The organism is Ktedonobacter sp. SOSP1-85 (genome assembly GCF_016587415.1).
In the GTDB taxonomy this organism is placed as follows: domain Bacteria; phylum Chloroflexota; class Ktedonobacteria; order Ktedonobacterales; family Ktedonobacteraceae; genus Ktedonobacter.
This window is the reverse complement of record NZ_BNJI01000001.1, coordinates 3733401-3964086: the sequence shown is the minus strand read 5'-3', so window position 1 is coordinate 3964086 and position 230686 is coordinate 3733401. Positions and strand designations below refer to the sequence as shown.

Here is a 230686-nt window from a genome sequence, read left to right as displayed (position 1 = left end):
TTCTCTTGCTCTTTCTGACGGGCCTGATCAGTAGTACCGCCCTGAATCTTGTCATTGGAAACGCCACAAACCTGGACTTTGTGGATGCGACCTGGGCCTGGCACTTCCTGCTCTATCTCCTGGCTCAGATCCTCAATCTTTTCTGGTATGGTATACTCGCCCTGACCCTGGCAACTATAGGGCGCAACTCGGCAGCTGGAGTCTCAGGAGCCCTTGTCTGGTGGGTGCTGGAGAACATTCTAAAAGGAACACTTCTGTTAAGCGCCCCCCTTTTCCAGAATATTATTGGCGACATTCTCCGCCAGCTTCCCGATCTCTTTATCAGCAATAACCTGGAGGCCTTGATACAAAATCAGGCGGCATACGTGTTTAGCTTGCAGACCGCCCAATTGAGCAATCTCCATGCCCTCCTCGTTATCGCCACCTACCTGGTACTTTTCCTGGGCATCTCCTGGTGGTTTAATCGACAACGTGAGATTACAAACTAGAGCGATGGTAGCATGTTAGACACACAAGTTGTAAAAGAATACGCCTACGAGCTGGGCTTTGACACCGTCCGCATCACCACGGCAGAAGCCTTTACCGAGGCCAAAGGGATTATTAGAGAGCGCATCAGCCGGGGCTTGATGGATGGATTGCCCTGGTATACCAGCGAGCGCGCAGATGTCTCGTGCCACCCGAATGCACTTCTTCCCGAGGCCCAATCGATTATCTCCCTGGGTATGACCTACCTGACAGAGCAGCCAGGAAACGAAGAGGGAGAGGGACCACGTGGGCGTATCGCGCGCTACGCCTGGGGCGATGACTATCACGACATCATTAAGCCAAAGCTACAGCGGTTTGCCGAGTGGCTGAGGGAGTATACGCGCAGCGAGTTGGGAAGCGAGGCCGAAGCTCGGCTCTTCGTCGACACGGGTCGCATGGTAGATCGCGCTGTGGCCCAACGCGCGGGACTGGGCTGGTATGGAAAAAACACCAATATTCTGACGCATGGCTGGGGATCATGGCTCTTTCTGGCCGAGATCGTAACGAATGTTCCTCTCGAGCCCGATGAACCACTCAAAGCCAATTGTGGACACTGTGAAATATGCCTGCATGCCTGCCCGACAGGCGCGCTCACCAACCCCTATGAGCTTGATAATCGGCTCTGTATCTCTTTCTTGACCATCGAGTTGCGCGGTAGCATTCCTCTTGAACTCCGCCCATTGATAGGAAATTATATCTTCGGCTGCGACATCTGTCAGGAGGTCTGTCCCGTCAACAAGGTCGCGGAGCGTCGCCTGGGTCTACGCGATCAGCAAGGGCAACCTCAATTTGTGGCCCTGGAGGCCGTCAATCGCCGCAGCACAGAGCGCCAGGCAACCTTCCAGCCTCACCAGGAATTTCTGAAACGACCAGCCGTGGGCAGTGAACCGGAGCTTATACCACTTCTAGCCCTAAGTGAAGAGGAGTTCCGTGAGCGCTTCCGGCGTAGTCCCATCAAACGTACCAAGCGTCGGGGGTTGCTGCGCAATGTCTGTGTCGCCCTGGGCAATAGTGGCAACCAAGGAGCTGTGCCCGCCCTTATCGGCGCATTGCACGACCAGGAGGCGCTGGTCCGTGGGCACGCGGCATGGGCCCTGGGCAGACTCCAGGGACAGGAGGCATACCAGGCGCTACAGGCAGCCTTAATGAGTGAAGAGGATACCGAAGTTCAGCAAGAGATTCACTGCGCGCTTGCCATGTTTGGTGAAGAGAAATGAATAACTAACCAAAAACAAAAAGACCGTGGTCACGCGTTTTATCGCATAACGACGGCTATTTGTCTGTACACATCACACTAAAGAATTCATAGTTACCTCAATTTTGCTGAGCCACGCTGGCCTGCTCCTGCTCCCCGTGCTGCTCGTCCTCTCACTCGTGCTCAGATCCGATCCTAGACCGCTCTCACTCACACCACAAGGACTCACCACATTTTGCGAAGAAACAGAATGGGAAACAAGCCGTACGATCATTAGTACTGCTCCGCTCCACCTGTTACCAGGCGTCCACGCGCAGCCTATCCACCAGGTCTTCTTCCTGGGATCTTGACTCTTCCAAGAGAGTGGGAAAAGTTATCTTCGGGTCGGCTTCGCGCTTAGATGCTTTCAGCGCTTATCCCTTCTTGACGTAGCTACCCAGCTCTGGAGGAGGCCCCCAACTGGCGCACTAGCGGTCAAGCCATCTCGGTCCTCTCGTACTGAAGATGACTCCCCTCACTTTTCCGACGCCCACGACGGATAGAGACCGAACTGTCTCGCGACGTTCTGAACCCAGCTCGCGTGCCGCTTTCATGGGCGAACAGCCCAACCCTTGGGACCTACTCCAGCCCCAGGATGCGACGAGCCGACATCGAGGTGCCAAACCTTGCCGTCGATGTGAACTCTTGGGCAAGATAAGCCTGTTATCCCCGGGGTAGCTTTTATCCGTTGAGCCACACTCCTTCCACACGGGAATGTGGGATCACTAAGCCCGACTTTCGTCCCTGCTCGGCTTGTCTGCCTTACAGTCAAGCTCCCTTGTGCCTTTACACTCTACAGAGGGTGATGTCCATCCACCCTGAGGGAACCTTTGGGCGCCTCCGTTACTCTTTGGGAGGCGACCGCCCCAGTCAAACTACCCATCTGGCCCTGTTCACGTCCCGGATCACGGTGACGTGTGAGACACAAACCATGGTGAGAGTGGTATTTCACTGCTGCCTCCCTCACCCCCACAAGGATGAGTTCTTAAGCTCCCACCTATGCTACGCACACCATACTTCGTTTCCAGGCCAAACTGTAGTAAAGCTCCACGGGGTCTTTTTGTCCTGTCGTGGGTAACCCGTATCTTCACGGGTACTTCAATTTCGCCGAGTCCTCTGTCGAGACAGCGCTCAAGTCGTTACTCCTTTCGTGCGGGTCGGAACTTACCCGACAAGGAATTTCGCTACCTTAGGACCGTTATAGTTACGGCCGCCGTTCACCGGGGCTTAGATTCGTGGCTACGCACACCACTCCTCGTAACCTTCCGGCACTGGGCAGGAGTCAGCCCCTATACTTCCGCTTTCGCGTTCGCAGAGACCTGTGTTTTTGGTAAACAGTCGCTTGAGCCGATTTCTTGCAACCTTCTCACCATGTGTGCAAGCACACACAGCTACGCAGGCACCCCTTCTTCCAAAGGTACGGGGTTAATTTGCCGAGTTCCTTAACAGAGGGTCGCTCGATCACCTGGGGAGATTTCCCCCTGCCTACCAGTGTCGGTTTGCGGTACGGGCGGAACAATTTCTGGCGAGAGGCTTTTCTTGACGGCCTGGGGACCAATGACTTCCGCACCCTCGCGGGCGCTCGGCCTCAGTGTTACGCATCTGTGTCCGGGATTTTCCTCGGTCACGCGCTTCAGCAGAGGCACCGATCCTGTCCATTCGATCGGCTCACCTTCCCTACCGCGTCCCCCCATTGCTCATAACGAAATGTTCCGGTGCAGGATTCTCTGACCTGCTTTCCATCGCCTACGGCATGACGCCCTCGGCTTAGGGCCCGACTCACCCTGGGACGATTGACGTTGCCCAGGAACCCTCAGGCATTCGGTGTGTCTGGTTCTCGCAGACATTGCGCTACTCATTCCGGCATTCTCACTTCTCTTACCTCCACCAGTCCTTGCGGTCTGGCTTCTCAGGCGTCGAGAACGCTCCCCTACCAATACAGTTTGACCTGTATTCCACGGCTTCGGTACGATGCTTAAGCCTCGATACGTTGTCGGTGCCATTGCACTCGACCAGTGAGCTATTACGCACTCTTTAAATGATGGCTGCTTCTAAGCCAACATCCTGGCTGTTTGGGCGCATTGACCCCCTTTGACACTGAGCATCGATTTGGAGACCTTAGCCGATGGTCTGGGCTGTTTCCCTTTTGACGACGAAGCTTAGCCCCCGCCGTCTCACTCGCGATAAACACGTAGTGGCATTCGGAGTTTGAGTAGGGTTGGTAACCCGCACAGGGCCCCTAGCCTATCCAGTGCTCTACCTCCACCACGCTCTTGGTCGCGGCTGTACCTCAATACATTTCGGGGAGAACCAGCTATCTCCGTGTTCGATTAGCATTTCACCCCTACCCACAAGTCATCCCCCAGTTTTGCAACACTGGTGGGTTCGAGCCTCGACGGACTGTTACATCCGCTTCACTCTGCTCATGGGTAGCTCACACGGTTTCGGGTCGCATCGCCGCTACATACACGCCTGTTTGAGACTCGGTTGCCCTCTGGCTCCCCAGCTTTAGCGCTGGTTAACCTGCAACGTGCGATGCACTCGCCGGATCATTCTACAAAAGGCACGCCATCAGCCCTTGGTTCCTCATGGAACAGTGGCCTCTGACTGCTTGTGAGTACGTGGTTTCAGGGACTCTTTCATCCCCCTCTCGGGGTACTTTTCACCTTTCCCTCACGGTACTTGTTCGCTATCGGTCGCTGAAGTTCTTTAGCCTTGGAGGGTGGTCCCCCCAGCTTCCCACAAGATTGCACGTGTCTCGTGGTACTCAGGATCCTCCCCACACCCTTCTCCTCGTCCTCTACGGGACTCTCACCCCCTCTGGTGGCACGTTCCAATGCCTTCGAGTAAGGAAAAGTGTGCTGATGGAAGTCCTACAACCCCGCCTATTCCAAGGAATAGATGGTTTGGGCTCTTCCCGGTTCGCTCGCCACTACTACGGGAATCTCGGTTGATTTCTCTTACGCAGGCTACTGAGATGTTTCAGTTCACCCACGATCCTCCATACTGCCTATGTGTTCAGCAGTAGGTCTCCAGACATGACTCTGGAGGGGTTGCCCCATTCGGAATCTCAGGGCTCATCGCTTGGATGCAGCTCCCCCTGAATGTTTCGCCGGTCTCCGCGTCCTTCATCGGTCTTCAGCGCCAAGGCATCCACCTCGTACTCTGTTTCGCTTGTTCTGCCTTGTCTGCTTCTTCTTGTTGGTTAGTTACCCTTGTTGTATGGGATTCTCGGTCTTCACTCTTCACTGTCACGAGCTTGCTATGACTCACGTCACGGTTGGGCATTTGCATGCCAACGTGCTCGCTCAGCAAAATTGAAGTAACTATGTATTCTTTAGTTGTTAAGTGTACAATCTTGTTTTCACCTCGCTTCGCGCGGTGCCTGCATAATATGCCACATCCATGGAAACTTGTCAACACTTTTTCGCGGCAATTTTTTGCAAGCTGGAAAAATTGCCCCTTCCGAGGGATCTAGAGGCAGATCTCCATCCTCTGCCCTAACTTATGCTCAGGTCCTTCAGCAAACTATCCAGCATCAACAGGCGCTACAAGGGGAAGGACAATAAAGATAGAAATAAATGCATTTATCGTTGTCTTTTTACATAAACCCATAAAACGGTGAACTTGACGTGCCATGTACGTAATGATAAAATATCCGGAGTGTGGTATCGAGTAGGAATACTGTCAAATCACCAAGCGAAAAGCAACGGTGCTTTGCGGTTCGACAAAGCAGTCTACAGACTTTCACGAAACAGTCTCCGACTATTTAGGGAGGTTTCAATGCCGGCCACAATCAGTTATGCGAACATTTTGCATGCTGTCGGTCAGGTTCTGGATCAGATCGGCGCGAAGAGCATCGCAATCCATGAAGAAGAGGATGGCCTTGTTGTAGAAGGATTTAATAGCGACGGCCAGCTTCTAGTACAAATGCATTATGATATCGCGAGTTTGTATGAACTACTAAAAGCGCAAGCAGGACAGCCAGCTGCGGCAAACACCCCAGCTGATGATGGTGTGCTCCATCGCTTCCTGGCGCAGTATGATCGAGAATTGGTAGGGTCCGTTCTATAACGCTACTCATTAGGTATGGCATTTGCATCAAGGAACCGGGGTGTTCTCGGTTCCTCTCTCATTTTAAGCAGGGAAACGGGTGGAAAGTGTATTATCCTCTTTCAGAGGCAGGTTTATCCTGGCACAACCAGCGTTTTCCGTAACTACGCATACAATCAATAACGGAAACAAGATCCTGCCCTTTCTCAGTTAGAGAGTATTCCACACGAGGGGGAACTTCGGCATAGGTTTGTCGTATGACGATCCCCTCCTCTTCTAACGAGCGCAGCCGTTCAGAAAGCGTTTTGGGGCTAATGCCATAAAGGGATCGCTCCAGTTGATGAAAACGCTTCAGGCCAGAGGCCAGATCGCGTATGATCAGCAAGGTCCATTTACCGCTAATAATCGCAGCGGTACGGGCCACTGGGCAAACGGCATCATCAAGGTGGGTTTTTGTTAGCTCCATGACTTTATACTCTTTGTAAACAGTCCTTTCTTAACTTAAGAAATATACCATAGGATGGTACGCTAAGTAAAGCGTAGGCCTCTCGACTTTACTAATAAAGTATGATATGCTCATAGTATTAGGGTTACTGTAAGGTTATCCGAGCACCTGAACAATCATAAATCTTGGCCTGCGCGGTTTCTCCCAACGAGAGGAGAAGGTTGTGCCCGAAGATATTGCTTTATTCATTGACTTTGAGAACATACGTTACAGTATGCTAAATATTCAACGACGAGAACCCGATCCACAAGAGTTGATCGCGGTGGCTCGTCGCTATGGAACAGTAATGGTTGCTCGCGCTTATGCGGATTGGTCACGTCAACCCGAGCCCTTCAAAGGTAGCTTGACGGCTGCAATGATTGATCGTGTTGATTGCCCAGCCAAACAACGTGACCGCATACGCATGGGGACAATCCACTATGCCTCCAATACTCCAACCGGCCCCCTTGGTGCGCAGAGCTATGTTGCAGAACAGAATACAGGCTCTTTCCCGCGCCCATGGCCTAGTGGAATGTCAGCCAGTTCAGGTTCGCTTCCAGCCATTCAGCCACAACAAGGGCTAAACCAGGGATGGCCAGACGAGACAGACGATGCGCTTTCTCCAGCCAGAGATGAGATGGAGGAGGAGAACTTCGACGAAGAACGCATCCCCGATGATGATTATTCAACGGATTATCAGAATCGCGAGGCGTTCCGCTCCTCATCCTATCAACAACGCCCATATGATCAGACACCTCAACCAGCCGGGACGTCTCTGGCCCCAAGCAACACAGGTCCCTTAGGATATTCCACTATTCATACCGGAAACACTGGTCATATGCCCGCCGTGAACTCCGGAAACAGCACGATTGTGCAAAGTACTGTGGTACAGAGCACCGTCGATCTGAACATGCTGATGGATATTATTGAGACCGTCTTTGATCGACCTACCATTTCAACCTTTGTTTTAATGACAGGCGATAAAGATTTCACGCGTATCAGTGCTCGCCTAAAGCTACGTTTGAACAAAAATGTTATTGTTGTCGGTATTCCAGGAACCGTCAGCCGAGATCTAATAAGCAGCGCAAACCAGTTTGTTCCCCTGGTGCCAGGGGGACTCACATCCAATGGCGTGTCAGGTAATACTGGCTCATTACCCATTCCCAGTGCTCCATATTCAAGCGGTAATACAGGGTCGATGCCCGCCGTAAACTATCCTGGAAACGCCCAGTATCCTCAGGCATCCTATGGTGCCCCCACTATGGATGTGCTTGATCCTTTGTTCATCCAGTTCCTCGATTATATCGACCGCAACTGGTCATGGCGTACAATTATTGGCGTCTCTAACTTCATTGGTGATCCAGTCAACCCAAAGAATCGTTTCCGTGGCCGCTTAACACGCGAGTCAGCACGCGAACTGCTCAATACATGTATTCAGCAAAATATTCTTTTGGTACAGACCGATCCCACTGGAGCCGAGGACCTGCGCCTGAATCGCTCACATCCAGGTGTGGACGAAGTTTTAAAACAGTTCGTTCGTTAACTACTGGCAGAACAAACATTTTTGTACATCTCTAAGCGACCCTGGAGGTTTGACTTCCCTGGCTCTGGCAGAAAAGAGTACCTCAGAGCTACAGAAGCCAACTCAGGGTCGCTCGTTCTTGTTTATCACTCACAAACATACACAATTCCTATCCGAATAGCATCTCCATCTAGAAATTAATTGGAGATTATTTCTTTTCAATACACAACTTTGATCTTATTCCGAAACCCAACCCCCATTCGGGGGCGTGCGCCACTTACGTGTCTAGCGCTTCCCCCATTCGGGGGCAAGCGGTGGCACGGCAGGCGCGCTCAGGGTTTTCGGATCAGAAGTTTGGAGGTTTTATGGACGAGTCACGTGTTGCATTTCTCCGTCGCCTGGTCGCTAGCCCCAGCCCTTCTGGCTTTGAGCGCCCGGCTCAGCAAGTCGTACGCGAGGAGATACAGCAGTATACCGATGAAGTACATACAGATGTACATGGCAATGTGATCGCGGCCCTCAATGCCTCGGCTGAGCCACGCGTCATGCTAGAAGCCCACTGCGACGAACTCGGCTTCCTCATCCGCCACATCGATGAGCAAGGCTATCTCTATTTCGCCCCCATTGGCGGGTTTGACGCCTCTACTCTACCAGGGAACCGCGTCAACATCCACACGCCCAAGGGTATCGTCTCTGGTGTTGTTGGTCGCAAACCCGTTCACAGCCTCTCGGCTGAGGAGCGCGAGAAGGCTCCTAAGCTTTGGGACCTCTGGATCGATATCGGTGCTTCCAGTAAGGAAGAGGCGCTTGAACGCGTGAAAGTTGGCTCTGTTGGCACACGTGCCGCGGAACTGGAGACGCTGCATAAGGACATCATCATCTCGCGGGCGCTCGACGATAAATCCGGCGTCTTCGCAGTGGTAGAGGCGATGCGCCGTATCCATGCCAAACGCGAGCAGTTGAAGGCAGGCGTATTCTTTGTCTCGGCTGTACAGGAAGAGATTGGCCTGCGCGGCGCGCGTACCAGCGCCTATAGCGTCAACCCACAGATCGCCATCGCGGTCGATGTGGCCCCAACCTCAGATATCCCCGGCGCTCAAAAAAATCGTATGGGCGATCTGAAGATGAATGCTGGCCCCATCCTGACTATCGGCGCACATATTAATCTTCCCGTCTATGAGCGCCTTGTCAAAGCCGCAGAAGAGGCAGGCATCAGCTACCAGGTTGAGGCCTCGGCCGCCGGTACCGGCACAGACACCGATGCGATCCAGGTCGCACGCGGTCCCATCGCGACAGGTCTGCTCAGCATCCCTTGCCGTTACCTGCACACCGGCTCAGAGATGGTTTCACTCAAAGATGTTGACGACGTCGCAGAGCTTATCGCGCGCTTCGTCCTGGCCCTTGATGCAGATACCAATCTGATCCCTTAATTTCCCTATAACCAGTCACACAAAAAGAACGACTCCTCATTTGAAAGAGAGGAGTCGTTCTTTTTGTCTTTCACTACGATCTTATTCCGAAACCCAACGTTACTTGCGTGACTAGCGCTTCGCCCCCATTCGGGGATAAACGCTCAGGGTTTTCGGATAGGAAGTACATGCATAGGCCATTGACGCTTACTATTGCATAGGTGGCATGGGCTCGGGATAGTTAGCAAGCGGCTGCTCATACTGCTCAGCAGTAGGGCGCTGGTACTGGTCTGCGGCTGCATCTTGAGCGGAATCTGCGCTGGCTGCCTGTGGTTGCTGCGCTTGATACCCCTGGCGATATGGTTGATAATAAGAGGTCGCCTGGTCCGGATCCTGATAGGGCTGATAATATGGATTCTGGTAATCCTGTGGATTTGGCGGCACTTGATTCTGCATAGGTGGACGGTAAGAGTTACGACCTGCATTCGCGTTTTGAGTGACGAACGTAGCGATGAGGGCCACGGCTCCCATGACCAGCAACGTTAAGAAGAAAACATTAAAAGAGTGCATCGATACTAAAAAGATAAAAGGAATGACAAAAGGAAAGAAGAAGCGCCTACGCATACGGGGAGGCCGCCTGTAATTGTTGTTATACCACATACTCTATTCTCCAGTGGAACAAGCAGCAAAGGCGACAGCCACTACCTGATCGTCTAGCTACTCTTCTTCTATACGTTTCTCCTAAGATCTTATTCCGAAACCCAACGTCACTTGCGTGCCTAGCGCTTCCCCCATTCGGGGGCAAGCGGTGGCACGGCAAGCACGCTCAGGGTTTTCGGATCAGAAGTATACTACTCTCTTCTACGAAGAACGCACTTCCAGGGTTATGCTCAAGCAGAGGGGATATTACGAACTGCTATATTTTCCCTATCCAGGTAAAGCATAGCAAGAGAAGGGCACCCTGTCAAGGCAAATTTTGCCTACTTTCCTTGACAAAACCAGGGAGGTCACTTAGAGTAAACATGTGTGCATATATAGAAGAGTTTATTTTATCGCATCAGCGATCAAGGCACATCGCTAGAAATAGAGCAATAATTCAATGAAAATCAAAGCACATGGGAAATACCTGGTACAGCTGACCAAGCTGGGAATCTTTAACTGCTATTTTGTTCTCGAAGAGGATGGCCTCACGCTCATCGACACCATGAATGCTGGCTCGGGGCTGCAGATCATTGGCGCGGCACGCCAGTTGGGTAGGAATATTACGCGTATCCTACTCACGCACGCCCATGGAGATCACGTCGGTTCGCTTGATGAGCTTCATGCGGCGCTTCCCCAGGCAAAGGTTATGCTGCTTGAGCGTGAGGCACGTTTGCTGGCTGGCAACAAAGAACTGGAGCCGCGTGAAGCCCAGGTCCCTCTCAAGGGAGGCTATCCAATCGTTACGACAAAACCCACGCAGCTTCTGCACGAGGGCGAGCATGTTGGCTCGCTGCGTGTGCTCGCGACCCCAGGCCATACACCAGGGCACGCCTCGTTTCTCGACGAACGCGATCAGACATTAATCGTAGGCGATGCCTTTCAAACCCTGGGTGGAATAGCGGTCGCGGGAACCATGCGCCTGCTCTTCCCCCTACCCGCGCTGGCAACCTGGCATAAGCTCTCGGCGCTGGAGAGCGCACGCAAGCTGCGCTTCCAGGAACCCTCGCGCCTGGCAACTGGTCACGGACCAGTCCTGGAGAAACCACTGCGCGCGATGGATGGCGCGATTGTGAGCCTGGCGCAAGAAGTCGAGAAAGAGGCGCTTCGCACCTCAGTGAGTAAGGCCTAGCCTGCAAAACCTAAACTTTTCGCAAGTTCATACGTAAAGACTGGTAGCCAGGATTCTACAGGACTCTACAAGATTCTAAAGTATGCAACACCCTATGCTCGACGCGAAAGGAAAAGCGCAGAATGTCACAACAGATGTATCCACAAGATGATGAATATCGCGGCTACCAGTCTAAAGCCTATACAGAGCGACCAGAAGGTCAACCACAGAGTAGCCAGACCTATCAGCCACCCAGCTATGATATGGGAGCCCAGAAGATAGGGCAGGTCAACTTTGCCAGCCGAGAAGTCTCTCCAGGGCAGCGTCTGGCCCTGGGCATTGTCTCGGTCGTCATGTTTGTGCCTATCAGTGCCATTTTTCTGAGCATTGGAGATAGCAGTAACCCCATCTCCATCATAGCCAGGCTGATCGGTTTTGGTATCGTCTCGCTCGCAATTATCATTATCAACGTCGCCTTTAACTGGCATCGATCCTGAGCATCAGGCAGAAAAGTTATAGCAAGCAAAAAGAAAGAAGGTGAAGAGCGTTTTGTCGCTCTTCACCTTCTTTTTGTATGTGTCCTAGATTTGCCATACCTTGGCATTGCTAAAGTTGGCCTCAGTAATTAAGGCATCGTTATCAACCGCAACTCCCACCTGGCCATGAGAGTAGGTGCTATCTGTAGCCTGCCCAATCTGCTGACCATCGGCGAAGAACTTAAATGAGTTCCCCTGTGCCGTTACACCCAGGCGAATGGGCTTACTCATGCTAAAATTATCCACGTTGCCGGTAATAATCTTTTTCGTATGGGATGACGTGCTATAGCTATAGAAGCCAAATGAGCCGTCATAGAATACCAGGAAGAGGTAGTAGTTCTGCTGATCTTCGTCCCCACGGAATACGAGTCCGCCTGCATTACCAATGAAGTTCTGCATCGTTGCTTCAAAAGAAAAGTCAGTATAGTTTGTACTCTTAGCGGAACAGGTCACAAACGTACTAGACTTTGTTTCTGAGGCATGGTACATATTATTGCTGAACGAGCAATATTTATCAGACATCCAACCATGCGCAGGATTGTTACCGCTCAACGAATCATTGAGTAACAGCTTGCTACTAAAAGGGAAGTGCGACGCCATATAGGTCGCAGTCGCCTGGACATTCGCTGTGGCTTTGGCAGATTGCGCCGTGACCTGGGCATTCGCTGTCGCCGTGGCGTGCGCATTACTCTGAGATGTATTGTACGCCGATGCGCTAAAGATACCAATACCAGCCAGCACAACAACGATCGCCAGTATGATCAGGGCGATTTTCCCGCCCGATGATTTCTTTTGTGGTGGTGGTACAAAGCCTTGTTGTGGATAGCCTTGATTCACAGGAGGGTAACCAGGATAGCTCGGTCCTGGCTGCACCGGAGGCGCCTGGTATCCCTGGGCTGACGGCGAGACATAGGTAGGATCATTATAGCCCGCACCACTTATCCCGGGCTGCGAAGGATACGCGGGCGAACTGTTCGGATTTGGGACAGGGGGATAGGATGGCGTCGAAGGCGCGTATGGATTGTAAGGCTGTTGCGATTGATAGGGATCAGATGGTCCCGGAGGTGGCGGCGGCGGCGCACCATAATTTGTGGGACCATACGGTGTATTGGGAGGTGGCGTTCCACCCGGGTTGTTACCTGGTGCGTTGGGATCGTAAGCCATAAACTGGATTCTCCTTTTGAAAGTTGAACGACAAGCGATGAAAATAGCTTGATAAAAATAGAAATATGAAAAAGAGGTCACAATACAATCTTGCGAATAGATCTATTCAATCAATTACCTATTATAAAACAAAAGTCCAGTCACCATGGGATTCCTCTTCCAATAGTAAGGTATAAACGCACGCTATGCTATAAACTAGCTCACAAAAAACCCTCTTCATATGTGGTAAACGCTGGAACACTTCATTTCTAGAGATTCAGACGACCTCCTCGATCTATATAAAGAGAATATCTGCATAAATACCAAAGCAGGCGAGGCTACTTACTAGAGACGTAGGAGCGGCAGGTTATGCTCTTTACATAGAAGGTAGAGCCTATTATAATCGTAAACGTACTTACACATGGGCACACGTAAAGATAGCAATAACCAATTCACCAGATAACGCCGCCAGATCGCATGCAGTGGGAAGTGGATGGGTGTAGATAACGCGAGTAGAGGAGGGAGAGGACTCCCGCAAAACATGCAGAAGGGAAAAGACATATTTTATTATGGCTGAAGGCAACTCTCGTGTAGGCCAGCGTATAGGCGATTACCGGCTCACACGGTTAATGGGCGAAGGAGGCTTCGCCCAGGTCTACCGTGGAGAACATATACAGACCCAGGAACTCGTCGCAATTAAACTGCTTCACACACTACCTGGGCAACTTGATGAAGCTCAAATTCGCAAATTCTATAAAGAAAGCCGTATTGTTACCAGCCTGCGCCATCCACATATCGTCAAGGTCCAACGTTTCGGCGTAGATGAAAGAACACCCTATCTCATTATGGAGTTTCTGCCCTATGGTACGTTACGCAGACGCCATCCAGAAGGCAGTATCCTTAAACCAACCCTGATTTACTCCTATCTGGAAAAGATTGCCGACGCCCTCGACTATGCCCATAGCCAGGGTATTGTCCATCGCGACGTCAAACCAGAGAATATCTTACTCAATCGCCGAGGTGAGCTGATCCTCAGTGATTTTGGCATTGCCTTTATCAGCCACCATAACGCCGAGATCAGCCAGTTGAGTATGCCCGGATTGGCAGGTACCTATTTCTATATGGCACCTGAACAATGGATGGAGAAACCAACCTACGCCAGTGACCAGTACTCACTCGCGCTCACCGTCTATGAATGGCTATGCGGCGAGCGCCCCTACCGTGGAAACCCTGGCTCGCTCCTCCTCCAGCACCTCAATGTCATTCCCCCCTCTCCAAGGACACGCAATCCTATGATTAGCACGGCCGTGGAAGAGGTCATTATGAAGGGACTCGCGAAAGATCCCAGCCAACGCTACGCGACGGTGCAGGAGTTCGCGCGCGCCTTTGGAGAGGCCGCCGGTCTGAATATAACGACGCCCGCAAGCGTCCATCATACCTCTCTTATCAATCGCCAACACCAGGAAGAGGTCGCGTCCCATGAGACCCAGAGACTGAGTCTGCCACAGTCCAAACAGCCTCTCTCTGACCTGGCACGCTCAACCAAAGACTTTGAGCACATCAAAAAGCGTGTGGCACAGAACACAAAAGCCCAGCTAGCCAATCTCACTCGGCGCAATGTGCTGCTCGGCCTGGCGGGTGTCGCCTTTGTCGCGAGCGCGGGCAGTATTTTCTTCTTTAGCCAGCATACCACGCCTCCCCCAGCCCAATCGAAGACGCCTACCAATACTCCCGGATACGTTTTGCGCACATTCGCGCTGGACGCGACCGCGCTGGCCCTAAGCTGGTCCCCCAAAGGGACCTATCTTGCCTCCGGCTGCGCCAATGGCACAGTCAATGTCTGGGAGGCACAGACGGGCAAGCGCATCACAAGCTACCACCAACATACACGGCGAGTAAACGCGGTCGCCTGGTCACCTGATGAACGCTTCCTGGCCTCCGCCAGCGACGACAGTACCATTCATGTCTGGAATCCCTTGAATGGTAAACTTACACAGAAGTATGCCGGGCATAGTGAAGCCGTCAGCGCGCTCTCGTGGTCGCCCGATGGGCAGACACTGGCCTCGGGCAGTGCAGATACCACCATCCAGCTCTGGGAACCAATCAGTGGCAACCTCCTCGAACGTTACGAGGGACATACTCATGGTATCTCCGCCCTGGCATGGTCGCCTCAAGGCGCACAAATTGCCTCTTCCGCTCTGTATGAGAACAGCGTTGTCATCTGGGAAGTGGCAAGCAAGCAGACAGTCATCAACCACCAGCATAGCGACTCAGTGCTTGCCCTGAGCTGGTCCCCTCATGGAAATTACCTGGCGTCCGGCGGCAAAGATAGCCAGGTACATGTCTGGAGCATTGCCAGCGGTGAAAAAGCCAGAGTCTATACTGGGCATAGAGGCAATGTCTATGCCATAGCCTGGTCATCGACGGAGACCGCCATCGCCTCGGGAGGCGATGATCGCACGATCCAGATCTGGCCGCCCTTCGAGGGCGATAGGCTCTATACCAATATTTTGCAGACAACCACATATGGCCTGGCCTGGTCGCCCACAAGCGGAACCACAATCGCGTCCGGTGGCGATGATAAACATGTGAAGATCTGGCGCGCCATAGAGTGAATGCAACGAATTACGAGGGCAAGCCGTTTAGCATAGAGAGAATATAGTAGAGCGCGAACAAGGCAGCGGAGGAATCATGTATAGAGAGGTCCGAGAGAATCGGCGTAGACATACTAACTCACATAGACAGCCCTTCACCGGATTCGCGCTCAGCCTGTTTCTCCTCCTGCTCCTTGCCAGTTGTGGAAGCGCCCAGGCAGCTACAACCACGACGGAGACACAACACATAGTTAAACGCAATGCGCCAGCAACCACAAAAACGATCGCCCTGGGCGCACAGCCTTGCCCCACAACCGCTGCCTCAACAGATTACTGGAGCGCCGTCGTTGGCATTCAACGTGAAAAGAACAGTATAGCGAAGGTCTCGTGCGGACACCTGGAGGGGAACGATACGCTGCAAACCCTGGTCGAGGTCGACTATAACGGCGCAAGTGGGGGCGTAAAAGATATTTATGTGTATGACCAGATCACAGGTCCGGCCCCCACGAAGATTCTGGAACTCAAAGACCTCTACCAGGGCGACGCCCGCATCAGTGGCTATAATACCGTTATCACCCGCGAGGTAGACTGGAACTCCAGCGTCAATAAGGGCCAGTCTTCGGATTCGGTCCAGCGGGACCTGTATCGCGAGTTCAAATGGGCGCCAGGCGCGAATGGCATGTTGCCCGTCGCGTTTCGTGGCTTCTATCCTGACCTGACACGCTACCAGGCAGAAACTGATCAACAGCAGGTGAGTAAAAGCCATGAGCAGTGGAAGCTGGATCCGCGCCAGGTTGCGCAACACATGGCCAGCAACCTGTTAAACTGGTCAGGAGCAAGTCAGGCCAGCATCCTGAAGCAGCAAGGAGTTGATGCCACGATCAGCTTGAAGAACGCGGGACAGGATGGCGGTACGATTACTGTCACCTTGAGCCGCCTGGAGGGCCGATCTGATGGCATCTGGCTCGTAACCCAGGTCGACAGCGATGCCCTACTCATAACCCAACCCACGCCCCTGGACCACCTCGCGCGCAACTTTACGCTCACAGGCAAGGGTCCAACCGGCGTCAGCGGCCAGGTAAAGGTCTTCGATCACCTGTACAACGAAATTGGGAGTGCCAGCACCACGAGCGCTGGAAATGGTGCCACAACCTTTCACACCCCCGTTAGCTATACCCCTACCTTCGATAAAGGGAGCGAAGATGGCATCCTCGCCCTCTTTGTGCAAAAAGGTAATGCTATCCAAGGGGCAGTCATGTTTAAAGCCTTGCTTGGCTAGCCTGCGTTCACACTACACCTACTCGACAAACCAGGTTCTCGTAATCAGACCGCCTGCGACCTCATACATGACAATGGAGCGGACAGAGGGGCCATCCACCAGGCCTTCAACCTCCTCCTCATCAATGATGAGATTCTCCGAGGTAATACGCCTGGTTATATGTGCATGCAAATGTGGGCACTCGGTAAAGAGCTTGGCATAGGAGAGGCGCAACGCCTCCAGGCCCTCGTCAAGTATCTGCCCACCAGGATGCAAAGCCACCGTTACAGTAGGACTGTAACACGCCAGGAAAGCCTCCAGATTATGGGCATTATACGCCTGTAACTGGCGATCAACGACATCCTGCGCCGTCATCGTCTCTAAATCTAAATCTACAATCATACCTTGTTGCTTCATAATAAAACCTCAATTGAATAAAATAATACCATCCTCCTATGCTATTACATTTTGCCGATGCACGCAACTTTTACCACCAATTATGTCCATTGACAGCGTTAAATCGAGATAGTTTCTCTCTTTTCTAAAAAAAGTATGCTCAAATCTGCCAGTGGCTGGCAATTCCTGTTTTTTATAGAAAAAGCCTCCCCTTCCGCCGTTACTTTATAGTAACCATAAATATGTATACAAACTATATATTTCTATGCTATACTTCAATATATCTCATCTTTATGAGTGTAAATATTTTTTCTCTTTTGATTCTATATTATTATTATTATTTTCTTCACTCACAGCACCTTGCATCTCCCAGATGGGCGCAGAGAATATGTAATACCTTCTCTCCTTAAATGAGAGAAAGCTTCCTAATATCTCTCCCTGATTCCGCTAATGCACCAGTTATGAGTGAAGCAAAACATCCAGCCATTCTCATCGGCTGGATTGAGGGAAAAATAGTATGCGCTACTGCTATGCCTGCGGCTCTGCCCTCTCCTCAGAGCACGCTCAGTACTGCGACAATTGTGGCAAATCCCAGACACCGCCCGCTTCTATCAACAGTACTACGACTCCCATAGACACAGATTCGGCTCCTGCCTTTTCCTTTCAGGAGTTCACGCCAGCCAAAGAAGCCGCAACAGCCCTTTCAAGGGAGCATTATCAGGGCAAAGAAGTCTCACACTATGCCATGCCAGCGGTTCATATGCCTGAAGTTCCAAATGCACAATCCGCATCTGAGCAATTTGCATCGGGTATTCACAACAGTGCCGTAGAGGCAAACGCCATAACAGCCAATGAGCCAACCGTGGCGGTGCCCTCTTCAGCCGAATACGCGCCGCTAGCACCCGTTTACCAACCACAGAGTGGGGTCTTCCCACCACAGACACCTGTAGAGGTACCTTCTTCATCTGACCACGCGCCGCTAGCACCCGTTTATCAACCACAAAGCGGTGTTTTTCCACCACAGGCACCCATGCCACAGCCGGGAGCACCTTACGATCCTGCCGCGATGCCTTCTGCCTCGTCGCCACAGAATATATACCCTCCCATACCAGGGCAGGCACATTATTACGGTCCCCAGGGTGCGCCCTCAGCCTTCCCCCCACAGGGAAGCACGCCGTACGGCCCTTACTATCCACCAGTTCCCGCGCCAGCTCCGCGCAAACGCTCCTGGTTCAGTAGTACGCCCGCCAAGATTTTAATTGCCGCCATTCTCCTGGTTCTCCTGATCGGTGGCAGCGCAACGAGTTACTATATCTATTTGATTACGCGCCCCAAGCCGGTCATTAGCATCGACAGTGTCTATAATGTCAATGCCTTGCCAACCGGATCAACCAATGTTGGTCTCACCTTCAAAGGCTCCGATTTCACCAAAAGCTCCCCAATCACTATCCTGATGGATGGATACCCTCTTCCAGGGCAACCACAAATCATCAGTGACAAGGATGGCAAAGCTGAGGCCGTACTCACAGTCAAAGAAGAATGGGTCACCGGCAAGCACACACTGACCGCCAAAGATGGTGACGGCTATACGACTGCCAAAGGGGTCGCGATTAACATCGTCAAACAGGGCGAGGCAGGTACGCCAGGACCCGGTGGAGCACCAGCCGACAATGAATCATTCACTATCAGCGGGAAAACAAATAAGGATACTGATCTCAACATTACAGTTACGGGCCAACCCGATCCTCAGGGGGGATTAGCTTGCTTTGAGGGTGCAGATGGTCATGTCTTCACTGATACAGGCAAACTCAACGATGGTACACCGTACACGACCAAGTACGCGACCACCTGTAGTGGTACCTACAAAAGTGGCAAACTCGAGGTCACTGAAACCATGAAGCAGGAAGAGACGACCTTCGTCACGCAGGGTGTCACCTTTACCTGCAAGACAAAGACACCTTATGAGAGCCTTAAAGTAGAAGGCACCTATGGGCCCAATCAGCGTTTCAGTGGCACCTATACTTTTCCAGCAACGACCGCGACCTGCACACCATATGATATTAGTCTCACAACGCAAGCAGAGAGCGGTACATGGGACGGTGGCCCCAGTTTTTAGTTGGGCAAGCAGTTGGGTAGACTATGAGGGAAGGGGTGTAGGTGGGAAACGGCTTTGCCGTTTCCCACCTACACCCCTTCCCCGAGGCGAGAACTGGAATGCCCTGTTTGCAGAGAAAAGCAAGGTGCGCAAAGCCGATAAATATGCTATACTCCTAGCATATTTGCACATTATCCTTTAGCAATACGAGCGTCCAGGACCCCAACACCTTCTACTGGACCAGCGCGCACTTATTCACCACCTACTGAAAACACACACAAAGCACATCCCAGGTATATTGGAGGATGCATTCATGCTACATTGCCAAGCTTGTGGAGCGGAAATCCCCTCAGATGGCGCACGTTTCTGTGGCAACTGCGGGCAACCTATTTCCCCTCCCCAGCCAGTAGAGGCTCCGGCTCCGGCTCATAAAACTCCGTCTTTCAACGAAAACCGCTCCCTCGCTGATGCTAAGACGGTCCGGGGCACTCCCCCACAGGCCGAGAGCACTTCCGCAGCATCTCAGCCGGGCGATAATGCCAATGATTTCTCGTTTCAGGAGTTTCAGTCCGCCAAGGAACAAGAGGCCCAAAGCCAGCCACCAGCCAGACAAGAGGAGGCTAAAACGGCCTATGGTGGCGGTGAGCATTTTGGGGCGCCCGTGGAAGCAGAAAGACCTCAAGCGGCAGCTCCATCTACGCCACCTGCGGGCTATGCGGCTCCCCCTCAAATGCCTCCACGTGCACCAATGGCCCCAGGTGGTTCCTACGCGCCACCCGCTTCTATGCCAGGCGCGGCATACCCTCCTGCCGCACCCGCGCCTGTGCAACCGGGCATGCCCGCGCCACAGGCTACACCCTATCAGCCGGGTGGGTATCCTCCTCCCGCCACTCCATATCAGTCCGGTGCCTTTCAACAGCAGCAGAGCGTGCCTTCACAACCGGGATACCCACCACTCCCACCTGCCGGAACACCTCCAGCCTTCCCAGGTGCCTATCCCGCGGGCGCCTATCCTCCTCCGCAGCAGAAGAAATCCTGGCTGAGCACAACCGCAGGCAAGGTAACTATCGGGCTCCTGATCGTCGTGCTCTTGCTGGGAGGCATAGGAGTTTATGCGGTCTATCAACTCACCCGTCCCAAGCCAATCATTAACGTGACGAGCAGCTATAAAGTCGGGAGTGTCCCCGCAGGCTCAACAAGTACCAGCTTACATGTGACGGGGCAACAATTCTCCAATAGCTCAGACATTACCTTTCTCCTGGATGGCAATCCTATCGCAGGCCAGTCGCCGGTACTGAGTGATAAAGATGGCAAGATCTCTAGCGATCTCAAAATTGATACGGGCTGGAGCATCGGTCAACACACCCTGACCGCCAAAGACGCCGGCGGATATACCACCAAAGATGGTATTCCTATTCATGTCGTCTCTGAAGGGCAGGCTCATACTCCAGGCCCCAAAGGTTCTCCCTCAGATGATCAGAGTTTCAAGCTGGAGGTCCTGCTCATGGGCCAGGATAGCGAGAGCGGCAAACCCTTTACAAGCAAGGCCACCCTTATCGTGACAGGCCGCCCCGATCCTGCAGGCGGCAGCATCTGCACCCAGTATGCCGATGGGCAGCCTCATACCGCAACTGACACCTCTGCTAGTGGGGCAAATACCCGCGAGACCATTGCTTCCCAATGCGATGGTAGCTATAAAAGCGGTAAGGTCGACTATACAGAGAAGCTCTTGCAAGATAGCCTCGAAATTACGGAACAGGGGCGAACCTTTAAATGCGCGCTTGATAATGCCAACACGGCCCTGCACCTGACTGGGAACTTCGATAGCCCCAGTTCGGCAAAGGGAACCTTTGACAATGGCTCTCAGTCATATACCTGTGATATTCCCGGCACCAATAAGCTGCTAACGCATGCTACAGGTTCCTGGACTGGCCTTAAAGTCGCATAGCAAGACGACGCTACTAAAATACGCGTCTACATATGATCTATATGTAGACGCGTACTTTAGTAGCGTCGTCCCCAGTCTCCTTCATGACAACCATATCAATACAGTTCACTCTATCAACGCAAACGCTTGCTATGATGAGGGTAAGGTCGCACTGTATAGATAGGCATAATAAGAAGGAGCAGGCTATGAGACCAGGGTCGGGTGAACAGAGACCACCACAGGTAACGCAGCAGGAAGACCATTATTCCTCCTCCTCTTTACCCCAGGCGCCGCTTGCTCACAAGCCTTCCAGGCGCGGGCGCTGGCTCTGTTATACCAGTATTTTTCTCTGCGGTTGGAGTTTCACGGCCCTGCTAGAGCACCTGCTCTGGTTTTCGCTCACCATTCCTTTCTCCTGGGTTCAGCTTGCGGTCCCCCTCTTGCTCACCTCCACGGCCCACCTGACCCTCTTTCCAGAACTGGCGCCTCCAGTCGGCAGCCTCCCCTGGAGAGAACAGACACGCTGGTTGAGCATCCTCCTGCTCCTGGCTTTAATCATTCTCCCCTCCTGCCTGGCCTTCCTACCATATGAGAGTCTAGGCATAACCTGGGCATGGCCCTGGCCCCTGACCATCCTGTTACTGCTCGGCACAGGCTTCATTCTATGGAAGACTCTGCGCACCGCGACCTGATCATGCTCTTGGGTGATAATGTGTAAGATCCATACTGGCATGGATTGCGAGCGTAGTGATCTCTCCGGCGCCGTTTTCCCGGCAATGACGTATGGTACAATAGAGAAGAAAGAATACATGTGTAAGGAGTTTGTAGCAGAGCACCACAGGGCATATGACCCTCCATACTCAGGAAGGCCTGGCAACATGCGATCTACGGCGAAGCGCAAACAGCGTAGTTGTCAAACACATTCTTCTAGGCAGACGAACTGGTGGACATGGTGGATCTGTTTCTGGGGAGCCTACTGGATCTTCCGCCAGTGGCTTATCGCGCTCGCTGTCGTGGGCATTCTCTTCCTTCTCTACACAGCCTGGAAAAATGATTGGCTTCATCTACGCAAACCGACTACGGTTATCTATGTCAGCAAACCCATGTCAGCCTCACCGCAGGTACATGAACAAGCATTGCGCTACGAACGAGGCTATCAGGGACTGGACACCCCTCCGGTGGATTCAGCAACGCTCTATTCACAGAACAGGCCCTCGCCCTGGGAATACGAGCAGCCATCAACGCAGTATCCAGAGCAAGAGCCACCGGCGGCTATGCAATAGCCTGGCGAGCTAGCTATACGCTTTAATTGTCGCTTGCCAGGGTCGTGTTATCTAACTCAGCCAGAGCCAGCGATACTTCACGATAGCATGGCTCCCAAATATCTAGAAGCGCTTGAAACTTGGCTTTTACTTCAGGATCGCAGGTCTCCCTGAGCCAGCGCCTCGTCTTCTCAATCTGGCATGCCTGCTCCATTAGCCAGATATGGGTGCGCTCCTTGACCGATGCCAGCGAACCAAAACGCGTCGGTAAGTAGGCAATGACAATATCATTCCCAGAATCCTGAGATACCGTAATTTGCAATAAAGCGGTATGGCGCAGACGCTCTCCCTTGCTCACCAACACCTCATGTAACAGGAAACGCCCATATCTTTGTACAACCATACCGACCTCTTGAGTAAGGTGCATAAGGCTTCCGCTTTCGTAGGAACCCGCCGGGCATAATCACCCTTCGGATACGCAGTATTTCAACGTTTACTGCATCCTGGGTATACCAGTAGCCAGGCGCTTCGCCCGCTACCAGGCACGCTTCCCCCACAAACAATGTACAAAAACACACTCCCATTTCTGAGAGCTTTCGCTATAGGGTGAAATTTCTTGCCTATCAATCTATAAGACGCTTATCACAGCGAAACGTTGCACGCGGGCCATTTCATGCCCTACATGTCCCATACCAATAATCCTAGTTCGCTGGCAATCACTGGCTTTCATACAAGCTGGTATCGCTAGTATCTCTACAAAGGTACAAAAAGAGACGCTTCCTATGACAGCTCTAAACATGAACAATCGCAAAATGTCTACTCAGTCATTACTATATTATTATTGACTGAATAGCGCAAATAGAAGGTGCAGAAAGCTAGAACACTAGTACTTCTGCTAGCCTACGAAGGAGCCTGAAGACAGCGCCTTACTGATAGCGCAGCGCCTCCGCTGGCGCAATTCGGCCAGCCTGCCAGGCCGGGAGCAAGGCCCCCAGGAAGGAGGCCAACAGCGCGATTCCGGCAATGGCGGCCAGGTAGTACCAGGGAATGGTAAAGGTCAACCCGGTCTGATACTGCTCAAAGAAGTTAGCGGCAAAGATATTACGCGATAAGATAATCCCTAAACCAATACCCAGAACGCTGCCAAAGGCACCCACTAAGAATGACTCCAGCAGAAAGGCCCAGCGCACCATGCTCCTGCTACACCCAAGCGCGCGCAACATACCAATCTGTTGACGACGCTCAATAACGGCACGCGTTCCCGTAATGGCCAGCGCGGCTACCCCCAGTAAGAGCGTCACTCCTACAACACCAATCAAGACATTACTCAACAATATTCGTGGCCCACGTAGCTGCCAGATTACATCTTCGAGTACGGTTGTTTCCAGCCCATAATCGAGGTAGGCTGAACCCAGCGCCAGTGCCAGAGCCCGCTTATCCTGTCCGGGCGCGACCTTAAAATAATAGGTCTGCAACTGAGGTTGGGCACTGGTAAATGAGGCACCCGTCAAGGCCCGAACGCTGGCAGCGGAACGGGGAACATAGAGACCAAAATGAGAGGCGTCGCTGTTATCCACGACTCCAATAACTGTTACCTTCATCGCCTCTTTGGTGCTTGGGCCGACCAGCCAGAGTGGAACAGCGGAAAAGCTCCTGTCTCCTTGCACAACACCACTGAGTGAGAAAGCGGTCTGTGGATCAATATTGGGTGGTGTGGCAGGAACAGTGTACTCGCTGGGAGCTGGCACCGATGGATCATAGACTGGAAAAGGTGAGCGATATGGCAAGGCGCTGCTATCAATCAAGGCATAGTCAGGGTGCTGTTGTAGCGCGGTCCAGATGGCTGCGTCGTTCTCAAATCCCTTCGCACGCGCGGAGAGATGCAAACCATAGCCCTGCAAGAAGCCGCCATCAACAAGCTGTGCTGGATAGATGCTCCAGCGGGGAGCATTCGCGCTCAACTGCATCACGCCAACCTCCGTCGCGCTCCGCATTCCGATAGCAGAGAATTGAGAGGTGGCAAAACCATGCGCGGCAAGCGATGTCGAGAGATCCGGTAACGACTTAAAATAGGCGGTCGCTTGAATATCATACCCGCCCGTCTGCTGATCGATATCGGCGTAACTGTTCTGCACGGAGTTTGTAATCACGGCCATCACGGTCATGGCGAACACAACCAGGCTAAACATGACCACGCTCAGGCCCATACGGAAGCGGCGGTGTAGCGGGTAGGCCGCAGCCAGGCGCATCGTAGCGTAGAGACGTGGAACAATCGTCCACATGCGCAACAACGGCGAGATAAGCAAACCCGCATTGGCGATCAGGGCCCAGGTCGCCCCCAGCACCATCATAATACCCGCGACAAAGAAGATCTCAATGCCTCCCTGAAAGCGATGAAAGCCCAGGATCGCCAGGATATCAAAAGGCAACGCCCAATATCCCAGGAGCAACAAGCCCGCCAGCGCGGCAAAGAGACCGCCAGCAATTCGGCGCGACGCCGCGTAGTTCTCGCGCCTCCACGCTCGCCAGTTAAAGATATCTAACAACCATGTCACCAGCCTGCGCATCCCCAGTCCAACACCCACCACAAGCAGCGATATGCCGCAAGAGAAGGACAACACCTGCTGCTGCTGTAGCCCTAAGCGAAATAGCCACCAACCAATCACCAGCGGCACCAGGCCAATCTCCACCAGGAGTATCGCCAGCCCACTGACGGCCTCGGGCAGAACTTCCATCGCCATGCGCCGCGCCTGCCGCCTCCGTGACGTGGGTTTGCTGCCAACGGGTGCCCCTCCAGAGCGCACCAGCAGACGCAACATCTGCCAGGCGCGCTGCAATGACTCACGCAACGACACCTGTTTTCCGGCCTCAGGCAAATCTCGCAAGGCCTCGATAACATTCATGCGGCTCACCAGCCAGGAGGAAAAAACAACCGAGCAGAAGGTAAATATGACTCCCAGGCAATAGGCAATAATAAAGCTACGCGGCTGGACACTAAATTTGAGCGGGAAGTTAAAGCGCGCCATCAATGGACGCAAGAACCAGATCAGCGCCGCGCCACCACCAACGCCAAAGAGCAGGCCAACAAAGGAAGCCAGCAGATCATAGACCGCGCCCTCGAAGAGAAACATCAAGATCAGGTGACGTCTCTGCACGCCAATGGCGCGCGCCATGCCCATCTCCTTGCGCCGTTCTGCCGCGAGCAACACAAAGATAAGCAGGATCAGCAGCAGGCCAATCGCCAGGGCAAAAAGGGTAAAGAGGGCAAAGATCCGCGAAAAGATATCCTCTGCTTTCTGCGTATTCTCCACCCCCTGCTGTTTGACCTGAATCACATGCACTGAACGCGGGGCCATCTGCTCCAGCTTAACCGAAACCACGTCGGAGAGCGAGGTGCCATCAGGCTCCGTCCCACTACGGTTGCGCACAAAAATTTGATTGATCACGGGTTCGTCAAGGTCCTGGAAGCCGCGCATGGTCTGTACATTCGCCAGGAGAAAGGGGTTATCCCCTACCAGGCCATCGTTGCTGACAATCCCCGCGACACGCACCTGGAAGCGCTTACCAGGCCAGTCCTGGGAATAGAGATAGAGCGTGTCGCCACTACTGGCATTGAGGAACTGGGCCGTAGTGATATTGAGGTAGACTTCGTTCTTCCCCAGCTCGCGGATTGTGCGATGCTGTCTGGTCGCCTGGTCGGTCATGCCGCCAAAGCCTAGTTCGCTATCGGGAACGATTCCCAAAGCCGTGACCTTGGAGCGAACCTGGCGCGAGGTTTCATCGGCGATAAGAATATTCTGCATGCGTAATGCCGCGCCCAGGGCCGTAATATCGGGCTCCTGCTGCGCTCTCGTCTGTAAGCGCTGGTAGATACGCTCCGAGTATACGCCCAGAGTACCCGAGCCGCCTTCGACGAGTTCATCTACGTTGCCCCAATTAAAGACCGCCACCGTCTGCACAGTTGAGGTTAAGACATCACCAGTCGTTAACACGCTGGAGAGGAGGGTAGTTGAAAGCATCAACGCGCCAATGATCAGGAACATCTGTGAACGCCGTCGTGGAATATTGCGCACGCCAATCTTAAAGAAGAGCATGTTGGTCAGCGCCAGAAGCAGCACAACGACAACGATCACCCCTGTGATGATCATCAGAGCCAGCGCAAAGCGATCCATTGGAATACCAAACAGAGCTGTCATATGATCCTGTGTTGTTTCATGCCCTGGTAGAACAGCTGAGCTAGACGCGCGTACCCCGCAGCACTTGGATGAAAACCATCATCGCTAATAAACTCTGGATGCGAGGCTAGTTGCTGCCAGGCCTGGAAAAGGTCAATCAGCACTACATGGTGACGATCTACAACAGACTGTATAACAGCATTATAGCTAGCAACTGAATGCGCGAGTTGTGTGGTATCCGTTGAACTGAAACGAGGAAGAAGGGTTAAATCGGGGACGTTTGCGATGATAATTCGCACATGCGGGAGCTTAGTCTGTAAATCTTGCAGCAGGCGCTCAAGGTCCTGGGCATAGCTAGAGGGAGGTACATTATCGACCAGGTCATTGACCGCCAACCAGACAGTAATCAAGTTGGGATGGGCATCGATGGCGACTGGTAGCTCAACGCCAAGTGCATCATGAGCGTGCATACCTGGAATGCCAAGGTTGATCAGCCGGACAGTATTCTGTCCCAGGCTCTGTTCTTGCATCTTGCCATCTCCATTATGAGCAAGCATGCGTGAGAGAACGGCTGGCCAGCTCTCGGTGCGGGGATTTTTGCTGCCAGTGCCATAGGTATCGGAGGCCCCAATCGCGACATAGGTCATACGCGCCTGCGGCGCTGCCTGGATTGCCAGCTTGCCATTATGTTCCTGCCCTGTTAAGGGAGAAGAGCAACCGGCCAGGAATAGCATCGCCAGGCAGAGGATACACAAAGCCCTGACCCATACTGGAGGCAGTATACGTCGAGAGCCAGGGTTCCCAATCCTCTGCTGGCGCATCCTATACATGTGGGTAAAGGCGTTACCGAATAAGGGCAGCACTGAGAATGGAAATTAGCGCGAACAACACCACGAAAATAATCGTGAGATTGAAGATCAGGCGCTCTACTCCACGGCGCGTCTTAAAGACTGAGCCAGCGCTGCTGCCACCAAAGGCGCTGCCCAGACCAGCACCACGTGCCTGCAAAAGGATGAAGACGATCACGGCAAAGCAGAGGATGATCTGAACAATGCGAATCGCAGGAAGCCACTGCTGTAACAAGAGTATTCCTCTCTTTCGTATGGGCTGGCTCAAAACAGGCGCTTTTTACCAACACAGGTACGATTGAAGATTAAAGCAACCGAGAAGGCAGAAACATCCCCGGTGGAGGTGATTATACCATACTTCCAACCTTCAGTCGAGATGTATGCAAAGTCTATGGGCACGGCTGACGGGCAGATGGCCCGTCAGCCGTGCCCATAGACTTTGCATATAGAACTATACAATTACATGTTATTCATAAATAGCGCCAGGGGTACTATAAAAGGCTTTGTTAGCATGCAATGTGCAGTATACTGGTCTCAGTAACAGAGGGGGAAGTCGGAGAGCTATGCTCGCTCTTCCGATAAGTGGAAGGAGGACTATGGGTTATGGCGATACCTATCGCGGAAGCACATCTACACAGATCTGAACACTATCAGACAAGCAGCGTCCGGCAACCTCAGCGTCTGAGCTGTAGCGTCGGCATTATGGCCTACAATGAAGAGGCGAATATCGCTCGTACACTCCAGGCTGTGCTCGCACAACAGAGCATCACGCTCGATATCCACGAAATCATCATCGTCGCGAGCGGCTGCACAGATCGTACGATTCCCATCGTGCGCGACGTTGCCGCGCATGAGTCACGAGTGAAGCTCTATATCCAGGAACAGCGCGAGGGGAAGGCTTCAGCGATCAACTTATTCCTCGCGCACGTCGAAAGCGAGGTCGTCGTCTTACTGGGAGGCGATACCATTCCTGCTCCCGGAGCACTGGAGCATCTCTGCGCACCGTTGCTAGATACACATATCGGCATGGTTGGGGGCAGACCGATACCTGTCAATAATCCACGCACATTTATGGGGCATGTCGTCCATTTGCTCTGGCACCTGCACGATCGCCTGGCGGAGCAGGCACCCAAGTTAGGAGAGGTCGTAGCCTTTCGGAATGTAGTCGCAGGCATCCCCATCAGAAGCGCCGTTGATGAGATCTCGCTCCAGGCCCTGATCTCGCAGCTTGGCTATCAACTCTACTACGAGCCATACTGTGTAGTCTACAACAAAGGTCCACTCACGATTAAAGACTTTCTCCGCCAGCGACGCCGGATCTATGCCGGCCATTTGCAGGTCAAAGAGCAGCAACACTACGAAGCCTCAACTATGCGCGCGCTCCCTATCATACGCCAGTTGCTTGCCACACACAGGTATGCGCTTAGTACGCCACGCAAGGCTCTCTGGACATTAGGGGCGGTCGTGCTTGAGAGCTATGCGCGCCTACAAGGCTACCTGGATTATCTCTACCACCGGGAACACCATATCTGGCAGACCATACACTCCACCAAAGACCTGGACATGGACCTGCCTCCCCCCATATGGTAGGGACGCGCTAAAGCTGGTCCCATTGGCGTCAAGATAAGAGTTGCCTGCTTGGTCCCACGCCCATGCAGGGACGGAAGGGAGTGCTTCTCAAGGGCGCACCTACCATCCGTCCCTGCTGGTCGTGGGGCATGGCAGGGAGAGGGAGCCACCCAGCCGGAGGGGCCTGGTAGGTGCGCCCTTGAGAAGCACTACCAAGGCCCCTCCGGCATGGGTGGCGGACCTCGCGTAACCCATCCTGCAGAAGCGTAGACTCCTTCACTTGACGCCAATGGGACGCGCTAAAGCTGGTCCCTACCGGCATGGGAAGCCACCTCGCGTGGTTGCTGAATCGCTTCGCTCGGAGTCCAAGCCAGCTTGGACCCTACAATTTGGTAATTGCTCCATTAAAGAGCGTAGAGCTGTTGTCGATGATGAAAACTAATACATCACGCACGTCGCTCAGGCCTGTTGGCAAAACAGGCTATGCCCTTGTAGGTGACCTATCCATATGGTACAATACAATCCGGGCGAGGACATTTGGTCCCCGCCCGATCTTATGTAGAAAAGCGAAAAAGCAAAAGCTTATGGAAATAACCTGGCTCGGTCACGCTTGCTTCCAACTTCGTGGCAAGCAAGTTGCACTCGTAACAGACCCGTTCACTCCTCAGCAAGGCTCCTCGCTGGGTAAGATCAGTGCCCCCATCGTCACCATCAGTCATGATCATCCCGGACATAACAATAGCGCCGCTGTCGGTGGTAATCCTCGTGTTGTGCGCAGTCCTGGTGAATATGAGGTGAGCGATGTGCTAATTACGGGCATTGCCTCCTATCATGATAATAAACGGGGACAGGAGCGCGGGCGCAACACCATCTACGTGATCCACATGGATGACCTGGTAATCTGCCACCTGGGCGACCTGGGACATACCCTGCAAGAAGAGCAACTCGAGGAAGTCGCCGATGCTGATATCTTATTGATTCCCATTGGTGGACAAAGCACTATTCATGCAACGCAGGCCGCGGAAGTCATCAGTCAAGTAGAACCCCGCATCGTCATTCCGATGCACTACAATGCTGCCTTAGAAGAAAGCGCCGGCGCCCTCAATAAATTCTGCCGCGAGATGGGCGTTGAGCCACCGGCACCACAAGCAAAGTTTGTTGTTACACCAGGCACCCTTCCCGTAGAAACTCAGATCGTGCTGCTCACGCCACGATCATAATTTTAACAGAATCTTAGCTTCTCACAATCTTAGTTTGTCTATTATCTTGCGTCAGCAAGTTGCAGGCTGCAACGTAATCGTTTCATTTGCATAAACGGAAAGGCTCCGGCTTGAGGAGGTTTTTTGCATGTCAAAATTTATCTTTGTTACAGGTGGGGTGGCTTCATCGGTAGGTAAGGGCATCAGCGTTGCCTCTCTGGGCCGTCTTCTTAAGAATCGCGGAGTCTCTGTCTCGCTCATGAAGCTGGACCCCTATATCAACGTTGATCCTGGTACGATGTCACCATATCAACATGGCGAGGTCTTCGTCACCGATGATGGTGCCGAGACAGACCTGGACCTGGGACACTACGAGCGCTTTACCGACGAGCCCGTATACCAGGCCAATAACATCACGACCGGGCAGGTCTATGCCTCTGTTATCGCCAAAGAGCGACGCGGAGAATATCTCGGCGGCACGATTCAGGTTATCCCCCATATCACAAATGAGATCAAAGCCAGGATGCACGCGGTTGCGCGCCATTCTGATGCTGATGTTGTCATTGTTGAGGTCGGCGGTACAGTCGGCGATATCGAGGGCGAGCCCTTCCTGGAGGCCATTCGCCAGATGCGTAAGGATGTCGGTCGTCGCGATGTGCTCTATCTGCACGTGACGCTGCTCCCTTACCTGGGTGCCTCGAAAGAGCTGAAAACCAAGCCCACACAGCATAGCGTCAAAGAGCTGCTGCGCGTCGGCATTCAGCCCGATGTCATCCTCTGCCGCTCCGACCACGAGGTCAGCGACGAGCTACGCGAGAAGATCGCGCTCTTCTGTAACATTGAGGCGCGCGCGGTCATTCCTCTGCTTACCGCGGATACCATCTATGAAGTTCCCCTGGTCCTCGAAGAGGCTGGTCTGGGTGAGTACCTGGTGCAGGAACTGGGTCTGCCCCAACAAGCCCAAGCTCCCAAATGGGACGAGTGGAAGCAGCTCGTGGCAAAGATCAAGAGTCCACGCCCAGAGGTCACCATCGGCCTCGTCGGCAAATATGTCGAGCTGCATGACGCCTATATGTCGGTAGCGGAATCGCTGCACCATGCTGGCTGGTTCCATGATGTCGACGTGCGCATCAAGTGGATTAACTCCGAAGCGCTTGAGAAGATGAATGAGGCCGAGGTCCTGGAGGGACTCTCTGGTATCGTCGTTCCTGGTGGCTTCGGCCATCGCGGCATCGAAGGCAAGATCAAGGCCGCCAGCTTCGCGCGACGCAACAATATCCCCTACCTGGGTCTATGCCTGGGTATGCAGGTCGCAGTCGTCGAGTTCGCACGCAATGTGCTTGGACTTAAAGAGGCTAATAGCTCCGAGTTCGATCCCCAGACGCCCAACCCTGTCATCGACCTGATGCTTACCCAGCGCCAGGTGGCGGATAAGGGTGGTACGATGCGCCTGGGCAACTGGGTCTGCTGTCTCACCAGGGATACGAAGGCCTACGCCGCCTATAATGAACCTATCGTCTTCGAGCGCCATCGCCATCGCTATGAGTTCAATAGCGAGTATCGCAAACGCATGGAGGCACACGGACTCGTCGTCAGTGGTCGCTCAGCCGATAATAGCCTGGTTGAAATTATTGAGGTTAAGGATCATCCCTGGTTTGTCGCCTCCCAATTCCATCCAGAGTTTAAGAGCCGACCCACACGGCCACATCCTCTCTTCCGCGATTTCGTAGGCGCCAGTGTTACAATAGCGCAGCAACAACAATCGCAAGAGGGCACACAGGAAGAAAAAGATACGCTGGCAACCAACCGCTAACGGTTGGGCTTGCCCGGCGTGCCAGATGCCCCCCTTGCACCAAAAGGGAGACAAAATACACAGACTATGTTGTACTTAAGCCAGTTACTTGGCACACCGGTCGAGAACGCGCAAGATACGCGGATAGGCCGTATTGTTGATGTGTTACTGCCAGCAAAGCTGGTGGGCAGCGACGAGCTTGCCTATCCTAGCACACTGCTTATCGATAGCGAAGAGGAACAGCGCTGGCGCGTTCCTCTTCGTGACGTTAGCTGGTTCGAGGGGGCACTGCGCCTGAACACTCCTCTCCAACAGTTAACGCGTGCTTCGCGTGAGCTCGTTGAAGAGCCAGATGAGATATCTCTTGCCCAGGAAGTGCTCGATAAGCAGGTTATCGACATTAAACGCAAGAAGGCAGTTCGTGTCAATGACGTCTGCTTAGATAATAGCTGGCGCATCCTCGGAATCGACAATAGCGCCTTCGGGCTTGTTCGCCGCTTAGCCCCTTCCTGGCTCCTTGGCTCGAAAGGCCGTGACTACCCCTCCGTTCCCCTTCCCTGGCAACAGATCGAGCTCATCAGACAACCACGTCCAGGCGCCCAGGACGAGAAGGAAGGCCTGGAAGAAGAAGAGGCGCCGCACGTTCAGCGCATCCTCTCAGGTCACCTGGCCGAAATGCACCCGGCGGATATCGCCGAAATAGTCCACCAGCTTACACCCGGCCAGGGAGCACGCATCATCGAGGGACTCGACGATGAAACGGCTGCGGCCACCATGGAGGAGATAGATACCGAACGGCAAAGCCATATCCTGGAAAATATTGAGCCAGAGCGAGCCGCCGATATCCTGCAAACCATGGGACCAGACGAGGCCGCTGACCTCATCGCACGTCTGCCCGAGGAGCAGGCGCAGGAACTCCTCCACCGTATGACACCCGAAGAATCAGAAGAGGTACAGGAACTGCTTGAGTATGCCGATGATAGCGCAGGCGGCCTGATGACCACTGATTTTCTCGCGCTCACCCAGACACGTACGGTACAAGAGGCCCTGGAGGCGGTGCGTACCAATGCACGCGAGCATGACTTACGCACGGCCTACGTCTACTGCGTCGAGAACGAAGAAGACGAGGAGAGTCCCCTGGTAGGTGTTGTTTCGCTCTGGGAGCTACTCATTGCCGGACCAACCCAGCAGTTACACCAGCTCATGGAGGTCGACCTGATCTCCGTCGTCCCGGAGACCAGCGCACACGAGGTAGCCGAGAAGATCGCCAAGTATAACCTGCTTGCCGTCCCGGTTGTCAATGCCCAACGCGCCTTACAAGGCATCGTTACCGTCGATGACGCCCTGGATGTCCTGCTCCCACCCGAGCGCAGGCGCAAGCCCAAACGCATGTATTAGATTGTATCACCGAAAAAGGGACCGCAGCGAAACGTTGCGGTCCCTTTTTCGGCGATGCACCCCTGCTTCATGGGCTTGACAAAGTCCGAGCATATAGTTTATTATCCTTACACGATCAAATTTTTTTGATCGATAAAAAGAAGTGGCATGATAAAAAATGCTTGATATTTATGAGATCACAAGCCTGGAACAGTTGCGTGCCATCAGCGACCTGCTACGCGTGCGCATTCTGGACAATTTAAAAGAGAAGCCTCTGACCGTCACGCAACTGGCTGAGTTGCTGGGCATGGCCCCAGCCAAGGTTCATTACCATGTGCGAGAGTTGGAGAAGGTGCAGTTGCTCAAACTGGTTGAGACCCGCGAAAAAGGCGGCATCCTGGAAAAGTACTACCAGGCCGTCGCACGCAATATCAGTGTCCCCAAGGGGCTTTTCTCTTCTGTGCAACAGGATGAGGCGGTCGAGGGTCTCGGTCAGCTCTTGAATCAGGCTCGTGATGGCTACCTTGCTGCCTTTCAGCACTCCATGCAAAGCGCACAAGAGCCAGGGGCAGAGCTAGCCTTTGTCCTGGCTCATCTCTATATGACGACCGATGAGATGCGCCAGCTTTTGAAGCGTATCGACGAGCTCTATGAAACATACGAAAAACCGCGTGGGATTGAAGGCGAGCAGGAATTCATGCATGTGCTCTTTGGCTATCCTGAACACCAGAAGGAACTAGCAATGCCAGCAGCACGCATAGCCGATGTACAACCACAGCAACCTGAACAGGAGGTCTCGGTTGGGGTTCGCCACATTAGCAAACGTGAGCTAGAGCAGGCGCTGCAACAGAATAAACACCTGCATCTAAGTATCGTAGGGCTTTGTGTCATCGCCAGCGATGTCCCGCTTGAACTCGTTCAGGCAACCATCGAAAAATTCAGTCTCGTTGGACGCCTACAGGCCGCGCCAGACGTGCATACATACCTGATGAATATTCGCGAGTCATAAGGCTTTGTAGGGTCCATGCTGGCATGGACTCTTCTCGCTGGAGTTCATTGCCGACTAGTGAGCGTGTGAGTCCAAGCAAGCTTGGACCCTACAGCATGCCGGATGCAACCATAAATGGCTTCTTCCCCTAGCAGGGAATGCGCAGGAGAAATTCATATGCAAATCGAGAGTTCAGGCCCGGTTGCAACGGGCACACTGGCTGAAAGCGCCAGGACTGGTGCGCCAATTCCCAGGCGAGGGCTTGTCCACAATCGCAATTTTGTCTTACTGGCATGTGCTCAGGGCATCTCTAATGTTGGAGACTTCTTTTTTACGACAACCCTCCTGGTCTGGATCTACGAGCTCACCCACCAGGCAGGTGCTGTAGGTAGCATCTGGGTAGCGGAATATGCTCCCATCTTTCTCCTGGGGCCATTTGCAGGCGTCTTTGTAGATCGCTGGAACCGGCGCACGACAATGCTTACAGCAGATATCGCACGCGCCGCGCTGACCCTGATTCCGCTCCTGGTTGCGGGCGCCCTGCGGCTCCCTACCATCTATGTGAGCGTCTTTGTACTGGGAGCCTTCTCACGCTTCTTTATGCCCGCCAAGGCAGCCCTACTCCAGGCCATTGTACCAGAAGAGCAACGGGGGCAGGCCGCCTCCGTAAGCCAGACCTTGATGGCGATCTCTTTCATTCTGGGGCCAGCCATCGCCACCCCGCTCTATTCCCTATTCGGTCCAACAATAGCTCTAACAATCAACGCCCTTTCCTTTGGTGTCTCAGCCCTCTGTGTCAGCTTGATGCGTGTACCACGCGAACAGCTCCACCCCTACGCTTATCAGGCCCAGGAGGCCAATTCGCAGCAGGGGTTACAACTGGTCTTACGCGAATTTCAGGAGGGTCTCACCTTCGTGCGTAAGACCCGCACATTGCTCATCCTGATCCTTGTATCACTGCTGGCAATGCTCGGGGCGGGCGCACTCAACTCGTTGGATATCGTCTTTGTCGCGCAACGTCTACATTCACCAACCTCGCTCTACGGCACCTTAATGGCCGCTGGCGGTGTGGGCGTCCTGGTGGGAGCCGTCGTTTGCGGTCTCTTAGGTAAGAGGATTACGCCGAAGGCGATGGTATCCTGGGGCGTTATGCTCCTTGGTATTGGGCTGATTGTCTATTCGTTCCAGACCATTTTTCTGGTCGCTGTGATCTTGAATTTCCTGATCTGTATCCCCCAGGCTGGACTCAACATTGGCTTTGGGCCTTTGATTATGGGCGTCACACCAGGAAAAATGATGGGCCGTGTTCAGTCAGTTCTTGATACTTCCATGTTTGGCTTTAGCCTGCTCTCTGCGACCCTGGCAAGCTTTCTGGGGCAATTAGTACGCGTCGACATACTCTTCGGCCTGTGCGGTGGCCTGATCGTCCTGGCAGGCATACTGAGCCTCTTTCTGCTACCTGCTCATGAAGGCCAGCCAGCGACGGCTATGGTCGCCGAAAACGCAGGTGACTTACATCCATAAATTGGCATATACTAACCATACAAAGGATTTTTTAAAAGGAGAAAACTTATGAGTGATATCCGTTTACAGCGCATGGCAAAGGTGCTCGTCCACCATTCGACAACCATCAAAGAGGGAGATCGCCTGGCGATCCAATCTTCGCCGCTCGCAGCCCCCCTGGTACGCGAGATTGCGCGAGAGGCTGTTCGCGCCGGCGCCTTCGTTGAGACTTTTGTCAGCCTGCCAGGCATCAGAGAAATTCTACTAAAAGAGGGTTCTGACAAACAGCTCGACTATATCGCGCCCAGTATGCGCCATATCATCGAAGAATACGAGACCTGGATCAATATCCTGAGTGATGAGAATACCAGGGGCATGAGCGGAGTTGATCCGGCACGCCTGGCCTACGCCCAGAAGGCCAGCCGTGAGCTGCTTGGGACCTATGCGCGGCGCTCAGCCGAAGGCTTACTGCGCTGGAACATCTGCATGTTCCCGACCAGCGCCTATGCCCAGGATGCCGATATGTCGCTGAGCGACTTTGAAGAGTTTGTCTACAAGGCCTGCAAGCTCAACGATGAAGATCCAGTCGCAAGCTGGCAAGAGCTCTCGCGCCAGCAGGAGCGCTACGTCGAGTGGCTCAAAGGCAAGCGCACCATTCATATCCAGGGGCAGGATACCGACCTCACGCTCTCCATCGAGGGTCGCAGCTTCATCAACGACGATGGCAAGAAGAACTTCCCCGGTGGCGAGTTCTTCACCAGCCCGGTCGAAACCTCGGCCAATGGCTATATCCGCTATAGCTTCCCGGCGGCGTTCAATGGTCGCTCGGTCGAGGATGTCCGCCTGCGCTTCGAGAACGGCGTCGTAGTTGAGGCTACTGCCGCTCAGGGGCAGGATTACCTGGACCAGATGCTCGGCCTGGACGAGGGGGCGCGCCGCCTGGGCGAGTTCGCCTTCGGCAACAACCGCGACGTGGATCGCTGCATCAAGAATATCCTCTTCGACGAGAAGATGGGTGGTACCGTTCACCTGGCGCTGGGCAACGGCTTCCCCGAAGCCGGAGGCCATAACACCTCAGCCCTGCACTGGGATATGGTCTGTGACCTGCGCAGTGGCAGCGAGATTCGTGTTGACGGCGAACTCTTCTCCAAAGACGGCCAGTTCGTCTTCTAAAAATAGAGCAGGGGTGTGTTGTGCCGGGCTGGCTTCGCCAGCCCGGCACAACACACCCCTGCTCAGTAAGCGCCGCAGGCGCTATTCGTACATCGTGGTAATCGAGAGGATTGTGTAGGCGGTAACACCTCCAGGGGTCGTCACAGTGACCTCGTCACCCTCTTTATGTCCCATCAAGGCCTTGCCAACAGGAGATTGATCTGAGATAAGGCCAGACTTTGGATCCGCTTCGTAGGTCTCTACGATCTTGAACACACGCTTGGCGCCGCTCTCACTCTCAAGCTCAACCTTCATGCCGATGCGTACCGTTCCATCGTGTCGGTCAAGTGACTCAGGCGTAATCACCTCGGCGACTGCAAGCAGGTGCTCAAGCTCGATGATCTCGCCCTCAACCTTGGCTTGCTCATTCTTGGCATCTTCATACGCGCTGCTCTCACTAATATCACCGGCCTCTTTAGCCTCATGAACGTAGTCGGCAGCCTCCCTGCGTTTTACGTTGCGCAAGTAGTCCAGACGTTCTTTATTCTTGGCATAGCCCTGCGGGGTCAGACGAACTACCTTACGCTCTGAATTCGTTTCACTCTGTCCACCAATACTCATTGTAAAATTCCTCCTGGTATCGCGAATTCAACCAACTAGCCGGTTTATTCCAGATACCCGCCTCAAAGATCTGCTGTGAAAAATGTTATTCATATCTCTTTTGCATCATGACCCTCGCACAACCATCACGCGCCATCCATGACCTCTCTACATTATTATCGAGAGGTGGTACCCTTTTCTCCACCCCCGGCTACCATTTTGTCTTCGCTGGTAAAAGAGGATGAACGTGGAGACAGCCAGGCAGCGTTGCGCTTTTTAGCATTGCAATGTCCTGTTGCCACTGCCATTTTTCCTTTATTTTTTCGAGGCGATGCTTCACTGTGTTTCATAATCGGCAGAAACACAGGTGTCCAAACACATGAGGGAGATTATACGTTGTCATTTTCACTACGTCAAGTAATTTCTGGACAAATTTTCACTATTCTGGCGCGATCTTGTATATTTCATCTTGTGTATACATAGGCCATGTCTAAACGCTTGTACTCATTCCTCATCTAGAGCGTCATGCCTCCCTTATTCTCCGCCTGCTGGGAGCAGCAGGCCCCACGTTTGTAAAACATACAAGGCCAAATTTAGCCCGTAATAAAACGGAATAATTTAGTACCACAGACAGGGCAATGTCCCACCAGGGCGCTCCGCCCATTTTTCGTGACTGAACGCTCGGGCGCCTGCATCTCACGCCTGGTCCGACACTTCACACAGTAAGCCACAGCCGTCTCAGCGCTTGCCTGTGGCTCTGATGGCGATGCAGGCTCAGAGGAGACCCCAACCTCTTCTTTGCTCCCGGTAACCGCTGCTAGTGGCTCTTGCTCACTTTCTGTCACACGCTCTGGCTCCTGTAGGCCTGATATCCCCTCATCCTGGCGCTCAGGCGCGGACACAGGCTGAACGCTCTCCTCCGAAGTCGTTTGAGCAATTATATCAGAGGTGTCAGCAGGCAGTGAATCATTCGGAGTTGAGGCCGCAATGGTCTCGGTTTGCCCGGAGACTGCCGGGTCGAGCGTGGCGAGTTCTACATCTTCATCCGTTACCACCTCTGGCGTCTGGATGGAACGCGCCAGCGGCGGGACAGGCTCCTCGCTTAAAGTCAGGGGAGAGTCAACAGCAGGATTAGATTGCACAGCGACCTTCTCCAAAGCTGCTTCGCTGCTTGCGGCAGGCACAAACGCGGACGGCGTGGCGAGTGAGATGGGAGGCAGGGTAATCGTTTCATTCTCTTCGCTCGCTGGCGCTGACTTGAACACATTCTTTCGCAAAATATAGACCAGAATAAAAGCAGCACTACTTGCGAGCACCAGGAGCAGCAGGCGCATACTTCTGCGTAACACAACACCTATCTGACTCATAGCAAAACCTCCTTAGGACAACGCGGTACATTGTAGTGGCAACGTTACCTGCCACCCCACGATACGTTTAGCACACTACGGAATATACTTTGATCTTATTCCGAAACCCAACGCCACTGGCGTGTCTAGCGCTTCGCGCTCAGGGTTTTCGGAGAAGTAGTTTATGTTCGTTCTTATGCGGAAACCAACGTCACTCTCGTGACTAGCGCTTCCCCCATTCGGGGGGCACAGCGGCCGTGCGCTCAGGTTTCCTAATAGGCAGTATCTACTCTTTCGCAGGAAACGGTTATGCGTATTATAGAAGAAATCGACGAGATGATCGAAACCGCTCGCGGCTGGCTCACACGAGGAAGTGTTGGCTTCATCCCCATCACAAATGAACTGAGCATGCACGCCGGGCATCAAGCGCTCCTGGTGACCGCGCGTGAGCACTGCGAAATCACTGTCGTGTGTCTTTTACGAACTCCACTCTCCTTTGATGCCAGCAGTGACACGACCATGAGCATCCACAGTCTGGAAGAGAGCCTGCGCTTGCTCACAGCAAGTGATGTCGACGTGGTGTTCACGCCCCGCTGGGAAGATCTCTTTCCAGCAGCATATGCGACCTATATTCGCCTTGGTGGCTCTATCCAGGAGGCACTTGTGCCAGCGCATTGTACAGACAATGCCCTCAATGAGTTCGCCACGGCCCTGGGTCAACTCCTGCTTATTGTACGTCCCGATATTGCCTTTCTAGGACAAAAAGATGCCATCCAGGCCGCGATTATACATAAAATTATACATGATCTGCACATTGATGTAAGTTTACGTCTCACTCCAACGGTACGTGAACAAAATGGGCTAGCCATGAGCAGTCACATGCTCCTCCTCAATCCCCAGGAGCGTGAGGCAGCTACGCTGCTCCACAACTGCCTCCTCCTCTGTAAAAACAGCATTGAGCGGGGAGTGGACGATGCCCCTACCCTCACACAGCTCGTGCACACATACATTGCTGGTAATGAGCATATCACGCTCCTCCACCTGCTTATAGGTGATCCAGAGACCTTACAGGCACGCGACAAAGTTATTCCTGGTACACTCCTGGCGCTCAAGGCACGTGTCGGAAAAAATCTTGTAAACGACAATATTCAGTGGATGCTCGATGGGAGCTGGCGTCTGTAGTCGCTCTTCATGGGTGATCTGGTAATTTCGGCGCATTCCAACTATAATGAGTCGGGGGTTCGGGCGGAGGAGGTAATCCACCAGACAACACTGCGAAAGCACGCGTATTACATATCATAATACCTGCTATCTATTTTGAGGAGGCTCTCATGCCTGGTATTATTATTTCAGTGATCCTGAGCGCACTTATTGCCTACTTATGGGGTTCAATTCCTACCGGTTACTGGATGGGAAAAATCTTACGTGGGAAAGATTTTGACATTCGCGATCATGGCAGCAAGAAAATCGGCGCAACCAACGTTCAACGCACGCTTGGCAACGGGCCAGCGGCCATCGTTTTCCTGATAGACCTGTCTAAAGGAGTTGGCCCCACCCTGCTCGCTCTCCTGGTCCCAGCCCTCAACGCTGGTGGCTGGGGACCAGCTATCGCGGGCATCCTGGCCCTGCTCGGCCATTGTTATCCCGTATTCATTGGTTTTAAGGGGGGTCGCGGTGTGCTGACCGGTGGCGGCGCGCTTCTGGTCATCTCTCCCACCATCTTTCTCATATGCTTGATTGTCACAGTGGGGACGATCATTCTCTCACGCTATGTCTCACTTGGTTCAGTTCTAGGTTCAGCCTGCACCATTATTTGTGGCATCATCTTTTTCCTGATCAGTCAGGGCAACCCTCACATCTTCGCTCACGTGACGATCCAGCAATTGCTCTTCCTGATTATTTCCCCCGCCCTGGTCCTCATCTTCCATGCCGACAATATCAAACGCCTGCTCTCTGGCACTGAGCGCAAGCTGGGCCAGAAAGTCGATACGACGCCAAACACAAACTAGGGGACTGCGCTGCTAAAGCACGCGTCTACATATCATAGTGGTTAAGAAGTGGTGGCGTGGTGCGCGGGCAAATGCCCGCGCACCACGCCACCACTTCTTAACCTAAAGGTGAGCTTGCGAACTGAGAAGAACTGCCAGGGGAATAAGGCTAGATGGTGCTGTTCTGCTTCTCTTCTTTAATCTCCTCGCGGAAGATGGGTATCGCGCCAACAGTATATTCAATCCCAGAGAAGATGGTCCAGATGGTGGCAACAATCAGGAAGATATCTCCAATAAAGAGCAGGAGTTCATTGAAGACCAGGGTCTGACTGTTGAAGGCCACCTGCCAGGGAAAGAGCGACAACAGATGTGCCCCCAGTCCCTTCGCGAGCAGGACGACTCCGATAGCGATCAGGGTAATAAAGGTCTTTTGCTTGCCCCATTTGCCCGCGGGAATCACCTTGCCCCGCGCGGCCGCAACCGAACGTAAACCAGATACCATAAACTCGCGCGTCACGATGATAAATACGATCCAGGAAGAGACCAGGTGCACCTCTATCATCGCAATAAGAATGGACACGACAAAGACTTTATCGGCAGTCAAATCCAGAAAGACGCCCAGCGGCGAGACCAGATTATAGCGCCGGGCCAGGTAACCATCCAAATAATCAGTCACCGCCGAAAGCGCAAACAGCACGGTCGCGACCAGGTACGCCCACGGTTGATTGACCAGAACCAATATAAACACAATAACCGTTGAGATCAGGCGACTGATACTCAGGATATTCGGGACATTACGCATTAAGCACCTCAATAACTAGCTTCTTCAATTTATGCTCGTTTCCCTGGAACCGCTCTGCTATAGGAAACATTAAGCTTCGAAACATTAAGCTTTTATAATGGGAAGATTAAAAAATGTGAGATTCTCCCCTCATTATAAGCTACTTTGTCCATGCTGCGCATCTTTGCCAGAGTTTCTGGCCGGATTTTCCAGTTCTTACCTCGGCTCGCTACGCGAGCCGAGGAGTAAGGGGATGTGGGTGAAAAACGGCTTTGCCGTTTTTCACCCACATCCCCTTACCCGTGAGCGCCGCAGGCGTGAAGGCCCTTCCCAGCCAGCCACTACATACCTTATCCGTGAGCGCCGCAGGCGTGAAGGCCCTTCCCAGATAGGATGTGGTGGACGTCCTGAAAACGTTGGTTAGTCTGCGATGGCAACCAGGATATCGCGTCGCTTAATCACACGATCGACGGCATGCACCAGTTGCGTATAGGGCGGTTCGTCCAGGACATGCAGGTCCGTCGCACGGCTTATAAGCTCAACCATTTCAGTGCGTTCAATACGCGTTGCGTTCCAGGCCAGGGCAAGTGTTCCACCCGGAAGCAGCATCTGCTCCCAGGTGGGGAGCGCCCTCTGCAAGAGATCGGAGAGTTCACCAAAGTGCTGGATGCCATATGGCAGATCGCCTACAATGGCATGCATACGGGGTCCGCCTGGAATCTCACGCATGTGCGCGAGTGCGTCTCCCGCGTCCCCATGCGCGAGCACAAATGCCCGCGTACTATCTGCATTGGCTCTGGTAACCTTCTGCCCCTTGCGACCAATCTCGAACTGGTAGCGCCGTCCCGCCTTACGCCCCCGCTCATCCGTCTCCTTAAAGGGAATCCCCTCACCGGTCAGGTACTGGCGTACATAGCCCGCAGTGGTCTCGACATCCTGCCGCTGTAGCTCGATGCCAAAGGCGTCATAGCCCGCGGCCAGGGCGAGAAAGAGGGTGGTGGCACCACCCGCCAGGGGATCAAGTATGCGCAGACGCTCAGTGCTCTGCATCGCATACGCGCCAGAGAAGACGGCTACATTGAGCAAAACCTGGGTAAAGAGTTCGTTAGTTTTGCCTCTGTAACGCCGCGCCTCCGCGATTTCGTGAGGAACAAAAGGCGTGTAGGGTGAGGCAAGTGGGCGCAGCAATGGCCCCTCCACATCCCCAATACGCTCAAAATATTCATAGATCTCGCTTGTAGCCCCCAGGCGCCCTAGTATATCCAGGTGCCAGGGTGTCAGCGTCGTCCCGGCGTTCAGCTCGACCAGAACATACCCCTGTCCGGCCAGCTCTATGCGCTGCGCCGCGACCATCTCAGTCCGTAGGGGGCTGACCAGCAATTCTGGCAGGGCCAGGGTGTCCGCCAGGTGCATGTATTGTGTGCTCCGTTGTGGAGTAATCTTTAAAGCAAGTTTCATATGCGCCAGTATAGCAGCTATCAAATAGGTAATCCAACATACTCTACCCAACAGGCCCCACAAGCCTATCTCCTTTGTCACACCAAGCCAATTCTATCCATATATATCCAGCTAAAACCAGAATAATATATCCAGCAAGGTGTCAAATTTATCCCGATATAGAAAACCTATCAACCCTCCTGGCAGGCTATTCCAAGAGTCTTTACCACCCCATAAAAAGGTACAAAAATAACCGACATCGGGCATTGCCAGATATCGGTTATGGAAAGCATTTTATCCTGGTTAGCTGGCGGTCACGCTAAATGGGCGCGCCCACGCGAGTCCGCCATGCGTGCAGCCAGCATCCTGGCACCAAAAAACTTCTACAGTTCCTTGAAAAGTGATGTCATAGGTAGAAAAACTATCCGAGAAATATCCATAACCATCAGCATATTGATTAATATACTTGGACATGGCTTTATCTTTCATTTCGCCATTGACATACCAGCGGGTTTGGACATAGCCAGTGCTTCCTTGTGCCCATTTGTAGGACAGATAGATCGTCTGGCTGCTCTGGAACTTCGATTGCAGCGTGACTGGTCGGTACTGACTATCAACTTCATTTGCCAGTTGCGCGGTAGGAATCACTTGCTGCGCAGCCTCGGAGAAGGTAGCCCTCGAAGGTGATTCGCTTTCGGTATAGGGTGGATATGGCGTAGGTGTGAGTTGCACCGCGTATGCTGTTGCTGTGGCATCGTCTGCTGTCGCCGTGGCGTCCTGATTCATAGTTGCAGTTTTGTTATTCTGGACAGCAATATAGATTCCACTAATGCCACATGTGAGAACGAGCAGCACGACGAGTACGATAATTGCCGCGATGGCGCATCCTGATTGTTTCCGCGGCTGCGCCATGATTGGCTGTCCGTATGGAACCTGCGGAGGCGGAGCGTACGGCGGCTGTCCGTATGGAACCTGCGGAGGCGGAGCGTACGGCGGCTGTCCATATGAGTTTGACGGTGATGGTGATGTGTAGGCGTTCTGAGGAGAAGAGCCCGCGTTATAAGGTGTTGGATTGGCACAATAAGGACAGGTTGGCACGCCTGGGGACAATGTAGCCCCACAACGATTACATTGCACTACAAGGAACCTCCCAAAGCAATTAATACTTTCCCTGGTCCTTCAGGCCAGGAGCCAAATTTGTGTAACACCTATTATATCAACATTTGTCGCTGAAGGAAACGAGTAAAAGTGCCAGACCCAGGGCTTGTGAATGATATGTAAGGGGGTGTGGGCGGAACGGCAAAGCTGTTTTCCACCCACACCCCCTTACCCCTGAGCGCCGCAGGCGCGAGGCATCACGCAAAAACATGCACATTTAGCGTGCCAAATATGCTTAAATATACATAGGCGCCACTGCTTAGCGCCGGTGCGCGGCAAAGAAAGCGGGGGCAGCAAGGCAGGGATGCTCCAGGATTGAAGCAGACCCATTACAATAAATATTGTATATAGCGGACAGAGCAATCTACACATTCACACATTTCGAAGGCTTGGAGGGCCGTCATGCATATCGTTACCATCGAGGAGATGAGAGAACTGGAAGCTCAGGCAGAACGCCAGCACGGTCTGACATCCCCTATCCTTATGCAGCATGCAGGCAATAGCGCCGCAGACATCTTCATGGCGCAACTCCTTCCGCACCATTCAATCAACGACCTCGAAGTTCTCTTCCTGATCGGACCCGGCAATAATGGTGGTGATGGTATGGTCATGGCTGAACACCTGATCAAAGCAGGCGCGTTGGTCAGCCATTACGCCTGGAAGCAACACAAATTAACCGTGCGAGGGCAGGATATCGATGAACATCATACCAGCGAAGAGCTAGAATCTGTGCTCCAGAGCGCGGATTATGTGGTTGATGCGTTGCTGGGCACAGGTACCTCTCGTCCCTTGAGCGATGATATGCGCGCCTTGCTTGAGCGCGTAAAACGTGAAGGTGAGCAACGCCCAGAACTGCGAATTGTCGCCATCGACCTGCCCACTGGGGTCAATGCCGATACCGGCGAGGTCGATCCTGGAACGCTCAAGGCCGATATGACTATCACGCTCGCCTGTCCTAAACAGGGCTTCTTCTTCTTTCCGGCCCGCGAGTATATCGGTGAGCTGCATGTGGGCTCTATTGGGCTCCCTACTGACTTAGAGAGCCATCTCCAGACGGAGATGCTTAATCAGGGTTTCTGCCGCTCCTACCTTCCTCACAGGCCCCTTAATAGCAATAAGGGCACCTTTGGCAAGGTCATGCTCTTCTGTGGCTCGGCAGCCTATCCAGGCTCCGCCTACCTGGCTGGTAGTGCCTCCGGGCGTGTGGGCGCTGGTTTGATTACGCTGGCCGTGACTGAGAAAACCCTTCCCATCTATGCCAGTTCTCTCCATGAAGCCACCTTTGCCATCCTGCCCGAGGGTCCCACCAGCGAACTCAATCGCGGCAAGACGCACGAGCGCGCCCAGGCTCTAAGCGACCACCTGCCGGGTTATCGCGCCCTGCTTATGGGTCCAGGCCTGGGACAATCGCCTGAGACCCGCGAGACAATTCTGCAAGTCCTGGAATACTTGCGCTCAGAACCGACGGAGAAGCGTCCCCACCTCGTGATCGACGCTGATGGACTCAACAACCTTTCAGCCCTGGAGCACTGGTGGACCTTCCTCCCTGAGGGCACAATCATCACGCCCCATCCAGGTGAAATGAGCCGCCTCTGCAAAGGGCAAAAGGTCTCAGGTGGCTCGATTGATCGCCTGGCGCTGGCGAGGGAGAAGGCTCAGGAGTGGCAGGTAACGCTTGTGCTGAAAGGGGCCTGCACGATCATCGCCCATCCCGATGGCAGGGTACGCCTGAACTGGAAGGCGAACGCCGCCCTGGCGACTGCTGGCACCGGTGATGTCCTGGCGGGAATCGTCACAGGCTTCCTGGCCCAAGGGCTCGACCCCTTTGATGCTGCCAGCCTGGCGGTCTACATCCACAGCTGCGCGGGCGAGCGTGTCAGCGCGGAACTGGGTAATGCGGGTTTATTAGCCTCTGACCTGCTCCCCCATCTGCCCCGGGTCATGCGCGACATAAAGCATAACGCATATCGTCCAGGAAGTGATATCACAGAGCGCTACGAGGGGAAATAATCGCTCCACGAGTAAGGAGAGAGCCCTGCCAGCTGGTGGCTGGCAGGGCTCTCTCCTTACTCGTGGAGCATGGACTTTGCAGTTCCTGGTAGTTACTTGGCGGCCTCGTCCACGACACTCACCGTCAATTTAGGCTCCAGCTGAGGAGCAATTTTGACGGGGACCTGGAAAGTGCCCAGGGCACGAATAGGCTCGGCAAGCTCGATAGTGCGGCGATCTACGGTCAGCTTCTCAGCATCGCGCAACGCGGCGGCAATATCCTGGCTTGTAATCGAGCCATAGAGGCGACCCTGCGTACCAACTCGCGCCTTAAAGGTGAGCGAGACCTGGCCCAGGCGCTCGGCAAGCTGGCGATTCGTCTCTTCCAACTTTTCCTGCTTGCGCTTCTCAGCGGCGATACGCTGTGTACGGTTTGAGAGCAGGCTGGGAGTCGCCGCAGCCGCTACCTGCTGGGGCAAGAGATAGTTGCGAGCATATCCGTTCGCGACCTCTTTCAGGTCGCCGGCCTTTCCCAGACCCTGTACATCTTTTAAAAGAATTACTTTCATTGCTGTTCAAGCTCCTTACAGAGGTGGGGCAAAGACCCGACTACCTCCTCACGCATTTATACCGCAGTAGTATACACCCTGTGCTAGACGAACGCAAGCATTACGAGTAGAGCCTTCGCGCCTACGGCGCTCAGGGGAAGGGGTATGTGTGCGTAAAAACGGCAAAGCCGTTTTTACGCACACATACCCCTTATTCTACAAGCTCGCGCAGAGAACTAAGGCAAGCACCATAGGAGAGCGAGAAGCCCTGGTCTCTCTGGCTGTGCGGTTGCGACATCTTCGCATCTCCCCTATAATGTCATTATTAACTTTAGTAGTATCTACATGCTAGATAGCGCACTCATCAAGCGCGAAAAAAGGGCATTATCACACACTCACCCCTTGTAGGACAAGGCATCGGTCATTGCTACTGTTCCTCATTGAACAGAGTGATGGCTAGAACTACGAACAAGGAAAGGAGCGGGTGGCTCCTTCCGTCGCCAGCAGGCAGACGGATTTTTGCCACCCAGGGCTTATGAATATTGAGGGCACGTACACACTGCAAGCATCACCAGAAGAGGTGTGGCAGTGCTTAACAGACAAAGCCGTCCTGCGACACGCCCTTCCCGGATTGACTCAGATTGAGGAGCGAGGGAAGGAGACCTATGCTGTCTCGCTCAGCATTCAGCAGGCGCCACTCGCGGGAACGTATACAGGACAGCTCACGATTACCGACCGGCACGCTCCCTACTACTGTCACTTTACCCTGGAGGGGACCGAAACGACCAACGCCATCAGTGGTGAAGGGACGCTTCATCTGAATGAGCGCCATGGGAACACCGTTTTGGCCTACAAAGGCAATATTACCTTCGGGCAACTCGTTCCCCCGCTCGTCACACGTGGAGCGGCCAAGTTGCTTACACAACAGTTTTTTATCGCACTCGCCGAGCAACTTCGCCAGCACCAGGAGCAGCAGCCAGCCTCAACTCACCCACAGACGGACGATCTCATCATTCTTTCTTCTCATGCATCTTCTTCCAATGGAGAGGTTGCTTATCCCGTCTCGCTAAAAGTTGTGCGCCTGCTACGCCTGGGCGAGGGCGACCCGGAGCAAGAGGTGCTCTGGGCGACACGCCTTCGACAGGCCAGTATTCTCTCCGGGCTCCTATTTCTTGTCTGGCTTGGCACGCGTCTTCCACGCCGCGCCTAAGTAGGGTAATAGAAAAAGGGGTGTGGTGGTGGACTGGCTCGGCCAGTCCACCACCACACCCCTTTTTCATGTAAACTAGGCGTCCATCATGGAGCGCAGGCGCGACTTCCAGTCGTTCTCGTCGCCAGCATTCGCGCTCGCCTGCTCGCTTTCACTCGACTCAATAACCCAACTGCGCGCACCATCCGCTGTGCGCGTCGGCATGTTTCGCTGCTGATGCGGATCGCGCTCATCCAGATTGCGAATGGCGTTGGCTGCGGCTTTGCGTACGTCTTGCACTGGATCTTGCAGCAGAAGGCGTAGTGGCTCTAGCGCGCTCTTGATCCCCAGGCGTCCCAGTGTACGCGCGCTTCCAGCTCGCTCATCAGAGGTCGAGGCCTGCAACAGCGGCAGAATATCAGGCGCCATGCGTGTCAGCATGAGATCAGCGACCAGGCGCAACAGGCGGTTGCGCCGAATAGGGTGGGTCACATTTGCCAGGGCATAGCGACAATCGGCATAGATCTGAGCCTTGTTGCGAATGATTCCCTCGGCCCTGGCCTCCATTACCGCCATCTCGGGCGAGGTATGCGCGGTCCCACGCAGGAAAGGCTCGATCCAGGATGCCATCTGCTCCGTCTGGCCAGGATATTCATGCAACTGGAGAACGGTATGAAAGTGCTGGTCCAGCCAGGAATACAGGGCCAATGTCACCTCGGCATCACGCGCCGCGTAGGCCACCATAGCTGGTGGCAAGGGACGCCGCGTCCAATCTGTTCGCTGCAAGCTCTTATCCAGCCGCATATGAAAGGCCCGCCAGAGCATCGCTGCCAGCGAAGACTCATGCTGCCCAAAGACCGAGCGACTGGTTGCTTCCAGGTCATAGTAGTGCGCCACGAACACGCCTCGCTCGGCCATGACCCGCAGATCAGCCCCCGCTCCATGCAGCAAAACTATGACATTAGGATCGCTCACCACTGTATTCAACAGTGAGAGATCTTTCAGGCGGAGAGTATCTACGACAAAGCATTGCTTCTCAATAGCCAGTTGCAATAGCGCCAGGCGCGGAACAGTACTGCTATTACTCTCCGCAGAGAGAGAGCGTACCTGTGTAAACTCCGCGTCTATCGCCACTACAGGTGATTGCTTAAGTAGTTCTACCGCGTGCAAAAGCTGTTCAGAATTTTCAATCCAGAGCCGTTCTCCCTTGGGAGGCAACTGTCCCACTGGGGGTGTAGGACCAAGATAGCCAGGCTTGTCATGCTCCAGTTTGTCTGATTCTACCAATGGTACGTTATCTTTCAATGACGTAATATTCCACCTTCTATGTCAGCGTATAAGTGGCATATATTTGACACTATAGCATACCTGGAGGGTTTCGTACAGATAGACACGCACGTTCGCGCACAGCCTGGAGTCCACAGGGCTATCAGGCCCGCTTCTGTTGTTCTCCCTCCCATTGTCCTGTAAGCTCAAGGAACCTTTCGACCGAAACTAACAGGTCCTTCGAGTCCAGGGGCGTATACAGGGGTGTATAGATATTCAATGAGTCTTGTGGATCTTGAGAATCTTGTAATTGGTGATCGACAAAACTCGGCTCCTCTTGAGAGGGCGTACCCACCACAAAGAGCAAGGGGATATTTGACGTCGCCCGGTGGGTAGCCAGCGCCCGTGTGAGCAGGATGCCGTTGGTCCGCCGCAAGGTCCCACTGGTAATGACGAGTTCAGGCCGCTCATAGAGGCTAAGCCAGAAGGCGTCTTCACCCGTCCGCGCCTCCAGGACGTTATATCCATTTCCGCGCAAAATATGCTTACACACTACACGCAATGAACGAATATCTTCCGCAATCAATACTTTTTTCTTCACCCAACGTTTCCCTTCCAAAATAAACGAAAAATATTTGTATATGAGCATAAGTATACAACAAAAACATGCAAACATTTATTACTTTATCTAATTCTATACAAATATGAAATAGCTGTAATTGCTTTCTGTAAGAGTTAACGTTCTTATTCCAGAGCCTGATCAACGTCTCTCTTCTTGAAGCCTTGCTTTATGTGCTTTTTTCGCATCACCTCTCGCGCCTGCGGTGCTCGCCAAGGTTAGGGTGTGGTTGGTGCGTAGTGGCAGCCGCAGGCCGCCACTACGCACCAACCACACCCTAATCCAGAAATAAGTGTGGTCTGTTCACCATACAAACTAATAAGTTGTGCATGAGAAATTATGAAAGGATTGCCATTTATGTTAGAGGAAATTCTGGCTAATAACGAGCGCTTTCTACAGGCCCAGCGGCCTGCGTTGATTGGGCATACACCGCGTAAGCGCACAGCCGTCGTCACCTGCATGGATTGTCGCCTGGTGACAATGTTTGAGCAGGCCCTTGGGCTTCAGCGGGGAGATGTCCTGGAGCTACGTACGGCGGGAGCCACTATCTCACAGCCAGAGCGGACCGGAGGTGCTAATGATCTTATTCGCTCCCTCGCGGGCGGTGTCTATCTCCTTGGGGTACGCGAAGTGCTCGTCGTCGGCCATACGGAATGCGGCCTCGCGCACGTGAATCCCGCCGCGCTCACTGCCTCTATGCAAGCCCTGGGAGTCGACCCGCAACAGTTGATCCAGCGCGAAAATTTGGGCGATCTTAATGGGCTTCTACGCTGGCTTGGTGCCTTTCATGATGTTCATATGAATGTCCACGAGGTCGTTGAGGTCATTCGTCAGAGTCCCTACCTGCCCCGCATCCCGATCCATGGCCTGGTCATCGACATCCAGAGCGGCCAGCTCGCTGTAGTAGACCGCGATACACGCGCATAATTGTAAGGAGGAGTGGGATGGATGTGCGAACGATTCGCCCGCACACCCATCCCACTCCTCCTTTTCTCTGTGGAGGGCATATCGCTGGTAGTTGGATGTCTAAATACGCTACAATATGGGAAGTGAGCTATTTAATACTTAAGAATACCTATTGCAATTGGCAAGGGACATATGAGACAACGTATTCGACCAGGCAGGGCGTTAGTGGGCGTCTGTCTGCTGGCTCTGCTCCTCTTCTGTAGCGCCTGTAATGGTGGCAGCAACCAAAGCGCGCAGCCAACCCCAACGCGGCCCGCGAATGGGAAACAGTTGCTAAACGGCAAGGCCCTCACCTATGTGGCCCTTGGGGCCTCGGATGCCGTAGGGGTCGGCAGCACTGAACCAGAGACGCAGGGATATGCGCCACGCATCGCACAGCACCTGCCACGTGGTTCGCATTTCATCAACCTTGGCGTCAGCGGCAGCACCCTGCATAAAGCGCTCGCGAACGAGCTGCCCCTGGCCCTCTCGACTTCGCCAGAGCTGATTACCATCTGGCTGGTCGCTAATGATTTTGTAGATGGTGTGACTTATGAGAGCTATATGAACGATCTACAAACGCTTTTGGATCAGCTCCAGACAGGTACGCATGCTCGCATCGTACTGGCCAATTTACCAGACCTGACGCTCCTCCCCAGCTTTGGAGGACGTACACCCGCGCAGAAGGCTAGCATCCTGCAGGAGATTAAGCGCTGGAACGCTGGCATCACGCATGAGGCGGCGCGCTACCATGATCCCGTCGTGGATCTCTTCGCCGAACAGAGCGAGCTAACGGCTCATCCTGAATTTGTGAGCGGCGATGGCTTTCATCCAAGCTCAGCAGGCTATGCTGTCCTGGCCAACAAGTTCTGGACCGCCATTCAAAAATAACCAAGCGGATGGTGTTAATGGAAGTGTGGCTGGGCAAAGCCCAGCCACACTTCCATTAACACCATCCGCTTGGAAGACCTACACCTGCGGCTTCGTCTCTTTCCCCTGCTGAGGTAGATTCTGTACATAAGAATCACCCTCAACAATAAAGAGCAAACGCTCACAAACGTTGGCGCAGTGATCGCCAACGCGCTCAAGTTTATGGGCCATCCAGAGGAGATACGTGGCGCGTTGGAGAATCAAGGAATCGTTGAGGAGGGCTGGGACTGCGTGCGCGCCTCCCATCATGGCCATCAAGTCATGACGGACCATGTGGTAACGCACATCTACGACATCATCTTCTTCCCAGATGTAGCGTGCGGCCTTCACATCGCGATCCTTGAAGGCTTTAATGGTGCCCTGTAAGACACGCCGCGCCTCTTTCCCCAGGTCGAGAATGCCTTTCATGATCGAGGCTTCCGTGATCGTATTTCCGCTGCCCGCATCCTTGATTCCAGTCGTCTCCATCTTGACATGGGGCATCGTATCCCCACGCAGAGGTGTCATACGCAGGATATTCTGCGCAATACCAGCCGCGCCATCACCAGTGCGCTCAAGATCGCCCGCAATCGAAAGCACCGAGGCCAGGTAGCGCAGGTCACGCCCACCCAGTGGCTGCTGTAGGGTCAACAGGCGAATGGCACGCTCCTCAACCGCGGCTCTCAGACTATCGATCAATGCATCATTTTCGATGACCATACCAGCTTTCGCCAGGTCACCAGCCGCTAAGGCCTCCAAAGCTCTCTCCAAGGCCTCATCCACCATCGTCCCCAGGCGGATAATTTGCGCATCCAGCTCTTGCAATTCTTTATCTAGAATCGAACGTGACATCTTTGCCGCTCACTCCTTAATCAAAGTTGTCTGGCTTCCGCCAAGAAGGGCTTACATAGCTTGCCATCTTAGCACGCTTGGCTTGTTCCTCAGGTGCCTTATTCGCCTCACCATATATAGTGTAGCATATTTAGCATAGGAAATATAGAGTATTACAGCGGTTATTCGCTCTAATCTAAAGGGATGAGTAGTAGAGTGCAGTAAAGGTTGGTTATGTTGCAGTGTGCGTCGCGGGTGAAGACCGTGACACACACTGCAACATAACCAACTCTTAAGCTGTTTCCTTGCTGTTGACAGGGCTTCCTAGAATACGATACAGTTAAAAGGAGTTTCATCCAGGCAGAAAAACGCAAAGGAAAGAAACCATGTCAACGAAACGACTGCTCGGCGTTTTTGCCCATCCCGACGACGAAGGATTCATTAGTGGTGCCCTGCTTCACTATCGCGCCTCTGGCATTGAGACCGGCCTGGTCTTTGCTACCCGTGGTGAGGTGGGCGAAATCTCTGACCCCCTGCTCAAAACACGAGACGATCTAGATGAGATTCGCGAAGAAGAGATGCGCATGGCCGCCAGCCTTCTTGGCGTGAATAACCTGTGGTTTTTGGGCTACCGCGACTCTGGAGTGCGAGGCGCACCAGATAATCAGCATGCACGCGCCTTTATCCATGCTCGCCCGGCAGAAGTGGTTGGCAAACTGGTACAAATTATCCGCCAATTTCGCCCCCAGGTCATTGTCACCTTCGACGAAACGGGAGCAGATGGGCACCCCGATCACCTGGCTATCTACCGCTACACTACCAGCGCGTTTCATGCCGCCGCTGATAGTGCTCTCTATCCAGACCTGGGACCCGCGCACTCAGCCGCCAAACTCTACTATACAGGTATGACGCGCCAGCAAATTCTCACAATGACAGAGTGGTTACAAGAGCAAGAACCAGGCGGTCCCTTTAAGAATGCTGATCCACAAACACTGGGGCTTACCGATGAACAAATCAATATCGTCCTGGATGTTGAGCGCTGGCAAGATGACAAAGTCCTGGCTGCCTCCCAGCATCGCACCCAGGTCAATCCCAGCAACCCCGTCGCGCAAATGCTTCCCGAGTTTCAGCGCAAACTGCGCGCCACGGAATATTATCAACTGGCCACATCACGCGTGGGTGATGACACCATGGGCGAGAACGACCTCTTCACGCATGTAGAGGGGTGATCATGTTAAAATAGCCAGTAACATAAGTCATCCCAAATTTTGAGGAAAAGGAAGAGATCCGGGGCCTTCTCCACGTGCGGAGAAGGCCCCGGATCTCTTCCTTTGTGCAGGAGACAGGTACCGGCCTGCCATTTCCCCCCGTGCCACGGCCAGGGGAGCACAGCTTGTGCACGCCTTGCCCCATGATCTCGTGTGGCGGCTTGTCCCTGTGTATACGAAGCCAACGCGTCCCCTGCTGCGTTTTCCCGCTTACGCTTGCACGCAGGTGCTTGTGGCTTTAGACGGATGCTTTTTCTTCCGTGACGATGACGCGCCCGGCCACAGGGGGCTCCCGAGGGAGCAACGCCTGGGGTGGATAGGCCTGCCAAAGCGCTCGTACGGCCTTTCGCAGCCGCACGAAGGGATGCTTCACCAGGCGCAAGTGCCGACCCGTGCGCGGACAAAAGGTCTCGATGCACCAGGTTCGCAGCGGCTCAAGCCAGGGATGCAACAACGAGAGCAGAAAGTCGTAGGCCAGCGTCGCGATCAGCAAGAGCTTTTCGCGCGTCTCCCATGCCTGCACGCGTGGACTCTCAAAGCCGAGCTCACTTTTTTGATCCTTGATTTCCTCCTCCACCTGCCAGCGACGGGCGTAGGCCCAGTAGGTGGGCCAAGCCTGCGTGGGAGTGCTGGCAAGTTCTGCCGTCAAGAGATACCAGGGCTCACGATCTTGGGAGCGACAGACCACCAACCAGAGGGGATGCTCAGGGTGGTCAGGATGGCGAACGGGAAAGGCCACAATCCCTCCTGGCACGAGGCACTGCTTGCGCGCATCCCAGATGGCCATCTTCTCCCAACTCGGTTTGCCGCGGGCGATCTCCCAGGTTTTGCGCAGACACCCCTGCTCATCAAGGAGCTTGTAACTGCTCTTCCAGCGCATGATGAAGCGCAGCTCCAAGCCCAGGAGCACCCCAAGCCAGAAGCTGCCTGCAAAGCCAGAGTCAAAGATATGAATCACGCGGCGACCAAAGCGCTCCTTGAGCTCAACGAGCAGCTTGCCTTGTTCATCGCGTTGGAAGGAGGCATGCACTCCCCGGCTCGTCCACCAGCGCATGGCGGCCACCTGGGGAGGATCCTGACGGGTGGAGAGACCCACCAGCAGGACGCCTTCCCAGTGAAGCCCGGGGACAAAAACGGGACCACTGGGAGGCGTGTAGAAGCCCTTCTTGATCCGCTTCAAGCGCGCTGCTTTCGTCGAGCGCACTGCGCAGTACTCCTCATTGTGGATGCTTTCGGCTTTTTCCTGCTGACTGCTATCCCAGACCAGGAGCGCGATGAGCTGCTGGGCTTCCCACTGCTCAAGGCGCTCGTGCGCTCGTTGCAAGAGATACTCACGGATGAGGGAGCTCGACCACTTGGGAGAACGCAGCAGATGGCTGATGCGCTTGACAGCAGCGGGTGTCTGCTGAGCTGAGCCCAGGTGTTCACCCAGTTCGGTCAAGAGCAAGGCATTGACCCGGTCACGAAAAGTGATGATGGTTTGCACCAACCGCGCAAAGGTGCGCACCAGGCGCTTGTCTAGCTGGGCATCCAGCTGCAGGAGCAGGGGCATGAGGTGCTTAGCTAACAGGCGTAAGAGCGCCTCTGACATCAGTTCGGGGTCAAAGGCCCACACTTGCGGACCCTCTTGCCATATGAGAGAATGCGTTGACATGTCGAGCCCTCCAGTTGAGTTCTTGAGGTGGTAAAGGGTGTTTTCCTCAAGTTTCTCTCTGGAGGGCTTTTTGGCAAGCTCATCCTCAAAAAATTCGGGATGACTTATGTTACTGACGGGATGACTTATGATTACAGCCGCTGAATTTTCTGGATCAATTCCGTGGTTGAGTGACCAGGAAGGTAGGAGATCAAGCTTACCTCGCCACCATAGCCAAAGACGATCCGGGCTTCGGGCAGTTTCTCAGGGTCCACGCCATGCACACTCCCCGCGTAGTCTCCGCCCTTGACATAGATCGCCGGTTCCAGGGTCGCGATCAACTCGCTGGCCGTAGGCTCGCCAAAGATCGTGACATAATCGATGCAGGCCAGGGCGGCGAGCAGTTCAGCACGCTCTAACTCGGGCACCAGGGGGCGCGTTGGCCCCTTCAGATGCCGCACGCTTTCGTCGCTATTCAGACCCAGGATCAAGAAATCACCCAGGCTGCGTGCCTCTTGCAGGTAGCGAATATGCCCCAGGTGTAGCAGGTCAAAACAGCCATTGGTAAAGACGGCCCGCTCGCCCGCTTCCTGGCGGCGCGCAACCTCTAGCGCCAGTTGCGCACGCGATAGTACCTTGCTCCGCGTCTCGATCATCTCTTTGCTCATGCCAAAATTCCCCTCAACTCTTCAGGCGTATTGCTGGCGCAGCCCAGGCGGCGCACAACCAGCGCCGCGGCGGCATTCGCCAGGTAGGCAGCCTCCGCCTTGGATGCCCCCGTGGCCAGTCCCAGGGTAAAGGTTGCCGCAACCGTATCGCCTGCGCCATTGGTGTCGACAATCTCGCTTGCATGTGGCAGCGGATAGATGGGAATATGCAACGGTTCTTTACCGAACTCGAAGAGGCTCATGCCCTCGCTTCCACGTGTGATCAGGACGCTCTGAGCGTTACATTCTTCAAGAAGACGGGCACCGGCCTGGTTCAAATCCTCCAGCGTCTCAATCATCATCCCCAGAGTACTCTCCGCCTCTGGCTGGTTCGGTGTCAGCGCTGTTACTCCCTGGAAGCGACTCAATGAGCCATGAGAGTCAACGACAATCACCTTGTTCAACTCACGCGCCAGGGGCACACAGGTCTCAATGATCTCTGGACTGATCATACCCAGGTCATAGTCGGAGAGCACGACGGCATCCATGCTCGGTAGCGCTTCGCGAATATAGTCACATAACTGGCTCTTGCTGGGTTCACAGATATCAGACTTGTTCACCCGGTCCACGCGCACAATATGCTGGCGTACCACCTGGGAGCTACCGGCCATGACACGCGTCTTCGTCGAGGTTGGACGTGTGTTATCGGTCACAACCCCCTCCTGGTGCATACCCAACTCCTCAATCGCCTGGCGCAGACGCTTACCCACGATATCATCACCCACAACTCCCGCCAGGAAGACCTCTGCGCCAAGCGCGTTGGCGTTGACAGCGACATTAGCCGCCCCACCCAGGATAGTCCGCTCCTCATACAGATCAAGGATCAAGACAGGGGCTTCGCGCGCGATACGAGTCGGACGCCCAATAAGATACTCATCAGCAACCATATCGCCTATAATAAGCACCCGTTTCCCCTGAAAAGCCGCGATAACGGCTTTGAGGCGCGCAGAATCGGTGATTTGTATCGTCATGCCTTTTTTCGTCCTTTGAGTAAGACCAGTATCATGAAGCGAGGAATAGCCAGCATACGCCAGATACGCCAGGGTTCGCGGTAGAGCCGATAGAGCCATTCCAGGCCCATCCGCTGCATCGTTTTAGGCGCTCGTAGCTTGCGTCCCGCCAGGAAATCATACGCCCCGCCTACGCCCATGGCGACCGCCACCGGGAGGCGTGAGAGGTTGTGATAGATCCAGAGTTCCTGGGCAGGAGCGCCATAAGCCACACAGACAACGTCAGCCTGCGCCTGGCGAATACGCTCCAGGATAGGCTCCTCTTCGGTGGGATCTGGCGAACCAGCGTAGGTACCAGCAATCTGTAGACCGGGCGCCAGGGCACACAAGCGCTCAGCGGCGCTCTCCGCAACCCCTGGCGCGGCCCCCAGCAGATAGAGACGGTAGCCTCTGGTGGCACATAGCTTTGCGAGTTCTGGTAAGGTGTCAGTGCCAGTCACACGCTCAGGCGCGGGCCTACCCAGGTAGCGCGTCGCCCAGACGATGCCCATACCATCTGGTACCACCAGTTCAGCCTCATTGATACATGCACGAAAGGCAGTGTTACGCTGCGCCTCAATCACGAATTCCGTATTGACGGTAATAACCTGCTGGCAGCGAACCTCTTCGCTATGTTCACGGCGCAGGGAGATAAGCTGATCAATATAATCGAGGGCCTGGCGTTGTGTGAGGCGATCCACACGAATACCGAGCACAGAGACTGAAATGTCTGAATCTCTCTGCTCGGTTTGTAGCATTGGTGATGACATAATTTATTTACCAATGAAAAACTTCAGTTTCAGCGTGAGTAATCAAAATATCGGGACGTGTCTCTTCAATATAGCGGCGGGCATGATCCAGTACCTCACGTGCATGCTGGGCATCATTGCTTACATAGCTGATCCCAATTTTGGTGATCTGCCAGCGGTCAAGCTCTTCCACCTCGGCAATAGCCACGGAGAACTGGTTACGTACCCGCGTCACGACAGATTTGACGATCTGACGCTTCTCTTTTAACGAGTGGCATCCTGGTAGATGCACCGTGATTTGACATGCTCCTATAACCATATGGGCGTAGTATAGCATAGTTCCCCATGCATATAACAGCAAACAGCCATCTATAGCTACTTCCCGCTACTTGCGTACGCGGCTACTTCCCGCTACTTGCGTACGCGGCTACTACACCCATTCAGCCCTCCTCTTATCGGGTAAGGATGTGTGGGGTAAGGATGTGCGGAGCCAGCCCGGTCCCACACACCCTTACTCCGCGAGCCACGCAGTGGCGAGAAGTCCTGAGAGCTACTGCATAAAAAGAATAGAGGCTCGACGCATCTCACTATCTTTGCTACAATTCCAGAGAATTTACTGCTGCCATGTCGAAGGAGAGATTTTTATGTCGAACATTTCCAGCCAGGAGGAGCGACCTCAACTGCCAATGCAGGGCATTCCTCAGCCTGGTCGCACCGAAGTCTTACAGCTACCACGCGTGCATATTTCCCGGCACCCGGTCATGGCGCACAAAATGACCTTGCTCCGCAATAAGGAGACGCCCGCCTCGCAGTTCTACCGCCTGGTCAAGGAGATTGGGAGCCTGCTTGCCTACGAGGCAACAGCGGGACTGGCCTTGCGGGAGAAGACCATTGAGACGCCCCTGGAGCAGATGCAAGGCTATAAACTCGCTGGTGGCATTGGTATCACGCCTATTCTGCGTGCAGGACTAGGCCTGGCCGAAGGCTTCCGCGAGGTCTTACATGATGTGCAGATCTGGCACCTGGGTCTACGACGCGATGAGCGCACACTCCAGGCACTGGAATACTACAATCAGCTGCCGCATAAAGTCGACCTGCAAATCTGCTACGCCGTCGATCCCATGCTGGCGACAGGCGGCTCCGCCATTGACGCAGTCAATATCCTCAAGGCCAAGGGTATTCAGCGCATCTCGTTCGTTTGTATTATCGCGGCCCCTTACGGCTTACTCAAGCTGAGTGAGGCCCATCCAGACATCGACATTTATATCGCCGCGCTCGACGAGCGCCTTAATGACCAGGGCTATATCGTACCTGGATTGGGCGACGCAGGTGATCGCCAGTTCGGCACCTTTTAGGTTCATTTGGCATAATAGACACTGTATGCCTTGATGTATCAATCAGCCTGCCAGTGCGAGCCGGATATCTTTTTTTATATTCACGTCCAGAAGCAGGAGGAAGTCGCTTCGTGTCCACAGCACCAGATAACGAGCAACCCCAGACAGAGCCACAGGTAGAAGAATCTTCTGCCTCCCTTGAGGGCGAGAAGAAGGACGCTTCAGAAAGCGAAAAGGCTCCCTCTGACGCGCCACGCCCTTTTTTCCCTGAAGATTTTGAGCCCAGCGGAGGCCCTCTGGGTTGTTGTCTCGGTTCAGTTATTGGCCTGATGGCATTTCTCATGCTGACCGTCGGCCTCTCACTCCTGATCACTAATCAACCTATACAGCATTATTCCTGGCTCGTTCCCCTCTCCGTGCTGGGAGCCATTGTCTGTGGCTTTATAGGCTGGCGGATAGGCAAACGCGTCTACCGCGAATACGATCCTCCCGTGATTAAGCAGCGCCCTCAGCGACGCGCCCGCCCTCGCAGCAAACGTGCGTAAATGGGTATAATGAGTAGGTGGTGTGGGGAGCCATGACAGACGAAGCCTGTCATGGCTCCCCACACCACCTACTCATTATTTATTTGTAATAAGCATGAGAGCGAGGAGAGTATGCGTGTAGTTATTTTCTGTGATATGGAAGGGGTCTCTTGCATCGAAACGTGGGAGCAGGTCTCCAGCGGCACAGCTATTTATGAAGAATGTCGCAAGCTCTACACCGATGAAATGAACGCGGCGGTCCGTGGAGCGCGTGCGGCTGGGGCGCGTGACGTAGTCGTGGTCGACTGCCACGGTGCGGGCGGCGCGCATAATTTTAAGAGCTTTGTTCCTGAACGCCTGGAGTCGGGCGCAGAATACGTCTTCGGGTACCCCTGGGCCAGGTATATTGAGGCTTTTGAGCAGGGGTGTGACGCTATCCTCTTTGTCGGCGCTCACGCCATGGCGGGCGTCCCCGATGGCGTACTCTGCCACACCGTCTCGTCCGAGTCCTGGCATAACGCCTCGATCAATGGAACCCTGGTGGGAGAGAGCGGCATCCTGGCCGCGATTGCAGGCTGCTGGGATGTGCCCGTCGCCTTCACCTCTGGTGATGCCGCGACCTGCCGCGAGGTTCAGCAATTGCTGGGGACAGAGGTGGTCACAGCACAGGTAAAGAAGGGCCTGGGACGCTTCTCGTCCGTCAATATGGCTCCCAAAGATGCCTGCTCACTCATCGAGATGCGCGTGGCCCAGGCCCTCAGCTTAAAGAACTGGCCCAAACCCCTGAAATTTGAGGGGCCGGTTACCTTTAAAGTTGAGCTTGCCTCGCCCGATAACGCACGCGATTTCATCAACCGGCCCGGCGTTAAGATCGAGGATGCGCGCACCGTGACCTCGACCGCCGACACCTTCTGGCACGCCTGGGACCAGTTCTGGTATCGCCATTAAAGTAAAAAGATGTGATGGACACCAGTGTCCATCACATCTTTTTACTTTAATGAGTTATACCTTCACGTCCTTGCTCTTGAGGCAGACCCCAACCACAATCGTCAGGATGATTACAAAGGCGCCCAGAGCGGCCCAGGACATCAGGATACGCTGTAGCGCATCTGTATGGCTAAAGGTAGAGAAGATGGTTCCATGGAAGGTAAAGTCATCGCCAAACAGTTTATCGCCATTGATCTTATCGCTGTGCAGGCCCGCCGAGGAACCAAGCGCCGTCATGGCCCAGCGCGTGGGGAACAGGAAGGCGAGCGCCTGCATGGCCTTGTCCTTAAAGGGGATAATCGCGCCCGAGAAGATGACCTGCGGGATCAGAATAATGGGAACAAAACTTACAGCGCGGTCATTGTTCGGCGAGAGCGCTGAGATAGCCAGACCAATCATCAGACCCGCCAGAGAGGTCAGCACCAACGTGATATATACCTCTAAGATGGGCGGCAGAAAGACACTTGTCACCAGGGGCTCGCCCAGTTCGACAATAAACAGCAGCACCGCGCTCTGGAAGAGGCACAGAATTCCCAGCACCACGATTTTTGAGAACATATAGGGAATGATACCCAGATTGACCGCGCGCTCGCGCCGGTAGATATGGGCCTCCTTGACGATCTCACGGGAGCCATTGATGCAACCGAAGAGAACGGTAGCAAAGGCCATGACGAAGAGCAAGGTCTCCCCATTAAAGCCCAGGCCGGGCACGATAAAATCTTGCAGGGCCGTATCGACATTATTGCTTTTCTGCTTCACAAATTGCTGGCCCGCCTGATTATCCTGCAAGAAGCTCTTCACCGTGCCACAATCCACGCTCTCCTTGGTTTTCGCCTCGGGCAGGGCCAGTGGTCCTTGATTCGTCAGAATCTGCGTACGACACTGAACGGTATTCTTCTGCTCAAACAGGCCAGTCCCAATTTCAAAGCGCATAATACCGACCAGTAACAGGGCAATGATCGGAGCCTGGAGCAAGAGCAGCGCCAGGTTGCCGGGATCGTTCTTGAGCAGTTCGATGTAACGCATCGACATGATTATGAACTGCTTTAAGGGATTCCCCCCCTGGCACGCTTGATCTGGTTCTGTGACTGCGGAATGCTGGCACGCTTGGCCTGGCCCTCGTTCAAGGGGGCCACCACATATTTATAGTACAAGGGCGAAGCCTTAAAGCGCTCTTCGGCCTCAGCTGGAATAGTCGGATGATCCTTCGATGGCTCCAGCGAGCTATAGATTTCCGCGAAGTCGGTCTTATTGAAGAAGGTCTTGGCCTCATTGGGCGGACCAAAGTAGGCCAGGCGTCCCCCTTGACAGAGGAAGCAGACATAATCACAGGCGTTAATATTATTTGTCGCGTGCGTCACCAGGATAATCGTACGCCCACGGTCGGCCAGGCGCCGTAAGAGGAACATCATCTTACGATCCAGGCCTGGATCAAGGCCCGAGGTTGGCTCATCCAGAAAGAAGATGCTTGGATTCGCCAGGAGTTCCAGGGCGATAGAGACACGTTTACGCTGCCCGCCCGAAAGCTTGTTGACCAGGAGCTTCCGCCGCTCAGTCATCTCCACATCTTCCAGCACCTCGTTGATACGCTGGTTAATCTGATCTTTCGTAAAGTCACTTGGTAGGCGCATCTTAGCTGCGTAGTAGAGCGCGCGCTCAACTGTTAGCTCACGGTGGACGATATCGTCCTGTGGAACATAGCCAAGTTGCGTACTAAAGGCCGACAAGTTGTGATAGTAGTCCTGTCCATTGTAGAGCACGGTCCCCTGCTGTGCCGGGCGCAAGCCATTCAAGGCATCCATAAGCGTTGATTTGCCCGCGCCTGAACCTCCTACCAGAGCCACAAACTTGCGTGGCGGGATGACGAGCGAGATATCGTTGATGAGCACCACATTATTATTGCCGCGCTTGTTTAGATTGAGCGCATCGATACGAATACTACTGCTCTCATCGTACTGCGTCAGTTGCGTGCCCGTATAGGTCAGGCGATAGGGGCCAATACGGATCTCGTCGCCCGTCTTAAGCGCCTGCTGCGAGACGCGCTGCCCATTCACATAGGTATGATTTGTGCTATTGTGATCAATAATGCGGTGCGTATTATTTGGTCCCTGCTCCAGGTGTGCATGATGCGCAGAGATCAGAGGATGATTCAGCACTACCATATTATCTGGCGCGCGCCCCATGGTAATGACTGGAGTATTCAGCGGGATAGGATGAATATCTGGCGGCATCTCCTGGGAGACACCGCTGCCATCGTCATAGGTTAGCGTGACCAGGGTACCATGTTCGTCGCCAATACGAAAAATGTCGCCATGCACAAGCGGCTTACGAAACTGCTCATCGCCCTGGATAATTCGACCTTGATAGAGCAGGCCATTGAGCGTTCGGCCACGCGAAGGATGAGGATGCACCAGCACCCAATCGCTACCTTCACGGATAACTTGCGCATGATAGGCTGAAACAACTGGCTCATTGATGACGATATCGCTTGACGGGTTTCGCCCAATATTGATGACGGGCTTCAACAAGGCCTGTTTCTGCGTCCCGTACTGCACATTACTGCTAATCTCAAGCGTAGGCATCCCCTCGATCGCGGTACGATCAGCGGCAGAAGGTTGAGCAGGAACCGGCGAAGGCGGCGGTGTAGCACCAACCGGGCCAAATTGGACCCCATTTGCCGGGGGTGTGGGAGGAGGAGCTCCCATAGAAGCGGGTATTGCGAGTGGAGTTCCACCGGCTATATGTGCTGAGCCTGGAGGCACTGGCGTAGGAGGAACCTGGACTGCCGCGGATTGGGCCGAAAGGACAAGTGGAGGGGCATTCGAGACCAGATGAGGCGGGGGAGCTTGTAACGCCAGCACGACAAAAGAACTATCTTCACCAAGAGTGACAACACTATTAAGCGCCAAAGTCCCCTGCTGAACCTTTCCTTGATTCAACAGAACATTGCTCGTTCTGGAAAGATTTTCGACAAACCAGTTGCCATTATTCCAGAACAAGCGTGCATGACGACGTGATACCTTGGGATCTGGCACGACGATGTCGTTGCCTCCATCACGCCCAAAATCTAGAGAGGTCTTCGTTAGATGAAAGACCTGGCCATTTAAAGGCCCGGCTATAAACCGAATAGAGCCGAAGCTTGGAGGACTACTCGCAGCGTTCATCAAAAAGCTCCCCTAACAAATAACATAGAACAGTTCTACACTTCAGGTCCACACGCCATCTACGCTGAAGGGATGCGTAACCCGCAGGCTGGAAAAACACGCTTGCTCCGCCACAAATTGATAAAGGCGCTGGCCCAAACGAGTTCGTACATTGGCTATTACAAACTCTATCGTCGAAACTGGGCTTTCTCTGTAAACGCCGAATCGCATCATTACTTGTTGAGCAGTTTTTCCTACTTAACCTGATGTACAAGTTGTTTCTGCCGCCTACGGCGGCAAGGGGGGGAGGAGGCACTTGGGGACACCCCAAGCCCCGCCAGGGGCAGCGCCCCTGGACCTCGTCCTCCCTCTTGCCCCACTGCATTCTTACTGCCGCGGCAAGGGGGGAGGAGGCACTTGGGGACACCCCAAGCCCCGCCAGGGGCAGCGCCCCTGGACCTCGTCCTCCCTCTTACCCCACTGCATCTCTATGGGGTAAGTCTATGATGGTGGGCCGGCAGAGCCAGCCCACCATCATAGACTTACCCTGCGAGCCACGTAGTGGCTAGAAATTGCTTGCTACATCTGGAGATCATATGAAATACGGAAGACAGACATCCGCGAACGTAAGGCATCAGAGAGGTTTAATAAGTGGTTCAAAGAGCTCTGCATCTCGCGTGTATGCTGCGTGATATCACCTGTCATACGCAAGATCTCTTGTACAGAGCCCGTCACCATTTGCGCACCCTGCATCTGCTGCTCAGACGTATCACAGATACTCTTTACCAGACTCGAAAACTCCTCAGTCACGGCGCCAATTGCTTCCAGAGCCACCCCGGTCTGCATCACTAGCTCGGTCTGCATCACAACACGTTGCGTATTCTGCTCCACACTCTGCGACATTGCCGTGGTTTCATGTTGAATGCCGCGAATAGAGAAACCAACCTTACGAGCAGACAGGCTACCGTAGCTTGCCAGCGTGCGCATCTCCTGGGCGATCAGGCCAAATCCCTGTCCACGTTCACCCACACGTGTGGCCTCAATTGCGGCATTGAGTGCCACATGATGCATCCGCACCGAGAGATCGGAGATGTCCGATACCACTTCGTTCACCTGCTGACAGCTCTCGCTCAAGGCCTTCATAGTGCGCGCTGACTCCAGGGTCGCTTCACGCACCATACCCATCCCGTCCACGGCACGATCAACGGCTCCCTGCGCCTCCTTAGTCACCTCGACTGACTCCATGAGTGTTTGCGAAAGCGTTGCTGCCTTCTGTGAGACCGACTGCATCTGCTCGGCAATCTGCTCAATAACGGTGGATATTTGATTGACCTGCCGCTCTTGCTGCGCGATATTACGTGCCAGCGACTCCGAGCTATGGCGCACACTACGTGTATGCTCATCCACCGCCTGCGTCACCATCTGTACCCGACTCAGCAGAGAACCAATCTCGCCCACCACGGTGTTAATTGACTCCGCAATCGGCTGGAGTTTCTCATGCTGGGAGTGCAGGCGCACGCGTAAATCACCGCTTCGCAGTTGCTCCATCTCCTCACGCAGGTGTGCCACTCCCTCTTCCAGGGCGCGATGCTCCTCCTCGCGCTCCTGAAAGAGGCGCGCGTTATCAATGGCAATTGTTGCTTGCTGAGCGAAAAGTTCCGCCAGTTCAACATTCTCCCGCGATGGTATCAAGCCGTCTTCCGGGTCTCCAAGAGAGAGAATACCAAGCAACCGTTCTTCGCGTAAACTGTACAGAGGGATGAGCAGTGTATCTTCAGGATGCCATTGCCCTTCTTCATAGCTATCCAGCACGCCAGCCGGGACACTGACGATGTCCGCGAACTTCTCCTGGAGTTGGGTATGCGAAACAAAATAGCTCTGGCTGATCTGGTATTCGGGGCGCATCAAGGCCAGCATCCCCTCAAGCGGCTCTGGGTTCTCCCTCAAGCGTTGGATATCTTCCGTTGAGACACCAATGCAGGCCACCACACGTGTCACCTGCTCCTGCTCATAGACCAGGTTAATGGCCAGCGCGCGAAATCCGGTACAATTTGCGATCGCGGCCACAATTTGCTGGAGCACTTCGTCCAGGCGCAGATCGGCACGCAAGAGATTCCCCAGGCGTAGCAGTTCCTTGATATGCAGGCCCCGCCGTTGCGAGACGTCATCAAGGGCATAGGAAAATAATCCCTTGGTCTCGCCATTGGGTCCGGACTGGGTGGAGAGTACTTCCGCAATAGCCTGCTCTTCAGCCACCTGAGCACGCTCATGCTGCTCAGCACTGGGTGCAGCACGCAAGCGGACACGCAGAGGTATCGGTCGACTCTTCAACTTAGGATGTAGTTCAGCCATAGCGCTTCCCTGGCACTTTCAGCAAAAGAATAGCAAAAACATCTAGCAATTAATACTCATACTCTAAAGGCATACATTTGAGAGTACTCACCTCTACCATATCACATTTCGTATTTTTCTGTACAGTTCATAGCCTTTGTAACTATCTGTCTGCTATTTTCTTGTTATGTCTCATACCTTATACACCTTGTTGGCTGACTCCTCGCGCCTGCGGCGCTCGCGGGGTCAATAGATGTAGTGGCGGTCTGGCTCTGCCAGACCGCCACTACATCTATTGACCCTATACGAAGATGCTAAGTGTCATAAAGCCTCTGCCAGACCGCCACTACATCTATTGGCTCTATACAAAGATGCTAAGTGCCATAAAGCACTTGTAGGGTCCATGCTGGCATGGACTCCGAGCGCAGCGACCTGTCTACGCACAGATGTTGGACTGCAGGTCGAAGAGTCCATGCCAGCATGGACCCTACAATTCAGGCGGGAGGTTGAATGTAAGGGGAATAATAGCCTGCGAGCGAGCGGGGGAGACGTCCCATCAGCCTCGTCCCCTCGTCTTCATGTTCTTCATAGGCAATCAGGCCGCGACGATGAAACAGTTCTACCAGGTCGCCCCGGCTAAAGGGGAGTAAGACCGTTAGTTGCTCCATCGTATCCGCGAGTACGGAAGCCACTTCAGCACACAGTTCTTCCAGGCCCTTGCCCTCAGCCGCTGAGATAGGCACAGCGTGGCTGTAGAGGCTGGGATCAAGGACATCGGGGTCGGTGAGCAGGTCAATTTTGTTGAGCGCGGTCACGCGGGGTTTCGCGGCTGCTCCCAGCTCTTCGAGGATATCGTGTACCGTCTCGCTCTGCTCAAAGGCATTCTCATGGCTGATGTCGACGACTTCAAGCAACAGGTCAGCCTCAATCACCTCTTCAAGCGTGGCGCGAAAGGCGGCGATCAACTGGGTTGGCAGCTTTTGGATAAAGCCAACCGTGTCGGAGAGCAGGGCCTCTTGATTGTTGGGCAGCAAGAGCCGACGCGTCACCGGGTCCAGCGTGGCAAAGAGCTTATCTTCAGCCAGTACGCCAGCCTCCGTCAGGGCATTAAACAGTGTCGACTTGCCCGCGTTTGTATAGCCTACGACCGCAACCATGGGAAGCCCCTGGGCCACACGCTGCTTGCGCTGGAGAGCGCGCTGACTCCGGGCCTCTTCAATCTCCTTGCGTAACGCGGAAATACGGCTGCGAATCCGGCGTCGATCCAGCTCCAACCGAGTTTCACCTGGACCGCGCACACCAATCGCGCCACCTACACCACCACCACCAAGGGAACCACCAGCCTGCCGGGTATAGGTCCCACTGCCCGCCAGGCGTGGCAGGCGATATTCGGCCTGGGCCAGTTCTACCTGAAGGCGACCTTCGTGGGAATAAGCACGTTGCGCAAATACATCGAGGATAAGAGCGGTGCGATCTATGACGCGCGCGTTCAGCATCTTATCGAGTGAACGCTGTTGAGTGGGGGTAAGTTCATCATCAAAAATGATAACATCGAGCTGGAGCTGTTGATCGAGTGCCACAAGTTCCTGGGCCTTGCCTTTGCCCAGATAGGTCTGTGCATCGGGCTGGGGCAGGTGTTGAATCATGCGTCCTAGCACCGCAGCGCCCGCAGTTGTTGCCAGGGCCTCTAATTCCTGAAGCGAGTCCTCAGCTCCCCACATCCCCTCTTGCTCATCAGCTTCAACTGCCACCAGGTAGGCCCGTTCTGGACCCCGACGTATTCCGGTATCGATCAAACGGTGTGTCGTAACGTCCTCCAATCTTCTACATGCATGCTACATGCTTTGGCCTCTCTGCTCATTGTACGCTAGCTTCAGGGGAAACGTAAAGGGTAAATCCCTTGCTTCTGGACGCCGACGCTGCTAAAGCACGCGTCTACATATCAAGGCGCGATTGCCTCGTCCCATGATATGTAGACGCGTGCTTTAGCAGCGTCAGCCCCGACCGCTCTAACGCTGTGGAGGCTGCGGTAGTGGCGGCAACGCGTGAACAAAGAATGCATTCACACGGGCAAAAAGGCTATTATTGACCGCGTCATTGTAAAATTCATGCCAAGCCCGCAACTGCGCGGCATCAACGTGCATGCCCAGAGGTGCCCCACTTTGTGCGCTCGCCAGGAAATTTCCCAGCACAATGAGCAGCAACAGCCAGAGGAGCCAGGACTCCACAAAACCTACCAGGCCACCCAGCAACGCATCCCCCAGGCCAACGCCTGGAATACGTTGCGTCGTGCCACGAATAAGCGTTGCCGCGATATGAAAGATTAGCACAACGCCGAGAAACAGCGCCAGAAAGGCAATCAGGGGGGTAGCCGCGAACCCGTCAGAGGCCATGATAGAGATGAACTCCGGCCCATAGGCGTACGCGACAAACCAGCCTATGGGTATGCTAATAATGTTGATCAGGCTAAATATCGCACCATTGCGAATACCATTGAACACCATCAGGAGAACGGTCAGCACAAACAGAATATCAATCACACTTAGATGGAATAGATCAGGCATATTCTTCCTCCGCCTGGCAAGCACCCAACTATAAGGCAGGCATAACAGCAAAAATGAGTTTCTTCGAAAATGAGTTTCTTCGAAAATGAGTTTCTTATTATCGAAAACGCGACAGCCAGAACAAGCGTCACAAATAGGTTTTCCAGCACCAGGAGGTAGTCTATGAATACGAGTTCTCGCCACTGTGTAGCCCTGCAAACACCTTCATGAAGGACGTTGCTGCTCATTGGGAGTAGAATCTGCGTATGTGTGAGGCTCCTGGGGAATCGGTGGAAACATATCCTCTATTGAGCGGAGTGGCTCTTGTTGTCTTTCCTTGCTCTCCGTAGGCTTCTGCGCGGCATGAGCATCCTGTTGCGACCTGCGTCCAGGCTGACGTTTGCCAAAGCGCGAGGCCCAGAAGCAGAAGAAGAACATACAGGCCGCCAACACCACTATCAAAAGATTGAAGCCCAGCAACTGCGCAATCGCACCCGCGAAAAGCAAGACGGGGATGGAACCAGCATTGTACAGCATAAACTGAAAAGCCAGGACACGCGCACGTCCATTTTCAGGCGCCCGTTCCTGCATAATCGTGTTTGTAGGGATATTCACGCACGCCATAGCCACGCCCAGTAATGTCACCAGTAGGATGACCGACCAGAGCAGCCAGGAGGATGATGCACCATGCACCGGGTCCAGGCGCAACGAGAGCCACTGCATGGCTGGCAAGAGTAAGAAGCCTACTGCGAGCGAGATAAACCCGATCAGCGTCAAACGTATACGCCCAATCCGCTCCGTCAACGGGGTCATCAAGACCGAAGCTCCAACAAGGCCAACGCCCGCCGGTGCCAGGATCAAGGCCATATCTTCGGGTGGATGGTGCAGCACTTGCTGGACAAAGGTACCCGCCAGCTCACCAATTAGAAGCTGTAGGATACCTACAACCGAAAGCTGCACCACCGAGAAGAAGAGCAGGTTATCGACCTGCACAATGCGCCAGCCCTGACCCAGGTCTGCCCAGAGGCGTGCCAGCGTCTCCTTCACCGTCCGATCTCCACGCTGCGCCCTCTCTTGCTTGAGGTGCGACTCGGCAAAGCAACGCGATGGGATAAGCAGAATTAAGCCAGCGCAGACCGCGTAGAGCACGCCGACCAGCAGGAAAAGCATATCGATGGATTGCACATTAAAGGCCAGCTTGCCTATATGGACTGTAAAGGGTGAGAAGAGCGAGGTCACCAGGCGCCCAAGAATAAGAAAACCCAGAGCCTGCGAAATAGTGATGGAGATATTAAAGAGCGAGAGGGCAGGCATCAGATCGCGTTCTCCGACCAGCAAGGGAATGGACGACCCCTCAGCGGGAATAAAGAACTGTCCAATCAGCGAGGTACAGTAGGTCAGCAGGAAGAGGGGCCAGAGGTTGCCCCGGTTGAAGACAATGCAGATGAACATCAGCAGTACCGTCACCATGCGTAAGATGTTACTCACCCAGAGCACCTGGCGCTTATTCAAGCGATCCACAATCGCGCCCGCGATGGCGCTAAAGGGGATGGCAGGTAGGGTAAACGAAATAATAGCCAGGCCAGCCATAAAGACCGATTGCGTCACATTGTTGACGAGCACGATCACGCCATAGTTTGTGGCATTGAGAATCGTCAAGGAGATAAGTTGTGCCAACCAGAGCAATAAGAAGTTGCGGTTGCGCAACACACGTCGCACGCGACCAGAACTATTCTTATTGGATACTTGAGCGTTTTGCGCTTGATCTGTACTCTGCACCATGGTCTACCAGACTTTCTACCAGTATCTCCCCAATACGTCCAGCTAACCTTACTACGTTTACGCTTGTACCTCTGTTACCACGCCTCATAGCAAAAGGGTTCTCTTGATAATACGTCCCAAAACAGAAAAAGTCAGACGCTACCCCGTAGCAACTGCGTTCTCCCCGCTACTAAGTAAGAGATTCTCCCAGTCGCAAAAGGATAGCGCATCTTCTCTCGACAGACTTTCCGCTTTTCCAGCCGGGGGCGGTATAAGAGAAATAAAGCATGTATATTTTCCAGGGTAAAGAGAGGAGATAAATTTGATGGCAGGCAAATATCATGATTTGCATAGCACTTGGATCTACCAGGAGATCAAAGCCCAGGTCCAGGCAGATCTACAGGCCCAACAATGCCAGGATTTGCATCATATCCTGCTCAAAATCATCGAAGCGCGCTTCCCTCGTCTCACTACCCAGGCTCAGGCCTTGGGGCAACTTCAACCCGAGCATCTCCAACAGATCATCATCCACATAGGCAGCGCCCAGCGTGAGCGCGAGGCCAAAGTCGTCCTGGAGGAGGCAAAACAGCACAAAACCTCAAACGACTACACGAAATAATATATAGTATTCTTAGAGAAGGATAAACCATGCCGCCAAAAGTTAGAGAGCTTAAGGCCAGGCTCAAAAAGGCAGGCTTTAACTCTAGAGCAGGAAATGGAGTGATCGAGCCGATACATACCTGGTAGATATTCCTGTTACATCTTAAAAAAAGACTATGTTATAATCTCCTATAACCCAACGACTGCATAGAAAGGTAGGCACCTAATGGCGACAGTCGAAGAACGGTTACAAGCCCTTGAGCAAGAACATACCCAGCTCAAGAAAACAATTGAATTGCAAACCATCACAATAGGAGCGTTGGTCAACAAAGCTGCCCTAGAAAAACTAAACGAGAAATACGACAAGCTATTTGAAACCCTTATAGCTCACGACCGCTTAACCAACGAGCAGCTCGTCGAACTGAGAACGCAACAAATAGAAACAGATGGTAAAATTGTTGGAATACAAACTGAAATGCGTCAGCGTTTCAGCGAACAGGATAGCAAAATCACACAACTGCAAACCACACAAGCAGAACACACAATATTGCTCCAACAAATTCTAGCACGCCTACCAGAAAAATAAGCAACCATACAGCAAGAATTCCAATATCCATTTTGGCGTCTCAGAGGTTAGACTCTTCTAAATTCGACTCGGCACGATTGGACAAAAATAAAACACCGTTCCGCTTAACAAGCCAACGGGACCACATTAAAAGAGCGTATAGTTTCTCGCGTCGTGAACTTCAACGCTCCCCATCTCCACCCTAAGAAGGCTCGAAGTAGAATAGATAAACCAGCTTCTAGCCTTCTTATGCGTATCAATGGCTTGCCAAAAACATCCAAATTATGACAGCAGTTTTGCCAGCAGATGCGATAAATTCGTTTGCTCATAGATATACAAGAATGGGCAAAAATGAGGATCATTGAACTCAGAATTGCAGTCAATTAACATTGGACGAGAGCAGGTCGAGGCAGTATAATATACGGACTATTGCACCAATCTAAAACTAGCAAGGTGTAAAACCTCACTTAGAGCCTTATCAACAAAACATGACAATAAAAAAACTCTGCTTTGACAGCAGAGTTGACAGCAGCCAGCAAATTGACAGCAGTTTTATAAACCACCTTCAAAGAAGTCTCCCATCTTATCCATTGCCTCTTTATGAGTTGGCGGCAATACATGAGCATATATATCAGCCGTGATTTCAATACTACTATGCCCAAGTAGCTCTTGAATCACTTTTAATTGCACGCCCATACTAAGCAACAAAGTAGCAGCACTGTGCCTCAGATCATGAAACCGCATATCAGGCAAACCAACCTGTTTAAGCAGTTTACGAAACCGCCTAAACAGAGCAGATGGCATCAAAAAATCTCCCTTATCATTAGGGAAAACGAGGTCATGATCCACCCATACTTTCCCAACATCCAAACTCTTCTCTATCAAATTCATATGATGAGCACTTAGAGCACTAAGCACAAATGCAGGTAACATAATAATCCGCTTACTTGCCTCAGTTTTAGGCTCACCCTCCACAAAACCTACATTGTTCACATACACCACCGCACGAGAAACTTTAAGCATACCCTTATCAAAATCAATGTCAGACCAACGAAGACCGATTAGTTCTCCTTTTCTCATGCCGGTAGTAAGAGCTAGAGTCACCAAAGCTTCTAACTCATGATCTCGAATCTTCTGTAAGAACAAAGCAGCTTGCTCAGGTGTTAGGACCATGTGTCTAGGTTTAGGACGTGATGGCAACTGTACATCAGTACAAACATTTACAGAAACCAGCTTCACCCTCCTGGCATGTTCCAGAGCTGTATGTAAAGCACCATGAATACATCTCACACGAATAGCCGAAACCCCTTCCTTCATTTTTTGAGCATAGAAGGTCTGAATCTTCTGAGCTGTCAGCTTTTGCAGCTTGACATGTCCAAGGCCAGGGATAAGGTAGTTGTACACTAAAGAATGCGTGTTCTTGTAGGTTGACGGACGAACAGCCAGTCTATATACATCCTCAAACCAGTACTTCAAGAACTGGTCCAATGTCTGTTGGGGGCCAGTTGCAAGTATGCCCGCAGCCAGCTCGTTAATAACAATTCGACGTTTCTCTAAAGCTTCCTTCTCAGTCTTAAAGTAGTATTGTTTACGACTCTGGTCCTCAAGTGTAACCTCACAAACCCACCTACCATCTTTACGACGATATACTGTACCCTCACCAGGACGCCGTCCTTGCTTTTTTCTAACCACAAAATCACCTCCTTATGCAGTCATATCTTCATGAGACTTGAGCCACTCATGAAGATCATCTACACGAATACGACGCACACCACGCAGCCGCATAGAAGATAAACCCTCCTGATAGATGTACTTGTAAACTGTAGTCCGGCAAACACCGAGCATAACAGCAACATCCACCACACTCAGCAATACAGGTTGTGCAGTAGAAACTCTTTTACGACGAGCCATCAAACACCTCCAACCAGACTTAAAAGCCGTTCCACATATCCAGGAGACATAGCCACCAGAGAAACACGCTCACCAGAAGCCGAGAACACTTCAATGAAGAAATCCCCCTCATCAGAAATGCTCAGCACTCGCCCATACTGCACACCTTGACCCTGGCCAACATCGAAGAAGACCGATTGACCAAGCCATTTTTGACGAAGCAGGTGCACTATTTCACGCCATCGCACCGCCTCTTTTCGCCTTTGTGAAGCTTTACCCATACAACCACCCTTCAAACAATGCGTTTAAACACTGACTTTCACCACTAACAAGCCAAGCGCAGTTGAGAACGTTGATATTCCCACAACCCAAGCACACGCCTTGACACATACCTCCCAGTTCCATCACGCTCACGTATCGCCTCTTCGAGCGCCTTTCGTCGGCGTTGACGATACACCTGCACATCTCGCGTGAACTCCGCAACCTCTTGCAGCTTCCATTCAGACACCTGTACCTCTGGCTCCTCCTGGCTCTCGCTGACCTCTGTCTCCTCAGTCTCAGTAGGAGCCTTGCTCAGTTCAGGAAAAAGCGTCTCATTGTCCTCAGTCGTTACCTCCTCTATCACCTCTATCGCGTCACCGTTCTCCTCAGAGCGAGAGAACAACCGCGCCCGTATCGCTTTCGTTGGTTCAGGGAAAAAGCCACGTGAATAGCGGATACGACGCGCTTTACTTTCCACCAGCGCCTCTACCTGCTCACGATCCTCGACGAGTTGCCCATTCTCGCCTACCCGCATGATTAAACCCTCGCGTACAATTGTCTTCTGTCCTTTGCGTTCTCGCGTGATATCCTTGGTCAGGTACTTTGTAACATAGCCAATTGCTCGCGTATTATTCACCGCCGTTACCCACACCCAACTTGCACGTCCCTTTGTCGCTGACTGCCAGCAAGCCACAAGATACTCCTGTGGGATAAAATCAGCACCCTTGACCAGCAAATGCCAGTGGAAACCATTCTCTTCAAAGTTCTTATGTTCCTCAGAAACGCCCAGGTACTCAATATGAAAGGCAGGCCGAGCACCGATATGGTCATGTCCAATCCCTTTTGACCCACGCCGCAACGCCTGCACCCACGTCGTCAAAGCACGCGATGCCTCTTCCATCGTATTGCCTGCCTTCGTCAAGACAATATGCAAGGTCGGCTCAGCTTCCGCAATCACTTGACGCCACATATCTACCTTGCGAGGCCCACAATACAAGCAGGTCCACTTATCGCACCTCGCACGTCTGACTTCGCCTGTATCTCTGTTCACAAAGCGATGCCGCAGCGCCCAGGCATCAGGGCAGCAATACAGCGTATCGGTTCCATCTTCCAAATGCCACTCCACACGTTCCTCTACCGTTGGCATATACCCAGGTCGTTTCATACTCGTTGACTCCTCTCAGCTTCCACCTAACAACCATTCAGCGTTTCATGCTTGTGTGAGTTATCCTTATTAGGGTCAAGTGAAGACCCTAGTGCGCGGGCTGTCGGCCTCGCGGCTTCGCCGCAGCCCGCCGCACGCTCCGCTGCATCCCGCGCACAGGAGACACCCCCCCTCTCTTCCCTTTCGGGCGTGTCCGATTGTGCCGGATGTGACCCTCCCCACCCGCACCACCACCCCTCTTGCTTGTCAAGGCACCCTAAAGGGAACCCGCCTTGACAACCGCGTCACATCCGTGGGTTTTCTTTTGCGCCCGAAAGGAAAAAGAGGGGGAGTACCGCAGCGTCCGAACGTTTAAACGGTGAGTTTCACCGCTTGACAGGTTGGGGAGAATTTCGTAACACGCACCGCTATTGCACGACACGCCCGCAAGAAGACGCGTAAGTCTATGCTTATACTTCTCTTCTCTCTACACGCCAAATATGATTAAAAATACGCTCAAATCGGCTTTCCACAACACCAATAGCCTCATACACGCACTGAGACGGTCATACAGACGCCTTAACAACCGCTTCGACCACCACAAAGCCACTCCTCAAAAAAACGTCTCTTGACCGTCTCATCAACACGCTATAAACACCCGCCACAAGCCGCCCCACACCATTTTCATCACATCACAACCTCTTCCATCTATCAGCTTTTCTTATTGCTCGTTTACGCTGTCAACTCTTCCTGTGCTATCGCCATCATAGGAGCAAGTGACCGCTGTAACTTTTCCTTTGCCACACGTTCACATTTCCACACTTGCGCATCTCCTATTCCCAGTTGCGCCGCCACTTGTGAAATTGATAACCCATTCCCAGCATGCTCAGCAAACCCATAACGCAACGTCACCACTTCCCGCTGCCGTCTTGATAAATCGTTTTCAATCACACGGCTCAACGCTTCATCAAGCTCACGATGCCGACGCTTCTCGGTTTCTACATACTGCTCAAACAAACCAACAAACTGTATGCGATCCCCACCTATCGTCTCACCATCCCCATCATCCTCAAGCAGCTTCTCTATGCTATCCACCGACCGACACCTGGTATACGCCGCCAATTCACACGCCCGCTCCTCGCTCACACCCATCCTCATTGCTATCTCACTCGTTGTTGGTACCCGACCTAATTCGAGGGATAACGCACGGCCCGTATCACGAAACTTATTGACCAGTACCAGCATCGACTTCGGAATACGAATCATCCCATCAGAGGCACGTACCGCGCCACGCATACTACATCGAATACATTCGCACGCATAGAGCCGAAACTCTCTTGGACTCACAGAAGGTGCATGAAAAAACTTACTTTGGTCTAACACATGCATCAATCCAAGGGTTCCCTCTTGAACCAGATCAAGCAACTCCAGGCTCTTCAAAGGACGAATAAGCTTATAAGCGATATCCAGCATATCAGGCTGATAGGCTTCGATCAAGGCATCACGTGCATGCTTTGCTAAAGAGAGATACCATTGATTCGGTTCTGGCTTCAATTGCTCCAGTCGGCCCCGATGAACACGTAACACTAATTTGGCCTCTTCTTCAGCAGAGAGAGATTCCGTCCAATGCACATCACGTATATACTGATCTTTCGCCATCAAAGACACGTCACAATCATCAGAAGTCGTCGCTATCATCGAATTGAACTCCCTTTCTTCGTTGACAGCTCAACCCTCTGCCATGCATAATGAAACAGAGAGTCTAAGCAAGTCTCAGGACATCTCAAAAGCTGGTTTAGGATGTTGCAGATCCTGGCCAGCATTTTCATAGCATCTACAGCTGCATCAGGTGATAACGCACGCCTAGAGAAAAAACATCAGTCCATAGGCAAATGGGTTCGCCATTGTCTTTATAGGCATAAACAATCTGAACCTGCCCATCATCAGTGACCTGGAGAACCCCACCATAAAGCGTATTGGAGCCTGGAATCGTCGAACCAGGAAAGAAACGCGCCAAAGTCGCGTTCTCAAACACAACCCAATGACCAAGCCATACAGCACGCGCTTGTGCTATAGCCTCCTGCTTTGAAGCGGTATTCGCCTCTTGACGTTGCCTCATACCTTCCATGAAGTTCATTCATCACCTCAAAACACCGCGTTTAAACAACGACTTTCGCCAGCCCCTATAAGTTACCTCTTCAGCATTGGCCCTCTCACATCAACAGCGCAATCCGCTTAGACAGCACGACCCACACACCCACCTCCGAGCAACGCAACTGCCACTACACCGCCGCCTCTATGGAGAGCGGGACACGTCAACCTGCCTCTCCGAGATGCAACCATAGGGTATTCAGTTGTTAATGTGCTTATGCCGGACCAAACAAAAGTCCGAATTGTCCAAATGTCTACCAAGATTATATCCAACCAGACCACAAAAGTCAATGTCTAATTGTCCAAATTATCCATTGATTTCATCTGTTATAATATCTGTGAAGTACAATTGTCCAATCAGGACAAGAGGGAGCCATAAATGGGTAGGTCAACCAAAATACCGGCAGGTTTTTACAACGCATCACAAGCCATTAAAAGATTAGGCGTGCCTAGATCGACATTCTATGATTGGGTAGAAAAAGGCACAATAAAAAAATTCGTAGAACCTGGGAAAAGTGATGCTTTTTATCTCAAAGCCGCAGTAGATGACTTAGCAAAAGCAAGAGAGCTCTTCACAATTCAATATGCAGCAGACACGACAACCTTTGAGAAAGCAAAAGAAGCCGATGTACAAGGCATCTATGATCTAGCAGTTAGCTTATGGGGAACCAGAGGCACATATCCTTATGAAATGCGGCTGGCTAGATATAAGAGAAACCCAGATATCTTCTATGTCCTAAAATACATGGATGTTGTGGTGGGATATGTCACCTTTATGCCTGTAACTACAAAAGCCGTAGAGGAACTCAAAACAACAGGTAAAAGAGCATCAGCTATCATCACACTAGATGATATTCTTCCATTTACCCCAGGAGAAACATTAGAATATGTCTTCTTGGAGATCGCCGTAAGAGACGGTGTGCCTAAGCCTAAACAATATGGTATGCGCCTCGTCCTAGGAATGAGCGATGTTATAGAAGACTTTGCCAAGAGAGGTATCAAATTCAAAAAGCTTTTCGGCACTAGCAGAACAGCAGATGGTATAGAAATGAGTCAAAAACTCGGCTTTAAGGAAAGTTTGTTACCCTCCACTGAAGGAACTTTATTCTTCGAGTTAGACACAGAAACAAGCCATCATCCGCTTTTAGAGGGATATCAGAAGATAACCAGAGGTGAAGGTAGCTCAAATAGAAAGTAGCATATGGTATTATAGATTAGGAAGGAACCATGCCACGTAAAATCAGGCAACTGAAAGCTGATCTTAAGAAAGCCGGCTTCCTTATGCGACCTGGAAAAGGGAGCCATACCAAGTGGATACATTCACAATTCCCTACTATCTTTGTCAACCTATCAGGCGGCGACGGAGACGACGCCAAGCACTACCAAATTGAAGACGTAGAAGACGCCTTGAGAGAGGTGAGAGAACGCAATGAACACTAATCACTATTCCATCACTATCCAATGGGACCCAAGAGACAACATTTTTGTTGCCAGCGTTCCTGAACTTCCACACGTCAGAACACATGGAGATACCTACCAAGAAGCAATGGAAAATATACTCGAAGTCCTCGAAATGTGGATAGAAGATGCACAACGGCATGGTGAAACGCTCCCACCACCAAGAATTTACGCAGCATAAATAATTCAGCTTAAAATAAAGCCTGGAGCCCGTTCCAGGCTTTATTTTTTTGCTCTTTCACCTCACAAATCTAAATTCAACTAATCGCAGTTAAATGAAAACCGTCTTATTGACTAAATTTTTGCCTTAGCACAGTAAGTACTGCAAAATTAGCTTCTACACTTTTTTTCCACGAGGGTAAAAAAGTCTCGAAGATCTGTACCATCAATTTCAGATAGATCCCACCGGCAACGAAGCCAGGAAACAAGAACCACTGCTTGACCCTCACATTCTAGCAGCTATTTATGCCCCAGAAGAATCACAGGTCAAAGCCCCCCAAGTCATCCAGGCTTACTATCAGGCGGCTCAAAGACTTGGAGCTATCTTCTATCCCCATGAAGAAGTTATAGGCTTTCAGCATCACGACAACCAAGTTACAGAGGTAGTCACAGCCCGCCAGTCAATCTCGTGCAAATATCTCATCATCACAGCAGGGTCATGGGCAGCTCAGTGTGGAGAGTGGCTCAATCTTGATATCCCAGTTACACCCCTCAAAGGAGAAATCATTTCCTACTGCCAACCCACCCACCAGCTCCGGCATATCATCTTCGGGGAAGGAGCCTATCTTGCTCCCAAGGGAGAAAGCACCATCGTTGGAGCCACAAAAGCAGATACTGGCTTCGATACCCAGGTCACAGAGAAAGGCATCGCCTGGCTAGAAAACGCCACAAGCAAACTCATTCCAAGCTTAGCACAAAGCACATTCACATCAGCATGGGCAGGACTACGCCCCAAAACACCAGATACACGCCCTATCCTCGGCCCAGCTCCTCAATGGAAAAACGTCATTCTTGCCACAGGCCATAATAGTGTGGGAGTCATTCTCAGCGCCATTACAGGACAAACTATTACAGAAACTATTTCCATCAGTCAAATACCACAAATCATTCAATCATTTACTTTAGAACGATTTTCACGTTATAATCTAGAAACGGCGAAATAAACTCACCTTGATCAGTGCTAGGAAATAACAACATGGCAAACGAAGAAGATACAAATTTCAATGTTCAGAAAATAAAATCTGATGCAATAATGTACCTTATTGAAGGACAAGAGATCGAAGCAGCGAGTTTCTTATTTGCTAGTGAGATTGACATTCTAACTAATGACTACGCTTCTACATTGATATTCTCACTAAAAGGAAATCGGGCCATATACGATCTTATAATGAGCGAAGGTAACATATTTCATCAAATTTTAGACGCTTTTAAGGCCGTAGAAAATACAGGATTTGATGACATATACGTCAGCGCAAAAATAGCTTACCCAGATTTGGGCATAGACTGGGAAGCAAAGCTATTAGAAGCAATCCAAGAACGAAAATCTCCTAATCAATGCAAACCCATAAATAACACTCCTACACACGAATGGAAGGGAACAGGTTTACATTTCAGATCTCCCGTTGAAATCCAGATAGCCGAAGAATTAGACAAGCTAGGAATACTTTTCTTCCCTAATTGTATGGCTAGACTTGGTGGTCCACATCAAAGGATAAATAGAGAGCCTGACTTTCTGGTCTGCTATAAAGGCAAATGGGGTATTATAGACATCGACGGCGCAACCTACCACACTAGCGCAGCAAAAGATCATAACCGGGATCGCTTATTTAAAATCCATGGTATAAGAGTTTGTGAACGCTACGAAGCTAAGCGATGCATGGAAGAACCAGACAAGGTTGTTAAAGAGTTTCTGAATATTTTAGTGCAAAATGGTTGAAAATGTGTAAAAATTAAAGCTAAGAAGGGTTTTACCAATGCCGCAAAATGAGCCATCTGCCGACTATGATTTAAAATTGCACAAACTCCCAAGCAGAAGTTACATAGAAAACTCAAATACAGATATTTCAAATTTTACCTCAAAAAATCTTACAGAAGATCTTCTTAGAGATTACATCTACAGCAAGCTCCTCAAAGATTTTAATATAGATGTTAGAACAATTAAAAGTGCAGACCAAGACGTTTTAAAAGACTACCTTAAAAAACTCGATGACATCATTCTCCATCGAAAGATACCAGAGTTCTATAGTTTCATACATCTTCGAAATGGAGAAGTAGTTATTCGAGATCCAAATAATCCACAAGATCAATTTAGATTGCAGCCTATCAGTCATGCTTACAAAGTTGCATCTTCGTCCATTCTCTTCGAATTAAAAATACGTTTAATCGAAATGATAGGCTTATTAGAAGGCACTAAAAAATTTGACAGTATTAGAGAACTAATACAGAATTTGCCAGATAAAAACGTGAAATTGAAATTAGAAAATGAGCTAAATGAACTACAATTACAAGCCCAGCACTTACGTGAACAAGTACAAGAAACCGAGAAGCAACAAGAAATCGAAAAAGCCAAAGAAGAGTGGCAGTTAACACTTAGGCAACGAAAAGCTGAAGTACGAGAACTGGAATGGAAGCTATGGCGATCTCTCATAGAAAGAGAGTCTGTGTCCACGATCATAGGAGCACTACTCCTACTAATTATTGTGGTAGCTTTAATAGCAGCCATGTTCTATCATGCAACATCGCCTGAGATTCTCAACAACGCTTTTCTAGTCATACTAGGCTATTTCTTTGGTCAAACTGTAGGAAAAATTGATGGTAAAGGGAAATCTGATGGAGACAAAGGTTAAAATTTACAAAACCAACTACCAAAAACCGCCTTTTTTATCCCCTGCAATAGCAACAATACAAACCTTATAAATCCACTCTACAGGCCAATCTGGCTATAAGAGGGACTTAAAATCCCCTGGCTTAAGAAATAAACAGCAAGCCATAAAGAGCACTCTTTATCTATTTACGTCAAATAAGAGTGCTCTTTATGGTTTGTCCTTAACAGTAGTCCAACTTTGCTCAAGGGCAGGGGTATACCTCCATGCGGCCAGGAATTGGAATTTACATACAATATCCAGCGTATGCTAGAGATTATCTGTGATTAAAGAACTTCTCGAAGAGAAAAAACGTTTGTTCTGCCTTTGATTCAGCGCTATCCACATAACGTTGACGCATAAGCTGGTTTTGCCGGTTTCGTTCCTCTAGGGACATTGCCTTGCGTCTTTTCTTAACAAAGAAGAGTATCAGCAGGCCAAGGGCTGGCACAAGCAAAGCTCCAATAAGCGCTGCATTCCCATTGTCAATCGGGATCAAGCTGCCAACGATGGCACCAACAAGGAGTCCTAGCAAAATAATTGCGGCTTCAATATATTTCATATACTCTCCAGCTCCTATTTGTGATTGCTCACGTTTCGCTGATCTTTTTTTATAGCAATTAGCAATATATTTAAATACTAATTGCTATATAGCTTTTTATAACATGCAAACAATTGGCTTGTCAAGAAGTGAGAGATAACATCAGTAGATTATGTTGCAAAGAAAGCAAAAGGGAAATAGAAGCATATTAGAAATCAGAGATTAGATTGTAACAGCAAGTCATACAGTGTAAATTCTGACATCCATTTTGACATCCTAGAGATTGAGATCATATACATTTGATTCACCACGAATGGACAAAAATAAAACGTCCTTCCACTTAACAAGCCTATGGAACCGCATCAGAAGAGCGACGAAATTTTCGTGTCGTGGACTTCAACTCTCCCCGAGCAAAAAGATATAATAGAGCATCACATATTTCTAAAAAAGGAATGATGAGCGGGACATCATCATCCTGTACTTCATGAGAGGTCAGAAGAGCAATGACAAAAATGGCAGCACTGGCAGGAGTCGCTCATAATATCGCACATCATTCTGCAAGTGGTTTGAGCTTTCTCTCTCCACATTTGGCTCAAGCTCTTCGAGCAGTTGGGGAAGAAACAACAGCCATTGAATTGCTTGTCCAGGATCCGTATCCCCCGAAGGCTGCGGAGATGCAGCCGCTCCGATTGTCTCTTGCTTCGCTCAAAGGAACAGCCCAAAGGATGCTTCAAAAACACGGATTCCATCAAAATGATGTTCTCTCGATTGTTTTACACGTCACTCCCGACTGGAATAGCGACGGTTCTGTGCTACATACGAGGGCTGTTATCACTGCCCAAAATGGTCGCGTGTATGACTCTGGCTGGTTGTGACCAGAATGAATGGCAACCAATGAATCCAAATGGAAGTAAGAAAATGCCAAGACAACAACCGCCAAAGGGATACTTGACCTCTACACAAGTCAAAGAAAGACTCAATGTCAGTGGAGCAATGATAGCTAACTACGTTCAACAAGGTAAAATAAAGCGTATAGTTTCACCAGGAAGGAAACATGGGTTCTATCTTGAACGTGATGTTGATAAAATTGTAAACGAGCTTCAGACGTTCTTCAACAACATTTCAGAAGAGACTACCAATGCAGATCTTGAAAATCACAAGAACAGAGTTGACTAACGAAAACCTCCCAAATTTGACAGCAGCTTTGACAGCAGATACGATAAATTCGTACGCTCAGCGATATACAAGAATGGACAAAAATAACTGCCTTTGAGCTCAGAATTAAAGCCAATTATCATTGGACGAGAGCAGGTTGAAGCTGTATAATATACGGACTATGATTCCAACACCGACATCAGATATGAATACAACACAACAGACACAACCTAAAACCGATCTGCTGACGCTGACGCTGCCGCAGTTGCAGGAGTGGCTGGCCGTACGGGGCGAGGCTGCCTTTCGCGCCAAGCAGATCTATAGCTGGATCTACCAGCAGCTTGTCGATAACTTCGCGGCCATGTCGAATCTGCCGCTGAAGCTCCGTCAGCGCCTGGAAGAGGAGGCCTGTATCGGCCCACTCGTCGTGCGCAGCGAGATGAGTTCGAAAGACGACCGCACACGTAAGATCCTCCTGGAACTCGCCGATGGCAAATTGATCGAGTCGGTGTTGATGCTCTATCCTCCCCTGGGCGAGAGTAGCGCACGCGCCACCGTCTGCGTCTCTAGCCAGGCGGGATGCGCCTTTGGCTGCACCTTCTGCGCCACTGGCCAGATGGGCTTTGATCGCCACTTACAATCAGGCGAGATTATCGCCCAGGTACTCCACTTCGCGCGCGAGCTACGCGCCACTCCCTGGAGCGCGGCTGGTCTTCCCGGTAGTACGCCTATCGATCACATCACCAATATCGTCTTGATGGGCATGGGCGAGCCACTACACAACTACGACAATGTGCTCCAGGCCCTGCGCATCCTCAATAGTGCCGCAGGCTTCAACCTGGGGGCGCGGCATATGACCGTCTCGACCGTTGGCCTGGTGCCAGCCATCCGCAAATTGAGCCATGAGCAGCTCCAGGTCAACCTGGCCATCTCCCTCCACGCGCCCACCAATGAGGCGCGCAGCCAGACCATGCCTGTTAACCGCAAGTATCCGCTGGAAGAACTGCTTGCCGCCTGCCAGGACTATATCACGGCGACACGAAGGCAGGTCACCTTTGAATATGTCTTGCTGGCAGGCGTCAATGATACTCCGGAGCGCGCTCAGCAGTTAGCCGAACTGCTGGCCCCGCTCAAGCAGTTCGCGCACGTCAACTGCATTCCTGTCAACGCGACCTCGGCTGGCTATCGTCCCCCAGGTCCAGACGCCATTCGCGCCTTCCGCAATATTCTCTTTGAACGTGGCATCAGCAATAGCGTGCGTGCGGAGCGCGGCGATGACATCGCCGCCGCCTGTGGACAGCTACGCACCCGCTTCGAGAACCGACGCAAAGCTATTCCGGTTGTCTAAATCTAAAAAAGGGAAAGTGGGGAGTGCAGAGGGGCTGACGCCCCTCTGCACTCCCCACTTTCCCTTACGCAAAAAGGTACCCGCAAAGACCACCTCCCTGCTAGGAGAGAAGTAACCTTTGTGGGTACCTTCTTGTTTTTCTGTCTGCCTGCTTAGCGCACCTTCGGCATTTTGCTCATGGTGCGCATGCAGCGTGTGCAGATATTGACGTTCTGCACGGTACCATTCACCTCAAGGCGACGGCGCTGTACGTTGAGCACGAAGCGACGGCGCGTACGATGCTGAGAGTGTGGCACATTGTTACCATACATGGGCTTGCGCTCACAGACATCACAACGACCTGCTGCCATGTTACTCTTCCTTCCTACCAGACTGCGACGGAAACATACTTTGTGATAGATACCTGCTTGTAGTATAAGAGGTTCCGACAGCCATAAAGTCCATGCCTGCCGACACACGTTCCGCTGCTGCTTGATTTATGATCGAGGTCTCTGGTATACTGCTTCAGTGGCTATTCCCTTGTGCTACTTGCCGGGGAAGTTCGGGATAACACCCGTTTGCCATAGTCGCAAAACCAGAATGATGATAAGCTGAAACAACGACATTGTCAAGAGTGACAACGCGTGCTTCGCCTGGGAATCCCTGGCACGTTATGCGAGTATAACCCATATAGGCTAATTTGGCAAGAGAGAAGACAATTGCGTATGCCAAAAGCACATGCTCTAAAACCACAATCCAGTTCCCACCCCCGAGGTAAAATTGAAGTCCTTCCTAACGCCATTCATACCATTGTAGTACAGGCTACAACCGGGTGTTATGGTGTGCTAGGACTGGCTTCCCCACGCCTCCATTATGGAGAGCCTATCCTGCTTTCAACACAACATGTGAATCAGGGAGTGCGGGTCAATGTGGTCAATGATCAGCTCATTGTAGATATCTATGTAGTGCTAGAGTACGGATTGCGCATCTCCGAAATAGCACACAATATCATGAGCAGCGTCAAATTCTCACTTGAGAAGATGTTGGGTCTGCCCGTTGCTCAAGTTAACGTGAATGTCCAGGGCCTCCTTCATGGACCTGGCACACAAGAAAAACAGTAAAAAAAGGTAGCACAGACGCTATGCAGGAACACTCACCGCGCTCAATCCGACAGCGGGCCAGACGTATCAGTGTTTTTGACGGTCAGGATCTCAAGAAAGCGATCCTGGCAGGCGCGGCGTGGTTGGAAGAAAATCGCGAAACCATCAATGCCCTGAATGTCTTTCCCGTTCCCGACGGGGATACTGGTTCCAACATGTCAGCCACTATGCGCTCGGCCATCCGCAATATCGCAGAAACGACAGAGACCTCCGCGGCGGCCGTGGCCGCACGCCTCGCCCACGATGCCCTGCTGGGCGCGCGTGGCAACTCAGGAGTTATCCTTTCGCAGACGTTGCGTGGGCTGGCCCAGGGTCTAGAGGGGAAACCAACCTTCGCCGCCACTGATCTGGCTGAAGCCTTTCAACAAGCCCAGCGTCTGGCTTACCGCGCTGTTATCAAACCCGTTGAGGGCACTATCTTAACGGTTGTACGCGAGACCGCTGAGGCAACCAAACAGAGCGCGGAACGCGGTGACGACCTGGTCGGTTTAATGCAGGAAGCGGTTTCGGCCGCCCGCCTGGCTGTTGCCAATACCCCCAATCAGTTGCCCACCCTGAAACAGGCAGGCGTCGTTGACGCGGGCGGGCAGGGCTTCTGCACAATTCTGGAGGGTATTCTGCGCTACATTCGTGGTGAGGCCGCTAGCCCGGCTACAACCGTCACTCAATTGCAACCACTGCTCCAGCAAAAAGAGCGCGCCGCCAAAAAAGGGCGTGTCACGGTTGAGGAAGAGTTCGGCTACGAGGTCGTCTTCCTGCTCAGCGGCAAGAATCTGGACGTCGAAGGCATTCGCCAGGCCATTATTGATATGGGAGGCGTCTCAACAGTGGTGGCGGGCGACGAGACCCTCCTCAAGGTTCATACTCATACACTCACGCCCGGCAAAATCCTTGATTATGGCGTCAGCCTCGGTAGCCTGAACGATATCAATATCGAGAACTTGCAGGAACAGAGCCTGACCTACGCCGCTGAGAGCGCGGCCGAGCACGCCGAAGATGAAGAGCCAGAACCGGATGCACAAAAAGAGGTGCCTATCGCCCTGGTAGCCGTCGCCTCGGGTGAGGGATTTGAAGAGGTCTTCAGAGGCATGGGCGTCCAATCAATCGTCTCGGGCGGCCAGACTATGAACCCCAGCATTGAAGAACTACTCGCCGCCGTAGAAAACGCTCCCTCGCAGCAGGTGATCATCCTCCCCAATAACAGCAACGTGATCTTAAGCGCGCAGCAGGTCGATGGCCTGACACAGAAAAAAGTCTTTGTCATTCCCTGCAAAACAATGCCCCAGGGCATCGCGGCGTTGATGGCCTATAACTACGAGGATGACTTCGAGGACGTCTGCCAGGCAATGAAAGAAGCCTCTCAATCCATCCAGACCGCCGAGATCACTACCGCGGTACGCACCGTCAATATTCATAACATCAGCGTGCGCGAAGGCGATTTCATCGGTGTCATCAATGGGAACCTGGCCGTTGCCGGTCAGCAGATGCAGCCCGTGCTCGAAGATACGCTCCAACGCATGCATATCGATAACTATGAAATAGTTACAATGTATTATGGAGCAGAAGTCACCGCCGAAGAGGCACACGCAACCTGCAAACGGCTCAAGCAGCTCCACTCACATCTTGAGATTGAGGTTGTCAGCGGAGGCCAGCCCTACTACGCCTACATTCTCTCGGCAGAATAAGGGAACCCCAGGCACCTGCCTGCGATGCGCCTGGCATGCCAGGACTGCTACAGGCAGGTGCTTGTGCAAGATACCTACCTGTTCAAGCTACATCCACTACACTACAAAGGCAGCAGCAGGCGTTCTAGTGCTATCACCACTCATCAGAGTTGATGCTCATGAGAGAACGCCGCTTCTTCCTGCCAGGAGGCCAGTATGACCGTTCGTATCGTTACTGACAGCACCTCAGACCTGCCTATCGAGCAGGCAAAGGCACTCGGCATTGAGATCGTGCCACTTACTGTCGCCTTTGGCGATGACGCCTACCTCGACAATATCGAGATGGATAACGCGGCATTCTACCAGAAACTGCAAGGAAGCAAAGAGCTACCTCGCACATCTCAGCCTGCGCCCGCACGCTTTCAAGAGACCTTTACACGTTTGATTCAAGAAGGCGCAACCGGCATCCTCTCGGTCCATCTCACCTCTCAGTTAAGCGGCACCTATCAATCGGCCTGTACCGCGCGCGACGCCCTGCCAGAAGATCTGCGAAAAATCCCCATTGAGATCGTTGATTCTACGAGTGTTAGTGTGGGTATGGGCTATCCCGTAATTAAGGCCGCGGAAGAGGCACAGGCAGGCCTGGGGCTTGAAGAGATAAAAGCGCACCTCGTCGATCGCCTGGAGCGGACACGCATCTTCGCAGTTCTCGATACCTTAGAGTATGTCAGGCGCGGTGGGCGTATTGGTGGCGCAACAGCGATGCTGGGCAATGTGCTCAACATTAAACCCATCATCTCCCTGAAGGAGGGGGTCGTCATTCCTGTTGAGCGCGCCCGCACCCGCGGCAAGGCGTATGCCCGCGTCGCGCAGATTCTTCAGGAGCTAGGCCCAATCGAATATCTGGCCATTGCTGAGTCCAGTGAAGAGGTTGGGCAACAGCTATCGGAGGCCCTTAAGCCCGTCTATTCTGGCGATATTGCCATCTGGAAGCTAGGCGCAGCGCTAGGCACACATACCGGTCCTGGTACGGCCGCGATCTCGGTAGTAACAGCCAAATAATTTTGAGGTGACAGCATGTCGCAGCATTATGTGGTTCCCAACATTTACCAGGACATGAGCAATCAGTCTCAGGGCTACTTCGCCTTTCGTTTTACCTGCCAGAGCTGTTACTGGCAGATAGACACCCAGCCTATCCGCTCTTCTGTGAGCACGGCCAGCAATGTTATGGATATTGGTATTGGTTTGCTCAATGGTTTCTGGGGGCGTGCCGCTGAAGCTGGCCAGAAAATCTATGGTAGCCAGTGGCATACGGAACAGGCTGGCGCTCTCCAACGCTCATGGGGTGAGATCCAACATAATTTTCATACCTGCCCACGCTGTCACCAGACCGTTTGTATGCGTTGCTTTAATGTTCAGCTTAACCTCTGCACGCACTGTGCCCCCGATTTGAAAGCGGATGGCTCCCAGTTTCAACATGAACTCAATGTCGAGGCTCAGCGTAAGCAGATTGAAGAGCAGTATCACGCGCCCCACTTCAATGTCGCGGCTATTCCCTCAGCCGCGACGCCCGACCTCCTTGCTTCCCCTCAGCAGCAAGCCCTCCCTCCTGGAAGTCCGCCCTACCAACCTCCAGCTGCCCTGGCTTTCCAGAGGGCACAGACTGTAGCCTGCCCCAATTGTCGCCGCCCGGGCGCCGCAGGCAAATTTTGCCAGGACTGCGGTACACGGATTCCCGCCCAGGAAGTAACCTGCCCACAGTGTGCGCAATCCCTGGCACCAGGAACCCGTTTCTGTCCTGAATGCGGCACAAAGCTCCAAAACGCCGTCTAAAAAGACATAAGGGATATAGTGTGTATGGTGGCGGAGCCAGGCCCAGCCACCATACACACTATATCCCCGAGTGCCGCAGGCGCGAAAACAGGTGCAGCAAGCGAGCATTTAAGACGACAGGCAAGCGCAAAAGATTGACGAATGAAGGGTATTCACGTACAATAGTATTACAGCATGTTTCATGCATTGTGCTTCACCGCGTATCGTATACTAATGTTGTATGTCGTAGCGCGTCGGCTAACCTCAAGCCTGGGGATCAAACCGGGAGTCGGAACTATGCGTGCCTCTTATACAGCACGCAGGGAAGTGTTTCCATCAACGCCTGCCTGAAGCTTGTCCCGGTTGTCTGTAGGGTGCTCTGGTATACTTGTTATACATGGACAACTAGCAAGGCACGCACACAAGGAGTATGGGCGCTTCCTCCCCATGTAAGATTTCCATGGGCTCCTGCGCCAGGAGGAACAACCAGCAATGCGAGGGCGAGCGACGAGCGACGAGCTATATATGCTCATTTGCTCATGTGCTCATTGAGATATACCACGCCCTCACCGTTTGCTAACGGACGCCAAGGTTGTTCCACGACATTCGTTGGAAGCTGCCATCCAAAAATGGCGTAGACTACGAAGGAGGAACGACTGTGGGTATGTTACGGGTGATGTCACGGCGTGGTGACGACCGTCTCACCTGGGACGAGCAGAAAGTTCTCGCGGGTGATACTGAAGCCGTGGCTGCAATTCAAGAAGCCGAGCGCATTTTTGCCCAAGAGCGTGCACGAGGCGCGACCGCTTTCCGCCTCGATCCCGGCAAACCAGCCGAACGCATCGAAGCCTTTGATGCCACCGCGGAACAAATCGTTCTAGTGCCAAGAGTGGTTGGTGGATAAACTTGGTACCCCATATCCTGACGGCCCTATATTGGCTCGCAATTGCCCTGGCCATCTCTCCCATACTCTGGCTGATTTTTCAGCCCTATGTGAAGGGATGGTCACGAGCGGAGCGTAGAGCTAGTCACTTGCTGCGCGATCTCCTCACCCACGAGCAATTTCGGCAGCTCTTCTGGTATGGGTACCTGGAAATCCCAAGCCCTACGGCTCCGCATCGCGTGTATCGTGTACCACGCCATAGTGGCTATGTGCAGGTGTTCGAACATGGTCGCGCGATCATGCGTCTCTGCCTACAACCCGTGGAATCGCTGCCCGATAGCGATTTAGTGGTACTGCACAAGCTTATGATCGAGGCAAACGAAGAGACGTATCTCCAAAAAGCGAATAAATACCTTTGTATTGAGTAATGCTCGCTATTCAGGTAGTCGATAAAAGAAGAGTAAGAGCGCACAGTGACGCGCTCTTACTCTTCTTCATCCTCATCGATATCCTGAATCTCCATCTGCACAATCTTATGGTGTCCGTTCTGCTTGACACAGGCATGGGGACCACCATCCAGGGGCATATGGCAGAAGGGGCAGACCGGGCGACCCGCGGCCACCACCAGGCCAATCTCATTTGAGAGTTCTAAGGCCTCCTGGGGTGAGAAACGCAGCACAACCGCTTCGTCCTCTAGAATGAGCGCCTGCGGCTCCCCGCGCTCCTCAATAATCTCCATTGGGGCCAGGCTCAGCAGAAACATTTCATTATGCTCATCAAAGTTGAGCTTCATCTGCCCTACCTGAAAATCGTATGTTGGCGTAAGCGGAAAATCTCCTGGCATTCCCGTGGGAGATGGCAAGCCCCCTGGACGCGCCTCAAGGCGCAAGACCTCGCCGTCCGCAATCGCACCGAGAATACGTTCCAGAGTCTCGGCAAGGGTGCGCAAATGTTCCTTCTCCATCCACACAACCGCTGATCCACGCCCACTCCTGGCATAGAGTCGGAAACGTCGCTGCCCCGGCATACCCACTGCATCCGCACCGAGTGTCTCGATGCGGCCAAGATCATTGCTCATACAAGCCCTCTTCCTTCTAAATGAACTAATTAATGGTGTATTCGCCACATCTGTAGGGTCCATGCTGGCATGGACTTTGCCCGCAGGCCGACACTCTAGCGCTGGGATGGTCGCTTCGCTCGGAGTCCATGCCAGCATGGACCCTACAGGCGCTGTGCTTGCTTTCAGCTATTTAGTGAATTCACCAGCTAATACCCACGTGCGGGATCATATCTATTCTGTAGTGGCTGGCCCGCTCGATAGCGCCGCAAGTTTTCCGCGAAGAGCGTTGCGAGACGCTGGTCATAATGCACGCTCTCGCCCGAGATGTGAGGGGTCAGAATGACATTCGCTAACGTATACAAGGGACTCTCGGCAGGCAAAGGCTCTTCTTCGGTTACATCCAGGCCCGCGCCTCCAATCCATCCCTCGCGCAACGCCCTGACAAGCGCCCGCTCATCCACCACGCGCCCACGCGCTACATTGACCAGGTAGGCATGCTGGCGCATCGCTTGAAACTCGGCCTCACCCAGCAGGTGCTCAGTCTCGGCCGTCAATGGAACAGCAACCACGGCATAATCGCACTCGCTTAGCATAGCATGCAACTGCGTCATAGGATAAAGCTGATCTACATGCTCCTGATGCGCTCCCGCCTGTACCGTGCGCCTGGTTGCCAGGACCCGCATGCCAAAAGCCTGGCCCAGGAAGGCCACGCGCTGACCAATACTCCCCAGACCAATAATCCCTAGCGTCTGTCCCGCCAGTTCGCGTCCCCCCAGTTTATACCAGTTCGCGCTTCGTGGCCATATGCGCTGATCCTGTAAACGCACCATCGTGGGCCAGGAGCGATTATACATAAGCATACTCGCGAACACGTACTCGCCAATGGTGGTGGCATGGATACCCACCGCCGTTGTGACCTGTACCCCACTATCGGCCGCCAGGATACCACTTATGCGCAGACCATCCACACCGGCTCCCGACGCCTGCAACCAGCGTAAGCGCGGCGCCAGTTCGCGCCAATTCGTGGGTACTTTGTAGGCACAAAGCACATCGGCCTCGCCCAGGCTCGCTTCAAACTCATCACTATCACTAAGGCATAAGATCTCCTTACCCGCAGCCTCGCTTAACACAGCCTGTGAGGCGGGGGAAAAAGGAAATGTACTGACTACTTGCAGACCTTGCGCCATACTCAACTGCTTAACTCCTTTGTAAAGGCCTATTGTGGACACCCCTGCTCCACCTTTTCAGTCTATCCGAAATCAGCACGGGTATGCAAGACTCCCCACTTACTATATATCAGTGAGGCATAAAACGCACGCTCTAGCTAGCTTTCAGGCATTTTAAGCATGACGTTTTTCCCATGTTGTTCCTTTATTTAGAGCAATGCGTTTAGATATTCAGGTGTCGCTATACACGACACTCTATCGCGCATTATCTCTATATCTAGGCGGAGAAAGAACGTTTGAGCATTCTTATTACCATTCTCGAAGGTGTCTATCTACTTATTGCGTTTATTATGGCCATACAAGCCATTTTCAATATTCGGTTGCGTCTCTTCATCTGGGAAACGCCAGAACATGCCTGGCTCAATAGCGCCCCGACCGTCTACCTCGATCCCTGCCTGACCTTTACTATTCTGCTGCCGGCGCGCCACGAGGAAGAAGTCCTACGCGAAACAATGCAGAAAATCTATGATCTCAACTATCCCAAAGATTTATTACAAATTATCGCCATCTGTCGCGAGGACGATCCCAACACCATTACCGAAGCCCAGGCCAAGATCGATGAATTAGGTGACCCCAATGTACAACTCCTGGTCTTTAATGACAAACCCATCAATAAACCGCATGGACTCAACCTCGCGCTCCAGGTCGCACGCGGCGATGTCGTGACGATTTTTGATGCCGAGGATGAGCCTCACCCGGATATCCTCAACATTATCAATACCACGATGCTTACTGATGACGTCGACGTGGTCCAGAGTGGGGTTCAATTAATGAACCACAACACGAAGTGGTTCTGCTTCCTTAATGTTCTCGAATACTTCTTCTGGTTTAAATCCTCCCTGCATTTCTTCGCCAACGTAGGCATGACGCCCCTTGGTGGCAATACCGTCTTCGTCCGACGCGAACTGATGGAGACTCTGGGTGGCTGGGACGAGACCTGCCTGACCGAAGATGCCGACCTGGGCATTCGCCTGGCGCTCTCCCACGCACGCATGCGCGTCATTTACGACGATGAGTTTGTGACACGCGAGGAGACCCCCCACACTATTGAGCAGTTTATCAAGCAACGGACTCGCTGGAACCAGGGCTTTATCCAGATTCTCTTCAAAGGCGAGTGGCTAAAACTGGAGCGTCCCTACCAACGCCTGCTCGCTTTCTATGTCCTGGTGCTCCCAGAGGTACAAGCATTCTTTACCCTGCTCATCCCAGTTTCGCTGCTCACCTTTTTCTTTATTAAATTACCTCTCTGGATATCTTTATTGACGTTCTTGCCGCTCTACATCTTTATCATGGGCATCTTTATCGACCAGGCAGGGCTGTATGAGTTTCTTAAAGCGCATGGGCGTTCATGGAGTATACGCGAGGCTGCTATCATGCTTTTCGCCTCGGTTCCCTACCAGTTTCTTCTAGGCCTGGGCGCCCTGCGCGCGGTCTCCCGCTTTCTTCAGGGCGCGACTAATTGGGAGAAAACGGCCCATATTGGTCAGCATAGGTCGAAAGAGATAGCCAGAATCCAGCCCGAGACTTGAATATCCTCTGTAGGGTCCATGCTGGCATGGACTCCGAGCGAAGCGACATTCTGCATACAAGGTAGTCCATGCCAGCATGGGCCCTACAAATTCTGTGCATTTGCCGATTAGATAGGTGGTTGATTTGTGGTAAGAGATGAAACACAACAGCAAGCGAACAGACATATAAATACCCCGGCGCAGTCCCTGCCAACAACTCCATGGCCAGGTATAGGTGCAGAGCGGCAAGCTCCTGAGAAGCCACAGGTCCATTCCTTGCCTCAGGGGCGACTCATCTTACATAAGCAGGAAAACTTTTATGTCAGTACAGTCAATCGCAGACATCAACGTGTCCACCCCTTGCGCAAGCCAAGCGGGGTAACCAGCGCGCTCCCCAAGGTTCTACCGCAACAACAGACACGCATCGCCGCCAGCGAGACACGCCGCATGCCGCGCCTGGACACGCTCAACACAACGCTAAGATCACGCTTTCCAATCCCTCTCTGGCTGGAGACGCTCGGACTCCTGCTGGTTCTTGTTGGAGTTGGTCTCGCCCACGCCTATAATATGTTCAACTATCCACGCTACGAACTGGACGAGGGCACCTATATGGCCAGCGCCTGGTCCATTCTCCAGGGACAGCTCATGCCCTATGCTTATGGCTACGCGCATCCACCCGCGGGCTGGATCCAGCTTGCCACCTGGATTCCACTCTTCAATGGCTTCTTTGCCTTTGGCAATGCGCTCAATACGGGGCGCGTTATTGTCTTACTCTATAAATTGGGAAGCGCACTCCTGGTTTACCTGATAACACGCCGCCTCTCGGCACGTCGCAGCCTGGGTCTGCTTGCTATGGGTATCTTCGCGCTGACACCTCTTGGTATCACCTATCAGCGTGAGATCTACCTCGATAACATCGCCATCTTCTGGTTCTTGCTCTCGCTCTTCCTGCTCGTCACCGGTAATAGCCGCCTGCGAGCGATCATCTTCTCTGCTCTCACGCTGGGGATAGCCATTCTCTCTAAAGAGGTACTCATCCTCCTTATGCCAGCAATGCTATATGCAGTCTGGCTGTATACGACACCTTTCCAGCGCAAGTTCGCGCTGGTGGCATTTGGCTATACCACGCTAGCACTCTGCTCAGCCTGGATGCTCATGGCCCTGATGCGTGGCGAGTTCTTCCCCTATGCATGGCATCTCCCCTGGGATAACCACGCGCACCTGAGCCTGTTACAGACCATCCTTGAGCAGACAAAACGGACCCAGGGCGAAGGCAGCCTGGGCACCAGCTTCAGCCAGTGGATGGGGCTGGATAGTCTCCTGGTCGTCATGAGTATTGTAGCGCCCGTGTTTAACCTGGTGTTTGGCTTCCGCCAGCGCAATCAGTTACTCCTCTCCCTGCTGGCACTCAGCTTCTGGCTGCTCTTCATTCGTGGAGGGGTCGTCTTTCCCTACTACATTATCCCGCTCATTCCTCTCGTAGCCATGAACTGCGCCTTCGCCTGCGCTACGCTGGCGCGCTGGATAAGCCAGGCCACGCACTTACCCCTTTTGCAGGGTATCCTGGTCCTGCTTGCCATCGCGGCCATAGTCCCCTATGATATCCTGCATGCCCAGCCCATCTATACCCACGACTATGCACAGGAGCAGCGCCAGGCCATGGATTGGATGCGTGAGCACCTGCCTCGCAATACAGTTGTCGTCATTCCACCCCAGTACTTTGTGGATATGAGCGTGAGCGGGGGCGAGGCCGTGGGAGCGCATTCCCCCTTTCCGAAAGCGCAACTCTTCTTTAACGTTGCCACTGATCCATCCATCTATCATGACCAGCTCAAGGACAACTGGCAGAATATTGACTACATTCTTGTCGATCCCGATGTCATTCTCCATCTCAATATGATCCAGGAAGTTAGAGGTGGCAGCTCCATCCTCCAGCAGGCCCTCAAGCACTCCGTTGAGCGTGCACACTTCTATGACATCAGCATCTACCAGGTTCAACATAAGCTTTGATGGATGAGAAGGCATGGCGACCTGCGGCCGCCATGCCTTCTCATCCATCAAAGCAGACCTAAATAGAGAATTTTGCATATAAAACCTCAAATATCTATAAGTACTACCCATCTAGATAACTGCATATTCAAGCGGTATGATTAAAACGCAGTAGGTATCATATTCTGATAGGTGGTGTGGCGGGCGCGAGAAATGGGATTTGTTGGAAGGGAAGAGTGAGATATGGATGCGAACGAGAATGCTGGCAGCCAGCATGTCAGCATTGTACGCACCTTTGAGGGGATTGAAGAGGCAACGCACCGCGCCATCGCAGGCATAGGCGGCATGGAAACGGTGATGCGGGGCGCGAAAGTAGCGGTACTCAAACCAAACTTTGTCGCGGGAAGGCGTGCCGAGACGGGAGCTACCACCAGTTTCGCCGTACTCAAGGCCGTGGCTGAGGAGGTGCGCGCCTGCGGGGCCGAGCCTGTGCTCTGCGAAATGCCAGGGACAGAGTTTGATCGCGAGGCGACCTATACCCTGCTGGGGGTAGAGGAGTTCTGCGCACGCCACAAGATTCGCATCGTCCGCCTGGAGCTCGAAGGCGGCACGAGCGAGTGGCGCGAGGTACATCCCACAGGGGCGAAACGCCTGCGCTCCTTCGAGCTCCCACGCCTGCTGGATGATGCTCGTCTGATCAACCTGCCCGTTTTAAAAACCCACGTTGTCTCCGGCATGACGCTGAGCATGAAGAACCTTATGGGGCTACTTCCCAGGCCGGCCCGTCGCGCGATGCACACCCTGGGGATAGATCAATGTATTGTGGATATGAACCTGGGTCTGCAGGCAGATCTCAACATCGTCGATGGGAGTGTGGGACAGGATGGCGAGGGTCCCCTGTATGGCGAGAAGGCAGATCTCCAGGTCCTGGTCGCTGGTCGCAGTAGTCTCGCAGTCGATCTGGCCTGCTGTAGCCTGGTAAATGTGCCGCCACGCGCAATTCCGCACCTGCGCCTGGCCCTAAAACACTTTGGTCAGCCCGAGATACACTTTACCCACGACCTGCCCCAACCACTCAAGACCTTTCGCCTCCCCCGGCAAAATAGCCTCTACCGCCTTCTCTTCTGGCTGATGTACCCCCTCGACTTCCCCTATACCTGGCTCGCCCAGCGCGGCAAACATCTCTGTACCACCCTCTATAGTACAGGTCTGGTAGGTACACGCCCCGTCATTGAGCGCGAGCAATGCACTCGGTGCGGCGAGTGTGTACGCGCCTGTCCCCTCCCCGAGGTCATCAATCTCCAGACACTCAAGGTCAATTACGCTACCTGCCAGCGCTGCCTGCTCTGCTACGAAGCCTGCCCTGAGCAAGCGATCAGCGTCAAGGGTTATTCAGGAGCGCGCTCATGAAGGCCCTGGTCACTGGCGCGACTGGCTTTCTGGGCGCGGCCCTGGTCAGGCGGCTCCTGGCGGAGGGAGAGAACGTGCGTGTCCTGGCACGCGATGCTTATAAAGCGCATCGCCTCTTCGGCACACGCGTAGAGATTCTCCAGGGTGATCTGCTGGAAGCCCCCAAGGTAGCGGCCGCGCTCAAGGATATCGAGGTCATCTATCACCTCGCGGGGCGCCTCTACCACCCCAGCATTCCAGCGGAGCGCTATCACGAGACGCATGTCGAGGGCACGCGAGTGCTCCTGCAGTGCTGCCGCGACCTCCCAGGACTGAGTCGCCTGGTTCATTGTAGTACCACCGGCGTCTATGGCGTCACTGGCCTGAACGCGGCTGATGAAGCCAGCCCATATGCGCCAACCAATCCCTATGAGCAAAGCAAGCTGGCAGGAGAAGAACTGGCGCTACGCGCTCATGCCGAAGCGCGGCTTCCCGTCACGGTGGTGAGGCCCGCCCTGGTCTATGGACCGGGAGACCTTCACCTCCTCGGCTTCTTCCGCCAGGTCGCTCGTGGTCTGCCCGCCACTATCGCTGGTGGCCGTGCCTATATTCACCCTATCTACATTGACGATATGAGCCGATCATTTCTTCTAGCAGCGCGCCTCCCGCATGCCATTGGACGCTGCTATAATATCGCGGGAGATCTTCCGGTCAGCTTTACGGATCTAGCAGGTACAATTGCCAACGTCCTTAAATGCCTCCCCTGTCCGCTGAGTCTCCCCACCTGGATGGCTTATGGTGCGGCGATGCTCTTTCGCTGGCTGCCAGGCGTGAGCGAGGCCAGCGCTCCCCTGACCGCCAGCCGGATCGACTTTCTCACGCATAGCCGCATGTATAGCTGCGAACGTGCTCGGCGTGAGCTGCAATTTACGCCTCAGGTTGGACTCAATGACGGCATCCGCTATACCGTTGCCTGGTACCGCGAACATGGTTATCTTTAATGGAAGAGTAGAATGGGATGGGATGCGGGCGAAGCCCGCATCCCATCCCATTCTACTCTTCCATTAAATAAATGTCTGGGGGAGAAAAAAGAACTAACATTGCACAAATTTTGTCGCCTGTGCTATAATCCCATAGGTACAATAAGAAGAGAAGATAGATGGGATTTTTAAGATGAAGCGACAGCCGCCGAACCCAGTCTGGGCGAACTTGGCGTTAGTTGGACAGCTTGGCTTCACTATCGCAGTTCCCATTATTCTACTTGCCGTTGTAGGAACTTTTCTCGATGGTTGGTTACATACCAGACCATTATTTATACTGCTCGGGCTGCTGCTTGGCCTGATCTCTGGCATCTACGGTGCATACCGTTTGTTAAAAAACTCACAGGTTTTATAGGTTTTTGCCTATCCCTGATTACCAACCGGGGAGAAGGGTAGCCTTACTGCTGGGAGTAAAACGGAACCGCTATTTAATGATAAGGAGATCCAGCTGGCAGGGTCCGCCGCAACTGGAGGATGCCGCGTGAATCTCTGGAGACTTCCTCACATACAACTCGCACCGGAAGTTGTCTTCACGATTGCAGGTTTCCAGGTTACTAACACCTTGTTCTGTACCTGGATTTCCATTATCGTACTTGTCGCTCTTTTCTTTTTCGCGACACGCAGAGGTGATATGATTCCCCGTGGCCTGCAAAATGCCATGGAGGTTATCGTTGAATTTCTGCTGAATCTGGCCGAAAATATAACTGGTAAGAAAAACGCGCGTAAGTTCTTTCCCCTGGCAGCTACGTTCTTCTGCTTTATCCTGGTTTCCAATCTGCTTGACATCATCCCTGGTGTCGACTCGATTGGTTCTATTAATCCGGAAGAGCTGCCCAAGGGAGCCCATCCAGGCATTCTCCTGTGGGGTGACGCTTCAAACGCGCTCATTCCCTGGATTCGCCCTGCCACGACCGATCTCAATCTCACGATTGCGATGGCTCTGATCGCAGTAATCACCGCGCAGTGCTTTGGCTTCGCGACGCTTGGCTTTAAAGAACATACCATGAAGTATGTCAATCTGCGGAGCCTACTCAAGTTCTCAGGGACTGGCTTCATTGAATTCTTCGTGGGTTTGCTTGAGGTTGTCAGTGAGATTAGCCGCATTCTTTCGCTGGCCTTCCGTCTCTTTGGTAACATCTTCGCAGGCAGCATCGTGCTGGCAGTCTTCGCCTACCTGCTACCTGCTTTGGCAAACGTCGTCTTCATCCCATTTGAGCTGTTTGTTGCCGCAGTCCAGGCCTTTGTTTTCGCCCTGTTGACGCTCATCTATCTGCAGCTCGCCGTTACCGGTCATGATCACGGCGAGGGGCATGGTGAAGAGGTTGACCTCGGTCAGACCTCAGCAGCAGGCAGCCACGCCTAGACGGTAGGTAACATGTCTTGACACGTGTAGGGCGACGCTGCTAAAGCACGCGTCTACATATAACCCACAACACGTCATATGTAGACGCGTGCTTTAGCAGCGTCGGTAAAGTCCTGCATCGTCCCATCAACGTATCGTACCTTTTCAACGTGCTTGCTACTCGCGGAATCTTTCTGCGATTGCATAAATTAATTATACATTAAAATATACTGGACACACCGTCCAGGGAGGATTATTCAAGATGAAAGAACTCGCTATCGCCCTCGCCATCGGTCTCGGAGCCATCGGTCCTGGTATTGGTATTGGTATTGCCGCCGGTCAGGCCTTCAATGCCATCGGCCGCAATCCTGAAGCCGCTCCTGTTATCCAGACCAACCTGATCCTGGGCCTGGCGTTCGCCGAAGCTATCGCTATCTACGCACTGCTGGTCTCTCTGCTCATCAAATTTGTCTAGCCCTGAATTATTTATTCTGAGGCTTCCCTATATGCGCGCGACACAGAGACACAGCCAGTCGTAGACGGTGAGACAGACACGATGAGCTGCGTCTCCGTGTCGCGTATAGGGGACAAGTGATGGCATAGCGCCATCAAGGAGGCAAAAAATGCAAGCACTTATTCTCGCTCAAGCGAGTGAGAGCAGTGGCGGACTTGGTATTAACGGTGCCTTCTTTATCTCGCAGTTGATTAGCTTTGGTATCGTCTTCCTGATCCTGTGGCGCTGGGGCTTCCCAGCCCTGCTAAAGATCATGGATAAGCGCCAGGCGATCATCCGTGAAGGTATCGAAAACGCTGAGAAGGCTAAAAAAGAACTCGCCGAGGCCAATAACCGCGCTGAGCAACTCCTTCTGGAAGCACGCCGCCAGTCAGCTGAGACCATCGAGCGTGCCAGCAAGAACGCACAGCAAGAAGCCAACCGCATCATCGAAGAGGCCCAGGCCCGCGCTGAGCAGGTGGCCCAGCAGCAGATTGCTCGCATCCAGCAAGAGGCCAACCGCGCTCGCAATGAGCTGAGCCGCCAGGTAATCAACCTCTCTATCGAAGCCGCCGGCAAAGTCATCAACAAATCCGTTGATAGCAAAGACAATCGCCGCCTGGTGGAAGATTTTATCGTTGCCACTGACCAGACGAGGAACAACTAATGTTAAAAGGAGCGGTAGCACGCCGCTACGCCGGAGCCATCTTCGAGCTCGCGCGCAAGCAGAATACGCTTGATCGCACGCTTGAGGACGTGAAGGAGATCGCACGCCTCTTTTCGATTCGCAAACTGGCGTACCTCCTACGCGAACCAAAGATTCCGGCTAAGCGCAAAGAGACCGCGCTGCGCCAGGCTCTCGAGCCTCGGGTGTTGCCGACATCGCTCAACCTCGCTCTGTTGATCGTTCAGCGTGAACTGGTCGACGCGATGCCAAACATTGCCGCCGAACTGGAACAACTGGTTCTGGACTATCGCAATCAGGCAATCGCCGAGGTGACAACGGCACAGCCCCTCGATGAAGGGCAGCGCACGGTCTTGCAACAAGCATTAGAAAAGCGAACCGGGAAGAGTGTTATCATGCAGACCCGGGTCGATCCGAGCATTCTGGGTGGTGTCGTGGCTCGTGTGGGAGATCAGGTCATTGATGGAAGCGTGCGTTTCCGTTTGCATGCCTTGCAGCAACGCTTGCTCAATGAAGCGGCTTCCAGCAGTCGAGATTTTTTCTCTGAGGAAGAGCCTGCACTACGCTAAGGCGCGCGAGGTCTCTTCCTCACCACTGTGATACTACCCTTTCGCTATCCGCCCATTGCGGATACGTCTCGTAGAGAAGACCCCCTGTCACGCTTTCGTCCCGCTCTCGTCCTGCCATCCCTTACGGGATGCGGCCTGAAACGGGCTTGAAAGAGGCTTGAAAGACTAAATGCACCGGCAACGCAGACAACAAGAAACCGTAAGCAGACAGACCACTAGGATACGAAACTAGGAGGAATACGATGGCATCTTGGGCTGACGAAATCAGTGCCATCATAGAGAAAAACATCGCAGGCTTCGGCACCGAAACAACGGCGACCGCGAGCGTCGGCACCGTTATCGCGGTGCAGGACGGCATCGCCCGTGTGTATGGCCTGCAAGATGTAAAATATCTTGAGCTGGTAGAATTTCCCCGCACAGGTCTCTTTGGCCTGGCGTTTAACCTTGAAGAAGAAACCGTAAGCTGCCCAATCCTGGGCGACTACACCAAGGTCCGCGAGGACGACGAGGTGCGCACGACCGGTCGTATCATTGAGGTACCCGTCGGCGACGCCCTGCTGGGTCGCGTGGTCAATTCCCTGGGCCAGGCTATCGACGACCGTGGTCCTATCACGACCGATAAGACCCGCCCTGTCGAGCGTGTCGCCCCTGGCGTTATCACCCGCCACTCGGTGAACACTCCCGTACAGACTGGTATCAAGGCCATTGACAGCATGATTCCTATCGGCCGTGGCCAGCGCGAGCTGATCATTGGCGACCGCCAGACTGGTAAGACCGCTATCGCCATCGATACGATCATCAACCAGAAGGGCAAGGATCTATTCTGTATCTATGTCGCAATTGGTCAGAAGAACTCCTCAATCGCCCGCACACGCGCCATCCTGGAGCAGCACGGCGCGATGGAGTACACCGTTATCGTGGCCGCTGGCGCATCCGATCCCGCCCCCTTGAAGTACCTGGCCCCCTACGCGGGTTGTGCCATCGGTGAAGAGTTCATGGAGAGCGGACGCGATGCACTGATCATCTATGATGACCTGACCAAGCACGCTGAAGCCTATCGTAACATGTCCCTGATCATTCGCCGCCCTCCAGGCCGCGAAGCCTTCCCTGGCGATGTCTTCTATCTCCACTCTCGCCTGCTGGAGCGCGCCGCCCGCCTGAACGACGATTACGGTGGTGGTTCGCTGACCGCGCTACCCATCATCGAGACCAAGGCGAACGACATCTCGGCCTACATCCCAACCAACGTCATTTCGATTACCGATGGCCAGATCTTCCTGGAGACAGACCTCTTCAACGCTGGTCAGCGCCCGGCCCTTAACGTCGGCCTCTCGGTCTCCCGCGTGGGTAGTAGCGCGCAGACGAAGGGTATGAGCCAGGTAGCCGGTACACTTCGCCTTGACCTGGCGCAGTTCCGCAGCCTCGCCGCCTTCGCTCAGTTCGCCTCCGACCTGGATAAGGCCACCAAGGCACGTATTGATCGCGGCCGCCGCCTGACAGAAATTCTCAAGCAGCCACAGTACAGCCCGGTTCCCGTAGAGAAACAGGTCATCATCATTTACGCCGCCACCAATGGCTATCTCGATGATATCGAGCTGGACAAGGTCGCTGACTTCGAAAATGGTCTCTACCGCTACCTGGATACCACCTATCCAGCACTCGGCCAGGAGATCGTCGAGAAATCGGTCAAACAGAAAAATAAGATGTCTCCCGAATTACAGAAGAAGCTGGGTGCCGCTATCGAAGAGTACAAGCAGACCGCCCTGGCGCGCTAGGAGGTAGGCTGATGGCATCGATTCGAGAAATTGGCCAGCGTATTCGGTCGATTAAAAACATTGCTCAGATTACCAAGGCCATGCAGATGGTGGCGAGCAGCAAGATGCGTCGCGCGCAGGACCGGGTCACACAGGCCCGCCCCTATGCCGACCAGCTGCGCGAGCTTGTCTCGCGCCTCGCGGCCGTCGGCACCGAGGAACTGGGTGATGATGTAGCTCTGCTGAAGCAACGACCCGTACGCAAGATTGGCTACATTGTCATTTCACCTGATCGCGGCCTGAGCGGCGCGCTTCCCAGCAACGTCAACCGCAAGCTTGCGGCCAGCGTGCTTGAGGAGCAGCAACGCCTCGCTGAAAACGGCCAGCATCCCGCCGTAGACTATGTCGCGGTTGGTCGCAAAGGTCGTGACTTTGTTGTGCGGACGAAACAGAACATGGTTGCCGAGTTCGTCAACCTGGGTGACCGTCCCAGCATGGGTGATGCCAGGGCTATCGCTCAAGTCGCGGTTGAGAGCTTTCTCAATGGCGATGTGGATGTGGTCTACATGGTCTATCCGAAATTCATCAACACGGTGACGCAGCAGCCAACAACGGTCCAGTTGTTGCCTGTGCAGCCACCGACGTCTGAGGAAGGCACGAAGGCCGAGAAGCAAGACTACATCTATGAGCCGAACCCACAGGAGATCTTCAAGGCTCTCCTGCCACGTTATGTGGATACCCTGGTCTACCAGGCTCTGCTGGAAATGGTCGCCAGCCAGTATTCCGCACAGATGATCGCAATGAAAAACGCGACCGATAGTGCGAACGATCTTATTCAAGATCTCTCTCTAACCTATAATAAAGCGCGTCAGGCCGCTATTACCACGCAGATTCTTGAGGTCGTGGCCGGTTCTGAAGCCGTCTAGAGATAGACCTAGACAGAAGCAAGCATACTGGTAGAGGCATGTGGAGGATACCGCAATGCCTCTATCTCTGGAGAAATATATGACTACAACACCTACTCGCACAAAGGGTAAAGTTGTACAGGTACTGGGAGTTGTCGTCGACATCGAGTTTCCCGCCGACCAGCTGCCAGAAATCTACAACGAGGTGCGCATCCGCATCGCCGGTGCCGAGAAAGACCTCTCGCTTGAGGTTGAGCAGCACCTTGGCAATAACTGGGTTCGCTGCGTAGCCATGGGTCCAACTGATGGCTTACAGCGCGGTCTCGATGCCGTCGACATGGGCGAGCCTATCGCGGTTCCTGTCGGCCCTAAAACCCTGGGACGTATCTTCAACGTACTTGGCCAGCCTGTGGATAACAAGGAAGAAGTCGAGGATGCCCCTCGCTATCCTATCCACCGCCACGCCCCTACCCTTGAAGACCAGGTCTCAAACATTGAGATCTTCGAAACCGGCCTCAAAGTCATTGACCTGATCTGCCCCTTCATGAAGGGTGGTAAGATTGGTACCTTCGGTGGCGCTGGCGTCGGCAAGACCGTCACTATCCAGGAGTTGATCAACAACATCGCCAAGGGTCACGGCGGGTATAGTGTCTTCGCTGGCGTGGGTGAGCGCACCCGCGAGGGCAACGACCTCTACCACGAAATGATCGAGGCTGGTGTTATCGACCGCCTGGCCATGGTCTTTGGCCAGATGAACGAGCCTCCCGGCTCCCGCCTCCGCGTCGCGCTGACCGGCCTGACCATGGCTGAGTACTTCCGCGATGACGAGGGTAAGGATGTTCTGCTCTTCATCGACAACATCTTCCGTTTCACCCAGGCCGGTGCCGAGGTATCCGCTCTGCTCGGTCGTATGCCTTCCGCCGTGGGTTATCAGCCCACCCTGGCTGAGGAGATGGGTGAGCTACAGGAGCGCATTACGTCGACAAAGAAGGGTTCGATCACCTCGATGCAGGCCGTCTATGTGCCTGCTGACGACTACACCGATCCCGCACCTGCCACGACCTTTGCTCACCTGGACTCAACCATCGTGCTTGAGCGCTCGATTGCTGAGAAAGCGATCTTCCCTGCCGTCGATCCGCTGTCTTCGACCAGCCGCATCCTCGATCCCCAGGTTGTGGGTGCTGAGCATTATGACGTTGCTCGCGGCGTCCAGAAGGTCCTCCAGCGCTACAAAGAGCTTCAGGATATCATCGCCATCCTGGGTGTCGATGAGCTCTCTGAAGATGACAAGCTGACCGTTACGCGCGCGCGTAAGCTTGAGCAGTATCTCTCACAGCCCATGACCGTCGCGCAGGCCTTCACTGGCCGCGAGGGTCGCTATGTGAAGCTGAAGGATACCGTGCGCAGCTTCAAGGAGATCCTTGAGGGCAAACATGACCACATTCCTGAGAACTACTTCTACATGAAGGGTGCTATCGATGAGGTCGTGGCCGAGTACGAGGCTGATCAGAAGAAGGGGTAAGATATGGCAACAACGACAATACGCAATACCCTGCATGTCGAGGTTGTCACCGCCGAGCGCGAGCTGTATAACGGGGAAGCTACCCTGGTAAGCGCTCCTGGCGTCGAGGGCCGTCTGGGCATTCTTCCGCATCATGCGGCCCTCCTGACCTTTCTCAAGCCCGGCGAACTGCGTATCGAACTGGGCGATGCCGAAGAGCCTTTCTTCGTCTCCGGTGGCTTCCTGGAGGTCTCGCATGATCGCGTGACCATCCTGGCAGATGCCGCAGAAGAGGGCGAAACGATTGACGAAGCTCGCGCACAGGAGGCCCGCCGCCTAGCGGAGGAGCGCCTCGTCGAGTCGCGCAGCCAGAACGATCGTGCTGAGGCTCAGGCAGCCCTGGAGCGTGCACTTAGCCGCATCAGGGTCGCGGAATATGCGCGCCGTCGCAGCCGCCGCCGCATTGACACGGCAGGCATGCAACAGTAAGAAACAAAACAAAAATACTGTCCGGGTTCAGAACGAACCCGGACAGTATTTTTGTTTCTGCAAGAGCCATATATGGCCTAGAAGCTCCCGCCGCCACCGCTGTCGCCACCACCTCCACCAAAATCGCCGCCGCCTCCTCCAAAGTCTCCACCACCTCCTCCGCCCCAGTCTCCACCACCTCCGCCAAAATCTCCTCCACCCTGATTACCACCAAAGTCTCCGCCGCCGAAATCTCCACCACCTTGATTGCCGCCAAAGTCGCCACCCTGACCGTAATCATCTTCGCGCCTCTCGCGCTCGCCCTGTTCACGGCCCAGTTCATAGCCTACCAGGCCACCAGCCGCGGCACCCAGGCCACCAGCCGCCCAGGGATTCATCCCGCCACCCTGGTTATAGTTGGGTGGATAGGGCTGTCCATATTGATTATAGGGTGGATAGCCTCCCGAAGGTGGTACATTGCGCCGACCAAAGAGGCCTCCAAAGCCACTGCCACCGCCGAAACCACCACCGCCGCCAAAGCCACCGCCTCCTCGGCGCCTGCGCGAGAAGACAAAGGCACCCAAACCCAGCAATACCAGCAAGCCCAGGCAGCAACAGAGCGTTGAGCCGCCAAAAGAGCTTCCACTTTGTGCGCCCAGGCCCATAAAGCCACCATTAGCATTGTGGAGCGATTGCAGAGCCGCAACCGTTGCGCCAGTGTAATCTCCACCGTGGAAATTACTACTAAAAGCGCTAGCAGCGTCATTATACTGGTTAGTTGTAAAGGGCTTTCCCGCAAACCAGACCCAATGATGGGTGGTATCTATCGCCATGACGACGTGATTGGAGCCACTCACCTTATTGGCTGTCGTCTGTTGAAAAGACGACTTGGAGCCGTTGAAGCCCGAAGTCGTATAGATGCTCACATTGGAAGACAGGGAATTCGCCGCGCTCTGGACACGACTTCGATTCAACACACCGGCGTTGTCATAGATATTGACAGAGTTCGCCAGTACGCTCAAGGTGGACATAAGCACAAGGCACAGCGCGGCAAACAGCGCCATTGAACTCAGTCCCAAACGCCTCCTCATAGAAGGCCACTTCCGGTCTCTACGCATATGTACAAGTCCTTCCACTTCGCGCTATCGCATCTCATAGAGAATTGCTACCATATCACAGATTACTAACGCATCACCGCTCGCTCTATCAAATCAACGTATGAGTAACATATTTCTGGATGCCCAACTCTATTTACTATACGCCTCTTTGCCTGTTTTCGACTCTCTGCAAGCAGGCTCAGCCTCTTTAGAGCAACCTCCGTATCAAATACGTGCTACCACGAAAAATGTTGGAAGGGATATGTAGAAGGGTAGAGAACGGCGCTGGGGGACGAAACGTCATGCGCTGCTAAAGCACGCCGTCCCATGATATGTAGGCGCGTGCTTTAGCAGCGCATGACGTTTCGGTAGCTACACTAGATGTTACCATAGACCATGGTAACATCTCTTTATCTATAGCAGGAAGAGGTTACTTCCTGGTCTGTTCATCTTTTTTGGGGACCTCCCAGAAGTTGCCCCCAACGTCCTCGCCACGAGGATCAACCCCGGTTTCGCTGGCAGAGGGCACACCCAGGCGCTCAGCCACGTTTTTGTCTTTCAGATCTATATGCGCCTCAGGATGGGTGTTATCTATCTGCTGTGTGCTCTCGCTCTTCTTCGTTCTGCGAGCGCCCACAAGCTGCACAGCCAGCACAATGGCAAACACCAGTATGATCAGTCCCAGCCACAATGGCAAAAAGTTTGACATAAACCACACCCTCTACTCTCTATATCAAGGGAAAGATACTCATCTCTACTCGGGACACGAAACAGAGGTAGCATTAGATACAACCAACTTCGCCCATGCGCAAGTGAGCACCGCAGGCGCGAGGGATCACAGCATACTCCACTCTTCCTCAGCATGCTACAATGGAGGGGCAAATGAGCACTACAATAACTTCGATGGAGTTCTGTTGAGATGAGTATTACACCAGCTGGACGCAAAAGCCCTTTTGTCCTTATCATTATGGACGGCTGGGGCATTAATCCGCGCACCGAGGGAAATGCCATTGCGCTGGCACGCACCCCCAACCTCGATAAACTTGGACGGCTGTGGCCCCACACAGCGGTCAAGACCTCCGGTGAGGCTGTGGGTCTTCCCGATGGGCAGATGGGCAACTCCGAGGTTGGACACCAGAACATCGGCGCAGGCAAGCGTGTCCTGCAAGACTATACGCGTGTCAGTGAGTCGATTCGCGATGGCAGTTTCTTTCAGAATCCCGCCTTCTTAAAGGCCATCGAGCATGTGAAGAAAAACAACTCCCAGCTACACATCTGTGGTCTGCTCGGCAATGGCGGTGTGCACGCACATGAGAGCCACCTGGAGGCCCTTCTCACCCTGGCTCATATGCATGATCTGGAGCATGTGTATATCCACTCATTTACCGATGGGCGCGACGCCTCGCCCACTGGCGGGGTCGAGTTTATGAAACGCTTACAGGCCCGCGCACAGGAGATAGGCGGCGAACACGCCGCCAGGGTCGCGACAGTCTCCGGGCGTTACTATGCCATGGATCGCGATAACCGCTGGGATCGCACTGGCAAGACCTACCTGGCGATGACCAGGGGCGAGGGCTTGCAGGCCAGCTCAGCCCTGGAAGCCATCCAACAGTCATACGATCAGAAAGTGACCGATGAGTTTATCCTCCCAACTGTCATTATGGAGCATGGCAAGCCTGTAGCTACCGTTCAGGCGGGGGATGCCGTCATCCACTATAACTTCCGCCCGGATCGCGCGCGCCAGCTTACCAAGGCCTTTGTCATGCCTGAGCTGCCTCCACAGGCCGAGGGAAAATTCGCACGCGGCCCCAGACTCGCCGACCTGGCCTTTGTCATGATGACCGAGTACGAAGCAGGCCTGGATGCCGGGGTAGCCTATCGTGCAGACGAGGTTGAGATGCCCCTGGCACGCGTCATTGCTGAACGTGGCCTGCGCCAGTTCCATACCGCCGAGACAGAGAAGTATGCCCATGTCACTTACTTTATCAATGGGCGCCGCGAAACTCCGTTCAGCGGTGAAGATCGCGACCTCGTACCCTCGCCTAAAGTTCCCACCTATGACCTGCAACCTGAGATGAGCGCGGCTGGCATTACCAGGACCGCCATCGAGCATATTCGCAGTGGCGACTATGATTTCGTGGTCATGAACTACGCCAACGCGGATATGGTGGGGCATACCGGCGTGATCGATGCCGCCGTGAAGGCGGTTGAGGCCGTGGATACGGGGGTTGGGCAGGTTGTTGAGGCCACGCTCGCCACTGGCGGTAGCGTCTTGATTACCGCCGATCACGGCAACGCGGAACAGTTGATCGAGTACGATACCGGCAAACCTTTTACCGCTCACACCACTAACCCGGTCCCCTTCTACTTGATATCGCCTCAACTGGCTCAGGCGAAACTACGCACCGACGGTATTCTGGCCGATGTCGCTCCCACCCTCCTACAACTGATGAATATTCCCCAACCCAAAGAGATGTCGGGACACTCCCTGCTCCAATTCTAGCAATAAAGAGGTGTAGAGTGGGTGGGCAGGTGGGCGCAAACGCTCGACTGACGCTGCTGAAGCACGCGTCTACATATGAGCTGTATATGTAGACGCGTGCTTCAGCAGCATCAGTTTCCCCGCGCCTCCCAATATAGCTCAATATTACTACTTACGCTGTAAACGCTTGACAAGTTATCCACAAAACGCTAGTAAATTTGTGGATAACTGCCTTCATTTGTGGATAACCTCGTCATCCGATACGTTCCAGGTGTACTATAGGAACAATGATATATGCTCCACTCTCCAATTGCACACGCGCGGCACGGGCGCGAATGCCGGAGGGAAACTGCTGCTCATGAGAAAAGAGATGGTCCAGGATACCACTTACACCCGCGTACTCTCCCCCCATGACACGCACCGAGATGCCTATCTTTAAGGCATGTCTGGGCACAACTGGCTGCCAATCAGGCCCAGTCTCCTCCGCTGGCAACGAGATCACCAGTTCGGGCAACAGGTGATGCGCCAGGGAGGTCAGACCTGATAGGAGCGCGAAGGAGCCTTCATAGCTTTGCAATATGCCCTTCAAGCTCTCTGGCATAGGGAACTCGCCTATGCCCTCGGTAAAAAGCAGGGTTAATGGTGGTAAATAAGAGGAGGCCAGTTCAATATCCCGGCTGACGAAGAGTTGCAGCAGGTCGGTATGCAGAAAGCCTTCCAAGTCAGGCAGCGCAATACTGCTGGCAACCAGGCCTATGGCTTTCGCTTGTAGGGCCTGGTGCAGTAACGCGAGATTTGCCGGGCCGAGCACAATGAGCAGCGAACCAGGGAGCTCCTCGCTAATTGCCTTGCCATCCCACATGACCAGTTTCCCTACGACCTGGTAGCCCGCGCCCATGCAGCCCTGAACAACTGCCGCGCGACTCTCTATAAGCACACCATTACGTGGCGTCACAGCCAGAACACGCCCATGGAGACCAGCGAGCACCAGTTCATGTGAGCCAGGTGAAGATGAAATAAGCCGTGGCGCGAGCGATGCTCGCGCCGACGGCTCATAAAGCGCTTTCGTTGCTTCGATTTGCAGAACAGGTTGGTCAGGCAGGACCTCCTGACCGGGCTGAATCAGGGGTATCGCTTTGATTGTGTGAGCACCAGGCCAGCGCTCGCGCTGCACCTGTATGCGTGGAACCACTAACCAACCAAGAGGATTGGCCATGGCTTGACCTCCCGGATGCCTCTGCTTATCGCCAGGGTGCTACTGCACGCCCGCATCCATTTTGAAAGGCATTTAGACGTTCAACGCCTGCATCCATTGTGTGAGGCGGGCATGCCGCTCCACATCATTTGCAGGAAGCGCCAGGGGACGCCCACGTGCGTCGATAATCAGACCCACCAGGCCACCATCGATCTCTTCGGCAGCACGCGCACGCTCGCCAGGGCCAAGACCCACATCAACTCCCGGCGCGGGGAAGAGGGTCAACAGGGCTTGCTCGTTTACCTTCAGCGGAATGACCTCGATAGAGCCAGCCATTACATCGACATTAATCTGGCGTCCATTACTATATTCTACACCAACACGCACGGCTAATTGCCCTGGTTTCAAATCGCCATAGGGGATCACACAGGTTCCCAGGCGGTGCGAAACGGCATCATTTTCATTCACTTGTACCGCAACGATGGGCGCGATACTGGCAACAGCCCCCAGTTGCGAGATCAGCATGGTGCGATCCAGTACGAGTGACGTAATACCACGTGGCTGGAGCGCATCAAGCAGCATCATCGCCACCTGGCTATATTTGGGTGTATGGGCCAGAATACCGCCTGTGGCAAGAATGAGATCAGGGTTGAGTTCATCGCCGCTGGCCTTCTGAGCCTCCTCCATGGTGATCATCATTGCTTCACGCGCAAAAGCCTGGCTAAAGGCTAACTCGCGCGAACTCGTGGGGAGAGAGGCGGGATGCGCCATCTGATTTAGCGCGTACTGGCGCAGTTCCTCTTCCGTCACCACGAAAGGTAGCCAGCGACCGACACGTTGCCAACCAACACGCTGCAACAACGCGCTCAGGCCCGGCCCGACACCAATACCAGCATTTACAGTGGGTACAAATTCGCCCTGCTCACCAGCCAGCATCACTGTCGTTGTCAGCCCACCCACATCAACCGCGGTCACATTCATGGCATAGTGTTGTGCCAGGAAACGCACCAGACTGCTTAGTGAGGTAGCGGTCGCGACAGGCGTGGCCCCACCCGACCACTCCTGTAAGCGCGCATACCCTGGCAAGCTCTGGATTACATTGCGCTCATGCAGGCCGCCAACAGCCAGACTCACCTGGCCCAACTGCTCGGAAGCGGTTAGCGCATCCAGGCGTGTCACAGTGGAGACCCCCTTGAGCATACGTCGCACGGCCTCTACATATTGTGGCGCCCCGGCATACAGGATTGGCACTTCGCCAGCCTTGCTCCCGAGCTCCTTGCGCTGGCGATCCGCGTTGACTAGCAACTGGCATGCCTCTTGCAGAGGACTGGGGCCTGCAGGACTATCAGTCATGCCTACAATTAAGGCTCCCTGTGGCTGCAGCTCGCGCATACGCGCCAGCTGGCGCTCCCACTCTTTGGTGACGCGCTCCTGTGTCCAGGAGGAGGTCTCGGTAGGGGCTTTCTCCTCCGCCCCCGCGGCCCCCACTGAAAGAGGGGTCCGCGAGGTTGCCGCCTGAAACGAGGGGGCCGGGATAACGTGCATCTCCGCATATAGGCCTGAAATCGCCTGAGAAGCGAGACTCTCTAATTTGGCATCGACGGCACCTAAAACGACCAGGCGCAGTGGACCACCCGCGCTGATAGTAGCAATAAAGGCATCCACCCCATCGCCATTTGACTGCTCTGGCGTCAGAACCAAGCCATCTTTCACCAGCTTACGGCCTGTCACGAACTCAATGGTGTTGAGCGCTTGCATCACGCCCCGGGTTATATCTTCATGCGGAGGTACGATAGTAGTTGGCGCTTCTCCACGCGCCATCAAGCGATACTGGCCCTCAACAAGCCCAAAAAGTGAGACCTTCGTAAAGACGGTCCCACAGTCAGCGACGAGCAATGAATTGGCCATCGCGGGAGGTTGATTTTGTTGTGCTGGCCCCTGTCCGCCCTCTGGATAGGGTTGTGTGTACATCTCTGGATAACCACTCCTCTAATAATTAGCGGAAGAATAGCTCGCGGATCGCATTGAACAACCCACGTTTCGCGGGTTTCTGCGACTCCAATCGGGATTGCTCCGCCATTGGACCAATACCACTCTGTGAAGGCATCGCGCCGGGCATATTATTAGTACTATTTGGCATCTGCCCCATACCCCCCATAGGCATCGGACTGTTTCCACCCATGCTGTAGGGATTAGGATTCGCAGCAGGCGCGTTGCCATAGGCGTAGGGATTATTATAAATGCCAGACATGCTCTGACCTTGCTGAGGCTGTGGCGGCTGCCCCATCATACCAGGCATTGCGCCTTGCATACCACCCGGTAATGAACCGCTCCCTGCATATCCACCTGGCTGAGGCATTGGCGAGGAAGTAGGTCCCTGCGGCATACCCATAGAGGCCGGACCCTGTACGCCTGGCGCTCCACCCATAAAAGGCGAGCCGTTGCTCATTGGAGCCGATCCTGGCTGTAATTGTTGTGGCTGCTGTGGCTGCATTGGTGGCTGCCCGGGGAATTGTGGCGCCGCCGAGGCCACACCTAGCATTGAAGCGAAGACATTGGCTGCGACTTCACTGCCCTCGGTGGAACTCACCTCACTACGTGGGCGACTGGGTACACGCATGCTCGCCTGATTGGCGCTTTGCGGACCTGTGGACGCGCCCCCCTGAGCATAGCCTTCACTTTCGCGCATCCAACTGGGCAGGGCATTTACATCAACAAAAGACGATGCAGAGATAGCACCCCCAGCGTTCGCTGCCGGGTTCGACTGCGATGGGGCACCTTGCTCATTCTCGCGCATCCAACCTGGAAGCGCATTCGCGTCAATCAGCGATGAAGCGGCAAAGCCCGGCTGAAGCGGCTGTGCGCTAGCAGGGCTCTGAGCGCCGCCCGCCTCATTCTCCTTCATCCAGGAGGGGAGAGCCTGTGGATCAATAAGCGAATTGGCCGAGAAAGCACCGGAATTCACCTCTGCCGCCGCATTCTGCGTGGAATTGAAGGGAGAAGGTGCCTGTGTGAATGGCTCTGGCACGGCTGGCATTGGAGGCATCGACGCTGGCTGTGGTGTCTGCGCGATATTTGGCATGGCCGGCGCAGGCTGCTGAGTAGGCGTCATGGGCGAGGAAGACTGAGCCTGCGGATGGATCTGACGCATCCACTCGGGCAGCGCCTCGGAGTCTACCAGGCTAGAGGCATTAAAGCCCTGAGGCAGAGGAGCGCTTTCATTCTTCTTCCCCTCGTGCATCCAGGACGGTAGCGAATTCTCATCAATCAAGGAATTAGCGTCGAAGCCCTGTTTGGGCATGCCCCCCTCGCCAGTGGTCGCGGCCGAAAAGCTCGAGGGACGTAGCGGCACCTCTCCGGTCTCGCCCCGCTCTGAACGCATCCATGTCGGTAACGATCCCTCTTCAACCAGGTCCCCAGCCGTAAAGCTCGCTGGACTCTTGGGAGGCGCAGCCGACATCTCTCCTGCGCGGAGCGACTCTAGCCACGCGGGAAGTTCCTGCTGCCCCTGCCCACTCCGGCCAGGGGCCATATTTCCCGTCTGCCAGTTTTCAAGTGGCTGCCCATTTTCGACACTGCTAGCAAGCGGCGCACCACACATCTGGCACTGCCCCGCACTAGCAGGGGAGACATTCCCACAACGGTTACATCTAATCACAATAACTCCTCACTTTCGCCAGTCTCGCTTGTTATACAACGTAGCCATATACTTTCCTGCTAGGGTACTCGCCCAACCACAAGAACAAGACGCTTCTAGCAGTACTATGCTGTGCGCAAGCGAAGCCCTGGCGCATCGACGAGACGCGCTTACAGCGTTCCAAAATTGCTTTTATCCTTCAGAGCTTCTCCATACACGCGCGTGTCTCCAAGCGGGTAAACGCACACGCTTCTTCATCTTTAAGCAGTGAAATAGCAGCCAACCATTTCCAGGTACCAGGTCACAGACGTATTGTCGGTCAGATACGTGTGATAACTTGCATAATAAGGCATGCTGATATGATACAATACACGCGTTGTCGATTCCAAAAGTACTACCTACCAGGAGACCATCCATGTCAGAACAGCCACCGGGTATATCCAGGCCCGCGCCGGCTCTGCTCCATCTGACCCTCCCGCTCCCACCCAGCATCAACGAGCAATATGCGACGGTCAATGGACATCGCGTCAGCACGGCTGTTGCACGCCAATTTAAGCGCCAGGTGCGCGACGCCATACGCACGCTCGAACGCCAGGGTACACTCCATGATGCACTACGACAGCGATTTCAACAAGGCTATCTGGCACTCTTTCTGGACTTCTTCTTCTCCACCCCGCTCAAACGGGACCTGGATGGAGGACTCAAGATCACTCAAGATGCGCTTTGCCAGGAGCTTAACATCAATGATAACCGGATTGTCGACATCCATCTTACAAAGCACATTGATCCACTCCATCCACATCTCTACGTTGAGCTTGAGGTCATTGACGACTGGCAGTTTGATAAAGAGTACATTCTTCTCAGCTAAACAGATTCCCCTTGCCAGTCAACAAAGCCTGTCTCTATGATAAAACTGATAAGGATTATAATCTGTAACAGAATGCGCAAACAATTCTTTAAGAGGTACTTTTGATGTTTCTCCAAGCATGTAGACGCACCTATAACAGAGTTACTGGTCAGCCTCGCTGGCGTGAGTACGTCACAAAAGATGCGATTCGAGCTCCCAGGCACCAGGCCCCTCTGTCCAGTATGTTAACACATCGGCTCCCTCGTGTCGCTCTCGGCCTGCTCTTAAGCGCGGGTATTAGTACCCTCGCCTATCGCAGGCGCTCCCTTGATCGCAGTGGAGTCGCTGGCGCGGTCATCACCGGCACCTCCACTTTTGGGCTAGGAGGAAACTCCTGGGGACTCTCGCTAATCTTCTTTTTTGTCTCGTCCAGCCTCTTTTCACACTTTCGCGCACAAGAGAAGGCCGCCACCGCCGCTGACAAGTTTAGCAAGGGCGCACAACGCGACTTCACCCAGGTCATGGCCAACGGTGGAGTCGCTTCGCTCCTGGCAAGCGCACACGCGTTTAGCAGCAATACCCAGGCAAGCCAGGCCTTGCACGCTGGCTATATAGGTGCGCTCGCCACGGCCAACGCCGATACCTGGGCCACGGAGCTAGGCGTTCTCAGCCCTCACGCTCCACGCCTGATTACGAATGGCCGTGTCACAACGCCAGGTACCTCAGGTGGGATTACGCCCCTGGGAACCACGGCCTCAGCGGCGGGAGCACTCTCTCTGGGACTTTTTAACTGGCTCATGCAGCCGAGAGATCGCTTTGCGCGCCGCCTACCTCTTATCGCCCTGCTCAGCGGCCTGACTGGTAGCCTCTTTGATAGCCTGTTGGGCGCAACCGTCCAGGCCATGTACTATTGCCCACAATGCGCCAAAGAAACCGAGCGCCGGGTCCATAATTGTGGGACACCGACCCTCTTTCTGCGCGGATCTCGTCATATCAATAACGATACAGTCAACTTCCTGGCTACATTGTGTGGGTCTATTGTAGCAATCTTTTTAGCAAGAGGCACGTCCCGCGCACATTGAAGAGATGGAGATAACGTGAAAAAAGTAGGGAAGATGCTTCCAGGCTTGCTGGCTCGCGATTGGAAACCCGGGCGGGCCGCCTTCGCAGGCCTTATAGCAACCCTCATTTATAGTATTGCCATGGAGAGCGATAAATTTCTTATCGGGAACCGTTTCAGCGATGTACGCTTTCTAGAAGGGATGCTCGCTGGCGAGAAGCGAAGCAAACGCATCACCGCTCTGGCCTGGCTGCTACACCTCCTGAATGGTGTGGCTCTGGCAGAACTCTATGCCGCGGTCGTCAAACGCTTCTTGCCAGGGCCAGCCTGGCTACGGGGCACAATTTTTGGCGAGGCCTTTGTCTTCGCCATCTGGTGGATTACACCCCTGGCCGATAAGTACCATCCCTTAATTCGCAATGGCGAGATGCCCCACCTCTTCCGCTGGCGCTCATTCTGGCAAAATATGCTTCGCCACGCCTCCTATGGCCTGGCTCTAGGGTTTCTCTATCCCAACAGTGATAAAAGAGGTAAATAAGAGTGTGATGGTAGGCTGGCTCTGCCAGCCTACCATCACACTCTTCACTCTGTATAAAGCACCGCAGGTGCTGATCTAGACGATGTGCCGCACCCACTCACCTACAAAGGGCAAGCGATAATCGGGCTTGACCCACGCCATGATCATTAGCCAGATCCAGAGTAGCGCCCAGGCCCACCACAACATATCAATAAACAGGCCCAGGCCAAAATTCGTGATCAAGCGCAGCAGAGGAATCAGGTTCAACATGGCTCGTAACATTCCGACCCCGTAAATCACCAGGGAGAGTGCCCCAAAAGTAATGAGTGATTGTAGGGCGTGCCAACGAACCCGGCGGTTCTTCTCAAGAAAGAAAAAGAATAGGCCTGAAACCCAGAAGAGGGCGTACGCCAGTACACGCTCAACACGCTCATTCAAGCCTAAAGAGGTTGCTCGATGCATCATTACCCTGCTCCTCATTTTCCTAGCTGTATAGCCTTATGCATATATGCTTCATCAAGTCTTTTGCTTGTCTTATATACGCATTGCTCAATAGATGTGTTGCAAGTGCCTGTACTAAATCGGTAATAGAGACGAGACTTTTGGGGTTAGTATACGTCTATTATCAATAGGAGGCGCTGCACCCAGGCAATCACCAAAACATATATTTTTGTGGCGCAAAAATACATTGTTTTGAACATAATTATACTTTGTGTAGTAACTGCTTACATGGGGAGTTTCCAGGGCATTCCCCCAAGACCTTATTCCGAAACCCAACGTCACTTTCGTGCCTAGCGCTTCGCGCTCAGGGTTTTCGGAGAAGCTATTCAAAATGTCCTCTCCGTAGGGAAGGGTGAATTTCAGTCAAAGAAAGGAGCGCGGCCTTCCTTCCTCAACAGGTGACACGGAGTATGGTGCCGCTTTCTGTAATAGCTCTATGCAAAAAGAGAGTGTTTTGCTTCGCATCCCAGCCAATCGACCATTAAAACATATTGTGTGCTATGCCCTGGCAGTAATTACCTGCCTGATTGGGCTTTCAGATATGCTCTCAGCGTTTCTGCCCAGGTTTGATTGGGTCTTACAGTTTGGTCAGTGGCCAGCGATGCTGCCCCATACGCAACTACGCGCGCAGGTACTCACCGTTGTAGTGGGCTTTTTCCTCATTATGCTCTCGTATGGCCTGGCTCGGGGGAAACGTCACGCCTGGCTGATCAGCATTTTGCTGCTCCTCCTCTCTGCATTCTTTCTACATGTGCTTCGCGGTGGCTCGATCCTGGCTACCGTTAGTGCAATAGTTCTGGCCATCTTGATAGCCTGTTCAGTTCGCTTCTTCCAGGCACGCAGCGATCCACCTTCGGTTCTACGTGGTTACGCCGCCCTGGTCCTAAGCCTGGGCATCGTCTTCTTCTACGCCATCGGTGGCTTTCTGGCCCTCTTTGACGATCTAGAACCAATCTCGCGGCGTATCGGCTTTACAGGCCTGATTTTCCGCATTTTTACCCGCGCACACCTGCATGTTCCGATGTCATCGCCAGCCTTTCTCTTCGCGCCCATTCTGCGCACGCTTTGCATCTGTGCCGTGCTCTATGGTATGATCCAGATCTTCCGCCCCGTGGCCGCCGCCTTCCTGCCTGAACATACTGAGCGCCGCAAGGCCCGGGAGCTAGCCCATCTCTATGGCAAAAACTCCATCGCCTACTTCGCACTCACCGAAGAGAAGCTCTACTTCTTCTCCTCCTCAGGGCGAGCAGTCATTAGCTATGTCCTGGAGGGCAGTACAGCAGTGGTAGCAGGCGACCCCATTGGACCAGAGATGGAGCTCCCCATTATCATGCGTGAGTTTGTAGAGTTCTGCAATAAGCAGGACTGGACCGTAGTCTTCTGGCAGATCCGTGATGAGTTAAAACAACTCTATCAGACCCTGGGCCTGCACCTGATTAAAATTGGTGAAGATGCAGTCATCGACCCCCAGACCTTTACCTTGAAAGGTGGGGCAATGGCCAATGTACGCTCAAGCGCCAAACGCGCCGAGAAAGACAACGTTCATATCGACTTCTACAAAGGTCATGTGACCAACCTGGAACAGCTTGCGCAGATGGAGGGCATCTCACAGCGCTGGCTCGATGAAAAAGGTGGCACAGAGATGGGCTTTAGCATGGGACACTTCGATCCCGCAGGTGATGAAGAGCTGATCTATGCCGTTGCCGTGGATGACCATAACAAGGTTCACGCCTTCGTCTCTTTCGTGCCCATCTATGGTCGCAATGGTTGGGGGCTTGACCTGATGCGCCGCGCCGAACAGCCCGCCCCTGGCACCATGGAACTATTGCTTGCACGCTCAATTGAATTCATCAAAAATACGGGTGCGACCATGATGAGCCTGGGCCTGGCGCCGCTCAGCGACGTTAACGCGGATGATGATACCTTCCTGGGGAGCAGCATCGATTTTCTGAGTAATCGCTTTGGCGATCCCACCAAGAACCAGTCGCTCTTCAACTTCAAAAAGAAGTTTCATCCCGCCTGGGAGAGCCGTTTCCTGGTCTACTCAGATGCCCTGAGCCTGCCTAAGATTGGCTGGGCACTCTATCACGCCCACCAGGATGTCTCTATGCTCAGCGTTATACGCCATAGCCTCAAGCAGTGGCGTATGCAACGCCGCCTCAAGCGCCTGGAAATGCTCAAGGCGACCCAAACAAGCGCAGTGCACTTACAATAATAAGCCTCTCAGAGATACGAGGGGGTGGTAGCGGACTGCGCAGCCCGCTACCACCCCCTCGTATCTCTGAGACAACTTCTGCCTCAGTTGTCGCACTGGCGAAATTGCCGTATAATTGAAATAGTTTATCGACTCTAACCATCCTTCAGGAGGCTGCTATAATGGCTTTGCATATCAACCCACTTGATGGTATTTTCATTGGTGATTTCTTTGGTTTTCTCATCTCGCTGCCAATCGCGCTCTTTCTCGCGTTCTGGTTTAGCGCGATTAAGCATCGTGTCTTCGCGATTCTCGGGGCACTCCTGGGATCTTTCATTGGCTTCGTAGCGATCTATGCCTGGATTGGTACCCTGGTTTCTGATCCCCCTGTGCTCTCCTCGAATCCCGGTGCGGCCTTCTTCGCCTCGGCGCTCTTCTGCTCCATCCTCGGCCTGGCTGGCGGTGTTTTGGTCGACGTTCTGGTGGCAAGCAGAAGCAACCGCGATTATCGTCGTCCCGCTCACGAATAGCCTTTCGGCTTTAGGCTGCACACGTATGTTCTACCTCCTGCATGGCGATGATGAGTTCACCAGTCGCGAACTTCTCAAAAAGCTGCGTCAACAAAGCGATTTCGGCTTCAACCAGGATACCTATGACGGTACGACGGCGGATCTGAAAACGATTATGATGGCCAGTGGAACACAGCCTTTTCTCTCTGAGCAGCGCCTGGTGGTTATTGATGGACTCCCCAAGAAGAAACGCGGAGAGTCCTCAACCACCTCTGCTGCTCCGCAGGAGGAGGCAGCTAAAGGTGCCAGGGGAAAGCGTGGCAAGAAAGGCGCGAAGGGTGGCGCCCTCACACGTGCCGCCTATGAGAAGGCCCTGGCAGAACACGTTGGTCAGATGCCAGAGAGCACTGTGCTCATTCTCATCGTTGAAGAGGCCCTGGACAAGGCAAATCCCCTGGTCAAGGCCGCCGAGCAGCATGGGAAAGCCACACTGAGCACACAACCCCAGGGCGCACAGCTCGAACGCTGGATCGCTGCCCGCGCCCGCGCCCTGGATGTCAAGATCGCCCCCGAGGCTACAACTTTACTCGCCAACTTTATCGGCAATCAGTTGCGCTTACTGGCCAATGAGCTGCAAAAGCTGGCCACATACGTAGGTCCAGGCGGCACGATTACTGTGCAGGAGGTACGTACTCTCTCGGCACAGGTGCAAGAGGCACGCATCTTCGATCTCACCGATGCCCTGGCCCAGAAGAATCGCAAACAGGCCCTCAATATTCTCCATGACCTTCTGGCCGATGGGGAAGCCCCTCTCAAGCTGATAGGTCTCATCACCTCCCAGGTACGCACCCTGCTCCTGGTCAAGGAACTGGCCCAGAAGGGGATGCGCGGCGGACAGGTCGCCTCTACCCTGGGTATCGCACCCTTTGTGGCGGAGAAAGCCTTGCGCCAGGTGCATAATTTTAGTACGGCCCAGCTCGAACATACCTATCGCCAGCTCCTGGATACTGACGCGGCACTCAAGCGTAGCCGCCTGGAACCAGAGATGGCGCTCGACCTGCTGGTCGTTAACTTCGGCACTTAGAGCACATGCATACAACCACACCACTTCAAGCACATATTCTCGACACCATACGCCAGCATGGCCCCATTCCCTTCGCTGAGTATATGCGGATGGCCCTCTATGAACCAGGACAGGGCTACTATGTCAGCGGCAAGGCACGCGTGGGCTGGGAGGGCGATTTCTTCACCAGTAGTGATGTCTCCGAAATCTTTGCCCACTGTACAGGACGGCAACTGCTCCAGATGTGGGAGATGCTCAAGCAACCTGCGCACTTTCTCGTGTTAGAACAGGGTGCCAATCAGGGCCTCTTAGGAGAGGGCATCCGCGCCTGGGCGAGCCAGGAACACCCCGCCTTTCACCAGGCCTTGCATTACGTGAGCAGCGACATCGGTGCGGGCGAGGATGCCCTCTCAGCCGCTTCTGAACAGGCGCCTACTGTCCTGCTCTCCAATGAGTTGGTAGATGCCTTTCCCGTCCATCTCGTTGAGAAGCGTGACAGTGAGCTATATGAGGTCTATGTAGGCGAACAGAACGGAAGATTGAGCGAGCTGCTCCTGGCGCCCAGTAGTGAGGAAGTCGCGAGCTACCTGGATGACTATAAGATTCCCTGGCGCACCTATCCCGATGGCTGGCGCGCCGAGATTAATCTGGATGCCCGTCATTGGATGAGACGCTCGGCCCAGCTCCTGCTCGGCTCAAATCCCAAACGCAAGCGGCGCGGCTTTCTCCTCGCCATCGATTACGGTGACCTGGCGCGCCAGCTCTATATCCCTGAGCGCTTTACTGGGACGCTGGCTTGCTACTACCAGCACCAGCTCACCGAACGCCCTTTACTGCGCCCCGGAGAGCAGGATATTACCGCGCACGTCAACTTCAGCACGCTCATTGAAGAGGGAAGGCGCCAGGGACTGCGCCTCCACAAATTCACGACGCAGCGCTCCTGGCTCACAGACATGGGGATCTATGACGAACTGGAACGTATCCGTCAGCGCGATTTTGCCGCGCTTGATGACATGCAGAATCGGGCCAGCGACCAGGGCCAGGTACAACTGCTCCAATGGTACAATGTGCGCCAACGCGTCTCCGCGCTGACCAGCCCGAGCGGCCTGGGCGGCTTCAAAGTCTTAATCCTCAAACGCTAAGAGCTGTGCAAGCCAGCATTGAGCGTCGCTCGGGTGGTACCTTGCCTGAAGTCCCTAGCGCTTACGGGGATAGGTATAGTTGTCGTAGCTATGGCTATTGCCAGGGCCCGCGCCTGTTTGCGGAAAACCCACGAGCAGATTATCCCAGATGGTACCACTACTGGTACTGGTAGTCGGGGTCGCGTTGCTCGTATTCGCGCTCAGAAGGCTCACCTGGCTGCTCTGATTGGTATTGAACTGCGCGAGTTGCTGGCTATTCAACTGCAATTGCCCACAGGCCACGCTCGGTCCGGAGGCGTCTCCCCGGCGCACATCAATCCACAATCCCTGTTGTAAGTTGGCGTTGAGATCATTGTGCCCAACCGTTACCATGGCATTTCCTCCCTGGTCTGAAGCCACCGTGCCAATTGTTGCGACTGAGCTGCCTCCGCAACGCCCCTTATCCAGAGTGACCGCGTACTTGAAGTTGTTTTTCAAACCCTGCAATGCCACCTGGAAGTCGCTTCCACCTCCGCTCTGATCAGGGATAAGTTGAGCTGTTCCCGAAGCATTGGAGCCATCCACAGACTTCAACGGCGCATTGCCAGCATTCGCTATATACTCTGGATGAAAGAGAAACACGAGGAACACAATCAAAGCCACAACCAGAAATAGCTGTATCCCCCGACTCAGCATACGCGCCTCCTTAACACTACACAACAACACTACGCATAATCTACAGCTCTGCTATTCTTACATGTAGTATAGATCATTAAAGCGCGTATCGGCAAGATGAATGTTTTTAGTCCTAATACCTTATTAACTTGCTCGTCTTGTTTCTGTCCCAGTGATATTATTCAGCCCAACTTTGAGGGGCGCCTTTTTAGGAGGGATGGTAGGCACAAGCAGGCATCTACTTCTCGCCTCCACAAAGCGTGTCTCTCTTAGAAGCGTTATAACATTCTTGACATAGAGAGGAGCATATCAGGATGAGCGAGAGAGAGATCGAGATCGTGCGTGATTTTATGTCGGCGCTTGACAATAATGAGCAGGACATCTATGAGGGCTACCTATCCGATAACTTTGTTTTCTCGGGCTGGACCCCCAGGCCACTAGACCGACATGGATTTTTAGAGGTTGTACACGCGCTTGAGGAGGGTTTTCCCGGTCTCACCTATAATTTGCATAATGTGTTGGAGGAGGATGAAAATAGAGTCAGTGCGACCTGGCAGGTTACTGGCTATCAAAGTAATTCATTTATTATTCCAGTATTGGGGACGCCACCCATTCCACAAACCGCCCAGAGCATCTCCATGCCCTCAGAGAATGTCATCTACACCCTGGGTGATGAGAAGATACAGCGTATCGAGGTCGAGCAGATTTATGGTGGCGGCATCAAAGGCTTGATCGCGCAATTGGGGATCGATATTCCCATCATACAGTGAAATAGCAGGGATAAAAATGTGATGCGTCCTGGTCGCCTACTGCGACCAGGACGCATCACATTTTTATCCCTTGTCAAATTAGCTTATTTGGAGCCTTCCAGGGCGGGAGTATTGCCAAAGACGCGGGGCAGTCCAGGTGTGGGAGCAGCCCAGTGCACGCCATTCACAATCACACGCTGCACATCTTTATTATGATAAGTTGGCAACGTTTCGTGGCCAGGGCGGAAATAGAAGATCTTGCCGCGACCTCGTGTATAGCAGGCACCACTACGGAAGACCTCTCCACCAGTAAACCAGCTAATAAAGACTAGCGTCTCGGGGGCGGGAATGTCGAAGTGCTCGCCGTACATCTCCTCCTCTTCGATCTCAAAGTAGTCACCCAGGCCCTCAGTAATGGGGTGTCCTGGCGCGACCACCCAGAGACGCTCACGATCACCGCTCTCGCGCCACTTGAGGTCGCAGGTGGTGCCCATCAACTTACGGAAGATTTTGGAGAAATGCCCAGAATGCAACACGATCAGACCCATACCATCCAGTACGCGCTTGTACACGCGCTCGACGATCTCATCGCTGACATCGCCATGTGCCATGTGCCCCCACCAGGTCAGCACATCCGTTGAATCCAGCACTTCCTGGGTCAGGCCATGCTCTGGCTCATCAAGGGTAGCAGTGCGCACCTCCAGGTCTGCCTCGCTGAGGAAACCAGCGATAGTTTTATGAATACCTTCCGGATAGTGCTTCTGAACCTCTTCGCTGTGGCGTTCGTGGCGAAACTCGTTCCACACTGTTACACGTAGTTTCGTGGATGAACTTGCAGTCATCGCACCCTCTTTCTAGCTTCTCTACATGCACTTATTTTCACTACAGCCCTCGCCAACTCCTGTAGGCAAGGGCCAGTTCACCTTCATTGTAACACTTGCGCTCAGCAATCAACCAGGCATACCCATAATCAGAACAGAGCCGTAACATTATCCAGGTGAAACTTGTCTAACAGTACCCACGTACATATAGAGCCTAATATGTTGCGACATACGGCTGCCTGAGGTACAATCCACATACATACATCTATCCAAACTTCCTGTCCGTGTAAAACTAAGATATATTTGTTCCACAAAATAGGTATGCGTATAGCTGGTAGCTGCATGTACTGGCTGTTTTTTTAAGATCTTATTCCGAAACCCAACGTCACTGGCGTACCTAGCATTTCCCCCATTCGGGGGCACAGCGGCCGCGCGCTCAGGGTTTTCGGATCAGAAGTAGATAGAGAAAAGTAAGGCTTCAAGGTCATCATGCAAAAGCGCAGACTGCTTGTTATTTTACTCTCATGTATCCTGGCTCTGGTGATGCATATGGGCTGGCTGCTCTGCACGCCCCCACCAGTGGCGCAGGCGCATGCCTTCGTCATTGGTTCTGACCCGGTCGATGGCTCAACAATCGCCAAAGTCCCCAGCGTCGCACACATCACTTTTAATGCTCCAATCAGTACACTCAGTAGCGCGCATATTTACTCGCTACAGAAGGGAACGCTTGTCGATGTTACCGATGGACAGGCCAGCGTCTCTCATGCCAATCCACACCAGCTCAACATTCCCCTCCAGTCCCCCGATTCTCTGCCCGAAGGTAGCTATGAAATCAAGTGGGTCGCGGTCGCGGCGAATGATGGACAAACAACCAACGGTATTATTGGCTTTGATGTCGCGGTCTCCAGCCTGGGTATCTCGGGGCAGAAGGTGCTTGGTCCGGCAACAAGCAATAACCTCTATGGCACAGGAGGCTCTCGCCAGTTCACGACTCTGAGTATCCTGAGCGTAGGCTGGGACTGGCTCGTTCTCATCGCGCTCACTTTCTGGATAGGCCTGCTCATCACAGAGAACTGGATTCTTGCCAGGCAATCACGTATTCAATCGTTGCTTGAACGCGCCCGCAAGCGCACAACCTCTCTCCAATGGCTCTGCTTATGTGCGCTGCTGATTGGCGAGTGTGTGACCTTTATCCTGCGCGTGGCCCAGATGTCGCAGACGCTTGATAGCAGCTTCTCTTTCAGCGCTATGCTCGCCATGCTCCTGCAAACCACGTACGGTATGCTGCTCATCATCCGCCTGGCGCTGATCCTCGTCGCGATGGGCCTCCTCTATTGGACGCGGCGCTTAAACCTGAAGAACTATCCAGCCACTCCCACCCCGCGCCTGGTCACACGCACCGGAGCGTTGGGTTCAATCACAGGCTCCCTCAGTCCAGTCACAGGGCAGCTTGGTATTGTCACTAGCGCGACGCGTGCGCTGAACACAACGGGTGCCAGCATTACCAGTTCGCTGAAGCAACCTACCGGCTCAAATCCAGGCAAGAAGGCCTCAAACCCTGGGAAGCGCTCATCCAATCCAGGGACGACGCGTAGCCTGACGCACGATACGCGCGAAGTAGTACGCGATCAGGAGAGCAGGCCGGGCAGGCTCGCTCCTTCACAACATGGCTACGCGCCAATATGGCTCGCCCTGGGCGGCTTGATCCTGCTCACGCGTTCGCTCTCAAGCGAGGCCGCGCAGGTCTTGCAACCACATGCCAGCGCGGTCCTCTTCGATTGGATCAGCCTGGTCAGCCTTGGCATATGGTTGGGTGGGCTCACCTACCTGGGCTTTATCCTGTTTCCGCTCCTCTCAGCAGTTGAGCGAGATCACTACGCCGACGCCCTGGTGGTCATCCAGCGACGCTTCACGCCCTTCCAGCTGGGTAGTATCGCGGCGCTCCTGGCAAGCGGTTTCTACCTCTGCGAAGCCAGCATTCCGAACCGAGAGGCGTTCTTGCAAGATCCCTATGGGCGCACGCTACTGGTCCTGTTTGTGCTCCTCGTGCTGATGTTGATCTTTAGCTGGGTCGGCATGGCGGTATTACGGCCTAAGTTGATGCGCCAGGCGCTCTTCCTACCGGTCGTCACCTCCGACCTGCCCACGCGCCGCGCTCGCCAGTCCGTCTTGCTTAACACAGGGCGCACGCTAAAACAGGTGGTCAGCGCGCAGTCGATCATAGGCACCGGTGTGCTGCTCTGCCTGGCGCTTCTGGCCTTTTACGCACCCCCTATTGTCTATCCCGAGGTAAACTACAGCGCCAGTATGTCTCAAGCAGCTAGCGCCCCGGCTACGCAGACGCGCCAGGTAGGCGATCTCTCGCTCTCGCTACTGGTGACGCCAGCCAGGCTCAACGAGAGTAATACAGCGGTCCTGACCATCAAAGATGCAGCGGGGCAGCCCGTCACCGATGCCCAGGTAACACTCACCCTCAACATGGTGGTCATGGATATGGGAACGACACAGGCAGTCGTCAAAGGCAACGGCAGCGCAACCTATGTTGCCGTCTTTGACAAGCAGCAGACATTTAGCATGAGTGGTGTCTGGACGATTGATGTCAAGGTCGCACGGACCGGACATGATCCAGTCCAAACACAGTTCCAGATAAATATCAATTGATCAAGAATGTAGACGAAGTTAGTTTGAAGGTGGGAGGCGGTTCTTCGATGACAACACCAGAGCATCAATCTACGGGGAAAGCGCGAGCGCTCGCCGCTCGCGCCATCGCTGAAGCAACAGAACAGGCCATTCGCGGCACTATCAAGCAGGTCAAAGCGGTAAGCGCCACGAAAAAGCGCAGAGAGCGGTAAGCGATGCTTCTCCTTGCCGAGCAGTCATACAGGCATCTGCCGGATGAGATAGAGGTTGCGCGCCGCTGGTGGCACCTGCCCCTGGATACGCTTCTACCTCTAGATACGGGCGAGACTTATCAACTCCTCTTCTCCGGGCACCTGGGCGGCTCGAAAGGTCCAGATATACGCGACGCGGTCCTACGCCCCCTGGCATCTTCCTCGCCGCTAGCCCCGGCTGGCCTGCGCCAGGTCCTCCAGGCTCCGCGCCTCTGTGGCGATGTTGAGTTTCATGTGCGCGCCAGCGATTGGTATAATCATCACCACGAGAGCGATAGGCGCTACAACCGGGTTATACTACACGTCGTCCTGCGCTACGATATCACTCAGCCTATTCTGCGCCAGGATGGGCTAAGCATTCCCACCTGCACCCTGGCAGACCTGCCCGCCGAGGAGCAGGCCCTACAGCTTCTAGGAGCAGGCCTGCCCCCCTGGCCTTGCCAGGAGATCATACCAGCCCTGACAGAGAGTGAGCGCCAGCAACTCCTCTATCGAGCAGGCCTACCACGCTTTGAGCAAAAGAGGTTTCAACAGTATTGAAAAAGCGAGGAAAATAGGGTAAGATGTAGTTGTAGAACATATGTTTTAAACAACAACCTGATTCGAGCAGCGGTTCTGTGAAAGGATGTGAGGGATGATCAAGGCGCATAAGATCAGACTGCATCCGACACCGGAGCAGGTGGTGTACTTTGCCAAAGCCGCCGGGACCGCACGCTTTGTCTGGAACTGGGCATTGGCTGAGTGGAACCGCCAATATGAGGCCGGGGGAAACCCCACCGCCTTCAAGCTCAAGAAGCAGTTTAACGAGATCAGGCGCGAGCAATTCCCCTGGACTTGGGAGATCACCAAGAACGCCTCTGATCAGCCCTTTCTCGATTTGGGCAAGGCGTTTACCGCATTCTTTGAGGGCCGTGCACGCCGCCCGAAGTTCAAAAGCAAGAAGCGCAGTACGCCGAGTTTCTACCTTGCCAACGATCAGTTTGAACTGGGTGATCACCGCATGTGGATCCCCAAGCTCGGCTGGGTGAATATGGCCGAGAAGCTCCGGTTTGAGGGCCGGGTGAAGGGGGTACGCATCACCAAAACAGCCGAGTGGTGGTTTGTGTCCATCCAGGTCGAAATGCCAGAGACCCTGCCGGAGAACAAGCCAGCGGCCATAGGGATCGACGTGGGTCTCAACCGACTGGCGACCTTGAGTACGGGAGAGGGAATCGAGAACCAAGCCTTCCTCAAAACGGCTCTGGGGAAACTCCGTCGGGCCAACAAGCGGCTCCACCGCAGGAAGGCGGGATCCCGCGAATCGGGAGAAAGCACGTCGACAGGTGGCACGGCTGCATTATCGGATTACCTGTCTGCGCGATGATGTGCTCCACAAGCTGACCACTAGGCTCGCCACCTGTTATGGGATCATTGGCATTGAGGATCTCCACCTCAAAGGGTTACTGAAAAATCGCACGCTGGCTCGCTCGCTTTCGGACGCGGCGTTCGGCAAACTGCTCTCTCTGCTGACCAGCAAAATGGAGCAGCGAGGCGGGCAGGTGATCAAAGTGGACCGCTTCTTTCCATCGAGTAAAACCTGCCATTGCTGCGACTGGAAGTGGGAAACCATGCAGTTGTCGGACCGCGTGTTCCTCTGCCAGAACCCCGAATGTGCGTACTACCAATTCGCGCAGGAGAGAGATCATAACGCGGCGTTGAATATCTTGCAGGAAGCCCTCCGCTTGATCGGGCTCATTGATCAAGCCGTCTCCGGTACTGGCTCGGACGAAGACGCAAACGCGGGCTGTGGACGCGGGGTAAGACCAAAAATGTGCCGGTCACATTGAGGCACCTACGAATGAAGCAGCAACAACGAAATTTGGTGTGGGTGTGTGCTTGCATACATTTGCATACGAAAATCGGAGCAGCGAGCTATTCAGTACACAGCTACGTGCGCTCTCTACGCCCAAACATGACGACGAGACCCTCTACGATCACTACCTTTTGCCAGCCCTCGGCGAGGGCCTGGCCTATGGGCGCGACCGGGCCTTCTTCCGCGCTACATCTCTACGGCTCATGGGCCTTCCTGGCATCCTTCCCGAACCGGAGGGGCGCGCCACACGGCCAGCCCCCCTAGACGCCCAGCGCCTACGTGCGCTCCGTCACCTCATCGAGCAGGCCCAGATAACGCCACTCTGGCAGCGTTTACGAACTGTACTCACACCAGGAGAGGCGCATGATAGCCTACCCAGTATCTGGCCGCTCCGGCGTATCTTCACCCGGCTCAATCTCAGTCTTGCACGCACTGATATACTAGTTTGCAATGTGGTCCTGCCCTTCGCGGCAGCCGTCGCTCTACGCGAACAAGATATTGTACTATATGAATGCGCGCGCCAGTTCTACACCAGCTATCCAGACCTGCCATCCAACCAGGTAACACGTATGATGAGCGCGCAGCTTCAGCTACCTGGTGAGCCAGGAGGAGCCTGTCAGCAACAGGGACTACATTATATTTATCAACAAACCTGCCGCACCAAGGAGTGTACGCAGTGTATCGCGGGTCGAAAGGCATTATGAAGCAGAGAGAACAAGCGGGTTCCGACATGCCCGAGGAATTATCAGCACAGGGGCAAGCGAGCAATCAGGAAGCCCAGGGTGAGCGCCTGGCTCGCTTTCTGGCCCACGCGGGCGTGGCATCGCGTCGCCATGCCGAGGAACTGATCGCCCAGGGACGGGTGCGCGTCAATGGTACCACCATCACCGCGCAAGGCACACGTGTGCAGCCGGGCCAGGACCGCATCGTGGTTGACGGGAAAGAGATCCAGGCGAAGGCGCCGCATACCTATCTGCTGCTCCATAAACCTGCGGGCTACGTCAGCACCGTCAGCGATCCCGAGGGGCGCGCTACAGTTCTGGACCTGCTTCCACCCGAGCTGCGTAGTCTGCGCCTCTACCCGGTAGGGCGCCTGGACCGCGACACCAGTGGACTCTTACTGCTTACCAATGATGGAGCTTTCGCCCAGCACCTGACCCACCCACGCTATGAGAAAGAGAAGCACTACGAGGTCCAGGTCAAAGGCATCCCCACGGAGCGCACGCTGCAAGCTCTGCGCGACGGGGTGACCTTCACCGAGGACGATGGCAAGCACTACACCAGCTCGCCCGCACGCGTGCGCAAGCTCTCTAGCACAGAGCAAAGTAGCTGGCTGACGCTGACCATTCACGAAGGACGCAAGCGCCAGGTACGCCGTATGCTCCAGGCCGTCGATCACCCCGTTCTGCAACTCAGGCGCGTAGGACTCGGTCCTCTGACCCTCCGGGGAGTCGCACTCGGCAAATGTCGTCATCTAACCCCTGCTGAGATCCAGGCTTTACTTAGATAGCCTCTTCTGCTTATACAAAGCAGTCAGTCTTGGTTACTTTTCTCATAATGGACAACTCATAGTGCTAAATAAACTTTCTTATCCTTTATTTCCCATCATATTTTTGCTTCTGACGGCCATTTATTTCTAGCTTGGTAAGGCTTTGTTGTATGGTGTATGGCTCTAGTTTTTTAGAGCCCTCGCCTTCAGACAGAGACGCAGAACGTCTTCGGGAAATATCGAGAAGAATGCAAGTAAGAAGTGCCCAGCATAAAAGAATAGCCACTCGATAAGGGAAAAATGAGAAGAAAAACACGCATAAAACGAAAGCGATGAGAAGGGAAATCAAGCTCACAATCATGACAATTTTTCTACTCATGACAGTTTTTCTCTTTCTTCCTGACTTTACTGAAAGCCAAAGACTAAACAAACATGTGATATACAATATGCCTACTCAATAAAACGCAGAATATGTTTATAATTCAAACATTGCGCTTTTCTTTGACCATTAAAATACGTTATTCCGATGCTCATGTGCAAGGAACTAAGCTAGCTAGCCTGCGGCGTCCATCAATGACGTGTGATATAATCCCCTTGATATAAACACAAAGTGGAGGACTCATGCGAGAGCCGGGGTGTATCGCCATTGATGGACCAGCTGGCGCAGGAAAAAGTACCATAGGAGAACACTTGGCCAGGCGGCTGGGCTATCTATACTGCGATACAGGAGCGATGTATCGCGCCATTGCCTGGCTTGCCTTACAAAAGGGAATAGATCTGAACGATGGTCCCACGCTTGGCAAGTTAGCTGAGCAGAATATCATTCTTATTAGCAAGCCCGAGATCGCCGATGGGCGTCAATATACTGTCATCATTCAGGGTCATGATATTACCTGGGATATTCGCAGCACACAGGTTGGACGCGCCGTCTCGCCCGTCTCGGCACATCCACAGGTGCGCTCTATTTTGATCGCCCAGCAGCGAGCCATTGGCTTGCAAGGGCATATTGTCATGGTTGGACGCGACATTGGTTCGGTGGTCATGCCCGACGCGGATCTTAAGATCTATCTGACCGCCAGCTTGCGCGAGCGCGCCCGTCGCCGCCATACAGAGATGGTCGAGCGCATGGGTGAACATAATCCCGCGCTCCCCAGTCTGGAAGAAGTCATGAGCGACGTTGAGCGCCGCGATAACACTGATCGCAAAAACATGCAACCAGCGAAGGACGCTATTATCATCGAGACAGATAATCTCGGCATCGAGCAGGTGCTAGATAAAATTTGTCACTATGTGGAGGGAAACAAATGAACCAGGAGCAGCAAGCTCAGCCGTCCCCCCAGACGCCTCCGCCCACTGGCACAAATGGCAGTGACGGCCAGGAGGCACCCCAGAAGACCGTCGTCCAGGCCCCCCTGCCCAAGGCGAAACCTGAGAAGAATCTCTATGATCCGTATGTGACCCCAACAGTGCTCTATAACGCCATCCGCACAGTGGCGATCATTCTACTCTCGCTTGTCTCGCGTATCAAGCTACGTAGTCGCTACAACATTCCTAAAGAGGGTCCCTTTATCATTGCCAGCAACCATCTCTCCTGGACCGACGTTCCCCTGGTCCCCCTCTTCATTCCAGGAAAAGTCGTCTATATGGCGAAAGAAGAGCTTTTTCATGGCAAGGTTGGCTGGCTGGTGCGCTTCCTGGGAGCCTTCCCCGTCAAGCGAGGTGAGGCCGACCGTCGAGCGCTCCGCGCGGCTGATGAACAGCTCAAGAAGGGCAAAATCTTTGTTATCTTCGCTGAAGGCACACGTAGCCGCTCCCATACCCTCGCCAAGGGCAATAATGGTATGAGCTACATCGCGCTGCGCTCTGGCGTCCCCGTGCTTCCTGTCGCCATTCATGGCAGCGAAAACGTCCTGAAGAAGTTTGGCGCGAAGGTGACGATTACCTACGGTAAGCCAATCGTCTTTACGCCGAAGAATGGCAAGAAGGTTACCAACGAGGACATTGAAGAGACCACGAAAACGATCATGTATAGTATCGCGTCGATGCTGCCCGCGCAGTATCGCGGCGTCTATAGCGATCTACCTCCTGAGTTCGCGGAGAAAGCCCCCCGCGACTAAGCGAGCAGCATAAAACAATAAGAGAATGTGGGAAGGGCGTCGCAAAAGCGACGCCCTTCCCACATTCTCTTATTGTTTGTAGTTCTCAACAATATTGGGGTCACGCACCTGGGCTGCATCAGGATCTTGCCCCACGTTGCGGCGCGCGCGGCGCTGACGCAAGAGGTCCCAGCACTGGTCTAGCTGGACTTCTAACTGGTGAATACGCTCATGCTGATCGTCCTGTAACTCCCCATTCTCCTTCTTCTGCATCAGCTCATGCTCTTCGTTGACCAGTTCTTCTATATGTCTGAGAATACCTTGATCGTTCATACAATTCCGCCTTTCTCCTGTGACACACTCTAAAATAGCCCGCACACAAGGTGTGTTTCTCTACATTCTACCCCATTATTCGTGACTGGCGCATCGCTATAAGTAACACCATGCGTAGTGTATTTGCGTGACACCACACACTCCCTACCACCTATGGCCTTGGTAACAGATGGAGTGCGTGCTGGCGACTGCTGGTTGCCAGCACGCACTCCATCTGTTGCCAAGTATCTCTATGCTGGGCAGATAAAGAAGAATGGGCAGGTGGGGCAGCGGGAGGGTTCCGCGGGGCGCGCGGGATACTCGTCGCGTTCAATGCCCTCGATACATTGCTCCAGTTCGCCGTAGAGGCTCTGCTCCTTCTTCTCGGTCAACTTCATAGGTATGGTCTCGCCAGTGCTCATATTATGGCTGTGGAGTTCGACCGGGCGCCCAGGATGGTGCTGGCGCGATGCCAGTGTATAGAAGAATTCACGTGTGTCTGCCTTCGGCTTCTCCTTGCTCTTGCCATAGCGCGTGCGCACAAAGCGTAATGGCCCCTCCTCCTGTGGCTGCGAAGAGCTCTCAATACGATCCACGGTCACGCGTACGGAGCGACCAGCGAGGTCCACATGCAGGCTCTCGCGCATGGACCATTGGGTCTCGCTCTGCGTTACCAGCTTCTGGCGTATTCCCTCTACGACCTCAATACCATGCGCTTCATACATAGGCGCGAAGGGCATATCTTCCCCTCCCAGTTCGCGCCAGTGTCGCTTGTAAAGCGCTTCCAATTCCTCAAACGTGGGCAAGGTCCCCTGGCTATCAGCCATACTCGCCAGTTGTTTATGCAGCACTTCAACCGTTTGCTGGGTTGCCTGGCGGAAGAGGCGGTAGGCATCGGCATCACCATCGAAATGATAGACCGTACTGTAGGCATATTGACGAGGACAGCGGCGATACATCTCTACCAAAGACGAGCTGAGGTCAGTGGGGCGCATTCGATCCAGAAAGCGCTCGCCAGGCTGTATCGAGATCGGCTTGAGGGATTCCTCTACACGCTCCTCAATCTCGCCATGGGCCTCCCAGGCGAGTTGCGTCAAACGTTCCTGGGGCATCGCGGCCTCCAGGGGATCAAGGAAGAGGGAGCGCTTATACGACTTCTTGCCATAACGCTCGCTATAGCTCAGCACCAGGTGATCGCGCGCGCGTGTTGCACCAACATAAAAGAGGCAGGCTTCACCGCTATCATGAGCGGCGCGCCCAGTGTTTTCCGCTAGCAGCATTCCATCAGGCGCGTTGACAGCGCTTGAGCGATAGGTCAGGGGAAATCTATTCTGCACCAGGCCCGGCATATACACCACAGGAAACTCCAGTCCCTTGCTGGCGTGGACCGTCATGACCTGGATGATATTCGCCTCTTCTTCGTCCTCGCCCTCACCACTTTCACGCGTGGCCCCATCCTGGCGCAACACCACTAGCATACTAAGGTACTCCAAAAAGCCCTTCAGGCGCGCCTCCATAGAGAGCTCTTCCAGGGATACAACCTCCTGGGCCAGGACCCGGCGCCGCGCCTCCAACTGCTGGTCATAATGCCTCGCTAGTTGGAGCAAGCGATCATAATCCAGCAGCAGGCCTTTCGCGACCTCGTCCTCCGGGTAGCGCAGGAGATCACGCACCAGGCTGGTCTCCTGGAGGAGATACTGGCTCATACAGGTCCAGGTATCATTACACTGCTGCAAGGCACGCATACTGCTGACCTGGCGCTGCATGGCCGATCTTCCCTCTGCGCTGATGTCAAGAGAAAACTCTTCGCTGAGCAGCAGGCTGCGTGGACTGACCTGGCGCTCGCGAGCGGATAGCAAGAGGACCTCTATATCCTCCTGACTGAAGCGATAATCGGGCAGGCGCGCCACGCGCAACAGCCCCATGCCGCTCTCATTGCTCAACAACAGCAGCATCCCCAGCGCGTCCTTTATGTGCTCCTGTTCCAACGTGCCAGCGCGTTCGTGAGTGGGCAAGTCCGCCTCCAGTAGGGCACGCGTGATCTTCTGGGCCTGGCTTCGCGTCCGGCAGAGCACCATCATATCTTTATAGTTATACCCCTGGCGGCGTTTATGCTGAATATCCGCGATGATGCCCGCGACCTCGCTGGCCTCATTGCTCGCCTGGGCGAGTGTAACATATGGTCCGGTCTCTGCCACACGCACCGGCTGATTTTTGCCTGGCTCCTGGCCCTTATCCAGGTAGCTACAACGAAAAGCCTCCGCCAGAGAGACGAGATCCGGGCGCGAGCGATAGTTACGGCTGAGCGGTAGGATCACCGCACCGGGGAAGTCCTGGGCAAACTGGCTGATATTCGCGGGTGAGGCGCCCCGAAAGCCATAGATGGCCTGATTCGCGTCTCCTACAACCCAGACGCGACCGGCCTCGCCTGCCAGCACACGTAAGAGGACGCCACTGGCTCTATTCATATCCTGAAACTCATCAACCAGGACATACTGATACACCTGCTGCTGTTCCGCCAGCACCTCTGGATGCTCGCGAAGCAGGCGTACCGTCAGCAGCAAGAGGCCACCAAAATCGCAGTCGCCACGCCGCCCCAGGGCCTGCTCGTAAAGCGTATAGACCTGGGCAATCTCCAGGGCCTTCTCTGCGCGCTCAAGGACCTCAGTATCATCCTGTCCCTGCGCCAGCTCAAACATAGTTTGCGCCAGGCGCGTATACTCCTCGGGCGTTATCAGTTCATCTTTCGCCCTGGAAATGGCTTTGAGCATATCGGGAAAATAAAAGGTAGGTGCACTCAATTTGACATAGTGTTTTAAGCGCATGGAGTGCGACAACTGGCGCAGAAGGAAGTAGCCCTCGGCCTCATCCAACAGAGTAAAGCCCGGGCGCAGACCAACTAACTCGCCATAGCGGCGCAAGAGATCGGCGCAGAAGGCATGGAAGGTGCTGACTTTCGGTAACTGCCGGGTCAAGACCTGAGCTAAACGTTCCTCCATCTCCTGGGCGGCCTTGCGCGAGAAGGTCAGGGCCAGAATCTGCGCTGGAGGCACCTGGAGCGTACGCACCATATATTCGATGCGCCCAATTAACGTACTGGTCTTTCCGCTTCCAGGCCCCGCGACAATCAGGGCTGGCGTCGGTGCCTCAATGGCCGCTTGCTGGTAGGTATCATAGCGCTTTTTGGCGGGACTGGAGGGCTGTGCCGCTGGCTTTGGGGCCTGGGGTGGGAGCGGCTTACTAAGTAGGGCGTCTTGCAGAAAGCCGGCCAGGCGATTGAGCATCGCGGCCTGTGAGACGCCGAAGCTGGCCGCCAGAGAGGCTGGCGCGACCTGTTCCTCCAGGTAGAGTCTGCGTACGCGCTCGCGTGGCATCAGCAATTCGGCGGCAAAGAGATTCGCGGCCAACTCCCGCTGGCTACGGGGATCATAGGTGAGTCCGAGACCCAGCGTCTCCTGGAGATGATCCTGGTCCAGCAAGTGCAGGTTCATGTCCTGCTCCTGACAGGGATCGGCACGTGTTGGCAGTGATAAAGCGGGTGTAGGAATAGACAGCAGGGTCTGTTGATAGCGCTCGGTCTCTGGCACCTGGCTCTCTTGTAGTGCTTGCTCGACCTCCTGGACCAGTTGCTGAATACGCGTAGTCCCCTGGCAATGCAGGATGGCATGCCCCAGTTCATGAGCCAATGTAAAGCGACGCAGCGTCTCATGCATATCCCGGCACAACCAGATCAGGTTTTCCTCCTCGTCGGGGTCCATAAAACCAAAGGTGCCATCCGGGTAATCTACGGGGTGAAATGTCTCTACATTCAGCTCAAGCCAGTGTACAAGCTCGTCTAGAGGGGTCTCGTCCTCTGTCCAGGAGGGATATTCTCTCCGAAAGGAGTGAAGCGCCAGTTGCGCCGCCCTTTCGGCAAAGGTAAACCAATAGCTCTCTATCTCGCGATCCATTGCTCTCCATCTCGCCTTCAACCGCAAACATCCACGGGTAGCTTATTCGCACTCCTCATTTTACCATATTTACTATTATTAGTGTCTGGGGTGGGCAGAGAGGCACTGGGCAAATGCCAGTGCCTCTCTGCCCACCCCAGGTGCTAATCTTCTTGTGCATGACATCTCACGTTCTGATATAATGTGTCGAATATAAGAACTAGCCTTACAGCGAAACTAAAGGAGTACGCCATGCAAGCAGAAGAAATCCTTGCGCAGGCCAGGTCCGGTGCCTATCCAAGCAACTGGACAGTTTTTCCAATTCTTCGTAAAAAGCTCCAGTGGGGTATTGCGGGTTGGGCCTTTGGCACTATTATAGGGCTGGGGCTATTCGCGCTCGTGCTACCCATCGTCATTCCCGATAACTTTCAGCGTGGTCCGATCCTGATTATCTTTACTCTGCTTATGCTCGGAATGTTTCTCTTTATCGGGCTGGGCAGCCTCTGGACGCTGGTGGTCGACATCAAACGTCTTTTTACATCTGACAAACATATCTTTGTCTTCACCCCGGAAAATTTTGTCAAGCAAGAGGGTAACAAAGTCATCCAGGTCCCGATGGAAAACGTTGAGCATATCACCGCGCGTGGCGTGCGCAGTGCCAGTCGTACGATTAGCGAGGATGAGCAGGTAACGGTGCGCTCGCTGCCCACAATGGGTGAAAATATCGCTGGCTTCTTCGTGGGACGCGGCGCCACCAGGAGTGGCCGCCAGTGGCAGAACAAGCGCACGCGCACACCGGTATCGCTTGCCTTCCTCAACACAGAGAATGACAAGCAGGTCATCGTCGTACGCGATGAGGCGTATGGTAACCCGGAGGAGATTGGTGAGATACTGAAAGAGTACGCCGGGCGCAGACATACCAACGTAGCTCAGCACCAGGCCTCCTCGATTTCCCAGGGCGAATAACACGGGTAGAAAGCGGATTCTCCATGTTACTAGCAATTGATATCAGCAATACCAATATCAAATTTGGCCTGTATCTTAATGACACGATGAAGCATCACTGGGTTGTTTCAACGTCACGCCAGCGTACTACCGACGAATATGCCATGGTGTTGAACGACCTGCTGCAACATGCCGGACACCGCTTCAGTGATATTCACGATCTTATTTTCTCAAGCGTAGTCCCTCCCTTGACACCTGTCTTTCAAGAGCTGGCGCTACGCTACTGCCATAAGGAAGCCTTCGTCATCTCGCACCAGTTAGACCTGGGCATTGCCTTCCATATCGACAATCCCTGGGAGATTGGTTCGGATCGTATCATGACAACCCTCGCCGCGCATCAGTTGTATGGCGGTCCCGCCCTGGTTATTGCCTTTAGCACCGCGACCACCTTTGATGTCATCTCGCAGGAGGGCAACTTCCTGGGAGGATCTATTGCCCCTGGTTTGATGATCTCAGCAGAAGCGCTCAGTAGTGCGGCCTCGCGCCTCTTCCGCGTTGACCTGACGCCACCTCAACGCGCCCTGGGCAAGAACACCATTGAGAACATGCAATCGGGCATTATTTACGGGCATGTAGGATTGGTGCAGGGACTGATCAAGCGCCTCTGCGCGGAGATTCCTGGCGTCACCGACCAGGGCGAGGTCAGGGTAATCGCACATGGTGGGCTGGCTCAACTCATGGCGCCTCTTATTCCTGAGATTCAATACATCAATCAATATTTACCCCTGGAGGGTCTGCGCCTGGCCTATAATCGCCTGCGACGCGGTTAGTGTGTGAAGAGAACATGATGAGCGGGCTGGCTCTGCCAGCCCGCTCATCATGTTCTCTTTATACCATGAAATAACAAAAAAGCCCTGGTATGAAACCAGGGCCTTAAAAAGGGAAATGGGCCTTCCTGGACTCGAACCAGGGACCTCAGTCTTATCAGGACTGCGCTCTAACCACCTGAGCTAAAAGCCCGTAATCGCAACCATGAAACCCACCCATACAGGCGGGTGGAGAGGCGATGTCCTATTTTCCCACGGGGCTGCCCCCGTAGTATCGTCAGGGCTGAAAGGCTTAACTACCGTGTTCGGGATGGGAACGGGTGTTTCCCTTTCGCTATGACCACCACTCCACCTGCATGTACAAATGGGTTTGGTGGAGATGAGGGGACTCGAACCCCTGACCTCTGCCGTGCAAAGGCAGCGCTCTACCAGCTAAGCTACATCCCCATACATCTCGGTGCGAAATGGGCCTTCCTGGACTCGAACCAGGGACCTCAGTCTTATCAGGACTGCGCTCTAACCACCTGAGCTAAAAGCCCGTGGACAAAAGCATCAAGTTGTTCAAACAACTCAAGAGTGGTAAGGCTTGCCAAGCAAGCCAGTAGCCTGGTGAAGATAAGTAGTCGTCAGGTTCCTCCTGATAAATCAGGGGGATCGACCTGGGAATGGATTGCCACAGTGGGCAATCACAGCTCCCTAGAAAGGAGGTGATCCAGCCGCACCTTCCGGTACAGCTACCTTGTTACGACTTCACCCCAATCACCGACCCCACCCTCGACGCCTGCCTCTCCGAAGAGTTAGCCTGGCGGCTTCAGGTGTTGCCGACTTTCGTGGTGTGACGGGCGGTGTGTACAAGACCCGGGAACGTATTCACCGTAGTGTGCTGACCTACGGTTACTAGCAACTCCACCTTCATGCAGGCGAGTTTCAGCCTGCAATCTGAACTGAGACCAGGTTTTTGAGCTTGGCTCCCCCTCGCGGGTTGGCATCCCTTTGTTTCTGGCCATTGTAGCGTGTGTGTCGCCCAAGTCGTAAGGGCCGTGCTGACTTGACGTCATCCCCGCCTTCCTCCCGTGAGGGCAGTTCCGCCTAGAAGTTGTAATAGGCAGTAGGGGTTGCGCTCGTTGCGGGACTTAACCCAACATCTCACGACACGAGCTGACGACAGCCATGCAGCACCTGTGCAAACGCCCCGAAGGGACAGCGCATTACCGCTGGTGCATCTGCATGTCAAGACTTGGTAAGGTTCTTCGCGTTGCATCGAATTAAACCACACGCTCCGCTGCTTGTGCGGGTCCCCGTCAATTCCTTTGAGTTTTAATCTTGCGACCGTACTCCCCAGGCGGACCACTTATTGCGTTTGCGACGGCACGGAAGGGGTCGATACCTCCCACACCTAGTGGTCATCGTTTACGGCTAGGACTACCAGGGTATCTAATCCTGTTCGCTCCCCTAGCTTTCGCACCTGAGCGTCAGATGCTTCCCAGGACACTGCCTTCGCCATTGGTGTTCCTCCGGATCTCTACGCATTTCACCACTCCACCCGGAATTCCGTGTCCCTCTGAAGCCCTCAAGTCTCGCCGTTTCCGAAGACCTTTCCCAGTTGAGCCGGGAACTGTCACTCCAGACGTACGAAACCGCCTGCGTGCGCTTTACGCCCAGTAACTCCGGACAACGCTCGCCCCCTACGTATTACCGCGGCTGCTGGCACGTAGTTAGCCGGGGCTTGTTCCTTGGGTACCGTCCGTTCTCGTCCCCAAGAAAAGCAGTTTACACTCCGAAAAGCGTCCTCCTGCACGCGGCGTTGCTCGTTCAGGGTTGCCCCCATTGACGAAAATTCCTCACTGCTGCCCCCCGTAGGAGTCTGGGCCGTTCTCAATCCCAGTGTGGCTGACCATCCTCTCAGACCAGCTACCGATCGTGGCCTTGGTGAGCTCTTACCTCACCAACAAGCTAATCGGCCACAGGCCCATCCCAAGGCGCCCTTGCGAGCTTTGTTCCCGGAGGAACATATGCGGTATTGTCGGCGATTTCTCGCCGGTATTCCTCACCTCGGGGCAGGTACCCATGTGTTACTCACCCGTCCGCCACTCCCTCTCTTGCGAGAGGGCGTTCGACTTGCATGTGTTAGGCACGCCGCCAGCGTTTATCCTGAGCCAGGATCAAACTCGCCATTCAAATTTTTATAAAAATCTCACACTGGAGATTTTCTGTTCTTATTTGGATGACTTGCTTATCCTCATTGACAGGTTACTTGTACTTGTTTGTTTTCCTTACCACTCTTCAGTTGTTCAAAGTACGCTCGATGCTTTCGCATCCGGTGCGCTTTTCGGTGTCCCGTCCGGCGCAAGTGGAATAATATCACTGCTCCGCACTCTTGTCAAGAGTTTTTTCTCGAATTTTTATAGATTTGGAAAATTGTTGAAAAATTGCTTCTTTCTGAGCTTCACCCAGTTCAGAAAACGGCTAGCGTTTCTCCCCTGACTCGCGTTCAAGCTTAGCATTAAGCTGGATGACCTTGTTCTTCTCTTGCTCAGAACGCTCCTCACCTGTACTCACGCTTGCGGGCTCAAGATAGTAACTACTTACCAGTGCCAGACCCACACCGAAGGGAATCAACCCCGGGAGAAGCCAGGGCCCTAGATGCAGAGGCGCGCTATAAAACTGCGGCAGAAAGAAGCCGATTGGATAGAGACCCGCGGTCAAGGTTACCCCAATCATAGCGGTGATAAGTCCCGCCCGCAAGATACCTCGACTACGACGCCTATTCGACATATTATCAGGGGTCAAGCCGTGCGAGATCATGGCCATCCGCTCCTTGTGCTGCAAATAGCGGATGAGCACAATGAAGGCGAAGAAAATGGCCAGGGCTATCAACCAGCCACCTAGTACTAAAATCACGTTTGCCGACATGCCTTTCTCCTTAGTTGAGCCTATGTTAGCTGCTCGTTATGATATGATACCGTAAGAAGGCTAGATGTTTCGCTTGCTATTTTCGTCTATTTTGCTGAAACTTTCTAGGTGCCTTCGTTCTCTAATAATTTTGTTATGGGTGAAATTTTCTTGCAATCGCCACAAAGCATAGGGATACCCCTGCCAAACCTAGCCTCTTCCTATCCAGAACAGGCCGAGCAGGATGATGCTGCCCTGGTCACAGCCAGCCAGGCAGGAGATCAGGATGCCTTCGCCATCCTGGTACAACGCCACCAACGCCGGGTCTTTAATCTCGTCTATCGTATGCTGCAACAATACGAAGAGGCAAATGAGATTACGCAGGAAACCTTTCTCGCCGCCTGGCAGGGTCTCCCTTCCTTTCGTGGCGAGGCGCGTTTTTCAACATGGCTCTACCGTATCGCGTACAACTGTTGCTTAAAGCAGCTTGAGCTGCGCAAGCGGGACAAGGCGCTCCAGGTGGCCATGGAGGAGGAGCATCTGCTCGACCATGCTGGCGAGGAGAATGCTACCGGCTCCCAGCTGGAGGCTGCCGCCTGCCAGAGTCTCGTGCAAGAGCATCTCGCAACCCTACCCGCCAAGTACCGGGTCGTACTTGTGCTACGTCATCTGCAGGATATGACCTACGAAGAGATGGCTGACATTTTGCGCATGCCTATCGGCACCATCAAAACACATCTCTTTCGCGCCCGCAACCTGTTGAAAGAACGTATACAGGCCTTTGAACAAGATTGGAGAACGAGAGGTTGAATATGCACTGTGCCAAAGCTGCATTTTATATCCAGCTGTACGTTGATAAACGCCTGCCATTGGCAAAGTTGCGCCCGCTCGAAACACACCTCTCATCTTGTTCCGCGTGCCGCGAACACTTACGCTATCTCGAGCTGGTCGAGCAGTCATTCTACTCAATGCAACGGGTCATTGAACCCGCCAATCTGACGCAGAATATTATGTTCCGGGTCGCGCGTTCAGTTCAACAGGTTGAACAGGCACGCCAGGAAGAGCTTCGGCGCTCTGAATCAAACTTTTTCCCCTTGCGCATATCGCTCTCCGAGCTTCTCACCGTCCTGTTCCTGGCTACTGTCGCCACACTTGGCTTTTTCCTGGGGCAACCAACGCTACGCGCCATGCTTCCCCTTGCTAATGGGCATGATGCACTTTCCTACGCCTTCGTCAACGCCTGGAACCAGTTATTAAGCATTAACAGTAGTACATTGATGCTGATCTTTTGGATTGCCGGTACCGCTCTTGGGGTCTGGATTACACTTATGGCCGCCGGGAATGAGGTACGCACCATCTGGTTTAAGGCTGTTCAGGATCGCTTGCCCGTCTGGTAACGCCTCTGGGAGCCTGGCGCTCTGCTCCCAGAGATCTCGCCTTCTACACACCATGAAGTGACCTTGCTTATCCACATACCATCCTATCAACCAATATCGGTTTTCCCTGGCGTTCTTCCTAATAACACATAGCTAACATGTGCTGTCTACGCTTCGATGCCCGCGATGCACCCTACTTGCATGAAAGGATGTCGATATTTTCATGGAGATCGTAAAAAAGCGCCGCCCCCTGGCCATCGCACGGGGCCTTGTACAGCTCTGTCATCCCCTGCCGGTTCTCTTTCATGCCATTGCCGTGACCATTTTTCTTCTACTGGCCGCGTGGCCTCACTTTAACTGGCTGCTCATTCTCTTAGCGATCGCGGCCCATACAGCTATGCAGTGCTCAATCGCTGTCCTCAATGACTATTGTGATCGCCACCTGGATGCCGCGGGCAAGAAAAACAAGCCCCTGGTGCAGGGCCTTGTACGTCCTGGGGAGGCCCTGACCTTTGGTATAGGACTCATGCTGCTGATGCTCCTGCTCCTGCTACCAATCAACATGCCAGCGCTCCTGATCTCGCTTCTCTACCTGGCGTTTGGGCAGGCTTATAACCTGGGCTTAAAGTCTACACCTTTCAGTGGCATCGTCTTCGCGCTGGCCATCCCTCTCATTCCCATCTACGCCTTTGTAGCGATGGGTCACTTTCTACCGCTACTCTACTGGCTAGTTCCCATCGCAGCCCTGCTGGGCGTCGTCCTCAACCTCGCAAACTCGCTGCCAGACCTGGAAGAGGATGCCGCCAGTCACGCGCGTACTCTGGCGGTTTTCCTGGGACTACGCGGGACGTTCTGGACCTGCCCGCTACTACTGGCGCTGGGAGGATGTTTAATGGCCCTCCTCTGGTATACAGGCCTGGTACCCGCCCTTCCTGGTTTACTACTCTCAATCCTGCTGGTGGGAGGTCTACTCATTCTCGCACTCAGCCTGTATTCAGGACCAGGCAAACCACGTGTAACACGTAAGGGCTATTTCTACCTGGTCGTACTTACCTGCCTGCTTCTCGGCGGTGGGTGGATCGTAGCGACCCTGCTGGCTTAAAATAGAACTCAAAAAAACTTGCATGCGACTCAAGCCGAATGCCTGGCTTAAAAACTTCTATCAGGTGAGGAGATATTGTCTTATGCCGTTGCGTCTGACCCCACTGGAAGCGCTGCTCTCGCGCTTCAATATCCTGCCCACGCCGCTTTTTGATACGCCGCTTGCGCCTGGAATCGCCAAGATGCTGGTAACGGCCTGCGAGCTGGGTCTCTTTGATAGCCTGAGCCAGAGACGGCAGAGTGCCGAAGAGTTGGCCGAGAGTCTGCACTGCCACCCCCAGGGAATCAAGCTGCTCCTCAACCTCCTGGTCTCAGCGGGCTACCTGCGTGAGCGCCGAGGTCTCTATGCTAATAGCCGAATGAGCCAGCGCTGGCTCACCAGTGACTCGCCCGTCGGTATCGCCCCCTACGTGGTACACAGCCCCGATATCATCAACATCTGGGAACATATCGACGAAGTCATCCATACCAATAGCCAAGCCATGCGTATGCCCTACGAGGAAGACGCCAGTGCACCCGAGATGAAGGCCATGCTGGCGCGCCACTACGCCGGCCTAGCCTCGCTTGCCACGGCCCTTGGCAGCGAGATCATCCGCCATATACGGCTTCCCCAGGACTCGACACGACTCCTGGATGTGGGAGGCTCCCACGCCGCCTATAGCGCGCTCTTCTGTCGCAAATATCCTGACCTTCAGGCTACCATCCTTGATATCAAGCCAGGACTGGAGGCAGGTGAGCGTACCGCCAAGCACATGCACCTGGAGGAGCGCATGCACTTTGTCTGCGGGGATATCGTCAAGGATGACTTCTCGACGCTCTTTGCCGAGCCCTTTGATGTCGCGCTCTACTTCCATATCGCGCACCTGCTCCAGCCCGACCTCAACCTGGCCATTTTGCGCAAGGTAGTTCAGACCCTGCGTCCCGGTGGTATACTCGTCTTCGTCGACCAGGTCACCGACCAGACCCACGGCTCCCGCCTGGCCTCGCTCATGGTGCAATTTATGGCCCTGACCATGACCACCTGCGGCGGCACCTGCTACCCCTTCGCGACTGTCAAAGCCTGGCTGGAGGAGGCTGGCATGCACCAGGTCCGCAGCTACCGCCTGCTCACCCCGGGCGCCTCCCTGATTACAGCAGTGAAGCAGTAAATCTTGAAAAGAAAGACAAAATAGCGCGTTGCTACACTGTTGCTACATTTATAAGGTATTTCAGATTTAAGAGACAAGGAGATGTATCAAATAATACAAAGACGAGGAGCCAGCTTGTTAGCTGGCTCCTCGTCTTTACCTTAGTATTAACGATCTTTGAGGTACTCAAGTTCTTTAGCAAATTGCTTCATAGAAATCTCAATGGCTTTTTTGACTGGCATTGCAGGTTTCGGTTTCCTGCTGTTTTTTTTGCTTTTTACGTCCTTCTCCGTCATGACACCCGCCTCCTTAGTCATGATGTGGTTGAATATGTGCCCTCAACCATTGTAAAAAACGCTCTCTATCCTTACTTACCACAAGCCATTCAATTTCTTTTGCGTAGATCAACTCTTCTTCTTCATTAGCATAGACGATTTTTAGATTGTTCACAAGGAGAAAAGTTGACCCGGCTATGAGGATAGCAAACGTAAGGTGTTTTATGGAAAGACAAAGAAGGAGGTACCCTCATCATTTCATACAAAAGCGACCGCAGGTCGCCAGTCTGGAGCAAGGAATGTGGACTTTTGCGAAACCCTGTGGGGTGGTGGCTTGAGCCTTGTGTTTATTCCCTCCATCGTTTATACTCAAGAGCAACGCAAATATATCTAGCGCGCAAACATCGCTCAAACGCTATGTATATAGAGGAGTTGCGAATGTACAACCTGTATGGACCGCAGGGCAATAATCAACCACCTTCTTCACCACCTGGGCCTGCCTATGGCCCTATGCAGGGACAGCAGTACCCTCCAGGACCTATCAATCCGTATTACCCGTACCCTGGAGGACCGGCGCAACCGTATTTTCCTGCGCCACCACCAAAGAAGAAGAGAGGGAAGACTATCCTGATCGTGCTACCCATTCTGCTGGTGATCTGCTCTGTCTCAGGCTGGGCCTGCGCGAACAGCGACTTTACCCTCTTCGATGGCGGCTTGAGAGTGACTGGTTTTTTGGCCGAACCGAGAGTGCAGGCCACAGCTACATACTATGCCAGTCACTATCCTTTCGGCACGAACATCCTTTTTGAGGACAATTTGAGCACTCTCTCTGGCAAATGGAAGACAAGCCCGGACTGCACGAATCAAGGAGGCGCGCTGCATGTCAGTGCGACAAAAGCTCAAGAGTTTTATCCATGCTTGAGCACCTATACTCCATTTTTTGACAGTCATGGTAAGTATACCTATGAGGTCTCTATCAAACAAATGGATGCCTCGGCTGCCGGTCTGATCTTTGGCGGCAACCCTGAGGAGCATTATTACTATTTCTTCGTCATTTCTAGCAATGGCACCTATGCTCTATCGGCTTACGATACCTTGAATAATAGACAACCATACCAGGTGATCAAGTCTGGGAAACTGACCGCTCCGATCTCATTCCCCCTGCGCATCGGTGTTGTCATTCTCGACGCACAGAGGAGCATCGGGCTCTATGCCAATGGCGTAGAATTGACGAGTGTGGATGATGATAATGCCACGTCTTCAGGATATCTTGGTGTAGCAGTATTCAACAATCAAGGAGCAAAATCAGCCTGGGCTGATTTTGGAGACGCCAAATGCTGGGCTCACCAGAGTGACACGTGAACGAAGTCAGCATCTGCGATCGTCCGACGGGTAGCGGACTTATATTTTTGCAGTTGATTTTTGTAACGAGTTGGGTGAACAAGGATGGGAGCTTGTTAGCACCATGAAAGTTCGTCCGCCCTATACGGAAGATGTTATTTTGTATTTCAAACGCCCTCGTACTTACGTTAGATCATGAGAGCAAATTTAGCGCGTTGCTACACCGTTGCTACATTTGCCGGATATGTGCGGTTGAAGAGGTAAAGTGAGGTATAGATAAAACGAAACGAGGAGCCAGTTTACAAGCTGGCTCCTCGTCTTTACCTTAGTCGGGGTGAGAGGATTTGAACCTCCGACCACTTCAACCCCATTGAAGTGCGCTACCGGGCTGCGCTACACCCCGTTTTCTTGGAACGTCATAATTATAGCAGAAGGATTTGTAGTTCGTCAACCCCTTTTCGCGATTTTTTCCTGGTAGCGTCAAAGTTGATTCCTGGATGGTCTTTTCGCGCCTGCGGCGCTCAAAAGGGGTACTGTATCTGATGACAGGCTGCCGGCGTTGCCGGCAGCCTGTCATCAGATACAGTACCTGAGACGGGTTTGTAGGCTCTCTAGAATCTCTTGCTTAGATTAAGGCGACGACGCTGGCCTGCCTGCGGAGGAGCCAGGCTGCGAGGGCGAAGAGGACGGCAATACTCCCCAGGAGAATGCCAGCATCCAGGAGGATGGAGGCGTTCCAGCCTTGATTATTCAGGGCTTTAAAGATGCCGTCGCTCAAGTAGTATGTGGGGACAAATTTCATGACCTGGGTTGTGGGCGTATTCTGTAACAGGTTACCCATAATCCCTCCCGCGAAGATGCCGGGAACAAAAAAGAACATTGAACCAACGCCGTTAAAAACACCCACGGCATTATTGGTCTGGAAGATGCAGCCCGCGAGGAGCCCGAAAGCGAGCGCCAGGCATGAGCCCAGGAGAATAAAAACCAGCAGGAGAGGTACATTGCCAGTCAGCGTTTGCAGCGTCAAGGCGACGACGATGGAGAGCAAGAGCTGGTACCCCAGGCCCACCAGGAGCTTCGCCATAATGACATCCGCAAAGGTGGCTGGAGAGACCATGAGCATTCGTAGCGTCTTCTTCTCCTTTTCTTCCACCAGTAGGGAGGAGACAACCGAGATGCCTGTGATAAACGACATGAGCAAGCCAAGCGCGCCAAACATGGATTGTAATATATCCTCCACGGCGATCTCTGATTTAGGTGGATTGATCATGGCCATTTTCAGATCGAGTGGATGGGGATCTTTAAGCGTAGTCACATAGGCGGTAATGATGCTGGCGAGCGCGCCTCGCCCCTGGCTTCCAGCTCCCTGGTCGTTGTTCATGTAGAGCGTCACTTCCGGCTTCTGACCTTGCACAATCTGCTGCTCAAAGTTGTTGGGAATGATGAGGCCGACGGCATACGGTGAGTCTTTGTGGCTTCCATCTGGACCAAAGGCCGCTGTCACCTCCTGCGAGGAGTTGACATGCGTGACTTTGGCTTTATCGAAGTAGCTGCTGATGGCTCGCTCCACCTGCGAGTTGCCGGGGTTATAAACCAGGATCTCTGTATTATGCTGGCCAAACACCACTAAAAACAGGGCATAGAGCAACGCGATAAAGAGCGGCGTGAGCAAGGCAAAAAGCGTTGTTTTATTGAGGATTATGTCAAGCGCGTCTTTGCGCGCGATAGCCAGTGTTGAACGCAGATTCATATTTATCACCACCTTGCTTGAGTCTTAGGCCGGGCGTACGCCAGCGATCTGAATAAAAACGTCTTCCAGCGAGGCTTCATTGGAGTGGATGGCACGCACGAGTCCCTCGCGCATCCAGGTCTCCAGCCGCGCCTGATCGGTTGCGTTATTGAGAGAGAGCACCTGCTCTTGAAGCGATTGTTCATTCTGGCCTGTTTGAGACAGGGTGACCGTTAGCGTGGGTTCACCGTGCGCCAGTTTCAGGTTACGAGGTGTATCATTGGCCACGATATGCCCATTATTGATAAAAGCCACGCGATGGCAGAGCTGGTCCGCCTCTTCCATCAGGTGCGTCGTCAGGAGGATCGTCATCCCCTCCTGGCAGAGTTCGCGTACTGCCTGGCGTACCTCGCGCGCAGCGATGGGGTCCAGTCCACGGCTTGGCTCGTCCAGAAAGAGGACGCGTGGACGATGCAGCAAGGCACGCGCGATCATCACCCGCTGCTTCATACCGTTAGAGAAGGTGCGTACGGGGTCTTTGGCCCGGTCGCGTAGTTTGACCAGGTCCAGGACCTCGTCGATACGCGTTTTGGGAAGGCCATACAGCCAACAGGAGACCTCTAAATTCAGGCGTGCCGAAAGGCGTTCGTAGAGATTCTGCTCCTCAAAGACGACACCTATAACCTGCTTCAATTCGCGACGCTGGTGAACAACATCATAACCCGCCACGCGCGCCGAGCCACCGCTCGGCTCAATCTGCCCCGTTAGCATACGTATCGTCGTGGTTTTGCCCGCGCCATTAGGGCCTAACAGGCCAAAGATCTCGCCCCGGCGCGCACTCAAACTCACCTCATCCACCGCCTGCTTCTTGCCAAAGGTACGGCACAACTCACGCGCCTCTATCATGATATCTCTTGTATCCATAATCTTCTATCTCTCACTCTTCAAGGCTTGCATGTTCTCGTGTTCGCCTCGCGAACTTGATCTATCCAAACTGTAACATGGCAAAAATACTCGCGCTATAAATTCTGGTCCAGTGGAGTATATTTGCCGCTAACAGGAGCAATTCTGCCCCTGAATGAGCGACAAAAACGCTGAGTGGAGCAGAGAAACGGTTGGGTGAAGCAAACGGCTGTGCTACAATAGCTGCGGCGCTATTCCGCTCCAACCGTTAGAGACCTCATAGCAAGCACCTGGCGAGGGAAGAGACGATGCTCATACGCGTACACCGTCTGCACAAGATGTTAGATAACCATCATGCGCTCGATATCGAAGATCTTCAAATTGAAGGGGGAGATATCTATGCTGTTGCGGGTCCCGTTGGCAGTGGTAAAACGCTGCTCTTACGCACACTGGCTGGCATGCTTCCCCCAGTGGGGGTTATGTGGAATTGGAGGGAGTAGATATTTATCGCAATCCCCAGGTACGCCAGCATATCGCCGCCCTCTTTGAGGAGGATCTGCTCTATGAGCGTCTCTCGGTCTACGATAATTTGAACCTGTACCGCAACCTGCACCATCTCCCCAAAGAGAGCATTGAGCACGTGCTGGCCCAGGTTGAACTGAGCGACCAGGCGCGCAAAAGCGTCGCCAAACTCACGCCCTCAGCCCGGCGCCGCGTGGCATTCGCGCGTTTGCTTATGGGAAATCCGGGCTTTCTGCTCCTCGACCATCCAACGCTGCGTACCGACCTGGAGGCCCAGAATCTTTTCGCGCGCCTGCTGAAGCAGAAAGCCCAGGAAGGCGCGGCTATTCTGCTGACATGCGAGGACCTCTCCTGGGCAGGTAAGTTCTGCACACATATTGTGGAGTTAGGAGGCGGACGCGTTATTGACTGCCGCCGCAATGAGGCGCCCGCGCCCACTGCATCCTCAGAGGTTGCCGAGGAAGACTCAGCTGTTCCAGAACGTCTTGTCCCCTACAAGGTCCCGGCACGCAAGGAGGACCGTGTTATCCTCTTTGATCCCGGCGAGATTCTCTACGCCACCAGCCGCGATGGCAAGATTTATCTGCGCACGGCTAGCGAGGAGGCCACAACCAATCTGACGCTACAAGAGCTAGAGCAACGCCTCCTGGGGCGCGGCTTCTTCAAGGCTCATCGCGCCTACCTTGTCAACTTGCAACATATCAAGGCTGTCATCCAATTTACGCGTAATAGCTATACCCTCCTATTGAATGACGCACAAGAGACGATGATTCCTCTTAGTAAACAGAGTGAGAAGGAGTTGCAGGCACTGCTGGGCTATTAGGTTATTAGGCTATGCAAAAGTCTAGACTTTCCAGCCTGAATCTGGTACACTTTTATCTGAGTTGAAAAGTGTAAAAAAGGCGATGATGGGGAGAGTACGTGTAGCGAGTATGCACAGGGAGAAGGGGTCACCGACTGGAAGCCCTTTCGCAGAAGACCTGCACCGAAGTTCACCCCAGAGCTGGCTATTGAAACTCTGCCTTCATAACCCGGCAGGTGTAAGTAGATAGCCCCGGTGGTCCCCGTTACAGGACAAACCGAGTGGATTTATGGTGGCGCACAGTTATCTTCCAGGTGCTGTGCCTGGCGATCATAATTCAAAACGGGTGGTACCGCGGAGCTTGCTATTCTAGCGCGAACGTGCAGAATTTTGCCGACAACTTCGTCCCTGTTGACGAATGTCGGTTTTTTGTTTTTTTGGAGGAACTTTACCGCTATGATTGGACAACTTGAGGACTTACTCACACAACTGGAACAGTTACGTGGGCAGGCCATCGCAGAACTGGCGAGCATTACCACCTCTGCCCAGCTTGATGAGTGGGATACTCGCTACCTGGGTCGCAACCGCGGCGAACTTAAAAATCTCTCTGCCGTGATGCCCAAGCTCTCGAAAGAGGAGCGCCCCGTGGTTGGGCAGAAGATCAATGCCGTCAAGTCAGCCCTTGAGCAGGAATTAAAGGCCAAGCGCGAAGAGCTCAAACAGCGCGAGATGCTGCAAACGCTGGAGCAGGAGCGCATCGATGTGACACTCCCCGGGCGCGCACTGCCTGCTGGGCACATGCATCCCCTCTCGCGTACCATCCAGGACGTGAGCGCTATCTTCATGAAGATGGGCTTCCAGATCGTACAGGGTCCGGAGATCGAGACCGATTATTATAATTTCCAGGCACTTAACGTCCCTGAGGATCACCCGGCCCGCGATATGCAGGATACTTTCTGGGTCTCGCCCGGCGAGATTCTGCTGCGTACCCAGACCTCGCCGATGCAGATTCGCACGATGAAGCAGCAACAGCCGCCCGTGCGCGTCCTCGTACCCGGTAAGGTCTACCGCAACGAGAATATTGATGTCTCGCACGAGGCCATGTTCCACCAGATCGAGGGTCTGCTGATCGATGAGCACTGCACCATGGCCGATCTGAAGGGTGTCCTTGAGCGCTTCGCGCATGAGATGTTCGGCCCTGAGCGGCGCCTGCGCTTCCGTGGCAGCTACTTCCCCTTCACCGAGCCCAGCGCCGAGGTCGACATTAGCTGCGCCTCCTGCAATGGCACGGGCTGCCGCGTCTGTAAATATACTGGCTGGCTGGAGATCCTTGGTTCCGGCATGGTGCATCCAAAGGTGCTGCGTGAGGTGGGCTATGATCCCGCGAAATATCGCGGCTTTGCCTTCGGCATGGGCGTGGAGCGTATCGCTATGCTCCAGTACAACGTCAATGATATTCGCCTCTTCTCCGGCAATGACCTGCGCTTCTTGCGCCAGTTCTAGCACTTCTGATCCGAAAACCCTGAGCGCGCTTGTCCCCGAATGGGGGAAGCGCTAGTCATCCCCATTTGGGGACAGGCGCAAGTGACGCGCCCCCGAATGGGGGGTTGGGTTTCGGAATAAGATCCAGCAGCATTCGAAACCAGACAAGGAGTTCCATCTACATGCGAGTACCTTTAAGTTGGCTCAAGGACTACGTTGACATCACCATGTCTCCCGAGGAGTTGGCGCATACACTGACCATGGCCGGACTCGAGGTCGAGACGATTGATTATATTGGCAAGGAGTGGGGCGATAAAATCATTACCGCCCAGATTATCCACCTGGAGAAAGTGGAGACCTCCGACCACCTGAACTATACACGCGTAAATACCGGCACGCAGGAGCTGAACGTCATCTGTGGCGCACCCAATATCAAACTGGGCGATAAAGTTCCCCTGGCGCTGGCGGGCGCACAGGTTGGCGACCTGGAGATCCGCGAGACGAAGAAAATGGGCTATGTCTCTCAAGGCATGCTCTGTTCTCCGCGCGAATTGGGAATGGGCAACGATCACAGCGGCATCTATATCCTCGACGAGGACACTCCGCTAGGCCTGAAGCTCTCCGACCTGCTGGGCGAGGTCGTGCTAGAGTTCTCCATTAAGGCCCATCGCGGCGACCTCTCGTCGATTATCGGTATCGCCCGCGAGGTCGCGGCCCTGACCAATCAGCCATTGCGGATGCCTCAGCCACATTTCGCGGAGCAGGGCACACCCGCTTCGGACCTGGTTCGCATCACGGTGGAAGACGAAAAGCTCTGCCCTCGCTATAGCGCGCGCATCATCAGCAACGTCAAGCTGGGTCCTTCTCCCAGCTGGATGGGACGTCGCCTGCTCGCCGCTGGCATGCGCCCGATCAGTAACGTGGTCGATATTACAAACTATGTCATGCTAGAGTTGGGGCAACCGCTTCATGCCTTCGACTATGACCTGGTTCCAGAGCATCACATCATCGTGCGCCGCGCCCTGGAAGGCGAGAAGCTTAAGACCCTCGATGATGTTGAGCGCAAGCTAACATCAGAGATGTTGCTCATCACCGACCCCCAGGGTCCCACGGCCATCGCGGGCGTCATGGGCGGGGCCAAGAGCGAGGTCAATGACGCGACGCAGACGATACTGCTGGAGTCGGCCAATTTCCTGGGGTCCAGCGTGCGCCGTACCTCAACTAAACTTGGCCTGCGCACCGATGCCTCTAGCCGCTTTGAGAAGGGCATCGATCCAAGCCTGACCATCCTGGGCGCGAATCGGGCCTGCCAACTGCTCGTGGAGCTGGCGAGCGCGACCATCAATCCCGGCATCGCGGATCAGTATCCAGCCCCGGTCGAGCCGCGCACCCTGCGCTTCTCACTCGCCGATATCGAGTGGCTGACCTCGATGAAGGTCACGCATTCCGAGGTTGAGACGACCTTAAGCGCGCTGGGCTTCGGCGTGCAATTCGATGAACAGGGCGATGGCATGCGCGTGAGCGTTCCCACGCACCGCAATGACATTGAGGAGAGCGCTGACCTGGTTGAAGAGGTTATTCGCCTCATTGGCTACAACAAGATTCCCAGCACCATTCCGATTGGCCCCCTGCCCGAGCGCCTGGAGGATACCTGGTTCGCACGCGAGCAGGAGCTGCGCACGCTCTTGGTCAATGCTAATCTCAATGAGACGATCACCTATTCGCTCACCAGCCGCGCACGCATGGCCAAACTGCTCTCCAACGCCGACGAGGAGTCAGTACGCTACCTGCTCCAGGCGCCACGCGCGACGAATGGCGCAGGTGAGCAGGCGCCCGAAGCACTTTTAAAAGGCAATGGCACGCAGGCTGTGGCGACCTTCGATCCACACTCAATTCCCGCGGTCGTGCTGGCCAACTCGCTCAGCAACGATATGGAGTGTATGCGTCTGACGCTGATGAGCAGCCTGCTGGAGACGGTTCAGGAGAATAGCAAACGTAATAAAGCAGGCCTGCGCTTCTTCGAGATCGGGCGGCGCTACCTGCCTGGTGCCTCAGCCTCGCAGCAGCCAGACGAGCGCCGTGCGGTGGGTATCGCGCTCAGTGGACCCGCGGAGATTACCTGGATTCCAGAGTTGGCGCGCCCGGCAGACTTCTATGATCTCAAGGGAACCATTGAAACGTTGCTCGCGGGCTTGAAGATTGGGCGCTATCGCTTCACGCCAACGCAGCATCCAACCTTCCATCCTGGACGCTGTGCGCTGCTCGAACTGCCACGCCAGACAGCGGACGGAACAGAGGTCTTCAGCCCGGTAGGTGTCCTTGGCGAGGTGCACCCGCTGGTGCAGCAGCACTATGATCTACCGCAGCGTGCCTACCTGTGCGAGATCGACCTGGAGCAACTCTACAACGCGGTTCCAGCGCGTATTACCTACGCACCCATCTCGCGTCACCAGGAGCTGACGCGCGACCTGGCCCTCATCGTTGATGAGCAGGTACCTGCGCAGCATATGCAAGACGCCATTCAGCGCCTCGGTGGTGAACTCTTGCGCGCCGTGACGCTCTTCGACCTGTACACGGGTGACCCCATCCCAGCAGGCAAGAAGAACCTCACCTATACCCTGGTCTATCAATCTCAGGAGAGAACGCTCAAAGATACCGAGGCAAATGAGGCCCAGGAGCGCATCATTCGCGGTCTCCACGAGGAGTTTGGAGCAGACCTGCGCCAGTAAAGCAAAATTCCGGGTTACGAGTGTGATGTGCCCTGGCTGCCGAAGGCAGCCAGGGCACATCACACTCGTAACCCGGAATAATAACACATAGAAGCAGTTTTTATTTTTACTCACGCCTTTTAATTATATATCTGTGCCCAAATGCTCCTATACGCGTTAAGTGGATGTGAAAAATCTGCACCTGGAACGTTTATTTCAGTGCAGCGTACTATAGCTTGCGTACTTTGTGCCATATTTTCAAAGCCTTTTCTTAAGGAGCGAAGCACTACTGGGGGCCAGCTCTCGCCTCACTCCTCTCTTTTTTTGCTGTTTTTTGCTGTGTTGATATGTGGTAGTGGAGTATTTATAGGTAAAGAGTACATAATGAGTAAATGCAGACATTGCGGCAGGGCTTGCCCAGATCATGCCGTCTACTGTGAAGAATGCCTCTCCGCCTGGTCATCTCCAGAAGAACCTGGCGCGCATCCTGCCTCGACCCAGGCAGAGAGCGCCTTTATAACCATGCCCGATATCACGGGAGAAATAACTCTTCCCGAGATAGATCCATTTGCTCCTGATCCAGAGTATGCGACTCATTTCAGCGCAGAGGAGACGGTTCCGCCAGTTTCTCCAGCGACCGATACCTCCAGTCATATGGTCGATAACTTAAGCGATGCCGCACGCCTATTACAAGCCACTGAACATAAAGAGCCACGTTTACGCCGCTCCTCGCGCCTCTCTCCGTTCAAAGAGATCACCGTAGACGTTGAGCGCGAGAGCACACCCCATCCAAGCGTGGGCCAGGCTGCACAAAACGAGGCAACCCAGCCTGCGGGCGTCGGGACGCTCACCAATACAGCAAGCCCAGAGAAGGCTGCCGCGCGGCGGGATATACTGGAGAACAGCCTCCCACTGCCTGACTTCTGGCCCTGGCTGCCCGAGCATGAAAACGAGGAGAATGAGGACGATAAATGGGCGGACGCAGGAGATCCACTGCTGGCGCGTCAACTTGATCCAGCGGCGGCACAGCGGATTGAGCAGGAAGATGTGCGTAGAGCTATCGCTGAGGGTCATATTCCTTCGTTTCCAATACCCAAACTGGTCACACCGCTTCTTCAGAATAAACAGCGCTTGCGTCTCTTCTTCATTTGTGCGGCAGCTCTGATCTTGCTCTCACTCGCGTTTGATAGCCTGCTGGTCTCTTTCTCATTTCTGGGTTCTCGCAATAATAACCAGGGATCTGGTGGCATTCCAACCCTGACGCTTTCGACTCCGACCGCCTCGTATGGACAGAGTATCACGCTCTCCATACATCACTTCCGGCCTCATGCCATGCTCTACCTGACGCATGACATTGGAGAGCCCATCCGTATTAATATCGACCACACGCTCGTCGCCGTTGGTGATGATGGCAGTGTGGATGTCAAAGTCAATATTGATACAAGCTGGGAACCGGGCTTTCACCTGGTACAGGCCGAGGATATCAATACACGTTATATTGCCAGCACGACGCTCCATGTTACCGAAGGTCCAACACGCCCCTCTCATTTCCTGCTAGATACAAAGCAGTTGGATATGGGAGGAGCCTACCAGGGAGCTAACACACTCCAACCACTTACCCTGCATAACTCGGGGAGTGGCAATATTAGTTGGACCGTCAGTAGCGATCAATCCTGGCTCCAGGTCACGCCTACGCAAGGTGCATTTAGTAGCCAGCAGACCTTGCTGGTTGGCATCCAGCGCGCCGACCTCAAACCCGGGTCCTATACTGGCACTCTGACCTTTGCCTCAAATGTGGGGGAACCTCAGACGGCCAGAGTGACCATGGAGGTGCACGCACTTCCTCCCTACCCTGGCGCCGTCTTGCAGGTAACACCCGTGGTGCTTAACTATAATACCGTTGATGGCAATAATGGCTCCTCACCCCAGGCGCTAATGATCACCAATCCTGGAGCCCAACCACTCTACTGGACCATTTCAGGCAATCAGCCAGTCGACAATGGACAGAATGCCTACTTACATGAGCTTGATCCGCATTTCAACTGGTTAAAAACACGCCAGGACACAGGTATTGTTGCGCCACATGACACCAGCACCGTGCCACTGGATATTGATAGCCGCAAACTGCTTTCCGGAACCTATCTCAATACACTCTCGTTCAGCGCCAGCGATGGACATACGGCCATCAATAGTCCGCAAAGCGTGGCGGTTGCCCTGACCGTTAAGCCACAATGTACGGTGACTGCCAGCACACCCGCTATGAGCTTTGTGACCGTCGCAGGACTCAACCATCCAAGCGACCAGACACTGTTCTTGAAGTCCGGCACCAATTGTCCAGGCACGATTGGTTGGCACGCCAGCAGCCCGAACAATTGGATCAGCATTACGCCCAATAGTGGCACCGTCAATAATATGACAGGGGCAACCGTAGCCATCGGCGTCAATCCCCATAACTTGAATGCGGGACATTATACGGGCCTCGTCTCGGTTGTGGCGGGGAATAGTAGCCTTTCGATGTCGGTTGATCTGAGTGTACAGGCACCTCCAACACCGACGGCGCCAATATTGAGTGCCTCACCACTCAGTCTCAATTTTTCAACCACCCAGGGCAAAGGCATACCCGCGGGACAGGCTGTGACCCTGACAAATACGGGCCATAGTCCATTGAGTTGGCGCACAAATATTAATAATCTGGCCTACTCCTGGCTTGGTACCTCACCTACGGGCAATACCATCGCGCCCGGCCAGACAGGGCAGGTCATTATCAATATTGATCCCAGCAATCTCTCGCCCGGAACCTATGTGGGACAGGTGGTGATTAATGGCAGCGATAACACCAATCATGCCGCACCCGGTAGCCCACAAACTATCATGGTAACGCTGACTGTTGCTCCACCCTGTACGCTGGCACAGCCATCTCAGAGCGCACTCGCGTTTAATGCCATCCAGGGAGGAAGCACCCCAACAGCCCAAACGATTACCCTTTCCGCCAGCGGGAATTGTAGCTGGCCCCTGACCTGGAATGCCTCCACCAGCGGAAACGCTTCCTGGTTGACGCTTTCTGCAAATAAAGGCACCTTCACCGCTAGTAACGCGACCGCGATGCTCAATGTATCTCCCTCTATCGCGGGACTGGATCCTGGCGTGTATAGAGCACAGGTCAATATCGATGCCACGGAGAGCACAAATACCAGTGCCCAGGGCAGCCCGCAGTCCTTTACCGTCACACTAACGGTGCAACCTCCCTGTAGCCTACAGGTGGCATCTGATAGTCTCTCCTTCACGGGTTCACAAAATCAGGCCATCGCCAGCCAGAACGTTAGCCTGCAAACAACTGGTACCTGCGTTCGCCCCGTCAGCTGGACGGCTAGCATTGACAGCGGGAGTAGTGGTTGGCTCTCGACAGGTGGCAATGGCAGCGACACTGGCAGTGGCAGCACCCTGGCTGTTACTACCAGCCCTGGCTCGCTGCCACCGGGAACCTACAAGGGAACTATCACGCTTTCCGCCAGCGGGAGCGGCGGCGCAAACGTTGTCGGCAGCCCTGTTCAGATCCCTGTAACACTGACAATCACGGGCTATAAGCTAAGTGGAAGCGCTGTCGCCTGCGCGGATAGTCAATGCGCAACACCTGAACCCCTGCCCAATGCCACGGTCACCTTGTCAACGAGCAGCGGGGTCATTGCGACCACAACCGCCGATAGCTCAGGGAATTTCAGCTTTAGCAATATTCCCATTGGCAGCTATACCCTGGCGGTAAGCGGCGCCGACGCGCAAAACGTCCAGCACACCGGCAGCATGGCAGTCACTATCAATGGCGATACTTCGGGCGTGACCGTCCAGGCACCACCAGCGACCACGCCCTAGCCCTGTCTTCCTCCTCAGCATAGGGTAAGGGAGAGTGGGGGCGGACGGACAAAGTCCGTCCGCCCCCACTCTCCCTTACCCAGCGAGCCACATAGTGGCGAGAAGTCCAAGCCAGCCTGGACTCTACAAGTTGTAGGATAAAGCAGTTATCAGCAATCATAACATAATGTGATACAATACAACATAAAACACCATACAAAGCCCCATCTACTTTTCAAACTCACAAAAGAGTATCTCAATCCTTGAGAATTCCCCGAGCTATACGTTTATTGAATAGCAACAACATTTTATAGAAACTCATCTATCTTTTTAAAACATGATTGGAGGCGGGAGAAGTAGGAATTGCGCTCACTTCTCCTGAAATATATACAGGGATGGATACCATACGCTGCCCACAATGCAAAAAACTACAGCGCGCCGATGCCCAGGTTTGTAGCCGTTGCGGCTATGCTTTTGATCGCCCCTCGCGTCGTTCGGGGGCCAGGCAACCACATACCCAGAAGCCATCACTACCACCAGCCTCTCCGCATCGCGCTGGGCACCACGCCGGGCTACATCCAGAAGACCATCCCTACCACTCCAGCATGATGGAGGCGTTACAGCAAACTGTACGCTCGCGCACAGTTGAGGTAGACGAGAGTACATCTGAACTTGAAGTAGAGAATACACAAAGCGATCAGCAAAGTGGTCCTGGGCTAAACATACCCGTTCCCACGCGACGTGCCAGCCGTTTTGCCTCCAAGCCACAAGTCACCGTACCAATGCCTCCTAAGGTAGAAAGCAATCACCAGCCACAAGCATCCCTACATGAGGAGGCGCCAACAAGCTATGTAGTCGAGAAGCAGGGCGCGATAGATCCCATCTCAGAGCCACCTTTTCCTCTCTCAAATATGCGCTCCTCCCGTCCTCGCGCCACCAGCCTTATCCTGCTCTGCACGTGTCTCTTCTTCTTGATCATGAGTAGCGTGCTGGCTTTCTTCCTTATTGGCAACAAGCCATCAATTGCCCAGGCTTCAGTGATCGCTACTCCCAATCAGCTACGCATCAACGATACCTTTCTCCTTAAAGGGAGCGGCTTTGGCCCGCGCGATAATTTGCTTCTCACCTATGATGTCGCGCAGCCCATCCCTGGCGACAACGGGAAGCCTCTGCTTGCCAGTACGAATAAGCAGGGGGCCTTCTCACTAGAGATCCGTGTGACACAAGCGTGGAGCATTGGCAACCACGCCATTCATGTCACTGATGAGCATATGCGGCTCAGCGTCTCGACAACTGTCATGGTACAGGAAACGCCCAGCGGGCCACCTCAACTGCAACTGGCGACGCAACGCATCGACTTTGATGCCGCCCCCAGCGGGACCATCGCGACCCGCGACCTGACTTTGATCAATAATGGTGGCAATTCGCTCACCTGGCAGGTCAGTAGTGATCAGCCCTGGCTCTCGGTCACTCCCGCGAGCGGCTCCTTCGCGGGACGCGCCACTATCCAGGTCAAGGCCAACCGGGGCACGCTTCTGCCCCATACCTACACCGGGCACCTGCTCTTCCGCACAACGAACGCCAGCGAAAGCGCTCCACTTACGTTAACTGTGACGCTAGGCGTAGCCAAAGAGCCAGCCAGCGCAACACTCGTCGTCTCAACAGCATCGCTAGCCTTCTCGACAGGCGCAGGCTATAGCCCAGCGGCCCAATCCGTGGTCATTCAGAATACAGGCGACCAGGCCATCAACTGGGCGGGAACGACCCTGACCGGCGATGGTTCGCCCTGGCTAAGCATGTCGCCTGCCGAGGGCAAGCTGCCAGGACATAGCAGCGCGATCATTACCATTGCCATTCAGTCTACACAACTGGCGGTAGGCAACTATCAAGGCACTCTCAACTTTAGCAGTGCCAACAGTACTTCCCAGGTTGGCGTCTCACTCAGTGTCATTGCCACAGGCAACCTTGTGGTCTCACCACCTACACTGGCCTTCTCGACGATTGTTAATCAGCAGCCAGCCGATAAAACTATTACCCTGCAAAACACGGGAGCGCTCGCATTAAGCTGGCAGGCCAGTGCCAGTACCGCTGACCAGGGCAACTGGCTCAGCGCAACCCCGACCAGTGGGAGCCTGGATGGCAGCCAGCAAACGACGCTAACCGTTCACGTTGATGATAGTCGCCTGGTACCCGGCTCCTATCAAGGTACCCTCACCTTCAACTCAGGTGGCCAGGTAAAGCAGGTCGCGGTCTCGCTCACCGTCTCACCACCACCTGCACCCATCATTAGCGTGGTGCCATCAGCCCTTACCTTCGACACGACCAGGGGCAATAGCTTCGCCTCTCAACTAATTTCAGTGACCAATGTCGGCCAGGCGACACTCAACTGGCGCACCAGCCAGAGCAATGGCTCGGCCAGCCTCTCGCTCACACAGGGCACGCTCAATCCCGGCGAGAGCGATATCCTTATGGTCACCCCCACAGTCGCAACGACCAGTACGGGCACCTTTACGACCACCATTACCTTTAGCCACAACGATCCAGCGCTCAAAGTCCAACCCGCGCAACTCACCATCACTATGGTAGTAACAAACTCTTAAGGGAAAGTATGTGGGGAGAGGGGTACCGGGCCGGACGCTCAGTATCCCTCTCCCCACATACTTTCCCTTATCAATTCTACTTTGGTTGACGCTCCCTAATGTCTGTGCTATATTCTGACAAGAATTTACAGGTTTTGATACCTCATTTTATCTTTCCTTATCTGCCAATCAAACATCTATCACGGAGGATATAAGTCGTGCCAACGATTACATATGTACGCGAAAACGTGCAGGTGCAGGTTGCTGAAGGCGATACAGTGCGTTATCCCGCGCTTGAGCATGATGTGCCCGTATACTGCGGTATCTACAAAGTTGGTAACTGCCATGGCAACGGTCTGTGCGGTACTGATCGCGTCGCGGTTTCTCCTAGCGAGAACACCAACCCCCTGACCTTCATGGAGAAATTCTGGCTCCGCAAGGACTTGAAGAAAAACCCCAATACACGCCTCGCCTGTCAGGTCCAGGTCTTTGGTGATGTCACCGTTGAGACCCGCTGTAAATAATTACTCCCTGATAGGTAATAGGAAGCCCCTGATAGTCTATGGCTATCAGGGGCTTCCTATTACCTATCAGGGAGTCTACACATACTATTGCTTCACGGCAAAGTAGAGGCGATAGGCCAGTTGATCATTCCAGTAGAGTTCTATTTTGCCAGAGAGCGAGACGGGATATGTCAGGCTAATATACCCATGCTTATTCTGGTTAGCCTCAATAGCGGTCTCTTGCGCCTTATCCTGGATACCATTTGTAAATACCTTGACGGCTATCTTTCCTGCATCCTTCTTCGTTGAGATATTGTAGGTTACATAGAAGAGAGTTCCAGGGGCAAAGACTTTATGCTCATCCAGGGCAATATGGCTATTAGGATCGATGCGCGATGTGGTAGTGGCGGAGGTAATAATGCCCGCGCCCGGACCCGTCTCACGCGCAGCTGGATCGGGAATATTGGTTGTGACCGTCGGCTGAACAGGGGGAGGCGTCTTAATACCTAAGATGTTTGCGACGGTTCCCAGCTTACCAGAAGCTTTGGCATAGTAGCCTGCACCCGTGCAGAGCAGAAGTACCACGACAATCACACTCAAAAAGCCGCTAATGATGCGATATCTGGGGATGACCGCGCGCGGCTTGGTGTACATGGGCGGCACGTAGACGGAACCCTCTTGCTCGGGCAGGTCTGGTAGCAGTTGCTCAATATTCTGCACTGGCATGAGCATCGACGACGTTCCCTGCCCATGCTGCACTTGTAGCTGCACGGTATTTGGCGCCTGGTAAGGTACTGGCAAGAGCGATTGCTCTGGCTGCGCCCCTTGAAACTGGTTATTCGCCTCGCCGTCCTGATTCCAGGAAAGCTGAGTCCCCGAGCCACCGGCTGCTCCACCATATTGTCCGCTTCCCCACTGACCGCTGCCCAGGGGACCTGAGCCCGGCATCGGCATTGAGTTCTGCCCGCTCTGCCAATCATTCTGCGGCTGGCCTTGCTGCCAGTTCACCTGGGATGCCCCCTGCCCCTGAGCGGAGCCTTCTGGCTGAGACCACCACTGTGGTTGCGGCACAACTTGGGGACCACTAAAGGAGAGCTGGGGTACATCATCCCATGCGCCATTTGCGGCTCCGCCTGCTGCCGGGCTTCCCGTCCCCCAGGCACTTCCCCCTGGCATACTTCCAGCCTGGAAACCGCCAGCGTTCGTCTGTCCCAGCAACGGCGAAGGCGCACCACATCTGGGGCATGGAGCAGTGTTTGCTTCTCTCGCAGCATTACAGTATGCACAAATCATGATCTTCGCCTACCTTAAAAGAAAAACTCAACTCTAATATTCTCGTGTTCACTCCTCGTGTTCACTATCCACACTAACACTGCGGCACCTCTGTAATCAAGTATTAGCGCTGAAGATAGTGAAAAATGGCTATCTTATCACCGTGCCATCCTGTATAAACGTGTCTCAAGAAGAAGATTAGGGTGTATAGTGTGTAGCTGAGATGCCAGGCTTCACCTGATACCTCAGCTACACACTATACACATGACCCGGATTAGGATAAAAAAAGGAAATGGCAAGCAGACTTGAAAGGCTTCCTTTCCAGGTGTTACCATGAATATGCACCAGGAGCGAGATAATACGCCCTGATGAAACTTCTCTGCATGGTGATATATGTCTGAAACGCAGGATCAATGGTATACAAGGCAAGCAATCGAGCGATTGGCGCAACACATCCCCTTTGAGCAGGATAAGGCGTCCAAAGCGGAACAGATAGAGATGTTGCGCGGGCTCGTCTTGCGTCATGGCACGCACATCAATCCAGAATATTTTGGGTTTGAGGCCCGCAGTGAACTTATGCGCCTTGGCCTGTGGCATCGCATAGGTCAGGGCTTTACACATACGCAAGAGGATGAATAAAAGCATGAGTAGCGATAGAGTCAGTCATCCGGAGGCAACTACCAACACCAGTGGTACGGCGTTGCAGAAAAACATTGCGAAAAATATCGTGATCACAGGCTGTTCAAGCGGGTTTGGGCGTCTGAGCGCGCTTGAAATGGCGCGCCGGGGCTGGCATGTCTTCGCTACTGTACGCAAACCCGCCGACCAGGAAGATCTGCTCGCTGAAGCAACGCGCCAGGGATGTGCCAGCCAATTTACGATTTTGCGCTGCGATATTACTGACGAGCAACAGGTGTCCACCCTGGCCCAGCAGGTTCAGGAGCACCTTGGCACCCATCCTCAGCTCCACGCCTTGCTCAACAACGCTGGCACCGCCTATGGCGCGCCTCTCGAAATACTTCCCATCCAGGACCTGCGCTCCCAGATCGAGGTCAACGCCATCGCCCACCTGGCAGTCACCCAGGCCTTTCTACCACTTCTCAAGCCCGCTCATGGCACCATTATTAATATCAGCAGTATCGCTGGCCGCTTCTCCAGTCCCATAACGGGCGCCTATTCGGCGAGCAAATACGCCCTGGAGGCCCTCAGCGATGCCTTACGCTTCGAACTTCGCCCCTTCGGTGTACGCGTGGTGCTGATCGAGCCAGCCTCCAGCCCCACGGACATCTGGGAGACGAGTATGGAGCGCGCACGCTGGCTCGATAGCCATAAAGGTGGCTCCTATGGGAAGCTGATCAATCTCTTTGAGAAGCTTGCCGTCCGCTCCAGTCGCAAGGGGTTTCCTCCTCAGCTTGTCGCCGACACGGTCGCGCGCATTCTGGAGAGCGAGAAACCACGCACGCGTTACGTTATTCCTCGTAGTGCCTCAGCACTGATCCTGGCACGCCGTCTCTTACCTGATAGCGCCTGGGATTTCGTGCTTCATTGTGTGCTGAGATGGTAGAGCTGAGAGCGAGGAGGCTCTCGCTGCTGGCGTAGCAGGGTATCTTGAAATCCTTATAGTAGTGCTTCTCAGCCACCTATGTGCTATCATAGGAGCGAAGAGCCGCAGTATGTATGCGGCCCCGAGTAAAAGTCTATGGCTTAAAAGTCTATATTGCTACATCATTACTACGCCTGCAATCATCATCCATATATAGATGCAAATTAAGAAATTACTTCATCGTACCTGGTAGGGCCCGTGCTGGCATGGACTCTGAGGCCGAGCAAGCTCTGCCCCTACAATTGTACACCTCTTAATCTGCATATCATATCCGAAAGGGGTTACACACCTATGCTCAAAGATACGCTGTTGTATCTTGCACAAAATCAGCGCATGCGCGATTTCGTTGTCCAGAATCCCGCAACTCGGGGCGTCTCGCGACGCTTCGTGGCTGGAGAGACGCTTGAAGATGCCGTACAGGCCGTACGCATACTCAATCAGAAGGGCAACCCTGTAGCGCTCGACTTCCTGGGCGAGAACGTCTTCCAGGAGAGCGAGGCACGCGAGGCGACACAGAACTATACTGCCGCGCTCAATCTGATCAAGCAGACCGGCATTGATGCGAATATCTCCATCAAATTGACGGCGCTAGGCCTGGACATCTCGCAGGATCTCTGCGAGGAGAACCTGCGCTCCATCCTTGATCTCGCGCGCGAATATGGCATCTTTGTCTGTATCGACATGGAGGCATCCAACTATACCGAGCAAACAGTAGCAATGGCGCTCAAGGCTCGTGAACAGTATGAGCAGGTGGGAACCGTTATTCAGTCCTATCTCTACCGCAGCAAGGCCGACATTGAGAAGCTGATCGAGCACAACGTCCGTGTTCGTATCGTGAAGGGTGCCTATAAAGAGCCACCTAGCGTCGCCTACCAGAACAAGAAAGATGTCGATGAGAGCTATATAGAAATCATGAAGATGCTGCTCTCACGTGGGAACTTTTCCGCTATTGCCAGCCATGACGAGAATATTATCAACGGTGCACGCACTTACGTGCGCGATCACGGCATCTCTCCTGCCTCCTTCGAGTTCCAGATGCTCTATGGCATCCGCCGCGACCTGCAAGAGCGCCTGGTCAGGGAGGGCTATAACGTTCGTGTATACGTCCCCTACGGCTCACAGTGGTATCCCTACCTGATGCGCCGTATGGCCGAGCGTCCCGCGAATCTGATATTTGTAGTCAGCAATTCGATGCGCGGCTAAAAACAATGTTGCCTGGGTGATGGATGTGGTGCTGGTTGACAACCAAAGGTTATCAACCAGCACCACATCCATCACCCAGGCAAGCTACAGAAGATAGGAGCAAGGCACGTTGACACAGAAACCCCAGACGACATACGCCATCGCGGTTGGCGTCGCCGATGTGCGCCGCGATCCCAATCCCGAGTCCGAACTGGTGACGCAGGCGCTCTTAAATATGCCTGCCAGTGCTCAGCAGATCTCGGGCGACTGGACCCATGTCCAGCTATCAGACTATGAGGGCTGGGTACTTACAGAGCAACTCGCTGAGCCGGTTGAGAAGGGCTTTACCCGCGTGGGACCAGACTGCGCCACGCCACTCGACCTGGTCGCAGTAATCACGGCAACACGCACACCTCTCTATAGCCAGGCCGAGGGCGACGCCCAAAGCGACCATGCCTATCTCTCTACGCTCTTGCCCCTCCTCGACGACACACATCCCCAGCGTGTACAGGTCGCGCTTCCAGGTGGAGAATCCGCCTGGCTAGATCGTGAGGCAGTGGCAATAAGGCGTGCGGCCGATCCCTATCCCAAGGACGATGTACGCAAAGTGATTGAATATGCTATGCAGTTTCGCAATGTGCCCTATCTGTGGGGTGGCACCTCCTGGGAGGGTATCGATTGCAGCGGCTTTGTCCAGGTGAACTACCGCATGGGCGGCTACATTATTCCCCGCGACGCCGACCAGCAGCATGACTTCTTGCCGCAGAGCGTCTCACGTGAGGAGATGCAAGCCGGGGACCTGATCTTCTTTGGCACCAAGGCCATCACGCATGTGGGCATGGCCATCAGCGCCACTGACTACATCCATGCCGAGGGGCGACGCTATAACTATGTGGTCGTCAACAGCTTTGAGCGCGAGAGTCCTATTTTTAATGACCGCCTCGCTGACATTGTCTGGGGTATCAAACGAGTAGTAAGCGACCATGATTAAAGATTTTGCAGCAGAGCTGCTTGCGCTTGGTGGAGAGGTGGCCTGCATCGTCTGGCCCCTCTCCACACCTGAGCCACTCTATGCGCTCCACGCGAGCCAGCGTTTCCCTGCCGCCAGCCTGGCCAAGCTGCCTATTCTGCTGACCGTCGCACGCCAGGTCGCGCAGGGAATTTTGGCCTGGGAGACGCGCTACGAGGTTCCAGCAGCCATGCGCGTCACCAGCGATGGTGTCCTGACGGATCTCTCACCAGAGCTACGCCCTACGCTGAGTGACCTGGCCTATCTGATGATCACGATTAGCGATAACACGGCCTCCAATATTTTACTTGACCTGGCTGGCATGGAGCACATCAATACCTTTATGCAAGAGCTGGGTTTACATGTCACGCGCCTCGAACGCCGCTTTATGGACTTTACCGCGCGTCAGCAGGGACGCGACAACTGGACGAACGCGGAGGAGATGGCGAGCCTCCTGGCTTACCTCTGTAGCGAGGCCGCGCCAGAACGGGAGCGCCTGCTCAGTATCCTGCTACGCCAGAACGACTATACGATCTTGCCCTCCTCCTGGAGCGAAGAGGTCCCCTTCGCGCATAAGACTGGCGGCCTGGTGGGGGTAATGCACGACGCAGGCATTCTCTACCCTCCGCTCGCGCCTGAACTTCAGCAGGCCGCAGGCAAGGAGCCAGCACCAGGCAAAGCACCACTCATCCTCGTCGCCCTCACCGCCAACCAGGCAGACATCCCACGCACGCGCTATACCCTGGCTCGCCTGGGCAAGCTCATCTACGAAAATTATTAGAAGAGCTAGAAAGTATAGTGGCGAGCATGCTCGCCACTATACTTTCTAGCTCTTCTAATCCACATACATGATACAATGAGGGCGAACTTATCTCAGGGAGGGGAAAGATGCCCATCATTCCTTTTAATGGCAATAGGCCGCATATCGCGAAGAACGTCTTCATCGCTCCAGGGGCTGTTATCGTTGGGGATGTGACGATCCAGGAGGGGGCCAGTATCTGGTACAATACCGTCATTCGTGGGGATACCGCCCCCATCGTGATTGGGCCACGCACCAATATTCAGGATAATTGTACGCTTCATGTTGACGCTGATGCCCCTCTCATCATTGGGGCGGACTGCACCATTGGGCATAACGCGGTCGTGCATGGCGCGACGCTTGAGGATCATGTGCTGGTAGGCATGCACGCCACGGTCCTCTCGCATGCCAGTATTGGCGCGGAGACCATCATTGGCGCCAATGCCCTTGTCAGTGAACATAAAAGCATTCCTGGCGGCTCCCTGGCCCTGGGCGTCCCCGCCAGAGTCATACGCCCCCTCAAGGCCGAGGAACGCGTACAGATTCGTAGTAGTGCCACTGGCTATAGCCAGCGGGCAAGGCAGCATAAACAGGCCGTCGAGGCGGCCAAACTCTAGCTTATCGGGTAAGAAAACGCTGCGGGAGACATGGCTGGAGCAGGCGGAGCACCTCCTGCTCACGCGCACTGTGCACGGGCTCCAGCATAGCTCTAAGTCCCTCCGCCGTGAGCGCACTTAAGAGAAAGCCAACGCTATTATGTCCCGTCGCGAGCAGCAGATTTGTCCAACCAGGCACGGGTCCGATCAAGGGACGCGTATCAGGCGTCATGGGGCGCAGGCCCGACCAGGCACGTATCGCGCTCTGACCCGCCTGGTCGGGCAGAAGCCTGGAGGCCCGGGCTTTCAGCCAGGCTTGCCCCTCATCGGTCACCCCTGGCGTAAAGCCAACCTCTTCGCGTGTGGCTCCAACCAGTACACCTTCCGCGTGCGGTATGGCGTAGGCTGCATAGCCGAAGATAAGGTGGTGCAGGGGTCGTATGGCATTTTCCAGGATCAACATCTGTCCACGCACAGGGGTGACTGGGAGAGCAGCAAGGGGCGCCAGAAGAGCCTGAGACCAGGCACCTGTCGCGACAATCAAATGGTCGCAAGCAAGCTTGCGACCATCCGCGAGCCGAACCCCATACACGCGCTCCATATTACGCTCAGGCTCACGCCTGTCCATGATGATCTCACGCACTTCCTGACCATCCTCAAACCTGGCCCCACGCTGTCGCGCCGCCTGGGCAAAGGCCTGGACTGTCGCACGCGCATCGAGCTGAGCCTCACCTGGAATGAAGATACCCGCACATACATCCGGGTGCAGGCATGGCTCTTGCTGGCGCGCCTCCTCACCCGTCAACCAGTACATCTCCCACCCCAGAGGCTGCCAATTCTCCCAACGTTTACGCAGCCTGGCGATGCGCTTCTCCTGAAAGACGACACGTAGCGCTCCAGTTCGCGCATAGTGGGTCTGGATGCCGCTTTCGTCCTCGACTTCAGGCAAAAGAGATTCAAGGCGCGCCAATCCCTGAAGCAAGAGATCGGCCTGCGCACCTGCCCCATTGATCGGCCCAAAGGGAGCTAGCAGACCAGCCGCGGCACCAGAGGCGCCACTCCCCAGCCCGTCTCGCTCCAATAGCAACACCTCGTGGCCTGCCCGGCGCAACACATATGCCGCTACACAGCCCACAATCCCGCCACCAATGATAATGATCTCACTTCCACCAGGAATCATCATCCCTTACACATCCATCTTGCGCAGAAGCAAAGGGCCGTTCTGGGACATGAGCACAATATGCGCATATGGGCCGTGGCCGACACGTGTGGTCCGAAATTCGTTTGAGATACTGGTACTGGTAGTACTCAACTTATCCACAATAAAAGAGGTATCGTCGGGCAAGGCTACGCTCACAGCACCGTTATTTGAGTGGAAGGCATAGAAGCCATTAGCGTCCAATTTGCCACTAAAGGCAACGGTACCCACGCTGCTACTCAAGCTTACGTGTCCATGCAGCGCGACATCGCGCACGATAACGGTCCCGGTGCTGGAATGGATAGATGAGCCATCTTCCAGGTTTGAGTCATCGAGCGTGACCGCCCCTACAGAAGCAAACACGTTTACCTGGCTACTCATTCCGGCAATCGCCACTATGCCAGAACCGACTGAGAGCCTGAGGTTGGTCGTGGGGGGCACACTTACATTGAGGTCCAGGCCCGTCCACCCGAGATGAAGAAGCCCCTCTTGAGCAGTCTGCTTTACGTACAGCGTGTTACCCACCTGAGAGACTTGCACCTGAACATCTTCGACTCTCCCTAGAAAGCCATAGTGCCTGGTACCAGAGAGATGGATGGAGGCATCATTGCTGCGTTGGATGTGAATAGAGCCCGCATCCAGGCTTATATCGAGGGATGCAGGTTGCCCTGGCGGAGCGGCATAACTGCGCTCCGCTAGCGGTGCTGTGCGTGTAAAACTGCCAGTCGCACCAATACCAATTAACATCCCACCCAGTAGAACACAACATACCAGCACGACCACGACGAGCCAGGCTCGCCTCCCTTTTCTACCGGGTGCGAGAACTGTTGGCGCTTCAGCAGATTCAGGCTCAGACTGCACCTGCGCCTGCTCGCTCTCTTGCTGTTTATTCACCAAACGCATTTGCCTTTCATCATCTAAACTACACTTTTGTAAGTGCCAGATCATTATAGCAAAAACTGCGCTAAAAGGCTTTATGATACCAGAGGTACTCAAAGAGGAGGGGTGTGGCTGTAGATCTCTATGCGTTTGCGCAGTAATCTACAGCCACACCCCTCCTCTTTGAGAGCGAACTTACAAGCCCTATAAGATTCTAGGCTTGCTGCTCTTGCACACGTAGCAGTTTGTTCTGGTTATGTTTGGCCATTGGCAAGCGCCAGATGTAGAGGGCTATCAGGTTTGTCAGGAAGGTAACAAGCGCGAAGCTAACCGGGGGTGGCTTCTGGGTCTCGAAGATACTGCGGAGCGCCAGCGCGCCCACACACGCTACCAGCCAGGCCAGGGCGGTACGCGCTGCCATACGTTTGGGCTGCGTCGCCAGGTCGCGGCGATACGTCCCGAAGAAGGGTGAGATCACATACCATGACAGCGCCACAGGCCAGATCACACGCAAGAGGTTGGCTGGAGCCAGGGTCTCGCCATGACTATTCAGACCGACTATGCCTATCAGGAAGAAGGCGATCAGATCTCCCAGGCCCATGTTAATGATATGCCCCACTTTAGAACGCTCGGGGGGTGTGGGCGGCGTGGCTTCAACGATGTTGCGCTTTGGCTGATCTTTTGTCTTCATCTTTAGTTTCCTGCCTCTTTTTCTTCGCGCTCTTGCTGCTCGCGAACCAGTTCTTCAACAACGGCCAGCTCGGCCTGAACCCCGCGCATACGCAGGGCAATGACCGTCAGATAGATAAACAGAATCACGATGGCGGCAATATAGGCAATCGCGAGATAGGTAAATCCCGACATATCCGCTCCTCTCCCTTTATGAGACGATGGCTCGCAAGCGTTGCGCAATACTCTGCGCTCGCTGTAGGTGATAAACCTGGCGTACCAGGAAGATAAACAAGAAGGTAAACGCGATCAGGGTAACAAACATCGTCGCCAGCGCCTCAGGGGGCAGGCCCGCATCGGTATTCCCAATCTGCTGCGTTGGATGCTGACCACGCCACCAGTTGACTGAGAGATAGATGATTGGCACATCCACGGCACCTACGAGCGCCATGACCGCGCCTACACGCATGCTATCAAGTGTGCGCCCCATATAGTTACGCAACATCAGGTAGCCCACATACATAAACCAGAGGATGAGCGTCGCCGTCAACCTGGCATCCCAGACCCACCAGGTCCCCCAGATGGGGCGCCCCCAGACCGAGCCGGTAATCAGCGCGATGCTGATAAAAATGGTGCCGACCTCAGCGTTGGCGCGCGCGATCCAATCCCAGCGCTCGTCCTTGCGCACCAGGCAGACGACACTGGCAACGGCAAGCAGGATAAAGGCCAGCATCCCCAGCCAGGCACAGGCCACATGCAGGTAGAAGATGCGCTGCGGGTCCAGTTGGAGCGCGTCTTCAGGCGCATAGAAGAAGATCATCCAGGAGGAGAGAGCTAACCCGATAAGCGATAGGCCGCCTATGATATAGTCGACGCCCGCTAGCCCGCGCTTTCGGCCACGCAATTCCTCAATCTTCTTTGCACGCGCCGCATCCGCCTCACGCTTTGCAATAGCCATAGTATTATTCCTCGATTACAAACTGGAACGCGAGCATTGACACGCCCAGAAAGATCACATCAAACACAATAATCAAGCCCAGCCAGGGCGGCTCGTTTACCTGTGGCATCAGTAGATTCTCGGTTAAACGAATGGCCCCTATTACTACTGGCACAATCAAAGGAAACACCAGGATCGGTAACAGCATCTCGCGCCCTCGTCCCGAGGAGGCAATGGCGGAGAAGAGCGTCCCCACACTGGCAATGCCAATTGTACCAAGCAAAACGATCACTATTAGTACTATCGGCCCTCCACCGGCTAAGTGTAAGTTAAACAGAGCCAGGTAGATGGGGAGAGCCACAATTTCTACTACACCGATAAATAGCAAATTTCCCAGGAATTTGGCAAGGTAGATCGCCTTCCGATCAACCGGGCAGAGTAGCAGGCGATCCAGGGAACCTTGCTCACGCTCCGAACTCATCGTGCGCTCCAGTCCAAGAAGACTGGCGAAAATAAAGGAGACCCAGAGCACACCTGGGGCTACCGCCGCTTTGTTCTCGACCCGCAGGTCAAAAGTAAAGTTAAAGATGACCAGGACCAACAGGGCAAAGAGTCCCATACTGAGCCACGTCTGTTTGCTGCGCAGCTCGCTGCGAATATCTTTCCAGAGAATAGCACTAACTTGTAGCCAGAAGGCTTTGATTTCGCTCAGCATAACTAGCGCACCACTTCCCGATACACCTGCTGCAAGGCTTCTACGCTCAACTCACTGCTAGCACAATTGCGTACAATACGCCCATTGACCAGGAAGGCAAGCTGATCGCTGAGCGCTAGCGCGCGTTCAAGCTGGTGCGTGATAAACACGGTGCTGCCACCACGCGCGCTATGCTCAGCCATGAGTTCGTCGATCAAGGCATGCCCCTGCTGATCCAGGCCGGTATCAGGCTCGTCCAGCAGGAGAATATCTGGTTGATGTAGCAGGGCGCGTGCCCAGGCCAGGCGCTGCAACTGGCCGCGTGAGAAGGTTCGTACCCGCTCGCTCGCTCGCTTCGCCAGGCCCACCCGTTCCAACAACACCTGCGCCCGTGCCCTCCCCTGGGAGACACTGTACATACGCGCGAAGAACTCCAGGTTCTCCTGAGCGGTCAGGTCTTCATAGAGGTAGGGCTGGTGCGCAACCAGGCCCACTAAGTGCCGTACCTCCTGAGCATCGCTTTCAGCGTTCCAGCCACAGAGCCGTACCGTGCCCGCACCTGGCTTCGCCAGGCAGGCCAGAACACGCATAAGTGTGGTCTTGCCCGCACCATTGGCACCCAGCAGCGCCAGGCGTTCCCCCGCCTGGACGCGCAGGTTGATGCCACGCAAAATCGGCTTGAGTCCATAGCTCTTCTTCAACCCCTCGACCTCGACCGCGACTATGGCGGAGTTCATCGGCGCATCGCCTCCTGCTCTCGCATGATCGTACGCAGCAACGCCTTGGTCTTATTGCGCTTCTCCTGGTAGGTGCTCTTACTGATCTTACCAGCCTCGTACTCTTTGTCCAGTTCTAATAGCTCTCTCATTAAGGCTTTGCGTCGCTTCTCCTGGGAACTACTATGCTCCCCTTCGTCTTCATGCTGCGCCCTACTGGTAGCTTTCTTTTCAGCCGTAGTATGTTTGCTTCCTCGGCCTCTAGCCTTGTCTCGCTTCCCTTCCTCTGGTTCCAGGCCCATTTTTACGCGCACAATACGCACTATATTCCAAAGCAGAATCACCAGGCCCACCAGGACGATAATCAAAACGATTACCCAGATTGAATTTAAGCCTGAAGATGTCCCTGTGCCGGTACCAGTCACGCTCTCCGGCGCCTGGGGAAGTCCCTCGATCTTCATGACGACCTGGCGCTCTGGTGGCAGGTTGGCCGCGGTGTAGAGGTTATAAGGGCGGTCGGCATTATTGACCACGCCCTTGGGCGTTATATCCGGGCTGGAGACATGGTATTGCGTCGGCACCAGCAGGGACACACCGAGCGTGGGATAGATGGCCTTATAGTCGTAGTTAAAGCTCGTACCAGTGTAGGGGACCTCGAAGCCATAGGAGAACTCGCTATCGCCTGGAGGCACCATGGCGTCCGTCGCGAAGCCATTGCCAGCCTGAATAGCGCGATAGCCAATCAGCCCCTTCTGGAGCGAGATGGCACGCGCACCGGCTGGTAGCGGGAAGAAGAGCGCCTTGGGTCGGCCCTGGGTGGCGTCCAGTGAGCCCACAAAGGCTCGCCCATCCAGGTTCTTAAAGGCAAAGATCGCTGAGACGTTCAAGACATGTCGCTGACTATCCACCTGCTTCACCAGCAGGGTCGATTCGATAACGGCCATTTTTGAGCTATCCGTGGTCGCGTCATAGACCGTCAGATCTACCTTCTGTTCCGGCTGGTTGACCAGGGAGAGCGAGTCCGAAGAGTAGTTCGCATTCTGATAACGGATATACACTGCGTAGGTCAGAGTCTTGTCATTCGAGAGGCTAGAAAAACTATAATTTCCGCCCGCATCGGTAATGGTTGTCTGTGCATCCTTCGAGTTATTGCCCTGCGCCACCTGCAAGGTGACAGTCTGCCCCGCCAGGGGGCTATTATTCTTCGAACCATCCAGCAGTCGTCCATAGATATGACCCGTGCCGCCATGCGCTATCCCGGCTGTTCGTGTATGCGCCCGAGCAGGAGACCAGGCCAGAATTCCCAGCATGAGCAGCGCCAGCAGGCAGGCAAGGGCGGCGCTGCTAAAGCACGCGCCTACATATCGGGAGATACGGTACATTGATATGTAGGCGCGTGCTTTAGCAGCGCGTCCTACATATGATGGCACGAGAATTTTGCGTGTCTCCTTCTTGCTCAAATGCTTATAACTGCTTCGCATCGTCTTTGTCTTCCTCGTTTTGCTCTCGCATACTGCGCAACTGTTCCTCAATCATCTCATCCAGGGCCTGCTCCTGGTCATAGCGCGCCTTCAAGGCCACAAGGGCGCGCCGCATGTAACGCTCGCGCATGCTGCGATAATCTGGCTCGTCGATATTCCCAAGCTGGTAATCGAGTTCAACTTCCTGAAGAGCCACCTTGGCCGCGGTTTCCTGGCCCTCGGTGGTAACGGCGCGCGCCTGCTCTCTCAGTTCAACCTGCGCAGGGGCAACCTGATCGGCGCTACTCTTTGCCTCTGAGCGGCGCAAGAGGGGGTAGAGCACAAAAGCCAGAGCCAGTAACCCCAGGATCAATGCGATTACAATAGCCATTAGTGCTCCTCCTTCTTCTGGTGTTTTTCCTGTGCCGCTTGTGCTTCATCTGTTTGCTCTTTCTGCGAGGGGCGAAAGAGGATGTCTTCCTCGGCTAGCTCTTGTTCGAGTAAAGCCTGGTACGTCTCCAGCTCTTGTGCATCTACGATCTCTAACGAGTGGGCCTCGAGTTGCGCGAGCGCCACTCCCCGTGTTTGCGCCTGCCTGCGCCAATCGCGTAGGGTCAGAAAAACCAGGACACATCCCCCAAGCAGCAATAACACAGGCACTAGCCAGGCGAGCAGGGAGAAGCCCTGGGACTGGGGCGTCAGGAGGATATCATCCCCATAGTGCTCGCGAAAGTAATCAAACACCTCTTGCTCAGATTTGCCCTCTTGCAACTGCTGGCGAATTTTTGCGCGCATCTGACGCGCCATATCCGCAGGGGCATCCGACACCGGCTCGCCCTGGCAGACAGGACACTTGATCTGGCTGGCGACCTCCCGCACACGCTGGTCCAGCGTCTTATTGCGCTCCGCGTTAATATACAAGAACGACCAGGCGGCGAGCATAAAGGCGACCAGGCCCAGGCAGAGGTAGAGCATGCTGCGCTTTCTTACAGGTCTCCCAGGTCTCATACGCTGGCTCCCTTGTCTACAGCCACCTTGCTTGCCTCTTCAGGCGTCGTGATCGCGACACGTCTATTTTTTACACCCTGGCGACCATATACAGCTCGCTTGCGCCCATCCGGCCACCAGCAGAGCAGACCACCTAGCAGCATAATGACGCCCCCATACCAGACCAGGGGCACCAGGGGATTGATAAAGATACGAATGGTGGCCTGCGAGGGACCACTCCAATCACCCAGGAAGACATAGAGGTCGGTCACCCCCAGAGTCGTAATTGCAATCTGGCTGGCTGGCTGATTATCGAAGTTCTTATACATTGTACGCCCGGGCTGAATAGAGTCCACCAGCGTCCCATTACGCCAGACCTGCATCAGTGCCGCGACACTCTGCTGATCATCGCCATAGCTCTGCAAGTTGCCCTTGTAGACAAACAGGTAGCCACCAATTGTGGTCTCCTGCCCGCTCTTAAGCGTGACATCCTTCTGCACCTGGAAGAAGTGAGAGCCAATGACGCCCGCCGCCAGCAAGACCAGACCCAGGTGGACCACATAGCCACCATAGCGCTGGCGATAGCGCTTAAAGAGCATGTAGACGGCCTGCCAGTAGGGCTCGCCATGCGCGTGCCGCACACGAGCGCCACGCCAGAGTTCATACAAGATCGCCATGGCGGTAAAGGCGCAGATCGAGAAGCCAATGTTAGCCAGGACATCCGTGATACCCAGGAGCGGCAGTACCAGTGCGCAGGCCGCCGCCAGTATCGTAGGCACACTCAGGTTACGCCAGAGAGCATTAGGAGAGGTACGGCGCCACGCCAGCAGTGGCCCAACCCCCATCGCCAGAATGAGCACGGCGAAGAGCGGACCATTCACGGAATTATAGAAAGGCGCACCTACTGTCATCGTCTGCTTGCGAATAGTCGCCGAGATCAGGGGGAAGAGGGTGCCCCACAGAGTGGCGAAGGTGATACCCAGCAACATCAGGTTATTCAGCAGGAAGACACCTTCGCGCGAGACCACCGAGTCGAACTCTTGGTCCGGCTTGAGTTTTGGTAAGCGGAAGAAGAAGAGCGCGGTCGAAAAGATGATAATGACGGCCAGAAAGGCAAAGAAATACACACCGATGTCAGAATAGGCAAACGAGTGCACCGAGCTAATAATGCCGCTTCGTACCTCAAAGGTGCCAAAGATCGAGAGCGCGAACGAGGCAATAACCAGGAACATATTCCAGACTTTGAGCATGCCACGGCGCTCCTGCACCATTGTCGAATGCAAAAAGGCTGTCGAGGTCAACCAGGGCAGAAGCGCGGCGTTCTCCACCGGGTCCCAGCCCCAGTAGCCACCCCAGCCCAGCACATGGTAGGCCCACCAGCTCCCCAGGAGCAGACCCGCCGTCTGAATGCTCCAGGAGGCCAGCATCCAGCGACGCATGGAGCGCAGCCAATCACTATTTACCTCGCCCGAAAGCAGTGCTGCCACCGCGAAGGCGAAGGGCACCGAGAAGCTCATATACCCCATCAGCAACATTGGTGGATGCACCAGCATCCCAGGGTCCATCAGCAGCGGATTCAGGCCCGTGCCATCCTGTGGAGGATAGGGCAGACGCACAAAAGGATTAGAAACAGTGACGAGCACCAGTACAAAGAAGCCCTCAACCACCATCAAGGTCGCCAGCACATAGGGTACCAGCTTAGCGGGAGCGCGACGCGAGGTAAAGACAAAGATCGCGGAGAAGACGCCCAGCATTAGTGCCCAGTAGAGCAGTGAACCTTCCTGCCCGCCATAGAAGGCGGCTGAGGTAAAATACCAGGGCATGCTGCGGCTTGACTGTTCGGCGACATATTTTACCCCAAAGTCATGCGTCAAAAACGATGCCACCAGCATCGCCGAGGCCAGCACGAGGAAGGCGGATACCGCCAGGACAGCCCTCTTGGCGCTTATGATTGCCTGTGGCTGCTCTCGTACTGCTCCCACCACCGCTATGACAATAGCGAAAACGGCGAAGCCGAGCGCCAGCATTAGCGCAATAATACCAATATCAGAAAAGTACACTCTACTCTATTCCTACTTTCTGGCCTACTTTCTGGCTGGAGGGGTCGCGTTCTGGAACTTGGAGGGGCACTTCGCCAGCAGGGTCTGCGCCTCGAAGGGTCCCTGGCCCGTGTAGCGTCCCTCGACCACTACCTGTACACCTGGCTTAAAAATATCAGGCACCACTCCGCTGTAGTTGACGCGCAAGGTTTGCTTGCCGTCTACAATTGAGAACTGGATATGGTTTTGCACATCATCCTTGACGATTGTGCCAGCCTGGACATTGCCCGCGATACGTATGGTCTGTGAGGCACAATTCGTACAGGATTTCAGTTCCGAGACCGTCATATAATAGGCGGCGCTGGTCTGTGTATTGGCGTAGACCAGGTACACAACTGCTCCCAGAATAGCCAGTCCCACCAGTAAAAAGCTCAGTGGAAAACGCTTTTTGCGGCGCTGTTCTGGAGTAATCTTTGCTTCTTGCTGCTCTATCGTCATTGCAGGCGGCACGTTCCGTCCTCCTTTGGTGGTTGATTCACAAAATCTGTAGGGTCCATGTTTGCACGGACTCCCGCTCGCCCCGCGACATGTCCGCAAGTCTCTGACATTTCAGGAGGGTTGCGTCTAAGTCCATGCAAGCATGGACCCTACACGTTGTTTCGCGTACCAACTTGGTGAAACCACCATTTAATGAGGGGCGATGGCCGCTTCAAACAGGATGTTGAGCAGCGCCCCCAGAATAAATACCAGTATGCCCAGGGCTAGCATAACTTGAGGCGCGACCTTTGAGAGGCGCGAAGTCCTTTTTGCCAGCCGGCGAATATTGCTTTGTCCCAGGTAAATAGCCACAAACAGCATTGCAAGCACGAGCACAATCTTGGTGATCAGGGTCGCGAGATATGGCCAGCCCAGGGTGGTCTGCGTCAGGCGATCCACCGTCAGGTAGACGCCGCTCAGCACCATGACCCCCATGCAGATATTGACCATCCGCTTGAAGAGGGCCGCGACCTGGCCCGAAATCACTGGAGAGGGTCCACCGGCGCGCAATGCGGGAATGACCACGAGCAGATACATAATACTGCCACCAACCCAGGCCGCACCCGCGATTGTATGCGCGGCGCGCATGATTAGATGTAAGATCATTTCCGCGTTACCCCAGCTCTCACTAAAGAAATTAGGCGACACCTAATTTCTTCAATTCGAGCTGCAAACCCTTCTGGTCCAGGGGCCCATAGCGCCCTACGATCTTGCCACTCGCGTCGATAAAGAAGGTCTCGGGATAGCCACGAATGCCATAACTGACCCCTGTATCGCCATTCAGCGTATCCTGCACATTGGTATAGCCCAGAGTATACTTCTGCAAAAAGTTATGCGCGTCGCTAGATGGCTCATTAGAGTCCACGCCAAGCATGACCACATTTTTACTCTGCAACTGCTGCCAGGTCTTGCTCAACTGGGGTGCCTCAGCCTGACACGGCTCGCACCACGAGGCCCAGAAATTGAGAATCACAGGCTTGCCCTTAAAGTCAGAGAGCTGCACTTCTTTACCATCGCTAAGCGAGGGAAGCTTGAAGTTAGGGGCATCCTTTCCAATTAAAGGGCTGGGCATCTCGCCAGTCGAAGACGTGCTGGAGGGCGCGTTCTGTGCCCCAGAGGCAGGCGTCAATAATTGCGTGAGCAGCAGGGCCAGCAGGGCCACGCTAATCGTGGTCACCACACTAAAGGTAATAATGTGGCGGCGCTTACTACGCTGCTCGAAGACCTTCTCGTCGTCCACTTCTGCCATTGTTCTATGTTGTAGTTCTAATTCTTCAGCTGCCATGTGCTTTCACTTTTTTAGTGCTCCTATCGAAAACCTGAGTGCCGAGCACTAGCCGCGAGAGCGGCGTTGGTTTTCGTATAAGAAGGTACTTGCCTGGTATCGAAGATATAATAACAGACAGATTATGGTGCTTAAGCCTGATAGCCAACTTGCAAGCCTTAAAAGCTACCTTACAAAGACCTGAACATCTTCTACATAACAGAAAGAGAGCATCTGGCTGATGCCCTCTTTCTTATGTTCGGCAAAAAAAGCTATTTCTGTAGAGGCTACTTCACCTGCTAAGCACTAGCAATCTGTGGGCTGGCCTTCTGACCACCCAGCGTCCAGTAGAGCAAAGCAACTATTACTATAAGAAAGCCAGCCGCACTCAGGGCAACCTGGAGCAAGAGCAAGCCAATGACGACCAGGAGCAGGCCAGCGGCGGTGAGCATAGGCATCAGGCTGGGGGCAGAGTGACGAGTGTAGGCAGCCAGTAAAATTTCTTCCGCCTGAGCCTCCTGGGCCGCTTTCCGCGCCTCTTGCTCATGCAGAATACGCCCCACAGCCTGGTGGAGCAGACGAGCGTCAAAGGGCTTGGCCATATATATGGGTTGGGGAGTTTCCTGCTCAGCAAGGGGAGCCGCGAGCAGAGCAGAGGGAGTGCTTTCTGCCTGTTCCCAGGATAGCACAATCGTGGGAGTTTGCCACAGATCAGGCAGTTCCTGGACAGTACGCAGCAAGTTCCAGTTACGGTGTACTCCACCATCGACATCGACCACAATCAGATCGGGCTGGCGTTTCTCTGGCAGAGGAAGCGCCCTGGATATCTGCGTCATCTCGCTCACCTGTATGCCCTGGCTCTGTAAACCAATAGCAATCAGGCGGCGTAAGCAAAGATCGCTCTCAATGAGGAGAACGTGCGGTTGCTCTCCCGACGATGCGTACATGTATGCTCCTCCAAATTGCAAGACCTTGCGCGAAGACCCATTGCAAAATAACATTGCTTCTTATAGAGAGCATACCCAGTCCACATTACAATACCTTAACTACCTAGGGTATTCACCTTACAGTAACCTGAATACGTCAAAACAGGTATAGAGCTGTAATCCAAAAGAGAAGAAAGAGGCCAGTCCCGAGCTGATCAGGACTGGCCTCTTTCTTCTCTTTTGGATTACAATTTCATAAGTTTATAGCCAACATCGGGGACGGTCACTATATACTTCGGGCGACGTGAATCGCTCTCGACCTTGCGGCGCAGGCGGCTGATATAGACCCAGATAAAATCGATGTCACGATTATACTCTGGCCCCCACACCTTCTCCAGGAGCAATTCGTGGGTGACAACCATGCCTGCATTTTGGGCCAACACGCTCAGCAACTTATACTCGGTGCGGCTCAATTGTATAGTCTTACCCTCGACGGTTACCAGGTGTTGCGCGTGATCAATGACCAGCTCGCCTGTGCGGAACACAGCCTGCTGGGTTGGCTCTTCGCGTACAGCGGAACGTCGTCGTAGCACGGCCCGCACGCGCGCCATAAGCTCCTTCATGCCGAAGGGCTTGAGTACCAGGTCATCGCCCCCCAGGTCGAGCAGTTGGACGCGCTCGTCCTCGTCGCACTCATCGCTCAGCATAATGACGGGTACCTGGGAGAACTCGCGCAGGCGCTGGAGCAGCTCGATGCCACTCATATCCGCCAGGCGCGTCGCCAGCAGGACCATATCTGGCTCCTCCAGGTCGATCTGGCGCAGGAATTGCACGCCATGGTTAACGGTATGCACGCGATACTGCTGCTCCTCCAGGTTCGCGCGCAGGTAACGTGCCATACGCGCATCGCCCTCAGCCAGCAACACAGAAACGCGACGATCCTGGCGCAGGAGCGCTGGCCGCACGGCCCCAAGTGGACCTGTGACTGGCTCCGCAACCTCGCTTATGCGTGTACGTTGGGGCACCGCTGCGGTCTCGATACGTGGCGCCAGGGGCAGGGTAAAGTAGAAGCTGGCTCCCTGGCCCTCGCCCATTGAATCAGCCCAGATACGACCACCATGGGCTTCAACGGTTGAACGTGCCGCGGCCAGGCCCAGCCCACTACCGCCAGATTGCTCATCGCCTTGCGATCCGCGATAGAAGCGATCAAAAATGCGCTCCAGGTGCTCGGGAGCAATTCCTATGCCTTCATCGATCACGCCAATCCGCATCTCAACCTCATTGGTCTCCAGGCGAACACTCACGACCGAGTTGGGAGCGGAGTAATTCAGTGCATTATCAAGGAGATGGTTGAGCGTTTGCTCTATGCGCACAGCGTCACACATCACCGGTGGCAGATCGGGAGGAAGACTCAACACAAAGCGATGATAGGGAGCCTGCTTCTGCCAGCGCGTCACCAGTTGCGAGAGCAATTCTGGCATCTGCACCTGGGTAAGTCGTAACGGTTGCATACCAGCGTCCAGGCGCCAGACATCGAGCAGGGTGTTAAGTACATCGTAGAGACGATCCGACTGGGTATCGATCATTTGCAGCATCTCGCGCTGCATCGCCGGGTCCCAGCGCGCCGAGCTACCCAACAGGGTGGTCGCACAGCCTTTGATCACGGCCAGGGGGGTCTTAAGTTCATGCGCGGCGCGGGCCAGGGTCTCCCCCTGCGCCTCAAGCGCCGAACGCTCCAGGGTCACATCATCGAAGAGCAGACCACGGCCCAGAAGAGAGCCACGCCGATCATGGACAGGGAAGGTACGAATACGCAGCCAGCGCACAGCCGCGTCCGCCAGGGCGACGTCGGCGGCATATTCCTGCTCTGGATAACTCCAGACGCGATCCAGTTCGGTATGTGCCAGCCTGCGATCAGCCGAAATCGACAACAGATGCTCGCGCACATTGAAGTCATCGGGTGAGATCAAATCATGCTTCCTGATTTGTAGCAGGCGGAGTGCGCTCTGATTTGTATAGATGACACGCTGCTGATTAAGCAACATAAAGCCGCTGCTCATGCTTGAGCACACCTCGGAGAGGATATGATACTCCTTGGTAAAGGCGGCGGGCACAATATCAAGGTTATGGTTAAGATTTTCCATCGATATTGGGCTATGTGTCACCGTGGCTTTCTCGTCTTCTGTCCACCAACCATCGTGGGTCATAAATGCGCTTCTCCCATCGGGGGATCAGGTCAAAGCTTCCTTTTCCCGTCTGTCTCTACTAAAATCTTATTCCGAAACCCAACGTCACTGGCGTGACTAGCGCTTCCCCCATTTGGGGACAAGCGCGCTCAGGGGTTTCGAATCAGAAGTAGCCATCTCTGAACTTTAGTAATTGCTCATATTGTAGCAAAAAAATTCGATCTTGCCAGGAGAGTAGGACTTTGAATCAGGGCTTTGAAGCATGAGGCATTGTATCTGGTTGAGGCGTAGGAGCTATTTTTCGCCTCTTAACCAGATACGACCTTTCGGAAACCTGAGCGCGCTTGTCCCCGAATGGGGGTTGGTTTCCGTCGAAGAAGGCAGGGGTGAAGAAACACGCGCCTGGGTTAGCATCGATGGGGAGAGGTGCTCTATTTAATGATGCCCGCGATCAAGACCAGGAAGACCAGGTGTACAATCATAAAAATGAAGAAGCCAAAGCCTAGAATGGCAATCCAGCGCCGGTCATTGACATACATATGCAGGCGCGTGGGATAGGCCAGTGGCCAGCGCTCAGCGGCAACCAGGCCAACAGCGACACGTACACGTAGTGGTGAGTGCACCTTGGAGCGCTTTAACTCAGTCACCAGAGCGTTATAACAATGTTTACACAGGGTCCAGGAGCGACGAGGCTCAGGCGCATCCTCCGGTTCAAGCACCGTCAAGGGTTCAAACCAGATACGCTGGGTACAGATTGAACAATGCTTCACTCGCATACTCCGCGTGCGCGAACCCTCTTTCTCCAGCGGCTGTGAAGTATTGGCTCGACGCATAGCCTCTTTCATTCGCCTATCGTCCTTCCAACTACCAATCTTTCTCGCTCTACAATTGCTCGCTCGCTTAATAGCCTCTGCGGGAGGAGGCAGAAGAGGAACCCCTCCTCTTATCCCGTAGAGTAATTTCTCTCTCCACTCTTACAAGCATAACGCGGGCCTGTAAGCGACGCAATAACCTACAAAGGTTGTTCCTCTCACGACTCTCTTTTTACTCTCCACCAATTGTAGCATATTCCGCCTGCAACATCAGTGTAGTGCTTTGTCAATCTTCATCTGAAAGGTTGTATGCCGCCTGCGGCGGCAAGGGACAGAGATGCAGAGGGGCTGACGCCCCTCTGCACTCCCCACCTTTCCAATCAACGTTGACAGAGTAGTGGTGATTACTGGTGAATGTACACCTCACCAGGTGCTCTCTGCGCCTGCGGCGCTTCGCAGGAGTAAGAGGATGTGGGATGGAAATGCCTGCGGCATTTCCATCCCACATCCTCTTACTCCTGCGAGCCACGTAGTGGCGAGAAGTCCTTCCCTTCGGAGAGACAGAAACACGCCTGGTATCCGTAGCGGGATACCAGGCGTGTTTCTGTCTCTCCGAAGGGAAGGACTTCTCGATTGAGATTAGCCTTTGATCATCAGCAGGGGCAGCAGATAAACTGTGCTGAAGACGATGATCCAGACGATGTCGACGAAGTGCCAGTACATCTCGGCGGCCTCGACCGCGAAGTGCTTCTTGGCGGTAAAGTCGCCGCGAATGGCACGAATCAGACAGATCGTCAGGAAGATGATACCAATGGTGACATGCAGACCGTGGAAGCCGGTCAACGTGAAGAAGGCCGAGCCAAAGGCCTTAGTCTGCATCGTAAAGTGATCGGCAGTGTAGAGATTAAAGTATTCATACACCTGACCACCCAGAAAGACAAGTCCGAGGATAATCGCACCCGCCAGACCCGCAATCAACTGTGTCTTATTACCTTTGACGATGCCCTTGCGTGCAATAATTGCTGGGAAGCTACTTGCCAACAAGAAGGCAGTGTTAATCAAAGGGAACTTCCAGTCCAGGTGCTCGCCCGAGGGCAAGAGCCAGAGACCGTTTTTAATCTGTAAACCACGCACTTCCAGGTAGAGGTACGCGGCGATCAGGTTCGCGAAGATCAGCGCCTCAGAGGAAATGAAGAGGATCATACCCCACCAGTTCATGCTGCGTCCTACTTCAACATGCTCCTCTAGCGACCTGACCTGCTCGCCGTGAACAACGCTCATATTATGAACTCCCTAACCATGTTCTCGTTATCTACGCTCGTAGATCCATCCTATGATACAACCGATGAGCAGCACCACGCCGAGACCACAGACAATCGGCTGAAAGACGAAACCAACCAGAATGAGAGAGATCGCGACCGTGGTCACAAGCGGCCAGATGCTAGAACGAGGCATCAAATCCTCTTCCTTTGGCACGACCTTCTTGCGCTTCTTGACTGCGCCCTTCGCTGGCTGTTCAGCAGCCTGAGGAGGCGTAACCTCCTCCTGCTCCTGTTCCGCTGGTGCTGCCACAACCTGTGCAGATTGTGTCTCTGGCTGCGCGGACTTCTCGCGCTTCTTGTCCAATTGTTTGGCTTTGGTCATGGTGCTACTGTACCTCTAGTGAATAGCCGACTTCCAGTCAGCAATCTCAGGATTCTTCTTGTCATAGAATGGACGGCGGCTGCGGACCACGGGGATGGTGAGGAAGTTGTACTTCTTCGGAGGAGAGGTTGTATCCCACTCCAGGGTGAAGGCATCCCATGGATCGCTACCAGACTCTTTGCCATCCTTCAAGCTCTTGAAGAAATTGAAGACGAAGACCATGACACCAAGGCCAACCATGAAGGCGCCAATCGTCGCCATAAGGTTCAGCTCATTCCAACCCAGGTTGCCCGGGTAGGTGTAGACGCGGCGGGGCATGCCCAGCAGGCCCAACAGGTGCATGGGGAAAAACGCCAGGTTCATGCCTATCAGCAGCAGCCAGAAATGAACCTGCGCCAATTTCTCGCTCATCATCTTGCCGGTCATCTTGGGGAACCAGTAATAGATACCCGCGAAGATAGCCATGGCGCTACCGCCGAAGAGCACGTAGTGGATGTGCGAGACAACGAAGTAGGTGTCGGTGATCTGGTAGTCGAAAGGCACGACGGCCAGGGCGGCACCGTTCAAGCCACCAATCAGGAACATACCAATGAAGCCAAGCGAGAAGATCATTGGTGCCTTCAGGCTCAACTTACCTTTGTAGATCGTACCCAGCCAGTTGAAAATCTTTACCGCGGTTGGCAGAGCGATCAGGGCTGTGCTGGAGGCGAAGAACGCCTGCGCGACAGGTGGCAGACCAACGGCAAACATGTGGTGTGCCCACACGGTAAAGCTCAGGAAGCCGATAGCCACACCCGACCAGGCGATAAAGGTATAACCAAAGATCGGCTTGCGCGAGAAGACGGGCAAGATTTCAGAGGTGATACCAAAGGCCGGCAGGATCAGGATGTATACCTCGGGATGGCCAAACGACCAGAACAAGTGCTGCCAGAGTAGCGGGTCACCGCCATATGCATACTGATAGAAGTGCGTGCCCAGGTGGCGGTCCAGCAGCAGGAAGACGCTGGCGGTCGTCAGGCTAGGCAGAGCAAACAGCAGCAGGAAGGACATGACCAGGATCATCCACGAAAAGAGCGGGATGCGGTTGATGCTCATACCAGGCGCGCGCATCTTCAGGATAGTTACCACGAAGTTCAATGAACCGCTGATCGAGGATACGCCCAGCAGCGTGGTACCCAGAATCCAGAAATCGGCATTCATGCCAGGTGTACAGTTGTACGCGTGAATACCGCAAGCATCCTTGGTCAGGCTCAGGGGAGCGTACATGAACCAACCGCCATTAGGCGCGGCGTTGAACAGGTAGCTCGACTGTAGGAAAATGCCACCAAAGAGCAGAATCCAGAAGCCAAAGGCGTTCATACGCGGGAAGGCCATGTCGCGCGCACCCATCATCAGCGGCACAACATAGTTACCAAAGCCCGCCATCATCGGCATCACGAACAAGAAGATCATCGTGGTACCGTGCATGGTAAAGATCTGGTTATAGGTCTCAGGACTGATGACTTTGCCATTGGGTACTGCCAGCTGTGTACGGATCAAGAGAGCCTCTAGACCGCCCACCAGGAAGAAGAAGAAGGCAGTAACCATGTACATGATGCCGATCTTTTTATGATCGGTCGTCGTGAGCCACTCACCCAGGTAAGATTCACTGAATGATCGCTCACGAACTACTGTTGTAGCCCTATCATTGATAGTGCTAGTAGCCATGAATAATTCCCTCCAACGAGTCTAGCCCCACAAGTGAGCTAGACGGGCAAGTTATGCTACTTGAGGCTTTCCAGATAAGCCACCAGCGCTGGCAGATCCGACTTGTCGACGTTCACCGACATATCGTTGCCAGGTTTGACTTTCTGGGGATCAGAGATCCACTTCGCCAGGTTACAGTTGCTGAGATCACCGCCAGGATTACAATCCTGCTGGTTATAGTCCAGCACACCGCCAGCGATCAGGTGACGGCTACCGAAGTGCGTCAAGTTTGGACCAATCAGACAACCGTTCGCGTTCTGTGGATCATCGCAGCGCCCAACGGGATTGGGATCCTGTAGATAGGGCGTGCTCTGACTGACACCAACGATACCATGGCAGGTGGTGCACTGGTTCTTAAAGACCTCCTGGCCTTTCGCCTCCAGGCTACCAGGAGCAGGAACGGCGGCCGCCTGCTGCTGCAACTGTGCCCATGAGAGGAAGTCGTTGTTGTCATGCGTGACTTTAACATCAAAGCGCATGTTCGCGTGTTGCGTTCCGCAGTACTCGGCGCAGATACCCACATAGGTCTTATCCGCCGTATCCGCGCTAAACCACTTCTCGTTATCGTGGCCGGGGATGACGTCGGTCTTACCAGTCAGCGCTGGCACCCAGAAGCTGTGGATAACGTTGTTTGAGTACAGCTTCACATGCACATTGGTATGGGGCGGAATCACCAATGTATCCGCGGTGGTCATCTTATACTCTGGATAGTAGAATTCCCACCACCACTGGTGTCCATACGCCGTCACCTCAATTGTTTTGTTACTATTGGCTGGTGGCGTGGCGACGTCGAAAATACCCTTGATGGTAACACTCAACACCGCCAGCAAGACAACCGCTGGAATAATAGTCCAGATCAATTCGACGGTAGTATTACCGTGGATCTGTGGCGGGGTGGGCGAATCAGGGCGCTCGCGGAAGCGAATTGTAGAGTAGATCAAGACACCTTCTACACCTACAAATACAACCGCGGCAATTATGAGAATAATCCAGAAAACATTGCTCTCGCTTCTGGCAATCGGGCCCGCCGGATCAAGGATCGAGGGCGAGTTTTCACCACAAGCGGTCAACAGTATCGAGGTCAAAGCGAGACCGGCAACAAGGCTCGCCCAACGCTTTGGCCTACGAAATAAAGGCATCCTCACGTCTAAATCTCCTAACACGTAGTTTGACGATGAACGATAATGTCTCTTTTCGTCGACACTCTCTCCATTTTATTGTCCAAGTGTAGCGAGCCACCCTAACAGGTAGCTTGCAGTCCCTAAAAACCACCTTACAGGAACCTGAATAAAACCACGTGTAACAGAGGCCGCGCTCGCTTGAGAGGCTGTGTAACAATGTGTAGCACCAGGTGGCAGCATAGGTTGGGACATGTCAGAGGACACCATGGATTGATCATCCCAGTGGGACTAGCACAAAACACGTAATCCCAATGGCTTTTTCTTAATATCTGTCGTCTATATTAGAAAGAGTAGAGAGAGATAGTAAAAGCTCGTTTCGCTTCAGTCAATACCCCTCAAGGTGCTCTTCTCCGCTACATACTATAACACAATTTGTACAGTCTAACAAAAACTTTCAATCCGCTTCCTAAGCCGTTTCAAGCCCTTTTCCACGTTCTATAAGGTCCATTACTGACAGCTAAATGGATTGCCAATCCTCAAAAAACTCTGAAAATCCGCACGGTTGACCTGTCTAGCGGTTGTCCTACTTTTCTATTTGATGAAAACCAAAAATTCCCTGTGAGAGAGTACAAGAAGACACGTCGCCATGTAATGAATGACGACGTTCGCCCATTTGCTTAGGAGGTGCAAGTCAAGAAAATTACGAGCACTTCATCTTCTGAAGGTTAGAGGTGAGTTGCCTTGCATATTGCTCGCACAGTTCTTGTTTGCGCGCAACATAAATGGCCTTACTGTAAATTCCATCCAAGGTAATAATCCTCACTTCTAGCTGCTCATCTTCAAAGAGCTCAACATAGGTCGTGGCTCCGCGTTCGTGATATGTAACCGGAACCTCTTTGATATTGCTTCGCCGATAGGAATTCGCGCCTGTAATTCGCAGCGAAAGGTGTCCCATCGTCGCGGGATACACAATACTACAGGCAATTTCGTAGATGTAGGAGTCGAACTCCCTCGCACGCTCTTGCAGGATACATTCATACGAGATATGTACGAGAAAATCGCTTGGCTGGCTCTCTTCCAGAGAGGTATTTGGAATAGATTTCGACAAGAAGCAGCTCGCTTTCTACTACCAGGCACCATGAAAGGTAACCACATTATCCATGTGAGGAGATCTTGCTAGACTCTGTCACGAAACATAGTGCGCCTCTTCTCGCTTGCTCGTCTCCTTAAGTAACTCTGGACATTTCTGTAACAAAAGAGACCAAGAGCTAGCAAGCAGAAGAGTAACAAAATTATGGGTAATGACATCAGTATTTCCTCCTCACTATTTTGTCAGCAACAGTGTGCGAGAGTTACCTGCTCAAACAGGCTGCATGTTTTCGCCAATTCTCATGAATAAGCCATCTCGATACATCTGCTTATAGATGCTCCACTCATCTTCTTGCACATTGAGCAGATCCTTCAGCAAAGACACATCTGACACATGCAAGTCTTTTTCTGCCTGGTAACACAGTCGGCCTATTTTTTGCTGAATCATCGTATGCTGCATGAGTGTGGTGTGATGGGTATTAGCGAGCCACTTCAGTTGCAAACAAATTTCGAGAAACAGGGTCCTAAAGGTTTTCATACATACCCCTTTCTAGTGCTCGCAGGTGTTTTCGGAGAGATTACGCATTGGAGCAGGTAGTACAACTATTTAAGATAGAGGAAAGAGGATCACCGCTCTTCCTTCTTCAAATTTGTGCTCTTAGGAGTCGTCTTTTGCTTGTTGCGTGAGTTGCTCTGCAATAACTTTAGCCTGTGCTTCTATGGCAATGAGCATTGCTTCATCTAGTCGCGGCTCATTGTGCTCTTCACGTTGATCCTGAACCATCTCCATTACACCCGCGATATGACTCATCAGGTATTCACCACTCGCTTGAAGCGCAAGTGTATGAAGTTGTTGTTTATCCAAAGGTGTCCTCGCTTTTTCGATGTTGTGCTCCTTTTCAGGAGCCATACAAGAGGTGATTCTAAAGAGATGCTCTTAAGTGAGGAAACCACAACACATCTCTTCCGGCTTCGTTTATAGCTGAAGGAGAGAGCAGGTATCACGATGTGTATATCATCTATTTATTATACATCTTTTCATCCCAAAACACAATATCAATAATTGAAGAGGTATAAGTCAAAATTAATAGAACGAAATAGACTGTATATAGAATACAAAGCAGTGATGATCGAAAATTCGGACAAAAATAGAAGTTGATTTTCTGCATAAGCGAGGGTAAGAGAAAAGAGCGTCTCCTGAGAAGAGCGCATTGTAAGCGCTCTTATGTATACAGCAGACAGGCCATTAGTGCATCTTTTTACGTCTAGTTTGAAAAATTATTTTTCAAATTGTCTAAATTATACAGGCTTTTCATTTGTAATTTTTTTAAAAATACTGTATACTAGTAGGGTCATACATTGATGAGAACTGTTCCGCGTAGAAAACTTTTCCCGCGTGTTATCGTCTGCCTTCCACCTATTCTGGCAATTTTTCATCACCCATTCCGAGAGAATGTAAAACATCGAAGGGGCAGGAATGTTCCATTTGTTTTATCTTTGCTCGTCTTCATGAAAACAAACGCGCTTTTACAAAGAAATGAGAGTAGCTAATGGCCATACCCACCCTCGACCAGACCGAAGGTATCTGGATCACTCGGACCAATAATTCGGGATATCACTATGTGCAGGATGTCTTTGCAGGAGAAAACCCGCGAGATCAATTTCACCGGGCAAATTGTCGCCTGTTGATCACCAAAGGGCGCCTGATCCCGGAAAGAGGTGATGTCCTTAATCCATCCGAGCGCCACTGGGAGAAGGCACAACGCTACAGCCAGGTCCTGATATGATGCAGAAACAGACATGACACCACACCACTGCCTGGCTTCCTTCAGAGGAAAGAGAAGCTGATGAGACGAATGCCAACAGGAACGCTTGTTTGGAGCCTCAAGCGCTATACCAGAAATGCTAACTTGTGGGACCGCGTCTGCTTCAGGTGCAAGCAAAAGGTTCCCGTCTTTGAGTATGAGCTTCGTGATGAACAGGGGCGACCACTCTTTCACTTTCTCTGTGAGGAATGCGCGCAGAAGAAACTTGCGGAATGGCTTCAATGTACAGAGAGTCCCGACTATATAGCTCTTGGCTACCAGACAGATTTTGATATCGCGACCGTATTCTTTGAACAAAAAAATGAAGGCGAAACCCTGCTCCTGACACGTTGGAGCAAGGAACAACGGCGGCGCAGACTCCAAATAGAGACTGATGCAGACGCTTAATAATAAATAAAGGAGCCACAGGCATGACTTACACACGCCAAAACAGTGTTGAAGAGCAGCGAGAAGCCTCTCACCAGGCCAGGCGCATTACTACTCTTTGTGAAGAATTCTACATCACACTCGATGCTATTGACTGGCAATATCTGGGCATGCAGGCTCCGGTAAACGTAGACGGTATTAACATCTCGACCCTTCAAGTCCTTAGCCAACGTGCGAGCGATGACATCCTGCGCCAGATACAAATGAAGCTCTTCGAACATGCAGCTCTAGAGGCTATTCACGCTCCATCAAATCTGAAGGCGCTCATATGGTCTCCGATCGAGGTCCTACAACCCCAGGCATTTTTACAACTCTGGGTTGTAACGATGGAAACGGGTGAGCGTGTCCCGGTCATTGAATCGCTCAAAGATGGGCATCGTGTCTACGAACATTATAAATTTGATGGAAGTCATGAGCAGTTTCTCCAACTCTTTGGTCCGCTCGGCAATGGGAAGCTTCCTCTTGGGGAGAGGGTTACCATCCAGGTGCGAGAAAATCAATATACGGGAGAAATCATACACATCCTTCCTCCCGGCAAAAATCCTACCTATCGCAAAAACGCCTCAAAGCACGCTACAGCGTCAGAGCAGATATTCTTCAAGGACCTGATCGAAAGATATATGGTTGACTGTCACAACGGTTTTCCCTACATTGTGAATCAGACACAAATTGTTGCTAATGTACCTGTGAGCTGACTGTCGGAATAAACAAGCTACCATCCTTGACACCTAAGCTTATTCCACCTGGATGGAAAGTCTAAAGTCAATGCATCCAGAGTTACGCTGGGGCGGTTGATCCCAAACCAGGGGCTGAAAAGTCAGCCCCTGGTTTGGGATCAATTTCTTCTTCCACTTACACTACTTATGGGTTGGACAACCCGGTCAGTTGTTCGCTAAGTTGTTGGAGCCGACGACGGGCTGCCAGATCATAGGCCTGCGAATGTGCCCGCGCTTGCCGCCGCTGGTCAAAGTATTTGCCAGTGACGTTGTCCAGCGCAGGCGAGGTCGCCAGGTACATCACGGCTTCCCGTCCCTCCTCGACTGTACTCAGGGCATAGCCTAAGGACTCGTAGACCATTCTGGTGTTCATCAACGATGCCGGATGCAGGCAGTTGACAGTAATCTGCTCTCCTTTCAGTTCTTCAGCCAGGTCAAAGGTAAACATGGTTAGCGCGAGTTTACTCTGGCGGTAGGCGTCCGCAGGATCATAGTGACGTTCCAACATCACATCGCTGAATTCAATTGGACTCTGCCCAACCGATCCCACATTGATAATGCGAGCGGGTGGCGTCTGACGCAAGCAGGGTAAGAGTAGATGCGTCAGCAAAAAGGGCGCGAGATAGTTGATCGCGAAGCGTAGCTCATAACCATCTCGGCTCAATTCCCGTCTGGCCTCAGCGATTTTTCCTGCTCCGATGCCTGCGTTATTGATCAGCATATCAAGGCGAGGATGCTGAGCTTGCAGGGTTTGTGCAAGCTTGCGCACCTCTGAAAGATCAGCGAAATCCGCGAGATAGGCTTCCACATGACTATTTCCTGTCTCTTCCAGGATCGCCTGCCGACTCGCTTCCAATCGTTGCTGGTCGCGCCCGTGAAGCAGTACGGTCGCTCCCTGCTTTGCCAGGGCCAATGCCGTCTGTTTTCCGAGCCCGTCGCTTGATCCAGTGATCAAAATGGTTTGTTGTGCAATGGGTTTCATGGTCTGCCCTCTTTGAGAGATGCGCTCCTCAATTACCAGGATGACCTGATCCGCGCTCCTCCATCACAATCAATGATCGTACTGGTCATAAACGTGTTACTAATCAGCATAGCAATGACCTGGGCCACATCCTCTGGGCGTCCAATGCGCTTAGCCGGAGTGATAGCTGCGGATTGCGCGAAGAATGCCTCGCGCATTTCCTCCGGGAAATCACCCCAGAAAGGAGTTGCGACTCCTCCGGGTGCAACGGCGTTGACACGCAAGGGCTGCAATTCCAGTGCAAGTGTGGGAACTATAGCTTCCAGCGCCCCGTTGACGGCCGCGAATCCGGAGGAGCCAGCGAAAGCGGTATGGGCCGTGACAGCACTGACGATAGTCAGAGAGCCATCCTTGCGTAAGAAATCGAGACTGGCCTGCGCCGCGATCAATTGCGGCCAGAACTTGGTCTCAAACCCTTGACGAAGCATGTCAAAATCAAGCGTGCGGAACTCTCCCGCTCCTACGTTGCTCGCTAGAGTCAGGACAAGATGGTCAAAGGCACCAATGCGGTCGAAGAAGTTGCGCGTCTCTTCACGCGAGGTTGCATCTACGACCTCACCGGTGACAGAGCCTTTAAGAGTGGCGAGCGCCCTTGTCACTTTTTCCTGCGAGCGTCCGGCGATAATGATATTCGCCCCGGCCTCAGCCAGAAGGTGAGCCGTTGCCAGTCCAATCCCGGACGTTCCGCCGAGAATCACAATGCGCTGATCCCTCAAGTCCATTTGATTTCCTCTTTTTCATGCTGGTTTCTCTCTCCAGCATCTGCTACAATAAACGATACGCGACGTGTCATATTGACAATAGCAATTGTATACGATACGTATCGTATAAGTCAAGGGGATAATTTTAGAGAAGGAAAGAGGAATGTTTGAGCAGGGGAGGCCGTTAGAAACGAGCGGGCCTGGCCGCCGCCGCAGCGATCAGGCCCATCAGGCCATTTTGCAAGCGACAATTGAGGTGCTCTCCCAGGAGGGCTATCGTGCCATGACGATTGAAGCGATTGCCGCGAGGGCAGGCGTGGGGAAAAAGACCATTTATCGCTGGTGGTCGTCCAAAGCGTTCGTAACGCTTGAAGCACTGACTGTGTATACCGAGGAGCATACGCCTTTTTCAGATACTGGCTCCCTGGAGGGAGATTTACTGACCTACTTTGAGCTTTCTTTCGCAGGCTTGCAGGGGAAAGCGGGAACCGCATTGAGTGGGATGACGGCTGAGGCACAACTGGACCCAGAATTTGCACGTGAATTTCAGCGCATGTTCATCGTGCCACGAAAGCAAGAGCTGGTTGAGCTCTTGCAACGAGGAATGCAAAGAGGTGAGCTGGCTGCTGATACCAACCTGGATGTGCTCGCGGACTTGATTTATGGAGCCAAATGGTATCGCTTTCTCTTGTATCCTAAGCCACTGGATGATGCGTTCGCCAAAGAAATTGTCACGTTGATTCTCCGCTTGAGGCCAGAAGCGTACACATAAGGGGAGAAAGATGGGAATCGTATAAGATGGGAATTGTATAAGAGTGATAGATGAGCCGATAGAGAGAGGCAAAGAGTTTTTTCAACCAGAGGCGAACTTTATCCATCATTCTTCAACCTTTCAGGTGTTTGTAAGGTGGCATTCATTGCTTGCAAGGAGCCTATCAGGAGCAAGACCGACAATGAGATATGCAGCACTGGCTCTAAACAATTTTAAAAACCATACTTTACGACAGCAATATACAGCCATTACCGCCTCTCGTGAGCGGCGGTCTTGTTCCATATTTGATTGCGGTTCCTGAAGTGACCGCGCGCTAATGAGGAGAATATTGTGTCACAATCCAATACCACTCTCGCCGCACAGCCAGCCTGGCGCGCGACACTTTCCGCTTATATCAACCTGGTAAAGCCACATGTCACCGTCCTGCTATTGGGCGTGACAGCCGCGACCATGGCTATCGCGGTACGCGGACTCCCTCCCCTGGGCATTACGCTCGCAACCCTGCTGGGCGGCTTTATGTCAGCTGGGAGCGCAAACTGCATCAACTGCTATATTGATCGCGACATCGACCAGGTCATGGGACGGACGCAACGCCGTTCTCTGCCCGCTGGCCGCGTCCAGCCACAGCAGGCTTTGATTTTCGGCATTATCCTCGGGGTTGGCTCCTTCTTCCTGCTCTGGGGCCTCGTTAATCTGCTTAGCGCCGTTCTGGCGACCTCGGCGATTCTGTTCTATGTCTTTATCTATACGCTGGGCCTCAAGCGTACCACCGCGCAAAATATCGTGATTGGTGGGGCCGCGGGCGCAGTTCCGGTCCTGGTCGGATGGGCAGCTGTCACCAATTCAGTTTCCCTGTCAGCCATCTGGCTCTTTGCGATCATCTTCTATTGGACGCCTCCCCACTTCTGGGCGCTCTCGCTGCTGATTCAGAAAGACTATGAGAAGGCGAAAGTCCCCATGCTCCCGGTTTTGATGGGCGAGACTGAGACACGCAAGCAGATTCTGCTCTACTCGCTGCTCCTGGTCGCGGTGACCACGATTCTCTTCCTTATGGGCGCCATGGGTTACATCTTCCTGTTCAGCTCACTGATCCTGGGTGGCATCCTGGTCTATATGGCGGTCCGCCTGCTCAATGATGACGCATCGAGGAAGTGGGCGCGTACGATCTTCTGGTACTCCAACTGCTACCTCGCGCTTATCTTCGCTGTCGCAGTCATTGACCGGGTCATTCACTTCTAGAGTCGTTCTCGTGTTGAGAGTGCAGCCCAGTGGCAGGTTGCCCTCTCACAAACATTCCCTTTGTCAGCAATCAACAGCATACTTCTTAGCTGAAATCCTGAGCGCGCCTGTCCCCGAATGGGGGAAGCGCTAGTCACGCGAGTGACGTTGGATTTCGGAATAAGATCATCAAGGACAGTCGAGAGAAGCTATGAGTATCCGATGGAACTGGCGTCTAGCCTCACGCCTTTCAGTTTTAAGCCTGGCCGTACTGGTCGTTATCTTTGTCCTGGTCTATCAGCGGGTCTCAGCCGATAAGGCGAGCTCGATAGACACCCCCTCTGTCACCACTTCGGGACTTCAGGGGACAGACCTGGGCGGCGCTGCCGCTCCCGGTTTTACCTTGATTGACCAGCATGGAAAGACCGTCTCGCTCGCCGATTTTAAAGGCCAGCCAGTCGTGGTCACCTTCATGTTTACGCGCTGCCCCGATCAGTGTCCTCTGGAAGCCCAGAAGCTGCATTCGACCTTCCAACTCCTGGGAAACGATGCCAGCCATGTGACCATGCTTGCGATCAGCACAGATCCCCAGAACGACACGCCTCAGGCGGCCTCCAACTTTACCCAGGCCCATAGCCTGGATCAGAGCAACTGGCATTTTCTCACTGGCTCAAGCCAGCAGCTCTCTCCTGTCTGGAGCAACTACCACGTCTATGCGAACAGCAATGGGAACACCGCCGATCACAGCCTTGGCATCTATGTCCTCGACAAGCAGGGCCACGAGCGCGTCTTCCAGGACACCAGCTTTACCCCCGATCAGCTAGCCAGCAACCTGAAAAAACTCCTCAGCGAATAAAGTAGAGAGTGTGTAAAGCGGCGGCCCCTCAGTCGAGGGGCCGCCGCTTTACACACTCTCTATCTGCTTATTGACGTGTATCAATCAATACGGTATGATTTTACATGGCAAATCCATGGAGAAGAAAGAAGAAGGCGTAAGATACGCAGACGCGCAAGGGATAAGAAAGTTATGACGCAAGAGACATCCACCTGGCGAGGCCTGCTAGGACAAATCATTAGCGATGCGCAGGAACGTCAGCGCATCGCCGACCTGTTGCGGGTAAATCCGATTACTCTCACACGCTGGGCTAACGCCAGGTCGAAACCACGCGCAGAAAGCTTGCGCCAGCTGATTGATGTGCTTCCCACGCAGCGCCAGCGACTGATTGAGCTAATTACCAGCGAATATCCTCACCTCTTCGCCGAGGAGGAGGCATGGCAAGAAGATATTGCGCCCCTTATTCCTTCGAACTTCTATACACGTGTGCTTAACATACATACCACTAGCTCCTTATTCCTACGTTCATCGGCCATCTGTATCGCCGTCCTGCAACAAATTCTGGCCCATCTCGATCCCACACAAAATGGAATGGAGGTCTGTATCGCGCAATGTGTTCCCACGCAATCACAAGTTACCCCACCTGATGTTCAGCAGCCTCGGATACACAGCCTGCGTACTACCTTTGGACGTGGCACACCTCCCTGGAATAATCATGAGAACCAGACCGTCTTTTTCGGTGCGGAATCGCTTATCGGACAGGCGGCGCTTCGTGGCCATTATATCGCGATCCAAACGCGCGACGAGAGACAGCGCCTCTTTCCAGCCCACGCTACCGCGCTGGAGGAGAGTATTATTGGCCTGCCTATCGTCCGAGCTGATCGCGTAGCGGGTGTACTCTCAATCGCCAGTACCCAACCTCATTTTTTCGTCTCGACCTGCCTGGACCTGGCCATTCACTACGCCGAACTCCTGACCCTGGCCTTTGAATCTCATGAGTTCTACCGGATTCAGGATCTCGACCTGGGCCTACTGCCTTCTACCCAGAGACAGCAAAGCTCTATCGCGAACTTCCAGCTCCAGGTAACACAGACTATGATTCAGGCTCAGCAGCAGGGCGAGCCACTTACACGCCCGGTGGCGGAGTTGCGTACCTGGCAGGAGATAGAGAGTCGCCTACTCCACCAGGCCTGGGAAGAGGCCTGATAGCTCACACCTTACACTCTCCTTACAAAGCGAGCTCCCAGGCCGTGCAATCCCCCATCTGCTTGCGCGAAATCGGCAGATTTGGTATGCTTACTTCTAGGACAATGATGGAAAATTATGTCCTCATGGTTCTTATTACTCTTGGAGGAAAGCGAGAAAAGCCTATGGATACTTCTCTTCAAGGCACCAAGCTTATCATCGATAACGAACAAGACCTTGGGGTGTCGCAAGAGGCAGAAGTGACCGAGGCCGAAAAGCATATCCATCTGCCAAGTCCCAGCCTGTGGCCGCTTGTCCTGAGCGCCGCTATTCTGGTGACCGTCGCGGGATTGCTCGGCCTACCGGATAGCCCCTTGCTTGCAATTATTGGCGCACCGTTCATCATCGTTGGCATTATGGGCTGGGCATTAGAAGACCCCATGGCGGGACATTCCCACCATGAAGCGTCCACAACTCCCATGCAAATCACCAGCGAGGGCGCGCGTGACATTCTGACACGTGCACGTGAAATCGCAGAGCGCTCGGTAACGGTCAGCAGCACCGCCTATAGTACTCACCTGGCGAAGGTGGAGCTAGAGGGCGAGAATAGCGAGGGCGTGACCCTGGCACTCTATGGTAAGGTGGAAATGGAGTCTCAGCGCGATGAGCTCGTCAATGAGCTACGCCAAATTCCTGGTGTGCTGGAAGTGAAAAACTTCATGATCGCGGAAGACTCGATCCTGCGTACAGCCTATCAGCGCCTCGACGCCATGCGCGCCAAGGGCAAGCTTGAGGGTGCGCAAAACATCTCGATTCTGGTTGAGAACTACATCCTGCACCTTTACGGCGATGTACCTCAGAAAGAGATGAAATACGCTCTGGAGCGCGAGATGGTCGGCATTACCGGCGTCAAGGTTGTGGTCAATCACATTGGCCTGAACAAAGAGATTCCCGGTAACCTCGGAAAGACACGCAACGCTTAGTTCTATAGAAGAAATAAAAACGAGATGTCCCTGGCAGCCTGTGGCTGCCAGGGACATCTCGTTTTTATTTCTTCTATGTGACTGTCTTATGTGCGGCGCTGGCGGAGGAAGGCGGGAATATCGATTACATCCCCGGAAGGGGCATTGCGACTTCCCCGATTTAGCTCCGGGTTGAGCCCGCGCACCTTGCGCTGAATCACCCTGGGCTGCACCGGCTGATCCTCCGGCTGAGGCACAGGCAATCGTCCCTGAGTGGGATTGACTGGCTCTTCATCGTAAGGATAGTCCTCTTCGTCCTCCTCATCCTCGGGCAGCACGTCCGCTGGCTCACGTGTGGCAGGAACCACAGGTGGCAACGAGTTATACGCTGGACTCTCATTGCGCCTCACACTACGCTCGCCACCCATAGGCCCGGCCACCTGGCTGGGCAGGTTTACCGAGATGGGCGGCGTTACAGGCGGCATATCGACCTCGGCGAAGCGCGAGGATTTCTCCTCCTTGTTCGCGGCCGACATGCCCGAGTTCGTGTAGTGTGGACGCGGCTCGTTGCGCACAGGCGGCTGCGCGACGGGATAGCTGGTTGAAGCCCCACGCACCACTGTATTGCTATCGAAACCAGTAGCGATGACGGTGATCTTCATTTTGCCATCGAAGTGCTGATCCTGCACCGCGCCAAAGATAATATTCGCGTCAGGATGCGCGGCCTGGCTGATAATCTCAGCCGCCTCGTGAACCTCGAAGAGCGTCATATCCAGGCCGCCTGTGATGTTAAAGAGCACACCACGCGCACCGCTGATATCGATATCCAGTAAGGGGCTGGCAATCGCCATCTGCGCCGCCTCGACCGCGCGCGCGTCTCCCCCGGCCTCACCAATGGCCATGAGTGCCGAGCCAGCGGAAGACATGATCGTCTTGACGTCGGCGAAGTCCAGGTTGATCAACCCTGGAACGGTAATCAAGTCGCTGATACCTTGAATACCTTGACGCAGAACGTCGTCCGCAAGCTTAAATGCCTCGGAGAGCGGGGTGCGCTTATCCGCGATATGTAACAGGCGATCATTGGGCACGGTAATCAGGGTATCGACATGCTGCTTCAGGCTAGCGATGCCCTCCTCAGCCGAGAGTTGACGCTTCTTCCCTTCAAAGGAGAAGGGACGCGTCACCACGCCGACTGTGAGCGCGCCAAGTTCGCGCGCGATCTGTGCCACAACCGGACTGGCGCCCGTTCCGGTTCCACCACCCATTCCAGCCGTGATAAACACCATGTCGGAGCCTTTGAGTACCTCGTAGATCTCTTCCGCATTCTCTTCTGCGGCCTTGCATCCGACACCAGGGTTTCCACCAGCTCCGAGGCCACGCGTCAGTTTTTGACCAATGTGGATCTGCATGGGCGCATCCGTGCGTAGTAGCGCCTGGGCATCAGTATTAATAGCAATAAATTCGATGCCGGTCATGTTGGCTTGTATCATGCGATTGACCGCGTTACTGCCGCCTCCACCCACTCCAATAACGCGAATCTGAGCAAAGCCTTCGAGTTGTTCATTGTCCATAGGTAACATACGTTTCGTGGCCCCCTTTCGAGTCTCTACTAGGTAGAACGGACGAGAAACACTTTTCTCTTACACCATTCTCAAAGATCTTATTCCGAAACCCAACGTCACTGGCGTGCCTAGCGCTTCGCGCTCAGGGTTTTCGGATAAGAAGTATGTAAAAACTCAGTCTAAGGAAAAAATGCACGCACCAGGCGCCCAAGAAAACTAAAGCGCGACTTAATATCGGCTGATCCATCTCCATACCCATCGTCCTCATCAATCATGAGCGAGGTATGGCGCAACCCCCACAATAACAGGCCAACCGCCGTTGAATATGCCGGTCGGCTAATGGAATCAGCCAGTCCGTGCATCCCCAAAGGAGTCCCTATACGCGCTGGAATATCCAGTGTACGTGCCGCAACATCTAGAATACCGGGTAGTTCCGCGCACCCACCCGTAATGACAATGCCAGCCGTCAGCAAGCCATCATAACCCGATTTCTTGATCTCTTCATGCACCATGCCAAATAGCTCTTCAACACGTGCCTGAATGATCTGCGCCAGCAACTTCCGCGGGACCAGGTCGTTGCAATCGGGCATAAACTGTGACAGGTCGATCATGTCGTCTTCATCGATGCTATCAGGATCACAATGCCCATATGTAATCTTCAACTCTTCAGCAACCGCGGGCGGCAAACGCAGCCCAATCGCGATATCACTGGTAATGTGATTCCCGCCGACCCCCAGGACAACCGTCTGCCAGATAGCTCCATCCGCAAAGATAGCAATATCCGTGGTGCCGCCACCAATATCGACCAGGGCCACACCCAGGTCGGTCTCGCCTTCGGCAAGCACAGCCTCGCTTGAGGCCAGCGGCTCCAGAACCAGGTCTTCAATATCTACATGCGCGCGATGCACACATTTAATCAAATTATGGATCGAAGAGACGGCGCCCGTGATAATATGGGTCTCAACTTCCAGGCGGAAACCTGACATACCAATCGGGTTCTTAATGCCCTCCTGGCCATCCACGACATAGCCCCTGGGGATCACATGGATTACTTCGCGGTTGGCGGGGATCGCTATCGCTTGCGCGATCTCAATAGCCCGGCTGATGTCATCCTGCACAATATCACGATGATTTGGTGAGATGGCAACAAACCCCTTGCTGTTCTGTGAATCAATGTGGCTACCCGCTATACCGACATAGGCGGCGGAGATCTTCTTCCCCGATAGGCGCTCCGCACGGTCTAACGATGCCGCGATAGAGGTAACAGTCTCTTCTATGTTTACCACCACTCCGCGGCGCAAGCCCTGCGAAGGGCAGGTGCCAACGCCAACAATGTTCAGCTTCCCGTCACGATCAAGCTCGCCAACCAGGACACAGACTTTTGTTGTTCCAACGTCAATTCCGACGATCACCCGCTCTTGCACGATTTTACGCTCCTATTGGGCGGTACAACTGTGAGACGCACTACAACGATGATTTTCGCTTTGGCAGTAAACCACCACTTTCACTGCCACATGCACCACGCTCCGTTGCTTCCTCATAGCCTCGCTCTCAATCCATTTCAATTTACTGCCACACGACTGGCTGGCATTTACTTAAGAGTATACACTGGACGCAGCCCATAACGAAGGTCAATACTGGCCAGTGACAGTTGTTGCTCCCTGGCCATATCCAAAATGGCCTTCAATGTCAAAAGCCGATTCTCCAACGAGTTGGTGTCATCCGCATCTCCTAGATAAGCCTTCCAACCATCCTGGCTCTCTACTACATACGAGCCTTTACTACGTCCCTGAGTTCCCCGCCCATCAATAGTATTAGCATACATTGTACCATCGTAACGTAATTGAAAAGCATTGATACCAGTTATCTTTGGTAAACGCTCAAACACGTCTTTTGCAAAATGAATCTCATTCGCATCCACTCGCATGCCCACCTGTATTCCCTCACCACCCGTTACCTTACCAGACTTCACGTTCCCCTGAGCAATGACTGTCAGTGGCGCCGTGACAGTTGGGAGCGCATCGCTGCCGGGTGTATCACTGGCCCGAGCCATCAAGACACCGTCACTGTCGATGCTATATGTCTCCCGACCCGTCCGCCACAGCAAGAGCGGAGTACGCTCTTGCACTGTGACGGTCAACTGGTTCGGCCATTGCTTATTGACCTGCGCTGAACGTACCAGAGGCAAGTTCTCGACCTGTGCCTCAAAGGCCGGGGTATTCAACAGAAAGATATTCTGCCCCTGTACCCCTTGCCTCTGAATGGCCTGAACCAGTGCGGCATTATGCGTTCCTACGACCTGCACCTGTTCAACACGAAACGCGCTACTCGTGAATGTGAAGCTCAAAGCTATAATAAGGACAAGAAGACCCACAATAATACTGACTAATCTCCAGAGAAAACCGCGCCGGACACTACGGCGCCCGCTTCGTACGGGTACCGACCTGGATAGAGGGTCCGGGACGCGTCTTTGCATACTCTTCATGCGTCCACCTGTAGCCCAGGACCCCGTCTTGGCAAAGGTCCGGGGAGCAACCCGCTGTTGTACGCTCGACGACTGAGGCTGCTTTGCTCTCGTCCTTCTCAGCCGCTCCTGCCTCCTTGCAAAGGCATTCCATGCCGCCGAAGGATCGGCCTCCGGCATTGTGACAACGCGCTGCAACACGACCGACCTCTCTACAGGCTGTTCCGCGTTGCGTGCGCTTCTACCATCGCGTTCATTCCTACCATAACTCCCTTCCATCCGTTTGACGGCTGCTCGCTTATAGATGTGTGTAGCCATCTGCTCTGGTAGTTGTCGTTTGTGTGTCATGATGTTGAAACCTTCCACTCACCACGCAGTTCGACCTCCATTTCCAGGTCGACGCCGAACTGCTCTAGCACGCGCTTATGAGCTTCTCGTATGAGCGCCGCTACATCCTCTGCCTTCGCTCCACCAAGATTGACAATAAAGTTGGCGTGGCGCTCTGATAGTTGCGCCTTGCCTATCGTGAAGCCTTTCAAGCCAGCCGCCTCAATCAGACGACCCGAGTGGTCTCCTTCTGGGTTCTTGAAGACCGAGCCCGCGCTCTGCTGAGGGGGCTGCGTCTGCTTGCGGTGCTGCTTGTAGCTGTTGATCGTTTCACGCAGGGCAGCTGGGTCCGCACGGTGCAGACGCACACCCAGCTGCATGATGATCTCAGCAGGCTCAATAAAGCGCCGGTCGGCCACCAGGGGCTGACCCTGCTCGTCGAACTGCACCCGGCGCTGAGCGCGGAAACGACTATGACGATAGCGCAGGTCCAACTCTGCGTGCTGGTAGCGCTCGATAGTGGCTGTAACAGGCTGCTCCTCGCAGGCACGTGCGTCCAACACCTCAACCCATTCCAAAACCTCGCCAATATTGCCATGATGCGCGCCCGCGTTACTAATGACGCCCCCCCCCAGCGTTCCTGGGATACCCGGCCCAAACTCCAGTCCACCCCAGCCCAGGGTCGCCAGTTCATTGAGCAACTTCGGCCAGCTCACGCCAGCTCCCGCGGTCAATAGCGCCGTTCCGTCACCACGCTCTTCAATGCGATAGTTATTTAAAGCGATACGCGCTACAATTCCACGCACTCCAGCATCGGCATACAAAACATTGGTGCCATTTCCCTGACAGAGAAGCGGCCAGCGCCTCTGCGCGCACTCGTTTACCAGGTCGACCAGGTCTTCTTTTGTCTCCAGTGTGATCCAGATATCCGCCGGTCCACCCACGCCAAAGGTGCAGTGACGTGATAGTAGTTCGTCGCGTCGCACACTCGCAAATCGCTCTTGCAACACACTGTAAGCTGTCTCTTTATCGAACGCCATAGGTTTGGATTCCCTTTGTGATTACTTTTTATTTGTGACCTGGTTGGTTGGTCTGTTTTAACATTTCGCTGACGGTGTAGATGTCGCCTGCGCCCATGATGAGCACAATATCGCCGGGGCGCAGGTTGTGCTGGATGCGCTGCGTCGTCTCTCGTACGCTTCCTCCATAGAGGATTTGTGCCCCTTCCTGGCTAAAACGTGGACGTTTGGCGATCTCAGCGACCAGTTGCCGCGTATGCACCAGGCCAGTATCTACCTCACGCGCGGGGAATATATCGCTGATAATAGCGATATCCGCGGCGTCAAAAGCCTGGAGAAACTGCTCAAAGAAGGTCTTTGTGCGGCTATACATATGCGGCTGATAGACGGCGATCAGGCGACGGCCTGGATAGCGCTTGCGTGCAGCCTCAAGCGTCAGGGCGATGGCCGTTGGATGGTGCGCGTAGTCATCCACCAGAATAACGTCGTCGCATGTGCGCTCACCCACGACCAGCGCGCCCTGGTGGCGAATCTCAAAACGCCTTCTCGCTCCTGTAAAGCCCTCTAGCGTATGTGCAATTGACTCCAGCGGTGCACCAACTGTGTAGGCTACCGCCAGGGCCGCCAGAGCATTCTGTACATAGTGAATACCGGGCAGTTGGAGTCTGTAGAGGACATCTGGCAACTTCACTCCCGCGGGGGCATTGCGCAACCTGACACGGAAACTGGTCTCTCCCTCCAGCTTGACGTCATACGCCTCGAAGGTCAGGCGGTCACCAATATGCTCAGGGGTATCTCTGCTCAGATCTTGTATACTATAGTTCACGATTGAACCAGCCCAGCCGTTGAGATGGGCGCAGAGATCTCGGCATCCCGGGCTATCGATGTTGACGATGATAGTTGGTGGAAGCGGCCAGTTACGCTCCATATCCATGCCACGCACGAAATGCTCGAACGCGTACAGGAATTCTTCGTAGTTGTGGAAGAACTCGGGATGCTCGAACTCAATTGCGTTCACCACCGCCAGGCGGGGATGATAGTGCCAGAAATTGTGATTGAACTCATCGGCCTCGTTGACAAAATACTCACTCTGTCCCAGGCGATAATTTGCGCCAAAGCGCGGCACAACCGCACCAATCTCGCAGGTGGGGTCCATACCGGCATCGACCAGCATCAGCGAGAGCATGGAGGTCGTAGAGCTCTTACCATGCACGCCGCACACCGAGAGCAGGCACTTTCCCTCAGTGAGTGTCCCCAGCAACTCCTGCCAGGTCTTCACCGGGATGCCCCTGCGTTGCGCTTCCAGTAGTTCGGGATTCTGTGGATCGAGTGCGGGCACCGCCGGGCTGATGATCAAGGCATCCGCGTCCTGGAGATGTTCCGCGCTATGGCCAATCTGAATGGGTATCCCTACCTGCGTCAGTGCGCGTGTGTTTGCCGATTCCTGCCGATCACAACCGGTCACGATCTCACCCTGGTTATGCGCGATCTGCGCCACCGATGAGATACCATGACCGCCTATGCCCATGAAATGTAAGTGCGATTTCTTCAAATGTTTACCACCTCGCGCTTTGCTATTTTTCCACCCTTGGCGGTCGCCATCTCTACGATGGTCTCCGCGATGGCTTGCGTAGCCTCTGGGCGACCCAGAGCGCTGATATTTTTCGTCATTGTCTCTACATAGGTCGGCGTCGTTAGCGCATGCACCACGCGCTCGCTTAACTGCTCTGGCGTGAGGGCATCGTTGCCGATTACCTCCGCCGCCTGCAAGCGACCAAACATGGCCGCGTTAGCCTCCTGAGGTGAAGCCCCAATAGCCGGTGGCAGCGGCACCAGGATGCCTGGCTTCCCTAGCAAGGCCAACTCGCTCAAGGTCGATGCGCCGGAGCGGCAAACGACCATTTGCGCGGCCTGCATAGCCAGCGGCATCTCTTCCGACATATAGGCGACGAGCTTGTAACGCCGTTTTGTCTCCTCGTCAGCCTGGGCCAGGATACTCTCAGAGAGGTCGCGCGTCTCATCATAGAGTTTCTTGCCGCTAATTTGCAAGACCTGGCAATGCTGGAGCAGCGTCGGTAGGGCCTTGCAGACGACCTGATTGAGATGCCTGGCGCCCTGACTTCCGCCAGTTACCAACAGCAGGGGAAGGTTCGGCTGCATACCAAGTTGCTCGCGTGCCTGCTCTGGGGTCACGGCGCGAATGTCGAGCATCTCCTGGCGCGGTGGATTCCCCAGTTGCAACGTCTTCTCAGCAGGAAAATACTGCACAGAATCGGCGAAGGCCACCGAGATGCGCGAGGCCAGGGGCGCAATCAGCTTATTCGAGAGATTGGGCGGCACATCTTGCTGATGCATCAAGAGCGGAACGCCATTGATTTTCGCCGCCAGGCCCGTGGGCACAGCCACATAGCCACCGCTGGTAAAGGCCGCCTGAGGATGAAACTCACGCACAATAGAGATGGCCTGAACCATCCCCAGGGGGACACGCGCGATCCCTTTGACCGTCTTCCAGGAAACAAAGCGCTGGAGTTTGCCAGCCTTTACCGTAGCAAGCTTGAGGCCAGCCGCCGGAACGACCTCTGTCTCCAGGCCATCATCGCTCCCTAGAAAGAGAATTTCCGCGTCATATCTATCTCGTAAATGCGTCGCCACCGCCAGGGCAGGATAAATATGCCCCCCAGTGCCTCCGCCTGATACTAAAATTCGCATGATGCCCTTTCCTGGAGATGTCTACGTTCCCGGCACGGCCAGGCGTGCAGAACAACTCCTAGACTTTTCGTTTAAAGGTCCTTGTGATTGTTTGCCGCGAGAGCGCGGGATCTTCTGGCTGACGAATGTAGCGTGAAATGTTGAGCAAGATACCCACCGCCGCCAGCGAGATCACCAGCGAGGTACCGCCAAAGCTGATAAACGGCAATGGAACGCCGGTATATGGGATAAAGGCAGAGGTAGCGCCAATATTGACCGCCGCCTGCAAGATCAGCCAGGTTGTAATCCCCGTTGCCAGCAAGGCGCCATACATATCCTGTGTACGACGCGCCAGGCGAAAACCGCGAAAGGCCAGGCAGAGAAACAGGATAATAATCAAGGCCGCTCCCACAAAACCCAGTTCCTCACCGACAATGGCAAAGATAGAGTCAATATGCGGGAAGGGTAGATACCCCGTCTTCTGGCGGCTCTCGCCCAACCCCAGGCCCAGGAAGCCTCCCGACCCAAGCGCCAGCAGCGATTGGTAGAGTTGCAGGTTAATACTGGTCACATTCTGAAATGGGTTGAGAAAGCCCAGCAAGCGATATAAGCGATATCCCTTAAAAGCCTGGGTCATAAAGATCAGAATGCCACCCACCATCGCCAGCAAGAACTGGATAATATTCGCGCCAGCTGTAAAGAACATAACCGTTGCCAGTCCAGCAATGACGATAGCGGTTCCCATATCGTTTTCCAGCAAGACCAGGCCTAGAATTAAGCCTACCAGAATCACAAAGGGGGTCAGGCCATAGAGAAATGAACTGACCTGGTTGCCTTTACGTGCCAACCAATCTGCAATATACAGCGCCAGGGCTAGTTTTGTCAGCTCACTTGGCTGAAAAGAGAAAGAATTACCAATGCGAAACCAGCGTGAGGCTCCATAGGCATTGGTGCCAAAGAATAATACCAGCACCAGTAGTGGTAGCGCGACCGCCAGGGCAATTAAAGAGAAACGACGCCAGTAGCGATAATCGATGCGCGCCGTGACAAGCATCGCAATGATGCCAAAGAAGCCTGAGATCACCTGGCGTTGAAAGTAGGTTGAAGGATCTCCTGTAGCCGATTCATGTGCTGAGATAAACGAGCTTGCGCTATAGACCATGATCAGGCCAATACATACCAGTCCGAGTACGACCACCAGCAGCACCGAATCGACCTTACCAGGCGTGCGTGAAAGGCTCATCTCAAGCTCGCGCAGCTTTTGCTGTTCTTCCTTGCTCATGACCTGCACTGGCTCGAAGTCAGGCTCTTGCACCCGCTGTCGTCCGCGCTGGCGCTCTACCTGTAAGCGCTCGGCAATATTCTCGGCAAAGGACGGCCCATTCTTACGCCAACTCCTGGCACCACCATCGCGGGATACAGGTTCACGAGCAGGCGCCGCCTCGGCTCCTCGCTTGAGCGGAGGGAGCTTACGGCGCACAGGGATCTGAGGCGCAACTTTCCCTTCGATGGCATAGCTGACCTTTTCATTACGCTCCCGGCGCTTCTTTGGCTCTGTTGGCCCCGCGACAAGCTCTTGCCAGAAGCTCTTTTTCACAGGCGCAGATGGCTTTCTCTGTCGCCGCTCGGCGGATTGCAGCGCAGGCGAGCGTACAGTGAGCGGAGAGTGCTTCCCTTTATGCTCCTGGCCTCTGCCGCTCTTCGCCGACCGTGCCGCCGCATAACGTCCCTGCTTATATGTATCCCGTTCCATAAAGCTGCTCGTCTTTCTCTAGCGAGATCCTAGATAAATGGCTACACTTATCAGATTGTTTTCTTCAGTTCCTCCACCGCCTGTTTCCTCTTCTCCGTATTTCTACATACTCTTTGAGATCTCATTTGCTATACCTCCACACCAGTTCGCCACCAAACCCCTTGACATAGAACGTATTTTCTAGTATCCTATTTCAGGAGGAAGATTCTTCTCCCTCTTCCAAATCGGATACTTGCGCATCCGCAGAAGGGAATGCGCCTTTCTGCGCTTTCTTGCCATCCTCCTGCATCAATTGCAGGGCGCGCTCGAGATCCTGCGCACTCATATCCAGGTGTATTTGCTGTAAGTCGAGCTCTTCGTTCCCTCTAGTTTGTAACAGTTCACTCCAGGGATCGCTTGAAAGCACAGGAACCTCAAAGGGTTCTTTGCCCTGCTCTCCATCTATACCATCGCCCCTCTTTCCCAATAATTCCTGCCATGTTGCACTCAGCTCGCCACCTGGCTCCTGTTGCCCCTCATACAGTGGTTCATCCTTGTGCTCCTGCATAGTTCTCCTCTCTCGCTATCACACAATACTGCTGATCGTTTTCCAATGCTTCCTACTTTACTGGTCGGTCAGAGGGCACATGATAGTGCCACATGACTTGTTCCGCGATTTTGTTCCATAATGGGGCCGCGGCGGTTCCGCCGTAGATGGTGCTACGGGGATGATCCAACGTTACCAGGATGGCGTAACGCGGATTTGACGCTGGTAAGAAGCCCGCGATAGAGGCTTCCGTCAGGTCATCTGAGACCCCCTGAGTCGTTGCCGTACCACTCTTGGCCGCAACGCTATAGCCCGGCACCACAACCTGCTTATTATAGTCAGCCGCCGAAGTAAGCATCTGGATCATTTGCTGTGCGGCCTTCTGACTAATGACCTGGCGTAGCACCTGGGGCGACGTTTTGGTCACCTTGCCGTTATTATCGACCTGCTGTACCAGGTAGGGGCGCATCATCGTTCCCTGATTGGCAATAGAGGCATAGGCCAGCACGACCTGTAGGGGAGTCGCGGTAATACTCTGACCAAAGGCCTGGCGCGTCAGGTCGCTAGGCGTCCACCCCTGCGAGGTAGGGGTACGATACCCACCAGAGGCCTCGATTCCACCTACATTTGTGCGTTGCCCAAAGCCAAAGCGCTCAAGGTAGGGATAATACCGCTTGGCCGTCAGAAAATCGTGCGCGACTTTGGCGGCGCCTACATTAGCCGAGTAATCCAGGATTTGCGTCATACTCTCGGTACCATGAGCCTGGTACTCCCAATTGGCGACCGCAACAGCATCCGGAAACGAGATGACCCCCGGATCATCAATGGTCGTATTCGGCGTCACCACGCCCTGGTCAAGAGCCGCCGCCAGGGTGATGCCCTTCATGGTTGAACCAGGCTCATATGTGCACATGAGCACCGGGTTAAAGTACACACTCAAGGAATCCAGGCAACCCCGCTTATCATAGTATTTGCTATAGACGTTGGGATCAAAGGATGGAGCACCTACCATGGCAACGATGGCACCCGTGCGCACATCTATGACTGTCGCGGTTCCTCCCAAGGCCTCCGTCTGCTGTACCCGCTCCTCAAGCGCCTGCTGTACAAGATACTGAATAGTACTGTCAATAGAAAGGGTCACATTCGCGCCATCGATTACTGGTTGTGTAGAGCTGGCACCCACTGTGAGTGGATTACCATTGAGATCGGTCTCCGCGGTAAAGCTTCCGGCTGTCCCTGCCAGCAACTTATCATAGGAACCCTCGATACCATAGAGTCCACCTTTATCCGGTTGAACATATCCCAGGATCTGGGCAGCCAGGGTACCACTGGGATACACGCGTATCGTTCGAGGCTCCAGGAAGGTATACGGGATGCGCGATGCACGCAACTGCTGGCTCTGCTCAGGCGAGATCAACGATGCGATACGCACAGTGGCGCGGCCTGACGAGAAGAATTTTGTTAACTGCTCCGCTGTCAGGTCAGGCAGGGCTTTATGTAATTTCGTGACGATATTTTGTAGCTCCACCTGAGCCTTTTCGGCATCGGTGTAATCACTGGTAAACTGGATCGGCTCTACATAGACATCATCGCGCACAACGTTGGTGGCAAGCACAACTCCCAGGCTATCATAGATCACGCCTCGCGGCGCATCGACCACCTGATTCTGGATGTGCTCATCATTGGCCCATTTTGCCAGTTGCGGGCCACGCATAACCTGCCAGTAATAGAGCCGACCTAACAGCGCAAACATCAGGACGCAGATCAGCAGGAAGATGATCATCTGCCGGCTGCGCGCACGCTGTAGTTCTGGACTCATGATTTTTATTCCTCCTGGCAAGATTTTTCTGCTGCTCTACTTTTCTTCATACGCATTTCAGCGGAAAAAGCGGAAACGAGTTCGGGCATTGTGCTATAAGTCATTGGTATAAACCCGTTTCTCAGGGTTGGGCAGGGACCGTTTCCAGGCCACGCACGGTAATAACCTGGATGATGCCTGGATCAGCAGGTTGCAGACCACGCTTGCGCGCCTCGCTATCAATATAGGCCGGGGAACGCTCGTGAGCTAATTGCTCTAAGAGGTCCTGGTTCTGGCGCGTGAGTTGGCTTTGCGTTGTGCGAATCTCCTGCAACTGGTTGTTTGTCTCTACGGCCTGGCCTAACTGACTCAGGTAGAGCACCGACATCAAGCTGATCAATAGAACACTGGTAATACACAGCGCGACCGGTCCCATACGAAAGAGAAAGGGACGCAATTGTCTGCGAAGCCTCACCACGTCCACTTGCGACGCAGCCTCTTCCGCCTTCGCGGTTCTCACTCTCTGGTTCGACATACGCCTTCTCCCTTTCCTGCATCGAGCACAGGCACGGTCTCGCGCCATGAGGGGGCGGCTCGCCACCTCGTGAACTTACGCATCACGCTTTTGGCAGGATTTCAGCGGCCCGTACACGCGCACTTCGCGCGCGTGGGTTGGCTGCTACTTCTTGCTCGCCTGGTACAATTGGCTTATTCGTCAAGATACGCAGGCTTGCCTTGTGGCCACAGATACACATTGGTATGCGCGGGGGACAGAGGCAATCCCTCGCCTCGCGCCGTAGAAATTCTTTGACGATGCGATCTTCCAACGAATGGAAAGCGATAATGACCATTCTTCCCTGTTTGCCACCAGCCTGTAGCAAGGAGAGCATCTGGGGCAATGCCGTCTCCAGGCTCTCTAGCTCCTGGTTGACCGCGATCCGCAAAGCCTGGAACACGCGTGTCGCCGGGTGAATCGCCCCGTATTTGTAGGGTACGCCCGCAGCGGCGATCTCGGCCAACTGGCTCGTACGGGTTATGGCTCGCTTCTGGCGCTCGCGTCCTATGCGACGCGCGATCTGGCGCGAGCGTCGCTCCTCGCCATACCGCCAGAAGATGTCGGCCAGTTCTTCCTCGCCTGTGTTATTGACAAGATCCGCCGCCGTCAGCGAGAGATCCTGGCTCAGGCGCATATCCAGCGGTCCATCCGCGCTGAAGGAGAAGCCTCGCTGCGGATCATCCATCTGATCCGAGGAGAATCCCAGGTCCAGCAAGATGCCATCAACGCTGGTAAACTGTGCCTCTTGCGCCAGGCGCTCCATGTCAGAAAAGTTGCCGTGGCTTAAAATCAAACGGCCCTCGGCAACCTCCTTGCTCAGCCTTGCTTGCACCCGTGCCTGGGCCTTACTATCTGTATCGATACCAAGCACCTTGCCATCTGGCGCCGAACGCTCCAGCAGCACGCTTGTATGTCCACCACCTCCCAATGTCCCATCAATATAGTGTCCTCCCGGTTGGGGTCGCAGATACTCCATTACCTCTTCCAACATCACGGACACATGTCGTGTTTGCTCGTTCTCCATGCCACACACATCATTCTTTTGACTTTTTGCTATTTTTCTTCTTTGCGTAACTTCTTAAGACTTCTCGCCACTGCGTGGCTCGTCGAGTTAGTGTATGATGTTGAACTGGCTTCGCCAGTTCAACATCATACACTAACCCTTGCGAAGTGTCGCAGACACTGAGAATATCTCCTCAAGAAAAGGATTTTGCATTAAAAGGGAATACCACTGCCTTCGGCGTCGAGGCGCTCTTGGTAGGCCTGCCAGGTGCCACGGTCCCAGATCTCGATATGGTCGCGTACCCCAACGACAGTGACCTCGGTCTCCAGCCTGGCATAGGCGCGCAATTTCGCGGGAAGCACGATACGCCCCTGCCCATCCAGTTCTACTTCGCTCGCACTGGGATAGATACGGCGCTCAAAATCGCGCAATTCCTCGCTTGATTTCCCCGCCGTCAGTTCATTTGACTTCTCTTCCCAGCGAGCCATAGTGTAGATAGAGAGACAGGCGCCCATCCCTTTGCCAATAACGGCCCCACGGTCCAACTGCACGCGAAAACGCGCCGGAACCGCCATACGGCCTTTATTGTCAATAGTATGCTCATACTCGCCCAAAAACATGCTCGCACCGCTTGATGACTTGCCTTGACGACTATTTTGCCAGGCGCTTACCCGGAAATCCATTCCCCACTTGAACACCGCGCTATTCTATTACACGAATCACTTCCCCACTTTGACCCACTTTTCCCCACTACATTGTAGCACTTCGGGGCCTTGTCGGAAAAGAGTCTTCTCGATCAAATTTCGGCGTTAGTAGGAAGAACTTGTGGAAAAACAGATTTGACACACGCACAACACGCGGCCTACAATCAAGGATGACTATCTGTACTTTCACACACTGTAATCAGCTTTTCGCTCTTGAGGTTTAGAAAACGTATGCAACAGCAATCGCCAGAGCATTCACACCAGACCAACCAGCCCGCGCCTGTTCGCCAGGTGGCGCCCGGCATCTGGAAGTTTGTTCTCCCCATCCCTTTTCCACTGCGCACAGTGAATGTCTATGCCCTGGTTGGTCCCGATGGCTGGGTTCTGGTCGATACGGCTCTGGGAACCCCAGACGCACGCTCAGCCTTTCATGCGGCACTCACAGAGGCGGGACTGCATCTCGATCAACTCCAGGCTATTGTCCTTACACACCACCATCCCGATCATGTAGGTCTCTCGGGCGAGCTCCAAGCTCGTACTGGCGTGCCTGTTTATATGCATTCCATCGATGAAGCCGCCGTGCAAATTATCTGGACCAATACCATGGGGAAGCGCTTTGAGCGCGTCTCAAGCTTCTTTGCCCAGCATGGCCTGCCAGAGACAGACCTCTGGTATAATCAGATGGAGACACCAGATAGGCAACGTATTATTGATGTTCCCCCTCACGAAGCCTTTACGCTCGTTGAAGATGGCACCCCCCTGACCCTGGCTGGAGAGAGCTATCGCGTGATCTGGGCGCCTGGCCATTCGGATGGTCAGATCTGCCTCTGGCGTGAACGTGATGGCATTTTCCTCTCCGCCGATCATGTGCTTCCTCGCATTACACCCAATATCGGCCTCTATTCCACGCGCGATCGTCCCAATCCCCTGGGGGATTTTCTGGCCTCGCTACACAAAGTAGCGTCTCTGCCTGCCAGCCTGGTTCTACCAGGACACGGCGAACCTTTCACAAACCTTGCACAACGCATTGCAGAAATTGTTGAGCATCATGATATGCGCCTGCAAACCATTCTCTCCCTGCTTGCTACGCGCCCGCAGCACGCGGCCGCGCTTACGGCTCAATTGTTTCAGGATCGCTTAAAAAGTGATGAGGCCCGGCGTATGGCGGTGGCTGAGGTTCTCGCCCACCTGGAGTATCTGCGGTACAAAAATCAAGTCATACAACAACTGGCAAACGACGGGACTATTCGATACTCAGTGGTATAGCATACTGTAAAAAATCGTCTCTAAAATGAAGTGCAGGCAATCGGCTTTTCAAGCCAGTTTTTGGGACTTCGCATCGGCCTCATACGGCCTGTGAAGCCCTTTTACTATATATGTTTAATTCTTTACCCATAGTGGCACGCTTGTATTTCTTAATTTCTCATGTTATACTGCCTATCGGCAGTGAGGTTGTGATGCCGCTTCAGAAGCTTCACAATCTTGTGCGCATGATTGCGCCAGAGTATGAAGATTGTTTGAAACTCAATTGGCAAGCGGCACGTGTTGATAGTTGCAAGGAGGATTTAGTACCTATGGCCAAAGAAAAAACTGCTACAGTGCAAACAATCGGTCGTCAAGAGCTTTCGCGGCGGATCGCCAAGCAAGCTAAGCTTTCTCAAAAACAGGCTTCTGAAGTACTCGAGGCAACACTCGATTCAATCCGTGAGGCGCTTCAGAATGGTGACGAAGTACGCCTGGTTGGCTTCGGCTCTTTCAAGGTACGTACCAGTGCCGAGCGCAAGGGCGTCAACCCACGCGATGGTAAGGAAATTGTTGTTCCTGCCAAAGAGCGTGTACGCTTCTCCCCCGGTAAAGAACTCTCTGAGGCTGTCGAAAAGAAATAGTCAGTCGGTCTTGATGTACTCTCACTGCCAATTTCGTAGCTCCTGATCAAGGATTGAGGGCTTCCGAGTAGCTAACAGCCATACTCCCCCTCATCCAAATACTTGTCAGGAGCTACGAAACGCCTACTTTCGCAATCCCAAAAGCACTATGCAAGTCATCAGGCGTCTCGATCCTCTAAAGATCATAGTAGAGAGATTACTCTCTACTATGATCGCAGGTCGGACGCCTTTCTGCATGCTCCAGTTTTGTAGACGCAGTCATACTATTGATTGAGACATAATAGGTAACTCAACCAGAGCTATAAACGGTTCAGTGCTACCAGGTGGAAGCAGACGATGATTACTCAGGCCATTCAGAACGTAACCCTTACGCTGATGCGGGGCAATATTGTTGATATCTCGGCTGACGTGATAGTCAACGCCGCCAATTCCGCGCTGGCTGGTGGCGGGGGAGTAGATGGTGCCATTCATCGCGCAGCTGGTCCCAGTGTCATGCAGGAGTGCCACAAGTTCGAGCGCTGCCCAACGGGAAGCGCAGTCGTTACCAGTGCAGGCCAGCTCAAAGCACAATATATTTTCCATGCCGTTGGTCCCATCTATGGACACCATGCCGACGCCGCGCAACTGCTCGCCAGCGCCTATGACACCTGCCTTGACCTCGCTGAGAAGTACCGTATGCAAAGTATCGCCTTCCCCTCCCTCAGTACTGGCGCCTACGGCTACCCCCTGACCGAGGCTGCTCCCATCGCTCTGCAAACCGTTATCGAGCATCTCACCCAGGAAGCCACCACGCTGCGCCAGGTGACCTTTGTGCTCTTCGATGAGCGCACATTTCAAGCCTATGCACGCGCCCTTGAGCGCCTCCTGCCCAGTATGTAGGGCCCATGCTGGCATGGACTCTTAGACCCGCAGGCCGATACCCGTGCGCGGGGTGATATCGCTGCGCTCGCAGGCTGAGCAAGCTCTGCCCCTACAAGCTTCGCTGGCTCCTAAATTTGCAACTTCGCTAGTGTTGGTTTATGATACGAGCTATGCGCCCTTGCGACGCGATCCAAGCCACGTTGGGCCAGAAACAAGCCAGTTTCTCCATACTCACCATTCGTGAAGAGCGATCCCTTGTCGAGAGACACCAGATATTGTTGTAATGATTGTAGGGAGCATTTGATGCAATATTCTCTGAAGAGCGATAAAGAGATCGCTGCGATGCGCCAGGCAGGCCTGGTGGTCTGGCAGGCGCATCAAGTCGCCGCGCCACTGATGAAGCCTGGTATTTCTACCGCTGAAATTGATGCCGCCATCGAGCAGTGTATCCTTGAGCACCAGGCCACTGCCCTCTTTAAGGGCGTGCCGGGCAAGGTTCCCTTTCCCGCCTCTAGCTGCATCTCTATCAATGAACAGATTGTGCATGGCATTCCAGGCGCGCGCCGCCTACAAGAGGGGGATGTTGTCAGCGTCGATATTGGCGCCAAACTCAATGGCTGGTGCGGAGATGCCGCGACGACTTATGCCATAGGCGCGGTCGATCCACGTGCCCAGCATCTACTAGAGGTTACCGAGGGCGCCCTGCACCTGGCGATTGAGCAGTTGACGAAGTGCCGTACCTGGAGCCAGGTAGCGCGCAAGATGCAGGAGTATGTAGAGCACGCAGGCTTCACCGTCATCGAGGGCCTGGTCGGCCATGGCATTGGCCAGGAGATGTGGGAGCCACCTCAGGTGCCAAACTACTATACGCGCCAGTTCCAGATCAAGCACGACTTCGTGCTCCAGCCCGGCCTGGTCATCGCGATTGAGCCTATGGTCTCCTACGTTAGCAATACCTTCCGCCAGCTTCCCGATCACTGGACGCTGGTCACCAATGATGGCTCACCTAGCGCCCACTTCGAGCATACTATCGCGCTCACAAAAAAGGGGCCTCAGGTCCTCACCGCTGGCCCCAATGGCAAGGCCTGGGGCGTCTCCTAATGACCATTCACCGCGATACATATATACTTATCGTAGATACAACCCCTTTGAGGTTGCGCTTATTTCATCAGGATGGAGGTTCTCTCATGTCATACGCTAGCAGGCGCCAGGCATTTATGGACAAAATGCAGGGTGGAGTCGCTATCTTTCATAGCGCACCCGAATTTCTCCGTAGCGGCGGACACAATATCGAGATCAGCTACCGCCAGGATAGTGATTTCTACTACCTCACGGGCTTTACCGAGCCAGAAACGATCTGTGTGCTCGCGCCAGAGCATCCCGAGCACCATTTCATTCTCTTTGTCCGCCCACGCGATCCACAGATGGAGGTCTGGACGGGGAAGCGCGCAGGAGTAGAAGGCGCACAGGAAACCTATGGCGCGGATGCGGCCTACACCCTCGACCAGCTCGCCGAGAAATTGCCTGAGTATCTGAAGGGCTGCCAGACGCTCTACTACAACAGCGGCACAGAGCATGCCTTCGATGAGCAGATGATCGCGTTTATCAATCGCTTCCGTCGGGCGATGAGTGGTGGTCCACGCCAGATCGTCGATCCAGGTTCCATTCTCAATGAGATGCGCGTCATCAAAGATGCCGAGGAACTAGAAGTTATGCGCAAAGCCGCCCAGATCAGCGGCGCCGCCTATCGCGATGTCCTCAAAACCCTCAAACCCGGCATGTATGAGTATGAGATCCAGGCCGTCCTCGACCATGGCTATCTCAAGCAGGGCGCGGCCCGTCATGGGTACTCCCCTATCGTCGGCTCTGGTCCTAACGCGACCATTCTGCATTACGACCAGAATAACCGGCATATGCAGGATGGGGAGCTGCTCCTGATCGATTCGGCAGCTGAATACCAGTATTATAGTGCCGATATTACGCGCACCTATCCTATCAATGGACGCTTCACGCCTGAGCAGCGCGCCATTTATGAGATAGTACTGGAGGCCGAGGAGGCCTGTATCGCCGCCACCAAACCGGGAGCGGACCTGGCCGACATTCATAATACGGCGATAGAGATCCTGACCTCCGGGCTGGTCGCGCTTGGCATCCTCAAGGGAGATGTGCACCAGAATATCGAGGAGAAAACCTATCGCCAGTTCTACATGCATGGAACCTGCCACTGGCTGGGCCTGGATGTGCATGACCGTGGTCCCTATCGGGTGACTGAGAAAGGGCGCGGCGCCGAGCTGGCTCCCGGCATGGTCTTCACGATTGAGCCAGGCATTTACATCGCCGAAGACGCGGAGAACGTCGACCCACGCTATCGCGGCATTGGCGTACGCATTGAGGATAATGTCGTCGTCACCCAGGAGGGCTGCGAGGTCACCACGGGGAGCGCACCCAAGAGCGTTGAGGAGATCGAAGCCCTCATGAGCGGGCGCTAATCCGATATACACAAAGCGGACCGGATGGTCGAGGGCAAATCCTCGACCATCCGGTCCGCTTTGTGTATATCGGCCTATACTACGAGCGATGCATCTCTTTCTTCAGCTCGCGCATAAAGCCTACGACGCCCTGCGACCAGGTCATCTTTTGCGTGCGCTTCATATAATGCTCATGCACAGCTTCCAGTATGCGCAGGTTCCGTATCTCTTCCAGCAATTGGATGTCATAGAGTGCACGCTGCTGGGGATCGCTCAAAATACTATACGCTTCATTGAGCACCTTGATACGTGCATCGGAGATGCCCTTATTGATATCGGGATGATGCTGCCGCACCAATCTGCGATAGACTTTTTTAATCTGTTCCGGTGTGGCATCACGCGGAAGGCCCAGAATGGCGTAATAGTTTTGCAGTGGCATAGCTTACTGTGCCTCGATCCAAACTCAAACTAGAGAGCGCCCGTCAACATATGTGGATATCGTAGCATAGTTGAGTCATAATTACCAGGCATACAGCCTAATGCCCGGTACTCCCGAAGCCGCCGCGCGTCTCTCCCATCTCAGCGACTTCGTTCCAGGCGACCTGGGCCACAGGTACAAAAATGCCCTGGGCGATCCGTTCGCCACGCTCTACCGTGACTGCTTCATCCCGAAAATTATAGACTGAGATCAGCAGTTCATCGCCCTCGCCAGAGTAATCCTGGTCGATAACGCCCACACCGTTGGGCATGAGTAACCCCTTACGCTTGGCGGTGCTGCTACGCATCGTGAGCATCAGCATATACCCAGGAGGGGTCTGCACGATAACATTTCCCGGCACACGCCCCAGTTCACGCGGACCAATGGTCACCGTCTCGCGACAAACCAGGTCAAAGCCGACTGACCCCGCCGTGGCGTAGCCTGGCAGGGGCAAAGTAGTATCTACACGCTTGATAGCGACTGCCATCAATTGATTAGTGGTTATATTCATAGGCAATATTCTAGAGAATAGCTCTTTGCTCGTCAAGAGAGTATTCGCGCCTGCGGCGCTCGGGGGAAAGATGTGTCTGGTGGTGGGCTGTCAGAGCCAGCCCACCACCAGACACATCTTTCTCGAAAGTGGGTTGGCGAGCCAGGGCAAATAATACCTTTTCTATTTAGCAGCAATGCTTTACAATTAGGTATGTGGTAGAAGTGTGAGACGCATGTTGAAAGTGACGTATTGTTAGATATACACAAACGCACATTGATGTCTATGGAAGAGATTGCCCCGGGCGCCTGCGGTGTCTCGACGCTGGCAATCTCTCCGTTATATATAACATCATCGTCTATACGCTGACTCGCATGTGCCAGAGCGGCAAGCACAGCCCAGAGTTGGACACATCATGAGCTGGCTCATCCAGTTTCAAAGCAGAAGGGACACTCACTTTGCAAACGCTCCTTCCCCCGCTTCTACTCTTGCTGCACCAGTTCGGGTATCCCGCTCTGTGGTTTTTTATCTTTCTGGCAGCGGCAGGTCTTCCACTCCCTGTTGGCTTAGTCGTCACGTCGGCTGGTGCCTTCGCGGCCCTGGGACGCTTCAATGTTTTCGCTCTCATCTTCATTGTTATCAGCGCGGCTACCTGCGGTGACACTGTGGGCTACTGGCTAGGTAGGCGAGGTGGAGTCTACCTCTCAGGCTGGATCAAACGCCATCCACACAATCGCATTCTTCCACAACAGACCTTTGAGCGTTCGCATCGCTATTTCCAGCGCCACGGTGGGTGGGCAATCTTTATTACCCGCTTCCTGCTCTCTGGACTGGGTGGCTCGATCAACCTGCTTGCCGGGCTAGAGCTTTATCCCTACGCACGCTTCTTCTGGCCCGACCTGCTCGGCAATATCATCAGTGCGCTAATAGCCATCCCTCTGGGCTTTTTCTTCGGCTCTAACTGGCAACACGTGGCGGATCTACTCAGCACCTTCTCCCTGCTCGTTACCGTGCTTCTCTGCGGCGCGCTGGGCATCTATATCGCCTTTAAATTATTACGTCGCTATGATCTCCTGCCAGCGTTCTCCCTTGTCCGTCGCGAACAACCGCAAGCCTTTCTCACGCTAGAAGCTGGTGGGCCAGATGGCAGCGGATTGGCACCTTCTGTATGTGTCAAACGTATACATAAAAAAGACAAATTTTATACGAGTTTGTACATTTTTGCCAGCCTTTGGCGAAAAAATGAGTCAGAAGGACTAGAATGAAAGGGGGCCATAGGTTATAATTGGATTAGGAATAATTTCCGACCTGGCTTTGTTGCTATCTAGTAGATAGGGTACACATCATTGAATTCCTCCCACTCGGCGCACGGACTCCTTGGTCCGATGAAGGCTCGCTTTCCTGAGTGTAGGACCAGACCGATGAAATATATCTTGCTGCTTAGGATATACCATTTTTTCATGGAGGGCGCACAATGATAGACGTAAAGCGTGCCATGACGGGAAATACGCTTGGTAATACAACTCGTAAGAAACCTGATTCGGATAAGCAGCCGTACGGCACGATGGTCGAGCAGTTGCTTGCAAAGAATCTCCCATATACAACAGTGGAAGTTGGCAGAGAGGACGCACACGACGAGACAGAGTTAGATGATGATCAGCTTGATCTGGATCACGACCTCTCCGACGCCGCTTCTCTCGAATTAGAAGATGAATCGACCCTCACAGAGGATCTTCACGACACTGAAAGTGACGAAGAAGACCATCATGAGGACGTCGACGATTCGCTTCTCACGCTTCCTCCTATGGCACCAGCAGCTTCTCAGCCCGCTGTACGCCGTGGTGCAACTCCACGCCGTCGGCGCTCTGAGGATCAGGAAGAGAATGCGGCCAATGGCGCAGACGCAGGCGAGTCCGATGCTGTCATGACATATCTGCGTGAAATTGGTCGCGTCCCTATGATTACGCACGAGCGTGAGATTGAGCTGGCTCAGCGTATCGAGAGCGGCGACCGCGATGCCATGAAGCAGTTTATCCTGGCCAACCTGCGCCTCGTGGTGAGCATCGCTAAACGCTATGTTGGTCGTGGCCTCACCCTGCTAGACCTGATTCAGGAAGGCAACATTGGTCTGATTCGTGCAGTACAGCGCTATGATTGGCGCCGTGGGCACCGCTTCTCCACTCATGCAACATGGTGGATTCGCCAGGCCATCAGCCGCGCCGTTGCCGATAAAGGGCGCACGATTCGCCTCCCGGTTTATGTCAATACCGCGCTTAACCGCATTCGCCGTGAACGCCAGCGCCTGCTTCAGGAACTGGGTCGTGAGCCAAGTGAGCAAGAGCTGGCCGAGGCTACTGGGCTGGATCCGGTACGCATGATTGAGCTGCAAGCTGCTCCCGGTGCACCAGTCTCTCTTGAGCTTCCCGTAGGCGAAGATGACGACCAGGAGCTAGGTGATGTCCTTCCAGATACAGAATCAGCCTCTCCCGAGGATTTAGCCACCACCCAGACCCTGAAGGACGAGGTGCAGCGCGTGCTCGAATCCGTGCTGACCCCCCGCGAACAGCTGGTACTCCAGCTCCGCTTTGGCCTGGGCAATGGGCAGGCACATCCTCTTGAGCAGGTCGGCCGCGAGTTGGGTATTACCCGCGAGCGCGTACGCCAGATTGAGGCGGGAGCACTTGCTAAACTTCGCCAGCCACCTGTCCTGGAGCGCTTACGCGGTTAGTACCGCCGCTTGAGCAAAGTGATACAGATGCAAGAAAATCCCCACAAGAGGGGAGTGTGAGTCTTACCTGACCTCTCCTCCTGTGGGGACTTCCTATGTTTTCTACACATCCATACGCATTTTTACCGCTCTTGCCGAGAACATATGCATTTTCTGCCTCTAATTACTGAGTTCACACCAAAGGGTAAAAGATAGCCATATCTAACAATGTCTCTAATTTATTGAGTTCGCGCACAAGGCCAAAAGATAGTCATATCTAACAATATACAGATTCGGGTCTTTTGCATATAATATATACAGGTTCCTGGTGTACCCTCCATACATTCCTTCTACCAAAACCAAGCTTCATTGTTCAATCCAGAGGTAACTAACACCAGGGACCTGCTTTTTCTCTTCTCTTGCCTGATTATGCCTGGGCGTCCGTGACTCTTCTACGCCCCATATCACGCTCCACCTGGAGAATATCCTTGACCTTTTCCAGACGCTTAAAGAGACGTGGCATGATTTCCAGGTCATTAATCTCCAGGGTTGCTGTAATCACGATACGCTCACGATTGTTGGCGTTTGTGCCAATTGAGAGCAAGTTCAGACCATACTCGGAGATAATCGTCGCTATATCCCGAATAAGTCCGGCACGGTCGCGCGCAAAAATGATAATGGGAACGTGATAGCGCGGCTGGCTCATCCCCTGCCAGGTCACCGTAATAAAGCGCTCACCGCTCCGCTCATGCAAACGCATGGCGTTTGGGCAATCCGAGCGATGCACAATGACGCCCTTGCCCCGACTGATAAAACCAACGATCTCGTCCCCAGGCAGAGGGCAACAGCAGTTAGCCAGTCGCGTCAGCAGGCCATCCACGCCCGCGACTTGTAGGTTCACCGCTGGCTGACGACTGGTGGTCGGCAGCGCCAGCTCGCCTGTTTCACCGCGCTCATCCCGGCTCTCTTTCCCCTCGCGTTGCTGGAAGTAATCATGCGCCTTGACCGCGACCCCATGTGGCCGCATATCGTCAGCGCCAATCGCCGAGAGGATATCCTCAAACGTGTCCATATGGAGCTCTTGACAGAGCCAGTTCTCCACTTCGTCAGTAATGGCCTCCATGCCTCTCAGGCCAGCAATGGACTTGAGAACCCGGTCCAGGCGTTCACTGCCAATCTGAATGTTGATGTCGCGTTCGTGGATCTTGAGGTAGCGGCGAATCTTGTTGCGTGCAGCCGCCGTTCGCGCGATGTTCAGCCAGTCGCGTGTGGGATGCGCGGACCGGTTGGTCACGATATCGACGATCTCGCCACTTTTGAGTTCATAATCAAGCGGAACCATGCGTGTGACCAGGCGATCTCCGTCGTGTCCTTCAACGTGAGAAATAACCCTTGCGCCCGCGCAGCTATCGCCAATCTTGGTGTGAATGCGGTAGGCAAAGTCCAGCGGGGTCGAGCCAACCGGCAAATCCTTGACCTCGCCCCTGGGCGTGAATATAAAAATCTGTTCCTCGAACAGGTCATCCTTGACTGCCTCGACAAACTCGGAATCGGTGGCGTTGGCGGCTTTGATCTCGTGTTGCCACTCCGCCAGCTGGTGAATCCAGGTCAAGAGCTCCTTAGCAGTTGAGGAGGCATTATCGCCAATGTCTTTATAGTGCCAGTGCATGGCAACACCATACTCGGCCATCTCATGCATGGCATGGGTACGGATCTGGATCTCCACCAGTTGATCATCCAGGCAGAAGACGGTGGTATGCAGGGCGCGATAGCCGTTGGGCTTGGGATTGGCGATAAAGTCTTTAATACGCCCCTCTTTGGGCTTCCACAGGCTGTGTACATGACCCAGAGCGATATAACACTCATTGTCGGTGTCGACCAGGATACGAAAGGCGATCAGGTCATGAATCTGCGTGACATCGGCGGCTGCTTTTAACATTTCAAAGTCGCCCCCGGCCTCGCCTGTGCTACGCTCAAGTTTGCGATAGAAACTGTAGTAGCGCTTCACCCGCCCTGAGACCACCGCGTTGACGCCAATGGACGCCATTTCCTGACGCAGCATCTCGCAGACGCTCTCTACATAGGAGCGCCACTGCTTACGCTCGGACTCAACGATTCCCTTCACCCACTGAAACTTATCAGGCTCCAGAATCTGGAAGGCCAGGTCTTCTAGCTCGCCCTCCACGCGCGACATCCCCAGGCGACCTGCCAGCGGCGCGTAAATCTCGCGCGTCTCCTCGGCTGTCGCCAGCATCTCCTGCCGATCACCTTGATACTCTGGGTGGCACATATGGCGCATCACAAAGAGCCTGTATGCTAGCTTTAGCGAGACGACGCGGGGATCTTCCGCCATGGCGACAAACATTTTACGGACCGTTTCAGCCTGCTGGCGGCGCATGGCTTCGCGGACGCGCGGCTTCTTCCCATCACCTGAGGCACTGCTGCTACCTTCTTCGCGCTCGTCATGACTTTTTTTTGCGGCTGAGGTCTGGAGGTTCTGCGCGCTGAGAGCTGCGCTCACTGCCGTCACGCTCTGTTTCTTACGCTCGAGGATGTTGAAGCGCTCCATGCTGCCAACCACGCGGGCCGTTGTGCTGCCCACTCTGTCCTCAACCTCTTCCAGAGTCACAAGATCTGCATCAATAGCCTCAAAGACCAGGCCAGCGGCTACGCCAGCGGCATCCATATGCATGTTAGCAAGAATGGAGGCCACGCCCAACGCATATTCTAGCGGAGGCACCAGGCGCTCGCCAGCCACTACATCACTACAGACCTCTAGCACCAGTTGGAGCGCTTTCTCCACCATATCTACCTCATCGGCAGACATGTAGGAGCGTATCTGCTGGCGCAGATCTGCTACTGGTGAGGTCAAGTTCTCTTGAGGTGATACGTGTTTCTCTATGTGAATCATTGCCTTCTATCGTTTTACCAGACTACTACCATTCACCCCTTAGAACACTCGACATGGGCGTTATATTTCGCTACACATATCTTTTTTACAAAGGGGACATCAGAGAGCAGTCTGATGAAAACCATCCCTGGTAATATGTACTCTGCTTACTATACGTTTTGTATACCGGGTTGTTGGACGCTGCCACCTACAATATAGGCCATCCACGCCACAAACATCCTACTTCTGTCAACGCATCAACACTTCCATCTGTTCCTACCATAACACAAAACGAGCTAACCTTGGCCAACATGAGACATAACTATGACTTGTGGGCTGGTACCAGGCCCATCTTTACACAGCAGAGGGAGAAAGTGCCAGCAATAAGGAACAGCGTCGTTTGTTCGCAAGGAGCAACAAGTGCGCATCTCTTCCTGGCCCCAGGAGAGAGAATTACTTCTTCTCCGAAACCCTGAGCGTTTATCCCCGAATGGGGGCGAAGCGCTAGTCACGCGAGTGACACGTGCCCCGAATGGGGTTGGGTTTCGGAATAAGATCTTAGTGGGCGTTAAGCGCACGCTCCACACTGACGACATTCTTTACCTGGCGCAGGCGACGCAAGATGCGCTCAATCTGATCCAACACGCCTTCAGTGGCCATGACTTCTAATGTCGCTGTAATCACTGCTTTGTGGACAGAGGGGTTCGTAGTGGATGTGACCGTGGTCATATTGACGCCCGCGTCGGCGACAACAGCCGCAACGTCACGTAAGAGGCCTGAGCGATCATGCGCTACGATGGTAATAGGCGAGAGATAGGTCTCTGGTTCAATCTGCAACCAGTTGAGCTCAATGACGGCCTTCGCGCTTTCTCGATGGCGTCTAACGCGTGTACAATCACTGCGATGGACATACATTCCCTTACTGGGGTTGAGCATCCCGACAATTTCATCGCCAGGCAGAGGACAACAACATTGGGCGAGTTTGACGACCGCGCTCCCTTCGCTCTCCTTGCTCGTATGCTGGTTCGCGCCCTCGCCATGCGTTAGCTCATTTACCTGGCGCACCAGGGGGAGCAGATGCAACATGACATCTTCCACCTGGAGATCCTCACGCCCAATTGCAATATAGATATCATCGCGATTGGCGTACTTGCGCAGGTCGCCCGTTTTATCCTCGTTGCGGGCCTGGTTGAGCAATTCCTCAACGGGGGCATTCAGCCCAACGGCACCAGCAGTCTTTAAGGCCAGGTCGAGCCGCTCTTTGCCGAGTTGGAGATTGATCTCGCGCTCATAGGTCTTCAGATAGCGGCGAATCTTGTTGCGCGCCGCGGCTGTCCGCGCAAAACTGAGCCAGTCGCGTGTGGGGTGGACGGTGCGGTTGACCATGATGTCCACGATCTCGCCGCCCTTAAGCTCATAGTCCAGGGGTACCAGGCGCGTCACCAGGCGTCCGCTGTCATCTGTATTGGTAATGATGCGCGCGCCCGCACAGTGGTCGCCAATATCGGTATGGATACGATACGCCATATCCAAAGGAGTCGAACCACGAGGCAAGTCTTTGACCTCACCTTTAGGCGTAAAGACAAAGATCTGCTCCTGGAAGATGTCGCCCTTGACGGCCTCCACGAATTCGTCCGCACTCTGGGGAAGTTCGCGTTGCCATTGCCGCAACTGCTCAATCCAGGCCACCATCTCTTTGTAGGAGAGCTTCCAGCTATGAGGCGAGGGATCCTCCTTCACCATCCGGTCTTTGAGGTACCAGTAATTGGCGATGCCATACTCGGCGGTACGCTGCATATCGTGTGTGCGGATCTGAATCTCCGCCAGGCGGTTATCAAAGCAGAAAACAGTAGTATGCAGCGATTGATAGCCATTGAGCTTGGGCGTGGCGATAAAGTCTTTAATGCGTCCATCCTTGGGTCGCCAGAGGGCATGAATATGGCCGAGCGCCAGGTAACACTCGTTATCGGTATGCACCAGGATGCGGAAGGAGATCAGGTCGTGTAGCTGACTGAGATCCGCGCCAGAGGGCTGTCCAGAGACATATCCGAGCTTGCGATTGATGCTCGCCAGGTGCTTCTGCCAGGCCTGTACCTCAGCCTGAATGCCCGCGCGCTGCATTTCCTCGCGCAAGATGCGGCCAACCTCGTCGATAAAGGGCATTCGCCGCTGTACCTCTTCCTCCACCTCGTGTTTGAGCCAGGCATAGCGCTCCGGGTCCTGGTAACTTAGAACCAGGTCCTCTAGCTCAGCCTGCACCTGCATCATGCCCAACCGGCGCGCTAGAGGCGCGTAGATCTCGCTGGTCTCGCGCGTCTTACTCTGCTGTTGCACGGTCGACATCGCGGCCAGGGTCCGCATATTATGGATACGGTCGGCAAGTTTGAGCACAACGACACGAGGATCTTCCGCCATGGCTAAGAGCATCTTCCGCACCGTCTCGGTCTTCTCACGACGCTTATCTACAACCGAGAGCGTCTGCTGCACAGGCTCTGCTGGCTCCTGGTCTGGCGCGTTATCGAGCGATTGAGCAGCCTTATTCGGCTTGCCCGCCAGGGCATCAAACTTTGTCACTCCATCAACGATATTCGCCACTTGCTGGCCAAACTGCTCAGTCAGGTCATCCAGTGAGTAGTCGGTATCCTCCACAACATCGTGTAGCAGGGCCGCCATAATGCCTTCAGCATCGATACGCATACCTGCCAGCAGGAGCGCCACCTCAAGAGGGTGCTGAATATAGGGTTCGCCCGACTTCCTTACTACACCCTTGTGCGCATGTTTCGCCAGTTCATAGGCATGACGTATTCGCTCTAGATCCGCATCCGCCAGGTACTGGTGAGCTTCATCTAGCAAATCTTCGATTGTCATCTGTGACGGTGCAAGATTCGTCTGCGGCTCCCCTGTTTTCAGGATGGTCGTCTGATGCGAATCTTCGATGCTTCTCTCAAAGTTGGTAGCCATGTAATCTTACGTCATACCTTTCAATTGAGCACAATTGTCAGTCCCTCTACCGCGGACTGTTTCAGGCTAGCTTCGGCATAGATCCCGACTGTCTTTGACTCAATCCGTTGGCGTCCCCATGTCACACTATTCGGGATAGCGTCACCTTTCTCTCCCCTTGCATCCTGGGTATTGGAATGTCCTACGCAACGGCATAAAATACTAGTAAAAAGAGGGAGAGAAGGCATCTCTCGAGGTGCTTCGTGGTTTATTGTTCTATTTCACCGGCAAAGCCACATAGTCTGGCTTTGCCTCCACATAAGACACCCCTAAGCGATGCCTCCTCTTCCAGGTAGGACATTTCTGCCTATGAGTTAAACAGGTTATTACTTTATTATAAGGTGCTATATTCCCCTGTCAAGCGAGGACTCCGTTTGCACTTCATAATTAAAAACGCACACATCGATTTTGCCAGGGCACAGGAGAGGAGAGGAAAAGCCTCATTGTATTACATTGTATTACGTTTAAACACGCCTGGACGTCACCATATTCCGCCAATTATGCGACTACTTATTTCCATTGTACCAACCTGGTAGTCAGTTTCTTTCATAGAAAAAACCAGAGGCTAAGCAAAGAACACATCTTTGCTTAGCCTCTGATTACTTGTGAGCGAAAAACGAGAGTTCCGGTCAGATAAGATTTCTATGTCTGGCCTTAGTTCCAGGGCTTGAGCAACCTGGCGGGCGTCGTCGAAACAACATATACCAGGCCGACAAGCTTCTTTCCTAAGAGCGATAGTGGCTCTTCTCTTGCAAACGCTCGCTTCTTCATTGTGCGCTGCTTTTAGCTGTGGGCTGCGCCACGAACTTTGTCAAAGCAGGAGCTACAATAGACGGGGCGATCCTTGGTAGGAAGGAAGGGCACCTGGGTCTCCGCACCACACTCGGCACAAATAACAGGATGCATTTCTCGCGGGGCGCGCTCAGAACGACCGGTTGAACCCACAGAGTTGCGACGCGCCTCACGGCAGGGACGACAGCGACTCGGCTGATTCATCAGGCCTTTTTGCTGGTAAAACTCTTGCTCTCCGGCGGTGAACAGGAAATCATTTCCGCAATCACGGCACTTCAGGGTTTTGTCATCGAAGCTCAACTAGGACCTCCTTAGTGAATAGAAGAATGGTAAACCTCCAGGTCCTTCTCCTAGCGGATGTCACCAGCCATTCTTTCCCCTTACCAGCGAGGGAAGTATGTAACTCTGGACGAGCACCGTACGCGAGACCGAGATGGATACCGGAAAACAGCATACACTATCTTTTGTTGATTTTCAAGAGTTTTACGCCGATTCTGTACATATCTCTTCATATTTTTATGTATATTTTATATCTTGCCATTTTTCATACATTTTTATCTCTCTTTTTTGCTTGCTATGTGGCTTTTTATCAGCTCCTTCACTTCTCGCCACTACGTGGCTCGCGGGGTAATGAGTTGTGTGGTCCTGCCGGGGTTGCCGAAGGCAACCCCGGCAGGACCACACAACTCATTTGGATGTAAGTCGTAAGTCAGCAGTTCCATAACTTTTTTGGATGTAATCAGGCAGTACATGGGGGTTGCTCTTGACCTTTATGAGACAATAGACAGCGAACTTTTAAGCGCTGTGTGCATAGATTCAGGTTTTTCTTTGCGCATTGCATATCATGGTATTCCGCCTTTAATTATATATTAGTATTTCTCTTTGGGTTTAAAGCTGATGTCACAATTTACGTTTACTATTGATGCCGAGTGCTCTGAGAGCTGGGCGCGTGCTGGCACGATTCAGACTCCTCATGGCACGATCCAGACGCCGATCTTTATGCCTGTTGGCACACAGGCGACCGTCAAGAGCGTCTCTCCAGAAGAATTACGCGAGGTCGGCGCTCAGATTATTCTCTCCAATACCTATCACCTGATGCTGCGGCCCGGCTCTGAACTCATCGATTCTTTTGGCGGACTGCATGCATTTATGCGCTGGGATGGCCCGATTCTGACGGATAGCGGTGGCTTTCAGGTTTGGAGCCTGGGGCACCTGCGTAAGCTGAGCGAGGAGGGAGTCCTTTTCAAGTCGCACCTGGATGGCTCACCACAGTTTCTCACACCTGAGAGCGTGATGCGCATCGAGGCGGAGTTGGGGTCCGATATCATTCTCCCTCTGGATATCTGTGCGCCCTTTCCCTGCACACCCAAAGAGGCCCGAGAGGCCATGGAACGTACACATCGCTGGGAGGAGCGTGCCCTGGTCGCGAAAGAACGCTATCGCCCGGAACAGACGCTCTTTGGTATTGTTCAGGGAGCCTTTGAGCCCGAGCTACGCCAGGAGAGCGCGCGTGTAATTGGCTCAATGCCCTTCCCTGGTCTCTCGATTGGCGGCCTCTCGGTGGGCGAACCCAAAACCAAGATGTGGGAGATGCTGCGCGCAACTACGCCCGCGCTTCCACGCGAGAAGCCACGTCACCTGCTGGGCGTTGGCTCGCCCGAGGACCTGGTCGAATGCGTCGGTCTGGGCATGGATATGTTCGACTGCGTTCTGCCCACGCGCGTCGCTCGCCACGGCGGTCTCTTTACCCGTGATGGGCGCGTGAATATCAAGTCCGCCCGCTTTAAGCGAGCAACTGGCCCGATTGAAGAGGGCTGCGACTGCTACACCTGTCGCAACTATAGCGCGGCCTATGTGCATCATCT

The 230686-nt window shown here is 53.8% G+C and carries 208 protein-coding genes, 4 tRNA genes, 3 rRNA genes, 2 pseudogenes and 1 other annotated feature (2 of these 218 only partly in view); of the genes and pseudogenes, 113 read left to right on the top strand and 104 right to left on the bottom strand.

Annotation, left to right across the window (positions count from 1 at the left end; all coding sequences use genetic code 11):
* Positions 1-488: the 3' end of an ABC transporter permease gene (locus KTE_RS16675; RefSeq protein ID WP_201382736.1), read on the top strand. The gene continues 592 nt to the left of window position 1, outside the view; 488 of the gene's 1080 nt are visible here — the last part of the coding sequence; its start codon lies beyond the left edge, outside the window; its stop codon occupies positions 486-488.
* Between the two features lie 12 nt (positions 489-500).
* Entirely contained in the window at positions 501-1742 is a 1242-nt protein-coding gene (gene queG / locus KTE_RS16670) for a tRNA epoxyqueuosine(34) reductase QueG (protein WP_201382734.1), read from the top strand.
* A 231-nt stretch (positions 1743-1973) separates the two neighbouring features.
* Here the strand turns inward: queG and KTE_RS16665 are convergent.
* A 23S ribosomal RNA gene (locus tag KTE_RS16665) occupies positions 1974-4939 on the bottom strand.
* Between the two features lie 603 nt (positions 4940-5542).
* Between KTE_RS16665 and KTE_RS16660 the strand changes: the two genes are divergently transcribed.
* A complete protein-coding gene (locus KTE_RS16660; RefSeq protein WP_201382732.1) occupies positions 5543-5833 on the top strand; it encodes a hypothetical protein in 291 nt (96 codons plus the stop codon).
* Positions 5834-5924: 91 nt separating this feature from the next.
* On the opposite strand, the gene KTE_RS16655 is transcribed toward KTE_RS16660, so the two are convergent.
* Positions 5925-6278, bottom strand: a complete 354-nt coding sequence (locus tag KTE_RS16655; protein WP_201382730.1) for a helix-turn-helix domain-containing protein — start codon at positions 6276-6278, stop codon at positions 5925-5927.
* 202 nt (positions 6279-6480) lie between these two features.
* On the opposite strand from KTE_RS16655, the gene KTE_RS16650 reads away from it, so the two are divergent.
* Positions 6481-7839, top strand: coding sequence for an NYN domain-containing protein (locus KTE_RS16650; protein ID WP_201382728.1), 1359 nt, complete (start codon positions 6481-6483; stop codon positions 7837-7839).
* Positions 7840-8183: 344 nt separating this feature from the next.
* Positions 8184-9248, top strand: coding sequence for a M42 family metallopeptidase (locus KTE_RS16645; RefSeq protein WP_201382726.1), 1065 nt, complete (start codon positions 8184-8186; stop codon positions 9246-9248).
* A gap of 189 nt (positions 9249-9437) precedes the next feature.
* Here KTE_RS16645 and KTE_RS16640 read toward each other — a convergent pair whose 3' ends face one another.
* Entirely contained in the window at positions 9438-9851 is a 414-nt protein-coding gene (locus KTE_RS16640; RefSeq protein ID WP_201382724.1) for a hypothetical protein, read from the bottom strand.
* Positions 9852-10326: 475 nt separating this feature from the next.
* Here KTE_RS16640 and KTE_RS16635 point away from each other — a divergent pair, with 475 nt between their 5' ends.
* Together KTE_RS16635 and KTE_RS16630 are read left to right on the top strand one after the other, a co-directional pair.
* Positions 10327-11058 (top strand): MBL fold metallo-hydrolase, encoded by a 732-nt coding sequence (locus KTE_RS16635; RefSeq protein ID WP_201382721.1) that lies wholly within the window; start codon positions 10327-10329, stop codon positions 11056-11058.
* 122 nt (positions 11059-11180) lie between these two features.
* The gene (locus tag KTE_RS16630) at positions 11181-11534 is read left to right on the top strand and encodes a hypothetical protein (RefSeq protein WP_201382719.1); all 354 of its coding nucleotides are present in this window, start codon (positions 11181-11183) and stop codon (positions 11532-11534) included.
* A gap of 84 nt (positions 11535-11618) precedes the next feature.
* Here the strand turns inward: KTE_RS16630 and KTE_RS16625 are convergent, their stop codons facing one another.
* On the bottom strand, positions 11619-12737 hold the full coding sequence (locus KTE_RS16625) for a hypothetical protein (RefSeq protein WP_201382717.1): 1119 nt from the start codon (positions 12735-12737) through the stop codon (positions 11619-11621).
* A 548-nt stretch (positions 12738-13285) separates the two neighbouring features.
* Here KTE_RS16625 and KTE_RS16620 point away from each other — a divergent pair.
* Together KTE_RS16620 and KTE_RS16615 are read left to right on the top strand one after the other, a co-directional pair.
* The gene (locus tag KTE_RS16620; protein WP_201382715.1) at positions 13286-15331 is read left to right on the top strand and encodes a WD40 repeat domain-containing serine/threonine protein kinase; all 2046 of its coding nucleotides are present in this window, start codon (positions 13286-13288) and stop codon (positions 15329-15331) included.
* A gap of 76 nt (positions 15332-15407) precedes the next feature.
* Positions 15408-16589 (top strand): hypothetical protein, encoded by a 1182-nt coding sequence (locus KTE_RS16615; protein ID WP_201382713.1) that lies wholly within the window; start codon positions 15408-15410, stop codon positions 16587-16589.
* An 18-nt stretch (positions 16590-16607) separates the two neighbouring features.
* On the opposite strand, the gene KTE_RS16610 is transcribed toward KTE_RS16615, so the two are convergent.
* On the bottom strand, positions 16608-16970 hold the full coding sequence (locus KTE_RS16610; RefSeq protein ID WP_201382711.1) for a nuclear transport factor 2 family protein: 363 nt from the start codon (positions 16968-16970) through the stop codon (positions 16608-16610).
* Between the two features lie 511 nt (positions 16971-17481).
* On the opposite strand from KTE_RS16610, the gene KTE_RS16605 reads away from it, so the two are divergent.
* The 4 genes from KTE_RS16605 (at position 17482) to KTE_RS16590 (ending at position 22269) form a co-directional block, all read left to right on the top strand.
* Entirely contained in the window at positions 17482-19080 is a 1599-nt protein-coding gene (locus tag KTE_RS16605; RefSeq protein WP_201382709.1) for a hypothetical protein, read from the top strand.
* Positions 19081-19372: 292 nt separating this feature from the next.
* Positions 19373-21007 (top strand): zinc ribbon domain-containing protein, encoded by a 1635-nt coding sequence (locus tag KTE_RS16600; RefSeq protein ID WP_201382707.1) that lies wholly within the window; start codon positions 19373-19375, stop codon positions 21005-21007.
* A gap of 185 nt (positions 21008-21192) precedes the next feature.
* A complete protein-coding gene (locus KTE_RS16595) occupies positions 21193-21678 on the top strand; it encodes a hypothetical protein (protein WP_201382705.1) in 486 nt (161 codons plus the stop codon).
* Between the two features lie 186 nt (positions 21679-21864).
* Positions 21865-22269 (top strand): hypothetical protein, encoded by a 405-nt coding sequence (locus tag KTE_RS16590; protein WP_201382702.1) that lies wholly within the window; start codon positions 21865-21867, stop codon positions 22267-22269.
* A 22-nt stretch (positions 22270-22291) separates the two neighbouring features.
* Here KTE_RS16590 and KTE_RS16585 read toward each other — a convergent pair whose 3' ends face one another.
* From KTE_RS16585 to secG, 4 genes are all read right to left on the bottom strand, one after another.
* Positions 22292-22651, bottom strand: coding sequence for a hypothetical protein (locus tag KTE_RS16585; protein WP_201369650.1), 360 nt, complete (start codon positions 22649-22651; stop codon positions 22292-22294).
* A gap of 523 nt (positions 22652-23174) precedes the next feature.
* Positions 23175-26444, bottom strand: a complete 3270-nt coding sequence (locus tag KTE_RS16580) for an ABC transporter permease (protein ID WP_201382700.1) — start codon at positions 26442-26444, stop codon at positions 23175-23177.
* Positions 26441-27178: an SGNH/GDSL hydrolase family protein gene (locus KTE_RS16575; protein WP_201382698.1), complete on the bottom strand. Its 738-nt coding sequence runs from the start codon at positions 27176-27178 to the stop codon at positions 26441-26443. The genes KTE_RS16580 and KTE_RS16575 overlap by 4 nt, the downstream gene beginning before the upstream one ends.
* A gap of 88 nt (positions 27179-27266) precedes the next feature.
* Entirely contained in the window at positions 27267-27506 is a 240-nt protein-coding gene (gene secG / locus KTE_RS16570) for a preprotein translocase subunit SecG (RefSeq protein WP_007911954.1), read from the bottom strand.
* Positions 27507-27874: 368 nt separating this feature from the next.
* Here secG and KTE_RS16565 point away from each other — a divergent pair, with 368 nt between their 5' ends.
* From KTE_RS16565 to KTE_RS16535, 7 genes are all read left to right on the top strand, one after another.
* Positions 27875-28861 carry a glycosyltransferase family 2 protein gene (locus KTE_RS16565; protein ID WP_201382696.1) on the top strand — a complete coding sequence of 329 codons (987 nt, stop codon included), beginning with the start codon at positions 27875-27877 and terminating at the stop codon, positions 28859-28861.
* A gap of 563 nt (positions 28862-29424) precedes the next feature.
* Positions 29425-30060 carry an MBL fold metallo-hydrolase gene (locus KTE_RS16560; protein WP_201382694.1) on the top strand — a complete coding sequence of 212 codons (636 nt, stop codon included), beginning with the start codon at positions 29425-29427 and terminating at the stop codon, positions 30058-30060.
* Positions 30061-30187: 127 nt separating this feature from the next.
* Entirely contained in the window at positions 30188-31852 is a 1665-nt protein-coding gene (locus KTE_RS16555; protein WP_201382692.1) for a CTP synthase, read from the top strand.
* A 66-nt stretch (positions 31853-31918) separates the two neighbouring features.
* Positions 31919-33229, top strand: coding sequence for a magnesium transporter MgtE N-terminal domain-containing protein (locus KTE_RS16550; RefSeq protein ID WP_201382690.1), 1311 nt, complete (start codon positions 31919-31921; stop codon positions 33227-33229).
* A gap of 157 nt (positions 33230-33386) precedes the next feature.
* The gene (locus KTE_RS16545; RefSeq protein WP_201382688.1) at positions 33387-34217 is read left to right on the top strand and encodes a helix-turn-helix domain-containing protein; all 831 of its coding nucleotides are present in this window, start codon (positions 33387-33389) and stop codon (positions 34215-34217) included.
* Between the two features lie 156 nt (positions 34218-34373).
* Positions 34374-35720, top strand: coding sequence for an MFS transporter (locus KTE_RS16540; RefSeq protein ID WP_201382686.1), 1347 nt, complete (start codon positions 34374-34376; stop codon positions 35718-35720).
* Between the two features lie 48 nt (positions 35721-35768).
* Positions 35769-36872: an aminopeptidase gene (locus KTE_RS16535; RefSeq protein WP_201382684.1), complete on the top strand. Its 1104-nt coding sequence runs from the start codon at positions 35769-35771 to the stop codon at positions 36870-36872.
* 81 nt (positions 36873-36953) lie between these two features.
* Here KTE_RS16535 and greA read toward each other — a convergent pair whose 3' ends face one another.
* Together greA and KTE_RS16525 are read right to left on the bottom strand one after the other, a co-directional pair.
* Positions 36954-37472 carry a transcription elongation factor GreA gene (gene greA / locus KTE_RS16530; RefSeq protein WP_201369659.1) on the bottom strand — a complete coding sequence of 173 codons (519 nt, stop codon included), beginning with the start codon at positions 37470-37472 and terminating at the stop codon, positions 36954-36956.
* A 572-nt stretch (positions 37473-38044) separates the two neighbouring features.
* Positions 38045-38818 carry a DUF5679 domain-containing protein gene (locus KTE_RS16525; RefSeq protein WP_201387291.1) on the bottom strand — a complete coding sequence of 258 codons (774 nt, stop codon included), beginning with the start codon at positions 38816-38818 and terminating at the stop codon, positions 38045-38047.
* A gap of 288 nt (positions 38819-39106) precedes the next feature.
* Here KTE_RS16525 and KTE_RS16520 point away from each other — a divergent pair, with 288 nt between their 5' ends.
* A complete protein-coding gene (locus tag KTE_RS16520; protein ID WP_201382682.1) occupies positions 39107-39979 on the top strand; it encodes a pantoate--beta-alanine ligase in 873 nt (290 codons plus the stop codon).
* A 149-nt stretch (positions 39980-40128) separates the two neighbouring features.
* Positions 40129-40806 (top strand): glycerol-3-phosphate 1-O-acyltransferase PlsY, encoded by a 678-nt coding sequence (gene plsY, locus KTE_RS16515; protein WP_201382680.1) that lies wholly within the window; start codon positions 40129-40131, stop codon positions 40804-40806.
* A gap of 148 nt (positions 40807-40954) precedes the next feature.
* On the opposite strand, the gene pgsA is transcribed toward plsY, so the two are convergent.
* Positions 40955-41587 carry a CDP-diacylglycerol--glycerol-3-phosphate 3-phosphatidyltransferase gene (pgsA, locus tag KTE_RS16510; RefSeq protein ID WP_201382678.1) on the bottom strand — a complete coding sequence of 211 codons (633 nt, stop codon included), beginning with the start codon at positions 41585-41587 and terminating at the stop codon, positions 40955-40957.
* Between the two features lie 232 nt (positions 41588-41819).
* Between pgsA and KTE_RS16505 the strand changes: the two genes are divergently transcribed.
* A complete protein-coding gene (locus KTE_RS16505; RefSeq protein ID WP_201382676.1) occupies positions 41820-41990 on the top strand; it encodes a hypothetical protein in 171 nt (56 codons plus the stop codon).
* Here KTE_RS16505 and KTE_RS16500 read toward each other — a convergent pair.
* Together KTE_RS16500 and KTE_RS16495 are read right to left on the bottom strand one after the other, a co-directional pair.
* The gene (locus KTE_RS16500) at positions 41987-42979 is read right to left on the bottom strand and encodes a hypothetical protein (RefSeq protein ID WP_201382674.1); all 993 of its coding nucleotides are present in this window, start codon (positions 42977-42979) and stop codon (positions 41987-41989) included. The genes KTE_RS16505 and KTE_RS16500 overlap by 4 nt on opposite strands.
* A gap of 327 nt (positions 42980-43306) precedes the next feature.
* On the bottom strand, positions 43307-43915 hold the full coding sequence (locus KTE_RS16495) for a hypothetical protein (RefSeq protein ID WP_201382672.1): 609 nt from the start codon (positions 43913-43915) through the stop codon (positions 43307-43309).
* Between the two features lie 648 nt (positions 43916-44563).
* On the opposite strand from KTE_RS16495, the gene KTE_RS16490 reads away from it, so the two are divergent.
* On the top strand, positions 44564-46171 hold the full coding sequence (locus KTE_RS16490; RefSeq protein ID WP_201382670.1) for an NAD(P)H-hydrate dehydratase: 1608 nt from the start codon (positions 44564-44566) through the stop codon (positions 46169-46171).
* Between the two features lie 92 nt (positions 46172-46263).
* Here the strand turns inward: KTE_RS16490 and rplI are convergent, their stop codons facing one another.
* A complete protein-coding gene (gene rplI, locus KTE_RS16485; RefSeq protein ID WP_201369666.1) occupies positions 46264-46719 on the bottom strand; it encodes a 50S ribosomal protein L9 in 456 nt (151 codons plus the stop codon).
* A 463-nt stretch (positions 46720-47182) separates the two neighbouring features.
* Between rplI and KTE_RS16480 the strand changes: the two genes are divergently transcribed.
* Complete coding sequence (locus tag KTE_RS16480; RefSeq protein WP_201382667.1) at positions 47183-47908, top strand: CoxG family protein; 726 nt, start codon at positions 47183-47185, stop codon at positions 47906-47908.
* Positions 47909-47983: 75 nt separating this feature from the next.
* On the opposite strand, the gene KTE_RS16475 is transcribed toward KTE_RS16480, so the two are convergent.
* Both KTE_RS16475 and KTE_RS16470 read right to left on the bottom strand, forming a co-directional pair.
* Positions 47984-49174 carry a HEAT repeat domain-containing protein gene (locus tag KTE_RS16475; protein ID WP_201382665.1) on the bottom strand — a complete coding sequence of 397 codons (1191 nt, stop codon included), beginning with the start codon at positions 49172-49174 and terminating at the stop codon, positions 47984-47986.
* Between the two features lie 142 nt (positions 49175-49316).
* Positions 49317-49754 (bottom strand): response regulator, encoded by a 438-nt coding sequence (locus tag KTE_RS16470; protein WP_201382663.1) that lies wholly within the window; start codon positions 49752-49754, stop codon positions 49317-49319.
* A gap of 375 nt (positions 49755-50129) precedes the next feature.
* Between KTE_RS16470 and KTE_RS16465 the strand changes: the two genes are divergently transcribed.
* Together KTE_RS16465 and KTE_RS16460 are read left to right on the top strand one after the other, a co-directional pair.
* Positions 50130-50699, top strand: coding sequence for a carbonic anhydrase (locus KTE_RS16465; protein WP_201382661.1), 570 nt, complete (start codon positions 50130-50132; stop codon positions 50697-50699).
* A gap of 171 nt (positions 50700-50870) precedes the next feature.
* Positions 50871-51608, top strand: coding sequence for a GDSL-type esterase/lipase family protein (locus KTE_RS16460; RefSeq protein WP_201382659.1), 738 nt, complete (start codon positions 50871-50873; stop codon positions 51606-51608).
* A gap of 78 nt (positions 51609-51686) precedes the next feature.
* On the opposite strand, the gene KTE_RS16455 is transcribed toward KTE_RS16460, so the two are convergent.
* On the bottom strand, positions 51687-52478 hold the full coding sequence (locus KTE_RS16455) for a PhoU domain-containing protein (RefSeq protein ID WP_201369672.1): 792 nt from the start codon (positions 52476-52478) through the stop codon (positions 51687-51689).
* 365 nt (positions 52479-52843) lie between these two features.
* Between KTE_RS16455 and KTE_RS16450 the strand changes: the two genes are divergently transcribed.
* A complete protein-coding gene (locus KTE_RS16450) occupies positions 52844-53686 on the top strand; it encodes a PIG-L family deacetylase (protein ID WP_201382657.1) in 843 nt (280 codons plus the stop codon).
* Positions 53687-53963: 277 nt separating this feature from the next.
* On the opposite strand, the gene KTE_RS16445 is transcribed toward KTE_RS16450, so the two are convergent.
* From KTE_RS16445 to KTE_RS16425, 5 genes are all read right to left on the bottom strand, one after another.
* Positions 53964-55379 carry a hypothetical protein gene (locus tag KTE_RS16445; protein ID WP_201379395.1) on the bottom strand — a complete coding sequence of 472 codons (1416 nt, stop codon included), beginning with the start codon at positions 55377-55379 and terminating at the stop codon, positions 53964-53966.
* A 131-nt stretch (positions 55380-55510) separates the two neighbouring features.
* Positions 55511-56026 carry an adenylyltransferase/cytidyltransferase family protein gene (locus KTE_RS16440; RefSeq protein WP_201382654.1) on the bottom strand — a complete coding sequence of 172 codons (516 nt, stop codon included), beginning with the start codon at positions 56024-56026 and terminating at the stop codon, positions 55511-55513.
* On the bottom strand, positions 56023-57036 hold the full coding sequence (locus KTE_RS16435) for a bifunctional heptose 7-phosphate kinase/heptose 1-phosphate adenyltransferase (RefSeq protein WP_201382652.1): 1014 nt from the start codon (positions 57034-57036) through the stop codon (positions 56023-56025). Before KTE_RS16435 ends, KTE_RS16440 begins: the two co-directional genes overlap by 4 nt.
* Positions 57033-57824, bottom strand: coding sequence for a WecB/TagA/CpsF family glycosyltransferase (locus tag KTE_RS16430; RefSeq protein WP_201382650.1), 792 nt, complete (start codon positions 57822-57824; stop codon positions 57033-57035). Before KTE_RS16430 ends, KTE_RS16435 begins: the two co-directional genes overlap by 4 nt.
* 7 nt (positions 57825-57831) lie before the next feature.
* On the bottom strand, positions 57832-58122 hold the full coding sequence (locus KTE_RS16425; RefSeq protein WP_201387106.1) for a DUF503 domain-containing protein: 291 nt from the start codon (positions 58120-58122) through the stop codon (positions 57832-57834).
* Positions 58123-58489: 367 nt separating this feature from the next.
* Between KTE_RS16425 and upp the strand changes: the two genes are divergently transcribed.
* The 3 genes from upp to KTE_RS16410 all read left to right on the top strand — a co-directional run bounded on the left by upp (position 58490) and on the right by KTE_RS16410 (position 60609).
* Entirely contained in the window at positions 58490-59158 is a 669-nt protein-coding gene (gene upp, locus KTE_RS16420) for a uracil phosphoribosyltransferase (protein ID WP_201387104.1), read from the top strand.
* Positions 59159-59268: 110 nt separating this feature from the next.
* Complete coding sequence (locus KTE_RS16415; RefSeq protein ID WP_201382648.1) at positions 59269-59682, top strand: hypothetical protein; 414 nt, start codon at positions 59269-59271, stop codon at positions 59680-59682.
* Between the two features lie 111 nt (positions 59683-59793).
* Entirely contained in the window at positions 59794-60609 is an 816-nt protein-coding gene (locus KTE_RS16410; RefSeq protein WP_201382646.1) for a M55 family metallopeptidase, read from the top strand.
* Positions 60610-60663: 54 nt separating this feature from the next.
* Here KTE_RS16410 and KTE_RS47535 read toward each other — a convergent pair whose 3' ends face one another.
* The 6 genes from KTE_RS47535 to KTE_RS16385 all read right to left on the bottom strand — a co-directional run bounded on the left by KTE_RS47535 (position 60664) and on the right by KTE_RS16385 (position 70447).
* Positions 60664-61680, bottom strand: a complete 1017-nt coding sequence (locus KTE_RS47535) for an ABC transporter permease (RefSeq protein WP_236600442.1) — start codon at positions 61678-61680, stop codon at positions 60664-60666.
* Between the two features lie 14 nt (positions 61681-61694).
* On the bottom strand, positions 61695-63812 hold the full coding sequence (locus KTE_RS16405; protein WP_236600440.1) for an FHA domain-containing protein: 2118 nt from the start codon (positions 63810-63812) through the stop codon (positions 61695-61697).
* Positions 63813-64370: 558 nt separating this feature from the next.
* Positions 64371-66143, bottom strand: coding sequence for a methyl-accepting chemotaxis protein (locus KTE_RS16400; protein ID WP_201382644.1), 1773 nt, complete (start codon positions 66141-66143; stop codon positions 64371-64373).
* 473 nt (positions 66144-66616) lie between these two features.
* Positions 66617-67942, bottom strand: coding sequence for a GTPase HflX (gene hflX / locus KTE_RS16395; protein ID WP_236600435.1), 1326 nt, complete (start codon positions 67940-67942; stop codon positions 66617-66619).
* A 189-nt stretch (positions 67943-68131) separates the two neighbouring features.
* Entirely contained in the window at positions 68132-68686 is a 555-nt protein-coding gene (locus KTE_RS16390) for a CvpA family protein (protein ID WP_201382642.1), read from the bottom strand.
* A 204-nt stretch (positions 68687-68890) separates the two neighbouring features.
* Entirely contained in the window at positions 68891-70447 is a 1557-nt protein-coding gene (locus KTE_RS16385) for an MFS transporter (protein WP_201382640.1), read from the bottom strand.
* A 304-nt stretch (positions 70448-70751) separates the two neighbouring features.
* Between KTE_RS16385 and KTE_RS16380 the strand changes: the two genes are divergently transcribed.
* Positions 70752-71045, top strand: coding sequence for a hypothetical protein (locus KTE_RS16380; protein WP_201382638.1), 294 nt, complete (start codon positions 70752-70754; stop codon positions 71043-71045).
* A 207-nt stretch (positions 71046-71252) separates the two neighbouring features.
* Positions 71253-71612, top strand: a complete 360-nt coding sequence (locus KTE_RS16375; RefSeq protein ID WP_201382636.1) for a hypothetical protein — start codon at positions 71253-71255, stop codon at positions 71610-71612.
* A 531-nt stretch (positions 71613-72143) separates the two neighbouring features.
* Here KTE_RS16375 and KTE_RS16370 read toward each other — a convergent pair.
* From KTE_RS16370 to KTE_RS16345, 6 genes are all read right to left on the bottom strand, one after another.
* Positions 72144-73283 (bottom strand): site-specific integrase, encoded by a 1140-nt coding sequence (locus KTE_RS16370; protein ID WP_201382634.1) that lies wholly within the window; start codon positions 73281-73283, stop codon positions 72144-72146.
* Positions 73284-73295: 12 nt separating this feature from the next.
* On the bottom strand, positions 73296-73502 hold the full coding sequence (locus KTE_RS16365; protein WP_201382632.1) for a helix-turn-helix domain-containing protein: 207 nt from the start codon (positions 73500-73502) through the stop codon (positions 73296-73298).
* Positions 73502-73762: a hypothetical protein gene (locus tag KTE_RS16360; RefSeq protein ID WP_201382630.1), complete on the bottom strand. Its 261-nt coding sequence runs from the start codon at positions 73760-73762 to the stop codon at positions 73502-73504. The genes KTE_RS16365 and KTE_RS16360 overlap by 1 nt, the downstream gene beginning before the upstream one ends.
* A gap of 44 nt (positions 73763-73806) precedes the next feature.
* The gene (locus KTE_RS16355) at positions 73807-74907 is read right to left on the bottom strand and encodes a hypothetical protein (RefSeq protein WP_201382628.1); all 1101 of its coding nucleotides are present in this window, start codon (positions 74905-74907) and stop codon (positions 73807-73809) included.
* A 711-nt stretch (positions 74908-75618) separates the two neighbouring features.
* The gene (locus KTE_RS16350; RefSeq protein WP_201382626.1) at positions 75619-76584 is read right to left on the bottom strand and encodes a sigma-70 family RNA polymerase sigma factor; all 966 of its coding nucleotides are present in this window, start codon (positions 76582-76584) and stop codon (positions 75619-75621) included.
* Positions 76585-76720: 136 nt separating this feature from the next.
* Entirely contained in the window at positions 76721-77005 is a 285-nt protein-coding gene (locus KTE_RS16345; RefSeq protein WP_201382624.1) for a hypothetical protein, read from the bottom strand.
* A 411-nt stretch (positions 77006-77416) separates the two neighbouring features.
* Here KTE_RS16345 and KTE_RS16340 point away from each other — a divergent pair, with 411 nt between their 5' ends.
* The 5 genes from KTE_RS16340 to KTE_RS16320 all read left to right on the top strand — a co-directional run bounded on the left by KTE_RS16340 (position 77417) and on the right by KTE_RS16320 (position 81341).
* Complete coding sequence (locus tag KTE_RS16340) at positions 77417-78235, top strand: AlpA family transcriptional regulator (protein ID WP_201382622.1); 819 nt, start codon at positions 77417-77419, stop codon at positions 78233-78235.
* A 231-nt stretch (positions 78236-78466) separates the two neighbouring features.
* Positions 78467-78676, top strand: a complete 210-nt coding sequence (locus KTE_RS16335; protein ID WP_201382620.1) for a type II toxin-antitoxin system HicB family antitoxin — start codon at positions 78467-78469, stop codon at positions 78674-78676.
* A 196-nt stretch (positions 78677-78872) separates the two neighbouring features.
* A complete protein-coding gene (locus KTE_RS49610; protein ID WP_201387100.1) occupies positions 78873-79658 on the top strand; it encodes an FAD-dependent oxidoreductase in 786 nt (261 codons plus the stop codon).
* A 32-nt stretch (positions 79659-79690) separates the two neighbouring features.
* Positions 79691-80431: a DUF559 domain-containing protein gene (locus KTE_RS16325; protein ID WP_201382618.1), complete on the top strand. Its 741-nt coding sequence runs from the start codon at positions 79691-79693 to the stop codon at positions 80429-80431.
* Positions 80432-80468: 37 nt separating this feature from the next.
* Positions 80469-81341, top strand: coding sequence for a hypothetical protein (locus tag KTE_RS16320; RefSeq protein ID WP_201382616.1), 873 nt, complete (start codon positions 80469-80471; stop codon positions 81339-81341).
* Positions 81342-81633: 292 nt separating this feature from the next.
* On the opposite strand, the gene KTE_RS16315 is transcribed toward KTE_RS16320, so the two are convergent.
* Positions 81634-81918, bottom strand: a complete 285-nt coding sequence (locus KTE_RS16315; protein WP_201382614.1) for a hypothetical protein — start codon at positions 81916-81918, stop codon at positions 81634-81636.
* A gap of 491 nt (positions 81919-82409) precedes the next feature.
* Here KTE_RS16315 and KTE_RS16310 point away from each other — a divergent pair, with 491 nt between their 5' ends.
* The 3 genes from KTE_RS16310 (at position 82410) to rlmN (ending at position 84400) form a co-directional block, all read left to right on the top strand.
* Positions 82410-82772: a hypothetical protein gene (locus KTE_RS16310; protein WP_201382612.1), complete on the top strand. Its 363-nt coding sequence runs from the start codon at positions 82410-82412 to the stop codon at positions 82770-82772.
* Positions 82773-82815: 43 nt separating this feature from the next.
* Positions 82816-83073, top strand: a complete 258-nt coding sequence (locus KTE_RS16305) for a hypothetical protein (protein WP_201382610.1) — start codon at positions 82816-82818, stop codon at positions 83071-83073.
* Between the two features lie 184 nt (positions 83074-83257).
* Positions 83258-84400 (top strand): 23S rRNA (adenine(2503)-C(2))-methyltransferase RlmN, encoded by a 1143-nt coding sequence (gene rlmN / locus KTE_RS16300; protein WP_201382608.1) that lies wholly within the window; start codon positions 83258-83260, stop codon positions 84398-84400.
* A gap of 152 nt (positions 84401-84552) precedes the next feature.
* Here the strand turns inward: rlmN and rpmB are convergent, their stop codons facing one another.
* Positions 84553-84750: a 50S ribosomal protein L28 gene (gene rpmB / locus KTE_RS16295; RefSeq protein WP_201369686.1), complete on the bottom strand. Its 198-nt coding sequence runs from the start codon at positions 84748-84750 to the stop codon at positions 84553-84555.
* Between the two features lie 354 nt (positions 84751-85104).
* On the opposite strand from rpmB, the gene KTE_RS16290 reads away from it, so the two are divergent.
* The 6 genes from KTE_RS16290 (at position 85105) to KTE_RS16265 (ending at position 90326) form a co-directional block, all read left to right on the top strand.
* A complete protein-coding gene (locus KTE_RS16290) occupies positions 85105-85500 on the top strand; it encodes an Asp23/Gls24 family envelope stress response protein (RefSeq protein WP_201369687.1) in 396 nt (131 codons plus the stop codon).
* A 20-nt stretch (positions 85501-85520) separates the two neighbouring features.
* Positions 85521-87224, top strand: coding sequence for a DAK2 domain-containing protein (locus KTE_RS16285; protein WP_201382605.1), 1704 nt, complete (start codon positions 85521-85523; stop codon positions 87222-87224).
* A gap of 195 nt (positions 87225-87419) precedes the next feature.
* Complete coding sequence (locus KTE_RS16280) at positions 87420-88265, top strand: DegV family protein (protein ID WP_201382603.1); 846 nt, start codon at positions 87420-87422, stop codon at positions 88263-88265.
* A 15-nt stretch (positions 88266-88280) separates the two neighbouring features.
* Entirely contained in the window at positions 88281-89036 is a 756-nt protein-coding gene (locus KTE_RS16275) for a zinc ribbon domain-containing protein (RefSeq protein WP_201382601.1), read from the top strand.
* 643 nt (positions 89037-89679) lie between these two features.
* Positions 89680-89919, top strand: coding sequence for a hypothetical protein (locus KTE_RS16270; RefSeq protein ID WP_236600429.1), 240 nt, complete (start codon positions 89680-89682; stop codon positions 89917-89919).
* Positions 89920-89921: 2 nt separating this feature from the next.
* On the top strand, positions 89922-90326 hold the full coding sequence (locus tag KTE_RS16265; RefSeq protein WP_201369694.1) for a hypothetical protein: 405 nt from the start codon (positions 89922-89924) through the stop codon (positions 90324-90326).
* Between the two features lie 56 nt (positions 90327-90382).
* Here the strand turns inward: KTE_RS16265 and KTE_RS16260 are convergent, their stop codons facing one another.
* Both KTE_RS16260 and KTE_RS16255 read right to left on the bottom strand, forming a co-directional pair.
* Positions 90383-90976, bottom strand: a complete 594-nt coding sequence (locus tag KTE_RS16260) for a DUF3090 family protein (RefSeq protein WP_201369695.1) — start codon at positions 90974-90976, stop codon at positions 90383-90385.
* A gap of 188 nt (positions 90977-91164) precedes the next feature.
* The gene (locus KTE_RS16255) at positions 91165-92145 is read right to left on the bottom strand and encodes a D-2-hydroxyacid dehydrogenase (protein WP_201387098.1); all 981 of its coding nucleotides are present in this window, start codon (positions 92143-92145) and stop codon (positions 91165-91167) included.
* 275 nt (positions 92146-92420) lie between these two features.
* On the opposite strand from KTE_RS16255, the gene KTE_RS16250 reads away from it, so the two are divergent.
* From KTE_RS16250 to KTE_RS16190, 13 genes are all read left to right on the top strand, one after another.
* Entirely contained in the window at positions 92421-93713 is a 1293-nt protein-coding gene (locus tag KTE_RS16250; RefSeq protein WP_201382596.1) for a glycosyltransferase, read from the top strand.
* A gap of 126 nt (positions 93714-93839) precedes the next feature.
* Positions 93840-95702: a glycosyltransferase family 39 protein gene (locus KTE_RS16245; RefSeq protein ID WP_201382594.1), complete on the top strand. Its 1863-nt coding sequence runs from the start codon at positions 93840-93842 to the stop codon at positions 95700-95702.
* A 222-nt stretch (positions 95703-95924) separates the two neighbouring features.
* Complete coding sequence (locus KTE_RS16240) at positions 95925-97091, top strand: DUF362 domain-containing protein (protein WP_201382584.1); 1167 nt, start codon at positions 95925-95927, stop codon at positions 97089-97091.
* Positions 97088-98071, top strand: coding sequence for an NAD(P)-dependent oxidoreductase (locus KTE_RS16235; protein ID WP_201382582.1), 984 nt, complete (start codon positions 97088-97090; stop codon positions 98069-98071). Before KTE_RS16240 ends, KTE_RS16235 begins: the two co-directional genes overlap by 4 nt.
* A gap of 172 nt (positions 98072-98243) precedes the next feature.
* Positions 98244-98465, top strand: a complete 222-nt coding sequence (locus KTE_RS49605; protein ID WP_201369701.1) for an AtpZ/AtpI family protein — start codon at positions 98244-98246, stop codon at positions 98463-98465.
* A gap of 126 nt (positions 98466-98591) precedes the next feature.
* Entirely contained in the window at positions 98592-99473 is an 882-nt protein-coding gene (gene atpB, locus KTE_RS16225) for a F0F1 ATP synthase subunit A (protein WP_201382580.1), read from the top strand.
* Positions 99474-99714: 241 nt separating this feature from the next.
* Positions 99715-99927, top strand: coding sequence for an ATP synthase F0 subunit C (gene atpE / locus KTE_RS16220; protein ID WP_201369703.1), 213 nt, complete (start codon positions 99715-99717; stop codon positions 99925-99927).
* A gap of 148 nt (positions 99928-100075) precedes the next feature.
* Complete coding sequence (atpF, locus tag KTE_RS16215; protein WP_201382578.1) at positions 100076-100612, top strand: F0F1 ATP synthase subunit B; 537 nt, start codon at positions 100076-100078, stop codon at positions 100610-100612.
* Positions 100612-101199, top strand: coding sequence for an ATP synthase F1 subunit delta (atpH, locus tag KTE_RS16210; protein WP_201382577.1), 588 nt, complete (start codon positions 100612-100614; stop codon positions 101197-101199). Before atpF ends, atpH begins: the two co-directional genes overlap by 1 nt.
* Positions 101200-101441: 242 nt before the next feature.
* Positions 101442-102974: a F0F1 ATP synthase subunit alpha gene (gene atpA, locus KTE_RS16205; RefSeq protein WP_201382575.1), complete on the top strand. Its 1533-nt coding sequence runs from the start codon at positions 101442-101444 to the stop codon at positions 102972-102974.
* 11 nt (positions 102975-102985) lie between these two features.
* Positions 102986-103879 carry an ATP synthase F1 subunit gamma gene (gene atpG, locus KTE_RS16200; RefSeq protein WP_201382572.1) on the top strand — a complete coding sequence of 298 codons (894 nt, stop codon included), beginning with the start codon at positions 102986-102988 and terminating at the stop codon, positions 103877-103879.
* A 79-nt stretch (positions 103880-103958) separates the two neighbouring features.
* The gene (gene atpD / locus KTE_RS16195) at positions 103959-105380 is read left to right on the top strand and encodes a F0F1 ATP synthase subunit beta (protein WP_201382570.1); all 1422 of its coding nucleotides are present in this window, start codon (positions 103959-103961) and stop codon (positions 105378-105380) included.
* Between the two features lie 3 nt (positions 105381-105383).
* Positions 105384-105848 carry a F0F1 ATP synthase subunit epsilon gene (locus KTE_RS16190; protein WP_201382568.1) on the top strand — a complete coding sequence of 155 codons (465 nt, stop codon included), beginning with the start codon at positions 105384-105386 and terminating at the stop codon, positions 105846-105848.
* A 77-nt stretch (positions 105849-105925) separates the two neighbouring features.
* On the opposite strand, the gene KTE_RS16185 is transcribed toward KTE_RS16190, so the two are convergent.
* Positions 105926-106906 (bottom strand): hypothetical protein, encoded by a 981-nt coding sequence (locus tag KTE_RS16185; protein ID WP_201382566.1) that lies wholly within the window; start codon positions 106904-106906, stop codon positions 105926-105928.
* 448 nt (positions 106907-107354) lie between these two features.
* The gene (locus KTE_RS16180) at positions 107355-107633 is read right to left on the bottom strand and encodes a hypothetical protein (protein WP_201382564.1); all 279 of its coding nucleotides are present in this window, start codon (positions 107631-107633) and stop codon (positions 107355-107357) included.
* 210 nt (positions 107634-107843) lie between these two features.
* Here KTE_RS16180 and gpmI point away from each other — a divergent pair, with 210 nt between their 5' ends.
* A complete protein-coding gene (gene gpmI, locus KTE_RS16175) occupies positions 107844-109427 on the top strand; it encodes a 2,3-bisphosphoglycerate-independent phosphoglycerate mutase (protein ID WP_201382562.1) in 1584 nt (527 codons plus the stop codon).
* 232 nt (positions 109428-109659) lie between these two features.
* On the opposite strand, the gene KTE_RS16170 is transcribed toward gpmI, so the two are convergent.
* The 3 genes from KTE_RS16170 to KTE_RS16160 all read right to left on the bottom strand — a co-directional run bounded on the left by KTE_RS16170 (position 109660) and on the right by KTE_RS16160 (position 114259).
* Positions 109660-110622 carry a hypothetical protein gene (locus KTE_RS16170; protein ID WP_201382560.1) on the bottom strand — a complete coding sequence of 321 codons (963 nt, stop codon included), beginning with the start codon at positions 110620-110622 and terminating at the stop codon, positions 109660-109662.
* A gap of 72 nt (positions 110623-110694) precedes the next feature.
* A complete protein-coding gene (locus KTE_RS16165; RefSeq protein ID WP_201382558.1) occupies positions 110695-112572 on the bottom strand; it encodes a glutamate mutase L in 1878 nt (625 codons plus the stop codon).
* A 25-nt stretch (positions 112573-112597) separates the two neighbouring features.
* Complete coding sequence (locus KTE_RS16160) at positions 112598-114259, bottom strand: hypothetical protein (RefSeq protein ID WP_201382556.1); 1662 nt, start codon at positions 114257-114259, stop codon at positions 112598-112600.
* Between the two features lie 394 nt (positions 114260-114653).
* On the opposite strand from KTE_RS16160, the gene KTE_RS16155 reads away from it, so the two are divergent.
* From KTE_RS16155 to KTE_RS16145, 3 genes are all read left to right on the top strand, one after another.
* Positions 114654-115106, top strand: coding sequence for a RusA family crossover junction endodeoxyribonuclease (locus KTE_RS16155; protein WP_201382554.1), 453 nt, complete (start codon positions 114654-114656; stop codon positions 115104-115106).
* Between the two features lie 221 nt (positions 115107-115327).
* The gene (locus tag KTE_RS16150; RefSeq protein ID WP_201382552.1) at positions 115328-116167 is read left to right on the top strand and encodes a DUF92 domain-containing protein; all 840 of its coding nucleotides are present in this window, start codon (positions 115328-115330) and stop codon (positions 116165-116167) included.
* A 15-nt stretch (positions 116168-116182) separates the two neighbouring features.
* On the top strand, positions 116183-116683 hold the full coding sequence (locus KTE_RS16145) for a DUF6789 family protein (protein ID WP_201369718.1): 501 nt from the start codon (positions 116183-116185) through the stop codon (positions 116681-116683).
* 75 nt (positions 116684-116758) lie between these two features.
* On the opposite strand, the gene KTE_RS16140 is transcribed toward KTE_RS16145, so the two are convergent.
* Positions 116759-117127, bottom strand: coding sequence for a DUF4870 domain-containing protein (locus KTE_RS16140; protein WP_201369719.1), 369 nt, complete (start codon positions 117125-117127; stop codon positions 116759-116761).
* 490 nt (positions 117128-117617) lie between these two features.
* Between KTE_RS16140 and KTE_RS16135 the strand changes: the two genes are divergently transcribed.
* The 4 genes from KTE_RS16135 (at position 117618) to KTE_RS16120 (ending at position 122071) form a co-directional block, all read left to right on the top strand.
* Entirely contained in the window at positions 117618-119378 is a 1761-nt protein-coding gene (locus KTE_RS16135; RefSeq protein ID WP_201382550.1) for a bifunctional lysylphosphatidylglycerol flippase/synthetase MprF, read from the top strand.
* 161 nt (positions 119379-119539) lie between these two features.
* A complete protein-coding gene (locus KTE_RS16130; protein WP_201369721.1) occupies positions 119540-119887 on the top strand; it encodes a PTS sucrose transporter subunit IIBC in 348 nt (115 codons plus the stop codon).
* Between the two features lie 25 nt (positions 119888-119912).
* Positions 119913-120950 carry a DNA polymerase III subunit delta gene (gene holA, locus KTE_RS16125; RefSeq protein ID WP_201382548.1) on the top strand — a complete coding sequence of 346 codons (1038 nt, stop codon included), beginning with the start codon at positions 119913-119915 and terminating at the stop codon, positions 120948-120950.
* Between the two features lie 5 nt (positions 120951-120955).
* A complete protein-coding gene (locus tag KTE_RS16120) occupies positions 120956-122071 on the top strand; it encodes a class I SAM-dependent methyltransferase (RefSeq protein WP_201382546.1) in 1116 nt (371 codons plus the stop codon).
* Positions 122072-122125: 54 nt separating this feature from the next.
* On the opposite strand, the gene KTE_RS16115 is transcribed toward KTE_RS16120, so the two are convergent.
* Positions 122126-122746 (bottom strand): hypothetical protein, encoded by a 621-nt coding sequence (locus tag KTE_RS16115; protein WP_201382544.1) that lies wholly within the window; start codon positions 122744-122746, stop codon positions 122126-122128.
* Positions 122747-123039: 293 nt separating this feature from the next.
* On the opposite strand from KTE_RS16115, the gene KTE_RS16110 reads away from it, so the two are divergent.
* Entirely contained in the window at positions 123040-123495 is a 456-nt protein-coding gene (locus KTE_RS16110) for a nuclear transport factor 2 family protein (RefSeq protein ID WP_201382542.1), read from the top strand.
* A gap of 83 nt (positions 123496-123578) precedes the next feature.
* Here the strand turns inward: KTE_RS16110 and KTE_RS16105 are convergent, their stop codons facing one another.
* Positions 123579-124316 (bottom strand): ThuA domain-containing protein, encoded by a 738-nt coding sequence (locus KTE_RS16105; protein ID WP_201382540.1) that lies wholly within the window; start codon positions 124314-124316, stop codon positions 123579-123581.
* Between the two features lie 468 nt (positions 124317-124784).
* Here KTE_RS16105 and KTE_RS16100 point away from each other — a divergent pair, with 468 nt between their 5' ends.
* From KTE_RS16100 to KTE_RS16075, 6 genes and pseudogenes are all read left to right on the top strand, one after another.
* Positions 124785-126956 carry a copper resistance protein CopC gene (locus tag KTE_RS16100; RefSeq protein WP_201382538.1) on the top strand — a complete coding sequence of 724 codons (2172 nt, stop codon included), beginning with the start codon at positions 124785-124787 and terminating at the stop codon, positions 126954-126956.
* Positions 126957-127003: 47 nt separating this feature from the next.
* Positions 127004-127147: a hypothetical protein gene (locus tag KTE_RS16095; protein WP_201382536.1), complete on the top strand. Its 144-nt coding sequence runs from the start codon at positions 127004-127006 to the stop codon at positions 127145-127147.
* Positions 127148-127150: 3 nt separating this feature from the next.
* Positions 127151-127726, top strand: a complete 576-nt coding sequence (locus tag KTE_RS16090) for a DUF2851 family protein (protein ID WP_201382534.1) — start codon at positions 127151-127153, stop codon at positions 127724-127726.
* Positions 127727-127820: 94 nt separating this feature from the next.
* Positions 127821-129012: pseudogene (locus KTE_RS49600) on the top strand (RNA-guided endonuclease InsQ/TnpB family protein).
* A gap of 49 nt (positions 129013-129061) precedes the next feature.
* Positions 129062-129742: a hypothetical protein gene (locus KTE_RS16080; RefSeq protein ID WP_201382532.1), complete on the top strand. Its 681-nt coding sequence runs from the start codon at positions 129062-129064 to the stop codon at positions 129740-129742.
* Positions 129715-130548: a pseudouridine synthase gene (locus tag KTE_RS16075; protein WP_236600425.1), complete on the top strand. Its 834-nt coding sequence runs from the start codon at positions 129715-129717 to the stop codon at positions 130546-130548. The genes KTE_RS16080 and KTE_RS16075 overlap by 28 nt, the downstream gene beginning before the upstream one ends.
* 85 nt (positions 130549-130633) lie before the next feature.
* Here KTE_RS16075 and KTE_RS16070 read toward each other — a convergent pair whose 3' ends face one another.
* The gene (locus tag KTE_RS16070) at positions 130634-130906 is read right to left on the bottom strand and encodes a hypothetical protein (protein ID WP_201382530.1); all 273 of its coding nucleotides are present in this window, start codon (positions 130904-130906) and stop codon (positions 130634-130636) included.
* 242 nt (positions 130907-131148) lie between these two features.
* Between KTE_RS16070 and cmk the strand changes: the two genes are divergently transcribed.
* Positions 131149-131835, top strand: coding sequence for a (d)CMP kinase (gene cmk, locus KTE_RS16065; RefSeq protein ID WP_201382528.1), 687 nt, complete (start codon positions 131149-131151; stop codon positions 131833-131835).
* On the top strand, positions 131832-132644 hold the full coding sequence (locus KTE_RS16060; protein ID WP_201382525.1) for a 1-acyl-sn-glycerol-3-phosphate acyltransferase: 813 nt from the start codon (positions 131832-131834) through the stop codon (positions 132642-132644). The genes cmk and KTE_RS16060 overlap by 4 nt, the downstream gene beginning before the upstream one ends.
* A gap of 69 nt (positions 132645-132713) precedes the next feature.
* Here KTE_RS16060 and KTE_RS16055 read toward each other — a convergent pair whose 3' ends face one another.
* On the bottom strand, positions 132714-132956 hold the full coding sequence (locus KTE_RS16055) for a DUF2630 family protein (protein ID WP_201382523.1): 243 nt from the start codon (positions 132954-132956) through the stop codon (positions 132714-132716).
* A 230-nt stretch (positions 132957-133186) separates the two neighbouring features.
* Positions 133187-136885: an ATP-dependent helicase gene (locus tag KTE_RS16050; RefSeq protein WP_201382521.1), complete on the bottom strand. Its 3699-nt coding sequence runs from the start codon at positions 136883-136885 to the stop codon at positions 133187-133189.
* Between the two features lie 231 nt (positions 136886-137116).
* Between KTE_RS16050 and KTE_RS16045 the strand changes: the two genes are divergently transcribed.
* Positions 137117-137830, top strand: coding sequence for a hypothetical protein (locus KTE_RS16045; RefSeq protein ID WP_201382519.1), 714 nt, complete (start codon positions 137117-137119; stop codon positions 137828-137830).
* A gap of 23 nt (positions 137831-137853) precedes the next feature.
* Positions 137854-138639 (top strand): type III pantothenate kinase, encoded by a 786-nt coding sequence (locus tag KTE_RS16040; RefSeq protein ID WP_201382517.1) that lies wholly within the window; start codon positions 137854-137856, stop codon positions 138637-138639.
* Between the two features lie 116 nt (positions 138640-138755).
* On the opposite strand, the gene KTE_RS16035 is transcribed toward KTE_RS16040, so the two are convergent.
* From KTE_RS16035 to KTE_RS16010, 6 genes are all read right to left on the bottom strand, one after another.
* Positions 138756-138829: transfer RNA gene (locus KTE_RS16035), tRNA-Ile, on the bottom strand.
* Between the two features lie 38 nt (positions 138830-138867).
* A 5S ribosomal RNA gene (rrf, locus tag KTE_RS16030) occupies positions 138868-138984 on the bottom strand.
* 23 nt (positions 138985-139007) lie between these two features.
* Positions 139008-139083 (bottom strand) — tRNA-Ala (locus KTE_RS16025).
* 18 nt (positions 139084-139101) lie between these two features.
* Positions 139102-139175 (bottom strand) — tRNA-Ile (locus KTE_RS16020).
* 161 nt (positions 139176-139336) lie between these two features.
* Positions 139337-140814: ribosomal RNA gene (locus KTE_RS16015) — 16S ribosomal RNA — on the bottom strand.
* 288 nt (positions 140815-141102) lie between these two features.
* Positions 141103-141549: a DUF6249 domain-containing protein gene (locus tag KTE_RS16010; protein WP_201382515.1), complete on the bottom strand. Its 447-nt coding sequence runs from the start codon at positions 141547-141549 to the stop codon at positions 141103-141105.
* Between the two features lie 150 nt (positions 141550-141699).
* On the opposite strand from KTE_RS16010, the gene KTE_RS16005 reads away from it, so the two are divergent.
* From KTE_RS16005 to KTE_RS15990, 4 genes are all read left to right on the top strand, one after another.
* Positions 141700-142338 carry an RNA polymerase sigma factor gene (locus tag KTE_RS16005; protein ID WP_201382513.1) on the top strand — a complete coding sequence of 213 codons (639 nt, stop codon included), beginning with the start codon at positions 141700-141702 and terminating at the stop codon, positions 142336-142338.
* Between the two features lie 2 nt (positions 142339-142340).
* On the top strand, positions 142341-142925 hold the full coding sequence (locus KTE_RS16000) for an anti-sigma factor (protein WP_201382511.1): 585 nt from the start codon (positions 142341-142343) through the stop codon (positions 142923-142925).
* A gap of 202 nt (positions 142926-143127) precedes the next feature.
* Positions 143128-144006: a UbiA family prenyltransferase gene (locus KTE_RS15995; protein ID WP_201382509.1), complete on the top strand. Its 879-nt coding sequence runs from the start codon at positions 143128-143130 to the stop codon at positions 144004-144006.
* A gap of 82 nt (positions 144007-144088) precedes the next feature.
* Positions 144089-145153, top strand: a complete 1065-nt coding sequence (locus tag KTE_RS15990) for a class I SAM-dependent methyltransferase (protein ID WP_201382507.1) — start codon at positions 144089-144091, stop codon at positions 145151-145153.
* A 146-nt stretch (positions 145154-145299) separates the two neighbouring features.
* Here the strand turns inward: KTE_RS15990 and KTE_RS48865 are convergent, their stop codons facing one another.
* Positions 145300-145428: a hypothetical protein gene (locus KTE_RS48865; RefSeq protein WP_255552896.1), complete on the bottom strand. Its 129-nt coding sequence runs from the start codon at positions 145426-145428 to the stop codon at positions 145300-145302.
* 417 nt (positions 145429-145845) lie between these two features.
* Between KTE_RS48865 and KTE_RS15985 the strand changes: the two genes are divergently transcribed.
* Positions 145846-146769 carry a hypothetical protein gene (locus tag KTE_RS15985; RefSeq protein ID WP_201382505.1) on the top strand — a complete coding sequence of 308 codons (924 nt, stop codon included), beginning with the start codon at positions 145846-145848 and terminating at the stop codon, positions 146767-146769.
* Positions 146770-147077: 308 nt separating this feature from the next.
* On the opposite strand, the gene KTE_RS15975 is transcribed toward KTE_RS15985, so the two are convergent.
* From KTE_RS15975 to KTE_RS15965, 3 genes are all read right to left on the bottom strand, one after another.
* Positions 147078-147151: transfer RNA gene (locus tag KTE_RS15975), tRNA-Pro, on the bottom strand.
* 222 nt (positions 147152-147373) lie between these two features.
* A complete protein-coding gene (locus KTE_RS15970) occupies positions 147374-148498 on the bottom strand; it encodes an ABC transporter permease (RefSeq protein WP_201382501.1) in 1125 nt (374 codons plus the stop codon).
* Between the two features lie 24 nt (positions 148499-148522).
* Positions 148523-149401 (bottom strand): ABC transporter ATP-binding protein, encoded by an 879-nt coding sequence (locus KTE_RS15965; RefSeq protein WP_201382499.1) that lies wholly within the window; start codon positions 149399-149401, stop codon positions 148523-148525.
* A gap of 287 nt (positions 149402-149688) precedes the next feature.
* On the opposite strand from KTE_RS15965, the pseudogene KTE_RS49595 reads away from it, so the two are divergent.
* The 7 genes and pseudogenes from KTE_RS49595 to KTE_RS15930 all read left to right on the top strand — a co-directional run.
* Positions 149689-150095: pseudogene (locus KTE_RS49595) on the top strand (ATP-binding cassette domain-containing protein); the annotation flags it as partial.
* A 21-nt stretch (positions 150096-150116) separates the two neighbouring features.
* Positions 150117-150725 carry a LytTR family transcriptional regulator DNA-binding domain-containing protein gene (locus KTE_RS15955; protein WP_374226813.1) on the top strand — a complete coding sequence of 203 codons (609 nt, stop codon included), beginning with the start codon at positions 150117-150119 and terminating at the stop codon, positions 150723-150725.
* Between the two features lie 73 nt (positions 150726-150798).
* Positions 150799-151117 (top strand) — a binding site (T-box leader).
* A 43-nt stretch (positions 151118-151160) separates the two neighbouring features.
* Positions 151161-152207, top strand: coding sequence for a phenylalanine--tRNA ligase subunit alpha (pheS, locus tag KTE_RS15950; protein ID WP_201382493.1), 1047 nt, complete (start codon positions 151161-151163; stop codon positions 152205-152207).
* 161 nt (positions 152208-152368) lie between these two features.
* On the top strand, positions 152369-154915 hold the full coding sequence (gene pheT / locus KTE_RS15945) for a phenylalanine--tRNA ligase subunit beta (protein ID WP_201382491.1): 2547 nt from the start codon (positions 152369-152371) through the stop codon (positions 154913-154915).
* 363 nt (positions 154916-155278) lie between these two features.
* Complete coding sequence (locus KTE_RS15940; protein WP_201382489.1) at positions 155279-158761, top strand: carboxypeptidase regulatory-like domain-containing protein; 3483 nt, start codon at positions 155279-155281, stop codon at positions 158759-158761.
* Positions 158762-159135: 374 nt separating this feature from the next.
* Positions 159136-161340, top strand: coding sequence for a choice-of-anchor D domain-containing protein (locus KTE_RS15935; RefSeq protein WP_201382487.1), 2205 nt, complete (start codon positions 159136-159138; stop codon positions 161338-161340).
* A gap of 197 nt (positions 161341-161537) precedes the next feature.
* Positions 161538-161843, top strand: coding sequence for a 2Fe-2S iron-sulfur cluster-binding protein (locus tag KTE_RS15930; RefSeq protein WP_007912232.1), 306 nt, complete (start codon positions 161538-161540; stop codon positions 161841-161843).
* A gap of 84 nt (positions 161844-161927) precedes the next feature.
* On the opposite strand, the gene KTE_RS15925 is transcribed toward KTE_RS15930, so the two are convergent.
* A complete protein-coding gene (locus KTE_RS15925) occupies positions 161928-163040 on the bottom strand; it encodes a hypothetical protein (protein ID WP_201382485.1) in 1113 nt (370 codons plus the stop codon).
* 447 nt (positions 163041-163487) lie between these two features.
* On the opposite strand from KTE_RS15925, the gene KTE_RS15920 reads away from it, so the two are divergent.
* From KTE_RS15920 to KTE_RS15895, 6 genes are all read left to right on the top strand, one after another.
* Positions 163488-163733, top strand: a complete 246-nt coding sequence (locus KTE_RS15920) for a hypothetical protein (RefSeq protein WP_201369779.1) — start codon at positions 163488-163490, stop codon at positions 163731-163733.
* A 4-nt stretch (positions 163734-163737) separates the two neighbouring features.
* Positions 163738-164658 carry an SDR family NAD(P)-dependent oxidoreductase gene (locus KTE_RS15915; protein ID WP_201382482.1) on the top strand — a complete coding sequence of 307 codons (921 nt, stop codon included), beginning with the start codon at positions 163738-163740 and terminating at the stop codon, positions 164656-164658.
* A 330-nt stretch (positions 164659-164988) separates the two neighbouring features.
* On the top strand, positions 164989-165900 hold the full coding sequence (locus KTE_RS15910; RefSeq protein WP_201382480.1) for a proline dehydrogenase family protein: 912 nt from the start codon (positions 164989-164991) through the stop codon (positions 165898-165900).
* Between the two features lie 109 nt (positions 165901-166009).
* Entirely contained in the window at positions 166010-166870 is an 861-nt protein-coding gene (locus KTE_RS15905) for a C40 family peptidase (protein WP_201382478.1), read from the top strand.
* Positions 166863-167669, top strand: coding sequence for a serine hydrolase (locus tag KTE_RS15900; protein WP_201382476.1), 807 nt, complete (start codon positions 166863-166865; stop codon positions 167667-167669). Before KTE_RS15905 ends, KTE_RS15900 begins: the two co-directional genes overlap by 8 nt.
* A gap of 107 nt (positions 167670-167776) precedes the next feature.
* Positions 167777-168304, top strand: a complete 528-nt coding sequence (locus tag KTE_RS15895) for a gamma carbonic anhydrase family protein (RefSeq protein ID WP_236600419.1) — start codon at positions 167777-167779, stop codon at positions 168302-168304.
* 1 nt (position 168305) lies between these two features.
* Here KTE_RS15895 and thiO read toward each other — a convergent pair whose 3' ends face one another.
* The 24 genes from thiO to KTE_RS15775 all read right to left on the bottom strand — a co-directional run bounded on the left by thiO (position 168306) and on the right by KTE_RS15775 (position 190097).
* A complete protein-coding gene (thiO, locus tag KTE_RS15890) occupies positions 168306-169466 on the bottom strand; it encodes a glycine oxidase ThiO (protein WP_201382474.1) in 1161 nt (386 codons plus the stop codon).
* Between the two features lie 3 nt (positions 169467-169469).
* Positions 169470-170375, bottom strand: coding sequence for a hypothetical protein (locus tag KTE_RS15885; protein WP_201382472.1), 906 nt, complete (start codon positions 170373-170375; stop codon positions 169470-169472).
* A 199-nt stretch (positions 170376-170574) separates the two neighbouring features.
* A complete protein-coding gene (locus KTE_RS15880) occupies positions 170575-171051 on the bottom strand; it encodes a DUF3054 domain-containing protein (protein ID WP_201382470.1) in 477 nt (158 codons plus the stop codon).
* A gap of 2 nt (positions 171052-171053) precedes the next feature.
* The gene (locus tag KTE_RS15875; protein ID WP_007912279.1) at positions 171054-171224 is read right to left on the bottom strand and encodes a hypothetical protein; all 171 of its coding nucleotides are present in this window, start codon (positions 171222-171224) and stop codon (positions 171054-171056) included.
* A gap of 16 nt (positions 171225-171240) precedes the next feature.
* Positions 171241-171987, bottom strand: a complete 747-nt coding sequence (ccsA, locus tag KTE_RS15870) for a cytochrome c biogenesis protein CcsA (protein WP_201382468.1) — start codon at positions 171985-171987, stop codon at positions 171241-171243.
* Between the two features lie 4 nt (positions 171988-171991).
* Complete coding sequence (locus tag KTE_RS15865; protein WP_201382457.1) at positions 171992-172681, bottom strand: heme exporter protein CcmB; 690 nt, start codon at positions 172679-172681, stop codon at positions 171992-171994.
* 2 nt (positions 172682-172683) lie between these two features.
* A complete protein-coding gene (gene ccmA, locus KTE_RS15860) occupies positions 172684-173397 on the bottom strand; it encodes a heme ABC exporter ATP-binding protein CcmA (RefSeq protein WP_201382455.1) in 714 nt (237 codons plus the stop codon).
* Positions 173394-174857 carry a collagen binding domain-containing protein gene (locus tag KTE_RS15855; RefSeq protein WP_201382453.1) on the bottom strand — a complete coding sequence of 488 codons (1464 nt, stop codon included), beginning with the start codon at positions 174855-174857 and terminating at the stop codon, positions 173394-173396. Before KTE_RS15855 ends, ccmA begins: the two co-directional genes overlap by 4 nt.
* Positions 174841-175227 carry a hypothetical protein gene (locus KTE_RS15850; RefSeq protein WP_201382451.1) on the bottom strand — a complete coding sequence of 129 codons (387 nt, stop codon included), beginning with the start codon at positions 175225-175227 and terminating at the stop codon, positions 174841-174843. The genes KTE_RS15855 and KTE_RS15850 overlap by 17 nt, the downstream gene beginning before the upstream one ends.
* Positions 175227-175844, bottom strand: a complete 618-nt coding sequence (locus KTE_RS15845; protein WP_201382449.1) for a cytochrome c-type biogenesis protein CcmH — start codon at positions 175842-175844, stop codon at positions 175227-175229. Before KTE_RS15845 ends, KTE_RS15850 begins: the two co-directional genes overlap by 1 nt.
* Positions 175841-177883: a heme lyase CcmF/NrfE family subunit gene (locus KTE_RS15840; RefSeq protein WP_201382447.1), complete on the bottom strand. Its 2043-nt coding sequence runs from the start codon at positions 177881-177883 to the stop codon at positions 175841-175843. The genes KTE_RS15845 and KTE_RS15840 overlap by 4 nt, the downstream gene beginning before the upstream one ends.
* A gap of 24 nt (positions 177884-177907) precedes the next feature.
* Entirely contained in the window at positions 177908-178372 is a 465-nt protein-coding gene (locus KTE_RS15835; protein WP_007912294.1) for a cytochrome c maturation protein CcmE, read from the bottom strand.
* Between the two features lie 177 nt (positions 178373-178549).
* Positions 178550-179005 (bottom strand): CopD family protein, encoded by a 456-nt coding sequence (locus KTE_RS15830; protein ID WP_201382445.1) that lies wholly within the window; start codon positions 179003-179005, stop codon positions 178550-178552.
* Positions 179006-179036: 31 nt separating this feature from the next.
* A complete protein-coding gene (locus KTE_RS15825; protein WP_201382443.1) occupies positions 179037-179684 on the bottom strand; it encodes a TlpA disulfide reductase family protein in 648 nt (215 codons plus the stop codon).
* A gap of 278 nt (positions 179685-179962) precedes the next feature.
* Positions 179963-180610, bottom strand: coding sequence for a two-component system response regulator (locus KTE_RS15820; protein ID WP_201382441.1), 648 nt, complete (start codon positions 180608-180610; stop codon positions 179963-179965).
* Positions 180611-180834: 224 nt separating this feature from the next.
* The gene (locus KTE_RS15815; RefSeq protein WP_201382439.1) at positions 180835-182796 is read right to left on the bottom strand and encodes an ATP-binding protein; all 1962 of its coding nucleotides are present in this window, start codon (positions 182794-182796) and stop codon (positions 180835-180837) included.
* A gap of 410 nt (positions 182797-183206) precedes the next feature.
* Positions 183207-183620 (bottom strand): hypothetical protein, encoded by a 414-nt coding sequence (locus KTE_RS15810; protein WP_201382437.1) that lies wholly within the window; start codon positions 183618-183620, stop codon positions 183207-183209.
* Positions 183621-184226: 606 nt separating this feature from the next.
* Positions 184227-184868 (bottom strand): heme-copper oxidase subunit III, encoded by a 642-nt coding sequence (locus KTE_RS15805; RefSeq protein WP_201382435.1) that lies wholly within the window; start codon positions 184866-184868, stop codon positions 184227-184229.
* A gap of 27 nt (positions 184869-184895) precedes the next feature.
* On the bottom strand, positions 184896-185231 hold the full coding sequence (locus KTE_RS15800; RefSeq protein WP_201369801.1) for a cytochrome c oxidase subunit 4: 336 nt from the start codon (positions 185229-185231) through the stop codon (positions 184896-184898).
* Positions 185232-185246: 15 nt separating this feature from the next.
* Positions 185247-186938 carry a cytochrome c oxidase subunit I gene (ctaD, locus tag KTE_RS15795; RefSeq protein WP_201382433.1) on the bottom strand — a complete coding sequence of 564 codons (1692 nt, stop codon included), beginning with the start codon at positions 186936-186938 and terminating at the stop codon, positions 185247-185249.
* Between the two features lie 56 nt (positions 186939-186994).
* Positions 186995-188116, bottom strand: coding sequence for a cytochrome c oxidase subunit II (coxB, locus tag KTE_RS15790; RefSeq protein ID WP_201382431.1), 1122 nt, complete (start codon positions 188114-188116; stop codon positions 186995-186997).
* A gap of 682 nt (positions 188117-188798) precedes the next feature.
* On the bottom strand, positions 188799-189206 hold the full coding sequence (locus tag KTE_RS15785) for a hypothetical protein (protein ID WP_201382429.1): 408 nt from the start codon (positions 189204-189206) through the stop codon (positions 188799-188801).
* A 252-nt stretch (positions 189207-189458) separates the two neighbouring features.
* Complete coding sequence (locus KTE_RS15780) at positions 189459-189725, bottom strand: hypothetical protein (protein WP_201382427.1); 267 nt, start codon at positions 189723-189725, stop codon at positions 189459-189461.
* Positions 189726-189845: 120 nt separating this feature from the next.
* Entirely contained in the window at positions 189846-190097 is a 252-nt protein-coding gene (locus KTE_RS15775; RefSeq protein ID WP_201382425.1) for a hypothetical protein, read from the bottom strand.
* Positions 190098-190737: 640 nt separating this feature from the next.
* Here KTE_RS15775 and KTE_RS15770 point away from each other — a divergent pair.
* Genes KTE_RS15770 through KTE_RS15760 form a run of 3 tightly spaced genes read left to right on the top strand, consistent with a single transcriptional unit; the run spans position 190738 to position 192134 of the window.
* On the top strand, positions 190738-190974 hold the full coding sequence (locus tag KTE_RS15770; RefSeq protein ID WP_201382423.1) for a hypothetical protein: 237 nt from the start codon (positions 190738-190740) through the stop codon (positions 190972-190974).
* Positions 190975-191034: 60 nt separating this feature from the next.
* A complete protein-coding gene (locus tag KTE_RS15765) occupies positions 191035-191400 on the top strand; it encodes a hypothetical protein (protein ID WP_201382421.1) in 366 nt (121 codons plus the stop codon).
* 23 nt (positions 191401-191423) lie between these two features.
* Positions 191424-192134 (top strand): hypothetical protein, encoded by a 711-nt coding sequence (locus KTE_RS15760; RefSeq protein ID WP_201382419.1) that lies wholly within the window; start codon positions 191424-191426, stop codon positions 192132-192134.
* A gap of 166 nt (positions 192135-192300) precedes the next feature.
* Here KTE_RS15760 and KTE_RS15755 read toward each other — a convergent pair whose 3' ends face one another.
* Together KTE_RS15755 and KTE_RS15750 are read right to left on the bottom strand one after the other, a co-directional pair.
* The gene (locus tag KTE_RS15755) at positions 192301-193137 is read right to left on the bottom strand and encodes an SDR family NAD(P)-dependent oxidoreductase (protein WP_201382417.1); all 837 of its coding nucleotides are present in this window, start codon (positions 193135-193137) and stop codon (positions 192301-192303) included.
* Positions 193138-193169: 32 nt separating this feature from the next.
* Positions 193170-193898: an SDR family oxidoreductase gene (locus KTE_RS15750; RefSeq protein ID WP_201382415.1), complete on the bottom strand. Its 729-nt coding sequence runs from the start codon at positions 193896-193898 to the stop codon at positions 193170-193172.
* 142 nt (positions 193899-194040) lie between these two features.
* On the opposite strand from KTE_RS15750, the gene KTE_RS15745 reads away from it, so the two are divergent.
* The 5 genes from KTE_RS15745 to KTE_RS15725 all read left to right on the top strand — a co-directional run bounded on the left by KTE_RS15745 (position 194041) and on the right by KTE_RS15725 (position 198870).
* On the top strand, positions 194041-194649 hold the full coding sequence (locus tag KTE_RS15745; RefSeq protein WP_201382413.1) for a TetR/AcrR family transcriptional regulator: 609 nt from the start codon (positions 194041-194043) through the stop codon (positions 194647-194649).
* A gap of 330 nt (positions 194650-194979) precedes the next feature.
* Entirely contained in the window at positions 194980-195888 is a 909-nt protein-coding gene (locus KTE_RS15740; RefSeq protein WP_201382411.1) for a heme o synthase, read from the top strand.
* 190 nt (positions 195889-196078) lie between these two features.
* Positions 196079-196723, top strand: coding sequence for an SCO family protein (locus tag KTE_RS15735; RefSeq protein ID WP_201382409.1), 645 nt, complete (start codon positions 196079-196081; stop codon positions 196721-196723).
* Between the two features lie 171 nt (positions 196724-196894).
* Positions 196895-197908 carry a GAF domain-containing protein gene (locus KTE_RS15730; protein ID WP_201382407.1) on the top strand — a complete coding sequence of 338 codons (1014 nt, stop codon included), beginning with the start codon at positions 196895-196897 and terminating at the stop codon, positions 197906-197908.
* 164 nt (positions 197909-198072) lie between these two features.
* Positions 198073-198870: a hypothetical protein gene (locus KTE_RS15725; protein WP_201369816.1), complete on the top strand. Its 798-nt coding sequence runs from the start codon at positions 198073-198075 to the stop codon at positions 198868-198870.
* Positions 198871-198956: 86 nt separating this feature from the next.
* Here KTE_RS15725 and ftsZ read toward each other — a convergent pair whose 3' ends face one another.
* From ftsZ to mraZ, 12 genes are all read right to left on the bottom strand, one after another.
* Complete coding sequence (gene ftsZ / locus KTE_RS15720) at positions 198957-200429, bottom strand: cell division protein FtsZ (protein WP_201382405.1); 1473 nt, start codon at positions 200427-200429, stop codon at positions 198957-198959.
* Between the two features lie 161 nt (positions 200430-200590).
* Positions 200591-201835, bottom strand: coding sequence for a cell division protein FtsA (gene ftsA / locus KTE_RS15715; protein ID WP_201369818.1), 1245 nt, complete (start codon positions 201833-201835; stop codon positions 200591-200593).
* A 167-nt stretch (positions 201836-202002) separates the two neighbouring features.
* Complete coding sequence (locus KTE_RS15710; RefSeq protein ID WP_201382403.1) at positions 202003-203223, bottom strand: cell division protein FtsQ/DivIB; 1221 nt, start codon at positions 203221-203223, stop codon at positions 202003-202005.
* Positions 203220-204242, bottom strand: a complete 1023-nt coding sequence (gene murB, locus KTE_RS15705) for a UDP-N-acetylmuramate dehydrogenase (RefSeq protein WP_201382401.1) — start codon at positions 204240-204242, stop codon at positions 203220-203222. The genes KTE_RS15710 and murB overlap by 4 nt, the downstream gene beginning before the upstream one ends.
* A gap of 28 nt (positions 204243-204270) precedes the next feature.
* Positions 204271-205773 (bottom strand): UDP-N-acetylmuramate--L-alanine ligase, encoded by a 1503-nt coding sequence (gene murC / locus KTE_RS15700; protein WP_201382399.1) that lies wholly within the window; start codon positions 205771-205773, stop codon positions 204271-204273.
* Positions 205770-206930, bottom strand: a complete 1161-nt coding sequence (murG, locus tag KTE_RS15695; RefSeq protein ID WP_201382397.1) for an undecaprenyldiphospho-muramoylpentapeptide beta-N-acetylglucosaminyltransferase — start codon at positions 206928-206930, stop codon at positions 205770-205772. Before murG ends, murC begins: the two co-directional genes overlap by 4 nt.
* 58 nt (positions 206931-206988) lie before the next feature.
* Positions 206989-208662, bottom strand: a complete 1674-nt coding sequence (gene ftsW / locus KTE_RS15690) for a putative lipid II flippase FtsW (protein ID WP_201382395.1) — start codon at positions 208660-208662, stop codon at positions 206989-206991.
* Positions 208663-208855: 193 nt separating this feature from the next.
* The gene (locus KTE_RS15685; protein WP_201382393.1) at positions 208856-209209 is read right to left on the bottom strand and encodes a hypothetical protein; all 354 of its coding nucleotides are present in this window, start codon (positions 209207-209209) and stop codon (positions 208856-208858) included.
* A 52-nt stretch (positions 209210-209261) separates the two neighbouring features.
* Entirely contained in the window at positions 209262-211007 is a 1746-nt protein-coding gene (locus tag KTE_RS15680) for a penicillin-binding protein 2 (RefSeq protein ID WP_201382391.1), read from the bottom strand.
* A gap of 121 nt (positions 211008-211128) precedes the next feature.
* Positions 211129-211521, bottom strand: a complete 393-nt coding sequence (locus KTE_RS15675; RefSeq protein WP_201382389.1) for a hypothetical protein — start codon at positions 211519-211521, stop codon at positions 211129-211131.
* 82 nt (positions 211522-211603) lie between these two features.
* On the bottom strand, positions 211604-212566 hold the full coding sequence (rsmH, locus tag KTE_RS15670; RefSeq protein WP_201382387.1) for a 16S rRNA (cytosine(1402)-N(4))-methyltransferase RsmH: 963 nt from the start codon (positions 212564-212566) through the stop codon (positions 211604-211606).
* 191 nt (positions 212567-212757) lie between these two features.
* Positions 212758-213165 carry a division/cell wall cluster transcriptional repressor MraZ gene (mraZ, locus tag KTE_RS15665; protein WP_201382385.1) on the bottom strand — a complete coding sequence of 136 codons (408 nt, stop codon included), beginning with the start codon at positions 213163-213165 and terminating at the stop codon, positions 212758-212760.
* A gap of 315 nt (positions 213166-213480) precedes the next feature.
* On the opposite strand from mraZ, the gene KTE_RS15660 reads away from it, so the two are divergent.
* The 5 genes from KTE_RS15660 (at position 213481) to KTE_RS15640 (ending at position 218485) form a co-directional block, all read left to right on the top strand.
* Entirely contained in the window at positions 213481-214515 is a 1035-nt protein-coding gene (locus KTE_RS15660; RefSeq protein ID WP_201382383.1) for an MBL fold metallo-hydrolase, read from the top strand.
* Between the two features lie 110 nt (positions 214516-214625).
* The gene (locus KTE_RS49300; protein WP_307811934.1) at positions 214626-215135 is read left to right on the top strand and encodes an HU family DNA-binding protein; all 510 of its coding nucleotides are present in this window, start codon (positions 214626-214628) and stop codon (positions 215133-215135) included.
* Positions 215136-215471: 336 nt separating this feature from the next.
* Positions 215472-216014: an O-acetyl-ADP-ribose deacetylase gene (locus tag KTE_RS15650; RefSeq protein ID WP_201382381.1), complete on the top strand. Its 543-nt coding sequence runs from the start codon at positions 215472-215474 to the stop codon at positions 216012-216014.
* Positions 216015-216299: 285 nt separating this feature from the next.
* Positions 216300-217097 (top strand): type I methionyl aminopeptidase, encoded by a 798-nt coding sequence (gene map, locus KTE_RS15645; protein ID WP_201382379.1) that lies wholly within the window; start codon positions 216300-216302, stop codon positions 217095-217097.
* Between the two features lie 86 nt (positions 217098-217183).
* Positions 217184-218485 (top strand): aminopeptidase P N-terminal domain-containing protein, encoded by a 1302-nt coding sequence (locus tag KTE_RS15640; RefSeq protein WP_201382377.1) that lies wholly within the window; start codon positions 217184-217186, stop codon positions 218483-218485.
* Between the two features lie 79 nt (positions 218486-218564).
* On the opposite strand, the gene KTE_RS15635 is transcribed toward KTE_RS15640, so the two are convergent.
* Together KTE_RS15635 and dut are read right to left on the bottom strand one after the other, a co-directional pair.
* Complete coding sequence (locus tag KTE_RS15635) at positions 218565-218903, bottom strand: J domain-containing protein (RefSeq protein WP_201382375.1); 339 nt, start codon at positions 218901-218903, stop codon at positions 218565-218567.
* A gap of 97 nt (positions 218904-219000) precedes the next feature.
* Positions 219001-219453: a dUTP diphosphatase gene (gene dut / locus KTE_RS15630; protein ID WP_201382373.1), complete on the bottom strand. Its 453-nt coding sequence runs from the start codon at positions 219451-219453 to the stop codon at positions 219001-219003.
* A gap of 437 nt (positions 219454-219890) precedes the next feature.
* Here dut and KTE_RS15625 point away from each other — a divergent pair, with 437 nt between their 5' ends.
* Positions 219891-220697, top strand: coding sequence for a DedA family protein (locus KTE_RS15625; protein WP_201382371.1), 807 nt, complete (start codon positions 219891-219893; stop codon positions 220695-220697).
* 209 nt (positions 220698-220906) lie between these two features.
* A complete protein-coding gene (locus KTE_RS15620) occupies positions 220907-222160 on the top strand; it encodes an RNA polymerase sigma factor RpoD/SigA (RefSeq protein ID WP_201382369.1) in 1254 nt (417 codons plus the stop codon).
* A 406-nt stretch (positions 222161-222566) separates the two neighbouring features.
* On the opposite strand, the gene KTE_RS15615 is transcribed toward KTE_RS15620, so the two are convergent.
* The 3 genes from KTE_RS15615 to KTE_RS15605 all read right to left on the bottom strand — a co-directional run bounded on the left by KTE_RS15615 (position 222567) and on the right by KTE_RS15605 (position 229121).
* Positions 222567-225011, bottom strand: a complete 2445-nt coding sequence (locus KTE_RS15615; RefSeq protein WP_201382367.1) for a bifunctional (p)ppGpp synthetase/guanosine-3',5'-bis(diphosphate) 3'-pyrophosphohydrolase — start codon at positions 225009-225011, stop codon at positions 222567-222569.
* Between the two features lie 576 nt (positions 225012-225587).
* A complete protein-coding gene (locus tag KTE_RS15610; protein WP_201382365.1) occupies positions 225588-227990 on the bottom strand; it encodes a bifunctional (p)ppGpp synthetase/guanosine-3',5'-bis(diphosphate) 3'-pyrophosphohydrolase in 2403 nt (800 codons plus the stop codon).
* Positions 227991-228812: 822 nt separating this feature from the next.
* Positions 228813-229121, bottom strand: coding sequence for a zinc-ribbon domain containing protein (locus tag KTE_RS15605; RefSeq protein ID WP_201369838.1), 309 nt, complete (start codon positions 229119-229121; stop codon positions 228813-228815).
* A 597-nt stretch (positions 229122-229718) separates the two neighbouring features.
* Between KTE_RS15605 and tgt the strand changes: the two genes are divergently transcribed.
* A protein-coding gene (tgt, locus tag KTE_RS15600; RefSeq protein ID WP_201382363.1) for a tRNA guanosine(34) transglycosylase Tgt crosses the window boundary here: on the top strand, positions 229719-230686 show its 5' portion. Its footprint extends 214 nt past the window's final position; 968 of the gene's 1182 nt are visible here — the first part of the coding sequence; its start codon is at positions 229719-229721; the stop codon falls past the right edge of the window.

What these genes read in the sequence shown, in the direction of transcription:
- ctaD (WP_201382433.1), bottom strand. Translation starts at nt 186,938, where the DNA reads ATGGCTACTAGCACTATCAATGATAGGGCTACAACAGTAGTTCGTGAG.
- KTE_RS15765 (WP_201382421.1), top strand. Translation starts at nt 191,035, where the DNA reads ATGAGACGAATGCCAACAGGAACGCTTGTTTGGAGCCTCAAGCGCTAT.
- KTE_RS15830 (WP_201382445.1), bottom strand. Translation starts at nt 179,005, where the DNA reads ATGATCTTACATCTAATCATGCGCGCCGCGCATACAATCGCGGGTGCG.
- KTE_RS16310 (WP_201382612.1), top strand. Translation starts at nt 82,410, where the DNA reads ATGGCAGCACTGGCAGGAGTCGCTCATAATATCGCACATCATTCTGCA.
- KTE_RS15935 (WP_201382487.1), top strand. Translation starts at nt 159,136, where the DNA reads ATGGATACCATACGCTGCCCACAATGCAAAAAACTACAGCGCGCCGAT.
- KTE_RS16100 (WP_201382538.1), top strand. Translation starts at nt 124,785, where the DNA reads ATGCAAAAGCGCAGACTGCTTGTTATTTTACTCTCATGTATCCTGGCT.
- KTE_RS15780 (WP_201382427.1), bottom strand. Translation starts at nt 189,725, where the DNA reads ATGAAAACCTTTAGGACCCTGTTTCTCGAAATTTGTTTGCAACTGAAG.
- KTE_RS16115 (WP_201382544.1), bottom strand. Translation starts at nt 122,746, where the DNA reads ATGCTGAGTCGGGGGATACAGCTATTTCTGGTTGTGGCTTTGATTGTG.
- KTE_RS16040 (WP_201382517.1), top strand. Translation starts at nt 137,854, where the DNA reads ATGTTACTAGCAATTGATATCAGCAATACCAATATCAAATTTGGCCTG.
- thiO (WP_201382474.1), bottom strand. Translation starts at nt 169,466, where the DNA reads ATGATGATTCCTGGTGGAAGTGAGATCATTATCATTGGTGGCGGGATT.
- greA (WP_201369659.1), bottom strand. Translation starts at nt 37,472, where the DNA reads ATGAGTATTGGTGGACAGAGTGAAACGAATTCAGAGCGTAAGGTAGTT.
- KTE_RS15820 (WP_201382441.1), bottom strand. Translation starts at nt 180,610, where the DNA reads ATGTACGCATCGTCGGGAGAGCAACCGCACGTTCTCCTCATTGAGAGC.
- KTE_RS15735 (WP_201382409.1), top strand. Translation starts at nt 196,079, where the DNA reads ATGAGTATCCGATGGAACTGGCGTCTAGCCTCACGCCTTTCAGTTTTA.
- KTE_RS16180 (WP_201382564.1), bottom strand. Translation starts at nt 107,633, where the DNA reads ATGTCAAACTTTTTGCCATTGTGGCTGGGACTGATCATACTGGTGTTT.
- ccmA (WP_201382455.1), bottom strand. Translation starts at nt 173,397, where the DNA reads ATGAACTCCGCCATAGTCGCGGTCGAGGTCGAGGGGTTGAAGAAGAGC.
- KTE_RS15990 (WP_201382507.1), top strand. Translation starts at nt 144,089, where the DNA reads ATGCCGTTGCGTCTGACCCCACTGGAAGCGCTGCTCTCGCGCTTCAAT.
- KTE_RS16425 (WP_201387106.1), bottom strand. Translation starts at nt 58,122, where the DNA reads ATGGTTATAGGAGCATGTCAAATCACGGTGCATCTACCAGGATGCCAC.
- KTE_RS15900 (WP_201382476.1), top strand. Translation starts at nt 166,863, where the DNA reads ATGATTAAAGATTTTGCAGCAGAGCTGCTTGCGCTTGGTGGAGAGGTG.
- KTE_RS16520 (WP_201382682.1), top strand. Translation starts at nt 39,107, where the DNA reads ATGCGTATTATAGAAGAAATCGACGAGATGATCGAAACCGCTCGCGGC.
- KTE_RS16120 (WP_201382546.1), top strand. Translation starts at nt 120,956, where the DNA reads ATGCATACAACCACACCACTTCAAGCACATATTCTCGACACCATACGC.
- KTE_RS15805 (WP_201382435.1), bottom strand. Translation starts at nt 184,868, where the DNA reads ATGAGCGTTGTTCACGGCGAGCAGGTCAGGTCGCTAGAGGAGCATGTT.
- KTE_RS16270 (WP_236600429.1), top strand. Translation starts at nt 89,680, where the DNA reads ATGTTACGGGTGATGTCACGGCGTGGTGACGACCGTCTCACCTGGGAC.
- KTE_RS16110 (WP_201382542.1), top strand. Translation starts at nt 123,040, where the DNA reads ATGAGCGAGAGAGAGATCGAGATCGTGCGTGATTTTATGTCGGCGCTT.
- KTE_RS16605 (WP_201382709.1), top strand. Translation starts at nt 17,482, where the DNA reads ATGCGCTACTGCTATGCCTGCGGCTCTGCCCTCTCCTCAGAGCACGCT.
- KTE_RS16645 (WP_201382726.1), top strand. Translation starts at nt 8,184, where the DNA reads ATGGACGAGTCACGTGTTGCATTTCTCCGTCGCCTGGTCGCTAGCCCC.
- KTE_RS49300 (WP_307811934.1), top strand. Translation starts at nt 214,626, where the DNA reads ATGTTTAATTCTTTACCCATAGTGGCACGCTTGTATTTCTTAATTTCT.
- KTE_RS16595 (WP_201382705.1), top strand. Translation starts at nt 21,193, where the DNA reads ATGAGACCAGGGTCGGGTGAACAGAGACCACCACAGGTAACGCAGCAG.
- KTE_RS15680 (WP_201382391.1), bottom strand. Translation starts at nt 211,007, where the DNA reads ATGAGTCCAGAACTACAGCGTGCGCGCAGCCGGCAGATGATCATCTTC.
- KTE_RS15725 (WP_201369816.1), top strand. Translation starts at nt 198,073, where the DNA reads ATGGATACTTCTCTTCAAGGCACCAAGCTTATCATCGATAACGAACAA.
- dut (WP_201382373.1), bottom strand. Translation starts at nt 219,453, where the DNA reads ATGAATATAACCACTAATCAATTGATGGCAGTCGCTATCAAGCGTGTA.
- KTE_RS16320 (WP_201382616.1), top strand. Translation starts at nt 80,469, where the DNA reads ATGCCGCAAAATGAGCCATCTGCCGACTATGATTTAAAATTGCACAAA.
- KTE_RS16405 (WP_236600440.1), bottom strand. Translation starts at nt 63,812, where the DNA reads ATGAACGCTGCGAGTAGTCCTCCAAGCTTCGGCTCTATTCGGTTTATA.
- KTE_RS16155 (WP_201382554.1), top strand. Translation starts at nt 114,654, where the DNA reads ATGTCAGAACAGCCACCGGGTATATCCAGGCCCGCGCCGGCTCTGCTC.
- KTE_RS16045 (WP_201382519.1), top strand. Translation starts at nt 137,117, where the DNA reads ATGCAAGCAGAAGAAATCCTTGCGCAGGCCAGGTCCGGTGCCTATCCA.
- KTE_RS15660 (WP_201382383.1), top strand. Translation starts at nt 213,481, where the DNA reads ATGCAACAGCAATCGCCAGAGCATTCACACCAGACCAACCAGCCCGCG.
- KTE_RS15965 (WP_201382499.1), bottom strand. Translation starts at nt 149,401, where the DNA reads ATGGATACAAGAGATATCATGATAGAGGCGCGTGAGTTGTGCCGTACC.
- KTE_RS16150 (WP_201382552.1), top strand. Translation starts at nt 115,328, where the DNA reads ATGTTAACACATCGGCTCCCTCGTGTCGCTCTCGGCCTGCTCTTAAGC.
- KTE_RS15770 (WP_201382423.1), top strand. Translation starts at nt 190,738, where the DNA reads ATGGCCATACCCACCCTCGACCAGACCGAAGGTATCTGGATCACTCGG.
- holA (WP_201382548.1), top strand. Translation starts at nt 119,913, where the DNA reads ATGTTCTACCTCCTGCATGGCGATGATGAGTTCACCAGTCGCGAACTT.
- atpG (WP_201382572.1), top strand. Translation starts at nt 102,986, where the DNA reads ATGGCATCGATTCGAGAAATTGGCCAGCGTATTCGGTCGATTAAAAAC.
- KTE_RS15635 (WP_201382375.1), bottom strand. Translation starts at nt 218,903, where the DNA reads ATGCCACTGCAAAACTATTACGCCATTCTGGGCCTTCCGCGTGATGCC.
- pheS (WP_201382493.1), top strand. Translation starts at nt 151,161, where the DNA reads ATGATTGGACAACTTGAGGACTTACTCACACAACTGGAACAGTTACGT.
- KTE_RS15915 (WP_201382482.1), top strand. Translation starts at nt 163,738, where the DNA reads ATGAGTAGCGATAGAGTCAGTCATCCGGAGGCAACTACCAACACCAGT.
- KTE_RS15895 (WP_236600419.1), top strand. Translation starts at nt 167,777, where the DNA reads ATGCCCATCATTCCTTTTAATGGCAATAGGCCGCATATCGCGAAGAAC.
- KTE_RS16190 (WP_201382568.1), top strand. Translation starts at nt 105,384, where the DNA reads ATGGCAACAACGACAATACGCAATACCCTGCATGTCGAGGTTGTCACC.
- KTE_RS16165 (WP_201382558.1), bottom strand. Translation starts at nt 112,572, where the DNA reads ATGTACACACAACCCTATCCAGAGGGCGGACAGGGGCCAGCACAACAA.
- KTE_RS16535 (WP_201382684.1), top strand. Translation starts at nt 35,769, where the DNA reads ATGAGTGATATCCGTTTACAGCGCATGGCAAAGGTGCTCGTCCACCAT.
- atpE (WP_201369703.1), top strand. Translation starts at nt 99,715, where the DNA reads ATGAAAGAACTCGCTATCGCCCTCGCCATCGGTCTCGGAGCCATCGGT.
- plsY (WP_201382680.1), top strand. Translation starts at nt 40,129, where the DNA reads ATGCCTGGTATTATTATTTCAGTGATCCTGAGCGCACTTATTGCCTAC.
- KTE_RS15940 (WP_201382489.1), top strand. Translation starts at nt 155,279, where the DNA reads ATGAGTAAATGCAGACATTGCGGCAGGGCTTGCCCAGATCATGCCGTC.
- KTE_RS16620 (WP_201382715.1), top strand. Translation starts at nt 13,286, where the DNA reads ATGGCTGAAGGCAACTCTCGTGTAGGCCAGCGTATAGGCGATTACCGG.
- KTE_RS15640 (WP_201382377.1), top strand. Translation starts at nt 217,184, where the DNA reads ATGTCATACGCTAGCAGGCGCCAGGCATTTATGGACAAAATGCAGGGT.
- KTE_RS15650 (WP_201382381.1), top strand. Translation starts at nt 215,472, where the DNA reads ATGATTACTCAGGCCATTCAGAACGTAACCCTTACGCTGATGCGGGGC.
- KTE_RS16435 (WP_201382652.1), bottom strand. Translation starts at nt 57,036, where the DNA reads ATGACGATACAAATCACCGATTCTGCGCGCCTCAAAGCCGTTATCGCG.
- KTE_RS16095 (WP_201382536.1), top strand. Translation starts at nt 127,004, where the DNA reads ATGACAACACCAGAGCATCAATCTACGGGGAAAGCGCGAGCGCTCGCC.
- KTE_RS16325 (WP_201382618.1), top strand. Translation starts at nt 79,691, where the DNA reads ATGGCAAACGAAGAAGATACAAATTTCAATGTTCAGAAAATAAAATCT.
- KTE_RS16455 (WP_201369672.1), bottom strand. Translation starts at nt 52,478, where the DNA reads ATGTCACGTTCGATTCTAGATAAAGAATTGCAAGAGCTGGATGCGCAA.
- KTE_RS16540 (WP_201382686.1), top strand. Translation starts at nt 34,374, where the DNA reads ATGCAAATCGAGAGTTCAGGCCCGGTTGCAACGGGCACACTGGCTGAA.
- map (WP_201382379.1), top strand. Translation starts at nt 216,300, where the DNA reads ATGCAATATTCTCTGAAGAGCGATAAAGAGATCGCTGCGATGCGCCAG.
- KTE_RS16060 (WP_201382525.1), top strand. Translation starts at nt 131,832, where the DNA reads ATGAACCAGGAGCAGCAAGCTCAGCCGTCCCCCCAGACGCCTCCGCCC.
- KTE_RS15730 (WP_201382407.1), top strand. Translation starts at nt 196,895, where the DNA reads ATGACGCAAGAGACATCCACCTGGCGAGGCCTGCTAGGACAAATCATT.
- KTE_RS15845 (WP_201382449.1), bottom strand. Translation starts at nt 175,844, where the DNA reads ATGAGACCTGGGAGACCTGTAAGAAAGCGCAGCATGCTCTACCTCTGC.
- cmk (WP_201382528.1), top strand. Translation starts at nt 131,149, where the DNA reads ATGCGAGAGCCGGGGTGTATCGCCATTGATGGACCAGCTGGCGCAGGA.
- KTE_RS16355 (WP_201382628.1), bottom strand. Translation starts at nt 74,907, where the DNA reads ATGAAACGACCTGGGTATATGCCAACGGTAGAGGAACGTGTGGAGTGG.
- rlmN (WP_201382608.1), top strand. Translation starts at nt 83,258, where the DNA reads ATGAATACAACACAACAGACACAACCTAAAACCGATCTGCTGACGCTG.
- mraZ (WP_201382385.1), bottom strand. Translation starts at nt 213,165, where the DNA reads ATGTTTTTGGGCGAGTATGAGCATACTATTGACAATAAAGGCCGTATG.
- KTE_RS16505 (WP_201382676.1), top strand. Translation starts at nt 41,820, where the DNA reads ATGTGGGTGAAAAACGGCTTTGCCGTTTTTCACCCACATCCCCTTACC.
- rpmB (WP_201369686.1), bottom strand. Translation starts at nt 84,750, where the DNA reads ATGGCAGCAGGTCGTTGTGATGTCTGTGAGCGCAAGCCCATGTATGGT.
- murG (WP_201382397.1), bottom strand. Translation starts at nt 206,930, where the DNA reads ATGCGAATTTTAGTATCAGGCGGAGGCACTGGGGGGCATATTTATCCT.
- KTE_RS16655 (WP_201382730.1), bottom strand. Translation starts at nt 6,278, where the DNA reads ATGGAGCTAACAAAAACCCACCTTGATGATGCCGTTTGCCCAGTGGCC.
- upp (WP_201387104.1), top strand. Translation starts at nt 58,490, where the DNA reads ATGCAGGGCATTCCTCAGCCTGGTCGCACCGAAGTCTTACAGCTACCA.
- rplI (WP_201369666.1), bottom strand. Translation starts at nt 46,719, where the DNA reads ATGAAAGTAATTCTTTTAAAAGATGTACAGGGTCTGGGAAAGGCCGGC.
- KTE_RS15970 (WP_201382501.1), bottom strand. Translation starts at nt 148,498, where the DNA reads ATGAATCTGCGTTCAACACTGGCTATCGCGCGCAAAGACGCGCTTGAC.
- pgsA (WP_201382678.1), bottom strand. Translation starts at nt 41,587, where the DNA reads ATGCGTAATGTCCCGAATATCCTGAGTATCAGTCGCCTGATCTCAACG.
- KTE_RS16345 (WP_201382624.1), bottom strand. Translation starts at nt 77,005, where the DNA reads ATGAGGCAACGTCAAGAGGCGAATACCGCTTCAAAGCAGGAGGCTATA.
- KTE_RS15685 (WP_201382393.1), bottom strand. Translation starts at nt 209,209, where the DNA reads ATGCAGGAGCACAAGGATGAACCACTGTATGAGGGGCAACAGGAGCCA.
- KTE_RS16555 (WP_201382692.1), top strand. Translation starts at nt 30,188, where the DNA reads ATGTCAAAATTTATCTTTGTTACAGGTGGGGTGGCTTCATCGGTAGGT.
- KTE_RS16660 (WP_201382732.1), top strand. Translation starts at nt 5,543, where the DNA reads ATGCCGGCCACAATCAGTTATGCGAACATTTTGCATGCTGTCGGTCAG.
- KTE_RS16275 (WP_201382601.1), top strand. Translation starts at nt 88,281, where the DNA reads ATGTCGCAGCATTATGTGGTTCCCAACATTTACCAGGACATGAGCAAT.
- KTE_RS16105 (WP_201382540.1), bottom strand. Translation starts at nt 124,316, where the DNA reads ATGACTGCAAGTTCATCCACGAAACTACGTGTAACAGTGTGGAACGAG.
- rsmH (WP_201382387.1), bottom strand. Translation starts at nt 212,566, where the DNA reads ATGGAGAACGAGCAAACACGACATGTGTCCGTGATGTTGGAAGAGGTA.
- KTE_RS15865 (WP_201382457.1), bottom strand. Translation starts at nt 172,681, where the DNA reads ATGCTGAGCGAAATCAAAGCCTTCTGGCTACAAGTTAGTGCTATTCTC.
- coxB (WP_201382431.1), bottom strand. Translation starts at nt 188,116, where the DNA reads ATGCCTTTATTTCGTAGGCCAAAGCGTTGGGCGAGCCTTGTTGCCGGT.
- KTE_RS16050 (WP_201382521.1), bottom strand. Translation starts at nt 136,885, where the DNA reads ATGGATCGCGAGATAGAGAGCTATTGGTTTACCTTTGCCGAAAGGGCG.
- KTE_RS16130 (WP_201369721.1), top strand. Translation starts at nt 119,540, where the DNA reads ATGGCTTTGCATATCAACCCACTTGATGGTATTTTCATTGGTGATTTC.
- atpD (WP_201382570.1), top strand. Translation starts at nt 103,959, where the DNA reads ATGACTACAACACCTACTCGCACAAAGGGTAAAGTTGTACAGGTACTG.
- KTE_RS16365 (WP_201382632.1), bottom strand. Translation starts at nt 73,502, where the DNA reads ATGGCTCGTCGTAAAAGAGTTTCTACTGCACAACCTGTATTGCTGAGT.
- KTE_RS16615 (WP_201382713.1), top strand. Translation starts at nt 15,408, where the DNA reads ATGTATAGAGAGGTCCGAGAGAATCGGCGTAGACATACTAACTCACAT.
- KTE_RS16590 (WP_201382702.1), top strand. Translation starts at nt 21,865, where the DNA reads ATGCGATCTACGGCGAAGCGCAAACAGCGTAGTTGTCAAACACATTCT.
- KTE_RS16585 (WP_201369650.1), bottom strand. Translation starts at nt 22,651, where the DNA reads ATGGTTGTACAAAGATATGGGCGTTTCCTGTTACATGAGGTGTTGGTG.
- KTE_RS16625 (WP_201382717.1), bottom strand. Translation starts at nt 12,737, where the DNA reads ATGGCTTACGATCCCAACGCACCAGGTAACAACCCGGGTGGAACGCCA.
- KTE_RS16260 (WP_201369695.1), bottom strand. Translation starts at nt 90,976, where the DNA reads ATGAGCAATGATCTTGGCCGCATCGAGACACTCGGTGCGGATGCAGTG.
- KTE_RS15910 (WP_201382480.1), top strand. Translation starts at nt 164,989, where the DNA reads ATGCTCAAAGATACGCTGTTGTATCTTGCACAAAATCAGCGCATGCGC.
- atpH (WP_201382577.1), top strand. Translation starts at nt 100,612, where the DNA reads ATGTTAAAAGGAGCGGTAGCACGCCGCTACGCCGGAGCCATCTTCGAG.
- KTE_RS16000 (WP_201382511.1), top strand. Translation starts at nt 142,341, where the DNA reads ATGCACTGTGCCAAAGCTGCATTTTATATCCAGCTGTACGTTGATAAA.
- KTE_RS16560 (WP_201382694.1), top strand. Translation starts at nt 29,425, where the DNA reads ATGGAAATAACCTGGCTCGGTCACGCTTGCTTCCAACTTCGTGGCAAG.
- ftsZ (WP_201382405.1), bottom strand. Translation starts at nt 200,429, where the DNA reads ATGTTACCTATGGACAATGAACAACTCGAAGGCTTTGCTCAGATTCGC.
- KTE_RS15810 (WP_201382437.1), bottom strand. Translation starts at nt 183,620, where the DNA reads ATGAAAGAGGCTATGCGTCGAGCCAATACTTCACAGCCGCTGGAGAAA.
- KTE_RS16635 (WP_201382721.1), top strand. Translation starts at nt 10,327, where the DNA reads ATGAAAATCAAAGCACATGGGAAATACCTGGTACAGCTGACCAAGCTG.
- KTE_RS16390 (WP_201382642.1), bottom strand. Translation starts at nt 68,686, where the DNA reads ATGCCTGATCTATTCCATCTAAGTGTGATTGATATTCTGTTTGTGCTG.
- KTE_RS16385 (WP_201382640.1), bottom strand. Translation starts at nt 70,447, where the DNA reads ATGGTGCAGAGTACAGATCAAGCGCAAAACGCTCAAGTATCCAATAAG.
- KTE_RS15875 (WP_007912279.1), bottom strand. Translation starts at nt 171,224, where the DNA reads ATGTCGGGATTTACCTATCTCGCGATTGCCTATATTGCCGCCATCGTG.
- KTE_RS15825 (WP_201382443.1), bottom strand. Translation starts at nt 179,684, where the DNA reads ATGGCAGCTGAAGAATTAGAACTACAACATAGAACAATGGCAGAAGTG.
- KTE_RS16495 (WP_201382672.1), bottom strand. Translation starts at nt 43,915, where the DNA reads ATGGCGCAGCCGCGGAAACAATCAGGATGCGCCATCGCGGCAATTATC.
- atpA (WP_201382575.1), top strand. Translation starts at nt 101,442, where the DNA reads ATGGCATCTTGGGCTGACGAAATCAGTGCCATCATAGAGAAAAACATC.
- KTE_RS47535 (WP_236600442.1), bottom strand. Translation starts at nt 61,680, where the DNA reads ATGTCGATGCGTTACATCGAACTGCTCAAGAACGATCCCGGCAACCTG.
- ftsW (WP_201382395.1), bottom strand. Translation starts at nt 208,662, where the DNA reads ATGGAACGGGATACATATAAGCAGGGACGTTATGCGGCGGCACGGTCG.
- KTE_RS16445 (WP_201379395.1), bottom strand. Translation starts at nt 55,379, where the DNA reads ATGTCAACGCATTCTCTCATATGGCAAGAGGGTCCGCAAGTGTGGGCC.
- KTE_RS16545 (WP_201382688.1), top strand. Translation starts at nt 33,387, where the DNA reads ATGCTTGATATTTATGAGATCACAAGCCTGGAACAGTTGCGTGCCATC.
- gpmI (WP_201382562.1), top strand. Translation starts at nt 107,844, where the DNA reads ATGAGTATTACACCAGCTGGACGCAAAAGCCCTTTTGTCCTTATCATT.
- atpF (WP_201382578.1), top strand. Translation starts at nt 100,076, where the DNA reads ATGCAAGCACTTATTCTCGCTCAAGCGAGTGAGAGCAGTGGCGGACTT.
- KTE_RS16010 (WP_201382515.1), bottom strand. Translation starts at nt 141,549, where the DNA reads ATGTCGGCAAACGTGATTTTAGTACTAGGTGGCTGGTTGATAGCCCTG.
- KTE_RS16490 (WP_201382670.1), top strand. Translation starts at nt 44,564, where the DNA reads ATGCATATCGTTACCATCGAGGAGATGAGAGAACTGGAAGCTCAGGCA.
- KTE_RS16550 (WP_201382690.1), top strand. Translation starts at nt 31,919, where the DNA reads ATGTTGTACTTAAGCCAGTTACTTGGCACACCGGTCGAGAACGCGCAA.
- KTE_RS16640 (WP_201382724.1), bottom strand. Translation starts at nt 9,851, where the DNA reads ATGCGTAGGCGCTTCTTCTTTCCTTTTGTCATTCCTTTTATCTTTTTA.
- KTE_RS16600 (WP_201382707.1), top strand. Translation starts at nt 19,373, where the DNA reads ATGCTACATTGCCAAGCTTGTGGAGCGGAAATCCCCTCAGATGGCGCA.
- KTE_RS15850 (WP_201382451.1), bottom strand. Translation starts at nt 175,227, where the DNA reads ATGGCTATTGTAATCGCATTGATCCTGGGGTTACTGGCTCTGGCTTTT.
- KTE_RS15610 (WP_201382365.1), bottom strand. Translation starts at nt 227,990, where the DNA reads ATGGCTACCAACTTTGAGAGAAGCATCGAAGATTCGCATCAGACGACC.
- ccsA (WP_201382468.1), bottom strand. Translation starts at nt 171,987, where the DNA reads ATGGCTATTGCAAAGCGTGAGGCGGATGCGGCGCGTGCAAAGAAGATT.
- KTE_RS49605 (WP_201369701.1), top strand. Translation starts at nt 98,244, where the DNA reads ATGAAGCGACAGCCGCCGAACCCAGTCTGGGCGAACTTGGCGTTAGTT.
- KTE_RS15675 (WP_201382389.1), bottom strand. Translation starts at nt 211,521, where the DNA reads ATGTCGAACCAGAGAGTGAGAACCGCGAAGGCGGAAGAGGCTGCGTCG.
- KTE_RS16240 (WP_201382584.1), top strand. Translation starts at nt 95,925, where the DNA reads ATGGATGCGAACGAGAATGCTGGCAGCCAGCATGTCAGCATTGTACGC.
- murB (WP_201382401.1), bottom strand. Translation starts at nt 204,242, where the DNA reads ATGGCGTTCGATAAAGAGACAGCTTACAGTGTGTTGCAAGAGCGATTT.
- KTE_RS16340 (WP_201382622.1), top strand. Translation starts at nt 77,417, where the DNA reads ATGGGTAGGTCAACCAAAATACCGGCAGGTTTTTACAACGCATCACAA.
- KTE_RS16400 (WP_201382644.1), bottom strand. Translation starts at nt 66,143, where the DNA reads ATGGCTGAACTACATCCTAAGTTGAAGAGTCGACCGATACCTCTGCGT.
- KTE_RS16500 (WP_201382674.1), bottom strand. Translation starts at nt 42,979, where the DNA reads ATGCACCTGGCGGACACCCTGGCCCTGCCAGAATTGCTGGTCAGCCCC.
- KTE_RS16055 (WP_201382523.1), bottom strand. Translation starts at nt 132,956, where the DNA reads ATGAACGATCAAGGTATTCTCAGACATATAGAAGAACTGGTCAACGAA.
- KTE_RS15755 (WP_201382417.1), bottom strand. Translation starts at nt 193,137, where the DNA reads ATGAAACCCATTGCACAACAAACCATTTTGATCACTGGATCAAGCGAC.
- KTE_RS16630 (WP_201382719.1), top strand. Translation starts at nt 11,181, where the DNA reads ATGTCACAACAGATGTATCCACAAGATGATGAATATCGCGGCTACCAG.
- KTE_RS15710 (WP_201382403.1), bottom strand. Translation starts at nt 203,223, where the DNA reads ATGACACACAAACGACAACTACCAGAGCAGATGGCTACACACATCTAT.
- KTE_RS15620 (WP_201382369.1), top strand. Translation starts at nt 220,907, where the DNA reads ATGATAGACGTAAAGCGTGCCATGACGGGAAATACGCTTGGTAATACA.
- KTE_RS16380 (WP_201382638.1), top strand. Translation starts at nt 70,752, where the DNA reads ATGGCAGGCAAATATCATGATTTGCATAGCACTTGGATCTACCAGGAG.
- KTE_RS16305 (WP_201382610.1), top strand. Translation starts at nt 82,816, where the DNA reads ATGCCAAGACAACAACCGCCAAAGGGATACTTGACCTCTACACAAGTC.
- KTE_RS16465 (WP_201382661.1), top strand. Translation starts at nt 50,130, where the DNA reads ATGTTAGAGGAAATTCTGGCTAATAACGAGCGCTTTCTACAGGCCCAG.
- KTE_RS48865 (WP_255552896.1), bottom strand. Translation starts at nt 145,428, where the DNA reads ATGACGGAGAAGGACGTAAAAAGCAAAAAAAACAGCAGGAAACCGAAA.
- KTE_RS16280 (WP_201382603.1), top strand. Translation starts at nt 87,420, where the DNA reads ATGACCGTTCGTATCGTTACTGACAGCACCTCAGACCTGCCTATCGAG.
- KTE_RS15760 (WP_201382419.1), top strand. Translation starts at nt 191,424, where the DNA reads ATGACTTACACACGCCAAAACAGTGTTGAAGAGCAGCGAGAAGCCTCT.
- KTE_RS16290 (WP_201369687.1), top strand. Translation starts at nt 85,105, where the DNA reads ATGCCAAAAGCACATGCTCTAAAACCACAATCCAGTTCCCACCCCCGA.
- KTE_RS16360 (WP_201382630.1), bottom strand. Translation starts at nt 73,762, where the DNA reads ATGGGTAAAGCTTCACAAAGGCGAAAAGAGGCGGTGCGATGGCGTGAA.
- KTE_RS16315 (WP_201382614.1), bottom strand. Translation starts at nt 81,918, where the DNA reads ATGAAATATATTGAAGCCGCAATTATTTTGCTAGGACTCCTTGTTGGT.
- KTE_RS16285 (WP_201382605.1), top strand. Translation starts at nt 85,521, where the DNA reads ATGCAGGAACACTCACCGCGCTCAATCCGACAGCGGGCCAGACGTATC.
- KTE_RS15775 (WP_201382425.1), bottom strand. Translation starts at nt 190,097, where the DNA reads ATGGCTCCTGAAAAGGAGCACAACATCGAAAAAGCGAGGACACCTTTG.
- KTE_RS16255 (WP_201387098.1), bottom strand. Translation starts at nt 92,145, where the DNA reads ATGGCGCAAGGTCTGCAAGTAGTCAGTACATTTCCTTTTTCCCCCGCC.
- KTE_RS15800 (WP_201369801.1), bottom strand. Translation starts at nt 185,231, where the DNA reads ATGACCAAAGCCAAACAATTGGACAAGAAGCGCGAGAAGTCCGCGCAG.
- KTE_RS15955 (WP_374226813.1), top strand. Translation starts at nt 150,117, where the DNA reads ATGGGAAATCCGGGCTTTCTGCTCCTCGACCATCCAACGCTGCGTACC.
- KTE_RS16090 (WP_201382534.1), top strand. Translation starts at nt 127,151, where the DNA reads ATGCTTCTCCTTGCCGAGCAGTCATACAGGCATCTGCCGGATGAGATA.
- KTE_RS16335 (WP_201382620.1), top strand. Translation starts at nt 78,467, where the DNA reads ATGAACACTAATCACTATTCCATCACTATCCAATGGGACCCAAGAGAC.
- KTE_RS16070 (WP_201382530.1), bottom strand. Translation starts at nt 130,906, where the DNA reads ATGAGTAGAAAAATTGTCATGATTGTGAGCTTGATTTCCCTTCTCATC.
- KTE_RS16610 (WP_201382711.1), bottom strand. Translation starts at nt 16,970, where the DNA reads ATGATTGTAGATTTAGATTTAGAGACGATGACGGCGCAGGATGTCGTT.
- KTE_RS16430 (WP_201382650.1), bottom strand. Translation starts at nt 57,824, where the DNA reads ATGTCATCACCAATGCTACAAACCGAGCAGAGAGATTCAGACATTTCA.
- KTE_RS15745 (WP_201382413.1), top strand. Translation starts at nt 194,041, where the DNA reads ATGTTTGAGCAGGGGAGGCCGTTAGAAACGAGCGGGCCTGGCCGCCGC.
- KTE_RS16580 (WP_201382700.1), bottom strand. Translation starts at nt 26,444, where the DNA reads ATGACAGCTCTGTTTGGTATTCCAATGGATCGCTTTGCGCTGGCTCTG.
- KTE_RS16170 (WP_201382560.1), bottom strand. Translation starts at nt 110,622, where the DNA reads ATGGCCAATCCTCTTGGTTGGTTAGTGGTTCCACGCATACAGGTGCAG.
- KTE_RS16440 (WP_201382654.1), bottom strand. Translation starts at nt 56,026, where the DNA reads ATGAGCAAAGAGATGATCGAGACGCGGAGCAAGGTACTATCGCGTGCG.
- KTE_RS15855 (WP_201382453.1), bottom strand. Translation starts at nt 174,857, where the DNA reads ATGCGAAGCAGTTATAAGCATTTGAGCAAGAAGGAGACACGCAAAATT.
- KTE_RS15995 (WP_201382509.1), top strand. Translation starts at nt 143,128, where the DNA reads ATGGAGATCGTAAAAAAGCGCCGCCCCCTGGCCATCGCACGGGGCCTT.
- KTE_RS16350 (WP_201382626.1), bottom strand. Translation starts at nt 76,584, where the DNA reads ATGATAGCGACGACTTCTGATGATTGTGACGTGTCTTTGATGGCGAAA.
- KTE_RS16375 (WP_201382636.1), top strand. Translation starts at nt 71,253, where the DNA reads ATGGCGACAGTCGAAGAACGGTTACAAGCCCTTGAGCAAGAACATACC.
- KTE_RS16450 (WP_201382657.1), top strand. Translation starts at nt 52,844, where the DNA reads ATGTCAACGAAACGACTGCTCGGCGTTTTTGCCCATCCCGACGACGAA.
- KTE_RS15880 (WP_201382470.1), bottom strand. Translation starts at nt 171,051, where the DNA reads ATGAAGACAAAAGATCAGCCAAAGCGCAACATCGTTGAAGCCACGCCG.
- KTE_RS16565 (WP_201382696.1), top strand. Translation starts at nt 27,875, where the DNA reads ATGGCGATACCTATCGCGGAAGCACATCTACACAGATCTGAACACTAT.
- KTE_RS15920 (WP_201369779.1), top strand. Translation starts at nt 163,488, where the DNA reads ATGTCTGAAACGCAGGATCAATGGTATACAAGGCAAGCAATCGAGCGA.
- KTE_RS15815 (WP_201382439.1), bottom strand. Translation starts at nt 182,796, where the DNA reads ATGACCCACGATGGTTGGTGGACAGAAGACGAGAAAGCCACGGTGACA.
- KTE_RS16235 (WP_201382582.1), top strand. Translation starts at nt 97,088, where the DNA reads ATGAAGGCCCTGGTCACTGGCGCGACTGGCTTTCTGGGCGCGGCCCTG.
- queG (WP_201382734.1), top strand. Translation starts at nt 501, where the DNA reads ATGTTAGACACACAAGTTGTAAAAGAATACGCCTACGAGCTGGGCTTT.
- KTE_RS15750 (WP_201382415.1), bottom strand. Translation starts at nt 193,898, where the DNA reads ATGGACTTGAGGGATCAGCGCATTGTGATTCTCGGCGGAACGTCCGGG.
- pheT (WP_201382491.1), top strand. Translation starts at nt 152,369, where the DNA reads ATGCGAGTACCTTTAAGTTGGCTCAAGGACTACGTTGACATCACCATG.
- KTE_RS16410 (WP_201382646.1), top strand. Translation starts at nt 59,794, where the DNA reads ATGCGTGTAGTTATTTTCTGTGATATGGAAGGGGTCTCTTGCATCGAA.
- KTE_RS15985 (WP_201382505.1), top strand. Translation starts at nt 145,846, where the DNA reads ATGTACAACCTGTATGGACCGCAGGGCAATAATCAACCACCTTCTTCA.
- KTE_RS16525 (WP_201387291.1), bottom strand. Translation starts at nt 38,818, where the DNA reads ATGAGTCAGATAGGTGTTGTGTTACGCAGAAGTATGCGCCTGCTGCTC.
- KTE_RS16460 (WP_201382659.1), top strand. Translation starts at nt 50,871, where the DNA reads ATGAGACAACGTATTCGACCAGGCAGGGCGTTAGTGGGCGTCTGTCTG.
- KTE_RS16140 (WP_201369719.1), bottom strand. Translation starts at nt 117,127, where the DNA reads ATGATGCATCGAGCAACCTCTTTAGGCTTGAATGAGCGTGTTGAGCGT.